The sequence below is a fragment of the Rathayibacter sp. PhB179 genome (genome assembly GCF_004345345.1).
GTDB classification, from domain to species: domain Bacteria; phylum Actinomycetota; class Actinomycetes; order Actinomycetales; family Microbacteriaceae; genus Rathayibacter; species Rathayibacter festucae.
Map to the genome: position 1 here is coordinate 113,509 of NZ_SLVD01000006.1, position 216,326 is coordinate 329,834.

Sequence of the window (216,326 nt, forward strand, 5' to 3'; positions counted from 1 at the left end):
GAGTAGACCAGGTTGCGCACGGGCTCCGCGACCGTGACCGGCAGCTCCGGCGGGGTGTCGTTGATCTGGGCCATCGCGATGGCGACCTGCGACTCGCCGGTGAACGGCCGGCGGCCTGCCAGGCACTCGTACGCGACGATGCCCAGCGAGTAGATGTCCGTCGCGGGGGAGGCTGGCTGGCCGCTCGCCTGCTCCGGGGAGAGGTACTGAACGGTGCCCATGACCTGGCCGGTCGCGGTGAGCGGGACCTGGTCGGCGATGCGGGCGATGCCGAAGTCGGTGATCTTCACGCGGCCGTCGGGCGTGATCAGGAGATTGCCGGGCTTCACGTCGCGGTGCACCAGGCCCGCGGCGTGTGCTGCGTGCAGGGCCAGCGCGGTCTGCGCGACGATGTCGAGGACCTTGTCAGTCGACAGCACACGCTCGCGCTCGAGGACCGTGGAGAGCGCCTCGCCGGGCACCAGCTCCATCACGAGGTAGGCCGAGCCGTCCTCCTCGCCGTAGTCGTAGACGTTGGCGATGCCCTCGTGGTTGACGAGCGCGGCGTGCCGGGCCTCGGCGCGGAAGCGCTCGAGGAACCCGGGGTCGCCGAGGTACTCGTCCTTGAGGATCTTGATCGCGATCGTGCGGCCGATGACGAGATCCGTCGCCTGCCACACCTCTCCCATGCCGCCGATGGCGATCCGGGACTGCAGTTCGTAGCGTCCCCCGAAGGTGAGGCCTGATGTGGGTCTCATTTGTTCAGCACCGCCTCTAGTACCTGTTGTGCGATGGGTGCGGCGATCAGGTTGCCGTACCCGGTCTGGCCGAGCCCCCCGCCGTCCTCCACGAGGACGGTGATGGCGTACTGCGGATCGTCCGCAGGAGCGAATCCGGTGAACCAGAGGGTGTACGGGTCGTCCCCGCCGTTCTCAGCGGTGCCGGTCTTACCGGCCACCGTGACGCCACCTATTGTTGCATTCGTCGCCGCGCCGCCCTGGACGCTGGCGACCATCATGGCCTTCACGGCGTCCGCCGTCTCGGTGCTCACGGCCCGGCCGAGCGACTTCTCCTCGAAGCGCTGCAGCACGCTGAGGTCCTGCGAGCGGATGACGTCGACGAGGTTCGGCTGCATCACCTCGCCGCCGTTCGCGATCGCCGCGGAGACCATCGCGATCTGCAGCGGAGTCGCGCGCACCTCGTACTGGCCGAAGGCGGTCAGCGCCGTCTGCGCGTCGTCGGTGGTCTGCGGGTAGGTGCTCGCCTCGACCGACATCGGGATCTCGAGCTCGGTGTCGAAGCCGAACTTCTCCGCCTGGGCGCGGATCGCGGCGGCGCCGAGCTGCACGCCCATCTCGGCCATCGGCACGTTGCAGGAGAGCGAGACCGCCGTGGCGAGGGTCACCGTGTCTCCGGAGCCGCAGAGGCCGCCGCCGGAGTTGGTCACCTGCGAGCTCGAGCCCGGCAGGGTGTACGCCTGGACGTTCGGGAAGCTGGAGTCCGGCGTGAAGCGGCCGGACTCGAGGGCGGCCGAGGCGACGACGAGCTTGAAGACCGAGCCGGGCGGGTTGAGCGAGCCGCCGATCGCGCGGTTGACGAGCGGATCGGTCGGGTCGTCGTTCAGCGCGCGGTACGCCGCGAGGACGTCGTCGGTGTCGTGCGACGCCAGAGCGGTCGGGTCGAAGGTCGGCTTGGAGACCATCGCGAGGATGCGGCCGGTGGCCGGCTCGGTGACGACGACCGCTCCGGTGTAGTCGCCGAGGGCGTCGAACGCCGCCTGCTGCGCGACCGGGTCGATCGAGAGCTCGACCGAGGCGCCCTTGGGGTCCTGGCCGGTGACGAGGTTGTTGATCTCGTCGAAGAACTGCGAGTTCGAGGTGCCGGAGAGGTAGTCGTTCAGCGAGCGCTCGATGCCCGTCGTGCCCTGGTTCAGGGTGAAGTAGCCGGTCACCGCCGAGTAGAGCGGTCCGTTCGCGTACTGGCGCTGGAACTTGTAGATGTCGTCGGACGGCGTCGAGGAGGCGATGGGCTCCCCGCCGGCGAGGATGACGCCGCGCTCCGTCGAGAAGCTCTCGTACAGCGTCCGGGTGTTCCGGGAGTCCTCGGAGAGGGTGTCGGCCTGGAGGACCTGGATGGTGGAGGTGGACACGAAGAGGGCCACGAACATCGCCAGGACGACGAAGCTCACGCGCTTGAGTTCTCGGTTCATCGGGGAGTCACACCACCAGACGCGGCTGATTGCGCACTGTGTCGGACAGGCGGAGCAGGACGGCGACGATCATCCAGTTCGCGACGAGCGACGAGCCGCCGGCGGCGAGGAACGGCGTGGTGAGGCCGGTGAGCGGGATGACGCGGGTGACACCGCCGATGACGATGAAGCACTGCAGGGCGATCACGAACGAGAGCCCGACGCCGAGGAGCCTGCCGAAGTCGTCCTGGCCGGCGAAGCCGATCCGGAAGCCGCGCGAGACCAGCAGGAGGTAGAGGCCGAAGATCGCGAAGAGGCCGGCGAGGCCGAGCTCCTCGCCCAGGCTCGCGATGATGTAGTCCGACTGCGGGACCGGGGTGATGTCGGGCATGCCCTGGCCGAGGCCGGTGCCGAGCAGGCCGCCGTGCGCGAGGCCGAACAGTCCCTGCACGAGCTGGTAGCTGCCGCCGGGGTCGGCGCCGTAGCGGTCGGAGCTGAAGGCGTCGAGCCAGTTCGCGAAGCGGTTGCCGACATAGCCGAGGGTCTGGCTGGCGAGGATCGCGCCGCCGAGGAAGAGGCCGACGCCGATCAGCACCCAGCTGGTGCGGCCGGTCGCCACGTAGAGCATCACGAGGAAGAGGCCGAAGTAGAGCAGCGCGGTGCCGAGGTCGCGCTGGAAGACGATGACGCCCATCGTCACCGCCCAGACCACGAGGATCGGACCGAGGTCGCGCAGCCGCGGGAAGCGCATCTTCAGGAAGGTCTTGCCGACCATCGAGAGCGAGTCGCGGTTGCGGACGAGGTAGCCGGCGAAGAAGACCGCGAGCGCGATCTTGGCGATCTCGCCGGGCTGGAAGCTGAAGAAGTCGCCGATGCCGATCCAGACGCGGGCGCCGCTGACCTCCTTGCCGATGAACGGCAGGAGGGGGAGCAGGAGCAGCACGATCGCCGCGAATCCGGCCACGTAGGTGTAACGGAAGAGGACGCGGTGGTTGCGGATCACCAGCAGGACGACGATCGCGGCGACGATCGCGAGGCCGCTCCAGATGATCTGCCGGACGGCGACCGACTCCCAGCCGGTCGCGCCGTCGGCGATGTCGATCCGGTAGATCTCGGCGACGCCGAGCCCGTTGAGGACGGTGGCGATCGGCAGGAGGAAGGGATCGGCCTCGGGCGCCGCGAAGCGCAGCACGACGTGGACGACCAGCACGAGGCCGGAGAGGCCGGCGCCGAGCGAGACGAGGGTGGTGTCGACCGCGCCGAGGGCGCCGAGCTGGACCAGGACGATCGCCGAGGCGTCGATCAGGCAGGCGCCTATCAGCAGCAGGAGCTCGAGGTTGCGCAGGCGCTGGCGGAGGAAGCGCGGGCGCTCGCGGGTCACGGGGGGAGTGGCGGTGGCGGTCACGGTGCTCCGTTCGCGTCCGTCAGGCGCTCGACGATGTCGACCGCGCCGGCGTAGGAGTCGGCGCTGATCGTCTGCTCGAGCTGCTCGACGTCGTAGTCGCGGAGGGAGTCGAGGGGGATCCCCGTGTCCTCCTTCACTCCGGAGAGCGAGAGCGGGCCGACCGACTGCTGGATGCCCTGGTAGATGATCACGTTCTGGCCGTCGGTGCCGACGTAGAAGCGCGACTGCGTCCAGTCGTAGGCGAGCAGGACGCCGAGGAAACCGGCGATCAGCACGAGCGAGAGGCCGACGAGCCAGGTGATCCGGCGGCGCAGGTGCCGGCGGCGGTCCTCCTCGATCAGCTCGTCGAGGTAGTCCTCGGACGCGGGCTCGAAGTGGGTCGGGCCCTGGGCGGCCGGGGCGCGGGTGTGCAGGCGGAGGCCGGGGATGCGGATCCGGTTCTGCGAGTCGTCGGTGCTGAGCGGCGTCGGCGCGGCGGCGGAGCCGACGATCACGGGCTCTGCCGTCGGCGCGAGGATCTGCGCGGTGTCGCCGGCGCCCGGGACGTCGAGGATGACGACGGTCACGTTGTCCGGTGCGCCGTGCGAGAGGCTGTCGCGGATCAGGCGGTCGGCGACCTGCTGCGCCGTCTCGTCCCGGGAGAGCTCCTTCTGGATCTCGTCGTGCGGGACGACGCCGGAGAGGCCGTCGGAGCAGATCAGCCAGCGGTCGTTCGGCTCGGTCTCGAGGGTGAGGGTGTCGATCTCGGGATTCGTGTGCACGTCGCCGAGGACCCGCATGAGGACGGAGCGGCGCGGGTGCGTCATCGCCTCCTCCTCGGTGATGCGGCCGGAGTCGACGAGTCGCTGGACGAAGGTGTGGTCGGTGGTGACCTGCTCGAGCTTGCCGTCGCGCAGCACGTAGATCCGGGAGTCGCCGATGTGCGCGATGGCGACCGACTCGCCCACGCGGACGATGGCGCTGACGGTGGTGCCCATGCCGGTGAGCTCGGGGTGGTCGACGACGGCGTCGGCCAGCATCGTGTTCGCGGCGAGGAGGGTGCGCTTCAGCTCGTCCTCCGCCTCGTAGGTGGAGGCGTAGGTGCGGTCGGCCTGGGCGATGCGCTTGATAGCGATGGAGGAGGCGACGTCGCCGCCCGCGTGCCCGCCCATCCCGTCGGCGACGACGAAGAGCTGCCGGCCCGCGTAGCCGGAGTCCTGGTTGTTGGAGCGGATGCGGCCGACGTGCGAGACGGCGGCGCTCTCGCGCGTGACGCCCGTCTCCGCGGCGCTGTCGGGTGTGGCTGCCACGCGCTACGACCGCCGCAGCTCGAAGGTCGTCGTGCCGACCTTGACCGGGGTGTTCAGCGGCACCTTGGTGGGGGCGCCGACGCGGCGGCCGTCGAGGAACGTGCCGTTGGTGGAGTCGAGGTCCTGGATCATCCACTCGTCGTTCCAGATCAGCAGGCGCGCGTGGTGCGTCGAGGTGTAGTCGTCGCGGATCACCAGCGCCGACTCCGAGGAGCGGCCGATCGTGAGCGGCTCGCCGTTGAGCTCGAGCTCGGTGCCGCGCTTCGGGCCCGAGGTGATGACGAGGCGCTGCGCGGTGTGCACGGTGGCGACGCCGCCGGAGTCGGTGCGCTCCTCGCGGGGGCGCCGCGCGGAGGGGGCCGACGGCTGGGGTGCGGGGGCGGGGACCGCCGCGGCGGCCACGACGGGCTGCGCGGCCGTGACGAACGGAGCGGCGTCCTGGCCGGCGGCCGGCTGCTGGCCGGCGGGCAGCTTGCGCACCCGCTGGCCGAACAGGTCGGAGCGCAGCGCGTAGACGATGCCGAACACGAAGAACCACAGCAGCGCGAGGAACGCGATGCGCAGGAGGAAGAGAGTGAGCTCGCTCATAGCCGGTCGTCCCAGAATCCCTCGGAGGAGCGCCCGGACGGACCGGACGGCGAGCGGTCGGCGCGCGCGGGTGCGGCGCCCTGGACGACGCGGAAGACGATCCGCGTGCGTCCGATCGAGATGGTCTGCCCGGGCGAGAGCGGCGCCTGGGTGACGGGCTTGCCGTCGAGCTTGGATCCGTTGGTGGAGCCGAGGTCGTGGACCTGGGCGCGGACGCCGTCCCAGAGGATCTCGACGTGCTTGCGGGAGGTGCCGGAGTCGTCGACCGTGATGTCGGCGTCGCTGCCGCGGCCGATGACCGTCCTGGACTTCGTGATCGGGTAGCGCTTGCCGTCGATCTCGAGCGCGGGCGTGGAGGCGACGACGCCCTTGACGCTGCGGGAGTCGACCTCGACCATCCCGGCGCTGAGCGACTCGTCGGCGGCGAGGGAGATGTCGATCGGGCCGGAGAAGCGGAAGCCCTGCTTCTTGGCGTGCTCGGTGGCGACCGTGGTGAGCTCGTCGATGAGCGTCGGGCCCATCCGCTCCATCCGGTCGAGGTCGGCGGCGGACATGCGCAGGGTCAGCTGGTTGGGCACGAGGATGCGGTCGCGGGTGACCACGGCCGCCGTGGTGTCGAGCTCGCGGCGGAGAGCGGAGGCGAGCTCGACCGGCTGCAGACCCGACTTGAAGGTCCGAGCGAAAGCGCCGTTGACGACGCGCTCGAGTCCCTTCTCGAAGTTGTCCAGAATGCCCACAGTCTTCCGATCTTCCGTTTCTTCGCCTCTCGGCGGTCGCGTTGGGATCGAGGTGTCTGCGCGCCCGGTCCGCTTCCGATCTCGTGTCTGCGCCGCGCACGGCTACGGGCATGTTACTGGGATGCTCTGGATACGGCCTCCCCGAGCGGGATTCGGGCTGCGGAGCGCGCCGGTGCGGACGGGTGGGCTCCGGCGTGTGGAACGGCGTCCGGCACGCTCGAATACGCCGATCTCGCGAGCCGAGGACCGTTCTGCGAGCCCGAGGTGGCACGCGAATCCCGTGGTCGCGGGGCCCGGTTTCCGGTGTCGGCCGTGGGGGTGCTAGTCTTTCTCGTCGGTGCTTCGGTGCCGTTGGTGAGCGCGAGTGGCGGAATAGGCAGACGCGCACGGTTCAGGTCCGTGTGCCCGAAAGGGCGTGGGGGTTCAACTCCCCCCTCGCGCACCAGAGACACAGCCCCCGATCGGAATCCGGTCGGGGGCTGTGCTGTTTCCGGCTGTGCTGTTCCCGGCCGTGTCGTTCCCGAGCCGTTCGCCGACGCCGGGACACCGGGGGAGGGGCGCGTGTTCACCGGGCGGATGCCGAGGGTGGGCACTGTCGGTAACATGATCGCTCTCCGCGCCGACGTCGGCGGCCTCGACTCGCGGGCGCTGCCCGAGCTGCTCCGCCGACTCCGCCGGCACCGGCACGTGCAGGTGGGCGGGCGTCAGTGGATCGCGGTGCTGCCCGAGGTCGGCTCGGTGCTCCTCACGGACGGCGCCGAGCTCGTGCTCGACGTGCTGGTGGAGCGGCGGGCGCTGCTGCCGATCGTCATCGACGCTCTCGAGGCGGAGTTGCGGCGCGACGGCTTCCGTGAGCGGCTCGCCCTCCGATGGTCGACCCCCGACGCGGTCCCCATCCCCTTCCGCTGACACCCGGCGCCCCCCGCGAGATGCCACTTGTGCACGCCTTTCACGGCGTGTCGCGTGCACAAGTGGCATCTCGCGGAGGGGGAGGGACGGGGTCAGCTGCGGGTCAACTCCACGACCGGGATGGTGCGGGTGGTCTTGGCCTCGTAGCCCTTGAAGCCGTCGGAGGCGTCGGTGAAGCGCTTCCAGCCGGCGTCGCGCTCGGCGCCCTCGAGGACACGGGCGCGGACGGGGACGGTGCCGTCGTCGGGGGTCTCGATCACGGTGTCGGGGTTCGCCTCGAGGTTGTGGAACCAGGCGGGGTGCTTCGGGGCGCCGGCGGCGGAGGCGGCGATCAGCCAGACGTCGTCGGAGGGGTGCAGGCCCATCAGCGGGGCGATGCGCTCCTCGCCGGATCGCGCGCCGGTGTGGTGCACGAGGACGAGGCTGCGGCCGAAGCCCGCGGTCGTCACCGTGCCGCCGTTCGCGCGGAACTCCGCGATGATCTGCTCGTTGAAGTCGGCCATGCTCGTGCTCCTCGACGTCGGTGTCAGGCGCGGGCGCCGAGGGCGTCCGTCCGCGAGCCGGGGCCGGACGCGGGAGGCGGCTCCGAGCCGCCGACCGCCGCCGCGGGATCCGCGAGCGCGCGACGCCAGGGTAGCTCCGCGGCCCCCACCAGCTCCAGCCTCGATCGCAGCGCCGCGCGCTCGATCCGGACACCGCGGGCGAGGTCGCTGAGGGCGCGCGCCGAGACGCGGGCGGCGAGGCGCTCGCGGTCGACGGTGAGCAGCGAGCCGAGGAAGCCGCCGAGGACGACAGCGGTCGGGTTGAAGAGGTTGATGTAGGTCGAGAGGCCCTCGGCGAGCAGGTCGACCTGGCGGGCCACCTCCCCGAGGACGGCGGGGTCGCGGGAGGTGCCGAGCGCGATGTCGAGCTCGTCCTGATCGAGGACGCGGGCGCCGAGCACGTCGAGGAGGGAGCGCATCCGGACCTCCGCCTCGAGGCAGCCGTGCCGCCCGCAGCCGCAGAGGCGGCCGTTCGCGGCGACGAGGGTGTGGCCGAGCTCCGCCGCGAACCCGGAGGAGCCCTGCAGGGGAACGCCGCCGATGATCACGCCGCCGCCGATGCCGCTGGCGCCGCCGGTCACGTAGACGACGTCGGCGACGCCCCGTGCGGCTCCGAACAGCGACTCGCCGATCGCGCCGAGCGTGGCGTCGTTGCCGACCGAGACGGGGAGGTCGAGCGCGCGGCTGAGCTGCGACGCGAGGTCGACGTCGCGCCAGCCGAGGTGCGGCGCGCGGTGCACGAAGCCCGAGTCGGCCTGCACGAGGCCCGGCACGGCGACGCCGGCGCCGAGGAGGACGCGATGGGTCTCCCGCTCGGCGCGGAAGCCGGCCACGATGCCGCTGACCACGCGGACGACGGTCGCCGGGCTCGCCGGCTTCGGGGTGTCGAAGCGGACGCGGCGGAGGAGGTCGCCGTGCAGGCCGACCAGGCCGACGATGATCGCGTCGGTGTCGAGGTGGACGCCGACCATCGCGAAGGTGCGGCCGGGGACGACCGTCGCGCTCGGGCGGCCGATGCGGCCGTCGGAGGCGGTGGTCTCCTCCTCCACCCAGCCGAGCTCGCTCAGCTCGCCGACGAGGTTGGCGACCGCCGAGCGGTTCAGGCCGGTCAGGCGGCCCAGCTCGGCGCGGCTGATCGGTCCGGAGCGGTGCACCAGGGTCGCGATGGCGGCGAGGTTGTGCCGACGGAGCAGAGCGTTGCTCGATGCTCCGACTGCTCCTGCCATGCTGCTCAGCCTCTCGTCGGCGCGATGGGGCACCGGTCCGGGGATGCGCTCGGGCGCGGGCCCTCCGTGGAGAGAGCACGCGCCCGAGCACGGTGCAGGGAGGAGAGAAGGCTAGCGCCCGCCCGCCCTCCTCTTGTTGAAGATGTCGAACGCGACGGCCAGCAGGAGCACGAAGCCCTTGATCGCCATCTGCCACGCGGCGTCGACGGAGAGGATCGACAGGCCCATGTTGAGCACGCCCATCACGAGACCGCCGATGACCGCGCCGACCACCGTGCCGACGCCGCCCTGGACGGCCGCGCCGCCGATGAAGACCGCGGCGATCGCGTCGAGCTCGTAGTTCTGACCGGCGGAGGCGACGGCGCCGCCCGCGCGGGCCGTGCTGACGATGCCGGCGACACCGGCCAGCGCGCCCATGTTCACGAAGATGAAGAAGTTGACCCACTTCGTCTTCACGCCCGACATCATCGCGGCGAACAGGTTGCCGCCCATCGCGTAGATGTGGCGGCCGAAGACCGTCCGCCCGAGCACGAAGCTGTAGGCGAGGATCAGCACGGCGAGCACGATCAGGATGATCGGCGTGCCGCTGTAGCCCGCGAGCAGCCAGGCGAGGGCCATGATCGCGACGACCGCGACGACGGCCTTGACGTAGAAGGAGGCGATCGGCTCGCGCGGGAGCTCGAGACGGCGCAGCGTGGCGCGGGTGCGCACCTGCTGCACGACGAGGGCGACGCAGACGAGGAGCCCGAGCAGCAGGGTGAGGGCGTCGCGGCCGGCGATGCCGCCGAGCACGCCCGGCAGCCAGCCCGCGCCGATCGCGGTGAACTCGGTCGGCAGGCCGTTGATCGTGCCGCCGGTGAGCAGGACCAGGGTGAAGCCGCGGAAGATGAGCATGCCCGCGAGGGTCACGATGAACGCCGGTATCCCGACGAAGGCGACCCAGAAGCCCTGCCAGGCGCCGACGGCGGCGCCGGTGACCAGGGCGACGATCACGGCGGCCCACCAGGGCAGGCCCCAGTTGTTCATCGCGATCGCGGAGATGGCGCCGACCATCGCGACGACCGAGCCGACCGAGAGGTCGATGTGGCCGGCGATGATCACCATCACCATGCCGATCGCGAGGATCAGCACGTAGGCGTTCTGCTGGATCAGGTTGTTGACGTTGCCCGGCAGCAGTAGCCGGCCGTTCGTCAGGACCTGGAAGAGCAGGATGATGATCGCGAGCGCGGCGAGGATGCCGTACTGGCGGAGGTTGATGTTCAGTCGGCGTGCCCGCTTGGGCGGCGTCGACGGCGTGCTCGCCGGCGTTCCGCTCGGGGCTGTCGTGGTCGTGGCGCTCATCGGGCCTGTTCCTTTCCGGCGGTCATGTAGTGCATGAGGTGCTCCTGGGTGGCGTCGGCACGGTCGATCTCGCCCGTGATGCGCCCCTCGGAGATGGTGTAGATCCGGTCGGCCAGCCCGATCAGCTCGGGCAGCTCGGACGAGATGACGACGACCGCCTTGCCCTGGGCCGCGAGCTCGTTGATGATGCCGTAGATCTCGTACTTGGCTCCCACGTCGATGCCGCGGGTGGGCTCGTCGAGGATCAGCACGTCCGGGCCCGAGAAGATCCACTTCGAGAGGACGACCTTCTGCTGGTTGCCGCCCGAGAGCTTGCCGGTGACGGCGGAGACGCTCGGGGCCTTGATGTTCATCTTCGAGCGGTACGAGTCGGCGACCTTGTACTCGCGGTGCTTGTCGATCACGCCGAGGCGGGCGAGCCGCGAGAGCGCCGCGGCCGACACGTTGACGGTGATGTCGCCGATGAGGTTGAGGCCGTAGCGCTTGCGGTCCTCGGTCGCGTAGGCGAGGCCGTTGCGGATCGCCTCCTCGACGGTGCGCGTCTGGATCTCCTTACCGTCCTTGAAGACGCGGCCCGAGATGCCGGTGCCGTAGCTGCGGCCGAAGATGCTCATCGCGAGCTCGGTGCGCCCGGCGCCCATCAGCCCCGCGAAGCCGACGATCTCGCCTGCCCGCACGGTGAAGGAGGCGTCCTCGACGACCACGCGATTGATGTCGACCGGGTGGTGGACCGTCCAGTTCTCGACGCGGAGCTTCTCCTCGCCGATCTGCGGATCGCGCGGCGGGAACATGCTGTTGAGGTCGCGGCCGACCATCGCGCGGATGATCCGGCTCTCGGAGGCGTCCTCGCCGGCCATCGCGAAGCTCTCGATGGTGCGGCCGTCGCGGATGATCGTCACCGTGTCCGCGATGGCGCGGATCTCCTTCAGCTTGTGGCTGATGATGATGCAGGTGATGCCCTGGCGGCGCAGCTGGTCGATCAGGCCGAGCAGGTGGTCGCTGTCCTCGTCGTTGAGCGCGGCGGTGGGCTCGTCGAGGATGAGGAGCTTCACCTCCTTCGCGAGCGCCTTGGCGATCTCGACGAGCTGCTGCTTGCCGACGCCCAGCTCGAGGATCTTCGTCGCCGGGCTCTCGGCGAGGCCCACGCGGGCGAGCAGCTTGGCCGCCTCCGCGTTGGTGGCGTTCCAGTCGATGACGCCGCGGGTGGACTTCTCGTTGCCGAGGAAGATGTTCTCGGCGATCGAGAGGTAGGGGCTCAGAGCGAGCTCCTGGTGGATGATGACGACGCCGTCGGCCTCGCTGTCGTTGATCGAGCGGTACTGCGCCTGGCGGCCCTCGAACTCGATCGAGCCCTCGAAGCTGCCGACGGGGTAGACGCCCGAGAGGACCTTCATGAGCGTCGACTTGCCGGCGCCGTTCTCGCCGCAGATGGCGTGGACCTCGCCCGGCTGGACCGAGAGCGAGACGCCGTCGAGGGCGCGGACGCCGCCGCCGAACTCCTTGACGATGTCGCGCATGATGAGGATGGGACTGGCCAACAGGGCCTCACTTCGTTGTGCAGAGGATGGGCTTCGAGGGGAAGAAGGGGGAGAAGGGCGGGGTGGGGGAGGATCACTCCTCCCCTGCCCCGCCCGACCGATCAGAGTCCGACGTCGCCGGCCTTGAGGAAGCCGGAGTCGACGAGGACCGACTGCACGTCGTCCTTCGTGACGACCTCGGGCTCGAGGAGGAAGGACGGGACGACCTTCTCGCCGTTGTCGTAGGTCTTCGTGTCGTTCACCTCGGGCTCGTCGCCCGCGACGATCGACTGCACCATCTGGAAGACGCGGTCGCCGAGGGTGCGGGTGTCCTTCCAGACCGTCATCGACTGCTCGTCGGCGAGGATCGCCTTGACGTTGGCCTTGTCGGCGTCCTGCCCGGTGATGACCGGGTAGTCGGCGCCGGGCGCGTAGCCGGCGGACTTCAGCGAGGCCTCGATGCCGATCGCCAGGCTGTCGTTGGGGGAGAGCACCACGTCGACCTTCTGGTCACCGGTGTAGAAGGAGGAGAGGCGGTTGTCCATCTCGGACTGCGCCTTGTCCGAGGCCCAGCCCTGGATGCCGATGGAGGCCCAGTCGTCGTCCGAGGCGGGCGACTTGCCGGACGGCACGACGAGCTTGCCGCTCTCGATGTAGGGCTGCAGGACGTCCCAGGCGCCGGAGAAGAAGAACTTGGCGTTGTTGTCGTCGGGGCTGCCGGCGAAGGGCTCGAGGGTGAAGGGACCCGCGGCGTTGGCGAGGTCGAGGGTCGACTCGATGTACTGGCCCTGGAGCTGGCCGACCTTGTAGTTGTCGAACGTCGCGTAGTAGTCGACGTCGGCGGTGCCGTTGATCAGGCGGTCGTAGGCGATGACGGTCGCGTTCTGCTTCTTCGCCTCGGCGAGGACGGGGGCGAGCGCCTCGCCGTCGATGGCCGCGACGACGAGGATCTTCGAGCCGCCGGCGATCTGGTTCTGGATCTGCGAGATCTGCTGGTCGGTCTTGTTGTCGGCGTACTGCAGGTCGACGGTGCAGCCGTCGCCCTCGAGCTGGGACTGGAGGCCCTCGCCGTCGTTGATCCAGCGCTCGAGGCTGCGGGTGGGCATCGAGATGCCGACGGTGCAGTCGCCTTCGGCGCCGGCGCCGGCAGCGGCGCCGCCCGAGTTGGCGGGGCTGGCGGAACAGGCCGCGAGGCCGAGGGAGATGATGCCGGCGGCGGCCAGCGTGGTGATGCTGCGGGAGAACTTCATGGAGTGCATTCCTCTCTGAAAGCAGTGTCCGAGGATGAGGACGGCGCGAGAGCGTGCAGGTGGGAGCACGTCGTCGTGTCGTCGCCCGGGAGGGGCGGGGAGCCCCGAGGGGCTTTGTCCACGGAGACAACATATTGCGCGTGCACCGGTCTGTAAAGCGCGGCGGGAGATCGATCCGCGGCGTTGCCGAACCGTGACCTTCCGCCGGTGTCTCCGCGCCAGTGCTGGGTGAGACCGCTCTCAGGGGGTGACATGAAAGCGGGGACCCCGGGCACGAGCCGAGCTCGTTCCGGGGTCCCCGTGTTCTGCAGCGCCGTCGTCAGAGCCAGCGGCGCAGGCCCGGCCGCTCCAGGACGCCGGCCAGGCTGCGGTTCCGGGTCCGCAGCATGCGGACGAGGAGACCGGTCGCGGAGATCCGCGAGCAGGTCGCCGCGAAGGCGAGGACGAGGCCCGACAGCAGCGCCATCACCGGGTACTCCTCGATGAGCTGATCGGCCGACCAGTACATCAGCAGCGTCGCGAGCGAGGCGAGCGCGGCCGGCGCGGTGAGGATCCCCGCGATCAGCGCGACGCCCAGCCCGATCTCGACGAGCGGCGTGACGAAGCCGAAGAGGCCGGCCTGATCGTGCAGGATCGTCGACGCGAAGAGCTGGAAGTAGTCGGGCACCCGCCCGTTCTCCGCGGCGCCGTCGGCGACGAGGAGGATGTCGGAGGCCCCGAATCCGGATCGCAGCTTGATCGCACCCTCGTTGATCCAGAGCAGGCCCAGGGCGACGCGGACGGCGGTGCCCAGGGCCGCGGCCGCCCAGCGCCACCCGGGCCGCGTCACGAGAGCTTCGCCGCGCCGAAGACGGCCTTCGCCTTGTCGCAGTGCACGACGACGTAGGTGTAGTCGGCGGCGTCGCCCACGTCGAAGGACTGGGTCTTCGTGTCGTAGGAGACCGGGCCCAGCTCGACTCCGGCGCTCACGGCCTTCTCGTCGGTCCCGTTCGTCAGGTAGAGGTGCAGGTCCGGGCCCTCGTCGGAGGAGAAGCCGCTGAGGTCGACCGTCTTTCCCGACACGGTCGCGGTGCCGGTGACCTTCTTGCCGTTGAGGCCCTCGAACGCGCCTTCGCGGCTCTCGCCGGCCGGCGCGACCGTCGACGGCGCCGTGGTCTTCGCGGCGGCGGAGCTGGAGCTCGTGGACGACTGCGAGGCGGTTCCGGTGGCCGGCGCGCAGCCGGTCAGGACGCCGGCCACGAGGACGACTCCGGCGATCGCCTTGGGGAGCAGGTGACGGGACATGGGGTGTTCCTCTCGTTCTGGCTCTCCGGGTCGGGGTGACCGGGAGAGCGGAAGGGCGACCGGAGGGGAGCCGGTCGCGACCTCGGGCGGGCCGCAGCGGAGTGTGGGAACGGCGCGGCCCGCCCGAGGAGTGCGGGAAGGGTCAGTTGACCTTCGAGATGGCGCAGGACTTGAAGCCCGAGTTCGCGTTGACCTGCACGTTGTAGGAGTGCCCGGCCTCGAACGTGTAGCCCGATCCGACCGGGCAGGCGTACTGCTCACCCGGTGAGGCGACGTCGCTCTGCGCGGAGTAGCCGTTGATCAGCACCTGCGAGGTGGTGAAGGACTTCTTCCCGCCGCTGAAGATCGAGTCGAGGCTGCTGCTGTTGATCACGTACGGGGTCGCGGGGTTCTTGGCGGACGCCGAGGTGCCGAACGACTCGTTGGCGCCCGGGCTCAGTGCCGAGCCCCACTTGTTGCCGAAGATCCAGTACTGACCGTCGACCACGAGCGTGGCCGAGGCGTAGGCGCCCGAGTCGGGGCTGTCCGGGCCGGTGTTGCTCACCTGGAGGAGGAAGTACGGAGCCGGTGCCGGCGCGGCCGCCCCGAAGAGCGCGACGCTGAAGGCGCCGGGGACGGCCGAGGTGTCTCCCCAGGCCGCGGGCGCGTAGTCGTTGTTGAGCGACCACTGCATCACGCCGGTCACGTGACCGTAGAGCTCGGGCTTCGCCTTCATCGCCTTCCACTGCGCAGCGAGGTCGGCGAGCACCGCGGCCTGGTCGTAGGCGGCGGCGCCCGAGCCGCCGAAGACGTTGTTCGCGGTGCCGCTGGCGCCGGCGTTGCTGACCTGGCCGATCACGATCCTCGTGCCCTCGCCGATGCACAGCGAGGTGGCGGCGGAGCAATCGGACCGCACCGCGCTGTTCAGCGCATGGGCGATCGTGCTGAAGAAGCCGGGGTCCTTCTCGGCGGCGCCGCCGACCGTCCAGCCGCCGGTGTTGTAGGTCTGGGCGAGCAGGTAGTCGACCGTGCCGCTCTTCAGGAGCGGACCGAACTGGTCGTTCGCGCCGTCGTGGACACCGGAGGTGAGGGTCAGGTTCGTCGGCGCGGCCGGGTCCACCTCGGTCCCGCTGCTCAGGTAGACCTGCGGCGCGACGGCGAGGGAGAGGCCCGCGCCCTTCACGGTCGCGCCGAGGGCGCTGATCGTCGGGGCGTCGATGCCGTTCTCGAGGTCGAGGTCGACGCCCGTGATGCTCCCGCCGCTGAGCTTCGCGTTGTAGTCCTCGATCTGCGCGAGCAGCCGGGAGCCGACGGCGCTCGCCGTGCCGGCGTTCACGGTGTCCCGGGTGACGGTCTGCCCGCCGAGGCTGAGCAGGTTCACCGTGCCCTTCGCCTCCTGGTCGATGACCTTCTGCATCGCCGCGAGGGTCGCGGGATCGGCCGTGCTGCTCGCCGGGTCGGCGAAGGCGAACACGATCACGTTCGAGGCGGCGATGCCGGCCGGATCGATCTGCGCCAGCGAGCCGGTGGCTCCGAGCTGGAGGTAGGAGACGCGGAGGTCAGGGACGGCGGTCGCGGTGTCGGCGACGGCGGCCGGTGCGGCACCGCCCACGGCGACGGCGCTCGGAACGGCGACAGCGGTGGCGAGGGCGGCGGCGGCCAGGAGGCGGCGGCGGAGTCGTGGTCTCATTCTCGGATGTCCCTTTCGTGGGTGGGGAGGGCGAGCGACGGTCGCGGCGGACGACGATCTGAACCGGCCTCGTGGGCGGCAGAGCGGTTTTCGCGGGGTCGACATCGATGGTGAGCCGACCGCGCGGCGTCCCGAAATCTCTGGCACGGATCATCGGAGATGGCGGGAACGGCTGATGAGGCTCGGTGATCCATGTCCGGAACCTGAAAGTGCTCTTCGTTCATGAGGACGTATATAAAGGTCGATGCTTGCGTATAGAAAGACATCCATCCGCGGAAAGACGGGGAATCGAAGATGGCGGAGATCAGCTGATTCGGCGGGGAATCACTCAATTGGCGCCGGACTTGAATTCGGCGCCCTCTCTCCTGTTACACTCACCGCTCGGTCACCCCGCAGCAGTCCCCGTTCAGCGTGCGGATGAGCAGGTGGTGGCTTTGAGAATTCACATGTCCTGCCGTCGCGGACGTGTGGCGAGTGGATCCCGTTCCGGGCGCTCGTAGCCGATCCTCGAGATGGAACTGCAGTGATGAAAGAGACCCTCCCGTCCACGGACTCCCCCCTCAGGCCGAGCTCGCCCTGCCGCATCGATCGGCAGCGCTTCAGCGGCCCGGGCGCTGAGAAGGCGATCAGCGAGTGGATGGGAGTCGGTGAATTCCATCCGCGGAGTCGAGAGGCGTTCGAGGCGGAGTCGGAGCGAGTGGTCATCGATCAGGTGAGTGCTCAGCGGCTGACTGCCCGCGCCAATTACTTCACCTCTCCGGATTCGAGTTCCCTCGGATTCCCGAGAAGCAATCGCATCGAGATCGTGGCGCTGATCGAGGGTGAGTGCTTCATCTCCGTCGGCACTCAGCGCTATCGCCTCACGCGGGGCTCCATCGCCATCGCGGGCGGCGGCGAGCCGGTGTCCTCGGAGACCTACGACGTGACCGAGTGCGTCTTCATCAGCATTCCGGTCGATCAGCTGAGCGAGCGCTTCCGGGCCTCGGTCCCGCTCTACGGAGTGGAGGTGATCTCACCGCCGCGACTGATGCGCCTGTTCCAGACCCTCTCGCACGAGCTCGCCTCGCAGGACTCGATCTCGCCGGACGCGTTCCGCGCGCAGCTCGCGCAGCTGACCGGGTTGATCGAGGCGTCGCTCGCGAACCGGTCGCACCTCGCCGTCGGCGACCTCGATCGCATCAAGCTCTCCCGGGAGCACGTCGAGGGCTACGTGCGCGATCACCTCGCCCAGCGCGATCTCACCGTCGGCACCCTGGCCGAGGTCTTCCACACCAGTCCCCGCACGATCCACCGGCTCTTCGCGAGCGACGGACCGACCCTCTCCGAGTACATCCGGACCAGTCGCCTGACGGCACTCGCCGCGGAGATCAGCGCGGCCGACAACCCGGACGGCTTCGAGGTGCTCGCCGCCCGGTGCGGACTGCACGAGTACGTGACCGCCGCCCGGCTGTTCCGCAAGGAGTACGGCCTGACCATGCGCCAGTTCTGGAAGGCGTACCGCCTGCGCTGAGGTTCGCGGCGCACCTCGGGCTCGTAGAATCACCCTCGGCTCGCCGGAACGCCGCGATCGTGCGTGCCGGAGCCGATCTCGCGAGCCGAGGGTGGGGGCCGGAGCATGACGAAGGGCCGCCTGCGCGTGCTGCTGGGAGCGGCGCCCGGCGTCGGCACGACCTCCACGATGCTCGAGGAGGGCGTCCGGCTCGCCGCCGAGGGCCGCGACGTCGTGATCGCGGTCGTCGAGACGCACGGCCGCGCCGAGACCGCCGCGAGGATCGAGGGCCTCGAGGTCGTCCCGCGGCGCCCGGTGCTGCACCTCGGTGCGCGACTCGAGGAGATGGACCCGGCGGCGGTGCTCGCCCGCCGACCGGACATCGCGCTGGTCGACGAGCTCGCGCACACCAACGCTCCCGGCTCGTCGCACCGGAAGCGCTGGGAGGACGTGGCGGAGCTCCTCGACGCCGGCATCACCGTGCTCACGACCGTCGACATCCAGCACATCGCCTCGCTGAACGACGTCGTCGAGGCGATCACGGGGGCGCGGCCGCACGAGACGATCCCCGACGCCGTGCTCCGCGCCGCCGACCGGATCGAGCTCGTCGACCTCGCTCCGCAGGCGCTGCGCGACCGGCTCGCCGCGGGCCGCGTCTTCCCGCCCGAGCGGATCGACGCCGAGCTCTCGCACCGCTTCCGCCTCGGCACGCTCACCGCGCTGCGCGAGCTGGCACTGCTCTGGCTCGCGGACGAGGTGGACAGTGCGCTCCGCGACTACCGCGGCGAGCACGGCATCGACAGCACCTGGGCCGCCCGCGAGCGCGTGGTCGTGACGCTGACCGGCGGCTCGGAGGGCGAGACTCTGCTGCGCCGCGGTGCGCGGATCGCGGCGCGCGCCTCCGGCGGGGACCTGCTCGCCGTGCACGTGCTGACGCCGGACGGACTGCGGACGCCGCGGCCCGAGGTGCTCGCGGCGCAGCGTGCGCTCGTCGAGTCGCTCGGCGGCAGCTACCACCAGGTGGTCGGCGAGGACGTGCCGCGCACCCTCGTCGCGTTCGCCCGCTCGGTGGACGCCACGCAGCTGGTGCTCGGTGTGAGCCGGCGCAGCCGCCTCGCCGCGGCGCTCACTCCGGGGATCGGCGCGACCGTGATCCGCGAGTCGGGCGACATCGACGTCCACATCGTCAGCCATTCGGCCGCCGGTCGCGCGGCGGTGCTGCCGCGACTCGGCGGAGCGCTGACGCTGCGGCGCCGGCTCTTCGGCACGGCCCTCGCGCTGGTCGGCGGGCCGCTGGTCACCTGGCTGATGGCGAGCCTGCGGAGCGACGAGTCGATCACCAGCGACGTGCTCTCGTACCAGCTGCTCGTCGTGCTCGTCGCGCTGGTCGGCGGGCTCTGGCCCGCGCTGTTCGCGGCCGTCCTCTCGGGGCTGACCCTCGACTACTTCTTCGTCGATCCGCTCTACACGATCTCCGTCGACGAGCCGCTGCACGAGCTCGCGCTCGCGCTCTACGTCCTCAACGCGGTGCTGGTCAGCGCCGTGGTGGACCGGGCGGCCCGGCGCTCCCGCGCGGCGAAGCGGTCCGGAGCCGAGGCGGAGCTGCTCGCGACGATCGCGGGCGGGGTGATCCGCGGCCAGGGTGCGCTGCAGGCGATCCTCGAGCGCGCGCGCGAGGCGTTCGGCCTCACCGGCGTCCGGCTGGTGCGGGACGGCGCGGTGGTCGCCGCGGACGGCGAGCCGACGGCCGCGGGCGAGCCCGCGCGGATCCCGGTGGGCGCGCAGGCGGAGCTCGAGCTGCACGGCCGCGAGCTGGAGGGCAGCGAGCGGCGGCTGCTGCAGGTGGTCGCCGCGCAGCTCGACTCCGCGCTCGAGCGGGAGGCGCTGAGCGCGACGGCGAGCTCGCTGGCTCCGCTGGCCGAGACCGATCGGATGCGCAGCGCCCTGCTCTCGGCGGTCAGCCACGACCTGCGCCGGCCGCTGGCGGCCGCCACCGCCGCCGTCTCGGGGCTGCGCTCGCGCGACGTGGAGTGGAGCGAGGGCGACCGGGCGGAGCTGCTCGCGACCGCGGACGAGAGCCTCACCACCCTGGGCGCGCTGGTCACCGACCTGCTCGACGTGACCCGGCTCGAGGCGGGAGTGCTCGGCGTGTCGCTCGCGCCGCTGGACGCGGCCGATGTCGTGCTGCCCGCTCTCGACGAGCTGGGGCTCGGTCCGGGGGAGGTCGACCTCGACCTGGATCCGGACGGGCCGGAGCTGCTCGCCGACGGCGTGCTGCTGCAGCGGGTCGTGGTGAACCTCTTGGCGAACGCGGTGCGCTATGCGCCGCAGGGGACCCGGGTGCGCGTGTCGACCAGCGTCTTCGGCGGCACGGCGCAGCTCCGGATCGTCGACCACGGCCCCGGGATCGCGCCCGAGCGCCGGGAGGAGGTCTTCGTGCCGTTCCAGCGCCTGGGTGACGACGACAACACGACCGGGCTGGGGCTGGGGCTCGCCCTGTCGAAGGGGTTCACCGAGGGGATGGGCGGGACGCTCGAGGCCGAGGACACCCCGGGCGGCGGGCTGACGATGGTGGTGACGCTGCCGGTGGTGGCGGACGACGCGGCCGTCCGGACCGATGCCGCCCAGACCGATGTCGCCGAAACCGATGCCGCCGAGCGGCGGGCCGCGGGAGCCGATGCTTCGGGAGGAGCCGCATGAAGATCCTGATCGCCGACGACGACCCGCAGATCCTGCGCGCGCTGCGGATCACCCTGACCGCCCGCGGCTACGACGTGGTCACCGCGGGCGACGGGACCGAGGCGATCAACCGCGCCATCGACGAGCGGCCGGACCTCTACATGATCGACCTCGGCATGCCGCGGCTCGACGGGGTCGAGGTGATCCAGGCGCTGCGCGGCTGGACGAGCGCGCCGGTGCTGGTCGTCTCGGGGCGCACCGGGTCGGCGGACAAGGTCGGTGCCCTCGACGCGGGGGCCGACGACTACGTGACCAAGCCGTTCTCGATGGACGAGGTGCTCGCGCGCATCCGGGCCCTGTCGCGGCGCGTGCAGCCGGCCGAGGGCGAGCCGACGGTGCGGATCGGCGACGTGACCGTCGACCTGGCGGCGAAGAGCGCGATGCGCGACGGTGCCGCGGTGCGGCTCACGCCGACGGAGTGGCAGGTGCTGGAGATCCTCGTGCGGAACGCGGGCAAGCTGGTCACCCGGCGCTCGCTGCTCGACGAGATCTGGGGGCCGACCCACGTGACCGACACCGGCTACCTCCGGCTGTACCTCGCGCAGCTCCGCAAGAAGCTCGAGCCCGATCCCGCGCACCCGCGGTTCCTGCTGACGGAGGCGGGGATGGGCTACCGCTTCGTGCCGGGCGAGGACGCGACGGCGCGGTAGGCGCGCAGACGGACACCGGTCGGCCGCGATGCACAGCCCGGCGCCGTCGGCCCGGCCGGGGCTGCGGAACGAGCTCTCGGTGACGGCGGATCTCGAGACGCCCGCTGCGCGGGCTGCTCGATCAGCATGGATCGCGGGGGCGCATCGAGACCCGTCCACCGTCGGTAGGCGTGACGGTGGATCACGGGACGCCCGCTGGGCGGGCTGCTCGATCAGCGTGCAGGGCGCTCGGGCCGCTGTCGGAGGCGCGGGGGACAATGGAGGGACCCCAGGAGAAGGAGACCACCGTGGATCAGCCGCGCATGAACGTCGAGTCGTTCAACCTCGATCACCGCACCGTCGCCGCGCCCTATGTGCGCCTGGCCGACGCGAAGACGCTTCCGGCCGGGGACCACCTCGTCAAGTACGACGTGCGCTTCACCCAGCCCAACCACGGCCACCTCGAGATGCCGACCGTGCACTCGCTCGAGCACCTGTTCGCGGAGAAGTCGCGCAACCACTCCGACCGCGTCGTCGACTTCTCGCCGATGGGCTGCCAGACCGGCTTCTACCTGATCCTGCAGGGCGAGCCCGAGCTCGCCGAGGTGCTCGACCTGGTCGAGTCGACCCTCCGCGACATCACCGAGGCCACCGAGGTCCCCGCCGCCAACGAGACGCAGTGCGGCTGGGGCGCGAACCACTCGCTCGAGGGCGCCCAGGACGCGGCGCGCACGTTCCTCGCGGAGCGCGACCAGTGGGAGCAGGTCACCGCGTGAGCGCGGTCGAGGCGATCGTCCTCGTCGCGATGGACGAGGAGGCCGAGCCGTTCCTCGTGGCGGCGGGCGGCGCCCCGGAGCCCGTCGCCGTGGGCAACGCGCTGCAGTGGTCGCTCGAGGTCGGCGGCCACCCGGTGCTGCTCGTGCGCACCGGCGTGGGGCTCGTGAACGCGGCCGGCGGGCTGACGGCGGCGGTCCTCCGGGTGGGGGGCGCGCCGCTCGTGATCAGCGCCGGGTCGGCGGGCGGGCTCGGTGCCGAGGTGCGCGTCGGCGACGTGGTCGTCGGCGACGAGTACGTGCAGACCGATGCGGACGCGCAGGCGTTCGGCTACGCGATGGGGCAGGTGCCGGGGATGCCGGCGCGCTACTCCGGGCACGCGGCGGCGCTCGCCGCGGACCTCGACGCGGCGATGCCGGACGGTGCAGCGATCACGGTGCGGCGCGGGCTGATCGTCTCGGGCGACGTCTTCGTCTCGGGCGACCATGTGGCGCGGGTGCGCGGGCTGTACGACGGGGCGCTGGCGACGGACATGGAGTCCGTCTCGCTCGCGCAGACCGCGTACGTGCACGGGCTGCCGTTCGTGTCGGTGCGCGGTATCTCGGACCTCTGCGAGCCCGGATCGTTCGAGGCTCACGTGGACGACGCGGCGGACCGCTCGGCGGCCGTGGTGCGGGCGCTGCTGGACGCGGTGGGCTGATCCGCGGCGCGGGGTGGTCTGCGGAGCCGGGGTGCCGAGGGTGGTGGGTCTCGATACGCCCCTTCGGGGCTACTCGACCAGCATGTCTTCGATCCGTCGGACTGCTCGACCGGCATGATTCCGGTCCGTCGGGCTGCTCGACCGGCGTGGTCGCCGGCGGTTCATGCTGATCGAGCAGCCCGCGCAACGGGCGTATCGAGATCCACCTGCGTCAGAAGGCGGGTCTGCAGGCCCGCCCCGCTGGTGACGGCGGGTCTCGATACGCCCCTCCGGGGCTACTCGACCAGCATGAACAGGACGCTGCGCGTCCTTTCCCTCACCACCGAGACGCCGACCGGCATGATTCCGATTCTTCTCGGCGGGGATGTCGATATCGGCGGGCGCCGTTCGACGGGATAGTAGGAGGGCGCAGAGGGCGCCCGCGAATCCCGAGGAGACCACCGTGAAGTACATGCTGATCATGCGCGCGACCGATGCCGCCAAGGCCGCCTACGAGGCGATCCCGTTCGACGAGATCATCACCCGGATGGGGCAGTACAACGAGGCGATGATCACCGCCGGCGTCCTGCTCGCGGGCGAGGGGCTCGCCGACGACGTCGCGACCTCGGGATTCGTCGTCGACTTCGCCTCCGAGCCGGCCGCGATCACCGACGGCCCCTACGGCGAGACGCACGAGCTGTTCAACGGCTTCTGGATCATCCAGGTGTCCTCGAAGGAGGAGGCGAAGGAGTGGGCGCTGCGCTGCCCGCTCGTCCCCGGCAACAAGCTGGAGGTGCGCCGCGTCACCGACGAGAGCGACTTCGCGGACTTCGCCGACAACGAGTACCTCCAGAAGGAGGCCGGCTGGCGCGAGGACGAGAAGGCCCGCGCCGAGAACGGCTGACATGACGCCGGCGCCTCCCGGGGAGGAGACCCGGGCGCGGGTCGACGCCGTCTGGCGGATCGAGAGCGCGCGCATCGTCGGTGCGCTCGCCCGGGTGACGGGCGACGTCGGCCTGGCCGAGGACCTGGCGCAGGAGGCCCTGGTCGAGGCGCTCGAGCAGTGGCCCACGACCGGCGTCCCGCGCAACGCCGGGGCCTGGCTGACGGCCGTGGCGAAGCGCCGGGCGATCGACGGCTGGCGGCGGCGGACGGCGCTCGACGAGCGCTACCGCCTCCTCGCGCGCACCCTCGAGGAGAGCGTCGACGACGAGTGGCGGCCGATCGAGGACGACGTGCTCCGGCTGGTCTTCACCGCCTGCCACCCCGTCCTCTCGCGGGAGGCGAGCATCGCGCTCACGCTGCGGCTCGTCGGCGGGCTCGGGACGGAGGCGATCGCCCGGCTGTTCCTGGTGCCGGTCGCGACCGTCCAGCAGCGGATCGTCCGGGCGAAGAAGTCGCTCGCGGCGTCGGGCGTGCCGTTCGAGGTGCCGGACCCGGCGGAGTGGCGGGCACGGCTCGACGCGGTGCTCGGGGTCGTCTACCTGATCTTCACGGAGGGCTACGCCGCGACCTCGGGCGATCGCTGGCTCCGCACGGAGGTGGCGGGGGAGGCGCTGCGGCTCGGGCGGGTGCTCGCCGCGCTGCTCCCGCGCGAGCCCGAGGTGCAGGGGCTGCTCGCCCTGATGGAGCTGCAGGCCTCGCGGTTCGCGGCGCGGACGGCGCCCGACGGCTCGCCGGTGCTGCTCGAGGACCAGGACCGCACCCGCTGGGACCGCGGGCAGATCGAGCGCGGCCGGGAGGCGCTGCGCCGCGCCGACCGCGTGGGCAAGGGCCGCGGGTCCTACGGGCTGCAGGCGGCGATCGCCGAGTGCCACGCGATCGCGCCGAGCGTCGCCTCGACCGACTGGGAGCGCATCGTGCTGCTGTACGAGATCCTCGGGCGGGTGTCGCCGAGCCCGGTCGTCGAGCTGAACCGCGCCGTCGCGGTGTCGATGGCGACCGGTCCGGCCTCCGCGCTGCTGATCGTCGACCGGCTGGCGTCCGACGGGGTCCTCCGCGGCTCGCACCTGCTGCCGAGCGTGCGGGGCGAGCTGCTCGCGCGCCTCGGCCGGCGGGAGGAGGCGCGCGCCGAGCTCGCCGTCGCCACCGCGCTGGCCGGCAACGAGCGCACCCGCGCCCTGCTGCTGGCCCGCGCCGCGTCGCTCTGACTCCGGCGCCCCGACTCCTCAAGAGTTGTCGTAGCGGAGGGTCGAGTACGACGACTTCTGGAGAGCGCAAGAAGTGCCGGGAGTGAGAGGTGCACCCGCGGTCCAGAAGTTGTCGTAGTGGGTGGTCGAGTACGACAACTTCTGGAGAGTGCAGGGAGGGGGGGGGGAGCGGGGGTGTCCGGGGCGCGCGGGTCAGCGCTCGGTGACGACGCCCGCCTCGACGTGCCAGTGGCGGGTCAGCTGCACGGTCTCGAGCATGCGGCGGTCGTGGGTGACCAGCAGCAGCGTGCCCTCGTAGGCCTCGAGCGCCTGCTCCAGCTGCTCGATCGCGGCGAGGTCGAGGTGGTTGGTCGGCTCGTCCAGCACGAGGAGGTTCGTGCCGCGCGCCTGCAGCAGCGCCAGGGCCGCGCGGGTGCGCTCGCCGGGGGAGAGCTCGCCGACGGGGCGCGAGACGTGGTCGGCCTTGAGGCCGAACTTGGCCAGCAGGGTGCGCACCTCGGCGGTCGGCCACTCCGGCACCAGCGCCTCGAAGGCGTCGGCGAGCGGGACGTCGGAGGCGAGCATCGCACGCGCCTGGTCGATCTCGCCGATGGCGACGCTCGCGCCCAGCGAGGCGCCGCCCTCCTCCGGAGCGGAGCGGCCCAGCAGCAGTGACAGGAGCGTCGACTTCCCGGCGCCGTTGGGCCCGGTGATGCCGATCCGGTCGCCCGCGTCGACCTGCAGCGAGACCGGGCCGAGGGTGAAGGTGCCGCGGCGGGCCACCGCTGCGTTCAGCGTCGAGACGACCGAGCTCGAGCGCGGGGCGCTGCCGATCGTGAAGGCGAGCTGCCACTCCTTGCGCGGCTCCTCCACCTCCTCGAGCCGGGCGATGCGGCTCTCCATCTGGCGGACCTTCTGGGCCTGCTTCTCGCTCGACTCGGCCGAGGCCTTGCGGCGGATCTTGTCGTTGTCGGGCGCCTTCTTCATCGCGTTGCGGACGCCCTGGCTCGACCACTCCCGCTGGGTGCGGGCGCGCGAGACGAGGTCCTCCTTCTTGTCCGCGAAGTCCTCGTACTTCTCGCGGCGCTGGCGGCGGGCGGTCTCGCGCTCCTCCAGGAAGGCGTCGTAGCCGCCGCCGTAGACGGTGGTGGTGCTCTGCGCGAGGTCGAGCTCGAGCACGCGGGTGACGCTGCGGGCGAGGAACTCCCGGTCGTGGCTGACGAGCACCACTCCGCCGCGCAGGCCGCGGACGAACGCCTCGAGCCGCTCGAGGCCGTCGAGGTCGAGGTCGTTGGTGGGCTCGTCGAGAAGCACGACGTCGAAGCGGGAGAGCAGGAGAGCGGCGAGGCCGACGCGGGCCGCCTGGCCACCGGAGAGCGAGGTCATCAGGGAGTCGGCGGAGACGCCGCCGGTGCGGCCCGTCGGGTCGAGGGCGAGGCCGAGGTCGGCGAGGACGACCGGGGTCCGCTCGTCGAGGTCGGCGGCGCCGCTCGCCAGCCAGCGGTCGAGGGCGAGCGCGTAGCGGTCGGCGATGCGGCCGTCGGGGTCGGGCTCGGCCAGCGCGGAGGCGGCCGCGTCGAGCTCGGCCGAGGTCTCCGCGGCCCCGGTGCGGCGGGCGATGTAGCCGGCGACGGTCTCGCCCTCGCGGCGCTCGTGCTCCTGGGGCAGCCAGCCGACGAACGCGTCGCCGGGCGCGAGTACGACGCTGCCGTCGAGCGGGGCGGTCTCGCCGGCGAGGATGCGCAGGAGGGTGGACTTGCCCGCTCCGTTCGCGCCGACGACGCCGACGACGTCGCCCGGGGCGACCGTGAGGTCGAGGCGGTCGAACAGGGTGCGGTGCGCGTAGCCTCCGGAGAGGCCCTTGGCGACGAGGGTGGCGGTCACCGGTCCAGCGTAGGCGGGCGGGCCGCCGGCACCGGCCCCCGGTCGCTAGACGCTCTGATTGCACGCGAGTCTAGGATGGCCGGATGAGCGAGACGACGGTCCGAGGCGGCGCCGGCTACTGGTACCCGGACGAGTCCTCGACGCGACGTGCCGTCGAGGTGCTCAGCGCGATGCGCGGGTACCGCGTCTCCGAGGTGGCGATGCGCCGCCGCACGCGCGAGAAGATGGCGATGGGCGAGACCGACCTGATCGCGATCCAGTTCCTGCTGCGGCGCCAGCGCGAGGGCGACCTCGTCAGCGCCAAGGATCTCGCCGCGCACCTCTCGATCTCCTCCGCCTCGACCACCGTGCTGATCGACCGGCTCGTGCGCAGCGGGCACCTGGTGCGGAAGCCGCACCCCAGCGACCGCCGCGGCATCGTCGTCGAGGCGACGGTCGACAGCGATCAGGAGGTCCGCGAGACGCTGCAGGAGATGCACCGCCGGATGCTCGAGATCGCGGAGGACCTCGACGCGGGCGAGGCCGAGGTCGTCGTCAACTTCCTCCGCCGGATGGGCGCCGCGGTCGACGAGATCGACGCCGCCGCGGACGACGAACCCGAGAAGTAGCTAGACATTCTAGTAAAGAGCCGGACTAGGGATAGGCTGGCGTCATGGGTCAATTCCTCTACGGCACACCGCCGGCCGTGATCGAGATCGAGGACCGGACCCTCGCCCACCTGCAGATCGTCGTCTACGCGAAGTTCCGGCGCGACGAGCGCTTCAGCCTCACTCTCGACTCGATGCCCGAGGGGGCCCGCGGCCGCCACTCGTTCTGGATGAACCCGAACATCGCCCTGCAGTTCCACTTCGCCGGCAGCCGCCAGCCCACGATCAACCCGTCCTGGGTCGAGGTGCTGATGGACGCGGCGAACGGCGGCGGCGGGCTGCGGCTGCTGCCCGAGCCGCACGCCTGATCCGCGCCGCACGCCTGCTCCCGAGCGTCGTCCGGCATCGCAGCGCCCTGCACGTCTCCTAGGGTGGATCCGTGCGCCCGGGGGTGGGCGCGACGAGGGGGAGCACATGCGCGCACGAGTTCTGGGAGGCGCACTGCTCGCGCTGGTGGCCGCGGGGGTGCTCGCCGGCTGCTCCGCGCCGGCTCCTGCGCCCACGGTGACGGTCTTCGCGACGGCGACGCCGACTCCCGATCCGACCGTCACTGCCGCACTTCCGCAGTCGACCGCCACGGTGTTCGTGCCGGTGCCGGAGGCGACCGTCACCTTCACCCCGAACGACGTGCCCGTGATCCCCGAGACGGCGTTCGCCGTCGACAACGGCGCGATCCCGGGAGCGAGCGGGGAGCCGACGACGAACGGCGCGGGGGACATCGTGACCTACACCGTGGTCGAGGGCGACTCGTTCTTCGACATCGCCCAGCGCTTCGGGATCCCCGTGCAGCAGCTCCTGCGGATGAACCCCGGAGTCGCGGGGGCGGGCGAGGCGGTCTACATCGGCAACGTCATCAACCTCGACGCGAACTACCTGGGCTGACCGCCGGCGCCGCTTCGATCGCCGGCTCGGCGCCGGGCGCTACTCCGACTTCGGCAGCAGGTGGAAGGCGAGCGCGAGCGACGCCGAGATCATCAGGATCCCGCCGAAGAAGAGGAACCCGGCGAGATCGGGCAGCAGGAACGAGTTGCCGAGCACCAGGATGCCGCCGAGGAACAGCACGAAAGAGAGGACGACGCCCAGACCAGTCATGCCCTCATCGTACGGGGCGCGGGGCGGGAAGGGCGCCCGGCCTCAGGGCATCAGGAGCGCTCGCAGCTCGTCCGCGCCCGCGGCCACCGCGATGGTGCCGACCGCCTCGAGCGGGGAGCCGTAGCCCCACTCGACCATGATCGTCGGCACCCCGTGCGCGGCGGCGCCGTGCACGTCGTGCTCGCGGTCGCCGACCATGACCGGCGTGGAGAGGTCGACGCCGATCTCGCGGAGGCGGCGCAGCGCCTCCTCGACGACGTCCGCCTTCGCGCTGCGGACCTCGTCCTCGGAGGCGCCGCAGATGATCGTGAAGTGCTGCGCGAGGCCGTAGTGCTCGAGGACCCGGCGCGCGGCGGACTCCGGCTTCGAGGTGGCGAGCGAGAGCGGGATGCCGGCGGCGGCGATGCCCGCCAGCAGCTCCGGCAGGCCGGGGTAGACGCTGGAGTCGAAGAGGCCGCCCGCGTTGTAGCGACGGCGGTAGACGACGAGGGCGGCCTGCGCCTCATCGACGCTCATCCCGCCGAGCTCGCGGAACGCGTCGAGCAGCGGCGGTCCGACGTAGGCGAGCAGCTCGACGGGGGTGGGCACCGGGCGGCCGAGCTCGACGAAGGTGTCGACGAGGGTGCCGGTGATGCCGGGCGCCGAGTCGGTGATCGTGCCGTCGAGATCGAAGAGGATGCAGCTCCAGGTCGCCTCGATGCCGGGCTGCGCGTCGGGCGCGAGAGTGGTGTCGGACATGGCGGGCTCCTGCCCTCGGAGGGACGTCGTGATCCCGGCGGTGTGCCCCGTCGGGGGGAACACTCTACGGTGCCGCGGCGTCGAGGGACTGCTCGATGAACGACCGGGCGACGACCTGGGCGATCGAGCCGGCGTCGAGCTGGACGGCGACGAAGTCGGCGGTGCGGATCAGCGCGAACGCCTCGCGGCCGGGCAGGACCAGCATCTGCACGCGCGGGTGCTGCTGCCGGGGGACGGCGGCTCGCAGCTCGTCGGTCGAGGTGAACAGCGGGAGCACCTGCTCGCCGGTGGTCGTCGCGACCACGCGCACGTGCGGCACGCCACCGGGCTGCGAGCCGGTCACGTCGACGACGAGCGAGCCCTCGAGGCAGGCGGCCAGGAGGCGCTCGACCCCCTCCGCGGTCGCGTCGGCGACCAGTGCCTCGAGCGCTTCGCGCGCCGCGGTGTTGCGGTACGGGCCGGGTCGCGACGGGCGGGCAGGGGGTCCGTTCCTCCGTGGCATGTCTTCACGGTATCCGGGTTCGCGCCATCTCTCGAATCCATCGCGACAATCGCGCGCATTCGATGTCCGAGTGCGCTATACGACGGATGCCGGAGAGATGAGCCGATTCTCAGGCGGATTGCGACGCTTATCCTGAGTATCGGCGCAGATGACGACGGAGAATCGGGCGAATGGCGCCGATAAGTGCTCGACCGCCGACAAGAAGGGGTAATGTCTCCTCCTGTCAGTGACATCCAGGAGGAAAAGTGGCCCAGAAGATCACGCTTGTCGACGATATCGACGGAACCCCTATCGACTCCGGGGACGGCGGCACCGTCCGCTTCAGCATCGACGGAGCCAACTACGAGATCGACCTCGGTCCGGACAACATCGCCGAGCTGCACTCCGTGCTCGAGAAGTTCGTCTCGAACGGCCGCCGTGTCGGCTCGCGCCCCGCTGCCGCCACGTCGGTCGCCTCGGCGTCGAAGAGCGACCCCAAGCAGCTGAAGGCCGTCCGCGAGTGGGCGAATGCCAACGGACACCAGGTGTCCGACCGCGGACGCATCCCCGCCGAGGTCCAGGCCGCCTACGCCGCCGCTCACAAGTAGAGCCGCGCCGGGCGCACCGAGAGGTCGCGCCCGCATCGTCGAAAGGCCCCGTCGATCCGTCGACGGGGCCTTTCGCGTGCTGTTCTCCGCGACCGCTCGTGGATTCTCGCGGAGCCCCTGGAAAGGGGGACGCGAGCGCTAGAAGAGGCGCGTGTGCGAATCGTCGACGCCGCGCATCGACTCGTAATCGAGCACGACGCAGCGGATTCCGCGGTCCTGCGCGAGGGTCCTCGCCTGCGGCTTGATCTCCTGCGCCGCGAAGACTCCGGTGACCGGAGAGAGGTGCGGATCGCGATTCATCAGCTCGAGATAGCGGGTCAGCTGCTCGACGCCGTCGATCTCTCCTCGGCGCTTGATCTCGACCGCCACGGAGGCGCCGCTCGAATCGCGGGCGAGGATGTCGACCGGTCCGATCGCCGTCATGTACTCGCGCCGGACGAGGGTGTGGCCCTCGCCGAGCAGATCGATCTGCTCGGCCAGCAGGCGCTGCAGGTGCGCCTCGACGCCGTCCTTGATCAGGCCGGGATCGACGCCGAGCTCGTGCGCCGAATCGTGCAGGACCTCGTGGATCGAGACGACCAGGGCGTCGCCGGTCTTGCGGTGCGTGACCGTCCACTGCTCGTGGACGCCGGCCGCGCGGGCGTCCTCGTCGGGCTCGCCGGTGCTGAGGGTGCACGGGGGGCTCATCCAGTTCAGCGGCTTGTAGGAGCCGCCGTCGGAGTGCACGAGGACGCTGCCGTCGGCTTTGACCAGCAGCAGGCGGGTGGCGAGGGGGAGGTGGGCGCTGAGACGGCCGGTGTAGTCGACGGAGCAGCGCGCGATGACGAGACGCACCCGTCGAGGATAGACGGGGGCGGTCGGGGGTGGTCGGACGGGTGGGTCTCGATACGCCCCTGCGGGGCTGCTCGACCAGCATGAAGGGGGGCCGGCGGACTCCCCCTGACGGGTGAGGCCGCGGCCTTTGCTGATCGAGTAGCCCTCGCAGAGGGCGTATCGAGATCCGGCGATGTCCGCAGGGCGGAGTGCAGGCTCGTCGTGCTGGGGACGGTGGCTCTCGATACGCCCCGGCGGGGCTACTCGACCAGCATGCTGGGGGCCCCTGCGGGGCTGCTCGACCAGCATGCAGGGGGCCCCTGCGGGGTCAGGCCATGCGGAGGACGTTGCCGGTGACGCGGCGGCCGGCGGGGGAGACGAGGTAGGAGACGAGGTCGGCGACCTCGTCGGGGCGGGCGACGTCGAAGAAGGCGTCGTTCGCGGCGACGGCGGCGTGGACGTCGTCGGTGACCCAGCCGGTGTCGGTGACGGGCGGGTGGACCGCGTTGGCGGTGACGCCGAGCGGGCTGAGCTCGAGCGAGGCGGAGATCGTGTAGTTCACCAGCGCGGCCTTGGCGGCGCCGTAGGAGACCTCGCCGGGGAAGCCGCGCTCGCCGCCCGAGGTGAGCGTGACGATCCGCCCGCCGTGGCCGCCGCGGCGCTCCAGGCGCTCGGCGAGCTCGGCGATCAGCAGCGCGCCGGCGCGGGCGTCGATGGCGAGCACTCGGTCGATGCTCGCGGCGTCGACGCGGCGCTGGGGGCGGCCCATCCAGTCGTTCGGGCGGGTGCGGAAGGTGTCGATGACGGAGCCGGTGGCGTTGTGCACGAGGACGTCGACCGGGCCGAGCGACTCCTCTGCGGCGTCGAGGAGCAGGGCGGCGGAGGCGGCGTCGCGGAGGTCGGCGGAGACGGCGCGGGCGCGGCCACCCGCGGCGCGGATCTGCTCGGCGACCTGCTCGCCGTCGGTGCGGTGGGCGAGACGCTGGCGCTCCGGCTCGTACTCCGGCAGATCCTCGGCGAGGAAGGCGACCAGCACGGCCAGACCATCGGCGGCGAGGCGCGCGGCGATCGCGGCGCCGATGCCGTGGTTCGCGCCGGTGACGACGGCGACGCGGCAGGGCTCGAGGCCGGGGGCGCTCATGCTCGCGCGCCGTCCTGCACGCGCTCCGCGGGCTCCTTCTGCGGGCGGGCGGCGGGTGAGGCGAGACCGGCGAGGACGACGAGCGCGAGCACCAGGAACAGCGCGTTGAGGAGGCCGAAGTGCTCGCCGAGGAAGCCGATCGCGGGCGGGCCGACCAGGAAGGCGACGTAGCCGAGCATCGCGACGGCGCTGACCCGGGCCGCCGAGTGCGGGCCCTCGGCCGCGGCGGACATGCCGACCGGGAAGCCGAGCGAGCAGCCCAGTCCCCAGGCGACCGCTCCGGCGATGACGAGGCCGTCGACCGGAGCGAGGATGAAGAGCAGGATGCCGACGATCGCCAGCCCGGCGGACGCGCGGAGCACGGGCACGCGGCCGAAGCGGTCGAGCACGGGGCCGCCGAGCACCCGGCCGACGGTCATCGCGGCGACGAAGACGCCGAAGACGACGGCGGCGGTGGTCTTGTCGGTGCCGTGGCCGTCCACCATCGCGAGGGTCAGCCAGTCGTTGGCCGATCCCTCTGCGAAGGCCATGCCCAGCATGATCAGGCCGATCAGCACCAGGCGGCGGTCGCGCCAGACGCCGAGCGAGGCGGCGACGCGCTCGCGGACCGGCGCCTTCGCGACGACGGCGACCCCGGAGGTGTCGAGCTCGTCGCGGACGGGGACGAAGCGGATCGCGACGGAGACGGTGATCACCACGACGACGGCGACGCCCGAGAGGTGCGCGGCCACCGGCACGGTGAGCGCGGAGGCCGCGGCGCCGAGGATCGCGCCGAGGACGGTGCCGAGGCTGAAGAAGGCGTGGAAGAGCGGGAGCAGGGTCTTGCCGAAGGCCTTCTCGTTCGCGGAGCCCTCGACGTTCATCATCACGTCGACCGCGCCGTTGCCGAAGCCCAGCAGGACCATGCCCGCGAAGGCGAGGGGGAGCGCGCCGAACGCGTCCGCCGCGAGGCCCAGGAGCGCGAGACCGGAGGAGCAGACGACGAGTCCGGCGACCATGCCGCGGCGGGCGCCGAGCGCCGACATGATCGCGGTGGAGAGGCTGAGGCCGACGATCGCGCCGATCGACATCGAGAGGATCAGGAGGCCCACGCCGGAGGTGGGGAGCTGCAGCTCGTCGCGGATGGCGGGGGTGCGCGAGACCCAGGTCGCGATCGAGAGGCCGCTCAGCACGAAGATCGTGAAGACGGCGTTGCGCCACGCGACGAGCTGCGGGCGGCTGAGGGCGGAGGTCGAGGGCATGCGGGGTCCTGGCTGATCGCGGGGCGGTCGTGGGGGCCTGATCGACGATGATCGAATCGATTCGATGCGGGCCGGTCTAAGCTATCCGGAACGCCGGGACCGGTCAAGGACGGGTCGCCGGGCGCCGGCCCTCCGGGTCGGGGACGAGGAGCACCGTGGAGTCGAGCAAGGCCGTGGAGTCGAAGAGCGGCGGATCGCCGACGTCGCGCCCGACCCTCGCGCGGGTCGCGAGCCGGGCGGGCGTGTCGCCGTCGACGGCGTCGCTCGTGTTCAGCGGCTCCGGACCGGTCGCGGCGTCGACCCGCGAGCGGGTGCTGCAGGCCGCCGCCGAGCTCGACTACGCCGGACCGGACCCGCGGGCGCAGTCGCTCCGGCGCGGGCGCTCGGGGATCGTCGGGGTCGTCGTCGACGAGCGCGTGCTGCACGCCTTCCGCGACCCGATCAAGATCGCGATGCTCGACGGCATCGCCGACGTGCTCGGCGGGGCCGGCGCGGGCATCCTGCTGCTCACCGAGACCGAGGGGGGCTCGGGGCTGCTGGCGACGGCGCCGGTGGACGCGATGATCCTGGTCGGCTGCAGTCCCTCCGTCGACGACTCCGTGGCGGTGCTGCGGCGCCGCGGCGTGCCGGTCGTGGTGGTCGAGGGGGTCTCCGACCTCGGCGCTGCGGTCGTCTCCCTCGACAACCGGGAGGCGACCCGGACGCTCGCTGAGCACCTTCGGGAGCTCGGGCACGAGCGCGTCGCCGTCGTCTCGCTGCCCTTCGCGAAGGACCGCCGCCGCGGCGCGATCCCGGCGGACTGGCGGTCGAGCCCGAGCATCACCGCGGTCGAGCGGCTTCTCGGGGCGCAGGACGTGTTCGGCGACCTGGCGGTCGTCGCGGCGGGGGCGAGCACGGTCGACGAGGGGGTCGCCGCCGGGCGGGTGCTGCTCGATGCCGCCCAGCCGCCGACGGCCGTGATCGCGCAGAGCGATCTGCTGGCGGCCGGGGTCGTCCTCGCGGCCGAGCAGCTCGGGCTGCGGGTGCCGGCCGAGGTGTCGGTGGTCGGCTTCGACGGGGTGCAGGTCCCGGGGCTCGCGGCCGAGTACGACCTGACGACGATGGTGCAGCCCGCGGTCGAGAAGGGCCGGGCTGCGGCGCGCGCCGTCCTCGCGCTGATCGCCGGCGACGAGGCCGAGCCGGTGCGCTTCACCTCCGTCTTCCACCGCGGCACCACGAGCGCGCCGCCGCGCTGACTCCCTCCGCGAGATGCCACTTATGAGCGGATTCTGCGGCGTGTCGGGCTCATAAGTGGCATCTCGCGGGAGGGGGCGGACGCGGGGGTCGCCGGGAGTTGTGCACAGGGTTGTCCACAGGGTGTTCGAAACTTCGTTCGAGGGTCAACGGAGCCAGACGTCGCCGCGGAAGCGGAGGCCGAGGGTGAGCGCGCGGGCGCCGAGGAAGCCCGCGGCGTAGGCGATCCAGAGGGCCAGGAGGCGCCAGTCCTCGGGTGCGAGGGGCGCGAGGAGGGCCAGCGGGGCGAGGACGGCGAGGTTCACGAGGCCGCTCAGGGCGAGGTAGCGGCCGTCGCCGGCGCCGATCAGCACGCCGTCCAGGACGAACACGAAGCCGCCGAGCGGAGCCGTCAGGCCGACCACGACGAGGGCGGCGGGGAGCAGGCGGAGCACCTCGGGGTCGCTCGAGAAGACGAACGGGAGCACTCCGCTCGTCGCGACGATGACCGCTCCGAGGGCGACTCCCGCGCCGATTCCCCAGGTCACACAGCGTTTCGCGACCGCTCGGGCGCGCGCCGGGTCGCCCTCGCCGAGGAGGCGGCCGAGCAGCGCCTGCGCCGCGATCGCAACGGCGTCGAGGGCGAAGGCGACCGTGGAGAACAGCGTCATCGCGACCTGGAACGCGCCGAGCTCCTCCGCGCCGAGAGAGCCGGCGACCGCGACGGCGAGCAGGATGGCGGCGCGCAGCGAGGCGGTGCGCAGCAGCAGCCAGCCGCCCGAGCCGGCGGAGGCGCGCAGCCCGGCCGGGTGCGGGCGCAGCGGCGCTCCGACGCGGCGGGCGAGCCGCAGGGCGATCACCGCGTAGGCGCCGAACATGCCCCACTGGGCGATCACCGTCCCCAGGGCGGACCCGGTTATCCCCAGGCCGGCGGGGTAGATCAGCACGGCGTTCAGGGCCGCGTTCACCGCGAATCCGCCGCCCGCGATGATCAGCGGAGTGCGGGTGTCCTGGAAGCCGCGGAGCAGCCCGGTCAGGGCGAAGACGCCGAGCATCGCGGGGATGCCGGCCATGCTCACCGAGAGGTAGCGGACGCCCGCATCGGCGACCGCGGGCTCGGCGCCGAAGAGACCGATCAGGGCGGGAGCGGCGATGGCTCCGGCGACCGCGATGACCGCGCCGAGGGCGAGCGCGAGCCAGCCGCCGTCGATGCCGGCCGCGACGGCACGGCGCTCGTCGCCCTCGCCGAGCGCGCGGCCGACCCGGGGAGTGGTGCTGTAGGCGAGGAACACCATCAGGCCGACGATCGTCTGCAGCACCGCTCCGCCGAGGGCGAGGCCGGCGAGCGGCACAGCGCCGAGGTGGCCGACGAGGGCGGAGTCGGTGAGCAGGAACAGCGGCTCGGCGATCAGCGCCCCGAGCGCGGGCACGGCGAGCCGCAGGATGCTGCGGTCGAGGGTGCGGCGGTCGGTGGTGGTCACCGCTCGACGGTAGCGGGGCGGGCGGGGTGCGCGGGCGGTGTGGGCGTGCGGTGGCTACGGTGGAGGCACCCCGGACGGAACGAGCACCATGGCATCCCGCACTCCCCGCCTCGGCCTCGGCCTGGCCGCCGTCGGGCGACCGGCCTACATCACCGCCGGGCGGGACGGCGATCTCGGGCCCCCGGAGGGGCGCAGCGTCGACGCCCTCCGCGCGCGGTCGCACGAGCTGCTCGACACCGCGTGGGGTCTCGGCGTCCGCTTCTTCGACGTGGCCCGCTCGTACGGGCGCGCGGAGGAGTTCCTCGGCGGGTGGCTGGCGGAGCATCCGGAGCGGCGCGCCGAGCTGACGGTCGAGTCGAAGTGGGGCTACGAGTACGTCGGCGACTGGGCGATGGACGCTGAGGTGCACGAGCGCAAGGAGCACTCGGTCGCGATGCTCGAGCGCCAGTGGTCGGCGACCCTCGCGGCGCTGGGCAGCGCGCCGGACCGCTACCTCGTGCACTCGATCACGCCGGAGAGCCCGGCGCTCGTGGACCGGGCGCTGCTCGACCGGCTGCGCGGGCTCGCCGGGTCGGGAGTCGCGGTCGGGCTGTCGACGAGCGGACCGGAGCAGGCGCGGACGATCCGGCTCGCCCTGGCGATCCCGGACTCGCCGTTCAGCACGGTGCAGACGACCTGGAACCTGCTCGAGCGCTCGGCCGGGGCGGCGCTCGCCGAGGCGCACGACGCGGGGTGGACCGTGGTGGTCAAGGAGGCGCTCGCGAACGGGCGGCTGGTCGGCGGCCGGGCGCCGGAGGTGCTGCGGGGGCTGCCGGGGGTTCCCGAGGAGCTCGCGCTCGGTGCGGCGCTCGGGCAGCCGTGGGCCGACGTGGTGCTCAGCGGGGCGGCGACTCCGGGGCAGCTGCGGGAGAACGTGCGCGCGCGGGCCGGCGCGGTGCCGGAGGGGCTGCCGACGCAGGATCCGGGGGAGTACTGGGCCGAGCGGTCGGCGCTGGCCTGGCGCTGACGCGCGGGGCGGGTGCGCGGCTCGGGAGGACCTCGGGCTCGCGGAATCGGGGTCGGCTCGCGGGATCGGGCGGTTCCGGCGTGCCGGAGGTGGATTCGCGTGCCGGAGGTCTGCCGGAGTCGGGTTCGGCTCGTGGAACGGGGTCGGGCTCGTGGGATCGGGCGGTTTCGGCGTGCCGGAGGTGGTTTCGCGTGCCGGAGGTCGGCCGGGGTCGGGTTCGGCTCGTGGAATGGGGTCGGGCTCGTCAGATCAGGTGGTTCTGGCGTGCCCGAGGTGGTTTCGCGTGCCGGAGGTCGGGTGGCGTCGGTTCGGCTCGCGGAGTGAGGTCCGGCTCGTGGGATCGGGCGATTTCGGCGTGCCGGAGGTGGATCCGCGTGCCGGAGGTCGGCCGGGGTCGGGTTCGGCTCGTGGAACGGGGTCGGGCTCGTGGGATCGGGTGGTTCCGGCGTGCCCGGGGTGGTTCCGCGTGCCGGAGGTCGGGTGAGGGGCGAGCGGGTCAGCGCGGTATCGAGATCCGGCGTGGTGGGGACGGTGGGTCTCGATACGCCCTTGCAGGGCTACTCGACCAGCATGTGCTCGATACGCCCCTGCGGGGCTGCTCGACCGGCGTGCGAGCGGCGGGCGGGGCGCTTCATGCTGATCGAGTAGGCCGCGGAGCGGGCGTATCGAGATCCGCGTCACCGGGAGTCGGGTCTGCAGTCCCGCACTGCTGACAGGGTGGGTCTCGATACGCCCCTGCAGGGCTACTCGACCAGCATGTGCTCGATACGCCCCTGCGGGGCTACTCGACCAGCATGTGCTCGATACGCCCCTGCGGGGCTACTCGACCAGCATGTGCTCGATACGCCCCTGCGGGGCTGCTCGACCGGCAGGGTCGAGCATCCCGTGCGGCGGGCCGCTCGATCGGCGGCTACGTGGTCTTCACCGCGTTGTCGCCGTGGTTGCCGATGACCTCGTAGGCGGTGCTGCCGACGGCGCGGACGGGCTTGGCGTTGACGTGGCCGGTCGCCCACTGGTTGCCGAGGACGGAGACGGCGCGGGCGTTGAGGGCCTCGACGCAGTGGGTCCAGCCGGAGCCGGCGTCCTCGCAGGCGAAGATGTTGCCGGTGATGCTGAAGCCGACGGTGCGGGCGGTCGGCGAGACGCCGAGGATCGCGATGGCGGGGTAGGTGTTCGCCGCGGCCTTGCCCCCGTTGCTGATCGCATTGCCGACGATCTGGATCTGCGCGAGGTCCTCGGTCAGCCACGGCGGCATCGTGTAGACGAGGGACTGCCGGCGCGCCCCCTCCATGATGTTGTTCGCGATGGTGATGCGGCGGTTGCCGCGCAGCTCGATGTTGATCTGCGGCGAGCCGTCGAGGTGGTTGCCGAGGATCCGGATCGGGCCGCCCTCGATCGAGAGGTCGGCGTAGCTCGCGCCGACGTTGTTCTCCACGATCCAGGAGTCGATCATACGGTAGCCGGTCCAGATGCCGGTGCCGGTGCACTGGTCGATGCTGCAGCGCTGGATGCGGTTGAGCAGGCCGAGGTCGCCGAAGGTTCCGTCGTTCAGGCGCATGCCGTAGTCGGTCCAGCCGTAGAGCTGCAGCGAGTCGAGCACCGTCTTGTCCAGGTGCGCGGAGACGCAGGGCGAGCCGAGGCCGTTCGCGTCGAGGATCAGGTTGTCGAAGCGGCAGGCGGAGAAGGCGCCGGTGACGACGGGGGCGTTCGTCAGCGAGCGGATCCGGGTGGACAGCTCGCCCGCGCCGCGGAAGGCGATGCTCGCCAGGCCCTCGGCGCGGCCGATCGATCCGGCGATGCGGTAGATGCCGCGCGGGAAGTACACGACACCGCCGTAGCTGGCGACGGCCGCGTCGATCGCGGCGTCGATGGCGGGCAGGTCGTCCGTGCTGCCGTCGCCGGTCGCGCCGTAGTCCTGGACGTTGAAGACGAGCTCGCCCTTGGCGACGGGGCGCTCGCCGGAGACGGTGCGCACCGCCTCCGGCAGCTGGGCGACGGGGACGGTGGCCGTGGAGTCGAGGCCGGCGACTCCGCCCGGGGAGGCGATCTCGGAGTGCAGGACGGGGTCGGAGGGGGCGGTGCCGGCCGCGGCGGCGCCCAGGGGGGAGGCGAGGAGACTGCGACGGGTGAGGTCGGCGGTCAGTGCGGTGAGAGGGGGCATCCGCTCACAGTCGACCGGTCGGGGAGGCGGCGCCGACCTCCGAAGTGGGGCGTTGGGGCCGCAGGGATCGTCGACAGTCCGGCGGAGGCGGCGCGGAACGACCCACGGCCTAGCATGCCACCATGCCCCGTACGCGCGAGCTGAGCCTCCTCGATCTGGCGATCGCGGGCGCGCTGAGCCTCTTCGCGCTCGTGCTCATCGCCCGCGCGACTGCGCTGCTGATCATCACGCCGCCGGTCAGCTGGGCGTTCGTCGCCGCGTTCGGCGTGGCCGTCGCGCTCACTGCGGCGTTCCGGATCGCCCTCGGCCGCCGCTCGGGCATGCCGGTCGCCGGCCTGACGGTCACCCTCCTCGTGATCATGCAGCCGGAGGCCGACCCGTTCCGCCTGCTCGGCGTCTGGACGGCGGCGAGCCTGGTCACCCAGCTGCTGCAGACCCGGAACCTCGCGGTCGCGGGCTACGTCACGGGACTGGGGTCCCTCGCCGCGCTCCTCTACGTCACCGTCTTCCAGGCGGGGAGGGCCGTGCTGACGCCGCCGATCGCGCTGCTCGCGGCGAGCGCGCTCTTCCTCGCGGTCATCCTGCTCGTCGACCTCCTCCGCCAGCGCGGCCGCTGGGGGATGCAGTGGGAGCGGGGCTTCGGCGCCCTGTCGCCCAAGCGGGTCGGCTTCTACCTCGCCCTCGTCTGGCTGCTCAGCACGGTCGTCTGGCTCCTGGACGCCGTCGTCGTGCCGGCGATGGCGGGGGACCCCGCCATCGAGCAGAGCCCGATGGTCGTCCTGGTGGTCGGGGCGCTGGTCTTCGGCGTGGCGAAGCGGATCGAGGTGCGCGGCGTGCGGCGCCGGCTCGCCGGCGTGCTCGACGCGGCACTCGCGCTGCCCTGGGGGACCGTGGAGCAGGCGGAGCGGAAGATCGTCCGCCACGCGCTGACCTCGATCGAGGCGGACGCGATCGAGGTGCGCGACGAGCCCGCCTCCGGGCGGGAGATCGCCTCCGCCATGCTCCTGCCCGACGGCCGGACCCGGTACGTCGTCGCCTCGAAGCGGGTGAGCGCGATCCCCTTCAACGACGACGACGAGCAGATCCTCGACGCCCTCGCGCACATGGGCGCGGACACGCTGGGCACCCGCTACGACGTCGAGTCGCTGCGGCGCTCCGTCGACCACGACGCGCTGACCGGGCTGCCGAACCAGCGGGTGTTCCAGTCGGCGCTCGCCGCCGCCAACCGCGACCGGCGGCCGTTCGAGGGCATCGCGGTGCTCTTCCTCGATCTGGACGACTTCAAGGACCTCAACGACGGCCGCGGGCACCACGTCGGCGACAAGATGCTGCGCCTGGTCGGGGAGCGGCTCGCGGAGGTGGCCGACGAGGGCGGAGTCGCCGCGCGGGTCGGCGGCGACGAGTTCGCGCTGGTGCTGCGCGGACTCGACTCGGCCGAGGACGCGCGCCGGCGGGCGCAGGCCCTGGTCGAGCGGGTGAGCGAGCCGGCGACCGTCGACGGCGACACCCTCGCCCCGGTGGTGACCGTCGGCGTCGCGTTCTCGGCGCACGAGGAGACGGACCCGACGACCATCGTGATCGAGGCCGACCGCAGCATGCTCGCGCTCAAGCGCGGGCGGGGCCGCAGCGGCCGCGGGCGCTCGAGCAGCCTCGACGTCACCTCGGTGCTGACCGACCCGGTGCGCGAGGTGGCGTCGCGCGCCCTCCGCGACCGCACCCTCGACCTCGCCTTCCAGCCCGTCGTCGATCTCGGCACCGACCGGATCTGGGCCTACGAGGCGCTCGTGCGGCTGGAGGACCCGGTGCTCGGGCGGATCGACCCGTCCCTGCTGATCCGGACGGTGCGGCACGCCGGCCTGCTCGACGAGCTGACCGTGCAGGTGGTGGAGAAGGCGATGTCCGCCGCGGCCTGCTTCCGCGACTCCGGCGCCGGGGTGGAGTGCATGAGCGTCAACGCGGACCTGGAGCAGCTCGCCGCCGAGCGGCTCGGCCCGTACTTCGCCGCCGTGCCCGAGCGCTTCCCGGGCCTGCGGTTCTGCCTCGAGCTCAGCGAGGGGTCGCTCGCGGCGGCGACGGACGAGCTGCGCGCGCAGGCCCAGCTCCTGCGCGACGCGGGCGTGCTGCTGGCGCTGGACGACTTCGGCACGGAGGGCTCCTCGGCGCTCGCCGTGGCGACGTTCCCCCTCGACGTCGTGAAGCTCGACCGCGCCCTGATCGCCGATCTGACGACCGAGCTGCGCCAGCGCGAGATCGTCCGGGCGATGCAGTCGTTCGCGGTCGCGGTCGGGGTGCGGATGATCGTCGAGGGGGCGGAGGACGAGGAGACGGTCGCGGTGCTGCGCGAGCTCGGAGTGACCGATGTGCAGGGGTTCGTCTACGGCCGGCCTGACACTCGGACGGGGGCGGAGCAGCGGTTGCTCACCACCGGATCGGCTGTCGGCGACTGCCTAGACTGACGCCAGAACGGGGCGTCCTCTCCCGCACTTCCGCGGTCTCCCGCCGCTCCTCGTGCACGACCGTTCCACTCTCCATCCTCGAGCGCCGGACCTCCCGGACTCCCGTATGCCGATCGGAACCCCGCCCCATGGCTCCTTCGCTCCTGCCTCGACGCGCCTTCGTCCCGGTCCTCGTCCCGGTCCTCTGCCTCGGTCTCGTCCTCGGCGCCGCGACCTCCGCGTCCGCCGCCGACCTCGTCGATCCGGCCACCGGCGGCGTCGTCCAGGGCCTCGAGAGCGACGCCGTCGTCTCGGTCGCGGCCGGCTCCGAGCCGCAGTTCGTCACCGTCCCGGTCGCCGACGGGGTCGTGCCGACCCGCGTGATCGCGTCGCTCGCTCCGCTCGAGCCGCTCACCGGCACGCTCTCGGTCATCGTGTCGGGCCGGGTCGTGCAGACGCTCGACGCCGCCACCGCGACCGCGATCGACGCGCCGGTCCAGGCCTCCGACGTCGTGGACGGCGTGCTCGCGGTCGGCTTCCAGCTCGGCGGCTCCGGCGACTCGGGCGGCGCGCTCTGCGAGGTCGGGAGCGAGGTGCTGAGCGTCTCCGGCCTGGGTGTCGTCGTCGACGGCACCCCGACCGCGCCGACCACCGTCGGCGACTTCTTCCCGGACGCGGTCACCGGCGTCTCGATCGTCGTGCCCGACGGCGCCGACGACGCCCTGCGCGCCGCGGGCCTCTCGGCGGCGGCCTCGCTCGCCTCGCGCTACTCCTCCGGCACCGCGATCACCGTGTCGGAGGAGAGCGCGACCGAGGGCCGCCCGGCGCTGGACGCCGCGCAGGGCCGCATCGTGCGCTTCGCGGCGGGGGACGGCGACGTCGTCAGCGCGATCGGCGACGCCGGCGGGGTGCCCGAGCTGACCCTCACCGGGGCGGAGGCGGACCTCGCCGCGGCCGGCGCGGCGCTGGGCAGCGAGTACGCGGGCCTCGCCTCGAGCGCGACCACCACCGGTCTCGCGCAGAAGGTCGTCCCCTCGAGCTCGCTCGAGCACACGCTGGCCGACTTCGGCACCGAGCGCATCGCCCTCGGCAGCACCGGGGCGTCGACGAGCTACACGACGATCACGCAGTCCGCGTTCGGCGGGCCGGTCTCGAGCGTCGAGCTGAACCTCGTCGGCACGCACTCCGCCGTCCCCGAGGGGATCACCGCGACCGCCAACGTCTACTGGAACGACTTCCTGATCGGCTCGACGGTGCTGGGCCAGGACACCGACGTCGCGATGACGCTGCCGGTGCCGACCGGGCAGCTCAGCGCGTCCAACGGCCTCTCGGTGACGCTCTCGGCCGTGCGCGAGAGCGACGGCGCCTGCATCGGCTCGGCCGACTCCGTGCCGATCGAGTTCTTCGTCGACGGCGCGGGCTCGAGTGTCACCGGCGTCCGCGGCGAGTCCGCGGCGCCCGGCTTCGGCCGCTTCCCGCAGGCGTTCGGCGGCGAGCTCGCCGTCGCGTTCGGCGGCTCCGCGACCGGCGCCGACGCGCTGCGCAGCGCCGGCGACCTCGTCACCGCGCTGCAGCGGGTCGACTCCGACCCCCTCGCCGTCTCGGTCGTCGGGGTCGACGAGTTCGTCGACTCCGACCGCTCGGGGATCGTCGTCGGCGCGGGGACCGACGAGGCCGAGGCGCTGAAGACGCCGCTGCGCCTCGCCTCCTTCACCGCGATCGACGCCTCGCGCCTCAGCTACGGCGTCGGCACCGAGGCGCCCTACGCGGCCCTCGAGGCCTTCACCACGGACGGCCGCGACATCGTGCTGCTGGGCGGCTGGAGCGCCGACGGCGACGCGACGGCGTCCTCCGGACTGCAGTCCTCGATCGCCGGCTGGGCCGCGGAGGAGGGCTGGACCTCGCTGTCCGGGAACCTCGCCGTCTCCGGTTCGGCCGAGTCCGACCCGGTCGCGATCGACAGCAACGAGATCACGCCGCAGGACGAGGTGAAGGACGACTACTCCTCCTACGCGATCTGGTTCGTGATCGCGGTCGTGGTGATCGGCCTGCTGATCCTCCTCGGCTGGCTGGCGCGCCGCCGCCGGTCGCGGAAGGTCGCCGCCTACGTCGACGCGCAGGAGCGTGCGGCCGGCGAGCCCGCGGCCGCCGACTCCGCACCCGCCTCCGCGCCGGCCGCGGAGGGCGACCACCCCGCCGCGCGCCACTCCTCGACCGACTGACCGAGCGCATGACCAGCACGATCGCCGCCCCGCCGCCGGTGGCCGGCGCGCCCGCCCGCCTCCCCGGGTGGCGGGAGGCGTGGGCCCGCCTCGGCCGGCCGGTCACCGGGCGGCAGGTGCCCGGCACGGTCGTGATCCTGGTGGTCTCGCTGCTGGTGGGCTTCGCGGCCTGCCTGGTGACCACCTCCTCCGGGATCAACCTCGCCTACGCGGACACCCAGAGCCACCTCGCGATCTCGCGGCGCATCTTCGACTCGAAGGCGCCCGGCTTCACCCAGCTCGGCACGGTCTGGCTGCCGGTGCCGAGCCTGATCCTGATCCCGTTCGTGCAGTCGCTCTGGCTCTGGCACACGGGCTGGGCCGCCGGGCTGCTCGGGATGATCTGCCTGGCCGGCACGGCCTGCGGCGTCTACCGGATCTCGGCGCGGGTGGGCCACCTGCGCGCCGGCCGGCTCACCGCGGTGCTGCTGGTGCTGGCGAACCCCGGCGTGCTCTACGCCTTCTCGACGGCGATGACGGAGCCGGTGCTGATCGTCACGATGGTCGGCTGCTTCTCAGGGCTGGCGCACTGGGTCACCAGCCGGCGCAACCTCAGCGCCGGCGAGATGATGGTCTTCTCCGGCCTGCCCGCCGCGGCCGCGACGCTCTCGCGCTACGAGGGCTGGGTGCTCGTCTTCGGCGGCACGTTCGTGGTGCTGATCGTCGCCTGGCGGAAGAAGCGCTCCTTCTTCTACGCGATCAAGATGGCGAGCGCCTTCGGGATCCTGCCGCTGATCGCGATCGTCTGGTGGCTGGTGTACAACTTCGCCGTCTACAGCAACCCGCTCGAGTTCATGAACGGCCAGTACTCGGCGGCGAACCTGCAGAAGGCGGTCGCCGACGCGGGACTGCTCGCCTACCAGGGCAACGCGGGGCTCACGCTCTGGTCGTACAACTGGGCGGTGCTCGAGACCTCCGGTCTGCTGACCGTCGCGCTCGGCCTCGCCGGCGCGCTCGTCCTGGCGTGGCGGCGCGGGATCTCGGACGACGCGCTCGTGATCTGGCTGATGATCGTCTCCTACGCCTTCTCGCTGCTGAGCCTCTACCTCGGCCAGACGCACATGAACAACGACCAGACCCTGCCGACGAACTGGTGGAACAACCGCTACGCGCTGTCGGTGCTGCCGTTCCTCGCGGTGCTCGGTGCCGTGCTGGTCGACGCGCTGCGGCGGGTGCCGCGGATCGGCGCGGGCGCGCTCGGCCTCGTGCTGGTGCTGCTCGGCGCGCAGACGGCCTGGTGGGTGCAGGACCTGGACCGCAACGCGGTCATCGCGGAGGCGACCGGCTACGTCTCGATCAAGGAGGCGTCGGGTGCGACCGCCGCGGCCCGGTTCCTGAGCGAGAACTACGACGGCGGCGGCATCCTGATCGACGAGAGCGCGGCCGGCAACGCGCTGCTGCCCGAGATCGGCGTGCCGCTCGCCGAGTACTACAACCGCTCGGCCGGCGAGCTGTTCGACGAGGCGCTCGCCGCCCCGTACACGCACGCCAAGTGGGTCTTCGTGACCACCGCGGACGCCCCCGAGCTGAGCGAGACCGGCGTCGCCGACCTCGTCTACGACGCGATCACCCGCGACTCCTCCTTCGACACCCGCTACCGGCCGGTGTTCGCGCAGGGGATCTACGTCATCTACGAGCGGCTCGGAGGCTGACCATGGCGACGACGACGCCCCGGGTGGGCGAGATCCTGCTCTCCCGCGGACTGATCACGGCCGAGCAGCTCGACGAGGCTCTGCGCCGCCAGGAGCGCGAGGGCGGTCTGCTCGGCCGGCACCTCGTCATCGACGGCGCCGTCACCCGGCGCGAGATGTACGGCGCGCTCGCGGAGCAGTGGGACGCGCCGATGCTCGACCTGGTCGAGGAGCCGCCGGGGGCCGCGCTGCTGGCCCGCATCGGCGCCTCCACCCTGGTCGGCGCGGGCTGGGTGCCCTGGCGGGTGCTGCCCGACGGGACCGGTGTCATCGCGACCTCCGTGCCGCCGACCGAGGCGATGCTCGCCGAGGCGCGGGAGATGCTCGAGGTCGAGGTCGTCAGCGTGCGCACCACGACCGACTGGGACATCTTCCAGGCCGTCGAGAGTGCCTGCCGCGCCGCGCTGCTCTTCGGCGCGGCCGACTCGCTCGCGGTGCAGAGCGGTGACGAGTCGGCCAAGTCGGGGCTGCGCCGCTGGCAGGTGATCACTCCGCTCGTGGTCGCCGCGATCGTGATCGTCGGAGCGGTGCTGGCGCCGAGTCTCACCTTCGTGATCGTGCTCGCCTCAGCCAACCTGCTGTTCCTCATGAACATCGCCTTCAAGGCGCTGGCCGGCCTGCGCGCGCCGCTCAACCAGAGCTCGGTGCGCGCGTGGGAGGAGGAGGTGGCGCTCGAGCGCGGCCGCCGCGGGCTGGACGTCTCGCCGCCGCGGATGACGGACGACGAGCTGCCGATCTACACGATCCTCATCCCCGCTTATAAAGAGGCCAACATCATCAGCAAGCTGCTGGTGAACATCGGCGCCCTCGACTACCCGAAGGCCAAGCTCGAGGTGCTCGTGCTGCTCGAGGCCGACGACGACGAGACGATCTCGGCGGTGCGCCGGATGAGCCCGCCGGAGTACGTGCGGATGGTGATCGTGCCCCCGGGCGGCCCGCAGACCAAGCCGCGCGCCTGCAACTACGGCCTCAGCTTCGCCCGCGGCGAGTTCGTGGTGATCTACGACGCCGAGGACCGGCCCGACCCCGACCAGCTGCGCAAGTGCGTGCGGCTGTTCCGCGAGGACACGTTCGAGCGCGAGCACGTGGATCCGGAGCAGAAGCAGCTCGTCTGCCTGCAGGGGGCGCTGAGCTACTTTAACGCCGACTACAACGTGCTCACCCGGATGTTCGCGGTCGAGTACGCGCACTGGTTCGGCGCGATGCTGCCGGGCCTCGACCAGTCGCACCTGCCGATCCCGCTCGGCGGCACCTCGAACCACTTCGAGACGCGCGTGCTTCGCGAGCTCGGCGCCTGGGACCCGTACAACGTGACGGAGGACGCCGACCTCGGCCTGCGCGTGGCCGCGCACGGCTACCGCGTGGGCGTCGTCGACTCCAACACCTGGGAGGAGGCGTGCGCCGAGGTCCCCGCGTGGATCAAGCAGCGCACCCGCTGGATCAAGGGCTACATGATGACCGCGGGAGTGAACACGCGGCACCCGATCCGCTGGTTCAAGGTGAACGGGGTGCTCGGCTCGCTGAGCCTGGTGGCGCTGATCATGGGGACGCCGGTCGCGTTCCTGCTCTACCCGCTGGTGCTCGGCTTCACCGTGATCACCTACATCGGCGTGCAGTTCCTGGGGCTCGATCTGCCGGAGTGGCTGATCGTCGCGGGGACGACGAACATGCTCTTCTCGAACACCCTGATGATCGTCGTCTCGGGGATCGCGGCCTGGAAGCGCTACAACTGGCGGGTCGCGGCGTTCGCGATCCTGAACCCCGTCTACTGGGTGCTGCACTCCATCTCGGCCTGGCGCGCGGCCTGGCAGATCGTCTTCAGCCCGCACAAGTGGGAGAAGACCCCCCACGGCCTGACGGAGGACTACGAGGACTCGACGATCGGCGCGCCGGCGTAGGTGCTGGTGAGGCCGCCCTTTGCATGCTGGTCGAGTAGCCCCGCAGGGGCGTATCGAGACCTGCCGTCACCAGCAGGCGGGTCTGCAGACTCGCCTTCGGGCGACGGTGGATCTCGATACGCCCCCTGCGCGGGCTACTCGATCAGCATGCAGGGGGCCGGACGCGTCAGAGCGGCGGCGCCGCCAGCAGCACGGCGCCGGCGGCGGCGCTGAGGGCCGCGACGAGGCACCAGCGGTCGGCGCGGACGCGGCAGCCGCCCGCTCGGGCGAGCGCGGCGAGGCCGGCGGCGAGCACGGCGGCGCCGATCTGCACGGTCGCCGAGGTCCGCATCAGCGACCACGCCTCGAACGGCGGCACGCGGCCTTCGCCGGGCAGGAACGGCAGCCCCGCGACACTCGCCGACGCCAGCAGCAGCAGCGCCGACCCGACCGCGAGAGCCACCACGACGTGCCCGAGCACCTCGGCCGCGGCCCGCTGCCGAGCACTCGGCGCGGCGATCTGCGGAAGGACGGCGGGGGCGCTCGCAGCACTGCGGAGGGGCATGCGCCGAGCGTAGAACGAGGCCGTCTGCGGCGGACCCCCTTGCAGGTCCCCCTTCCGGAGGTGATTCCGCGGGGAGACGCGAATCTCGATGCGCCCGCCTTGCGGGCTACCCGATCAGCGTGTGCCGGTCGAGCAGCCGCAGAGGGCTATCGAGCGGAGGTACCGCCCGGATGGAGGACGATCCTCTGCGGCGGCGTCTTCGCACCCTGGCTCGGACGCGGATCGTACGACCCCGACGTGGCTCGTGCGGCGCCGACTGCAGCGCCTTGACTCTGCGAACGGTAGACGTTGCTGTCCGGGAAGCTCTGACTGCTCATGTCGTCTCCTGCGGTGGATTGAGGTCGTGGTCGTAGTAGTGCTTGCGGGCCACCCACTTGAAGCCCTCGTGCTTGGTGATGGTCGCGATGTCGATCGGACCGCCGACGGTCGGATTTCCCGGGGTGAACCGCACGAACTGGATCGTCGTGTACACGAGGAATTGTGCCAGTTCGACGGCGTCCTGGATCGGCATCGCCGGGGAGACGATGCGCGTCGCGAGCTGATCGCGCAACTGCGCGGCGACCGTCGGAGCCTGCGAAGGCTCGAGGCCGAGGTTGATCAACGCGGGGCCGGTATCGAGGCTCACGCCGTTCAGCAGGCGCGCGATGGCCTCGGGCTGCCCCCACCACATCGCGCCCGCTTCTCCGGTGAGCACCTCAGTACTGGTCGCCCGACCGCCTTCGATCGAGAGGTGGAAGATCTGTGGATGGTCCGCACCGGCGGAGTAGCCCGCGGTGAGGAATCCGAGCGACGGCAGCTCGTGTGCGGCGACTCCGCGGTGTAGGGGCTCGTAGCGCTCGTCGAAGAGGAACTCCTCGACGAGACGCGAGACGTCCTGCATCGAGTACGACCCGGGCAGCACGCTCCAGCGGTCGTCGTCACTCGAGGTGAAGCGGTGCCGGAGGTCTTTCGCGAGGGTCGACATGGAAGCTGGGCCGATGTTCCCCAGTCCCCAGGTGATCGCGCCGATCGGGAGTGCCTTCTGCAGATTGAAGAGCTTGTCGGCGTTGTTGTAGATGTTGACGACATCGATCGAGCCGTCCGAGCGGGTCTGCGTCAGCGTCGTGGCACTGTCGGAGGCGAGGACCACCCCGTCGTGCACCTTGAGAACCAGAGCGATCGTCATCAGACCAGTGTGCCCCGACGGGGAACGAGGAACACGACTTCGCGGGCCGTGACGCGGAGATCGGCGCGTTCCGTGCGTTGCCGCGGTGGACCGGACTTCTGACGACGGTGGATCTCGATACGCCCGCTCCGCGGGCTACTCGATCAGCATGAAGAAGGCCTGCCTGGGACTGCATGGTCAGCGCGGGTCGGCATGCCCGGCGCTGCATGCTGGTCGAGTAGCCCCGCAGGGGCGTATCGAGACCCCGCAGCCGCCCGAGCCTCGGCAGCCGTCGGCGTCAGATGTTCAGGCGGTTGAAGATCGGGGACGGCAGCAGGCGGATGACCGTCATGATGACGCGCCACTTGGCCGGGGCGTAGGCGACGGCGCGGCCGGAGGCCATGGCGGCGGCGACGTCCTTCGCGACGGAGTCGACCGGGGCCAGCGAGGCGCCGCTCTGCTTGAGCGAGGCGGTCATCGGGGTGTCGGTCGGGCCGGGCTTGATCAGCACGACGGACAGGCGCGAGCCGGCCAGGCGGTGCTGCAGGCCCTGGGCGAAGCGCTCGACGAGGCCCTTGGCGGAGCCGTAGACGTAGTTGGTCTTGCGGCCCCGGTCACCGGCGACGGAGCCGATCACGCCGATGCTGCCGGAGGTCAGCGCGTTCGCGAACGCCTCCATCCAGAGGGCCACCGAGACCCCGGTGACGACGAGCACGTCGCGGGCGACGGCGAGGTCGGCGGACGCCTCGTCCTGGGTGGTCATCGCGCCGTGGGCGATCAGCACGGTGTCGGGGGCGCCGCCCTCGAGCGAGGTCGCGACGACGGAGGAGATCGCGGCGGGGTCGGTGAGGTCGACAGCGGCCACCGACAGCGCGGCCGCGGGGAAGCGCACGCGCAGATCCGTCGCCAGCGCCTCCAGCCGGCCGGCGTCGCGGCCCACCAGCAGAGCCGAGCGCGCGCCCGTGCCCAGCCACAGCCGCAGGGTGTGCTCGGCGATGGCGGAGGTCGCTCCGACCACGACGATCTTGGAGGGGGTACCAGTGCTCACGTCAGCTCCCGAGGACTCGGCGCGAGAAGCCGGAGGAGATCCCCGGGTCGCGCTGGAGGGCGAATTCGGCGAGGCGCGGGAAGCCGGCCTCGAACATCTCGCGCGTCATGCGCGCGTCCTTCGCCGGGTACAGCCGGCCGCCCGCGGCGAGCACCAGCGCGTCGAGGCGCTCGAACAGCGGCAGCGCGACGGGCGTGTTCGGGAAGTCGAGCGCGAAGCAGACCCCGGGCGCCGGGAAGCTCAGCAGGCCCGGCGACTCCAGCGCGCCGAAGGTCTTCAGCACGCCGAGGAAGGAGCCGGTGCCCGAGGCCGCGATCAGGGCGAGCATCTCGCGGGTCGTCTCGAGCGCCCCCTCCCACGGCACGGTGCTCTGGTACTGGTAGAAGCCGCGCGGGCCGTACATCGTGTTCCAGCCCTCGATCGCGTCGAGCGGGTAGTTGAACTGCTCGTAGTGCTGCACCGAGCGGCGGGCGCGGGTCGCCTTCAGGCGGTAGTAGGCGCGGTTGAGCAGCGGCAGCGTGGCGCGGTTGACGACCGACAGCGGGAAGGCGAACGGCACCTTCAGCGAGCCCGGCCGGGTCTCCGGCAGCTCCGGGGCGGCCGTGCTGTCCGCGCGGGAGTAGACGCCGCGGCGCCCGCCGCCCGTCGTCACGTCGATCCAGGCGACGGTGTGCTCGAAGACGTCCATCGACTCGTGCACGAGGTCGAGGTAGCCGTCGAGGGTCTGGAAGGGCACGTCCTCGCTGACGAGCCACGGCCCGGGGACACGGGCGAGCCCGAGCTCGACCTCGACGATCAGCCCGGTGAGCCCGAGGCCGCCGATCGTCGCCTCGAACAGCTCGACGTTCTCGGTCGGCGTGTAGCGCGAGGACGACCCGTCGCTGCGCAGGAGCGTGAAGGAGCGCACGTGCCGGCCGATCGTGCCGGCGGAGGCGTGGTTCTTGCCGTGCACGTCGTTCGCGATCGCGCCGGCGAGGGTGACGTTCTTCGTCCCGGGAGTGACCGGCAGCATCCAGCCGCGCGGGGAGAAGACGGCCTGCACGTCGCGCAGCAGCACGCCCGGCTCGGCCCGCAGCACGCCGGTCTCGTCGTCGAAGGCGAGCAGGCGGTCGAAGCCGCTGAAGTCCCAGATGCGGCCGCCGCCGTTGAGGGCGACGTCGCCGTAGCTGCGGCCGAGCCCGTAGGCGATGCCGCTGTCGCCCGCGGCCAGCGCGGCCTGCGCCTGCTCGACGCTCGTGATCCGGGTGACGCGGTGCTCGTCGCGCGAGAGCAGGCCCCAGGAGGAGACGGGGGTGGTCATGCGGGCTCCTCACGCGGGCCGGAGAACGTGACGTTCTTGTCGAGGTGGTACTTGGCGACGTAGCCGATGGCCAGGCCGATGACGGCCCCGGTGTAGCGGGCGAGGTCGGTGCCGAAGAGGGCGTCGAAGCCGAACTCGAAGCCCCAGAAGATCAGGGTCGTCACGCCGCTCATCACGCCGTACAGCAGGAACGTCTTCAGCCCGTGCGCCGCATTCATCGTCTCGTGCCGGAAGATCCAGCGCTTGTCCAGGACGTACTTCGTCACCACCCCCGTCAGGGTGCCCGCGAGCACCGCGACGACGGTCGCCCACTCCCCGCTCAGCACGAGCTCGACGAGCATCTGAGTGCCCAGATTCACCGCCGTTGCAAGGATCGCGAAGACGACGTACAGCGCGGCCGTCCGCATGCGCTTCCCTCCGTGGTGCTCCGGTCGTGAGCGCTGCGGATCCGGGCGGATGGAGCGCGTTCACCCCCGATTGTAGGTTGGGCCCGCGTCACCCCGATCCCGCCCGATCCGGCCGCTTCAGGCCCTGTTCCCCGAGAGGGAGACGTCGTGAACACCGCCCGCGCACTCGTCGCCGCCATGCGCCCGCGCCAGTGGCTGAAGAACGTCCTGGTGCTGGCCGCTCCGGTCGCCGCCGCGCGCATCCTCGAGCCCGAGATCCTCGTCGCGACCGTCATCGGGGTGATCGCGTTCAGCCTCGCCTCCTCCGGCGGCTACCTGCTGAACGACCTCCTCGACGTCGAGTCGGACCGGGTGCACCCGAAGAAGCGCTTCCGCGCGATCGCCTCCGGCGCGCTGCCGCTGAAGGTCGCCTGGCCGGCCGCATTCGTGCTGATGATCGTGCCGGTGCTGGTCACCTTCCTGCTCGGCTTCACCTGGTTCGCGGCGACGCTCGCCGCCTACCTGGTGATGCAGATCTCGTACTGCCTCTGGCTCAAGCACGAGCCCGTCATCGACATCCTGATCGTGGCGGGCGGGTTCGTCCTCCGCGCGATCTCGGGCGCGGCCATCGCGGACATCCCGCTGACGCAGTGGTTCCTGCTCGCGGTGTCCTCGGGCTCGCTGTTCATGGTCGCGGGCAAGCGCTACTCCGAGAAGCTGCAGAGCGAGGGCAAGGAGGAGAGCCACACCCGCTCGACCCTCAAGGTCTACACGCCGGGGTACCTGCGCTTCATCTGGTCGGTCGCCGCGTCGCTGACGATGATCTCCTACGCGCTCTGGGCGCTGTTCATCAACGGCGAGAACTCGCTCTGGTCGATGGCGTCGGTGGTGCCGTTCGGCGCCGCGCTGTTCCTCTACGCCCTCGACATCGAGCGCGGGCGGGCGTCGGCGCCGGAGGACATCGTGCTCGGCAACCTGCGGCTGCTGGTCTGCGGTGCGCTCTGGGCGGGGCTGTTCGTCGTCGCGATCATGACGCGGACGACCACGGGCTGAGGTCGCGGGTCGGGCGTCGGGCCGGGTCCGCCGCGGGATCGACGTCGTCGACGCCCTCGACCACCTCGCCGGGCTTCTCGGGGACCGCGAGCACCTTCTCGGTGATCTCGTCGAGCAGGCCCGCGAGCTCGCGCTGGTCCTCCGGCACGTCGACCCCGCGGATCCCGGTGGCGCGGATGAGCAGCGGCAGGGTGCTGCCCTGGATCAGCAGCGTCCCAGCGATCTTCTCGCCTCGTTGAACGTCCGCGACTGCTGTGTCGTGTCCTCGGTGGGACCACCTCGGCCCCCGCACTACAGGAGGCATCATGCTCAAGCGAATCGCGACCACTGTGACGACTGCGGCGTTCGCCGCCGTCCTTCTCGCCGGATGCTCGACGGCCGCGGGCTCGGCCGCCTCGTCGGAAGCGCCGGCCGACAGCCCCTCCGCCACCGCGATGGCCTCCGCCACCGCGACCGCCTCCGCTGAGACGGCGGCTCTCACGACGGCGTCCTCGCCGCTGGGCGAGATCATCACGGACGAGGCCGGCTCCACCGTCTACACGTTCACGAAGGACACGCAGAACTCGGGCAGCAGCAGCTGCTACGACGAGTGCGCCACGACCTGGCCGGCCGTGTCGGCGTCCAGCACGACCGCCGCGGACGGGATCACCGGAGAGGTCGGCTCGATCACGCGCACCGACGGGACGACCCAGCTGACCGTCGACGGATGGCCGGTCTACCGGTTCGCGAAGGACACCGCGCCGGGCCAGGTCAACGGGCAGGGTGTGAAGGACGCCTGGTACGTCCTCCTCCCCGACGGCACGATGAACAAGGAAGCCGCGGCCATGAGCACCGCCACCCCGGCGTCCTGATGCGACGGCGACCCGTCCCCGCGCGCAGCGAAGCGCATCGCCCGGACGGGTCGCCGGTTCTCGACAGGCAAGGACGGAAAGGGATGACCGGCAGTGATCGCAGCAACCGAGATGAGGGAGCGCGCCGTGGCGCTTCGAGGCGGTGAGCGTTGTGCCCCGCCCCGTCGATGAGCTCCTGGCCGCGCTGTACGAGAGTCACGGCCCGGCGTTGCGGCGCTTCGTGCAGAACCTCACTCGGAACGCGGCGCTGACGGAGGACGTCGTGCAGGAGACGATGGTCCGGGCCTGGCAGCGCCCGCAGGTCCTCGAACGCGACGCCGACGCCGCGCGCGCGTGGCTGTTCACCGTCGCCCGCAACCTCGTCATCGACGACGCCCGCTCCGCTCGGAGTCGACGCGAAGTGCCGGCGAAGGACGGGGACGGCGGCGGCGCCGTCCCCGATCGCACCGACGCGGTCCTGGACAGCATCCTCGTCGCGGACGCTCTCGCATCGCTGTCGGTGGAGCATCGTCGGATCGTGGTGGACGCGTACTTCCTCGGACACACCGTCCCCGAGATCGCCCGCCGGCACTCCATCCCCGAGGGAACAGCGAAATCCCGATTGCACTACGGACTGCGCGGACTGCGACTGGCTCTGCAGGAAAGGGGCGTCACCCGATGAACGACCACCACGGAAGCTCTGCGACGGAGGACGAGTACCGCGACTGGGACGCGTCCTACGTCCTCGGCGCTCTCCCCGCGGATCAGCGACTCGAGTACGAGCAGCACCTCAGCGGCTGCGCGGCCTGCCGCGCGGCCGTGGCAGAGCTGGCAGGACTGCCCGGCATCGTCGGTCGCCTCTCCGTCGAGGACGCTCTCGCCATCAGCGCATCGGACGACGGCGAGGAGGCGCCGCCGTCGATGGTGACGCTGCCCGCCATCGCCCACCGTGTCCGGACGCGCCGACGTCGGCGCCGGCTGGTGACGTCCCTCGCCGTCGCGGCCGCCGTCACCGCCTCCGTCTTCGGAGGCGTCGCTCTCGGCACGGGCATCGCGGGCGCTCCCGTGGCGAGCGAGGCGACCCTCGAACCGATGGACCCGATCGCGGCCGATCCCGCTCTCGCTGCGGACATCGAGGTCGAGGGGAAGCCGTGGGGCACCCGGCTGGAGTGGAGCTGCACCTACAGTGGTGATGCGCCCGCCGACGCGGAGTACGAACTCGTGATCACCCGCACAGACGGCAGCACGATCACCGTCGCCACCTGGACGGCGGCCGGGCAGCGCGCCGTCGATCTGGCGGCATCCACGGGCATCGCCCGGTCGGAGATCACCGGCGTCGACATCAGGGTCCGCGGCACGAACACCCCCCTCGTCCGCACCGACACCTGAGACACCATCCACCCGCAGGAGACACCGACACTGCCCGCGGTGCCGCGGACACCGGACAGGAGCAGACCATGAGCACCGAGACCACGCCGCTGCACATCACCCGCGAGGGACCGAGAAGCTTCATCGGCCGCAACGCGCGAGGAGCCGAGGTCCGCATCGGCGGGTCGGACGCCGACGGCGTGTTCTCGCCCGGCGAGCTGCTGCACCTCGCCCTCGCCGCCTGCGGCATGCTCTCCTCGGACCACCTCCTCGCCAGCCGCCTCGGAGCCGACTTCGAAGCGACCACCGACATCACCGCGACCAAGCCCGAGAACGAGGACCGCTACGACTCGATCACGGCCGTGATCCGCGCCGACCTGTCGGCGCTCGATCCCGAGCGGATCGCCTCACTGTCCGAGCGCACCCGCCGGGCGGTCGACCGTCAGTGCACCGTCGGCCACACGCTCGAGCACGGCGCGGCGTACACCGTCGACATCGTGGAGGACCAGGCCGTTCCCGTCAGCGGTCCGCGGACCGGGACCGTCTGAGATCAGCGCCTCATCGGTCACGAGGACCGGTGCCGACCGAGCCGCGGACGTCTGCCTCCAGTGCCGTCAGTCTGCGACTCGCCGACCGGATCCGAGACGATTCGCGAGGCGGAGCGCGTTCACGGAGCGGAGGTGCTGGTCGGCGCGGTGACGTCCGTTGGCCGGTGAGGGGTGCGGTGCAGCGAGGACGGGGACGACACGGGGATCATCGTGCAGGGTCAGGTAGCGCATGACCCCGTCGAGCGCCACGGTCCCGTAGGTGACGACGGCTTCGAGCGCGGGCAGCAGCTCCAGCAGCTCACCGAGCGCGAGCCTGCCCTGCTCGATGTCCGCGGGGCGGACGCGGCCAGGGATCTCCCACGGGATGAGGTTCCATCGGAGGTAGTGGTCGCGGGAGAGTCCGGACTCGATGCGGGCCGCCCGGAACGCGGCGGCGGTGGGCCCGAGGTTGTCTTCGCTGCAGACGGCAGCGGATCCCGCGGCGGTCGTCCGAGGGCCGGGTGACTGCATCAGCACCAGGACGCGACTGGCGGTGCCGCCGGAGCGGGGATCGAAGCCCGGAACGAAGCGTCCGGTCGCGTCCGCGGTACTCCGCCACGTCTCGGCGAGGGCGTTCAGGGTTCGGATGTCCACGATGGTCCTCGATCCCGGTCAGGCCGGCCGCGGTGGTGCGAGCAGGGTGCCGCGGATCACGGAACCGTGGAACGTGCGGGCGGCGACGAAGATCCACGCGGCGACCAGGCCGACGTAGTAGAGCACGGCGAGGCCGGCGACGACCGTGAGACCGGAGTGCAGGGCGAGGCCGTTCAGTCCGGTGACGCAGGTGCCGACGGGGAACGTGAACGACCACCACGTCAGGCTGAAGGGCAGGTGCTCCTTCGCGGTGCGGAGGGTGATCGCGAGGGCGATGACGGTCCAGAGCAGCGCGAAGCCGAGCATCGCGAAGCCGTACACCAGAGCCACGACCAGCAGCGCACGCGCCGTGCCGGCGTCCACGACGGTGGGCGCGTTCGAGGCGAGCAGATTCACAGCGGTGATCGACTGTCCGACCGGACCGAGGACGATCCACAGCGTCGGCACCATCCCCGCCGCTCCGACCTTGTGCTGCGCGAGCCGGTTCCAGATCAGGGTGATCACCACCAGCGACGCGACCAGGCTGAGGCCGAAGAAGCCGTAGCAGGACCACAGGAGCGTCTCCCGCGCTTGCCCGGCGGGCGCGTACGGCAGCAGCAGTGCGCCGGTGGAAGCGGACACCATCGGCGGAACGATCGGCATCAGCCAGCCGCCGAACGCCGAATCGGGCTTGTTCTCATGCCGGGTGAACGCGAGGTAGGGCACCAGGACCGCCGTCACCAGCCCGCCGAGAGTCCCCGCACCCCAGAGCACCCAGTCGATGGTGACAGCGGCGGGCAGGCCGATCCAGTCCTTGCCGAGGAGGAGGGTTCCCGCGCCGACGGTGAGGAACGCCATGGGCGGCGCGCCGTAGAAGTGCGAGAGCACCGGATTCAGGTGGTGCCTCATCGCTGTACCGCGGTAGCGGACCCAGTGCAGCCCGGTCGCGACCGTCAGCGCGACGAGCAGCAGTGCGGCGATCGCCCAGACGACGGTGGCCCCGGTGCGGAGTCCGGGGAACTGGAGTGGCAGGGACGCGGCGGCGACCGCGACGATGCCGGTGCCCATGATCGACGCGAACCAGTTCGGCGTCAGGTTCGACACGATCAGTCCCGGATGCTCCAGCTCCCGGAACAAGCGCCTCGACCGCGGAGGATGCCCGATCGAGGAAGATGCGCGGGCGGGGGAGAGAGTTGTCATGACTCCAGCCTGAGCATCGCCGTCACCAGCCGATACAGCGATCGTGTTGGCGGGGCACAATGAGTGCTTGTGGCGACGCGGCGATTGACGGACCGGATCCTGGATCTCGACACGCTGGAGGTGCTCGAACGCATCGCCGAGGCGGGCTCGCTCTCCCGCGCTGCCGAAGACCTCGGCGTCACCCAGCAGGCCGTCTCGGCGCGTCTGCGGGTCGCGGAGCGCGCCATCGGGCAGCCGCTCGTGCGCCGCTCTCCGACCGGGTCCCTGATGACCGACGCGGGCCGGCTCGTGCTCGAGTTGGCCGGCCCGGTCCTCGAGGCGTCCCGCCGCCTCGAGGCGGGCGCGGCGGCACTGCGACAGCCGACCGGCTCACTGGTTCTCGCGGCGTCGCAGACCATCGCCGAACTGCTGCTCCCACGCTGGCTCCTCGAGTTCCGACAGCGCACACCCGAGGTGAGTGTGCAGCTGATCGCCGGCAATTCAGCCACGGTCACCGAGCTCGTGCGATCCGGTGCCGCGCAGCTCGGATTCGTCGAGACACCGGCGTCCACGGCCACGCTCTCCTCTCACGTGGTCACGGAGGACGAACTCGCTGTCGTCGTCGCACCGGACCACCCCTGGGCACGCGCGGCGAGTATCAGCGCCGAGGACTTGGCCGGGACCGCACTGCTGACACGAGAGGAAGGCTCCGGCACCCGGACGACCCTCGAAGCATGGCTCCACGACGCCGGGCTCGCACCCACGACTCCCGCCGCGATCCTGGAGACGACGGCGATCATCCGAGCGAACGCCCGCGCAGGCATCGCGCCCGCCGTCATGAGCCTCCTCACCGTCGAAGCAGATCTCGCCGCGCGCTCACTGATACGAGTGCCCCTCCGCGGACCAGCACTCGTGCGACCCCTCCGCGCCATCTGGTCCGATCGCATCGGGTCGTCCGCGGCGGCGTTCCTGGAGATCGCGCACGAGATGCGCTGACCGGTGCACGGCTCGTCGCAACGCCGATCACGCTAGCGGCCGTGTCTGCTCGAGCTGCAGCGAGCTGGTCGATCTGCACACGGCGGCACGGACGTCATGTCGCGGTGATGGCGAAGAGCCCGCCGATGCCGACGGTGTAGAGCGCGAGCACGATCAACGAGTCGACTCCCATGCCGGCGATGCGCCGGGTGGGTCGGAAGATCAGTCCGACGATGTAGACGAGGGTGAGCAGGGCGGCGAGAGCGGTGAGGTAGATGTCGGACGAGTTCGCCTGCGGGAGGACTGCGGTGCCGGAGAGGACGGTGGCGACGAGGAACAGCACGGGGAGGAAGGCGTTGCCGCCGAAGATGTCGCTGATGGCGAGGTTGTCGTCGCCCTGCTTGATGGCTTGCAGCCCGGTCGAGATCTCGGGGAGGGAGGTGGCGAGAGCGAGCACGGTGGCTCCGAACAGCACCCCTGAGAGACCGAGCTGCGAGGATGCCGCGTCACCGGCGCGCTCGAGCACGACACCGGCGAGGAGGGTCGCCGCGGCGGAGATCGTGAACACGATGGTCGCCTTACGTGTGCTCATCGGGTGCGTCTTCTTCTTCGCGGGGGATGCTGTCGCGTCGGGGGCCCGCCCGTCCTCGTGCCAGGGGAGGTGCTTGCCGGAGCGTTGCACGAGCAGCAGCCCCACGACCCAGAGGCCGGCGATGAGGACGACGTCCGGGGTCAGGCGCAGCACTTCCAGTCCGGAGGGCAGCTGACTGCCGGCGATGACGACGGCGAGCACCGCGACGACCACGAGCCCCTCGAGCACGAGTGTGAGGGACGCGGCACGGTAGGTGAGCGGCTTCGCACCTTTCCCGCGCTTGCCGAACAGGTCGAGGACGACGAGGACCACGGTCTGCAGTGCGATGCCGCCGAGGATGTTGCCGACCGCGACGTCCAGGTTCCCGGAGAGCGCGGCGGACACGGTGATCGCGATCTCCGGCAGGTTCGTCGCGACGGCGAGAACGATCAGACCGCCCAGCGCACTCCCCAGGTGCAGACGCGCGTCCAGAACGTCCGTGGCCTTCGACAACTGGATGCCGGCGATCCACACCACTGCGGCGGCGGCGAGAAAGATGACGACGAGAACAACGAAGGGCAGACCATCCATGCAGTGAGTGAACCGCGCCGACGACGATCCGAGACCCCCTTGCGCCTGAGCTGCTTCTCACCGTCTCGCGCGCGGTGGTCTCCATGGTGATCGGTTCGACCGCGTGCCATCCTCGACGACACCCCGATCGTCGGGTCGAGCGTGATCCCGCCGTTCGTTCCCGAGGCGCTTGGTCAGTAGCAGCCGATTCGGATACGCCGCAGCGTCCGCGCGTGTACGCGCGGGCAACTGGCGGGGACCAGACCCGGGAGGAAGGCACCGGTGTCGCCCGCAGTGCATCTGCGACACTCCACCGGCTCCAGCGGACGGCGACCTGACTGCAGGTGCGGGCGGGGCGGCGCGGGTGCACACTGAGATCAACGCAGTGCGTTCCGGCGGTGGGGCTCGCCGGACCCAACCTCGACGACGTCGACAACAGTCCCTATCTCTGTCAGTGGTGTGCGCGGAGATAGGAGCAGCTGTGATCCGTACGGCGTCACTGTTCTCCGTCCGAGCGCACGAGGATCGGAAAGGTGCGCGTGATGGCTGAGGACGCGATCGTGGTCGGGGTGCAGGCTGATCAGCCGGAAGCGGTGATTCAGGAAGCGCTGCGCTTCGCCGTGCGTTTCGGGGGGCGGTTGGAGTTCGTGCAGGTGGACACGGGCCGGTACGTCATCGACGGGCAGTTCGGAGAGGATCCGCTGGTCGAGCGGTCGATGCCGTTGGATTCGGATGCCGCCGACAGCAGCGAGGATCCGTTCGATCCTGCGATCCTCGAGCGGCTTGACCGGATCATCGGTGACCGTGTCCCGTGGCAGACGCATCAGATGGCCGGTGACGTTGCACACGCTCTGGCGACGCTCGCGGACCGTGTCGATGCGGTCATGATCATTGTCGGCACGAAGGAGCCGTCTCTGCGTCGCACCGTGCAGGAGGTCTTCTCCGGCGCCGTCGGCGCCCGTCTCGCTCACCGTCAGCACCGGCCGGTCCTCATGATCCCCCTCTCCCCGGTCGATGATTCGGAGCCGCTGCCCTGGTCCTGACCGAGGTGCGGGCGTAGGCTGACGGCAGTGGCGATGGATCCCGCCCGAGCGTGAGCTCGAACTGCCGCCGAGGCTGATGGTTCCTACCTTCTCGATCAGAGACCAGGTAGGTGACCCATGCCCGCGCATCCCCCGCTCGTCCTCGTGCGCCACGGTGAGAGCACCGGCAACGCCGACGGTCTCTTCTGCGGCGTCCTCGACGTCCCCCTCACCGACCTCGGACGTGACGAAGCGCGACAGGCCGCGACGCTGCTGAGGGACGCATCGATCGACCCCGATCTGATCCTCACGTCGACCCTGCAACGCTCCACCGAATCGGCCCGGATCATCGCCGGCACCCTTCCAGGGCGGCCGCGGATCGTCGCGGCCCAGTGGCGGCTGAACGAGCGCAACTACGGAGCGCTCACCGGCCTGTCCACAAGCGCCGTCAGAGCCCAGTACGGGGCCGACGCCTTCCTGGAGTGGCGCCGGTCGATGGACGTCCGCCCGCCTGCTCTGTCCGCCGCCGCCTTCGCGCAGCTGCACAGGTCCGCGGCGTTCCGTGGGCAGCCGGCCGAGGCGATGACGGAGACGGAGTCGTTGCGCGACGTCGTCCACCGACTGCAGCCGCTCCTCGAGGAGCGCATCGTGCCCGCCCTCGAGGAGGGCGAGACGGTGCTCATCGTCGGGCACGGCAACTCCCTGCGCGCGCTGCGCGCCCTTCTCGAGGACCTCGGCGATGCCGCGGTCCGCGATCTGAACATCCCGACCGGTCAGCCGTACCTGTACGACACCGGGCCGTCCGGGACACCGATCTCGAGGAGCGGACGCTACCTCGACCCCGCAAGAGCCGACCGGGCGGCGATCACGCTCGCCCACGAAGGAGGAACCTGATGAACGCCTACATCAGCCACACCCGCACCAGCATCCACGGATCGGGCGAGTACGTCACCCACCCCGCCGGACACCCGCTGGTCATCACCGACGTCGCCGCACGGCAGATCCTCGACTCCCGCGGCTTCCCGACCGTCGCCGTCACCCTGCGTCTGGACGACGACACCGTCCTGGACGCCTCCGCCCCCGCGGGCGCCTCGACCGGCGCGTTCGAAGCGGTCGAGCTGCGCGACGGCGGCCCCGCGTTCGGCGGACGCGGAGTCCGCTCCGCTGTCGCGGCCGTCGACGGCGAGATCCGCGCCCTCCTGCTCGAGCACTCCTGGACCTCGCTTCGCGAGATCGACGAAGCGCTGCGAGCACTGGATGGAACCGCGAACCTCGCCCGCCTCGGAGCGAACTCCGTCGTCGCCGTCTCCATCGCGGCCGCCCGCGCCTTCGCAGCGCGCACCGGCCTGCCCCTGCACCGGTGGATCGCCGATCACACCGGGGCGACCGCCTCCCTGCCCGTCCCGCACTTCAACGTCATCAACGGCGGCGCGCACGCCGCGAACGGCCTCGACTTCCAAGAGTTCATGATCGCCCCCGTCTCCGCCGGCACCGAGGAGGAGGCCGTGCAGGTCGGCGCCGAGATCTATCACGCCCTCGCCGCCCGCGTCCGCACCGCCTACGGCACCTCCGGGCTCGGCGACGAAGGCGGCTTCGCGCCCCCCATCGACCGGCCCGAAGACGCCCTGGACCTCCTCGTCGCAGCGATCACCGACGCCGGATACCAGCCCGGCACCGGTGACATCGCGATCGCGATGGATCCCGCCGCGAACGGCTTCTTCCACAGCGACGGCCACTACACCGTCGCCGGCACCGACCTCGACCGCGACGCACTCGCCCGCTACTACGAGAAGCTGATCGCCGACTACCCGATCCGCAGCATCGAGGACGGCTTCGCCGAGGACGACCACGAGGGCTGGGCCCTCCTCGCCCACACCATCAGCGACCGGGTGCAGCTCGTGGGAGACGACCTCTACGTCACCGACGCCGACCGCATCCGCGACGGAGCCCGCAACGGCTACTCCAACGCCGCACTCATCAAGCCCAACCAGATCGGCACCGTCACCGGCACCCTCGACGCGATCGCGGCCGCGCACGACGCCGGCATGCGCTGCATGGTCTCCCACCGCTCCGGCGAGACCCTCGACACCTTCATCGCCGACCTCTCGGTGGGAACCGGAGTCGGGCAGATCAAATCCGGCGCCCCCGCGCGCGGTGAGAGGGTCGCGAAGTACAACCGCCTCGTCGACATCGAGCACCTCGACCCCGCGCTGCACTACGGCCTCACCCACTGACCCGCCCCCTCCCGAAAGGCCCCACTCCTCGTGACCGATGACCTCCACCGTCACCGCCCCCCGGACCCCGACCCCGAGCTGCCGGTCGACAGCGACCTCGACGTCGACGACGCCCCCGACGGGACGCCACGACCCGTGCACCTGCGCCTGCGGTACCTCCTCCTCGTCGCCGCCGGCGGCACGGTCGGGACCGGGGCGCGGGAGGGCCTGACCCTCGCGTTCCCCGCCGGTCCTGCCTTCGACACCGTCGTCTTCGCCATCAACATCGTCGGCGCGCTCCTGCTCGGCGTGCTCCTGGAGGGCCTCGCCAGAGCCGGCAGCGACGAGGGCCGACGCCGCACCGCACGGCTGCTGCTCGGTACCGGAGCGCTCGGAGGCTTCACCACCTACAGCACCCTCGCCACCGACACCGCCCACCTGCTCACCACAGGACACCCCGCACCCGCCGCCCTCTACGCGCTCGGCACCGTCCTCCTCGGTGCCCTCGCGTCCTGGACAGGGATCGCCCTCGCCGCAGCACTCCACCGGCGACGCACGCAGAGGAAGGTGCCGGCATGACACCCGCACTGTTCCTCGCGCTCTCCCTCGCCGGCGGAATCGGAGCCGCGACACGGCTCCTCCTCGACGGGCTCATCAAAGCCCGCACCGGCGGCGCCTACCCCTGGGGCACCACCGTCATCAACGTCACCGGATCACTCCTCCTCGGCCTGATCACCGGCCTCGCCCTCGCAGGCCTCGCCCCCGAATCGTGGCGACTCGTCCTCGGCACCGGCTTCCTCGGCGGCTACACCACCTTCTCCACCGCCAGCCTCGAGACCGTCCGCCTCCTCGCCGAAGGACGCCGCCTCGCCTCCGCCACCAACGCCCTCGGAGTGCTCGTTCTCAGCGTCTGCGCTGCAGTAACAGGACTCTGGCTCGGAGGCGCGCGGTGAGCATCATCGATGGCCGCGAGAGCGGGAGCGGTTCTCTTCCTCGACGCTGATGACGGCGGCGATGCCGAGCTCCATCAGAGCTTCCTGCGGGCGGCGTCGGGCATCGGCGGTCTCGACTCGGGGAGGGCGAGGCGCCTGTCCGTGCGCGGGCGCTCGCGCGCGCGGTCGAGGCCGGACGGCGAGTCTGCGCTCGTATCCGGCCTCGGCCTAGGGGGGTTGCGGGTGGGCGGGTGCGTGGCTCGGGCCCGATCTCCTGGGAGGAGACGCCCGCCTGCATGCTGGTCGAGCAGCCCCGCCGGGGCGTACCTGCATGCTGGTCGAGTAGCCCCGCAGGGGCGTATCGAGACCCGACTCCCCACCGACGTCGGTCGCCTCCCTGCCCTGCTGTCGCTCGTCAGCGCCGGTCGAGGACCCGGACGAGGCCGATCAGGAGGGCGATCGTGCCCAGCGCGGCGATCGCGATCGCGGCGGCTCCGGCCGGGCCGAGCGAGAGCGCCCAGTCGACGACGGCGGTCCGCAGCCCGGCGTCGGCGGCGACGAGGAGCAGGAGGACGGCGACGACGGCCTGGACGAGTCCCCAGACGACCGCGCCGGCGCGGATCCTCGGCCGCTGAGCGGTCTCGGGGGCGGTGCTGGTCTGCGTGGCGGTGGTGCTCTGCGCGGTCATCGTCCTGCCTCCGTCGGGGTCGTGCTGTCGGTTCCGGTCGTGCTGCCGGGGTCTGTCGGGGTGGCGGGGTCCGTCGGGGTCGGGAGGTCGGTCGCGGCAGCGGTCGCCTCCGAGGTCGGCTCCGCGGTCGCCGTGCCGTCCGGGTCGAGTGCGGCGCCGCTGGTCGAGTCCTCGGCGGTCCGGTCGTAGACGGTGACTCCGCCGCGGCCCTGCGCGATCCGGACGACGACCGGCTCGGCGTCCGGGTCGCCGAAGGTCTGCGTCCAAGTGGCTCCGTCGCGGCTGTACTCGACGTCCTCCGGGTCGGACCCCACGTCACCGTCGGCGAAGGCGGTGGTCAGCCAGTAGTAGCCGTTCGCCGTGGACGCCTCGAGGCGGACCGCCGCTCCGGCCATCGGCATGACGGTGATGTTCCCGGCGCCCTGCCAGACGTCGATCACCTCCCCCGGAGCACCCAGCGACGGGTCGATCGTGATCTGCAGGTCGCCCGCCAGCATCGCGTAGCTGCCGGGCGTCGCGTTCGAGACGCCGTACGAGCTCAGGAGGGGCAGCAGCTGCCGCTCGGGCGGGACGAGCGACGCCGTCGAGGCCGTCAGCACCGTGATCACCGAGACCGCGATCAGGAGGATGGCGCGCCGGCGGAGCAGCCCGGCCGCCACGATCGCGAGTCCGAGCACCAGGGTCGCGACGCTGAAGCCGACAACGGTCGCGGTCGAGCCGGAGACGGTGAGCGACGCGATCGCGCCGGCGACGGCGGCCAGGCCGAGCACGAGCAGCGTGACGCTCCGCCGCAGCCGCGGGTTCGCCTCGCGGTGCAGCCGACGCCGCTCGAGGCGCGCCGCGGTGATCGCGGCGGCTCGGAGGCGCGACTCCTCGGCACGGGCCCGGGCCGTCTCGCGGGCGGTCGCGCTCTCCTGGGCGCGGAACGCCTCCCGCTCGGCCTTCCACTCCTCCTGGCGCTCGCGCCACAGCGCGAGGTCCTCCGGGGTGCTGGGCCGCGCCTCGGTCGGGCGCTGCGGAGGGAGGAGAGGAGCGGCGCTCGCCGGGTCGCCGGTGGGAGCGGGGTAGGCGGCGGTCGAGGCGCCGGGTCTCTCGGGGCTGCCGTGCGGAGGCGGCGGCGTCCGGTCGGTGCGGCCCGAGCGGCGGGCGATCCAGACCACGAAGAGCACGATGAGGACCAGGACGACGACCGTCCAGAGGGCACGACCGGTGGCGGGCGCCCAGGGCACCGCCCCGGTGTACGCGCCGCCGAGCGACCAGAAGCCCTGCGCGACCGGGAGCATCGAGGCGAGCACCAGGGCCCCGATCCCGGCGTGCACACGCGTCAGGCGGCCGCGGAGCAGCTCCTCGACCGGCAGCACGCCGTCCTCGTCGGGCAGCAGCAGCCAGGCCGCCGCGTAGAAGAGGAAGGCCGGGCCGCCGAGGACGGCGACCACGACGAAGATTCCGCGGACGATCAGCGGGTCGATGCCGAGGCGATCGGCGATGCCGGAGCAGACGCCGCCGACCCAGCCGGGCCGGCGGGCGAGGTCGAGGGAGCGCAGCCAGAGGAGGAAGCGGTTCTCGGAGGAGGGGCCGGGTGCGGAGGCGCCGGGGCCGGGGGTGCCGTTCCCGGGATCGCCTGCTCCGGCGGTCGGGTCCGGCGTCGGCGGATCGCCCGCCGTCTCCTGCGCCGGGTCCGGCGGGGTCGTGCTCGCTGCTGTCATGGCTCGAGTGTGACGCTCCTCCACAGCCGCCGACCATCGGGGGAACCCCTGATCCGACCCCGACTCCCGCCCCGGCGACCCCGACGACCTGTTTGGATGCAGGGGTGAGCACACCAACCCTCCCGAGCACCGCGGCGCACCCGCCGCGGCGTCGGCCGTCCCCGGGCCGATCGTCCGCGGGTCGGCCCGCCTCGGCCCGGCCTCCGCTGCGCCGCCCGCGCCGGATGGTCCTCGGCGGCGTGTGCGCGGCGCTCGCCGAGCACCTGGGCCTGCGCCCGGGGACGGTGCGCTTCCTCCTGATCGTCGCGACGCTGCTGGGCGGCGGCGGTGCGCTGCTCTACCTGTGGCTTTGGGCGCTGGTGCCCCTGCGCGACGCCGGCCCCGAGTCGGGCGAGCAGGCGGGCGGTGTGCGGCGGGCCGTCCCGGTCGCCGTGCTGCTCGTCGGCGTCGCCGGGGCCGCGACGCTCTCGGTCGTGGTCGCACTGCGCGGAGGCGACGACGCCGACGTCACCCGGGCGCTCGCCGCCGTCGCGGTGCTCTCGGGCGGCGCCGTCGCCTGGAGTCTCGGGCTCGACCGCGGCGATCCGTCCCGCTCGGCGCGCTCCTCCGTCCTGGTCCGCCTCGCCGCCTGCACCGTGCTCGTCGTCGCCGGGGCCGCCGTGCTCACGGCCCGCCCGAGCGCGGTCAACGCGGTGCTGGCCGTCGGCGTCCTCCTGGTCGCCGCGGGCGTGCTCGCCGCGCCCCGGGTCGTCACGCTGTGGACCGAGCTGATGGGCGAGCGGGCGGCGCGGGTGCGCGAGGAGCAGCGCGCCGAGATCGCCGCGCACCTGCACGACTCGGTGCTGCAGACCCTCGCGCTGATCCAGAACCGGGCGGGCGCCTCGAGCGAGGTCGCCCGCATCGCCCGCGCGCAGGAGCGGGAGCTGCGCGACTGGCTCTTCGAGCGCGACGTCCCGGTCGCGAACGACCTGGCGGCCGAGATCCGCGCCATCGCCGCCGCGATCGAGCTCGACTGGCCGGCGACGCTCGAGGTGGTCGCGGTGGGGGCCTCGGTGCCGGGCGCCGCCCCCGTGCTCGCCGCGACCCGCGAGGCGATGCTCAACGCGGCTCGGCACGCGGGCGGCGAGGTCTCGGTCTACGTCGAGTCGTCGGCCACCGGGGTCGACGTCTTCGTGCGCGACCGCGGTCCCGGAGTCGACCTCGGCGCACTCCCCGGCGACCGCCTCGGCATCCGCGAGTCGATCGTCGGCCGGATGGCGCGCGCCGGCGGCAGCGCGACCGTGCGGCCTGGAGCGGGCGGCTCGGGCACCGAGGTCCACCTGCGCCTGCCGGCGGGGGCCGAGCGGTGACCCGCGTCGTGCTGGTCGACGACCACTCCATCTTCCGCTCCGGCCTGCGCGCCGATCTCGCCCCCGAGCTCGACGTCGTGGGCGAGGCGGCCGACGTCGACTCGGCCGTCGCGCTGGTCGCGGCCGAGCGTCCGGATGTCGTGCTGCTCGACGTGCACCTGCCCGGCGGCGCGGGAGGCGGCGGGGCGGAGGTCCTGCGCCGCAGCGCCGCGCACCTCGACGCCGTGCGCTTCCTGGCGCTGAGCGTCTCCGACGCGGCGGAGGACGTGGTCGGCGTCATCCGCGCCGGCGCCCGCGGCTACATCACCAAGGCGAGCTCCGGCGCCGAGGTCAGCCGGGCGGTCCTCGCGGTGGCGGGCGGTGACGCCGTCTTCTCGCCGCGGTTGGCCGGTTTCGTCCTCGACGCCTTCGGCGCCCTCAGCGGCGAGCAGGCGGAGTCCGTGGACGAGCTCGACCGCCTCTCGGCCCGCGAGCGCGAGGTCATGCGCCTCATCGCCCGCGGCTACGCCTACAAGGAGGCCGCCGCCGAGCTCTTCATCTCGGTGAAGACCGTCGAGTCCCACGTCTCCGCGGTGCTGCGCAAGCTCCAGCTCTCCTCCCGCTACGAGCTGACCGCCTGGGCCTCGGCCCGCCGCCTCCTCTGAGGCTCCCGTCTGATCTGCAGGCGATCCGATGCGGAAGGCGCCTTCCACCGCGAGGCGCGGCAGACAGATGCGCGCATCGCCTGCAGATCGGACAACGGACGGCAGACGCCCCCGCGCCGGAAGCTAGAACGAGAGCAGCGGGAGGAACGGCAGCGCGGCCAGCGCCGCGAGCGTGCCGAGCGCCGCGCCCGCGAGCACGTCGGTCGGGAAGTGCATCCCGAGCACGAGGCGCGACAGCAGCATCACCAGCACGACGAGGACGGCGAGCGGCCAGAGCGCGGGCAGCATCACGGCGAACACGATCGCCGCGGCGGTGGTCGAGGACGCGTGCGAGCTCGGGAAGCTGAGCTTGCTCGGCGCCGTCCCCCGCACCTCGACGCCCTCGCCGAGGGGCCGCGGCCGCCGGACGACGCGCTTGATCACGATCGACATCCCGTGCGCCACGACGATCGCGACGTCGCAGAGCGCCCACGCCCAGAAGCGGGACGGATCGGCGAACGCACCGACCACGCCCAGCAGCAGCCAGCCCGCGGCGTGCTCGCCGAAGAAGCTGAGCCAGCGGGCGATCGGGCGCAGGGGCGGTGCCAGCGGCGAGCGCTGCACGGCGACGATGACCGCGGACTCGCGGCTCCGGAGGGTCGACATCGCGCTCAACCTAGCGCACCCCTCAGGCCCCCGGTGTGCAGGTGCCCGTCCGTTGTGCAGGCGACCGGCCGCGGAAAGCCCCTGCCACCGCGTCGAGTGCGCCGCCGAGCGTCGGATCGCCTGCACAACGGACCTGCGTCCCCGATCAGGCCTCCGGCTCGGCCTCCGTGCCGGCCGCGCGACGGCGCGCACCCAGACCCAGTGCGGCCGCACCCGCGGTCAGCAGAGCGGCGGCGCCGGCGACGAGGCCGACGCTCTCGACACCGGTCGAGGCGAGTCCGCCGGTCGTGCCGCCGCCCACGGGCAGGGGGACGGGCGTGCCGGTCGGCGCGACGGTCGGAACAGCGGTCGGCGCGGCGGTCGGCCCGGCGGTGGGCGCAGCGGTCGGTCCGGCCGTCGGCCCCGCGGTCGGAACCGCGGTCGGTCCGGCCGTCGGAGTCGCCGTCGGCGCCGTGGTCGGCCCCGCGGTCGGCGTGGGCGTCGGCGTCACGAGCTGCGACGCCGGCAGGATCTGCACGATCGCCGGGCGCGGCGCCGCGACGGCACCCGCGGCGACGACTCCCGCAGAAGCGAAGTCCGGGAAGTACGAGCTCGGCGCCTCGAAGGTGCCCTCCTCGCCCGGGTGCTGGACGGCCACGAACACGTGCTGGTCCTGGTCGTGCACGATCGGCCCGCAGGTCTCGGCGTCGCGCGGGACCGAGAGGAACTGCTCCACCCGCCCGCGCTCGGCGCCCTCGAGCGCCACCTTGAAGAGGCCGTCGTTGTAGCCGATGCCGCTGGGCGCGCCGTCGGTCGAGATCCAGAGGTTCCCGACGGAGTCGAACGCGAGGTTGTCCGGGCAGGAGATCGGCGAGACCTGGTCGACCGGGAAGCCGGAGAAGTAGACCGTGTCGCCCTGCGCGACGTCGCCGCACAGCATCAGCAGGTTCCAGGTGAAGGTGCGGCCGGTCTGGTCGCCGCCGTCCTCGATGATCTCGACGATGTGGCCGTCGCGGTTCTCGGTGCGCGGGTTGACCTCGGTCGGCCCCTCCTTGCCCTCGGTGCCGCGGTTGGAGTTGTTGGTGCAGGCCACGTAGATCCGGCCGCTGACCAGGCTCGGCTGGACGTCCTCGCAGCGGTCCATCTTGGTCGCGCCGGCGATGTCGGCGGCCATGCGGGTGTGCACGAGCACCTCCTCGACGCTCATGCCGGCGATCATCGACGCGCCGTCGAGGACCAGGGGCAGCCAGGCGCCGATGCCGTCGAAGCCGCCGTCGGAGGGGACCGCGCCGGTGCCGGTGATCTCGGCGACGGGGGAGTCGCCGGTGAAGCTCGCGACGAAGAGGTCGCCCTCCTCCAGCAGCGTCTTGTTGTGCGCGCGGTCGCCCTCGATGTAGCGCTTCTTCGAGACGAACTTGTAGAGATAGTCGAAGCGTTCGTCGTCGCCCTGGTAGGCGACCACGCGGCCGTCCGGGGCGATGATGACGTTCGCGCCCTCGTGCTTGAGGCGGCCGAGCGCCGTGTGCTTCTTCGGGGTCGACTCCGGCTCGAAGGGGTCGAACTCGACGATCCAGCCGAAGCGGTTCGGCTCGTTCTCGTAGCCGGGCGTGCGGGCGTCGAAGCGCGGGTCGTCGAGCTCCCAGAGGCGGGCGGTCTCGGCGTCGGTCAGGCCGTAGCGCTTCTCGGCGTCGCTGGTCGCGGTGGCGCGGAAGTAGCCGTTGAAGTTCTCCTCGCCGGAGAGGATCGTGCCCCACGGCGTGGTGCCGCCGGAGCAGTTGCCCAGCGTGCCGAGGACGGAGCGTCCCGTGGGGTCGGCGGCGGTCTTCAGCAGCGCCGAGCCGGCCGCGGCGCCGGTGACCTCGTAGGGGGTGTCCAGCAGGTAGCGGCGGTTGTGCTCGCCGCCGCGGACGTACGCCCAGGGGCGGTCGACGGCGGTGCGGACCAGCTCGACCACGCTGAGGCCGTGGGCGGCGCGGCCGACGGCGCGCACGCGCTCGGGCTCGGCCTCGAGCTGCGCGGCCGGGAACATGATCGACTCGTTCGTGTACTCGTGGTTCACGACCAGCAGGGCGCGCAGGCGCTTCGAGCCGGGGATCTCGACGATGTCGGTGTAGTCGTTGTTGTAGCCGAACTGCGCGGCCTGGGCCGCCTCCGTCTGGTTCCGGATGTCGAAGGCGGGGCTGTCGGCGAAGAGCGGGTCGCCCCAGCGGATGATCGGCTGCCAGGCGAAGCCCTCGGGGACGGTGAACTCGTCGACCGTGTGCGGCACCGGGGCGATCGGGGTGAAGGCGAGCGGGGAGTCGCCGACCGCGGCGTCGGCGACAGCCGCCTCCGCGGTGGGGGCGCCGCCGGCCGAGGCGACGGCGACGGTGACCGCGCCGGCCAGGCCCAGTCCGAGCGCGCTGCGGCGCGAGATCTGGCGCGCGACGATGTCGCGGAACGAGCTGTTGTGCGAGGTGTTGCAGGCGGCGGTCGAGCACGCGTTCGCGCACTTCAGGGCGCAGGTGACGGGGCTGCGCTTGCCGCGCACGTGCCCCGCCATGGGGAGGAGGAGCGGGCGGCGGGCGGTGTCGGTCATGGTCGTCCTTCGATCGGCAGGCAGTGCGATCGAGTGGACCAGTGCGAGGGGACGCGCATCCCGCTCAGCGGCGGCCTCTCCCTGAACGGAATATGAACGTTCTCACAAGAAGGTGAGGCTATCCTTCGTCGCTCCGGCGGGCGTCCCGGGCGGCCAGCACCGCGCCGACGTTGTCCGCGATCCACTCGACGACCGGCAGCAGCCGCCCGGCCAGCTCGGCGCCGAGCGGGGTCAGCGCGTAGTCGACCCGCGGCGGGATCACGGCGTGCGCCTCGCGGTGCACGAAGCCGTCCTCCTCGAGGGTGCGGAGGGTCTGCGCCAGCATCTTCTCGCTGATGCCGCCGATCCGGCGCCGCAGCTCGCCCCAGCGCAGGCCCCGCTCGGCCAGGGCGGCGAGGACGAGCACGCCCCACTTGCTCGTGACGTGGCCGAAGACCTCGCGGCTCGGGCAGTCGGCGGAGTAGACGTCGCCGGTGAGGAGGGGGCTCGTGGTGATGGTCATGGAAGTACTAACAAAATAGTGGGTACTGCATTCCGGGAAGTTCTCACGGCGCAGCCCGGTTCCCCTCTCCGTCGGCACTCCACGCGCCGTCCACGAACGGAAGGACCACCCCCATGACCCTCGTCGTCACCGGAGCCACCGGCCACCTCGGCCGTCTCGCCGTCGAGCACCTGCTCGCCCGCGGCACCGCCGCCTCCGACATCGTCGCCACCGGCCGCGACGCCGCCAAGCTGGAGGCGCTCGCCGCCGACCTCGGCGTCCGCACCGCCGTCGCCGACTTCGAGGACCCGGCCTCGCTCGACGCCGCCTTCTCCGGCGCCGAGGCCGTGCTGCTCGTCTCCGGCTCGGAGGTGGGCAAGCGCGTCGCGCAGCACACCGCCGCGATCGAGGCCGCCGCCCGCGCCGGCGCGCGGCTGGTCTACACGAGCGCCCCGAAGGCGACCACCAGCCCGCTGATCCTGGCCCCCGAGCACAAGGCGACGGAGGAGGCGATCGCCGCCGCGGGCCTCCCCGCCGTGATCCTCCGCAACGGCTGGTACAACGAGAACTACGCGCAGACCGTCGCCGAGCTCGCCTCGACCGGCACCACCCTCTCCAGCGCCGGCGACGGCCGCGTCTCCAGCGCCGCCCGCACCGACTACGCCGAGGCGGCCGCCGTCGCGCTGCTCGACGCCTCCCTGGTCGGCTCCGTGCACGAGCTCTCCGGCGACACCGCCTGGAGCTTCGACGAGCTCGCGACCCTCGTCGGCGAGGTCGCCGGCCGCGACGCCGCGATCGCGCACGTCGACTCCGCCGAGCACACCCGCATCCTCACCGAGGCCGGCGTCCCCGAGGGCGGCGTCGGCTTCGTCGTCGGCCTCGACGCGAACATCGCCGACGGCCTCCTCGGCGAGACCGACGGCTCGCTCGCCCGCCTCATCGGCCGCCCGACCACCCCGATCCGCGCCTACGTCGAGGAGCAGCTCGCCGGCTGAGCCGCGGCCTGCCGGGGGCTGACCTCCGGCTCGCGGAACCCGCTCCGGCTCGCCGGATCGTCCGGTTCTCGCGAGCCGGGGGCCGTTCAGTGAGCCGGAGGCGTGAGAGCGGCCGACCCGCCACCCCGCGCCACCGGTCCCGGGAGTGCGGCCACCTCGTTACTCTCACCGGATGCCATCGCGCCGGTCCGTCCTCGTCTACGTGGACGGCTTCGCTCTCTACAAGGCACTCCTGCAGCGCCGGTATCCGCAGTTCAAGTGGCTCGACCTCGAGGCCCTGGCCCAGAGGCTCTTCCCGCACCGGACGGTCGTCGGCGTCAAGTACTTCACGGCGGCGCTCAAGCCGATGACGAACGACCGCGGTATCGGTCAGCGTCAGCAGGTGTACTGGCGTGCTCTGCGCACGACCTCGGTCGAGATCATCGAGGGCACCTTCCACTTCAACCGTCAGTTCCTGCCCCTGCACCCGGAGGTGCTCGATTCTGATGGCCGTGTCGTGACCGTTCGAGTGAAGCGTCCGGAGGAGAAGGGAACAGATGTCGCCCTCGCGTCGCACCTGCTCGTCGACGCCTTCGAAGGGGCCGCCGATTCGTTCGCGGTCGTCACCAACGACTCCGATCTCGTTCCGCCGATGCGAATGCTGGCGGAGCGCAGTCGATCCTTGGCGCTCGTCTCGGTCGTCGACGACCGCTACAACAAGGCGTTCGCCTCCATCGGCCTCGAGACGGTCCGACAGATCCGTGCGGGAACTCTGTCGTCCTCGCAGTTCCCCGATTCTCTGGTGGACGGAGCGGGGCGGATCGTGCACCGCCCGTGGGACTGGGCCTGAGCCGTTCTGCAGCGATCGGATCGACCCCGAGAACGAAGCAGGCCCCCGACGAGTCGGGGGCCGCGCCCGGTAGTCGAGACATCCGGGTGGTTATGAGACGACCCTACTGCCGCAAACGGGGTGCGTCCACGCCGTGACGCCACGCGTCGGCTCCAGGCCGACCTCGCCGTGCGAGCCGGACCCGCGCCCGCGGGCCGCGGTGTCCGACCCCCGACGTAGGCTGGACGCCATGACCTCGACGACGCCTCGCTCCGGTATCGACCTCTCCGAACTCGACCCGGCGACGCGTCCGCAGGACGACCTCTACCGCCACGTCAACGGCCTGTGGATCGACCGCACCGAGATCCCGAGCGACAAGGCGCGCTACGGCTCCTTCCACGTGCTCCAGGAGGAGGCGGAGAAGGCGGTCCGCGACATCATCGTCGAAGCGCAGTCCGCCCCGCAGGGCACCGAGGCGCGGATGTTCGGCGACCTCTACACCTCCTTCCTCGACGAGGAGCGCGCCGAGGAGCTCGGCGCCGCCCCGCTCGCCGACGACCTCGCGGCCGTGCAGCGCGTCAACTCGATCGCCGGGCTGCTGCAGGCCGTCGGCGCCTTCGAGCGCGCGGGCGTCCCTGGCCTCTTCGGCCTCTTCGTCGACAACGACCCGGGCGACCCCGAGCGCTACCTCGTCTTCGTCAACCAGGGCGGCCTCGGCCTGCCCGACGAGAGCTACTACCGCGAGGAGGAGTTCGCCTCCGTCCGCGAGGCGTACCTGCCCTTCGTCGCCCGGATGCTCGGGTTCGCCGGCCTCGACTCGCCGGAGTCGCGCGCCGAGCGCATCGTCGCGCTCGAGACCGACCTCGCCGCCGTGCACTGGGACAAGGTGCGCAGCCGCGACAGCCAGGCCACCTACAACCTCCGCTCCTGGGCCGAGGTCACCGAGCTCGCCGCCGGCATCGACCTCGGCGTCTGGCTGACCGCGATGGGCGCGCCGGAGGGGGCGCTCGCCGAGGTCGTCGTGCGCCAGCCGAGCTTCCTCGAGGGGCTCGCCGGCCTGCTGACCGACGACCGCCTCCCCGCCTGGCGCGACTGGCTGTCCTGGCAGGTGATCCGCGGCGCCGCGGCCTACCTCTCCAGCGACTTCGTCGACGCCAACTTCGACTTCTACGGCCGCACCCTGACCGGCACGCCGCAGAAGCGCGAGCGCTGGAAGCGCGCCGTCTCGCTCGTCGAGGGCTCGCTCGGCGAGGCCGTCGGCCGGATCTACGTCGAGCGCCACTTCCCCGAGACGGCGAAGGCCGCGATGGACGTCCTCGTCGCGAACCTGATCGAGGCCTACCGCCGCTCGATCGTGGACCTCGAGTGGATGGGCGCCGACACCCGCGAGCGCGCGCTGGAGAAGCTCGCGAAGTTCACGCCGAAGATCGGCTACCCGGTCCGCTGGCGCGACTACTCCGCCCTCTCGGTCGACCCGGCGGACCTGGTCGGCAACGCCCGCCGCGTCGCCGCCTTCGAGTTCGACCGCGAGCTCGGCAAGATCGGCAAGCCGCTGGACCGCGACGAGTGGTTCATGACGCCGCAGACCATCAACGCGTACTACAACCCCGGCTTCAACGAGATCGTCTTCCCCGCCGCGATCCTGCAGTTCCCCTTCTTCGACGAGACCCGCGACGCCGCGGCCAACTACGGCGCGATCGGCGCGGTGATCGGCCACGAGATCGGCCACGGCTTCGACGACCAGGGCTCGCGCTTCGACGGCGACGGCCGCCTCACCGACTGGTGGACCGAGGACGACCGGGCCGCGTTCGAGGAGCGCACGAAGGCCCTCATCGCGCAGTACGACGCGCTCGCGCCCGCGACGACGCCCGGCCACCACGTCAACGGCGCGCTCACCATCGGCGAGAACATCGGCGACCTCGGCGGCCTCGGCATCGCGTGGAAGGCCTACCTGCTCTCGCTCGACGGCGAGGAGTCGCCCGTGATCGACGGCCTGACCGGCGCGCAGCGCTTCTTCCTCTCCTGGGCGCAGGCCTGGCAGCAGAAGGCGCGCGACGAGGAGACGATCCGCCTGCTCGCCATCGACCCGCACTCGCCGTCGGAGTTCCGCTGCAACCAGATCGTCCGGAACCTGGACGAGTTCTACGCTACTTTTGACGTCACCGAAGGCGACTCCCTCTGGCTCCCGCCGAGCGAGCGCGTCGCCATCTGGTAGTCGCCGCCGACTGCCGTCCCGCACCACGGGCGAGCGGCGGGCATCGAGAGCCGACCGATGCCTCCCGCGCCGTCCGTCCACCGATGCGTCGTCGCGGTGGACCCCGCTCCTCCCCTCCGCACCGACCGTTCCACCGACCCGGAGAGAGGCCGCAGCCGTGGTGATCCCCGCCCACGAGACCCGTCGCGAGAGTCGTCGCGCCCGCCGCGGCCGGCACAAGGGCGACTACGACCACGACGACTTCCAGCGCGGCTTCGACGCGCTCGGCCGGCTCGCCCTGGACGGCGTCGTGGTGTCGGCGCGCGCGGTCGACCTCGGCACCGGCCGCGCCCTCTTCGCGGTCGACGACTCCGTCTCCATGCCGACGGCGTCCGTCGGCACGATCGTGCTCCTGGTCGAGGTCGCGGCGCGGCTCGCCACCGACCCGCAGGAGAACCTGCGCCTCGTCGACCGCACCGCCGCCGACGCCGTCACCGGCACGGGGATCTGGCAGCACCTGCAGATCCCGTCGATGCCGATCGCGGATCTCGCCGCCCTCGTCGGCGCGACCAGCGACAACCTGGCCACCAACGTCCTCCTGCGCCGGGTCGGACTCGACGCCGTCCGCGAGCGGGCCGAGGCGCTCGGCCTCTCGCGCACCGCCCTGCTCGACGTCGTCCGCGACGAGCGCGGTCCGGACGACGCTCCGCAGCTCTCCATCGGCTCGGCCAGCGAGCTGACCTGGCTGCTCGCGACCCTCGCGAACGGCGAGGTCGTCGACCCCGCGGTCAGCTCGCGCGTCATCGGCTGGCTCTCGCTGAACAGCGACCTGTCGATGGTCGCCTCCGCCTTCGGCCTCGACGCGCTCTCGCACCGGCAGCCCGACCACGGCGTCCTGCTCGTCAACCGGACCGGCACCGACGTGGGCGTCCGCGCCGAGGTCGGCGTGCTCCGCGGCCCGCGCGCCGGCGTCGCCTACGCCGTCATCACGCAGTTCGACGACTCGAGCCTGCGCTACCGCCTCGCGGTGCTCGACGGCATGCGCACGCTGGGCGTCGACCTTCTGGAGTACGTGCACTGAGCGCCGCAGCGGGCGCCCGCTGCCGCTCGCTCGCCTGAGGCGCGAGCTCGCCGACCTCCGGCTCGTGGAACATCGTCCGGCTCGCCGGAATCGCGCGGTCCCGCGTGCCGGGGTCCGTCGTGCGTGCCGGAGGGGTCCGCTCGCCTCCCGGCGGGATGTTCGGCACGCCGAATCACGTCCGGCTCGCGCGAAGCGCACGATTCCGCGTGCCCAGGTCGATTCCGCGTGCCGAAGGTGCTCGCCGGGGCGGCGCCGTCAAGCAGGTGACCGGGCCCGGGGGCGCGACCTAGGCTGCCCGCAGCGGCGCCGCCTCCCGGTGCGTCGCGGAGAGGACACCATGAGCAGCTTCGGCTTCGACGCCCCCGAGGACGTCACCGACACCACCCGCCCCGCCGCCGACTCCCTGCCGGTCCCCCCGGAGGACCCGGCCGAGGTCGACGACACGGAGGCGACCGGAGAGGCGGCCGACGAGGGAGCCGACTCCCGCCTCGACGACGACGCGCGCCTCGACGACGACCAGGACCCGCCGGAGCACCCCTTCGTCCCCTCGCCCAGCTGAGCGGCGGACCGGGCTCCGGCCCGGCGCGTGCACAACTGAGGCTGGAAGGGCCGGATCGGCCCTGAAACGCTCGATCCGCCGCTTCCAGCCTTGTCTGTGCACGCCCTCCACGGCTGACGTCGCTGCGGGCGGCGGGCGACGAGGCGGCCGACCCTCGTCAGCCGCGGAAGGCCCCGCGGTAGCGCGCCGCCGGGTGCCGCGGATTCAGCCGCGCGGACCCGGTCAGCCGCTCGCGCAGCCCGCCGGGCGCGTACTCCGACCGTGCCAGGCCGCGGGCGCGCAGCACCGGCATCACCTCGTCGACGAACTCGACGTAGCTGTCGGGCAGCGACCAGTGGTTGAGGTTGATGCCGTCGACGCCCGCGTCACGCAGCTCCGACAGCCGGTCGGCGATCTGCTCGGGCGTCCCGACGACGCGCTGGTGCCGGCCGACGGTGAGTCGCGCCAGGTCCGCGACGGTCGCGTCCCGGTCGGGGAGCAGCCGGATCATCGACTCGAGCGTGCTGCGATTCCCGTTGGTGACGATGTCGCGCAGCCTCGTCTCGGGCGGGAAGGGCGTCCCGTCGGCCTGGTCGACGCTCAGCCCCGCGTGCAGCAGGTGGGCGTCGACGCTGCTGTACGCGTCGAGCTCGGCCTCGCGCTCCCGGGCCTCGCGCTCGGTGCTGCCCACGATCACCGACAGGGGTGAGAAGAACAGCACGTCGTCGCCGCGGCGCCCCGCCGCCTCCGTGAGCGCCCGCGTCGAGGCGATCAGCTCGCGGGTCTGCTCCGTCGTCGAGCCGCCGACGAACTGCGCCTCCGCGTGCCGGGCCGCGAAGGCCCGCCCGGCGGGGGAGGAGCCGGCCTGGAAGAGGAACGGCGTGCGCTGGGGCGACGGCGCCGAGAGGTGCGGGCCCTCGACCCGGTAGCTCGCGCCGGCGTGGTCGATGCGGTGCACCGACTCCGGACGGGAGTACGCGCCGGCCTGGTCGCGGACCGAGGCGTCGTCGTCCCACGACCCCTCCCACAGCTTGTAGACGACGTCGAGGTACTCCTCGGCCTGCGCGTAGCGGTCGTCGTGCTCGGTCAGGCGGTCGAGGCCGAAGTTGCGGGCCGCGTTCTCCTGGTAGCTGGTGACGATGTTCCAGGCGACCCGGCCCTTCGAGAGGTGGTCGAGCGTCGACATCCGCCGCGCGAACTCGAACGGGTGCGCCTGCAGGATCGAGCTGGTCATCGCCAGTCCCAGGTGCTCGGTCGAGCCGATCAGCGCGGCGAGCAGGATCGACGGGTCGTTGTTCGGCAGCTGCAGTCCCTCGCGCGCGTTCACCTCGAGCGAGGCGCCGACCGCCCCGTAGGTGCCCACGACGTCCGCGAAGAAGATCGCGTCGAACACCCCGCGCTCGAGCGTCCTCGCGACCTCGATCCAGTGCCCCAGGTCCTCGAACGCGCCGGGCCGCGCCCCGGGCCGCCGCCACTGGCCGTGGTGGATGTGCGAGGGCGTGTTCATCACGAACGCGTTGAAGAGCAGCGGGCGGGGATCGGTCATGCGGGTGCTCCTGAGGACGCGGGTGCGGACGTCGGTCTCGTGCGAGGCGATCGTACGGGCAGCGCGAAGGCCGGACCAGCGGCGGCGGCCGGTCGCAGCAGGATCGATGCCGCCGGGTCTCCAGAGCCGGCATGCGGCGTCCACTCCACCAGCACGAGGAGAGGGCCTGCTAGCCTCGTCGCCACCGGCGCGAGCGGGGGCTTCTGGAATCCGGCGGGCCCCGCATCGCGCCGGTTCCGTCTGCCTGGTCCATCACACGTCGTCGGCCTCGCCGGTCGGGATCCGCGCGCTGCTCGGGTACATCGAGAACCCGGCACCGAGGCGCAGTCCCGTCTTCTGGTGCAGTGCCATGCACCGTCGGATCTGCTCCCAGAGATAGCTCTGCTCCTCCGGCGCTCCGCCCTGCAGAAGGTAGGTGCCTGCCGAGTAAGCGACGATGTCAGCGAGTTGCAGGATCTCGCGATCCCAGTGGCTGAGCTCCGTGTCGACCCACAGCGGCTTGTCGAGCACCAGGTCGTACTCGGGCTTCCTCCGCAGCATTCTGTCCAGGGTCGCCCGCGCGTCCCGCAGGCCGCCGCTGCGGAAGAACTTCTCGTGCTGGGACTGCTGGTCGGCGACGAACATCGCGGCGTCCCCGGAGTAGTAGTCGCCCACAGTCGTCGCGACGCGCTGGTGCAGGTATGCGTACGCGACGCCCAGCGGCATGAGGTCGCGTCCGGTCTCCACCATCTCGAGCTTGTCCACAGCCGCTGCGAAGACGAGCGGGCGGAAGGTGTCGAAGAGCAGCCCGACGTCCTTGAAGAGGGCGGCCGTCTGCTTCTCGGTGGTGAGTGCCCGGTAGGCAGCGGGCCTGTCCAGACGATGTCCTGATGCGACACTGCGTGCCACCCGACGGAGGTGGCGACCCTTGATCTCGGAATCACCCCACGGAAGATCGCATGCAGCGAGCTCACCGAAGTGCTTCTCCTTGACGTCGACGATCCGCTCTGCCAGGGCGCGCCGTGACGTGTCTCGAACTCCGACGGCGCCGAGCACGAAGTACTGGCTGGCGCCTTCCTTGAGGGTCGGAGTTCCCGGTGCATCGTTCCGGTCGAGCGTGTGATTCCCGAATTCATCGACGTAGAAGATCAGCATGATGCTCCCTCTCGCTGCGCCCCGACGGGCCAGAGGGTAGCAAGCGGCGAGGTGGTGTCATCCGCTGGCGCGAACCGCCCGAGAGGACGCCCGCCCACAGTGCTCATCGAGGAGCCGGACACGGCGGGTCTCGATACGCCGCCTGCGGCGGCTACTCGACCAGCATGCTTCCGGCAAGCGCGAGTGCATCATGGTCGGGCAGCCCGGCGAGCGTCCGCGCTGCATGCTGATCGAGTAGCCCGGCGCAGCCGGGCGTATCGAGATCGCGCCTACTCCCGCGGGGTCGGCCCCGGCTTGATCCGCTGCGCCAGCCGCTTCAGCGGGTGCGCCGGCTCGCGCTCGAGCGGCTCCTCCACCTCGAGGCCGTAGAACGAGCCGATGTCGCCGACGAAGGCGGCCCGGCGGGCCTTGTCGTACGCGCGGATCTCCCTCCGGAAGGCGATCACCGTCGCGACGCACATCAGGATCATCACCACGCTGAACGGCAGCGCCGAGAGGATCGCGGCGGTCTGCAGGGCGTCGAGTCCGCCGGCGATCAGCAGCGAGAGCGCGAGAAGCGCCGTCGCGAGTGCGAAGAAGATGCGGATGCGGTTGCGCGGCTCCGCGTCGCCGCCGGTGGCGATCATCGACATCACCAGGGCGCCGGAGTCGGCGGAGGTGACGAAGAAGATGCCGATCAGGATGATCGCGCCGACCGTGAGCACCGAGCCCGCGGGCAGGCCCTGCAGCATCGAGAAGAGCGCCGCGTCGGTGCTGACCGAGCCGTCGGCGCCGACGAGCCCGCCGTCGCCGTAGAGCTCGCGGTAGAGCGCGGTGCCGCCGAGCACGCTGAACCAGAGGAAGGTCATGATGGTCGGCACCAGCAGCACACCCGCGACGAACTCGCGGACGGTGCGGCCCTTCGAGACGCGGGCGATGAAGATGCCGACGAACGGCGCCCACGACATCCACCAGCCCCAGTAGAACGTCGTCCAGGTCGCCTGCCAGGCCTCGCCCTCCTGGCCGGCGTAGGCGCTGACCGTGAAGGTGAGGCCGATGAAGTTCTGCAGGTAGTTGCCGAGCGACTGCACGAACTCGCGCAGCAGGAACTGGGTCGGGCCGGCGACCAGCACGAACACGAGCAGCGCGGCGGCGAGCAGCAGGTTGCCGGTCGAGAGCCACTTCATGCCCTTGCCCACACCGGAGACGAGCGAGAACACGGTGAGCGCCGTCACGACCGCGATCACGATGATCTGCACCGTGAGCGAGGAGTCGACGATGCCGCTCGCCTCCAGTCCCGCGGAGATCTGCGTGACGCCGAGGCCGAGCGAGGTGGCGACGCCGAACATCGTGCCGACGAGGGCGACCACGTCGATGGCGTTGCCCCAGCCGCCGCGGACGCGACGACCCAGCAGCGGCTCGAGCGCCCAGCGGATCGACACCGGGCGCTTGCGGCGGTGGATCGCGTAGGCGAGGGCGAGGCCGACGACGACGTAGATCGACCAGGCGTGCACGCCCCAGTGCAGATAGGTCTGCGAGATGGCGCTCTGCGCGAGCTCCGTCTCGGTGCCGGTGACGCCGGGGCGCGGGGTGGCGAAGTGGGTGAGCGGCTCCGCGACGCCGTAGAAGACGAGGCCGATGCCCATCCCGGCGGCGAAGAGCAGCGAGATCCAGGAGAGCATCGAGAACTCGGGCTCGTCGTCGTCGGCGCCCAGCTTGATGTCGCCGAATCGGCTGACGCCCATCCAGATCGCGAAGGCGACGAAGACGGCGGCGATCAGCACGTAGTACCAGCTGAAGGTGTTCACCACCGTGGTCTGCAGGGAGGCGAAGACGCTGGTGGCGGCGTCCGGCGCGATGATCGCGAAGGCGGCGATCGACAGGGTGATCACCGCCGCGGGCCAGAACACCCAGCGGGCGAGGCGCTGCGGCGGCCTCGCGGTGGTGTCGGCGGCGGGCGGGACGGCGATGTCCGGGGCGGAAGGCTTGTCGGACATGGGGTCCTCTCGTCGGCGGCAACCTGCCACGGTACACGGGCGGTCGCGACCGCGTCCGGCGGCCCGGTGGCGCAAGGTCACCGATCGAGGGTCCCGAGAGCCGTGCGGGCGGGTCGGTCCCGACCGCGGCGACCGGTGTGCGCGAGGCTGGACCCGTGCAGTTCAGAGTCTTCACCGAACCCCAGCAGGGCGCCAGCTACGGGGATCTCCTCGCGGTCGCGCAGGCCACCGAAGCCCTCGGCTACGACGGCTTCTTCCGCTCCGACCACTATCTCCGGATGGGCGACGGCGACCCCGGTCCCGGCCCGACCGACGCCTGGACGACCCTCGCGGGCCTCGCGCGCGAGACCGAGCGGATCGCGCTCGGCACCCTCGTCTCCTCCGTCACCTACCGGCCGCCGGGGATCCTCGCCATCCAGGTCGCCCAGGTCGACGCGATGTCGGGCGGCCGCGTCGAGCTCGGGCTCGGCACCGGCTGGTTCGAGGAGGAGCACGCCGCGTACGGCATCGACTTCCCGCCGCGTCGCTTCGACCTGCTCGAGGAGCAGCTCGAGATCGTCACCGGCCTCTGGTCGACGCCGGTCGGCGAGCGCTACTCGTTCGCGGGCGAGCACTACACGCTGACCGACTCGCCCGCGCTGCCCAAGCCCGCGCGCCTGCCGCTGCCGGTGATCGTCGGGGGAGGAGGACCCAAGCGGACCCCGCGGCTCGCGGCCCGCTTCGCCAGCGAGTTCAACCTGCCCTTCCCCGAGTTCGACGCGATCCCCGGCGCGTTCGAGCGCGTCGACGAGGCCTGCGTCGCGATCGGGCGCGAGCCGTCCTCGCTCGTGCACTCGGTCGCGCTGATCGCGGTCGGCGGAGCGGACGAGGCGGAGTTCGTCCGGCGCGCCGCGGCGATCGGCCGCGAGCCCGCCGAGCTGCGCGAGCACGGCGTCGCCGGCGGCGTCGACGAGACCGTCGACCGCCTCGAGTCCCTGCGCGCGGCCGGCGCCGAGCGCGTCTACCTCCAGTTCATGGACCTCCAGGACCTCGACCACCTCGACTTCTTCGCCCGCGAGGTGCTGCCGCGCCTCTCCGTCTGATCCACCGTTGCGCAGAGGCCGGGTCTCGATACGCCGCCGGAGGCGTCTACCCGACCAGCGAGGCCGCAGGCAGGGAGACGCCCGCCGCTGCGACCTAGGCTGGAGGGATGGTGGACACGATCGAGCGCGCCGACGAGCGGCTGGCGACCCGCTCGGCCGCCGAGCTGCCGTGGGTCGTGCTCGTCTGGGACGACCCGGTCAACCTGATGTCGTACGTGTCCTACGTGTTCCGCAGCTACTTCGGCTTCGGCCGGGCCGAGGCCGAGCGGCTGATGCTCCAGGTGCACACGGAGGGGCGCGCGGTGGTCGCGACCGGCAACCGCGAGGAGATGGAGCGGCACGTGGAGGCGATGCACGGCTACGGCCTGTGGGCGACGCTGCAGAAGGCCGACGCATGACCGCTCGACTCACGGCGGGCAGGTCCTGATGCGCTCCTTCCGCCGCGACTCCTCCGGTGCCGCCGTCGCCCGCTTCGACCGCGAGGAGGCCGGGATCCTCCGCCACCTGGCCGGCGAGATGCTCGAGCTGCTGGACCGCGGCACCTCTGAGGACGCCCGCAACGACCCCGCGCTCGCGCGACTGCTGCCGGACGCCTACCGCGACGACGACGAGGCCGCCGCCGAGTTCCGCCGCTTCACCGCCCCGGATCTGGCCGGCCGCAAGATGGACGACGCCCGCGCGATCACCGCCGCGCTCGACGCCGGCGAGGGCTCCGGCCACGCCCGCGTCTTCGCCGGTCTCGGCGAGGTCGCCGTCCGGCTCGAGCCGCCGCAGGCGCTGTCCTGGCTCCGCGGGCTCACCGACATGCGCCTCGCCCTCGCCGCCCGCCTCGGCATCGTCGACACCGACGACGTCGAGCCCGAGGACAAGACCGGGCAGGCGATCCGCGCGGTCTACGACTGGCTCGGCAGCGTCCAGGACGGTCTGGTCCGCGCGATCGACGTGTGATCGCGACGGTCGCGGCCAGGCCTTTCCGCTAGAGGATCGAGAGATCTCCACAGCTGTGGACAAACCTGTGGAGAGATGTGGAGAACGGGCGTCCTCGCCGGCGCCCGCCGCCGCGGATCGCCCGTCCCAGAGGGGATCCGGCCGAGCGGAGGGTGTGGAAACGCGAGGTGTCCGGTCGGTGAACCCATGCCCCTGGAACGGGAACCGGCTCCCGGTTCGACGCCGGGGGCGGAACCGCGTACCGTCCGGACCGTGAACACTCCTTCAGGAACCCAGGCCAAGCGCGCCGCGGACGACGCGCAGGACTCGACCGCGGTGCGCACGCTCGCCCGCGGGGGCTACGCCGCGAACGGCCTCGTCCACGTCCTCATCGGCGTCATCGCCCTGCAGATCGCGACCGGCGGCCAGGGCGAGGCGGACCAGTCCGGCGCGCTCGGCTCGCTCGCCGCGCAGCCCGGCGGACTGGTCGTGCTCTGGGTCTGCGCGATCGGGCTCTTCGGACTCGCGCTGTGGGGTGCGCTCGAGGCGTTCCTGGTGGCGGGCGGCGACAGCGCCGCGTCCCGCTGGGGCAGCCGGCTCAAGGAGGCGGCGAAGGCCGTCGTCTACCTCGCGCTCGGCATCACGACCCTGCGCTTCGCGCTGGGCGGCAGCTCCGACTCGTCCGAGACGTCCGAGAGCGCGAGCGCGCAGGTCCTCGCCGCTCCCGGCGGAGTGGTGCTGCTCGTGATCGCCGGACTCGCGATCCTCGCGGTCGGCGGCGTCTTCGTCTACCGGGGCGCGTCGAAGAAGTTCCTCGAGAACGTCGCCCAGCCGGGCGGGACGGCCGGCCGCGTCGTCACCGGTCTGGGCATCGCGGGCTACATCGCGAAGGGCGTCGTGCTCGGCGTGCTCGGGATCCTGGTGATCATCGCCGCCGTGACGCACGACCCGGCGCAGGCGGGCGGCCTGGACGAGGCTCTGAAGACGCTGACCGAGCTGCCGTTCGGCGTGGTGCTGCTCGGCGTCGTCGCCGTCGGGCTGATCGCCTACGGCGCGTTCTGCTTCGCCCGGGCGCGCTGGCCGAAGCTCTGAGGGGTGACCCCGGGGCGGCGGTGGGAGGGCTCGGCGCGATAGCCGTCGCGGAGCCCGCCCATGCGCGCCGGATCCGCACCGCGCCGCCCTCCCGATCCGCGCCGTCGCCGGGCTCCTGATCCCCGGAAGGACGCCGCAGGAGAGCGCGGAGCCGTGACGGGCGAGCGCGGCGCGGGGCCGATACCCCCTGACGGGTGTGATCGCAAGCAGTGCCGAGGTCCGGCTTCCAGTGACACTCTGTGCAGATGCATGCAGGTAGCGACGACGCGAGTACGGAGCGGGTCCGCCCTGCCCTGGCCGAGACGGCCGCGCGCCTGCTCCGGGCCGTCGCGACCGGCGACCGCGCCGCGTTCGCCGAGCTGTTCGACCGCTTCGGCGGGCTCTTCTCCGCCTCGATCGCCACGGTGCACGCCGACGCCTCCACGCGCGACCGGCTCTGCACCGAGGCCTTCGCCGCCGTCTGGCGCCGTGCCCGGGAGGGCGCCCGCGCCCCGGAGCCGGTGCTCTGGCTGCTCGAGGTGCTCTGCGAGACGCTCGGCTCCTCCCGGGAGGGCTCGCGCCGTCCGCTCGCCGAGGGGCTCCTCGCGCTGGCCTGCCCGGACCGCGAGCTGCTGCTGCTCGCCGTGGCCGGCCGCTACTCGCAGCCCGAGATCGCCGCGCTCACGGGCGTCCGCGAGTCGCGCCTGCGTGCGGTTCTCCGCGACGCGCTCGGCTCCCTCCGCGGCGGCCTCGGCGACGGGCGCCTCACCGCCTGACCGGCGGCGCCGTCTCCTCGAGAACTCGCCGCCTCCCCCGCGGCGGCTCCGACGGGCGTAAACTTGAGTCACCCGAACTCAACTTTCGAACCGCAAGGAGGAGATGCAGATGCAGGCCGGTCGGACACCCCAGCAGGACGAATCGTCCGCTCTCGCGCAGTACGGCGTCGACCTGACCGCGATCGCGGCGAGCGGCAAGCTGGACCCGGTCATCGGACGGGACGCCGAGATCCGCCGCGTCAGCCAGGTGCTCACGCGTCGCACCAAGAACAACCCGGTGCTCATCGGCGAGCCCGGCGTCGGCAAGACGGCGGTCGTCGAGGGGCTCGCGCAGCGGATCGTCGCGGGCGACGTCGCCGACAGCCTCAAGGGCAAGCGGCTCGTCAGCCTCGATCTCTCCGCGCTGATCGCGGGGGCGAAGTACCGCGGCGAGTTCGAGGAGCGGCTGAAGGCCGTCCTCGCCGAGATCAACGACTCCGGCGGCCGCATCATCACCTTCATCGACGAGCTGCACACGCTGATGGGCGCCGGCGGTGGCGAGGGCTCGGTGGCGGCGGCGAACATGCTGAAGCCGATGCTGGCCCGCGGCGAGCTGCGGATGATCGGCGCCACGACGCTCGACGAGTACCGCCAGTACATCGAGAAGGACGCGGCCCTCGAGCGCCGCTTCCAGCAGGTGTTCGTCGGCGAGCCGACCGTCGAGGACACGGTCGCGATCCTCCGCGGGCTGAAGGAGCGCTACGAGGCCCACCACAAGGTCGCGATCGCCGACTCCGCGCTGATCGCCGCCGCCTCGCTGTCCAATCGCTACATCACCGCGCGCCAGCTGCCGGACAAGGCCATCGACCTGATCGACGAGGCCGCCTCGCGCCTGCGGATGGAGATCGACTCCGCCCCGGTCGAGATCGACGAGCTGCGCCGCTCCGTCGACCGGCTGAAGCTCGAGGAGCTCGCGCTGAAGAAGGAGAAGGACGAGGCTTCGAAGGCGCGGCTGGAGACGCTGCGCGAGGACCTCGCCCGCCGCGGCGCCCACCTCGCCGAGCTGCAGCAGCGCTGGGAGCGCGAGCGCGCCTCCCTCAACCGCATCGGCGATCTCAAGAACCGGCTCGACGCGCTGCGGATCGCGGCCGAGCGGGCCCAGCGCGAGGGCAACCTCGAGCGCGCCTCCCGCCTGCTCTACGGCGACATCCCCGCCGCCGAGAGCGAGCTCGCGGCCGCCGAGCAGGAGGAGCAGCCGGCCGAGGGCCGCATGGTCAACGAGCAGGTCACCTCGGACGACATCGCCGCGGTCATCGCCGCCTGGACCGGCATCCCCGTCGGCCGGCTGATGCAGGGCGAGACCGAGAAGCTGCTGCATCTCGAGACCGAGCTGCACCGGCGCCTGATCGGCCAGAACGAGGCGGTCTCGGCCGTCGCCGGCGCCGTCCGCCGCACCCGCGCGGGCGTCTCCGACCCCGACCGGCCCACCGGCTCCTTCCTCTTCCTCGGACCGACCGGCGTCGGCAAGACCGAGCTGGCGAAGGCGCTCGCCGACCACCTCTTCGACGACGAGAAGGCGATGGTGCGCATCGACATGTCGGAGTACGGCGAGAAGTTCGCCGTCTCGCGGCTGGTCGGCGCCCCTCCCGGCTACATCGGCTACGAGCAGGGCGGCCAGCTGACGGAGGCGGTGCGCCGCCGGCCGTACTCGGTCGTGCTGCTCGACGAGATCGAGAAGGCGCACCCCGAGGTCTTCGACGTGCTGCTGCAGGTGCTCGACGACGGCCGGCTCACCGACGGCCAGGGGCGGACGGTCGACTTCCGCAACACGATCCTCATCCTCACCTCGAACCTCGGCTCGCAGTTCCTGGTGGACCAGTCGCTGACCCGCCCGCAGAAGGTCGAGGCGGTGCAGCAGATGGTGCGCCAGGCCTTCAAGCCCGAGTTCGTGAACCGGCTCGACGACATCGTCGTGTTCGAGGCCCTCGACCGCACCGAGCTCGGCGAGATCGTCTCGCTCTACGTCGACCGGCTCTCGCGCCGGCTGGCGGAGCGGCGTCTCGACCTCGCCGTCACGCCCGCCGCCCGCGGCTGGCTGGCCGAACGCGGCTACGACCCGCAGTACGGCGCCCGCCCGCTGCGCCGCCTGATGCAGCAGGAGATCGACGACCGGCTGGCGACGGCCCTCCTCGACGGCTCCATCCGCGACGGCGACGTGGTGCTCGTCGACGCGGGCCCGGACGGCCTGCTGGTCTCCGCGGGCCTCGCGACGCCGTAGGGCGGCACCCCTCCCATTCCTCAAAAGTTGCGGTAGTCGCGCGCCACTACCGCAACTTTCGGAGGGTGGGGCGGGCGGTTCGGGGCGGGGGCTCCTCCACAGGGGGCGATCGCGGGCGGTCCGTCCACAGTCGCCGCCGGGGCGCCTCGCCGGGGTCGCGTCGGCGGGTAGCGTCCCGCCCATGAACTCCCCGTCTCCCGCCGCCGGCGCGCGCATGGCCGACCTCGCGCCCGAGGAGCGGCCGCGCGAGCGGCTCCGCGCCCGCGGTCCCGAGGCGCTGACAGACGCGGAGACGCTCGCCGTGCTGATCGGCAGCGGAGTCCGCGGGGCGAACGCGACGGTCGTCGCGCAGCGCCTGCTCGCACGCTTCGGCGGCATCGACGCGGTGTCGCGGGCGGGCGTCGCCGACCTGGTCCGCCAGCGCGGCGTCGGCGAGGTCGCCGCCTGCCGCATCGTCGCGTCCTTCGAGCTGCGGCGGAGGATGAACCGCGCCGGGCGGGCCGCGCGCGTCGTCGACGCGGCCGGCCTCGCCGAGCTGGTGACGCCGCTGCTCGCCGCACGGCCGACCGAGACCGTGCTCGCCGTCGCGCTGACCGCCGCCGGGGCCGTCCGCGACGTGATCGCGCTCGCCGACGGACCGCCCACCCACGCGGAGGTGCCGGTGGCCGAGATCCTCGCCGAGGTGCTGGCGCGCGGTGCGGCCGGCGTCGGCCTCGCGCACAGCCACGCCGGCGCGGCGGACGTCCTCTCCTCCGACCTCGCCGCGACCCAGGCGCTGGCCGAGGCGTGCGCGGCCTGCGGGCTGCGCTTCGTCGCGCACGTCGTCGTCGGCGCCGACGGCTGGCGGGAGGCGCCGCCGTAGCAGCCGCGGACGTTCGTGCAAGCCCCTGAGCGGCCACCCTTCCACCCCGCGACGGCGGCGTACCGTGGACGAGCCCCCACCCCCTCTCGAGCAGGAGTCCCCATGCGAGCAACGATCATCCACGGCGAGCGCGACGTCCGACTCGAGGAGGTGCCCGACCCCGTGCTCTCGACCGGCCGCGACGCGATCGTGCGCGTCACCGCCGCGTGCGTCTGCGGCTCCGACCTCTGGCCGTACCGCGGCGTCACCCCGACGAAGGAGGCGCACCGGATCGGCCACGAGTTCGTCGGCGTCGTCGAGGAGATCGGCGACGACGTGCACGACATCGCGGTCGGCGACTTCGTGATCGCCCCCTTCTACGTCTGCGACGGCACCTGCGCCAACTGCGCGAACGGCGTCTCGACCTCCTGCCTCACCGGCGGCTGGTGGGGCGCCGAGGTCGGCGAGCAGGGCTTCGCCGACGGCGCGCAGGGCGAGAAGGTCCGCGTCCCGCTCGCCGACGGCACGCTCTTCCCGGTCGGCACCGACGTCGACCCGGCGCTGATCCCGAGCCTGCTCACCCTCGCCGACGTGATGGGCACCGGTCACCACGCCGCCGTCTCGGCCGGCGTCACCGCGGGCTCCACGGTCGCGGTCGTCGGCGACGGCGCGGTCGGCCTCTGCGCCGTGCTCGCGGCCAAGCGCCTCGGCGCGACCACGATCATCGCGATGTCGCGGCACGAGTCCCGCCAGGCGCTCGCCACCCGCTTCGGCGCGACCCACATCGTCGACACGCGCGGCGACGAGGGCGTGGCCCGGGTCCGCGAGCTCACCGACGGCATCGGCGCGGACTGCGTCCTGGAGTGCGTCGGCACCAAGGAGTCGATGCAGCAGGCGCTCGACTCGGCCCGCCCCGGCGGCATGGTCGGCTACGTCGGCGTCCCCAACGGCGGGCCGGAGCTGCCCGTGCGCCAGATGTTCGGCTCGAACGTCGGCGTCAACGGCGGCGTCGCGCCGGTCCGCGGCTACATGGCGGAGCTGCTGCCCGACGTGCTGAGCGGCGCGATCGAGCCGGGGCTCGTCTTCGACCTGGAGCTGCCGCTCGAGGAGATCGCCGAGGCGTACGCCGCGATGGACGAGCGCCGCGCGATCAAGACCCTCGTGCGGCCGTAGCGGGAGCCGGTCGTGCGCATCGAGAACGAGACGCCCCGGGGCGTCGTCGCCGGAGTCGCGGAGGACGGCGTCGCCCGGTTCCTCGGCGTGCCCTTCGCCGCGGCACCGGTGGGCGACCGCCGGTTCCGCGCGCCCGAGCCGCGGGCGCCCTTCGACGGCGTCTTCGAGGCGGACGCCTACGGGGCGACGCCGCAGCGCGGCCGCCCCTTCGAGTTCACGACCATCCCCGAGCACTCGATCCCGGGCGAGGACACGCTGACCCTGAACGTGTTCGCCCCGGCTGAGCCGGCCGGCTCGCTGCCCGTGCTGGTCTACCTGCACGGCGGCGGCTACGTCACCGGAGCGGCGTCGAGCGACTGGCACGACGGCTCGGCCTTCGCGCGCGACGGTGTGATCGTCGTGACCGCCGCCTACCGGCTGGGGGTCGACGGCTTCGGCGTCGTCGAGGGCGACGCGAACCGCGGGGTCCGCGACTGGCTCGCCGCCCTCGAGTGGGTCCGCGAGAGCATCGGCGCGTTCGGCGGCGATCCCGGCCGCGTCACGATCGCGGGCCAGTCCGCGGGCGGCGGCGCCGTGCTCACCCTGCTCGGCTGCGCCGAGGCGCAGCCGCTCTTCGCGCGCGCCGTCGCGATCTCGCCGACCGACCGCAGCGTCCCGATCGAGGAGGCGGAGGAGCAGCTCACCGCCTTCGCGCACGCCCTCGGCGTCGAGCCCACCCGCGCCGCGCTCGCCTCGCTCGACCAGGACGGGCTCTCCGAGACCGCCGCCCTCACGATGATGCCCGGGTCGGGTCACGCGATCGTCTTCGCGCCGGTCTCGGGCGACGCGCTCCTGCCCCTGCCCGTGTCCGAGGCGACCGCGACGACCGGCCTCGACAAGCCGCTCCTGATCGGGTCCACCGCCGACGAGTTCGACAGCCCGCGCCTCGAGCGCGAGCCCGGGGCGGCACCCCGCACGACCGACCTGCTCTTCCGCCGCGCGGTGCTGCAGGCGGCGCGGAACCGTGCCGCGGGACCGGCGCCGACCTGGCTCTACGCCTTCGACCGGCTCTCGCCCGCGACCGGCGGCGCGTCGCACTGCCTCGACCTGCCGTTCTTCTTCGACCACCTCGACGCCGAGGCGACCGCCCGCGTCCTGGGCGAGGACCCGCCCGCGGCGCTCGCCACCGTGATGCACGGCGAGCTGGTGGCCTTCGTCCGGGGCGAGGAGCTGCCCTGGCCGCCGGCGCACGGCGCGGAGGGCGACGCGGTGCGCGTCTACGACGTCGAGCCGGCGATCGTGCCCGGCCACTACGACGACGTGCTGCCGCTCGTCTCGGACCCGCGGGCATGAGCGGGTCCGCGCGCGGGGGCGCGCCGCGCTTCCACCCCGACCTCGCGCTCGGCCGCTTCGTCCCGCCGATCGTGCTCGGACCGCGGCTGCTCCGCCTCGCCACCCGTCGCACCGCCGTCGGCGGGGAGGCGCCGCCCGACCTGCTCGTCGAGGACCTCCAGATCCCGGGGCCGGACGGCACCTCGGTCCCGGTCCGCAGCTACCGTCCGCGCACCCTCCGCGGCGCCGCGCCCGCGCTGATCTGGGTGCACGGCGGCGGCATGGTGCTCGGCAGCCGCTTCGACGACGAGTCCTCGAACATCGCCTTCGCCCGCACGCTCGGCATCACGGTCCTCTCGGTCGGCTACCGGCTCGCGCCCGCCCACCCGGCGCCCGCCGCCCTCGAGGACGTGCTGGCCGCGTTCCGCTGGCTCGCCGCGCACGCCGAGGAGCGGGGAGTCGATCCCGAGCGGATCGCACTGGGCGGCGCGAGCGCGGGCGGCGGGCTGGCCGCAGGAGCGGCCCTCCTGGCCCACGACCGCGGCGGAGCGCAGCCCGCGTTCCAGCTGCTGGTCTACCCGATGCTGGACGATCGCACCGTCACCCGACCCGGACCGGTTCCCCGCGGCGTCCGCGTCTGGACGCCGGGCAGCAACCGCTTCGGCTGGACCTCCTACCTCGGCGCCGAGCCCGGCGGCCCCGACGTCTCGCCGTACGCGGCGCCCGCCCGCCGCGACGACCTCTCGGGACTCCCGCCCGCCTGGATCGGTGTCGGCACCCTCGATCTCTTCCACGACGAGGACGTCCGCTACGCCGAGCGCCTGCGCGCGGCCGGGGTGCCCTGCGAGCTCGAGATCGTCGACGGCGCGTTCCACGGCTTCGACGCCGTCTTCTCGCGCACCGGCGTGGCGAAGCGCTTCTGGGCGGCGAAGGCCGCCGCCCTCGGGAGGGCTCTGGGGGTCTGAGGTCCGCGATCGGGGCCGGACCGGACGGCGGGTCGGGCCGTGCGAGGGGCCGCCGCGCCGGATGGGAGCATGGACGCATGGACATCGACCGCCTCGCCACCCGCTACGAGATCGCCCTGCCCGCCTGGATCGAGGACGCCGTGCGCGACGTCCCCGAGTTCCTGCCCGAGCGCGAGGACCGCATGGCCCTCGTGCACGCCCTCGCCGACCGCAACTTCCGCGAGGGCAACGGCGGCCCGTTCGCGGCGATCGTCGTCGAGCGCGACTCCGGCCGCGTGGTCTCGGTCGGTGTGAACGTGGTCCTGGGCAGCGGAGTCTCCTCCGGCCACGCGGAGGTCACCGCGCTCGGTCTCGCGCAGACCGCGCTCGGCTCGTGGGACCTGGGCGGCGAGGGCCTGCCGGCGCACGAGCTGGTCGTCAACTGGCGGCCGTGCGTGCAGTGCTACGGAGCGACGCTGTGGTCGGGCGTGCGCCGCCTGGTGGTCGCCGGGTCGGGTCCGGAGCTGGAGGAGATCTCCACGTTCGACGAGGGTCCGATGCGCGAGGACTGGGCCGCCCAGTTCGAGGCGCGCGGCATCGAGATCGTCGACGGCGTGCTCCGCGACGAGGCTCTCGAGGTCTTCCGCGCCTACCGCGCGCACGTCGACGCGGGCGAGGTGCTCGTCTACAACGCGCGCGCCGCGGACTGAGCCCCGCGCTCTGAACGAGCGAGCCGCCCCGAGGGATCCCCGGGTCGGCTCGTCGTGTCAGAGGGCTCGTGCTGTCGGCCGGCTCGTGGCGTCAGTGATTGCCGGGCGTGTACACGGCGGAGGCGCGCCACCAGTCGTCGAACATCGACAGCGGCACCTGCCGCTTGTGCTCGGTCGCCTGGTACCGGGCCTCGATCGCCTCGGCGACCTCGGTCGCGACGTCGCCGCCCTCGAGGTAGGTGTCGAGGTCGGCGTACACGAGGCCGAGGTTCGACTCGTCCGTCTGGCCGGGGTTCTCGTCGAGCAGGTCGGCGGTCGGCGCCTTCTCGTAGAGGCGGGCCGGGGCGTCGAGGTGCTCGAGCAGCGAGCGGCCCTGACGCTTTGTGAGGCCGGTCAGCGGCAGCACGTCGGCGCCGCCGTCGCCGAACTTGGTGAAGAAGCCGGTCACCGCCTCCGCCGCGTGGTCGGTGCCGACGACGAGCATGCCCGCCTGGCCGGCGATCGCGTACTGCGCGACCATCCGGGCACGCGCCTTGACGTTGCCCTTGACGAAGTCCGAGATCGGCTCGCCGACCGCGTCGCCGAACGCGGACGCGATGCCGTCGACTCCGGCGTGGATGTCGAAGGTCACCTGGCGGTCGGGCCGGATGAAGGTCAGCGCGAGCTGCGCGTCCTCCTCGTCGGCCTGCACCCGGTAGGGCAGCCGCACCGCGATGAAGGAGGCGTCGCCGCCCTCCGCGCGCACCTGCTCGACCGCGAGCTGGCAGAGCCGGCCGGCCAGGCTCGAGTCCTGCCCGCCGCTGATGCCGAGCACGAGGCCCTTGGCCCCGGTGTGCCGGAGGTAGTCGGCGAGGAAGCCGCTGCGCCGCTCGACCTCGGCGGCCGGGTCGACGGTGGGGGAGACGTGGAGCTCGGAGATGATTCGCTGCTGGACATCGCGCACGCGCCAACGCTACTCCCGATGCCCCCGCCCCGCCCCGCTTCGGAGCCGACCGCAAGCATCAGGCGGCGCACACCGTCCTGCCGGGTCGAGCAGCCCCGCCTGCGCACACGCATGCCGGTCGAGCAGCCCCGCCTGCACGCGTACATGCTGGTCGAGCGGCACGGCGGGCGCACATACATGCTGGTCGAGCGGCACGGTGGGCACAGCTACATGCTGGTCGAGTAGCCCCGCAGGGGCGTATCGAGACCCGCCGTCACCAGCAGGACGGGTCTGCAGAGTCGTCCTCTGACGCGGGTGGATCTCGATACGCCCGCTGCGCGGGCTACTCGATCAGCATGCTGAGGGCTCGCCGCGCGGGCCTGCTGATCCGGGGATCCTCGAACGGACGCAGGAGGGGCCTCCTGTTCGAGGCAGGCCCCCGCACACGTCCACTCGACGGTGCCGGCCCGCGCGAGTGGACGCACATCGGGCTCTCCACAGCCACCGGACCCCATCGCGGGTCCGCTCGCCGACCCGCCTCCGGCGCCCCATGCTGGTCGAGTAGCCGCCGGAGGCGGCGTATCGAGACCCACCCTGCTGGGCGCGGCGCCCGCGCGTCTCAGCTGCGCGCGGCGACGATGCGCGCGATCCGCTCCGGGACGGTGTCGTCCTGGAGGCTCGTGACGTCGCCGAGGGCGCGCCCGTCACGGATGTCGCCGAGGAGGCGGCGCATGATCTTGCCCGAGCGGGTCTTGGGCAGGTCGGGCACGACGACCACGTCGCGCGGCTTCGCGATCGGGCCGATCGCCGTCGCGACGTGCTCGCGCAGCACCTGCGAGAGGTCGGCCTCGAGCGCGGTCCAGTAGGCCGGATCCTCCTCCGCGCGGTCGATCGCCTCGTCGGAGGGGATCACGAACGCCGCGATGGCCTGACCCGTCGTCGCGTCCTCGACGCCCACCACGCCGGCCTCGCCGACCGCCGGGTGCGCGACGAGCGCCGACTCGATCTCGATGGTCGAGAGCCGGTGCCCCGAGACGTTGATGACGTCGTCGACCCGGCCGAGCACCCAGATGTCGCCGTCGGCGTCGTACTTCGCGCCGTCGCCGGAGAAGAAGTAGCCGCGGTCGGCGTAGCGGGCCCAGTAGGAGTCGCGGTACCGCTCCGGGTTCCCCCAGACGGTCCGCGCGAGGGCCGGGCCGGTGCGGTCGACCACGAGGTAGCCGCCGGAGCCGTTCGGCACCCGCTCGCCCGCCTCGTCGACGACGAGGGCGCCGAGGCCGGGCAGGGCGCCCAGCGAGGAGCCCGGCTTGAGGGTCGAGACGCCCGGCAGCGGGCACATCACGGCCGCGCCCGTCTCGGACTGCCACCAGGTGTCGACGATCGGGCAGCGTCCGCCGCCGATCCGCTCGTGGAACCACACCCAGGCCTCGGGGTTGATCGACTCGCCGACCGTGCCCAGCAGTCGGAGGCTGGAGAGGTCGTACTCGGACGGCACGCCCTCGGGGAACCAGGTCATCAGCGTCCGGATCAGGGTCGGCGCCGTGTAGTAGACGGTGACGCCGTAGCGCTCGATGATCTCGAAGTGCCGCGCGGTGTGCGGAGTGTTGGGCGTGCCCTCGTAGATGACCTGGGTGAGCCCGTTCGAGAGCGGACCGTAGATCTCGTAGGTGTGCGCCGTGACCCAGGCCAGGTCGGCGGTGCACCAGTGCACGTCGTCCGGCTTCGCGTCGAAGACGGCCCAGTGCGTCCAGGACGCCTGGGTCAGGTAGCCGCCGCTGGTGTGCACGAGGCCCTTCGGCTTCCCGGTCGTGCCCGAGGTGTAGATGATGAACAGCGGGGTCTCCGCGTCGAAGGCCTCGGCCTCGTGCACGTCGCTCTGCCCGTCGACGACGTCGTGCCACCAGACGTCGCGGCCCTCGGTCCAGGGGAGGTCCGGCGTCTCGTCGCCGGTGCGGCGGACGACGAGCACGTGCTCGATCGACGCGACGCCGGCGACCGCGTGGTCGGCGTTCGCCTTCACCGGGACGGCGACACCGCGCCGGAACTGGCCGTCGGTGGTGACCAGCAGCTTCGCGCCGGTGTCCTCGACGCGGAAGCGCACCGCCTCGGCGGAGAAGCCGCCGAAGACGAGGGAGTGGATCGCGCCGATCCGCGCGATGGCGAGAGTGACCACGACGGTCTCGGGGATCACCGGGAGGTAGACGACGACGCGGTCGCCCTTCCCGATGCCGAGCGCGGTGAGCGCGTGCGCGGCGCGGGCCACCTCGCGCTGCAGCTCGGCGTAGCTGATCGAGCGCCGGTCGCCGCGCTCGCCCTCGAAGTGCAGGGCGATCTTGTCGCCGCGGCCCGCGTCGACGTGCCGGTCGACGCAGTTGACGGCGACGTTGAGCGTGCCGCCCTCGAACCAGGTCGCGCGCGGGACCGACAGCGTGCCGTCCTCCTGCGGGACGGCCGGCTCCCAGCGGTGCGCGGTGTGCCAGGGCTCGACCCAGTCGAGGCGCCGGGCGGCCTCCTCCCAGAACGCCACCGGGTCGGCGGCGGCGCGGGCGTGCTCGCCGGGGCCGACGTTCGCCTGCGCGGCGAAGGCCTCGGGCGCCGGGAAGCGGCGGGACTCCTCGAGCAGGTTCGCGATCGTCTCGCTCATCGGCGGGCCTCCGTGGTCGTCGTGCCGGTCGTCGTGCCGGTCGTGCAGCGCGCCGTGCCGGTCATCCTCACGCCCACTTCCGGATCGCGTAGCGCTGGAACACGCCGACGATCGAGTCGGTCAGCTTGCCCAGCACCGCCAGCAGGATGATCGCGAGGAAGACGCGGTCGATGCGCCCGTTGCTCTGGCTGTCGGTCAGGCGGAAGCCCAGGCCCATCGACGAGGCGATCAGCTCGGCGGCGACCAGGAACAGCCACGACTGCGCGAGCGCGAGGCGCAGCCCGGCGATCACCGAGGGGATCACGGCCGGCAGCTGCACCGCGGTGAACAGCCGCACCCCCGAGAGCCCGAACGCCCGGCCCGCCTCGACGAGCTGCCGGTCGACGTGGCCGAGGGCTGTCGCGACGGTGGTGAAGACGGGGAAGAACGCGCCGATCGTGATCAGCGTGATCTTCGATTCCTCGCCGATCCCCATCCAGAGCAGCAGCAGCGGCACCCAGGCCAGCGACGGCACCGCGCGGATCGCGCCGAGCGTCGGTGCCAGCACGACCTCCCACACCCGGGAGAGCCCGAAGAGCGCGCCGACCAGCAGCCCCAGTGCGGAGCCGAGGCCGAAGCCGATCAGCACCCGCTGGGTCGAGATCGCGACGTCCTGCCCGAGGTCGCCGCGCTGCGCGAGATCGACCGCCGCCGCCCAGACCATCGCCGGCGACGGGAACACCGACACCGACACCATCCCCGTGGTCGTGACGATCTGCCAGGCCGCGAGCAGCAGCACCGGGAGGATCGCCCCGCCCACCACCAGGAACCAGCGCCGCGAGGTGAGCGGCCGGGCGTGCGCCGCCTCGTCGTCGCGGAGCCGCTTCTGCGACGCCTCGACGCTCGGCCCGACCACGGCGGTGCCGACCGCACCCGGCGCCTGCACGAGCCCGGTGCTCCGGCGCACCAGGTCGGCGTCGGTCACGGTCTCGTCGTCGCGTGTCGCCATCGTCGTCTCCTCGGTCGGTGTCGCGGTCGGTGCTGTCGCGGGTCGGTCTGTCCCGGGTCGGTGCTGTCGTGCTGTGGTCGTGCGGGCGTCAGGAGCGCCGTCAGGCGATCGCGGACGGGTCGGCTGCCGTCGCATACGTGTCGTCGATCAGCGAGTCGAGGGCCGCGTCGACCTGCTCCTGCGTGGCGACGTCGCCGTTCGCGACGAAGATCGGGCCGATGATGGCGAGCACGTCGGTCTGGGCCGAGCCGGGGACGTTGTCGACGTCGAGGTTGCTGCGCTCGGTGATCACCGTGGTCGCCACGGCGACGTCGAGCCCGGCGACGGACGCGAGGATGCTCGCCGTCTCCTCCTGGTTCTCCAGGGCCCAGGCGCGGGCGTGCTCGTAGGCGTTCACGACGGTCTGCGCGAGGTCGGGCTTGGCCGCGAGGAAGCTCTCGGTGGCGTTGAGCAGCCCGTAGGAGTTGAAGTCGACGTTGCGGTAGAGCAGGGTCGCGCCGGCCGCCTCCGCGCCCGCCATGATCGGGTCGAGTCCGGCCCAGGCGTCGACCGAGCCGTTCTGCAGCGCGGCCCAGCCGTCGGCGTGCTGCAGGTTCTGCACGGTGACGTCGTCGATGCTCAGGCCGGCGGCCTCGAGCGCCTGCACCAGGAAGAAGTAGGGGTCGGTGCCGCTGGTGGCCGCGATCTGCTTGCCGGCGAGCTGCTCGACGCTGGTGATCGCCGAGCCGGCGGGCACGACGAGGGCGGACCACTCCGGCTGGGAGAAGATGTCGATCGTCCTGATCGGCGAGCCGTTCGAGCGCGCGAGCAGCGCGGCCGAGCCAGCCGTCGAGCCGACGTCGATCGCCCCGGCGCGCAGGGCCTCGTTGGCCTTGTTCGAGCCGGCCGACTGCACCCAGGTGACGGTGACCTCCTGCTCGGCGAGGGCGGCCTCGAGCCAGCCCTTCTCCTTGATGACGAGGCTCAGCGGGTTGTAGGTCGCGAAGTCGAGCGTCAGCGTGCCGCCCTGGGTCTTCGCGGTCGAGCCGTCGGAGGCGGCGGGCGCCGCGGCCGCACCGCCGCCGCCCTCGCCCTGGACGCAGCCCGCGAGGAGCGGGACCGCGGCGGCGGTGAGCAGGCCCGCGAGCGCGGTGCGGCGGGTGAGCGGGGAGGTGCTGAACGACGGGAACGACATGGGGGCCTCGACTTCGGTGCGGTGGCGGGAGTGGGACGAGTGTGCGGGAGCGGACGGACGGGATGTCCGCGAGCGGTGGGATCCGTGGACGGAGGGCGGGATCGGCGCCTGGGGAGGAGAGGAAGGAGGGACGCGGCGGCCTAGTGCCGCTCGATCCCGAGCCCCTCGAGCAGCTCGACCCGCCGCTCGGCGAGCTCGGCGGAGCCGCGGTCGCGGGGCCGCGCACCGGGGACCGTCATGATCTGCCGGATGCGCGAGACGCCGCCCGGCTCGTCGCGGCCGAGCAGCACGATGCGGTCGGCCAGCTGCAGCGCCTCGTCCACGTCGTGGGTGACGAGCAGGATCGTCGCGGGGGCGGCCGCGTGCACCTCGAGCAGGAGGTCCTGCATCCGCAGGCGGGTCAGCGCGTCGAGCGCGCCGAACGGCTCGTCCAGCAGCAGGACGCCGGGGTTGCGGGCCAGGGCGCGGGCGAGCGAGGCCCGCTGCGCCATCCCGCCGGACACCTCGCGCGGCCGGGAGCCGGCGTGCGCGGTCAGCCCGACCAGCGAGAGCAGCTCGTCGACGGCGGTGCGGCCGGCCTCGCGCGAGGTGCCGCGCGGGAGCCCGAGTGCGACGTTCGCCGCGAGGGAGCGCCAGGGCAGCAGGCGCGGCTCCTGGAACGCGACCGCGCAGCGCGGGTCGATCCCCGACACCGACGACCCGTCGATCAGCACCGTTCCGGCGCTCGCCGTGTCCAGTCCGGCGGCGATCCGCAGCAGCGTCGACTTGCCGCAGCCGCTCGGGCCGAGGATCGCGATCACCTCGCCGGCGCGGACGTCGAGCGAGACGTCGGCGAGCACGGGGGCGCCCGGGGCGAAGGTGCGGCCGACCCCGTCGAAGCGCACCGGGAACGCCGACTGGCCGAGCGCGGCGTCGAAGGCCAGGCTCGTGCGGGCGGGTGTTCCGGTCATGAGGGCTCCGAGGCGGGGCGGGCGGGCGGACCCGTCCGATCGTACGGACGAGCGCCGACTCCTCCGATTCCGTGATGAAACGCGGAGTAACACAGGCTCGGGAACGACGAAGGCCCCGCCGGCACCGCGCAGCGGCGGCCGACGGGGCCTCGGGGGAGCGGACTACGCCTGGACGAGCACGAGCTCCTCGAGCGGCAGGCGCGTGCGGGGAGCGGTCTCGCGCTCGCGGAGCACGTCGTTCTCGAGCGCGTCGGGGCTGGCGAGCACGCCCACGGCGGCGACGGTCACCGGGTCGAAGCGCGCGTCGACGCCGAACGCCGTCCGGACGCCGTCCTTGTCGAAGCCGGCCATCTGGTGCACGTGCAGCCCCTCGTGGTGCGCCTGCACGCTGAGGTGGGCGACGGCCTGGCCGAGGTCGTAGACGGCCCACGGGCGCGCCTCGCCCTTCTCGTCGACCGTCTCGGCGAGCGCGACGATCAGCGCGGCGGCCGAGCCGGCCCAGGCGGCGTTGAAGCCGACGAGGGTGCCGACGATGCTGTCGAACTCCGGAGTGCCGCGGCGCGCGACGATGAAGCGCGACGGCTGCGAGTTGCCCGCCGAGGGGGACCAGCGGGCGGCCTCGAGCAGCGCGGTCAGCGTCTCGTCCGCGATCGCCGCGGAGGCGTCGTAGGAGCGGGGGCTCCAGCGCTCGGCGAGGACGTCCAGGATCGGGGCGCTGGTCGAGGCGGTGCGGGTGGCGGTGTCGGTCATGGGGTGCTTCTCTCCGGAGATCGCTGAACAGGGAGGGCCTCGTCGCCCGAGGGACCCAACCGCAGGAGCTCCGCCGGCATTCCCGCTCGTCGCGCCGACCGGCCGTTCGCCCACGGAGGAGCACGGGGTCCTGTCGGTGCGGAACGGTACCCTGGAGAGCGGCGTGCTTCCCCGCGCGCGACAACTCACCACTCTGATGGAGGATCATCCATGGCCCAGCACTTCGACGTCGTCGTCCTGGGGGCAGGCCCCGGTGGATACGTGGCCGCGATCCGTGCCGCCCAGCTCGGCAAGTCCGTCGCCATCGTCGAGAAGAAGTACTGGGGCGGTGTCTGCCTCAACGTGGGCTGCATCCCCTCCAAGGCGCTGCTGCGCAACGCGGAGCTCGCCCACATCTTCCACGCGCAGGCGAAGCAGTTCGGCATCTCGGGGGACGTCTCCTTCGACTTCGGCGTGGCCTTCGACCGCAGCCGCACCGTCGCGGACGGACGCACCAAGGGCGTCCACTTCCTGATGAAGAAGAACAAGATCACCGAGTTCGACGGCACCGGCTCCTTCACCGGCCCGCAGGGCCTCGACGTGCAGCTCACCAAGGGCGGCTCCGAGTCGCTGACCTTCGACGACGCGATCATCGCGACCGGCGCGAGCGTCCGCCTCCTCCCCGGCGTCGAGCTCTCCGAGAACGTCGTCACCTACGAGACCCAGATCATGACCCGCGAGCTGCCCGACACGATGGCCATCGTGGGCGCCGGCGCGATCGGCATGGAGTTCGCCTACGTCCTGAAGAACTACGGCGTCGACGTGACGATCATCGAGTTCATGGACCGCGCCCTCCCCAACGAGGACCCGGACGTCTCCAAGGAGATCCAGAAGCAGTACAAGAAGCTCGGCGTCGAGATCCTCACCTCGACCAAGGTCGAGTCGGTCGTCGACAAGGACGGCTACGTCACCGTCACCTACACCGGCAAGGACGGCACGCAGTCGACCCTCGAGGTCGACAAGGTCCTCATGTCGATCGGCTGGGTCCCGCGCGTCGAGGGCTTCGGCCTCGAGAAGACGGGCGTCGAGGTCACCGAGCGCGGCGCCATCGGCATCGACGAGTACATGCGCACCAACGTCCCGCACATCTACGCGATCGGCGACGTCACCGCCAAGCTGCAGCTCGCGCACGTCGCGGAGGCGCAGGGCGTCGTCGCCGCGGAGACCATCGCCGGAGCCGAGACCCAGACCCTCGGCGACTACCGGATGATGCCGCGCGCCACGTTCTGCCAGCCGCAGATCGCCTCCTTCGGCCTCACCGAGAAGCAGGCGACCGACGAGGGCCACGAGATCACCGTCTCGACCTTCCCGTTCATGGCCAACGGCAAGGCGCACGGCCTCGGCGAGCCCACCGGCTTCGTCAAGCTCATCGCGAGCAAGCAGTACGGCGAGCTCCTCGGCGCCCACATGATCGGCCCGGACGTGTCCGAGCTGCTCCCCGAGCTCACGCTCGCGCAGAAGTGGGACCTCACGGCGACCGAGCTGGCTCGCAACGTGCACACCCACCCGACGCTGTCGGAGGCGCTCCAGGAGGGCTTCCACGGCCTCAAGGGCCACATGATCAACATGTAAGTCCCCGCTCCACCCGCACCGCGCGCTCCGGCTCGCGGCCGCACCTGCTCCGGCTCGCCGGATCCGCCTCGGCTCGCCCGATCGCGCGGATCCTGCGAGCCGGAGCTGTTTCCGCGAGCCGGAGATCCCGTCCCGAGCCGTATCGCGTCTCGACGAGCCCGGCTCGGGGCCGCCGCTAGCGTGGACGGATGGACCCGCGCCTCCTCGACCGACTCGCCGCCGACGCCTGGCCGCCCCTCGAGCGCCGCGCGCTCGGCGGCTGGCGGCTGCGCGCGGCCGGCGGCGTCACGAAGCGCGCCAACTCCGTGCTCACCTCCGGTCCCGTCGAGGACGTGGACCAGGCGATCACCGCAGCGGAGGAGTTCGCGCGCGAGCAGGGGATCCCGCCGCTCTTCCAGCTCGGGCCCGCGACGCTCCCCGCCGACCTGCCCGAGCGGCTCACCCGCCGCGGCTACGCCGGGCACGAGCGCACCCTCGTCCTCACCGGCTCCGTGACGGAGGCGCTCGCCGCGCTCGGTCCCGCCGCCCCGGAGGACGCAGAGCAGGTCGAGACGACGGAGGCGCCCGGTGAGGAGTGGCTGTCGCTCTGGTGGTCGGTCGACGGCCGCGGCGGCGACGCCGAGCGCGGGATCGCCGAGCGGATCCTCGCGGGCTGCGACTCCGCCTACACCCTGCTGCGGGACGGGAGCGGCCCCGCCGCCTGCGGTCGGCTCTCCTGGGCGACCGCCGAGTACGGCGAGGCCTGGTGCGGTCTCTTCGCGCTGGCCACGCGCCCGGACGCGCGCCGCCGCGGCCACGCCGCCACGGTCCTCCGCGCCCTGCTCGAGCAGGCCGCCGCCCGAGGCGTCGACCGCCTGTGGATCCAGGTGCTCGCCGACAACGCTGCCGCCCGCCGCCTCTACGCGTCCCTCGGCTGCCGCGAGTCCTCGCACTACGAGTACTGGCGCCGCTGACCGTCCCCCTCCCTCCCGCGAGATGCCACTTGTGCACGCGACACGCCGTGAAACGCGTGCACAAGTGGCATCTCGCGGCGGGGGATCAGCCGGCGATGACCGCGCGCGCCACGGCCTCGGCGCGGGCGGCGTCGCCCGTGACGAGCACGCGCCACCACGTGTCGTCGGCCAGCACGTCGACCTCGCACGAGCCGCCGCCGCAGCCCGAGAGCGCGCGGTCGCCGAGGCCGTCGAGCGGAGTCAGGGTGACGGCGAGCCCCGTCGTCAGGGACAGATTGCGCCAGCCGTCCTCGCCGTTCGGCAGCACGTCGACACTCAGACCCGCGTAGCTGCTGCTGGTCGCATCGGTCCAGGTGCACGAGGCGTAGCCCGCGCGAGCGGCGGCCGCGGCGGAGGCGGTCGACGGCGCGACGCCCTCGGTCCCGCTCCCCGGGGTCGCGTCCACGAGCCCGGCCGTCGCGGCCAGCTGCTCGCCGGTCAGCACCTCGGCGCAGGCGGGTGCGGTCGCGGTCACCGGCTCGTCGAGCCGACCGCCGGCCGCCGCGGCGGTCGCCGTGGCGAGGGCCGCGAGGTCGGCGTCGGCCGGCGAGCCGGTCAGAGCGAGCGTCACCCAGGTCGAGCCGGTGAGCAGATCGACGGAGCAGATCTCGACCGAGCAGGCGCTGTAGGCCTCGACGTCGGTCGCGAGTCGCGTTCCGCCGGAGAGGCCGGCCGCGGCGAACGCGTCCGCGGCGTCCTCGGCGGCCGAGGCGGTGATCGACGCCGTGCCGTCCTCCTCGTACCAGGCGCAGGTCAGCAGCCCGCCGTTCTCCTGCGCCGACTCGCGGATCAGCTCGGCCGAGGAGCGCACCGTCTCGTCCCGCGTGCCCTCGAGCGAGTCGGCCGCGATCCCGAGGGCGCTCGACGCGCGCGCGACCGGCAGCAGGGCGTCGCAGTCGAGCCGGGCGGCCGAGGAGCGGCTCGGGGTCGGCGACGCGGAGGCGGAGGCAGGAGGAGTCGCAGAGGCGGTCGCGGACGCCGTCCCGCTCGCCTCCGGCTCGGCCGCCGTGCAGCCCGCGAGCAGGCCGGCCGCGACGAGCAGCGCCGCCCCGGTCCCGACGGCGCGCGCCCTCACGCGGCCAGCTCGCGCTCGATCGCCGCCGTGAACGCGTCGATGTCGTCCTCGCTCGTGTCGAACGAGCAGACCCAGCGCACCTCGCCGGTCGCCGGGTTCCAGTCGTAGAAGCGGTAGGCGGCGCGCAGCCGGTCCGCGACCCCCGCCGGCAGGGTCGCGAACACCGCGTTCGCCTGCGTCGGCTGGGTGAAGGCGAGCCCGGTGATCCGTCCGGCGGCCACGGCCTCGTCCAGCTGCGAGCGCAGCCGCGCCGCCATCGCGTTCGCGTGCCGGGCCGAGCGCAGCCAGAGCGGCTCCGCCTCGCCGTCCTCGCCGAGCATCGCGAGCAGCTGCGCCGAGAGGAAGCGCATCTTCGAGGACAGCTGCATGTTGGTCTTGCGGAGGAACGTCAGCCCGCTGGACGCCTCGGGGTCGAGCACGACGATCGCCTCGCCGAGCAGCATGCCGTTCTTGGTGCCGCCGAAGGACAGGACGTCGACTCCGGCGTCGCTGGTGAAGGCGCGCAGGGGCAGCCCGAGGGCCGCTCCGGCGTTCGCGATCCGCGCTCCGTCCATGTGGAGCCGCATCCCCCGTTCGTGGGCCTGGTCGGCCAGCGCGCGGACCTCCTCCGGCGTGTAGACCGTGCCGAGCTCGGTCGACTGCGTGATCGAGACGACCAGCGGCTGGGCGCGGTGCTCGTCGCCGAAGCCCCAGGCCTGCTCGTCCACGAGCGCCGGCGTGAGCTTGCCGTCGGGGCTCTCGACGGTGAGGATCTTGATCCCGCCGACCTTCTCGGGGGCCCCGCCCTCGTCCGAGTTGATGTGCGCGGTGCCGGCGGAGACGACCGCTCCCCAGCGGGGCAGCATCGACTGCAGACCGGTCACGTTCGCCCCGGTTCCGTTGAAGACGGGGAAGGCCTCGGCCTGCTCGCCGAACTCGCGGCGGAAGACGCGCTGCAGCTCCGCGGTGTAGACGTCCTCGCCGTAGGCGACCTGGTGGGCGCCGTTCGCCGCGGCGATCGCGGCGAGCACCTCCTCGTGCACGCCGGAGTAGTTGTCGGAGGCGAAGCCGCGGAGGTCGGGATCGTGCAGAGCGCTCATCCCCCCATCCTCGCAGCCCGCCGCGGATCGATCCTGGTGGCGGGCGCCGCCGCTCCCTGTGTTTCCGGCATGTGAACGGACCATCCCCTGAAAGCCGATTGCCGTCAAGAAGTTGGTATCGCGTGGGAGGCAGGCCACTCTTGTCCTATGCGCATGGACACTTCGGGGGCGGTCCGCGACATGCCCGCCCCTCCCGGGGTGGACGAGATCGCGGCGCGCTTCGGCGACCCCGTCCTCGCGTTCGCCCCGCAGCCCCGCCTCGAGGAGTTCGCGGCGGCGCAGACCATGGCGCTCGGACGCTTCGTCGAGATCTCCCTCTCCTACTCGTTCTTCAAGAATCCGCGCAACCGGGCCGACCCGGTCAACCACGTCCCGCTCACCCCCGAGCAGAAGCGCGCGATCGAGCGCGCCGAGAACGACCACCTCCCGCCCTGGATGGTCGATCAGGTGACGCGGATGCGCTATCCCGTGCTGTGGGAGGCGGTGCGCACCTCCGTGCCGATCCCCGCCGAGCGCAGCCGGCCGCTGGAGTCGCGCCTCGCCGCGCACATGGGTGACGTGCTGCGGAACACCTTCCCCGGCCGCGTCCGCACCCGCCGCGGCGGCATGCCGGTCGTCGCCGCCGCCCTGCGCGACGAGGACGTCGTGCGCGGGGTCCCGGTCGTCGTCGACGGCGAGGCGCTGCGCGGCTACCGCGTCGACACCGACCCCGACGTGGTCGCCATCGGCGCCCGGGTCGACGGCCGCTACATGACCGTCGTGCTCGACAGGAAGATCGTCCCCGACATCCGCATGGAGTTCGTCCGTCGAATCCCGCCACGTCCGGCTCCGGCCCAGCCGCGGCGCTGACGCCCGAACGGGCACGCGGACCCGGCGACGGACGCGATCGGGCCGGCGCACGGACCGGAACGGTCAGGACCGCCCCGGCACCGCGATCCCGTGCTCGTAGGCGAAGACGACGGCCTGGATGCGGTCGCGGACGCGCAGCTTCATCAGGATCTTGGACACGTGGGTCTTCACGGTGGCCTCGCCGACGTAGAGCTCGGCGGCGATCTCGGCGTTGGACGAGCCGCGGGCCAGGTGCACGAGCACCTCGCGCTCGCGGTCGGTGAGCTCCTCGATGCCGGGGTGGACCTCGGCGCGGGCCGGCGCCGTCGCGAAGCGCTCGAGCACGCGGCGCGTCACGTCGGGCGCGAGCATCGCGTCGCCGCGGGCCACGACCTGCACGGCCTCGACCAGCTCCTCCGGCGACGCGTTCTTCAGCAGGAAGCCGCTCGCTCCGGAGGACAGCGCCTCGAAGAGGTAGTCGTCGCGGTCGAACGTGGTCAGGATGAGGACGCTGGAGCACAGCCGCGGATCCTTGACGATCTCGCGGGTAGCGGCCAGGCCGTCCATCCCGGGCATCTGCACGTCCATGCAGATGACGTCCGGGCACAGGTCGGAGGCCCGCTCGATCGCCTCGATCCCGGTGCGGGCCTCGCCGACGACGACGATCCCGGGCTCGGACTCGAGGATGGTGCGGAAGCCGGCGCGGACGAGCTCCTGGTCGTCGACCAGCAGCACCCGGACATCGGCCGTCATGCGCGCCCCCCGCTCGCTCGCTCCCGGCGCCCCCACGACACCTCGGACGACGCTACCGGCTCCCCGGACCCCGCGCGGACGCTCGTCAGAGGGACGCGGGCACGCATCAGGTAGCCGGAGCCGCTCGGGCCGGTCTCGACCGTGCCGCCGACGGCCGCGGCGCGCTCGCTCATGCCGGTGTGCCCGAGCCCGCAGGACGTCGCGGCGACGGGATGCGCGCCCTCCCCGCCGTCGTCGGCGACCTCGAGCTCGACCGCGTCGTCGAGGTAGCGCAGCCGCACCTCGGCTGTGGCGCCGCGGCCGGCGTGCTTGCGCACATTGGTGAGCGACTCCTGCGCGATCCGGTAGAGGCTGAGACCGACCGTCGCCGTGATGTCCCGGGGTTCGCCGACGGTGAGGAACACGGCGGGCAGACCGGAGCCGGCCGCGGCGAGGACGAGCTCCTCGAGCTGCGCGACCCCCCTGGTCGAGGCGGCGTCGGTGAGCGGGTCGAGGGCGGTGTCCTCGGCGCGGAGGGCGATCAGGATGCGGTGCAGCTCCTCGATCGCCGAGCGCGCGTCGCTCTCGATCGCGCTGAGCGCCGTGGCCGCCCGCTCCGGATCGCGCGCGAGTACCCGCCGAGCGGCCCCCGCCTGCACGCCCATCACACTGACGTGGTGGGCGACGACATCGTGCAGCTCGCGGGCGATGCGCAGCCGCTCGGACGACACCGCCTGGCGCGAGGAGCGCTCCCGCTCGTCGTCGAGCTCGGCGGTGCGCGCCTCGAGCGCCTCGAGCCGCCGCGCCGACTGCCAGGACGCGTCGCCGAAGACGTAGGCGCTGCCGAAGTAGAGCAGGTTCGCGACGACGGCCAGTGCCGACTCCGCGACGTAGGGCGGGAGCAGCCCGGCCGACTCCTCCGCCGGGAGCGGACTGCTCACGGGGGCGCCGGTCGCGAGGGTGACGATGAGCCAGCCCAGCATGCCGACGGCGATGACCGTGCGCACGACGAGTGCCAGGCGCCGGTCGCGGCTCCACGCGCCGACCGTGTAGAGGGCGAGGTAGAGGCAGATCTGGTTGAACAGCGACTCCGGCACCTGGAGGATCAGCCCGAGCGCGTAGACAGCGGTGAGCGCGACCGCCACGGTCGACGGGAAGCGCCGGCGGAGGGCGAGGGGGAGGGTCATCGCGAGCGCCCAGAGCGTGCTCACGGCGGGGTGCGCGGCGTCGGTGAAGCCCGCCGAGGCGTAGAGGGCGACGGAGACGAGGGTCGCCACCAGCAGGACGCCGGCGGCGACGGCGTCGCGGACGTAGGCGGAACGGGTCGGCGCTCGCCGAGTCCAGCCCGCATCGAAGGGGTCGGCAGCGACGGCGCCAGGAGGCATGCGCCCCACGCTAACCGACGACGGTCGGGCAGGCCGCCGCGCGAGTCGCCGCATGACGCTCCATTCGTATCGGTCGTGCACTTCCCATGCTGGTCGAGTAGCCGCCGGAGGCGGCGTATCGAGACCCGGCGTGCTGGGGACGGTGGATCTCGATACGCCCGCTGCGCGGGCTACTCGACCAGCATGGGCGGGGCCGCTGCGCGGGCTACTCGATCAGCAGGGGCGGGGCCGCCGCGCGGTCTGCTCGATCAGCATGGGTGGGACCCGCTGCGCGGCCCGCCCGCGCGGTCAGTCGCGCCCGGTGATGCCCGCGGTCGACGCGATCACGTCGCCCATCTTCCTGCCGAGGGCCTCGTAGAACATCGACAGCGGGAACTCGTCGTCCAGCACCGCGTCGGTCAGCCCGCGGGGAGCGCCGAGGAGCACCTCGTCCGGCAGCCCGCGCGCCCAGGCGGAGGCGGGGTGCGGCGTCACCGTCGCCGCGACCAGCGCGTAGGCGGCGAGCCAGTGCGCGGTCTTCGGCCGGTCGATCGAGCGCCAGTAGAGCTCGTCGATGGCGTCCGAGAGCGCGACGACGACGTCCGCGACGCTGTCCCACTCGAAGGCGAGCCGGGTGTCGGTCCAGTGCAGGACGCCGTGCTGGTGCAGCCAGGCGAAGAGCAGCTGGCCGCCGAGCCCGTCGTAGTTGCGCACCCGCGACCCGGTCAGCGGGAAGCGGAAGAGCCGGTCGAACAGGATCGCGTACTGGACCGAGCGCGCCCGCGCCGCGAGCGCCTCCTCCTCTCCGTCGCGGTGCTCCTGGCCGGCCAGGCGCCGCTCGATCGCGACGGACTCGCGGAACGCGGTCAGATCGCAGCGCAGCTCCTCGAGGGAGTAGAGGAAGAACGGCATCCGCTGCTTGATCATGAACGGGTCGAACGGCAGGTCGCCGCGCATGTGGGTGCGGTCGTGGATGAGGTCCCACATCACGAAGGCCTCCTCCGCGGTGTGCTGGTCCTCGAGCATCCGGCGGGCGTCCTCCGGCAGCTCGAGCCGCGTGATCTCCGCGGCGGCGGAGACGACACGGCGGAAGCGCGCGGCCTCGCGGTCGGCGAAGATCGCGCCCCAGGTGAAGGCGGGGACGGCGCGCATCGCGACGGTCTCGGGGAAGAGCACGGCGCTGTCGGTGTCGTAGCCGGCGGTGAAGTCGACGAAGCGGACCGGCACGAACAGCGCGTTCGAGTAGTCGCCCGCCTCGAGCTCGGCGACGAAGCGTGGCCAGACGACCTCGACGAGGACGGCCTCGACGTGGCGGTCGCGGCTGCCGTTCTGCGTCAGCATCGGGAAGACGACGAGGTGACGCAGTCCGTCGATCCGGTCGAGCTGCGGCTGGAACGCCTGCAGCGAGTCGAGGAAGTCCGGGACGCCGAGGCCCTGGGCGCTCCAGCGCTCGAAGTCGACGACGAGCGCCTCGAGGTAGGCGGCGTCGTGCGGGAAGGCGGGCGCGAGGGTGCGGATCGCGTCGACGAGGCGGTCGATCTCGGCGCGGGCGTCGTCCAGGCGGTCCGGGTCGGCCAGCGAGCCGTCCTGCGCCTGCAGCGGCTGCAGTGCGGTGGCCGCGGCCTTGAGGCGGAGCCAGGCACCGGAGGTCTCGATGCGGTCCTCGACGACCTCGGGTTCTCCGACGACGGTGCTCTGCACGAATTGCGACATGGTGATCCTCCTCACGCTCGTATAACCGGGTGGTTCGGGCCGGATCCGGCCCATCCCCGAGCGTATGGGCCGCGGCGCGCGCTTTTCTTGCGTGGGCCCGGAGCGAATCCGCGAGGTCGGCGATCACGGCGCACGACTCCGCCGAAACGGCCCTCTCTGCGCGGATCGACGGGGGAATCGGCGCGTGATATCAGGCCGCGACCAGCCTTTTCGCAGGTAGCACCCCCCGTCCGGGGCTAGATTCGCAAGGTTCCTGCCAAGGCTCCTCCAAGGGGTCGAAGATAGGGCGGACATCTCGGCTGCATACACCCGGCGGCCATCCGATCGACCTGCGACTCCGAACACCTGGCGGAGCGGCAGGGCGTCGGTCCACCTTCAAGAGGAAGGATCGGATCGCGTGACGGGACCCGAACCCGGAAGCGACCACAGAACAGTCAGCATCGATCAGCACTCCGAGACCCTCCGCCTCCTGCCCTGGCCGCAGGCGGACGTCACCGCACTCCGCAGCGATCTCGCGGAGTCCGGAGAGCGTCTCGAGACGGAAGACGAGTTCCTCGACCGGCACGACCGCTACCTGCGCGGTTGGGCCGAGGGGAGCGGGTTCTTCTACGCGATCGAGCTCGACGGGCACTGCGTCGGCTCCATCGGCTATTGGTACGGCCACTCACGTGGCGCGCTCGCCTACGAGACGGGCTGGAGCATCGCTCCCGCTGCCCGTGATCGCGGTGTCGTGGCGCGCTCGGTGCGCCTGCTCCTCGAGGAGGCCGCGGCGTTCCCGCTGCCGCGCTTCGTGCACGCGTACGTCCCCGCGGACGACGCCGAGGACAGCGCGATCTGCGTCGAGGCCGGCTTCGACCGCGTCGACGTCGTGGAGGCGGGCGACCCGCCCGTCCTCTACGCCGACTGGGCGTTCGACCTCGCCGACGTCGCCTAGGAGCGGCGCGCTCGCGCCGGCGACGGGCCGATCATGCTGATCGAGTAGCCCGCGCAGCGGGCGTATCGAGATCCACCGTTCTGCGGAGCGTGGGGTCTCGATACGCGCTGCGCGCTACTCGACCAGCATGACGGCGCGCTGGCGCGCCCGTTTCCTGCGCGCTCCGCGACCAGCAGGGGTGCCGGGATGTTCACGCGTCTCGGCCGCGCTGGGCCTGTCCATGCTGATCGAGTAGCCCGCGCAGCGGGCGTATCGAGATCGGCTCTCCTGCAGAACGCCGGCGCGACACGCGCTGCGCATTCCTCGAGCAGCAGGGGCGCCGGTCGTGACGCGCCACGGTCGACATCGCGACCCCACGTTCCTATCATCCATGTATGGGTACGACGCGGACGGCGAAATCGACGGGGCTGGCTGGGCTGTGAGCGCCCAGGACGGGGATCTCCGACCGATCTCCTCGCTCGTCGTCTCAGCCGGCGATGGCGTCGGCGCCACCGGTCGGCTGAAGCGAGTGGCCGGGGGACTCCGCCTTGCCGCAGTGGGCGCCGGCCTCTACGACATCGTCGTCGAGCAGGCAGCGCCGAGCGTTCCGCTGACTCTCGAGTCCGCTCCCGCCGGCGTCGACGTCGTCACGGTCGAGGGCGTCTGGCGGGATGGAGGAATCACCGAAGCCCGCATCGTCCCGTTCAGAGAGCCGGTGCGATTCCCGGACGCTCTCGGCGACCGTGCCGAGCCTCCTCTCGTCGCCGGCGGCCGGACGACGAGAGCGGAAGTCCTCGCGGTGGACGTGATGGCTGTCGTCGACGGTCTCCGCGAGTCCGGGCTCGTGTCCTACGTCGCCCATTGCGACGAACGCGGCTGGTTCGGAGTCGCGAGTGCCACCGATCCGGAGCCGGTCCGCCGCGGTCTCCGCCGTGTCCTGGGCGACTCCTTCCTGGTGGTTCATTCCCCCTGGGGACTCCAGACGCTCGACGCCATCGACCGCATCTTCGAGAGCGACGGCGTCGGCCGGGGGACCCTCCACATCGGACGCTTCATCGATCCACGCGGCCGCCTCCGCTCCAGCGCACTGGTCCGCTTCGTCTCTCCCGCGCTGGCCCGCGCCCTCGGGGACACAGGCGCCAGCGCTGTAGACCTCGCCGCCTGGATCATTCCCTCGTCGCCAGACATTTGATCTCCAGCACCCTCATTCGACATCGAACAGCGGAGAGGCGCACTGCACCACCGGGCATCTCGGGGCGCAATGCGACGCTCCGCGCCATCGCGCCCCGTCGGTCGCCGCGGAGCTACCATCCCCGGATGGTTAGGAGCATCTTCCCGGGCGCCCGCGCGCGCGCTGCTGCTGCGCTCGTTCTCGCTGTGTCGGGGCTCCTCGCCGGGTGCGCGGACACGCGAGTCGAGGAGGCGAGGCCGGTCGACGGACCGGCGTTCTCCGGCCCCTGGGCGGCGGAGTTCCGCTCGCACTTCGACGATGCCGCGTCGGACTTCGAGCGTGGCGTTCTCGCTGACGGCGAGATCACCGACCAGGAGTACTCGGAGATGACCGGCCGCTTCTCGGGCTGCCTCGAGGCCGCGGGGTTCGACTTCTCCGGGTTCGGACGCGGCGGCTCCTACTCCGCCACGCCAGTCTCGCCCGTCGATCCCGACACGTCTCGGCAGGTCACCGACGACTGCGGAGTCCAGGCGGGTGAGCGGAGCATCGGCGCCCTGTACACGTGGATCACCCGGAATCCGGAGAACGTGGACGAGGCTTCGATCATGGTCGACTGCCTGCACCGGAAGGGCCTCGTCGACGCCGGCTACACCGCTGAGGACTGGACCCGCGAGAACGCGGTGTCCTCGCTGCCCGTCTCGATTCCGGCCGATCGCAAGGGCGAGTACGAGGAGTGCGCCGGCGATCCGCTGGGGCTCGTCGATGGCTGAACCGGTCCGGACGTGAGGCCGTCGCGGGTCGCCCGCCTCTCGCTCGGCGTCGTCATCGCGGTGCTCCTCGCCTCGGGCGGCGCCGGGGCCGCACTCCTCCTCGTGACGCCAACGGTGCCCGCGAGCCTGGCGGACTCGTCCGGTCCGGAGACGGTGCCCGTCCCGTTCGAGGAGTTCGCCGATCCTCGCCAGGTCGAGGCCGGGTTCGAGCGGGCACCGGCCGTGTCCCTCGTCTCCGCGACGGAGGGGCTGATGACCGCCTCCTCCTGCCGCGCGGGCGGATCGTTCTCGTCGGGCACGTCGTCCCTCGCGGTCGACGGCGCGCCCGTGCTCTCCCTCGCGACGGCGACGCCGCTCTGGCGCGACCTCGTGAAGGGCGACACGGGCCCCGACGTGCGCGCCCTGCAGGAGGAGCTCATCCGCCTCGGCTCGCCGCTGATCGCCGACGGGATCCTCGGAGACGGTTCGATCCGCGCGATCGAGCACCTCCTCGAGGAGGCGTCGGGGGAGGACGAGCAGCTCGCGGGGATCCCGCGGTCACGGCTGCTCTGGATCCCGGGACCGACGGTCACCACGGCCTCCTGCGGGCTCTCGGTCGGCGGACCGGTCGAGCGGGGGAGTGCCGTCGCCGCAGTCGCCGGTGGGATCGCGGCGCTGCGCCTCGCCGCCGTCCCTGCCGATGTCCTCCCGGGCGAGCGGCGGCTGCTCGTGGACGACGCGGTGCTGACACTCTCTCCGGAGGGCGCGGTCACCGCCGAGACGGACCTGCGAGCGTTCGCGGCCACGGTCTCCGCCCGGTCGGCGCTCGCGACCGAGGGGACGACGACCGTCCGCGCCGAGTACGTGCTCGCGAACCCCGTCCGAGTCGGCGTGGTGCCACCGTCCGCCCTCTTCGGACTCGAGGGCGAGCACGGTTGCGTTCTGGCGGACGGCTCGCCGGCCCGCGTCGAGGTCGTCTCCTCGGAGCTGGGCCGCACGGCGGTCGTCTTCCCCGACGGGGAGGAGCCGGCCTCGGTCGCGGTCCTGCCCGAGGCACGGAGCTGCGGGTGAGGGTGCACGGGCTCGGGCACCGGTTCGAGCGCGGCCCCTGGCTCTTCCGCGGGCTCAGTGCGGACTTCCGGGTCGGCGAGACCTGCGCGGTCGTCGGTCCGTCGGGGTCCGGCAAGAGCACGCTGCTCGCGCTGCTCGCCGGCTGGGTCGAGCCGACCGAGGGCAGCGTCGATCGAGCAGCACACGAGCGGATCGGCTGGGTGTTCCAGAACCCGCACGGCGTCGCCCGTCGATCGGCGCTCGATCACGTCGCCCTGCCGTTCCTCGCCGGAGGGGTCTCCGGTGCGGAAGCCGATCGTCTCGCGGCCGCTCTCCTCGACCGCTTCGATCTCGGGCAGGTGGCCGACCGCGCGTTCCGCGAGCTCTCGGGCGGCGAGGCCCAGCGGCTGATGCTGGCCAGGGCCCTCGCGGCCCAGCCCACCCTCCTCCTCATCGACGAGCCGACCGCCCAGCTCGACCAGCGGACGGCGCAGACCGTGAACCGGGCGATCGCCGAGGCCGCGACGCCCGACTGCGCCCTCGTCGTCGCGACGCACGATCACGGCACGCGCGACTCCTGCACGGCGGCGCTGGACCTCGCCGCGCACTCCGGAGGCGGGCAGTGAGGGTCTCGAGCCTGGTCCGCGAGGCCTGGCGCAACGTCTCGACCGGCACCTCGCGTGCGCTGCTGCTCTGCGCGTGCGTCCTCCTCGTCGCCGTGCCGATCCAGATCGCGGACCTGGCGGTGACGCGGCAGCACGTGCGGGAGGCGGAGGCGTACCAGCGGGCCGGCGCCTCCGTGCAGGCGCTCGCTGCGCCGGGACGGATCGACGGGGAGGCGTGCGCGGCACTCGCCGGCTCGGCGACGGTGCGGGCGGCCGGAGCGGTCCGCGCCGCCACGTCCGATCTCGTCACGGCCGTGCTGCCCCGCTCGCCGATCCCGCTCTTCGAGGTCACCGCGGGCGTCCCCGAGATCCTCCGAGCCGCGGCGGTGCCCGGGACCGGCGTGGTCCTCGGACCCGAGGCCGCGGACGCCGTCGGGCGCGGCGACGACCTCGCGCTCGCCGGCGGCGGCTCGGTCGCCGTCCGCGGCCGCTACGACTACCCGGACGACGGGCGGCGGCGCGGCTTCGGCTACGCGGCCCTGGCGGGTGCTCCGGCCGGCGAGCGGCCCTTCGACGAGTGCTGGATCGACGCCTGGCCGCAGAGCGAGACCGTCCGGGCCCTCCTCCTGACGACCGTGCTGCTCGGCGAGAGCGCTCCCGAGCAGCCGGCGCCGGTGCTCGCACCGCTGAACTCGCACCTCGGTGCGGCCTTCGACGGCGGGGCTCGCAACGCGGACCGGGTGACGCTCGCCGCCGGGCCGCTCGCGGGACTGCTCGTGCTCGCGGCGTGCTGGGCGGTGACGGCCCTGCGCCGGGTCGAGCTCGCCTCGGCCCTGCACTCGCGCGTGCACCGGGTCGAGGTGCTGGCGGTCCTGCTGCTGGAGTCGCTCGCGTGGCTGATCCCGGTCGGCTCGGCGGGCCTCGCCGTCGCCCTGTTCTTCTCGAGCACCGGTCCGCCCGTCGACGCGGCGGCGACCCTGATCCAGGGCCTCCGGACGCCGGCCGTCGCCGTGCTGGGCGCGGCGACGGGCGTCCTCCTCGGCGTGCTGACGACCCGCGAGAGGCACCTGTTCCGCTACTTCAAGAACCGCTGACGGCGTTGCGGGTGCGCCACCCTTCTGCGGAACGCGGGGTCTCGATACGCGCTGCGCGCTACTCGACCAGCATGATGGCGTGCTGTCGCGCCCGTCTCTGCGCGCTCCGCGACCACATTGCGCGCTGGCGCGCCCGTTTCCTGCGCGCTCCGCGACCAGCAGGGGTGCCGGGATGTTCACGCGTCTCGGCCGCGCTGGGCCCGTCCATGCTGATCGAGTAGCCCGCACAGCGGGCGTATCGAGATCCACCAGCGTCAGACGTCGAGTCTGCAGAGCCGGCCTGCTGAGGAGGGTGGGTCTCGATACGCCCCTGCGGGGCTACTCGACCAGCATGACGGTGCGCCGTCGTGGGCCCGGGTCAGAGGCCGTGGGACGCCAGCCAGGGGCGGAGGACCGCGAGGAACTCGTCGGGTCGCTCGACGCTGGGGAGGTGGGCGGCGTCGTCGAAGACGTGGGCGTCGGCGCCCGGCACGGTCGCCGAGAGGAAGGCGTGCACGGGGAGCGACTCGGAGACGTCGTGGGCGCCGACCATCGCCAGCGTGGGCACGGCGATGTCGACGACGCGGTGGTAAGGCCGGCTCGATCGCGGTCGGCCGCGGCTTCTCGCCCTCGTGGCCGGCCCGGCCGCGGGCGAGCTCGCGCACGGTCTCGACGAAGGCGGGATCGAGCGAGGCGGGGTCGCGGTCGGGGCCGAACGCCCACAGCTCCGCCTCCATCCGCGCGACGCGCTCGTGGTCGCCGGCGGTCAGCACCGCGTCGATCTCGTCGAAGCGGCGGTCCTCCTCCTCGGTCAGGTCGGGGTAGGGGAAGCCGCCGACACCGGGGGCGATCAGCACCAGGCCGGTCACGCGGTCGGGGTGCTCGAGCGCCAGGTCGAGGACGAGCGAGCCGCCGCGCGAGCAGCCGATCACCGTCGCGCGCTCGACGCCGAGGTGCTCGAGCACGTCGAGGGCGTCCTGCCGCGGGTCGAACTCGACGTCGTCCGTCCGGGTCTCGCCGAAGCCGCGGGTGTCGTAGCGGATGACGAGGTGGTCCTCCGCGAGCGCGGGGACGATCGGGTCCCACATCCGCAGATCGGTGATGCCCGCATGCACGAGCAGGAGGGCGGGGGCGGAGGCGGGGCCGTCCGACTCCCAGTGCAGGGTCGCTCCGGGGACCTCGAGATGCGGCATGCGCCCACCGTAGGCCCGGCCTCGCGACGGGGCAACGGGCGGCGCCTCCTAGGCTGGACGCGGTGCGCCGACCCGCGCCGACGATCCCAGCCCGCGAGCCGCCCGGCTCCGCCGACGAGACGGAGGACGCCGTGGAGGGAGTGCTCACCGGGTTCGCGATCATCGGGACGGTCATCGCGGTCGGCTACCTGATCGCCCGGTTCGGCCTGGTGCCGCCCGAGGGCCGCGCCGTCCTCACCCGCATCGCCTTCTTCGTCACCACGCCGGCGCTGCTGTTCACAGTGCTCGCCCGCGCCGACGTCTCGGTGCTGTTCTCCTCCTTCCTCCTGGTGTCGCTGATCACGGTCGCGATCGTGGCGGTCCTCTATCTGGTCGCGTCGCGGCTGTTCTTCCGCCGGCCCGTGCCGGAGACGGTGATCGGCACCGCCGCCTCCTCCTACGTGAACGCCAACAACATCGGCCTGCCGGTCGCGATCTATGTGCTCGGGGATCCGCAGTGGGTCGCGCCGACGCTGCTCCTCCAGCTGCTGCTGCTCGCGCCGACGATCCTCACCGTGCTCGACGTCTCGACGAGCGGGCGCGCCTCCGTCACGGGCATCCTCACCCAGCCGCTGCGGAACCCGATGATCATCGCCTCGGCGCTCGGCCTGGTCGTCTCGGTCACCGGGGTGCAGCTGCCGGCACCGCTGCTCGAGCCGTTCTCGATCATCGGCAACGCGTCGATCCCGCTCGTGCTGATGGCGTTCGGGATGTCGCTGCGCGGGCAGCGGCCGCTGGAGCCGGGGCCCGGGCGGATCGAGGTCGCCGTCGCCTCGCTGCTCAAGACGCTGGTGATGCCCGCGACCGCCTATCTGCTCGGCCGCTTCGCCTTCGCGCTCGACGCGGAGCACCTCTTCGCGGTGACCGTGACGGCGGCGCTGCCGACCGCGCAGAACATCTTCAACTTCGCCTCCCGCTACGACCGCGGCGTCGCCGTGGCGCGCGACACGGCCCTGGTGACCACCGTCACGGCGGTGCCCGTGCTCATCGCCGTGTCCCTCCTCCTGGGTTGACGACGGCGCGGATCGACCGCCGTCCGCGGGCGGGCGTCGCTTAGGCTCTCTCGAATGAGCACCACGACGACCTCCTCTCGCCGCGCCTCCGGCACCCCTCGCCGCAGCCGACGGGGCCTCTGGATCACCCTGACCGTCCTGCTGGTCCTCGTGATCGGCGCGGTCGTCGCCGCCTTCCTCGCGGTGCAGACCTACGAGAAGGCGATGACGGTGCGCGCCAAGCTCACGTCCGCCATCCCGCTGGTCTCGCAGGTCGCCGACCAGCTCACCGGCTTCGACACGGCGGGAGCGGAGTCGACCGCCGGCCAGATCGCCACGCTCACCGGCGAGGCGCGCGACGAGACCGACGACCCGGTGTGGCGGGTGATGGAGATCGTGCCGTTCCTCGGCCCGAACCTCTCCGCCGTGCGCGCCGCGACCGAGATCGCCGACGACGTCTCGGGCAAGATCGTCACCCCGCTCTCCTCCACCTCGCTCGACGTCCTCAAGCCGGTCGACGGCAAGGTCGACATCGCCGCGATCACCGCGCTCTCCGACAAGATCACCGTCGCCAAGGGCGTCGTCGACGAGGCGCAGGCCCGCGTCGAGGGGATCGACCGGGGCGCGCTCGTGCCGCAGGTCGCCTCCGCGCTCGACGCGTTCGCCCCGCAGCTCGAGACGGCGACCAGCGCGATGGACCAGGTCCAGCCGATCACCGCGATCCTCCCCGACGCCCTCGGTGCGAGCGGGCCGCGGAGCTACCTCGTGCTCTTCCAGAACCTCGCCGAGGCGCAGGCCCTGGGCGGCGGCGCCTCCTCGGTGATGCAGCTGAACGTCGACGGCGGAGCGATCACGGTCGGCACGCAGCAGTCGAGCCAGGACTTCCGCGGGCTGCAGCCGGTCACGGTCGACCAGAGCGCGCTCGACACCTTCGGCGGCAATCTCGCGACCACGTTCAACGTGTCGACCAGCCGCCCCGACTTCCCGACCGCGTCCTCGATCGCGACGCAGTTCTGGGCGCAGAAGTTCCCGGAGCAGAAGATCGACGGCGTGCTCGCGATCGACCCGATGGCGCTGCAGTACCTGCTCGCCTCCACCGGCCCGGTGACGCTCACCGACGGCACCGAGCTGACCAGCGAGAACACCGTCTCGACGCTGCTCAACAAGGTCTACTTCCGCTACTCGGACGCCACGGTCGCCGACGCGACCGACGCGTTCTTCTCGGAGGCCAGCGCCACCGTCCTCGGCAAGATCCTCGGCGGCGACATGGAGCCGTCGAAGATGCTCCCGGCCGTGGTGAAGGCCGTCGGCGAGAGCCGGATCCTCGCCTACAGCACCGACCCGGAGGAGCAGGCGCTGCTCGCGCCGACCCCGATCGCGGGCGTCCTGCCGACGGACAACGACGACACCTCGACCACGGGCGTGTTCTTCCAGGACGCGTCGGTCGGCTCGAAGATGGACTACTACCTCGACACCGCGGTGACCCAGTCGAGCACGAACCGCTGCGCCGCCGGCGGCACCAGCTTCTCGACGCAGGTGACGCTGACCAACACCATCACCGAGAAGGTCGCGCGCACGCTGCCCAAGTACGTGGCGGCGAACGGCGGGAACCGCTTCCCGCTCGGCGACTTCGTCACCAACGTCTACGTCTACGGCCCTCCCGGCACGACGACCTCGCAGGCGCAGGCGTCCTGGTCCGACCCGCTCGGCGAGGCGGCCCGGATCTTCGACCCGACCGACGACCTCGGCCGGCCGGTCGCGCGCGTCTCGGTGCAGCTCGCTCCCGGCGAGTCCACGACGGTGACGATCGGCTTCACCGCCGCCGACCCCGCCGCGACCTTCGGCGAGCAGGCCGTCCGGGTCACGCCGATGATCAACAAGACCGAGGTGACGCTCGCGGACGACCCGACCTGCGCCGGCTGAGCGCGGGGCGGCCGGTGGACGGCCGCCCCGCTCAGGCCAGCGCGGAGCCGGGGATCGAGCTGGTGACGAGCCAGGACGCGAGGAACGCGGTGCCGACGCAGAGCACGAAGGCGACGATCGGGATCCAGAACACCCGACGGCCGACGAGGTATCGGATGATCGTCACGCCCACGGCGATCAGCGTCAGGATCGGCGGGCCGATCAGGGCGAGCGAGACGCCCCAGTCGATCCGGTCGTAGTCGCAGGCGATGTTCTGCCCCTCGCACTGGCCGGGGAAGACGGCGAGGATCGCGGCGAGGTAGCCGAGCACCACGCAGAGCAGCCCGAGCGCGAGGCAGCCGAGGATCGAGAGCACCAGGTCCCAGCGGCGGCGCAGCGGCTTCCCAGCGGCGAAGGTCTCGCGGACGGACCGGTACGCCTCGGTGCGGAACTCGTCGTGGGCCCGCGCTACGGCCGGCCGGCTCGCGGCGGCGCGCTCCGCCGTGGAGGGGCGCCGCGGGGCCGAGGGGCGCTGGGCGCTCGAGGGCTGCTCGGCCCGGGCGCGCTTCTTCTTCGAGGACGCCACGATCAGAAGATCATCGGGCGGTCGTCGTCGAGCGAGGTGTCGAGGTCGAGATCGACCACCACGGGGACGTGGTCGCTCGGGGCGTCGCCCTTGCGCTCGTTCCGGTGGATGGAGGCGCCGGTCACCAGGTCGCCGAAGGCGCGCGAGCCGAGCACGAAGTCGATCCGCAGGCCCTCGTTGCGCGGGAAGCGCAACTGCTTGTAGTCCCAGTAGGTGTAGCCCTCGGGGACGAGCGGGCGCACGACGTCGTGCAGGCCGGCGGCGGTGAAGGCCTCGAAGGCCGCGCGCTCCTCGGGGGAGACGTGGGTGGAGCCGGGGCCGAGCGTCGGGTCGCCGACGTCGCTGTCGAGCGGGGCGACGTTCCAGTCGCCGACCAGCGCGAGCGGCAGGTCGGGCTCGGCAGCGAGCCAGGCGCGGGTGCTCGCCTCGAGGGCCGCGAACCACTCGAGCTTGTAGTGCCAGTGCGGGTCGCCGACCGCGCGGCCGTTGGGGACGTAGAGGCTCCAGACCCGCACGCCGTCGACGGTCGCGCCGATCGCGCGCGCTTCGAGCGGGAAGGAGCCGTCCGCCGCGGGCTCCTTGGCGAAGCCGGGCATCCCGGGGAACCCGACCTGGACGTCCTCCATCGGCAGGCGGGAGGCGATGCCGACGCCGTTCCACTGGCTGAGGCCGACCATCTCGACGTGGTAGCCCGCCTGGGCGAAGGCCTCGTGCGGGAACTGCTCGGGCTTGCACTTGAGCTCCTGCATGGCCAGCACGTCGACGTCCTCGCGCACGAGCCAGTCGACGACGCGGCCGGTGCGGGCCCGGATGGAGTTCACGTTCCAGGTGGCGATGCGCATTCCGGAAGTCTAGGAGCCGCCGCCGACAGCTTCCCCGCACGGGGGCCGGGCGCGCGGTCTCCTCCTGCCGACCGATTGCGGAACCGGTGTCGGTGGTCGATGGTTGTCTTGCGCCGTCCCTGAAGCGGCCGCTCCTCCGCGCCGCTCGGCCCGAGCCCCGAAGCTCCGGCCGTCCCCGTGCTCGGCCGATCCGCCTCTCGCGGACCCGGCCGCCCTCTCCCGCCCCGCCCCGACCGGAGGACCCATGATCCTGCTCCGTCTCGCGTCCTCGTACGCGAAGCCCTACTCCCGGTCGATCGCGGCGGTCGTGGTGCTCCAGCTGATCGCGACCCTCGCGGCGCTCTACCTGCCGAGCCTGAACGCCGAGATCATCGACCAGGGCATCGGCCAGGGGGACACCGACTTCATCCGGGCCACCGGCATGACGATGCTCATGGTCTGCCTGGTCCAGGTCGCCGCGGCGATCGGCGGCGTCTACTTCGGTGCGCGCACCGCGATGGCCGTCGGCCGCGACCTGCGCCGCGACGTCTACCGCCGGGTCGACTCGCTGAGCGGGCTCGAGGTCGGCCGCTTCGGCACCGCCACCCTGATCACCCGCGGCACGAACGACGTGCAGCAGGTGCAGATGCTCGTGCTGATGACGCTCAACTTCATGGTCTCGACGCCGATCATGTGCATCGGCGGGATCGTCTTCGCCCTGCGCGAGGACGCCGGGCTCTCCTGGCTCGTCTGGGTCTCGGTGCCCGTGCTCTTCGTCGTCGTCGGCGTCCTGGTCTTCCTGCTGCTGCCGCTGTTCCGCCTGATGCAGGACCGCATCGACGGGATCAACGGGGTGCTGCGCGAGCAGATCACCGGCATCCGCGTGGTCCGCGCCTTCGTCCGGGAGCCCTTCGAGTCGGAGCGCTACCGCCGCTCGAACGAGGCGATCACCGAGGTGTCGATCAAGGTCGGCAACATCTTCGTGCTGATGTTCCCGGCGATCATGATGATCCTGCACCTCGCCACGGCCGCCGTGCTCTGGTTCGGCGGGCACCGGGTCGACGCGGGTCAGATGCAGATCGGCTCGCTGACCGCGTTCCTCCAGTACCTGCTGCAGATCCTCACCGCCGTGATGATGGGCGTCTTCATGGTGATGATGATCCCGCGCGCCGTGGTCTGCTCCGAGCGCATCCAGGAGGTCCTCGACACCCGGACCAGCCTCACCACGCCGACCGGCGGCGTCGAGGCGCCGACCGTCGGCCGCGTCGAGTTCTCCGGCGTGGTCTTCGGCTACCCGGGCGCCGAGCGCCCCGTGCTCTCGCAGCTCGATCTCGTCGCCGAGCCGGGCCGGACGACGGCCATCGTCGGCTCGACCGGTGCGGGCAAGACGACGCTGCTCGGCCTCGTGCCGCGGCTGTTCGACCCGCAGGAGGGCTCGGTCGCCATCGACGGCGTGCCCGTCTCCTCGCTCGACCGCGCGCAGCTCGCGAAGGTCGTCGGGCTCGTCCCGCAGCGGCCCTACCTGTTCTCGGGCACGATCGCCTCCAACCTCCGCTTCGGCCGGCCCGACGCGACCGACGCGGAGCTCTGGGAGGCGCTGCGCATCGCCCAGGGCGAGGACTTCGTCCGCGCGAAGGAGCGCGGGCTCGACGAGCCCGTCTCGCAGGGCGGCACCAACGTCTCCGGCGGGCAGCGGCAGCGGCTCTGCATCGCGCGGGCGCTCGTCGCGAAGCCGCGCGTCTACCTCTTCGACGACTCGTTCTCGGCGCTCGACGTCGCGACCGATGCGCGCCTGCGCGAGTCCCTCGCCGAGGCGACCACCGACGCGACGGTGATCATCGTCGCCCAGCGCGTGTCGACGATCCGGAACGCCGACCAGATCGTCGTGCTCGACGCGGGCCGCATCGTCGGCCGCGGCACGCACGACGAGCTCCTCGAGACGAACGCGACCTACCGCGAGATCGTCGAATCCCAGCTGAGCGTGGAAGGGGTGGCCTGAGATGGCACGCGCACGCGACACCGAGGTCCAGACGGCGCCGGTCGCCGAGTCCTCCGAGCTCGAGCCCGAGTTCGAGCCCGGCGAGGGCGACGGCGGCATGTTCGGCGACGGCCCGCCCGCCCGGAAGGCGCAGAACTTCTGGCCCTCCGCCAAGCGGCTCTTCAGCCTGCTCGGCCCCGAGCGCGCCCGGATGATCCTGGTCGTCGCGCTCGTGTCCGCGTCGGTCGTCCTCACCGTCATCGCGCCGAAGATCCTCGGCCAGGCGATGGACACCATCTTCAACGGCGTGATCGGCTCGCAGCTGCCGGCAGGCGTCCCGCTCGAGCAGATCATCGAGCAGCAGCGGGCCGAGGGCAACGGCACCTTCGCCGACATGCTCTCCAAGACCGCGATCGTGCCCGGCGAGGGCATCGACTTCACCGTGCTCGGGCGACTGATCATCATCGTGCTGCTGATGTACGTCGTCGCGTCGGTGTTGATGTGGGCCCAGGGCTACATCCTCAACGGCCTCGTGATGCGGGTCGTCTTCGGCCTGCGCCAGGACATCGAGGCGAAGATCAACCGCCTCCCGCTGCGCTACTTCGACACCCGGCAGCGCGGCGACGTGATGTCGCGGGTGACCAACGACGTGGACAACATCCAGACGGCGCTGCAGCAGGCGTTCTCGCAGCTCGTGCAGTCGGTGCTCACCATCATCGGGATCGCCGTGATGATGTTCATCGTCTCCTGGCAGCTCGCGCTGATCGCGCTGGTCTCGATCCCGCTGTCCGCCGTGATCGCCGGCGTCATCGGCGCCCGCTCGCAGAAGCTCTTCGCCGCGCAGTGGAAGAACACCGGCGCGCTGAACGGCCACATCGAGGAGACCTTCTCCGGCCTCGAGATCGTCCGCACCTTCGGCCGCGACCGCGAGATGCTCGAGGAGTTCGACCGCCGGAACGACGCGCTCTACTCGGCCTCGTTCGGCGCCCAGTTCGTCTCGGGCATGATCATGCCGGCGATGACCTTCGTGTCCTACCTCTCCTACGTGCTGATCGCCGTCGTCGGCGGGCTGCGGGTCGCCTCGGGTCAGCTGACCCTCGGCGACGCGACCGCGTTCATCCAGTACTCGCGCGAGTTCACCCAGCCGGTGACCCAGCTCGCGAGCATGGCGAACATGCTGCAGTCGGGCGTCGCCTCGGCCGAGCGCACCTTCGAGCTGCTCGACGCGGACGAGCAGGAGCCGGAAACCGCGGTCGACTCGCTGCCCGAGCGCACCGACGGCCACGTCGAGTTCCAGGACGTCTCCTTCTCCTACGACCCGGAGCAGCCGCTGATCGAAGGACTGACCTTCTCGGCCCAGCCGGGCCAGACGGTCGCGATCGTCGGTCCGACCGGCGCCGGCAAGACCACGCTGGTCAACCTGGTGATGCGCTTCTACGAGCTCACGGGCGGGCGGATCCTGCTCGACGGCGTCGACATCACCCGGATCGGCCGCGGCGACCTGCGCTCGCGGGTCGGCATGGTCCTCCAGGACGCCTGGCTGTTCCAGGGCACGATCCGCGAGAACATCCGCTACGGCCGCCTCGACGCGACCGACGAGGAGATCGTCGACGCCGCCCGGGCGACGATGGTCGACCGCTTCGTGCAGCAGCTCCCCGACGGCTACGACACGGTGCTCGACGCCGAGGGCGGCAGCGTCTCGGCCGGTGAGCGCCAGCTGATCACGATCGCCCGCGCGTTCCTCGCCAACCCGTCGCTGCTCATCCTCGACGAGGCGACCTCCTCGGTCGACACCCGCACCGAGCTGCTCGTCCAGCACGCGATGGCGGCGCTGCGCACCGACCGCACCTCGTTCGTCATCGCGCACCGCCTCTCCACGATCCGGGACGCCGACACGATCCTGGTGATGGAGGCCGGCCGCATCGTCGAGCAGGGCGCTCACGAGGCGCTGCTCCAGCGCCGCGGCGCGTACTACGACCTGTACATGACCCAGTTCCGCGGGGGAGCCGAGGAGGGACAGGGCGAGAAGGCCGGTGCGACGCGCGCGGGCGGGGCCGAGTCCGCGCCGTAGGCGTGCCCCGTAGAGTAGGCGCGTGACCGACGCACGCCAGCAGCTCATCGAGTACATCGGCTCCGACGCCGTCTTCCACGGGGACTTCACCCTGACGAGCGGCAAGAAGGCGAGCTACTACGTCGACCTGCGGCGGGTCAGCCTGGACCATCGGGTCGCCCCGCTCATCGGCGACGTCATGCTCGACCTCATCGCCCCGATCGAGCGGGTCGACGCCGTCGGCGGTCTGACGATGGGCGCCGACCCGATCGCGTCCGCGATCCTGCACCGCGGCGTCCTCCGCGGACTCGAGTACGACGCCTTCGTCGTGCGCAAGGCACCCAAGGACCACGGCCGCGGCCGCCAGGTCGAGGGCCCGGACCTCGCCGGCAAGCGCGTCATCGTCGTCGAGGACACCTCCACCACCGGCGGCTCCCCGCTCGCTGCGATCGAGGCCCTGCTGAAGGTCGGCGCCGAGATCGCCGGAGTCGCCGTCGTCGTCGACCGCGCGACCGGGGCCCGCGAGATCATCGAGGGCGCCGGCTACCCCTACTTCGCCGCGATCGGGCTGGCCGACCTCGGGCTGAGCTGATGGTGGACGACGACGGCCGCGAGCGCGGCGACCAGCCCGACGGTGGGTCCGGCGAGCAGCCCGAGCCGGAGCGCCGCGCAGGTGGCAGCGAGTGGCTCCTCGAGCAGCTGAGCGGCGGCCGCCTGAAGAGCATCTTCGACGCCCCGCGCACCCCTGCACCCGAGGCCGCACCCGAGCCTGCGCCCGCGCCCGAGGCGGCGCCCGCCGAGGAGGAGCAGCCCGCGGAGCCGCAGGACCCGACCGAGGCGGGGCAGCCCGCGGAGGCGGAGCAGTCCGACGAGGCGGAGCGCACCGCCGACGCCGAGCGCACCGTCGCGGCCGAGCAGTCCGTCGTCGAGCAGTCGGTCGTCGAGCAGCCGGTGGACGTCGAGCGCCGCGCCGGGTCCGAACCGGCCGTCAGCATCGAGCAGGCCGACGGGACCGAGCGTGCCGATGAGCCCGACCAGGCCGGCCCGATCGAGCAGGCCGGTGAGACCGAGCAGGTCGCAGCTGCCGAGCGCCCCGTCGACGCCGAGCAGGCCGAGCCGTCCGTCGAGGTCGAGCGGCCCGCTGGGGACGAGCGTCCCGTCGAGCTCGAGCAGCGCGTCGGTTCCGAGCAGCAGGCCGACGTCGAGCAGCCGGTCGATGCCGTGAGTCCCGTCGAGCCCGAGCCCGGCTCCGCTCCTGAGACCGTCGTCCAGCCGGACCCCGCCCCCGCGCCGCCGACCACGGACGCGGCGCCCGCGGAGGACGACGCGCAGACGCCCGTCGAGCCCGCGTCCGATCCCGAGGCCGACGCCGCCTCCGCGCGCCGCGACATCTGGGCGGCCTTCACCGCTCCCCGGTCGAGGCCCGCAGCGGACGACTCGACCACCTCGGAGTCCGCTGCCGAGCGACCGGTCACGCCCTCTCCCCGCTTCCCGCTCGGCCCGGTGCTCCCGCAGTCACCGGCCGCCCCGAGCTCCGTCGCGGCTCCCGCGCCGGAGTCGCCCGTCGCGCCGGTCGAGCCCGCGCCCGTCCTGCCCGCGGCACCGCCGATCGACGATCTGCCGACCGCGCCCCCGGCGCTCCGCGAGCGAGGGCGCCGCTCCGAGGCGCGCCGCGACCGACCCGAGGGTGCGACCGAGCCCGAGCCGCGCGAGCCCGCGGCGCCCAGCGTGTACCAGTGGCCCGACCCCCGCGGCGGCTGGGACGAGCCGCCTGTGTGGGAGGACGTCGTCGCCCCGCGCGACGAGCCCGAGGACGACGGCGGCGACGAGGAGCTCTGGCGCGAGACCGCTGGCGCCTACGCCTGGAACCTCGAGCCGGACGACGACGGCACCGCCTCCGGAGAGCCGACCGCCGAGGCGACCACCGATGCGGAGGGGACGTCCGGCGAGGACGAGCCCGCCGCCCCGGCCGTCGCGCCGTTCAGCACTCCCGCTCGCGCGCACGTCAACGCCGCCAAGCGCTCGACCCGCAAGCCCCGCGCCGAGAAGCCCCGCGCCGAGAAGCCCCGCGCCGAGAAGCCCCGCGCCGAGAAGCCCCGTGCCGAGAAGCCCCGTGCCGAGAAGCCAGCGAAGTCGCCGGCCCCCGCTCCCGTCCCCTCCGTCACGAGCGTCGGCGCGCCCGGCCCCGACCGCGCCCGCAGCCGTCGGCGCCTGCTGATCGGCCTGATCGCCGTCGGCGTCGTGCTCCTGCTCGGCGCGATCCTCGCCATCGGGATCGCCGTCGGCTCGAACGGCGATCAGGAGGCCGCGCCGGCCCCGGCCGCCACGACCGCCGCTCCGTCCGAGCCGAGTGCGACGCCCACCACCGCGCCCACCGCCGCCCTGCCCACCGTCGGCCCGCTGCCGGCCGGCAGCTACGCCTGGACGGCGCTGCTGGGCGGGGAGTGCCTCCAGCCGTTCGACACGGTCTGGGCCGAGCAGTTCACGGTCGTCGACTGCGCGACCGCCCACACCGGCGAGATGGTCGCGACCGGTGAGCTGACCGACGCGACCTTCCCGGGCCAGGACGCCCTGGCCGTCTCGGTCTCCTCGCTCTGCCAGGCGCAGGGCGTCGTCGACATCGCCGGTGCCGAGGCGTACGGCGACGTGCAGGTGTCCGCCTCCTACCCCGTGACCCAGGAGCAGTGGGACGCCGGCGAGCGCAGCTACTACTGCTTCGTCGACCGCGCCGGCGGCGGCGACATGCTCGGCTCGGTCGACGGCACCCCGTCGGCCTAGGCCGGGCGGCGCGACACGTGGACGAGGCCGGGCCCTCCGCCTCCCCCGAGGCGACGACGAACGGCGTGGGGCCGTGGGTCGGTCCGCGACCCGACGACGACCGCCTCGATCCCGAGCTGCTCGAGCGCGGTGACTCCCGCAACGTGATCGACCGCTTCCGCTACTGGCGGATGGACGCGATCGTCGCCGAGCTCGACGCGACGCGGCACCCCTTCCACGTCGCCATCGAGAACTGGCAGCACGACATGAACATCGGCTCGATCGTGCGCAGCGCCAATGCGTTCGGCGCCGAGAGCGTGCACATCGTCGGGCGCCGGCGCTGGAACAAGCGCGGCGCGATGGTCACCGACCGCTACCAGCACGTGCAGCACCACGAGACCGTCGCCGACCTCGCCCGCTGGGCCGCGGCGGAGGACGTGCCGCTGCTCGCGATCGACAACGTGCCCGGCTGCGTGCCGATCGAGACCTTCGCGCTGCCGGAGCGCTGCGTGCTGCTGTTCGGGCAGGAGGGGCCGGGCCTCTCGGAGGAGGCGATCGCCGCCTCCGTCGCCGTGCTCGAGATCTCGCAGTTCGGCTCGACCCGCTCGATCAACGCCTCCGCCGCCGCGGCCGTCGCGATGCACGCCTGGATCCTGCAGCACGTCCGCTTCTGAGCGGCCGGGCGCCCCCCTCCCCCTCCCACTCTCCAAAAGTTGCGGTACTCGCGCTCGACTACCGCAACTTTGGAGGAGTGGGAGTGCGGTCCGTCGACTGGTCGGCCGCGAGTACGCAGAAGTTGCGGTAGTCGCGCTCGACTACCGCAACTTTCGAGGAGTCAGAGCGTGGTCTGCTGGTGCGCGGCGGGTACGCGGAAGTTGCGGTAGTCGCGCGCCACTACCGCAACTTTTTGAGTGCGGGCGGATCGGCTCGGCGGGGCGGCTCGTCAGAGGATCTGGTCGTCCGGCGGGAACTCGGTCTCGTACGGGTCGGTCGAGAGCAGCTCGTGCACGCCGGTCAGCACCTCGTCGGGGCGGAACGGGTAGCGGTCCATCTCGGCGCGGTCGCTGATGCCGGTGAGGACGAGGACGGTGTGCAGGCCGGCCTCGATGCCGGCGACGATGTCGGTGTCCATCCGGTCGCCGATCATGCCGGTGTTCTCGCTGTGCGCGCCGATCTTGTTCATCGCCGAGCGGAACATCATCGGGTTCGGCTTGCCGACCACGTACGGGTCCTTGCCGGTGGCCTTCGTGATCAGGGCGGCGATCGCGCCCGTCGCGGGCATGACGCCCTCGGCGCTCGGGCCGGTCGCGTCGGGGTTGGTCACGATGAAGCGGGCGCCCCCGACGATCAGGCGGATCGCCTTCGTGATCGCCTCGAAGCTGTAGTTGCGGGTCTCGCCGACGACGACGTAGTCCGGCGCGGTCTCGGTCATGATGAAGCCCGCCTCGTGCAGGGCCGTGGTGATGCCGGCCTCGCCGATCACGAAGGCGCTGCCACCCGGCATCTGCGAGGCGCAGAAGTCGGCGGTCGCGAGGGCGCTCGTCCAGATCCGCTCCTCGGGCACGTGCAGCCCCGACGCCCGCAGCCGGGCCGCGAGATCGCGCGGGGTGAAGATCGAGTTGTTCGTGAGCACCAGGAACGGGGTGCCCGCGTCCGTCCACTCCTGGATGAGCTCGGGCGCGCCGGGGAGCGCCTGGTTCTCGTGCACCAGCACGCCGTCCATGTCCGTGAGCCAGGCCTCGACCTCGCTGCGCTTCGTCGCCATGGGGTCGATGCTATCGGCGGCGGCCTCGCGGCGGAGTTCGGACGGGGGGAGCGGAGGGGCTCCCCGGGGCGGCACAGCGCGAGCGGGTTACCCTGAGGGCATGAATGGCGAGAACCTGCTGGGCCCCGAACCGACCCTCCTCCCGGACGAGCCCGCGATCACCGCGGCCCTCGCCAAGCACGCGAACCCGGGAGCCGTCGAGTTCGCCGCGCTCGCCGCCGCCCACCCGCGCTCGCCGCTGGCCTGGGCGCTCCTCGCGGACAGCGTGTGGGGGATCGACGCCGCGCTGCCGTCCTACGCCTACGCGCGCGTCGGCTACCACCGCGGCCTCGACCTGCTCCGCACCGCCGGCTGGCGCGGCCAGGGCCCCATCCCGTGGCGCCACGGCCCCAACCGCGGCTTCCTTCTGGCCCTCTACGCGCTCCGCCGCGCCGCCGAGTCGATCGGCGAGACCGACGAGGTCGCGCGCCTCACCGGCTTCCTCGAGCAGGCCGACCCCGCCGCCATTCCGGAGATCGAGCGCTACCACGAGGACGCGCTGCCCCCTACGGCGGCGATCGTCATCTTGGGCGCGGACTGATCCGAAGTCTGCTGGTCGAGTAGCCCCGGAGGGGCGTATCGAGACCCGCCGTCGTTCGGTGGGTGGATCTCGATACGCCCTCTGCGAGGGCTACTCGATCAGCATGAAAGGGACCCGCTGCGCGGGCGGATCGATCAGCATGTGGGTGCCCGCTCTGCGGGCTCCTCGGGCGTGCCGCTCGGTCAGCGAGACGAGCCGGCGTCCGCAGGCGCGGCGCGGCGGCGGAGGAGCAGGACCGTCGCGAGGGTCAGCAGGGCGCCGAGGGCGGCCGCGGCGGCGGTGACCAGGAAGCCGGACTGCGGGCCGAGGGCCTCGACGGCCAGGCCGCTCAGGGTGGAGCCGGCGGTGGCGCCGAGGGCGATGCCGGTCGGCGGCCAGGCGAGGGCTTCGGTGAGGCGGCTGCGCGGGGCGATCGACTCGACGAGGCTCGAGCCGGTGATCAGCAGAGGCGACGTCGCGAGGCCGGCGACGAACGCCAGCGCGATCAGCGCGGGCAGCGAGCCGGCCAGCACGACCACCGGCACGACCACTCCGAAGACCGCGCCCGCCACCAGGAACCTCGAGCGCGGACCGCCGGGCAGGCGCGCGGCACCCACGACCACCCCGGTCAGCACGCTGCCGATGCTGTACGCCGAGAGCAGCAGTCCCGAGGCGGCCCCGGCCCCGGACGCCTCCGCGGTCGCGATCGCCGCGACGTTGAACGAGCCGAAGACCCCGCCGATGGTCGCGAAGACCGCGACGATGCCGACGAGGCCGAGCGGCAGCCGCTCCCGCGCGGGCGACGCGGCCGAGCGCACCGGAGCGAGCCCCGGCTGCGTCCCCGTCTGCACGAGCAGTGCGACGCCGCCGGCCACGCCGATCCCGAGGCCGACCAGGACGCCGGCCGCCGGGTGCACGAGCGAGGCCAGCAGGGTGACGATCGGCGGCGCGACCACGAAGGCCGCCTCGTCCGCCACCGACTCGACGGAGTAGGCGGTGTGCCGGAGCCCCTGGTCCGACGTCGCGGCGCTCCAGCGCGAGCGCACGGCCGAGCCGACGTCGAGGACGGCCGCACCGGCGAGGATGCCGAGCGCGAACCAGGTCCAGACAGGAGCGCCCAGCAGCACGGCGGCGACGAGCCCGAGCGAGGCGGCGACGAGGACCGGGAGCGACAGGGCGAGCGCCCGCCGCTGCCCCCAGCGGTCCATCACCCGCGACCAGAGCGGCCCGGTCACGGCGAGGGCGAGGGTCAGCGCGCCGGAGACCGCGCCGCCGAGCGCGTAGCTGCCCGACTGCGCCGACACGAGGACGAGCACCCCGATCGCGAGGCTGCCCTTCGGGAAGCGGCCGAGCCAGCCGGCCGAGGAGAAGGCGAGCGATCCCGGGAGGGCGAACGCCCGCGCGTACCTCCCGGTCGCACGGCTCAGAGCGGAGGTCGAGGTGGTCGTGGGGTCTGGCATGGTCGGATCCGATTCCGGTCGTTCCGACGGCGGAGACTGCTCCACTGGCTGGACGGACGACAGGACGAGCCTACGCGGGCGGCACCTCCGCGGGCATGATGGACGCGTGGATGCCGCTGCGCTCGAGTCCTTCCTCGCCGACCTGCCGGGAGCAGGCGCGAGCTTCCCCTTCGGCCCGGAGACGCGGGTGTGGAAGGTCGAGGGAAAGGTCTTCGCGCTCGAGATGGAGCGGTTCGGCCGGCCCGTCGTCAGCGTCAAAGCACTGCCCGAGAACGTCGTGCACCTCGTCGCGGGCGTCGACGGCATCGAGCCCGGCTACCACCTCAACAAGAAGCACTGGGTGACCGTCGACACCGGCGGCCGCGTCGAGGAGGGTCTCGTGCAGGAGCTGCTGGCGGAGTCGCACGCGATCATCGTCGCGAAGCTGCCGCGCCGCCTCCGCCTCGCCCTCGACGGCACCGCCACCGGCTCCCTCAGCGAGGACGCCTGACCCGAGCCCGGCCCTCCCCGCGAGATGCCACTTGTGACGGACTTTCGCGGCGTGTCGCGCTCACAAGTGGCATCTCGCGGGGAGGGCCGGCCGGGTGGGTCACAGGCCGTAGGAGCGGAGGTAGGCCGCGGTGTCGTGCCAGCCCTCGACGGCGAAGGTCTCGACGCCCATCGCCTTGACGGGGTAGTCGTTGCCGTCGGGGTCGAGGCGGTCGCCGACGAAGATCATCTCGTCGAGGGGGATGCCGGTGAGCTCGGTGAGCTTGTTCATCCCGTAGGCCTTGTCGATGCCCTTGCGGGTGATGTCGACCGAGGTGGAGCCGCCGGAGCGGACCTCGAGGTCGGGCAGCACGGCCTGGACGGCCTCGCGGAGGGTGTTCTTCTTCTCGCCGGTCGGGTCCCAGGCCTGCTTCACCGGCACCGGAGCGGCCTGGCCGAGGGCGGAGAAGGTGATCTGCGAGTCGCGGTCCTCGAGGATCGGGCCCCAGGTCTCGGACTCCCAGTAGCCGAGCTCCTTGGCCTTCTCCTCGACGGCGGCGAGCGCGCGGGACTTCTCGTCGTCGGTGAGGTTCTCGGCGTAGATCTGCGCCCAGTCGCCGTTCTCGTAGCGGTAGTACTGCGTGCCGCAGGTGGGCATCAGGTGCAGCTTCGCCAGCACGGCGGGGTCGGCGCCCTCGAGGCGGTCGAGCACCTGCATCCGGAACTGGCCGATCTGGCCGCCGGAGATGATGCACACCTCGGTCGCCTGCAGCAGCTTGACGAAGAGGTCGGCCATCACCGGGTCCACGGGGGACTTCGAGGCGGCGAGGGTGTCGTCGAGGTCGAAGGCCATCAGGCGGGGCAGGGTGCTCATGGAACTCGTTTCACGGTCTGCGGACAGGGCGGTACGGACGGGGTGGCGCGGCGCGCGCGGTATCGAGGATACGGGGCGGTGCAGCCGGAGCGCGGGAACTGCGGGCGCAGACTGGGGCGATGAGCCTCCCGCGCACGATCGCCCGCATCCTCCTGGGCCTCGTGCTCGTGTTCGCGGGGACGGGGCACCTGACCTTCGCCCGGCGGTCCTTCCAGGCGCAGGTGCCGCCGTGGCTGCCGTTCGACGCGGACTTCGTCGTCCTGGCATCCGGTGTCGTCGAGATCGCGCTCGGGCTCGCGCTCCTGCTGCTGCGGCGCCGGCGGGTGCTGGTGGGGATCGTCGTCGCCGCCTTCTTCGTCGCGGTGTTCCCCGGCAACGTCTCGCAGCTCGTCACCCGGACCTCGGCCTTCGGCCTCGAGACCGACGCGGCCCGGGCGATCCGGCTGGTCTTCCAGCCGCTGCTCGTGCTCTGGGCGCTGTGGTCGACGGGCGTGCTCGCCGCCTGGAACGCGAGACGGCGCCGCCCTCGGGAGTGAGGGCGGCGCCGTCCGGTCGTGCGGGTGGTGCGGGCGGCTACTCCGAGTGCGAGGCGGAGCGGCGGCGGCGCAGCACCGTCAGCGCGATGCCGGCGAGCAGCAGCAGAGCCGCGCCTCCCGCATAGGAGGCCGCGTCGACGCCCGTGTTCGCGAGCGGTCCGGAGTGCGAGCCGCCGGCGACGGGGACGGGCGTGGCGGAGGGCAGCGGCACCGGGGTGGCCGTCGGCTGCTCGGTCGGCTCGGGCTGGCCGGGCTCGGGCGTGCCGGACTCGGGCATGCCGGGTTGGCCGGGAGTGCCGGGCTCGGCCGGGACCTCGGCCGGGACCTCGGCCGCGACCGACGTCAGCGACCAGTTCTCGTCGAAGAAGTCGGCCTGGTCGATCACGCCGCGCGCGCTCGCCCAGTCGATCAGCAGCTGCCGGATCTCGAGCCGCTCGTCGTAGACGAGGGGAGCCGCGGCGACGGCCGGGTAGGCCCCGCCACCGCTCTGCCGGTAGTTGTTGACGGCCATCACGAAGCGGTCGTCGTCGGCGACGGGGGTGCCGTCGAGCTGCGTCAGGTCGCGGATCCGCGAGCCGGCCGGCTGCGAGATGTCGATCACGTAGTCGAGGCCCGAGACTGCGTCGTAGTTGTAGTCCGGGATGCCCGTGGGGCGGTCCGCGGTGATCGCGTTCGTGCCGGTGGCCGGGTCGAACGGAGCGCCCGGGGCGACCTGGTTGAAGTAGCGGGCCGAGTACTCGAGGTAGTCGCGCACCTCCGCGCCCGTCATCTCGACGCCCCGGAGGGTGTTCTCGTAGATGTAAAGACCGGCGATGTCGCGGATCGTGACCTGCCCCTTCGGGAAGACCGCGGTGCGCGAGAACGGCGACGCCTGCGAGATGACCGGGACGTCGGCCCACTCCGTGCCCTCGAGCGCGGCGTCGACCGTCTCGGCCTGCACGTTGTTGATGAAGTCGATGATCGGGGTGTCCTCGTAGCGCGAGGTCTCGGCCGAGAGCTCCTCGAGCGACTCCGCCACGGGGGTGTTCACGTACTCGATCGTGGTCGCGTGCGGCTCGGCGAGGGCGTCGACCACGGCGGTCGACTCCTCGGCGATGTCGCGCGCGTAGACCGGGGTGACGACGGGCGCGCTGCCCTCGGTCCAGTCGACCTGCAGGTCGCCCGCGGCGTCCTTCACCAGGTTCAGGGTCACCTCGGTGAGCCCCTGCGCCCAGAAGTAGGGCTGCGTGACGAGGACCTGCTCGCCGGCGACGTTCGTGTAGAGCGTCTCGGGGACGTCCTGGTGGCTGTGGCCGGCGACGACCACGTCGATGCCGGGGACCTGCGTCGCGATGTTGTTGACGACGTCCTCGTTGAGGTCGGCCGGGTCGTACTCGGCGTCCGGGACGGTGCCCTGGCCGGTGTGTGCGAGGACGACGACCACGTCGGCCTCGGCCTCGACCTTCGGGACCCACTCCTTCGCGGTCTCGACCATGTCGCGGAACTCGAGCACGCCGTCGACGTACTGCTTGTCCCAGACGCGGACGCCCGGGGTGACCAGGCCGAGCACGCCGACCCGCACGGTCTCGCCGTCGATCTCGCGCTCGATCACGGTGTACGGCTTCTGGTACGGCTCGCCGGTCGCGACGTCGACGACGTTCGCGCCGAGCAGCGGGGCGTTCAGATCGCCCTCGTAGGCGCTCAGCATGTCGAGGCCGTAGTTGAACTCGTGGTTGCCGACGACCTGCGCGTCGTAGCCGATGGTGTTGAACGCGGTGGCCATCGGGTGCGTCGTCTCGCCCGAGAGGACGCCCGCGGCGCCGTCGCCGAGGCCGTAGTAGTAGGTGAGGGGCGTGCCCTGGATCGCGTCGCCGTTGTCGAAGACGAGGACGGAGTCGTCGCCCTTCTCGGCGCGGAGGCGGTCGACCTCGGTCGCGACGCGGGTGAGGCCGAGCGTGTCCTCGCCCTCGTAGGGCGCGTTCGCGAAGTAGTCCCAGTTGTAGACGTGCCCGTGCGTGTCGGTCGTCGACACCAGGGTGAGCTCGACGCCGTCGTCGAGGGGGGCCGCGCTCGCGAGGGGAGCGGCGGTGGCCGCCCCGAGCGCGACGACGGCGAGGAGGCTTGCGGCGCGGAGTGTGCGCATCGGTTTCCTGTTCGCGTGATCGGTGGAGTGTGAACGCCTTCGAATCTATGCGCCACGTGTGAACACGTCGTTACGGGTTCGAGAGCATCGCTCGGCTATCGGTCGGGCGGGGCGGATCACGTCCCCTTTGTGCACTCCCTCTCAACGCTGAGGGTATGTCAACTAGGCTGCGACGGACACGGGGTAGGACGTCACCATCAGGGAATCGTCGTCCCCGCCCCCGTGCGGAGCTCGGCATCATGCTGCGGAGGACTGGACTCGAAGGGAAGGGCGTCGGTGATGGTGTCTGGTGCTTCCCCTCGCGGCGGTGGCGTCGAGGGCCTGCTGGTTCCCGTGCTGGTGTCCGTTCCGCTCTTCGGGCTCCTTCTCGCGGCCCACGCGTGGATCGAGGCGTCGATCTTCGCCGGGGCGGCCGTGCTCACCGTGACCACCCGCGCGATCCTCGCTCGAACCCACGCGCCCGAGGAGAGGAAGAACGGGAGAGCGCAGCGAGAGTTCGGCCGCAACGCCCTGCTGGACGACTCTCGCGCTGAGTTGGAATGATGCCTGGCGACGAGGGGATCGACCGGCTGCTCGATCGCGGAGGTGTCGGTTTCACCGGCTCAGCCGGAGTCGAGGCCTTCTACATCCTGTTCAGCCCGTGCTCATCGCCGGCGGACGAGAAGTGCATCGAGCTCACGTTCAGCCGGGAGTTCGTCCAGCTCGGAGATGTGCGGACCGATGTCGTCGTCAAGTGGGGGCGTGAGGAAGACGTCCGCGCCTGGCTCGCGGCTCTGGTCGAGGAGTTCGACGTCGAGGTCGGTCCGCCTCTCCTGGAGGCGGCCGCCATCGAATTCGTCGTGAGGAGTCCGTTCGATGACGCGGGTGAGGAGCCGATCGGTGCCCTGCACCCCTGGCGACGCTTCGAGACGAACAGCGGTGAGAGCAACACGGGAAGCGGGTCCTGACCCATGGACTCGGTGACTCGGCTCGGAACGCTGCTGGCGCGCGAGGGTCGCCTCGTCGCGGTGGAGCGGGACGGGCGGCTGCTGCGGGTGGCCTCCCTCAGCGGAGGCGGACTGTCGGCCGCCGTCGTCGCGTCGGCGAGTCGGTCGATGCACGCCGCGGCGATCTCCGGAGTGCACCGCACGGCGTTCTGCCTCCTTCGCGACGACGTCCCTGAAGCGTCGGTCGCCGAGCCGGTGGTGTGGGCGGTCCGTCGCCGGCGCGGGCTCGTCCGCGATCCGATCCTCGGCGCGGAGCGGAGGCTGCGGGTGCTCGGAAGGGTCTTCGTGCTCGGAGGCAGATCACCTTGTCGGTGTCGGGACGTCCATGCTGATCGAGTAGCCCGCGGAGCGGGCGTATCGAGATCCACCAGCGTCAGAAGGACGAGTCTGCAGATCCGCCCTGCTGATGAGGGCGGGTCTCGATACGCCCCTGCGGGGCTACTCGACCAGCATGGTGCGGCGCAGCCGCGTCCTCTCCCTCATCACCAAGACGCGAAGCGGCTTCGCCGCTCGATACGCCCCGGCGGCCCTCCCGTAAACTGGCTCGGGCTGGTCGCCCTGTCGCGACTCCTCCGTCGCACGGCCGGCCCCGCACCCGGCGTCTCCGGGTACTGCCGTTTCGCACAGCGAAGGACACGCCATGCCAGCAATCGTCATCACCGGCGCCCAGTGGGGCGACGAGGGCAAGGGACGCGCGACCGACCTGCTCGGCAGCCGCGTCGACTACGTCGTCAAGTTCAACGGCGGCAACAACGCCGGCCACACCGTCGTCGTCGGCGACGAGAAGTACGCGCTGCACCTGCTGCCCTCGGGCATCCTGACGCCGGGCGTCGTCCCCGTCATCGCGAACGGCGTCGTCGTCGACATCGAGGTGCTCTTCCACGAGCTCGAGGCGCTGAGCGCCCGCGGCGTCGACGTCTCGAAGCTGCTCGTCAGCGCCAACGCGCACGTGATCACCAGCTACCACCGCACGCTCGACAAGGTGACGGAGCGCTTCCTCGGCAAGCGCCAGATCGGCACCACCGGCCGCGGCATCGGCCCGGCCTACGCCGACAAGATCAACCGCGTCGGCATCCGGATCCAGGACCTCTTCGACGAGAACATCCTCCGTCAGAAGATCGAGGGCGCCCTCGACCAGAAGAACCACCTGCTGGTGAAGGTCTACAACCGCCGCGCGATCCTGGTCGAGCAGGTCATGGAGGACCTGCTGCAGTACACGGAGCGCCTGCGCCCGATGGTCGCGGACACCTCGCTCGTGCTCGCCCGGGCGCTCGACGCCGGCAAGACGGTGCTCTTCGAGGCCGGCCAGGCCACGATGCTCGACGTCGACCACGGCACCTACCCGTTCGTCACCTCCTCCAACGCGACCTCGGGCGGCGCGGCCACCGGCTCCGGAGTGGCGCCCAACCGCATCGAGCGCGTCATCGCGGTCATCAAGGCGTACACGACCCGCGTCGGCGCCGGCCCGTTCCCGACCGAGCTCTTCGACGAGTGGGGCGAGTACCTGCGCAAGCAGGGCTTCGAGTTCGGCACCACCACCGGCCGCCCGCGCCGCTGCGGCTGGTACGACGCCCCGATCGCCCGCTACTCCGCGCGGATCAACGGCGTCACCGACTTCGTGCTCACCAAGCTCGACGTGCTCTCGGGCCTGGAGACCATCCCGGTCTGCGTCGCCTACGAGGTCGACGGCGTGCGCCACGACGAGGTCCCCGTCTCGCAGAGCGACTTCCACCACGCGAAGCCGATCTACGAGGAGTTCCCCGGCTGGCAGGAGGACATCACCGGCTGCCGCGAGTTCGCCGACCTGCCGCAGGCCGCGCAGGACTACGTCCGCGCCCTCGAGGCGATGAGCGGCGCCCGCTTCTCCGCGATCGGCGTCGGACCGGAGCGCGAGCAGGTCGTCGTCCTGCACGACCTCCTCGACTGACGCGCGACGGGGTCGACCCGCTTCGAGACCCGTCCGCGTCGGCAGCGACGCGCACGACGGCCGCGGGCGAGGGATGATCGGCTGGTGCAGATCTACGCCGACCTCCCCGCCGTCCGCGCCCGCCAGATCACGGCCGACGCCCTCGCGCTCGCCGTCGCGGTGATCGCGATCGCGGCCGGGATCGCCGTCGGCTCGCTGATCGCGGGCCTCGCCGAGATCGGCCGCCGCCTCGAGAGCGCGGGCAGCGGCTTCGGCTCGACCATGAGCGACGCCGGCTCGACGCTCGGCGGCATCCCGCTGCTCGGCGACGCCGTGCGCGCGCCGTTCGACGAGGCCAGCGGCGCCGGGGCGGTGCTCGCCGCGGCCGGCCGCGACCAGCAGCAGCTCGCGAGCGCGCTGGCGATCGTGGCCGGACTCGCGGTCGGCGGGCTGCCGCTGCTCCTGCTCGCCGTGGTCTGGCTCCGCCCGCGCCTGCGCTTCGCCCGCCGCACCGCGGAGCTGCGCGCGCTCGGGGCGACCCCCGGCGGCGCCGAGCTGCTGGCCCTGCGCGCCCTCACCGAGGCGACCCCGCGCGAGATCCTCGCCGCGCACCCGGCCGCCGTCCCCGCCTGGCGCGCCGGCGACCCCGCCGCCACCGCCGCCCTCGCCGCCCTCACCCTCCGCCGAGCGGGCCTCCGCCCCTGACCCCGCCCCCTGACGCGCGCGCCGATCCCCGCCGCGAGATGCCACTTATGAGCACGACACGCCGTGGATCCCGCTCATAAGTGGCATCTCGCGGGGGCCGCAGGGACCAGCACGGGTCACCCGGGAGGATGACGGCGGCGGCCACCCGGGGCGACGCCCGCGACAGAGGCGGCTCCGTAGCGTCGGAGACATGCAGAACCAGACCTCCTCCGTCGTGGCGCGCGTCGAGGGCGTGCGCAAGCTCTACGGCAGCACGCCGCCCGTCGTCGCCCTCGACGACGTCACCCTCTCGATCGAGCGCGGCGAGTTCACCGCGGTGATGGGCCCCAGCGGCTCCGGCAAGTCGACGCTGATGCACGTGCTCGCCGGCCTCGACACCGCCTCGGCCGGCCGCGTCTTCCTCGGCGACGTCGAGATCACCGCGATGGGCGACGCCGAGCTCACCGTGCTCCGCCGGCGCAGCGTCGGCTTCGTCTTCCAGGCCTTCAACCTCGTCCCGACCCTCGACGTGCGCGGCAACATCCGCCTCCCGTTCGAGCTCGACGGCCGCCGCGTCACGGCCGAGGAGGAGGAGTGGATCGCCCGCCTGATCGAGTCCCTCGGTCTCCGCGAGCGCCTCACCCACCGCCCGCACGAGCTCTCCGGCGGCCAGCAGCAGCGCGTCGCCATCGCCCGCGCCCTGGCCACCCGCCCGCAGCTGATCTTCGCCGACGAGCCGACCGGCAACCTCGACTCGCGCACCGGCCGCGAGGTGCTCAGCCTCCTCCGCGCGTCGACCCGCGAGTACGGCCAGTCGATCGCGATGGTCACCCACGACCCGATCGCCGCGGCCTTCGCCGACCGCATCGTCTTCCTCCGCGACGGGGCCGTCGTCGACGACCGCCGCGGGATGAGCGCCGAGGAGATCTCGCGCGCGATGCTCTCGATGGAGGGAGCGTCGTGAGCGCCCGCACGGGCCTCCGGGCCGCGTCCGGCCAGGGCGGCGGCGCGATCATCACGGTCGCCGCGCTCTCGGCCGCGTTCGGCGGAGTCCTGGTGATGGTCATCGCCGACATGGTGGCGGCGTTCGACGCCGCCGGTCTCGACGGCATCGCGCAGGCCGCGACGACCTTGGGCGTGGTCGGCGGCGTCTTCTTCGGCATCGCCGTCTTCGTCGGCGCGATCGTCACCTCCAACGCGGTGTCGACGGTCATCGCCGGCCGCACCCGCGAGATCGCGCTGCTGCGCCTGCTGGGCGCCTCCGGACGCTCGCTCCGCGCCGAGGTGGTGCGGACCGGCCTCGTGCAGGGGCTGATCGGCGCGGCCCTCGGCCTCGTCGCCGCCGTCGTCCTGGTGGCCGTGGGCGCCGAGATCGCCTTCAGCACCGGGACCTTCACGCGCATCGCCGTGCCGCTCGCCTCGCCGGGACTGCTGCTGCCGGGCCTCGCCGTGATCGTCTCGACCGTCGTCGCCTCCTGGGCCGGGTCCCGCCGGGTGCTCTCGGTGGCGCCGTCGCAGGCCGCCGGCTCGGCCGCCGAGCCCCGCTACGACGAGCTCCGCGGACGCACGGGCCGGAACGTCCTGGCGCTCGTCCTCCTCGTGGTCGGCGTCCTGCTCCTCGTGATCGGCGTCGTGGTCGGGCTGGTCAGCCCGCTCGGCGTCCTGATCGGCCTCGCCGGCGGCATGCTCTCCTTCACCGGGGTGGTCCTCGGAGCGCCGGTCCTGCTCCCGCCGCTGATCTCGCTGGTCGGCCGGGCCTTCGGCGGCGGCCCCGTCGCGCGCCTCGCCTCCGCGAACGCCACCCGCAACCCCGCCCGGAGCGCGCGTGCCGTCATCGGCCTCGTGATCGGAGTGACGCTCGTCACGATGTTCGCGGTGGCCGCTGCGACCTTCTCGTCGATCATGCGCGCCTCGAGCGAGATGAGCCCGGAGATCTTCGCGGCGCTCGACCAGTTCGTCGCGGTCAGCACGGCGATCATGAGCGTGCTGCTCGGCTTCTCGGTGCTGCTCGCGGCCGTCGGCATGGTCAACACGCTCTCGCTGAGCGTGCTGCAGCGCCGCCGCGAGCTGGGCCTGCTCCGCGCGCTCGGCTTCACGGGCTCGCAGGTGCGCTGGATGGTCGTCGTCGAGGCGGCGCAGATGGTGATCGCCGCGGCGCTCCTGGGCCTCGTGCTCGGCGCCTTCTACGGCTGGGCCGGCGCGGTCGCGATCTTCGGCTCGCTGCCCGGCATCGGGCTGGTGCCGCCGACGATCCCGGTCGGGATCCTGGTCGCCGTCGTCCTGGTCAGCATCGTCCTCACCGCGGTCTCCGCGGTCCTGCCGGCCCGCCGCGCGACCCGGGTGCCGCCGGTGGAGGCGCTCGCCGTCGCCTGAGCGCGCCGGCCGCTCGGCTCGCGAGCGGCTCGAACCACCGGGCCGCTCGAACCACCGGGCGGCTCACACCACCGAGAAGCCGTCCGCGAGCTGCTCCCGCCCGCTCAGCGCGAGCAGGAGCTCCTCGCCCCGTCCCGCCCGAGCGGCGAGCGCCCCCGCCATCGCGGAGCAGGCCTCGACCGCCTCGGGCGGGATCTCGTGCGCGAGGCCGGTCGCCCGCGACAGGTCGAGGGTGTGCACGACCAACTCGAGCACGCGGGTCCGCAGGTACTGGTCCAGGGCCAGGGCGTGCTCGCCGATCGCGACGAGACGCCCGGGCGGCTGCTGCGCCAGCAGCGCGAGGGTCCGCTGCAGCGACGCCGCGATCGACTCCGCCGGACGCCCGCCGAGCAGCGCCCCGGTCTCGACGCCTCGCCGCGCCACGGCCGCGGGGTCGGCGCGGCCGCCGGCCAGGGCCGCGTAGTAGCCGAGCGCGTCGGGCACGGTCGCGGCGGCCGGCTCCTCCGCGAGGAGGTACGTCTCGACGGTCGTGATCGCCCGCGAGGCGTGGCCGGTGAGGCCGCGGACGTCCCAGACGCCCAGCCCCGGAAGCGCCCACTGCTCGTCCCCGATCCGCTCGACGAGGCGGAGCAGGGCGCCGGCCGAGGCGGCGAACATCGCGGTGCTGTCCATGGACCTCATGCTGGCACGCGTCCTGGACCCCTCAGCGGGCCGCGGTGGCCCCAGAATGTCCGGATGAGCAGCCCCGCCTCCGCCGCCCGTCCCGGCCGCGCCCTCCGCCCGGCCCCCGCCGTGCTGACCGGCCGCCTCGTCGTCCTCGAGCCGCTCACCGAGGAGCACCTGGAGCCGCTCCGGGCCGCGATCGGCCGCCCCGAGGTGTTCGCCGCGGGCTACGGCGGCGGACCCTCGGGCCTCCCCGACGGCGCCGAGGCGTTCCGCGCCTTCGCCCGGCGCTACTACCCGTGGGAGACCGGCAACCCCTGCGCCGTGCTCGTCGACGGCCGGGTCGTCGGCACCTCCTCGCTGACCGACTTCGACGAGCGGCGGGAGGCGGCGCACCTCGGCTGGACCGCCTACGCCCCCGAGGTCTGGGGCACGGCCGTGAACCCCGAGACCAAGCTCCTCCTGCTCGGCCTGGCCTTCGACAGCGGCTTCTCGCGGGTGAAGCTGCAGGCGGACGCGGCGAACGCGCGCTCCCGCGCGGCGATCCTCCGCCTCGGCGCGGTCTTCGAGGGCGTGCTGCGGCACGACCAGCGGCGGGCGGACGGCTCCTGGCGCGACACGGCGGTGCACTCGATCCTCGTGGAGGAGTGGCCGGCGGTCCGCGAGGGGCTCGAGCGGAGGATCGAGGCGCTATCAAGCCCGGTCCCGCCGCGCAACCCGGATGCTCCGATCGGGCGCTGAGCGGTAGGAAGGACGCATGGAACGCATCCACTACGCCGGCAGCTCGGTGCTCACCGGCAGCCGGATCGCGCACTCGCTCGTCGGCTACGCGGAGGCCCTCGCGCTGCGCAAGGGCGCGATGTCGGTCGACATCCCGATCCGGCGCTCCACCGGCGAGCTCGGCCGGGCGACCCTGCTGATCGGTCCGGCCAGCCAGCTCTTCTCGGAGACCGAGGACGACGGCGGCGAGGAGATCGTGGACGCGGCCCTGGTCGAGAGGCTCGCGAAGGAGACGGCGCGGCTCGGAGTGTCCCAGCCGCTGGCCGAGGAGGGCGACTCGTCCTCGCCGCACCTGTCCGACCTCGAGATCCCGCACTTCGATTCGGACGACGATCGACGCTGAGCGTCGGCCGCGGGGCGGTTAGAATCGCCCCGTACCGTCCGGCCGTGCCCCCGCCGGCTGGACTGCACTGCGAACGGAGACCGCCCTCATGGGCCGATTGATCTACGACTCGACTCTCGAAGCCGACTTCGACGACCGACTGCTCGCTCACCTGCAGATCGTCATCGGCTCGAAGCTGTCGCGCAACGAGTCCTTCTATCTCTCGTGGAAGGACTCGCAGTCCGTCGGCGACGGTCGCACGTCGATCTGGCTGCACCCGGCGATCCCGCTGCGCTTCAAGTACCACGGCGGCCGCGCGCCGGCCATCAACCCCGACTGGATCCGTCAGCTCCTGGCCGATTCGCACAGCGCCCACGGCCTGCGCATCAGCGAGGAGCCGCACGGCGGTGCCCGCCAGAGCGAGGAGGGCCTGCTGTGAAGCGCGTCGAGCTGATCTACGGCGGCACCCCCTACAGCCTGCACGACACCACCGCCGCGGACGTCCGTGCGAGCGTCGAGGAGGCGCTCGACGGCACCGCCTCGCGCTGGCTGACCGTCAACCAGGGCGAGGGCCAGCCCCGCGAGACGTCGATCCTGATCACGCCGGGAGTGGCGTTCTCCGTCGCCGACGTCGCGCACTGACTCCCGCCGGTCGAGTCGCCGATCCTGAGCCACCGATCCTGACCGGCACGTCCTGAGCCACCCGTTCCGAGCCGCCGTCCCGGACCGCTCCCGCGTCAGCCTGTGAGCAGCGCCGGGAACTCGCCCGGGATCTCGCGCGCGAGGTAGCCGGCCGGGCCGAGCCTGCGCACGAGGACCGAGTCGGCCTCGGTGTGCAGGAAGGCACCCCACGCCGCGGCGCCCTGCGGGTCGAGGCCGCGCGCGCGGAGCCCGGCCGTCGCGCCGGCGAGGACGTCGCCGCTGCCCGCCGTCGCGAGGCCGGGGTGCTCGCCCTCGATGCGCACGGCGTCGCCGTCGGGCGCGGCGATCACGTTGAAGAGGCTGACGACCGCTCCGTAGCGCTGCGCGACGGCGATCGCGGCGGCCTCCACGTCGTCCACCTCCGCGCCGAGCAGCCGCGCGGCCTCCTCCGTGTTCGGCGTCAGGAGCAGACGGCCGGCGAGGGCGCGGGCGACGCGCCGCTGGCCCGGCAGCACGCCGAGCGGGAAGGCGTCGAGGTGCACGGCGGGGACGTCGGCGAGCAGCGGAGCGATCGCGCGCAGCGTCGCGGCGGTCGCCTTCGGGTCGTCGAGTCCGGGGCCGATCAGCGCGACGTCGGCGGAGCCCAGCTCGCCTTCCAGCGCGGAGAGCCCGCGGCCCGAGATCGAGCCGCCGCGGGTCTCCTCCAGCGGCACGACGCCGCACTCGGGCAGTGCGACGGCGGTGGCGGAGGCGACGGACTCGGCGACGCAGAGGGTGATCCGGCCGGCGCCGACCCGGAGCGCCGCGATCCCGGCGAGGATCGCCGCTCCGGGCGTCTTGCGGGCGCCGCCGACCACGACCACGTCGCCGCGCGCGTGCTTCGAGCTCGCAGGGTCGGGCAGCGGCCAGCGCCGTTCGAGCAGGGCGCGGTCGACGACGGCGCTCCTGTGCGCGGGCTCGCTCCTGCGCCGGGTCTCGCTCATGAGTCGGTCCTTCCTCGCGGGTCGTCGACGGCGGTGTCGACGGCGGTGTCGTCGCCGGTGTCGTGGCGGGTGACCGGCGCGCTCGACTGCTCGAGGTGCGCGGTCTCGTTGAAGCGCTCGAGCGTCCAGGCGTCGCCGTCGCGGACGAGCCGGGTGACGGAGGCGTTCGCGACCGGGGTCGCCCGGCCGATGTCGAGCAGCTCGCGCTCGGTGAGGCCCTCGCAGACGGAGCGGATGATCAGGACGACGGCGTCGTGGCAGAACAGCGCGACCGGTCCGGCCGGCGCGACGACGTCGAGGTGGTCCAGGAACGAGCGCACCCGCTGGGCGAGGTCGGTCCAGGACTCGCCGCCCGGCGGGCGGTAGTAGAACTTGCCGAGCCAGTCCCGCCGCGCCGCCTCCTCGGGGAATCGCGCACGGAAGCCCGCGGTGGTCAGGCGGTCGGCGATGCCGAGATCGCGGTCGCGGAGCCGCTCGTCGAGGCGGGGCACGAGGTCGAGGCCCGCCTCCTCGAAGGCCAGCTGCGCTGTCGAGGACGCGCGCAGGTACGGCGAGGACCAGGCGGCGATCGGGGCGTTGCCGTCGGCGAGCCACCGGCCGAGCGCGCGGGCCTGCTCGCGGCCGGCCGAGGACAGCTCGACGTCGGGGTCGCGCCGGTCGACGGCGATGTCGTGGGCGCCCTCCGCCTCGGCGGCGCTCGCCGCGATGTTGGCGACGCTCTCGCCGTGGCGCACGAGGAGGAGCTCGGTGGGGCCGGAGGTGCGCGGGCCGGGGCTGGTGGAGGAGCTCATCGCTCCATGCTCCGCTCCGCGGCCCGCCCGGCCGAGGGGGTTCCGCGCGGTGCGGAGCAGTTGCTACGCGGCTAGGGTCGGTCGGGTGAAGCTGATGCGGACGCGACCGGCCCCGACGACCTCCCCGGCCCGCGCGACCCCGCCGGCCCTGCTGATCGGCGCGGCCCTGGCGGTGCTCGCGCTGGCCGGCTGCACCGCTCCCGCGCCGGACGTGGTCGTGTCGAACGACGTGGCGCCCCGCGAGGAGTCGCGCGACCGCGTGCTCGCGCTCGTCTCCTCCCTCTCCGGGCCGCAGGCCGACGCCTTCGGCTACGCCCGGCTCGCGAGCGACCAGGCCGTCGAGGGCGTGGACCTGATCGGGATCGAGTCCTACGACGCGCTCAGCGAGGGCGGCGAGTTCGGGGCGCTGTCGTTCCGCACGCCGGTCGACGCCGCGGCCTTCCCGGACGTGGCCGATCTGCCGGAGGCCTACTGCTTCCGCGCGCCGTTCGCCGCGGCGGGTGCCGTGGTCGACGACGCCGACGGCGGAGGCGTGGCGGTCATCGAGTGCCCGGCCGACGCCGAGACGATCACTCCGCCGGCCGAGTAGGCGCGTCCACCGCGGCGACGACGGCCGCGAGCGTCTCCGGGTCGCTGAGGATGCGGAAGTGCCCGCCCGTCTCGATCCGCACGTTGACCGCGCCCTCGAGCATGCTGCCCTCGGGGATGTGCGGGTCGAAGAGGCCGAAGACCGAGGTGATCCGCGCGTTCGCGCCCGCCCGGCTGGAGAGCAGCAGGGTCGTCGCGTCTCGGGGCGAGAACGAGCGGAGGCTCTTCAGCAGCAGGTAGGGCGCGTAGCGCGAGCCGCCGAACGGCGTCGCGACCGCCACCATCCGGTCGACGCGGCCGTCGGGGTCGAGCTCGGTCATCACGTACTTGCCGATCAGGCCGCCCTTGCTGTGCGCGACGATCACCACGTCGCGGAGGTCGTGCTCGGCGAGGTAGGCGGCCACGTCCTCCGCGGTGCGGGCGACCGGGCGGCCGTTCCAGCCGAGGCTGGTGAGCACGTGCATCGGGTGGCCGCGGCGGTGCAGCGGGTCGATGATCGGGCGGAGGAAGGCCCAGGTCTCCCAGATCCCGGGCAGGACCACGATCGGCCGCTCCGTGCCGTCGAGGTAGTCGTCGGGGGCGCGGCGGGAGACGAAGGCGCGGACCTGCCAGGCGACGGCGTAGGCGTAGTCGCGGATCCACCAGACGGCGTCGCGGACGAGGTGCGTCATGCGGGCACCGGGGACGGGTCGGCGTCGGGCGCGGGGGCGGCGTCGGGCGCGCGGGCGATGTCGGCGGCGAAGGACGCCAGGGCGAGCGCGAGCGACTCCGGCTGCGTGCGCGGGACCACGTGGCGGGAGCCGGCGAATTCGAGGAGGTGCGCCTCCGCCGCGTGAGTGAGGAGGCGCTCGCACCAGTCGCGGGTGGCGATCGGATCGTCCCGTCCGCGCACGATCAGCACGGGCGCGCTGACCGCGGCCAGCCGCCGCTGGATCGGGTAGTGCAGCATCTCGGGCAGCTGGCGCAGGTACCAGCCGAGACCGCCGCGGACGTAGTCGGCGAAGAGCAGGGCGTCGACGCCGAGCGGCTCGCCCAGGCAGTCGCGGGCGAGCGCGAGGCCCTGCCGGACGGCACCGGGGCGCTGTGGATCGACGACGGGGCCGATCAGGACCGCGCCCGCGACGAGGCCGGGCGCGCGGGCGGCGAGCTCGACCGCCACCTGGGCGCCCATCGAGTGGCCGACGACGACCGCCCGGGTGACGCCCTGCTCCGCCAGCGCTCTCTCGACGAGGCGGGCGTGGTCGGCGATGCCGACGCGGCGGCGGGGCGAGCGGTTGGCGCCGAAGCCGGCGAGGTCGACGGCGACGACGCGGTCGTGCGCGCGGAGGGCGACGGCGAGGGTCGAGAAGGTGTGGTGCGACATCCCGATGCCGTGGATCAGGACGAAGGTGCGCTCGGCGTCGGGGCGACCGGTCGCGAGGGTCCGGAGCTCGATCCCGTCGATCCGGTGGCGGACGACGGGCGAGGGGCGGGGCATGCCTTCCAGGCTAGGCACGGCGCTGCCGGCGCGCGCGGGGGTGCGCGGCGCCGGTCGGGTGGGCTAGGCGGTCGGGCGGGGCGGTCGGCGGGGCGGGGAGTGTCAAGCGGCTGCTGCGGCGGGGGAGCGGTGCCTAGCCTCGGAGCAGGACGGCGGACGCCGCCCGCGGAGGGACATCATGCGGATCGCGATCGTCGGAGCGACGGGCAACCTGGGCACGGCCCTGCTGAGGCGCCTCCAGCGGGAGGACGCGGTGACGGAGATCGTCGGGATCGCCCGGCGCGAGCCGCGACCCGGAGCGGACGAGTACCGCGACGTGCGCTGGCACGAGGTCGACGTGGCCTCGAGCGACGCGGAGCGGCAGCTGCGGGAGGCGTTCACCGGCGTGGACGCGGTCGTGCACCTGGCCTGGGCGCTGCAGCCGAGCCACGACGAGCCGTTCCAGCGCCTGGTCGACGTCGGCGGGACCGCGGCGGTGCTGGCGGCCGCGGCGGCGAGCGGAGTCGGCCAGGTCGCGGTGGCGTCGTCCGTCGGCGCCTACAGTGCGGCGCCGAAGAGCCTGCGCGTGGACGAGAGCTGGCCGACCGGCGGGCTGCACACCTCGACCTACAGTCGGCACAAGGCGGCGAACGAGCGCGCGATGGACGCCTTCGAGACGGAGCACCCGGAGGTGGTGCTCACCCGGCTGCGGCCGGGGCTGGTGTTCCAGCGCGGGGCGGCGACCGAGATCGCCGGGCTCTTCGCCGGCCCGCGGTACCCGACGCGCTGGCTGCGGGCGGTCCGGCCGCCGGTCCTGCCGCTGCCGCGGACGCTGATCTTCCAGGGCGTGCACGCCGACGACGTCGCGGACGCGTTCTGGCGCGCGCTCGATCGCCGGGCGGGCGGGGCCTTCAACATCGCCGCGGAGCCGGTGCTCACGCCGCAGCGGATCGCGGACGTCGTCGGCGCGCGGCTCGTGACGGTGCCCGCGGGGCTGCTCCGCTCGATCGTCACGGCGACCTGGCGGCTGCGGCTGCAGCGCACCGACGCGGGCTGGCTCGACATCGCGACGAACACGCCGGTCATGTCGACGGAGAAGGCGCGCACCGTCCTCGGCTGGGAGCCGACGACCACCGCCGAGGAGGCGCTGCGCGAGCTCCTCGACGGCCTCGCCGACCGCGCGACGGTCGCGGGCTCCCCGCCGCTGCGCGGCTGACCGCACCGACGCTGTCGCGTCCATGCTGGTCGAGGAGCGCGCAGCGCCCTTCATGCTGGTCGAGTAGCCGCGCAGCGGCGTATCGAGACCCGCCCACCGGATGACGGTGGATCTCGATACGCCCTCTGCGAGGGCTACTCGATCAGCATGCAGAAGGCAGGCGTCCTTACTCCGCGGCGACGCGGATCAGTACCTTGCCCGTCACGCCGCTCTCGACGGCGTCGTGGGCGGCGGCGGTCTCCTCGAGCGGGAACCAGGTCAGCGGCAGGCCGGCCTCCTCGCCGACGGGGAGGGCGCCGTCGCGCAGGGCCGCGGTGATGTCCTCGGCCGCGGCCTGGAGCGGCGCCTCGCCGACCGTGTAGAGCAGCAGGCCCTGCCAGCGGGCGTTCTTGGCGAAGCTCGGCACAATCGGGATGGTGAACTCGTCGCCGTTGTTGTTCGCGTAGTAGCCGATGCTCCCGTGGTTCGCGAGCACCTCGACGTCGAGGGCGGCGTTCTGCGTGGGCGCCACCTCGACGATCTGCTGGACGCCGTCGGGGGCGATCTCAAGGATCTTCGCCGCGAGCTGCTCGTCCGGGTACTGCAGGACGTGCTGCGCACCGGCGGCCGTCGCGAGCATCGCCTTCGCGTCGCTGCTCACGGTGGCGATGACGGTCGCTCCGGCCCAGACCGCGAGCTGGATGGCGGCGTGACCGACCGCGCCCGCGCCGCCCTGCACCAGGACGGTGCGGCCGGCGAGCGCGCCGGGGGAGAGGCGGGCGGGCCCCTCCTCGTGCACGGTGAGGGCGCGGTGCGCGGTCATCGCGGGGACGCCGAGGCTCGCTCCGAGCTCGGCACCGATGCCCTCGGGCAGGCGCACGACGTGCTCGGCGGCGAGGACGGTCGACTCCTGCGCGGAGCCGGTCGGCCGCTGGTGGGCGGCGAGGTAGAACCAGACGTGGTCGCCGACCGCGAATCCCTCGACGCCCTCGCCGACGGCGTCGATCACGCCGGCGCCGTCCTGGTTGGGGACGACCTCGTCGAAGGGCGGCTCGCCGCCGGCGCGCGCCTTCCAGTCGGTCGGATTGACGCCGGAGACGAGGACGCGGACGCGCACCTCGCCGGCGCCCGGCGTGCCGGCCTCCCGGTCGACGAGCGAGAGGACGGAGGAGGAACCGGAGCGGGAGTAGACGATGGATCGCATAGGACCCAGAAGCCCCGCGAGCCGCCCCCTATTCCCGCGCACCCCGCCCCAGACAGCGAGATGCCACTTGTGTACGCGACACGCCGTGAAAGGCGTACACAAGTGGCATCTCGCGGGGAGGGGGAGTTACGAGCGGTCGCTGTCCTGCGTCACGTTCTCCTGCACCGCGTGCTTGGCCTCGCGGGCGGAGTCCTTGACGTCGTCGGCGGCGGATCCACTCGCCTCCTTGACGTTCTGCGCGGCGTCGGTCGCGGTGTCCTTCACCGAGGCGAAGGCCTGCTGCGCCGGCTCGCGCAGCTCGTTCGCGACGTCCTTCGCGGCGCCGGTCACGGAGTCGACGACGGGCTGCGCCTGCTCCTTGACCTTGCCGGCCGCGTCCTTCTCGGCGTCCGAGGCGGGGATGAGCGAGGCGATCAGGAGCCCGGCGCCGAAGGCCATCAGGCCCACCGCGAAGGGGTTGCCGTTCGCCTTGCTCTTCACCGATCCGGCCGTGCCGGAGAGCGAGTCGCCGGCGTCGTGCGCCGAGCCCATCACCCGGTCGCGCACGGAGCCCACGGCCGCCTTGACCTTGTCGGTCTGGCGGTCGACGATCGCGCTCGGGCTGACCTTCTCGGCCAGCGCGTCCACGTCTCCGCCGAGCTCGAGCCGCGTGCGCTCGATGTCGGCCCGGATCTCCTCCGGAGTCTTGCTCTGTCCTGCGTCGTACGTCATCGTCCTGCCCCGTTCGGCTTGAGGGTTTCGGGAATCTGCTTGAGGGTGTCGACCGTCTCGGGGACTCCGTCGACCTGCTTGAGGCTCTTGCGGCCCACGGCGAAGAGGATCGCCGCGACGACGCCCCAGATCACCGCGACGATCACACCCGACCAGCCGTTGCCGACCAGCGTCCCGAGCGCCCACCAGAGGGCGATCGAGAGGAAGAGCACGGCCATCAGCGCCGCGTAGCCCGCGCCGCCGAGGAGCCCGGCGCCCTTGCCGGCCTTGCCGGCCGACTCCTTGATCTCGGCCTTCGCCAGCGCCATCTCCTGGCGGATCAGCGTCGAGAGGTCGCGGGAGACCTCGCCGAGCAGATCGCCCAGGGAGGTCGAGCCCGCGCGCTCTCCGGGCGTCGGCTCGGCGGAGGCGCGATGCGCGCCCAGCGGATCGCTCACGGCCGGGTTCCGTTCGGGAAGGCGTCGTAGCCGGGCGTGATCGGCGTGCTCAGCGGGTCGGCGACCGGCTCGGTCGGCGCGAAATCACCGCGCTCGTCGAACGAGGTCGTCGTGGTCGCGCCACCGGAGTAGTCCGCGGCGGCGGGAGCGGCGAACTCGGGTCCGGAGGTGTCCGCGGTCGCGGCCTTCTCGTCCTTCGCCTCGGCGGTCAGCGCGCGGACGAGGCGTCCGGCGACCAGGCCGGTCGCGGCGGCGATGAGGATGAACGCACCCGGACGGCGGCGCGCGAACGAGCGGACGTCGTCCAGCAGCTCGGAGGGGTCGCGGTTCTCGAGCCACGAGGCGACGCCCTGGACGCGCTCGGCGGCCTGCGAGACGAGCTTCGACGCCGCGTTGTCGTCGCCGCCCTCGCCGTTCGCGAGTGCGGTGAGGTCGTCGCTGAAGGCGCGGGCGCCCTTGGCGGCGTTCTCCTTCTGGGCGTGCGCCTGCTCGGTGAGCTGGGTGCGGCTCTGGTCGAGGAGGTCCTTGACCTGCACCTTCGCCTCCTGGGCGACGTTGGCGGCCTCCTCCTTGCCGGTGGCGAGCACGTCGCCCGCGGCCTGCTTGGCGTCGCCGGCGACGGCGCCGGCCTGCTCCTTCGCAGCGCCCGCGGTCTCGGCGGCCTTCTCCTTGGCGGAGCCGGCGGCGTCCGAGACGCTGCCCGAGGTGCCCCCGCCGACGCTGTGCGCGCCGGAGGTCGTGTCCGTGGTCGTGTCCGACGAGTACGGCTCGGAGGTGAGCGGTGCGTCGTAGGTGCTGTCGGTGCTGTCGTACGAGGGGTCGGCGGCGCGGGCGTTCGCCGCGCCGTCTCCGAACGGAGGTGAAGCGGGATCGATGTTCGACATCGTCTGTCCCTTCCAGGATCGAGAAATGGTGGTCTGCGTGCCGGCGTCGCCAGTCTGGGCAGTGCGCCGCGCACCGAGATAGGGCGTAGCGGACAGAAGGCGTGAGGGCGTACGATCCCGCGCATCCGTGCTCTGACGCCCGGGCGGCGCTTCCTGGACGTCGGCTCCGGATCCGGTGGACCGGCGCGTCAAGCCCTTCTCGTCGGCGAGGAGCGCTGCCTAGCGTCGACGGGGATGGGGGCACGACCGCCCCGTCTCCGCTTCCGGAAAGGCACCCCATGCTCAGCACTCGACCGTCCCGCACCGTGCGCGTCCTCGGCGCGCTCGGCGCCTCCGCCCTGACCATCGGCCTGCTCGCGGGCTGCACCGGTGACGCGCAGACCCCGAACCAGTCCGGGAGCGCCGTGCCCACCAGCGCCGACGACGGCTCGACCCGCACGCCCACGATGGAGCCGACGCAGACCGCGCCGTCGGACACCGCGACGCCCGTCATGTGACCCGGCCGGGAGCGGGCAACCGACGATCGTGGCACCTCGGCGATCGTCCGGGCAAGCCCCTTCCGGCTCCCAGCCGACGAGCAGAAACGGCTCCTACCTTCGGGTGAAAGTTCAGCGCACGACGATCACGAAGGAGGCACCACTATGGGGCTCGATGACAAGATCAAGAACGCCGCTCAGGACATCGCCGGCAAGGCGAAGGAAGCCCTGGGCGACCACAAGAACGACGACAGCCTGAAGGCCGAGGGCCAGAAGGACCAGGCCTCGGCCTCCGCGAAGCAGACCGGCGAGGACATCAAGGACGTCTTCAAGTAGGTCTACCCCGCACCACGACTCAGGCGGCGCCCCCTCGGGGACGCCGCCTTCGTCGTGTCCCGGCGGAGGGATCTCGATACGCCGCGTCCCGCGGCTACTCGATCAGCATGAGCGATCCCTGCTGGTCGAGTAGCGCCGCCAGGCGCGTATCGAGACCCGCCGCCGCCGCTACGGCTGCAGGACGACCTTGATGCAGCCGTCCTCCTTCTTCTGGAACATCTCGTAGAGGCCGGGGGCGTCCTCGAGGGGGGCGCGGTGGGTGACGAGGTCGTTGACGCCCAGCGGGTCGCTCGAGTCCTCGACCAGCGGCAGCAGGTCGTCGATCCAGCGCTTCACGTTGCACTGGCCCATCGTCAGGGTGATCTGCTTGTCGAACATCGACTTCAGCGGCAGCGGGTCCGCCTCGCCGCCGTAGACACCGCTCAGCGAGACCGTGCCGCCGCGGCGCACCAGGTCGAGCGAGGAGACGACCGCGGCGAGCCGGTCGACGCCGACCGTGTCCATCGCCTTCCGCGCGATCGGGTCGGGGAGCAGCCCGGCGACGGTCTGCGCGAACGAGCCCATCGGCGAGCCGTGCGCCTCCATGCCGACCGCGTCGACGACGGAGTCGGGGCCGCGGCCCTCGGTGAGGTCGCGCAGCTGGTCGTTGATGTCGTCCGTGAAGTCGAAGACCTCGATGCCGTGCCGGGCGGCCATCGCGCGGCGCTCGGCGACCGGGTCGACCGCGAGCACGCGGTAGCCCTTGTGCGCGCCGATGCGGGCGGCGAACTGGCCGACCGGGCCGAGGCCGAAGACGACGAGCGAGCCGCCGTCGGGCACGTTCGCGTACTCGACGCCCTGCCAGGCCGTCGGCACGATGTCGCTGAGGAAGAGGTAGTTCTCGTCCGGCAGGACGGTGTCGACGACGACGGTGTTGTAGTCGGCGAGCGGCACGCGGAGGAACTCCGCCTGGCCGCCGGGGACCTGGCCGTACATCTTCGTGTAGCCGAAGAGCGAGGCTCCGGAGCCGTACTCGGTCACCTGGGTGGTCTCGCACTGCGACTGCAGGCCGCGACGGCACATGAAGCACTCGCCGCAGGAGATGTTGAACGGGACGACGACGCGGTCGCCGACCTGGAGCTTCGTGATGCCCGCGCCGACCTCCTCGACGACGCCCATCGGCTCGTGGCCGAGGATGTCGCCCTTGTCGAGGTACGGGCCGAGCAGGCGGTACAGGTGCAGGTCGGAGCCGCAGATGGCGGTCGAGGTGATCCGGACGATGGCGTCCGTCGGCTGCTGGATGCGGGGATCGGGAACGGTCTCGACCGAGACCTTCTCGACGCCCTGCCACGTGAGTGCGCGCATGCTTCCTCCTTCTCCCGGCGATGACGCCGGTGGTTCTCCGGCGTGCGCCGGATGCGTGATTCCAGGCGACACCCGGTGACGCGGAGCCGGGAGGGGGTTGACGGCCGGACCGGGGCGGTTCGGAGGCGATTCCCGGGGCGCTCCCGTCGGCGGCGCCGGCGATGTCGAGAGGACGTGCACCCGACGCTCACCCCGCTCCCGGCCGCGCAGTGGTGTGATGGAGGGATGGATGCTCTCTACACCGCCATCGCCCACGCCTCCGGTGGAGGACGCGACGGCCACGTCCGCACCGAGGACGACCGGCTCGACCTCGACACCCGCCCGCCCCAGGAGCTCGGCGGCTCCGGCGAGGGCACGAACCCGGAGCAGCTCTTCGCCGCCGGCTTCGCGGCCTGCTTCCTCAGCGCGCTGCACGGCTCCGGCAAGGCGCTCTCGATCGACACCACCGACGCGCAGGTGTCGGCGAGCGTCTCGATCGGCAAGAACGACGACGGCGGCTTCGGCCTCGCGGTCGAGCTCGACATCCATGTCCCCAAGGCGAGCTCGGCGGACGCGCACGCCGTCGCCGAGAAGGCGCACACCATGTGCCCGTACTCGAACGCGACCCGCGGCAACGTGGACGTCGTCCTCAACATCGTCGACTGACGCCCCTTCTCCTCGAAGGCCCCTGCCCGGTGACGGGCGGGGGCCTTCGTCGTGCCGCCGCCTTCGGCTCGTGATTCCGGCTCGGGCTCGCGGGAATCGCGGGATTCGACGTGCCGGAAGCGTTTGTGCGTGCCGGGGGTCGGTGGGGTCGAGCTTCGGCTCGCGATTCTGGCTGGGGCTCGTGGAAATCGCGAGATTTCGCGTGCCCGGGGTGTTTCTGCGTGCCGGAGCTTGGCGGGGGTCGAACTCGGGCTCGTGATGACGGGTCGGGCTCGCGGGAACTGCGGCTTTCGGCGTGCCGGAGGTGCCTCCGCGAGCCGGAGGTCTGCCACGGCAGGAGTGCGTCGTGCCCGTCCGTTAGGGTCGGAGGCATGATCGAGGAACCGTCGCGCGAGGGGTCGGACGCCGAGGCGCTGGCCGAGCTCGAGCAGATCCGTCAGAGCATCGACAACATCGACGCGGCACTGATCCACCTGCTCGCCGAGCGCTTCAAGTTCACCCAGAAGGTCGGGCGGCTGAAGGCGGCGCACGGGCTGCCGCCCGCCGACCTCGACCGCGAGTCGCGCCAGATCGCTCGGCTGCGGGCCCTGGCGGAGGACGCGCACCTCGACCCGGCCTTCGCGGAGAAGTTCCTCGGCTTCATCGTCGCCGAGGTCATCCACCACCACGAGCAGATCGCGAGCGGCGCGGCGGACTGACGCTCTCGGCGGGTTCGCTCGGGTGGGTCTCGATACGCCCCTTCGGGGCTACTCGACCAGCATGGGTGCGGGCCTGCGGCGGCTACTCGACCAGCATGGATGGGCGACCGCCCGACATGGTGGGCGGCCGCTCACCGAGCGGCCCCCGCTTCATGCTGATCGAGTAGCCCGCGCAGCGGGCGTATCGAGATCCACCAGCGTCAGGAGTGGAGTCTGCAGACCTGGCCTGCTGGCGACGGCGGGTCTCGATACGCCCCTGCGGGGCTACTCGACCAGCATGGGGGGCGCCAGCGGCGGCTGCTCGACCTGCAGGGGAGGGTGCCCGCCCGGCAGGGTGGGCGGCCGCTCATCGAGCGGGCCTCCTTCCTGCTGATCGAGCAGCGCGCGCATCGAGATCCGGTGGTCAGCGGAAGTCGAGGAGCACCTTGCTGGAGCGCTCGGGGTCGCGGGCGATCTCGAAGGCCTCGAGTGCGCGCGACGCCGGCAGGACGTGCGTCACGACGGCGTCGACCGCCAGGCTCCCGTCCGCCAGCGCCGCCAGCACGTCGCTCATTTCCTCGACGAAGCGGAACGAGCCGACCAGCCGCAGCTCGCGGGTGATCGCTAGCGACAGCAGCGCCGGCTGCTCGCCCGAGGGCAGCAGCCCCACCATGACGACGGTGCCGCCGCGGGCGGCGCCGCGCACCGCCGAGGCGAGCCCGCGCGGGTTGCCCGACGACTCGAAGACGACGTCGGCGGCCACCGCGGCGATCGCCTCGGCGTCGGTCGCCAGGAGCGTGCGGGTCGCTCCGGCGGCGCGCGCGACCGCGAGCGGAGCCTCCGCGAGGTCGACGGCGACGATCTCCCGCGCGCCCGCCCTCTTCAGCACCGCGATGATCAGGGCGCCGATCGGCCCGCTGCCGAGGACGAGCGCTCGCGTCCCGGCGACCTCGCCGGCGCGGGAGACGGCGTGCCAGGCGACCGCCGCGGGCTCGGCCAACGCCGCCCGCCGCAGACTCAGGCCGGCGGGCAGCCGGCGCAGCATCCGCGCGGGGAGGACGGCGTGCTGCGCGAAGGCCCCCTGCGTGTGCGGCAGCCGTGCCGCGCTGCCGAGGTAGGTGCCCTCGGCGGCGAGGTTCGGACGGCCGGGCGGGTGCTCGCCGTGCGCGGTGCCGGGATGGACGGCGACCTCCGCGCCCACCGGCGGTCCGGACCCGTCGGCCGCCGCCTCGACGACCGTGCCGACCACTTCGTGCCCGAGCACCAGCGGCTCGCGCAGGATCGACTCGCCGGCGGCACCGTGCGTCCAGTAGTGCAGATCGGAGCCGCAGACGCCCCCGTAGGCGACCGCGACCACGGCGTCCGAGGCGGCGCGCGCGGGCAGCGGCGCCTCCTCGATCCGGAGGTCGCCGGCGGCGTGCACGACGACCCGGGTCGTGGTGGCGGGGACGGCGGCGGGCGCTGCGCTCATGCTGTTCTGCTCCTGGTGAGGGGGTCGGCGCTCAGACGACGACCGTCATGCCGCCGTCGACGAAGACGACCTGGCCGTTGACGTAGTCGGAGCCGTCGGAGGCCAGCCAGACCGCCGGGCCGACGAGGTCCTCGACGCGACCCCAGCGCGCGGCGGGCGCGCGGCCGAGGATCCAGGCGTTGAAGGCCTCGTCGTCGACGAGTCCCTGCGTCATCTCGGTGTGGATGTAGCCCGGGGCGATCGCGTTGACCTGGATGCCGTGCTGCGCCCACTCCGCGGTCATCGCGCGGGTGAGGTTGCGCACCCCGCCCTTGGCCGCGGTGTAGGCCGCGATGGTGGGACGGGCGAGGTCGGCCTGCACCGAGGCGACGTTGACGATCTTGCCGGCGCTGCGCGGGATCATCCGGCGGGCGGCGGCCCGGCCGACGACGAACGCGCTGGTCAGGTTGGTGCGCAGCACCCGCTCCCAGTCGGCGACCTCGAGGTCGAGAAGGGGTACCCGGTGCTGCACGCCGGCGTTGTTGACGAGAATGCGCAGCGGACCGACGGCCTCCTCGATCCAGGCGACTCCCTCCTCCGCCCGGGCGTCGTCGGTGACGTCGAACGCGCGGGCTCGGATGCGGGGCCGGCCCGACGCGTCGTCGCCGAAGCGCTCCGCGAGCTCGGCGCGCGTCCGCTCGAGGCGCTCGGGGTCGAGGCCGTTGAGCACCACGGTGGCGCCGGCCTCGGCCAGGCCGACGGCGACGGCGCGGCCGATGCCCCGGCTCGAACCGGTGACGAGGGCGATGCGCCCGGTGAGGTCGAAGAGCAAGGGGTCCTCCAGGAGGGGCTCGGCGGGGGAGTGTGCGGGCGTCGGGGCCGTCAGGGTGCCGGCGGAGCGCCCCGCGCAGGACCCGCGACCGTGCGATTGACGAGCTCGCCGAGGCCGGCGACGCCGATCCGCACCTCCTGCCCCGGCTGCACCGGGACCGCCGTGCCCGGCGAGCCGGTCAGCACGACGTCGCCGGGATGCAGCGTCAGGTGCGCGGACAGGTGGACGAGGATCTCGCGGGCCTTCCAGCCGAGCGCCGCCGTCGAGGAGCTCGCGCGGAGGACGCCGTCGACGTGGACGGTGAGGGCGGCGGCGTCGAGGTCGAGGGTCGTCTCGATCCAGGGTCCGAGCGGAGTCCAGCCGTCGCCGTTCTTGCCCTGGAGGAAGAGGCTGTCCGCGGCGATCTGCGCGGGAGCCGTGACGTCGTTCGCGATCGTCGCTCCGAGGACGTGGTCGAGCGCGTTCTCCGCGGTGAGCCGCCGGGCGGTGCGCCCGATCACGAGGGCGAGCTCGCCCTCGGCGTCGATCGGCCCGATGCCCTCGTCGAGCACGATCGCGTCGCCGGGGCCGGCGAGGGTGTGCGCGGTCTTGTGGAAGGCCTGCGGGGGGCGGGACCGGTCGGACGCCGAGGCGTTGTGCGCCATCCCGAGGATCACCCGGGGGAGGACGGGGGCGAGCAGGCGTGCACCGTCGAGCGGCCAGGAGCCGCCGGTCTCGTGCGGTGCCGCGGCGAACGGGTCGTCGATGGCCCGCCACGCGCCGTCGCGCTCGAGGACGGCGACCGGGCCGGAGGACGTGTCCAGGCGGGCGATCCTCATCGGGTGGCCCGTGTCTCGTCGCGCATCCGCAGCCCTCGCTCGCCTCACCGCCCGCGCCGGCGGGATGCCCCGAAGCTATCAGTACTCTGAACCGGGTTCAATCCTGTGAACGCCCATCAAGGGCTCAGTCCGAGGGCTCCGGTCCCAGCCGGGGGCGTCCCAGGGTCCGAGCGGCCTGCCGCAGTGCCTCGACGACGGGGGCGCGGTCCTCCTCCGCGGTCCGCGGGCGCACCAGCGAGACGCCGATGGCGAGGGACAGGTCCGCGCGCTCGGGGGACGGGATCGCGACGGCGAGGCCGACGACGCTGGGGTGCAGCTCGCCGTCGTCGACGGCGTAGCCGCGCTCGCGCGCTCGGTGCACCTTCTCGAGGAGACCGGCGAGGGAGGACGTCGACCGGTCGGTGAAGACGACGAGGTCGCGGTCGTCCGCGAAGCGCGCCTCCAGCTCGGCGTCGGTCAGGCCGGTGAGCAGGGCGGTGCCGACCGCGGTCGCGGAGGCGGGGTAGCGGTCGCCGACGCTCGCCGAGAGGGCGAAGCGCTCCCGCCCCTCGTGCACCGCGAGGTAGAGCACCCGGGTGCCGTCGAGGAGCGCGATCTGCACGAGCCGGCGCGAGAGGACGGGCGAGTCCTCGCAGAGCCGGTAGAACTCGCGCACGGAGTCGAACCCGGCGAGGTAGGAGCTGCCCAGCTCGACCGTCCGGCGTCCGAGCAGGTAGCCCGAGCCGACCCGGCGGACGAGCCGGCCGTCCTCGAGCGCCGCGCACAGGTTCGAGGTCGACGACTTCGCGATCCCCAGCTCGCGGGCGATGTCGGTCAGCGTCCGGGGCTGCCCGCCCGCCTCGGCGAGGTAGTCGAGGATCCGCACCGAGCGCTCGACGGCGGGCGCGCCCGAGCCCTTCTCCGCGTCGGCGGGTCCGTCCGCGCTCGTGCCGGAGCGTGCCATGTCGTCCTCTCGCCGGAGCGGTGTCCGCGGTCTCAGTAGAACTCCACCGTATCGACCCTGTTGATCAGCTCCTCGCCGTCGAGGAAGCGGGTGGCGTTGCGGGCGAAGAGCTCGGCGATCAGGCGGTCCTCGGCCGCGTTCAGCGCGGCGGTGTGCGGGCTGAGCAGCACGCTCGGGTGGCTCCAGAGCGGGCTGTCCTGCGCGAGCGGCTCCTCCGCCACGACGTCGAGGGCGGCGAAGCCGACCCGGCCGTCCTCGAGCGCGGCGAGCAGCGCGTCCTCGTCGATCACGGTGCCGCGGCCGACGCTGACCAGCGTCGCTCCGGGGCGCAGCGCGGCGAAGAAGTCCGCGCCGACGAGCTTCTCGGTCTGCTCCGTGCCGGGAAGGGTGACGACGACGCCGTCGATCCGCCCGGCGACCTCGGCGATCGCCGACGGCGGCACGATCTCGTCCACGTGCTCCACGGAGTCGGCGTGCCGGCTGGTGCCGATCACCCGGGCGCCCAGCGCCGACAGCTTCTGCGCGGTCGCCCGGCCGATGGTGCCCAGCCCGACGATCAGGATCGTCTGCTCCGAGAGCAGGCTCATCGTCCAGCGCGAGCCCCACTCGCGCCGGCCCTGCAGTGCCTGCAGCTTCGGCAGCGTCTTCGCGCCGGCGAGCAGGCCGAACAGGGAGAACTCGGCCAGCGGATCGGAGTGCACGCCCGCCGAGGTGGAGAACGCGACCCGCGCGAGCTGCTCCTCACTCAGGCCGGCCTTCTTCACCTGCGCGCCGCCGCCCGCGGGCATCGTCTGCACCCAGCGCAGCCCCGGGTTCGCGGCGACCGTGCGAGCCAGCGCAGACGGGTCCTCGCCGGGGATCCCGTAGAGCACCTCGGCGGAGTCGACCAGCTCCTCGAACGCCGCCTGCTGCTCCGGAGTCCGCTCGAACGCGGGATCGCCGCCGTGATCGCCCGGGTGCCGCATCGGCGGCAGCAGACTCTGGTCGGCGACGAAGTCGATCCGCGGCTCCAGCTCCACCACCCGTGCGATCAGCTCCTCGCTGATCGGCGTGGCGGCCACGACGCGCAGGCGTCCGGGCACGGGGTCGAGGCGATCGATCACGGGGTGTCCTTCCGCGGACCGAGTGCGGTGCTGCGAGTGGCTCCGCTCGGTTCGGCCCGTGGCCACTGTAGCCGCCTTCCACTCCACTGAACCGCGTTCGGTACGCTGGCCGCATGACCTCGACGGCCTCAGCCTCCTCTCCGACACCCCTGCGAGTCGGCCTCATCGGCCTCGGCAGCATGGGTGCTCCGATGGCGCGTCGCGTGCTCGCCGCGGGCTTCGCGCTGGGCATCACGGCGCGCCCTGTCTCGGCCGATCGCGCCAGGGCCGCGGTCCCGGGGGCGGTGTGGCACGACTCGCCCCGCGCGCTCGCCCTGGCGTCCGACGTGCTCCTGCTGATGGTGCCCGACCTCCCGCAGATCGAGGAGCTGCTGTCCGGGGACGAGAGCGTGCCGGTCGACGGCACCGGCCCCCTGCTCGTCGCGTGCTCCAGCGTCTCGCCGGAGGGGCTGCGCGCCCTCGCCCGGCGGCACCCGCGGCTGCGGCTGATCGACGCGCCCGTCAGCGGCGGGACCGAGGGCGCCGAGGCGGGGACGCTCTCGATCATGGTCGGCGGCGAGGAGGACGACGTCGCCCGCGCGCTCCCCGTGCTCGCCGCCTGCGGGACGTCGCTGCACCTCGGCCCGCTCGGAGCCGGGGAGGTGGCGAAGGCCTGCAACCAGCTGATCGTCGCGGCGACGATGACGGCGATCGCCGAGGCCGCGGTGATCGCGGAGCGCTCGGGCCTCGACCTCGGCGCGCTGCTGGAGCTGCTGCAGGGCGGCTACGCGGGCAGCCGCGTCCTCGAGACCAAGCGGGCCGCGCTGGTCGCGCGCGACTACCGGCCGACCGGGGTCGCCTCCTACATGGTGAAGGACCTCCGCGCGGCCGCCGACGAGGCGGAGGCGACCGGCACCCCGGCGCCCGTGCTGGCGACGGTGGCCGACGTCTTCCGCGAGCTCACCGAGGCCGGCCTCGGCGACCAGGACCTCTCGGTGGTGCACCGCTTCGTCGCCGAGCGTCCCTGATCCACGGCGACGGCGACGGCGGGGTCAGTCCGCCGTCGCCTCGGTGGCGCGGAGGACGCGCATCGTGTTGCGGCCGGCGAGGTCGAGGAGGTCGTCCGGCGACCAGCCGCGCGCCGAGAGCTCGGCGAGCAGGAGCGGATAGCCCGCGACGTCGCCGAGCCCGTCCGGCAGGTCGGCGACGCCGTCGAAGTCGCTGCCGAGGCCGACGTGCGCGACGCCCATCGTGTCGCGGGCGGCCTCGACGTGGTCCGCGACGTGCCCCACGGTGACCCGCGGTGCCGGATGCGCCAGCGCCCAGCGCGAGAACGCCTCCAGGGCCGACGGGTCCTGGGCGGGCATCGCACTCCTGTTCGCGGCGCGGGCCGCGTCGGCCGTCTCCGCCGGTCGCGGAGCGCGCGGCCACGGCAGGGAGGTGTCGATCCCGAGCCGGCCGCGCTCGCCGTCCGCCTCGGCCGACCAGTCGGCGAACTCGCGCGAGAGGAACTGCGCGACGAAAGCGACCTGGAGGACGCCGCCCTGACCGGCGAGCCGGTGGAGGACGTCCTCGCCGACGTTCCGCGGATGCTCGGCGACGGCGGCGACCCCCGAGTGCGAGAAGAGCAGGGGCGCGCGGGCGACGTCCAGCACCGCCCGCTGGGTGCGCTCGGAGGTGTGCGACAGGTCGATGACGACGCCCAGGCGCTCGAGCTCGCCGACGATCGCGACACCGTCCGCGGTCAGCCCGCCGGCGCGGGCGGTGTCGGTGGCGGAGTCCGCCCAGTCGAGCGAGGTGGTGTGCGTGAGCGAGAACAGGCGCACGCCGAGCCGGGCCAGCATCCGGAGCACTCCCAGCGACCCCGCGATCGACTGCCCGCCCTCGACGCCCAGGAAGGAGGCGATCCGGCCCTGGGCGATCGCGTGCTCGGCCTCGTCGGCCGTGCGGACGATCGCCAGGTCGCGGGGGTGGGCCGCCGCGAACCGGTGGGCGGCGTCGATCTGCTCCAGGGTGCCGACCACGGCCTCCGCCTCCGGCTGCCGCGACGAGGCGAACACCGACCAGACCTGGGCCGTGACCGCGCCGGCGCGCAGCCGCGGGAGGTCGGTGTGGAAGGAGGGGCGGGCGCCGTCGAAGCCGCCGACGGCGTAGCCCTCCCATCGGCGGAGGCCGCAGAGCAGGTCGTTGTGAGTGTCGATCAGCACGCGGCCCTCGAGGAGCCGCCGGATCTGCGCCGGGGAGAGCGGAGCGTCCGTCACTCCGACGGCCCGTCCGGCAGGGGGCCCCTGCCGCGCCAGCGGGAGAAGACGAGTGTCGTGTAGGTGTCGGCGACGACCGGATCCGAGGTGACGCAGTCGAGGACGAAGTCGCTGAGGTCGTCGGGGCTGCTCGCGACGACCTCGATCAGGTAGTCGTCCTCGCCGGCGACGAGCCAGAGGTTCACGACCTGCGGGAGCTGGGCCATGGCCGCGGCGAACCGGGCGTTCTCCGCCCGCGAGTGCTCCTTGAGCTGCACGCGGAGGATGGCGCGGATCCCCTTGCCGAGGAGCCGGGCGTCCACCTCGGCGTGGAAGCCCGAGATGACGCCGCTCTCGATCAGTGCGCGCACCCGGGCCAGCGAGGAGGACGGCGCGAGGCCGACCTTGTCGGCGAGGTCCTTGTTCGGGATGCGGCCGTCCGTGACCAGCACATCGATGATCGCGCGGTCGATGTCGTCGAGTCGGACGGACCTAATAATGTTCGGCAAGTGGGGCGCCTTTCCCGGTCGCGGTGCGGTTCCGTGCAGAGTGTGGAGCTTTAGCAGCACAGGATACAGAGTGTTTGCCTCCAAGTGCATGAGAGTGCAGACTTTCGGGGTATCGACCGAATGTGGTGCAGCACCTCCCCACCGGCACCGCGTCCTCCGCACCCCCCCCACCCGACTCAGCCGAGTCCTCCGATGCATCTCCCGAAAGGGCACCTCCTCCCATGAAAAAGCTCTCGAAGCTCCTGACCGCCGCGGTCGCCCTGACCGCGGCCGTCGGTCTGCTCTCCGCCTGCAGCACCGATCCGGCGACCAGCGCCTCCGGCGGCGCCTCGTCGCACGTGCTGACCGTCGGCAAGCTCCTCCCCCTCCAGGCCGTCGATCCGCACAAGGTGAACGACGGCATGTCGAACGAGGTCCTCACGGCCGTGTTCGACGGGCTCTACACGCTCGACGCGGACGGCGAGATCGACCCGCTGATGGCCGAGAGCTTCGAGAAGTCGGAGGACGGGCTCACCTACACGTTCACCATCCGCGACGCGACCTGGAGCAACGGGACGCCGGTCACCGCGCAGGACTTCGAGTTCTCCTGGAAGCGCCTGGTGAACCCCGCCACCGCCGCACCGAACAGCAACGAGGCGGTGGCCGCGGGCATCAAGAACGCCAACGAGATCGTCAACCAGGGCATGGACTACGACCAGCTCGGCGTCACGGCGCTCGACGACAAGACCCTGCAGGTCGAGCTCGCCGCCGACGTGCCCTACTTCCAGGCGCTGCTCGTGCGCCCCGCCTTCCTGCCGGTCAACGAGGCCTACCTCGCCGAGGTCGGCGACAAGTACGGCCAGACGCCGGAGACCACCATCTACAACGGCCCGTTCACCTGGGACTCGTGGGACTTCGCCAACAACTTCTCGGTCGCGAAGAACGCCGACTACTGGAACGCGGACGGCATCGACCTGGACGAGATCAAGTGGCAGGTCGTGAAGGACTCGCAGACCGCGGCCCTGCTGCAGGAGAGCGGCGACCTCGACTTCACCGAGATCTCCGGGAGCCTCATCGACCGCTACGCGGACTCCGCCGAGCTGACCACCGCGCTCGAGGTGCACATGTGGTACATGTACCCGAACCTCGACAATCCGGCCCTCGCGAACAAGGACGTCCGCACCGCTCTGGCCACCTCGTTCGACAAGGACGCGCTGGCGAACAGCGTGCTCAAGAACGGCGCGGAGCCGGCCGACTACTTCGTCGGCAAGAACCTGGCGATCGGGCCCGACGGCGAGCAGTTCCGCGACACCGGCGACACCTACCTTCCCTACGACGTCGACGCAGCACAGGCCGCATGGACCTCGGGCCTGGCCGCCCTCGGCACCGACTCCGTGACGCTGCGCCTGTCCTACTGGGACGACGAGGCCTCGATCGCGCAGGCCGAGTTCATCGCCTCGCAGTGGGAGGCGAACCTCCCCGGCCTCTCGATCGAGCTGACGAGCCAGCCCAAGGCCACGGCCAACGAGCAGGCCACCGCCGGCGACTTCGACCTCTACCTGTTCCGCTGGGGCCCCGACTACAAGGACCCGATGGCGTTCCTCGAGCTGCTCTCCTCGACGTCGATCCGCGACTTCGGCGGCTACGCGAACCCCGAGTACGACTCGATCATCGCCGCGGCCCGCACGGCCGACATGCTCAGCCAGCCGCAGGCGCGCTGGGACAGCCTGCACCAGGCGGAGGACGTCCTTCTCGGGGACGTGGCCGTGCTCCCGACCGTGCAGAACGGCATCGCGATGCTGATCAACCCCGACGTGCACGGCATGGAGGTCAGGAACGTCAGCCTGACCTGGAACTACCGCATCGTCACGAAGGACGACTGATGACCGCCCGACGAGAGGACAGCGCACGATGACCGCGAAGAGGACCCTGCTCGAGCTGATGCAGTCGGGGAGCGTGCTGGCCCCCTGCGTCTTCGACTGCTCGTCGGCGCGCGCGGTCGAGCTGGCCGGCTTCGAGGCCATGCTGCTCAGCGGGTCGGAGGTGTCGATGTCGATGAAGGGCATCCCCGACCTCGGCCTGCTCTCCCTCGAGGAGCTGCTCTGGGCCGTCGAGCGGATCGTCGACATGTCGCCGCTGCCGCTGGCGGTCGACATCGAGGACGGCTTCGGCGCCAGCCCGCTCCAGGTCTACGAGACCTGCCGCCGGGTCGCCAAGGCCGGCGCGATGGCCGTGCTGATGGAGGACGAGTTCGAGCCCGGCTACGCCCGGGACGTCTCGACCGACAACCTGATCCCGCGGGAGGAGTACTACGCGAAGGTCCGCGCGGCGGTGAAGGCCGTCGATGGCACGGACTGCATGGTGATCGCCCGCAGCAACTACGGCAGTGCGAACCTGGAGGAGGGCATCCAGCGGATGATCGACTGCGTGGCCCTGGGGGCGCACGCGACGGTCGTGGTCAACGTGACGACGCTGGAGGATGCCGCCGAGGTCGCCCGGCGCGTGCCGGGGCTCAAGATGTTCGCCGACATCAACGCCAAGCGCGGACTCCAGCAGATGTCGTTCGCGCAGCTGGCGGAGCTCGGATTCCAGCTCGTGACGATGCACTTCACCATGAAGGCGGCGATGGCCGGCATGATCGAGGCCGGCCGGGCGAACCTCGAGGAGATGGGCAACACGTACTCGAACGAGCTGATGCCGGACGAGTACCCGGGGCACAGCGGGATGGCGTTCTTCGCCGCCCAGGAGCTCCTGGATCTCGAGTCCGAGTTCTCGGGCCGCGCGCAGTCGTTCAACGACCCGCGCACGGTGCACGCCGCTCCTCCGAGCTGACACCGTCCACCGCCGGAAGGGCCGTCTCCGCGCTGAGCGCGGGGGCGGCCCTTCCTGTCGTCCGCCGGCGGTCCGCGACCGCCGAATCCTGTGCGGCGGCGGCTGTCCTTCGCGGGCGACAGCCGAATCCTCTGCGCCACACCCGGCGGTTGCACGACTCTGTTCGGTCGACTTGAAGGAGTGAGCCTGTCTCTGCAGACTTGAGGCAGATAGACCGAACAGCCGAGGCGTCGAAGCCGGATCAACGAAAGAGACTCTCCCCATGACTGAACTGGCCCAGGCCGTCGTCGACACTGCCGCTGCCGACACCGCCGTCGTCGAGATCGACGGCTTCACCCTCACGATCGAGGACGTCGCGCTCGTCGCCCGAGGCCTCCCGGACGGATCGTTCCCCCACGTCGTGCTGAGCGACGAGGCCCGCCGCGTCACGAACGAGGCCCGCGCCTACGTCGACGAGCACTTCCTCGCCCCCGACGCGCCCGCCATCTACGGCATCAACACCGGGCTCGGCCGGCTGATGGACGTCCGCGTCCCCGCCGCCGACCAGGCGCGCTTCCAGCGGCTGGTCATCAACTCGCACTCGGCCGGCGTCGGCGAGCCCCTCCCGCTCGACGAGACCCGCGCTCTCCTGCTGCTGCGCACGAACGCGATCGCGAAGGGCATGTCCGGCGTCCGCATCGAGTGCATCGACCGCCTCATCGCGATGCTCAACGCCGACGTCCTCCCCGTCATCCCCGGGCAGGGCTCGGTCGGCGCCTCCGGCGACCTCGCCCCGCTCGCGCACATGGTGAGCGTGATGGTCGGCCATGAGAAGGCCGAGGCGTACCACCGCGGCGTGCGCATGCCGGCCGTCGAGGCGCTCGCCGCCGCCGGGCTGGAGATCGAGTTCGACCTCAAGCCCAAGGACGTCCTCGCCCTCATCAACGGCTCGACGATCTCGCTCGCGACCGCCTGCCTCGCCCTGCACGACGCCTGGAGCCTCACCCGCCAGGCGGACGTGGCCCTCGCGCTCTCGCTCGAGGCGGTGCGCGGTGAGCTCGACGCGTTCGACGAGCGCATCCACCTCGCCCGCAACGCTCCCGGCCAGGTCGACGTCGCCGCCAACGTGCGCGCGCTGACCGCCGGCAGCGAGCGCACCGTCGAGGACGCCCGCCGCATCCAGCTCCCCGACGAGCACCGCGCGGGCCCCTACAAGCCGCGGGTGCAGGACGCCTACTCGCTGCGCTGCGCGCCGCAGGTGCACGGCACGACGCGCGAGTCCCTCCTGTTCGCCGAGACGCTGCTCGTGCGCGAGGCCAACGCCGCGACCGACAACCCGCTCGTGCTGCCGGACGGCCAGGGCGGCTACGACGTCCTCTCGGGCGGCAACTTCCACGGCGAGCCGATCGGCGTGGCCGCCGACCTGATCTCGATCGCGGTCGCCGAGATCGGCGCGATCTCCGAGCGCCGCTCGTTCAGACTCACCGACCCGAACCTCAGCTACGGCCTGCCGCTGAACCTGGTCGGCGGTCAGCTCGGCCTGAACACCGGCTTCTCGATCGTGCACTGCGCCGCCGCGGCGATCGCCTCCGAGAACAAGGTGCTCTGCTTCCCCTCGGTCGTCGACTCGATCCCGACGAAGGCGAACCAGGAGGACCACGTCTCGATGTGCACCTTCTCTTCGCGCAAGGCGCGGAGCATCATCAAGAACACGCAGGTCATCCTGGGCGTCGAGTTCATCCTCGCCACGCAGGGCATCGATCTGGCCGCCCCGCACCTCGACGGACGCGCTCTCGGCGAGGGCAGCGCCGCCGCCTACGAGGCGGTCCGCTCGATCGTGCCGATGACCCGCGAGGACATCTACCAGTCGGAGCAGATGATGAACGCGCAGGCGATGGTCGTGCTCGGCACGGTGCTCTCGGCCGTCGAGTCGCGCATCGGAGTCGTGCGGTGACCCGAGGAGGATCGGTGGTCCGCGGGCGCATCGTCACGCCCGGCGCCGTGATCGACGACGGCGCCGTCCTCGTCGAGGGCGGCCGCATCACCGCGGTGCTCGAGGGGCGCGCGGCGGCCGAGGCCGTCGCGGGTGCCGAGCAGGTCCTCGGCGGCGAGGGCCTCCTCGTGCTGCCCGGGGCCGTCGACGCGCACGTCCACGCGTTCTCCGAGCCGGCCGAGACCTTCGTCGGAGCGACGTCGGCGGCCGCGGCGGGGGGTGTCACCACGATCCTCGACATGCCCTACGACGCCGGCAGCCCCGTCAACACGGCGGCCGCGGTCGTCGCCAAGCGCGAGCGCCTCGAGCGCGAGGCCGTCGTCGACGTCGCGCTGCACGGCACGGTCCGCCCCGGCGACGGGGCGCGCGACGTCGCCGCCATGATCGACGAGGGCGTCTGCGGCTTCAAGGTGTCGCTGTTCGAGACCGACCCGATCCGCTTCCCGCGCCTCCCCTCGGACGAGCTGCTCGAGGCCTTCGCGATCATGGCCGAGCGCGGCGTCCGCGTGGGCGTGCACGCCGAGGACGGCGAGATCATCGGCGCGCTCGTCGCCGCGGCGAAGGCGGCCGGCCGCACCGCGCCGATCGACCACGTGCGCAGCCGCCCGCCCGTCTCCGAGACGTCGTCCGTGGCGCTCGGGCTGGAGCTGGCGTCCGCCGCGGGCGTGCGCTTCCACATCTTCCACGCGAGCCTGCCCGCCACCGTCGACCTGGTCGAGGCGAGCGCCGGCCGCGGCCTCGACGCCACCCTCGAGACCTGCCCGCACTACCTCGTCCTCACCGAGGACGACATGGAGCGCCTGGGCGCGCGGGGCAAGATCAACCCGCCGCTGCGCACCGCCGAGCACGCCCGCGGGATGTGGGCGGCGCTGGCCGACGGCCGTATCGACATGGTGACGTCCGATCACGCTCCCTGGCCGCTCTCGAAGAAGAGCTCCGAGGTGATCTTCGACAACGCCTCCGGGGCCCCCGGGGTGCAGACCCTGCTGCCGATCGTGCTCGGGGCCGGCTACTTCGGCGGCCGCCTCTCGCTGCTCCGGGCCGCCGAGGTGCTCGCCGGGAACCCGGCGCGCGCGTTCGGGATCGATCACCGGAAGGGCGCGATCGCCGTCGGCCTCGACGCCGACTTCGCGATCGTCGACCCCGCCGGCTCGACCGTCGTCGACGAGACCCCGATGCTCTCCACCGCCACCTGGAGCCCCTACGCGGGCATGACCTTCCCCGGCGAGCTCGTCCTGACGGTCGTGCGGGGGACCCCGGTCTTCTCGAGGGCCGAGGGCCTCCTCGCCCGCCCGGGCGACGGCCGCTTCGTCGCGAGGGCCGCCTGATGGGCGAGCAGTCGCTGCGGGCCTACGTCGACGCCCTGCCTGCGGACGAGCTCGTGGTGATCGACCGCGCGGTCGACGCGCGCTTCGAGCTCGCCAGCGTGCTGGCGCTGCTCGACCGCGGTCCGGCCGTGCGCCTGAGCGCGGTCACCGGATCGGCGCACCCCGTCGTCGGCAACGTCCTGTCGAGCCGCAGCCGCCTCGCCCGCGCGGTGGGCTGCGACGTCGACCAGCTGCTCGACACGCTGACGGCCGCCGTGGCCGACCGGCAGCCGGTGCTCCTCGTCGACGACGCCCCGGTGCAGGAGGTCCGCCTCCCCGCGTCGGCGGTCTGGGACGAGGTCGTCGCCCCCACCTGGTTCGAGAAGGACTCCGGCGGCTACGTGACGGCCGGCATGATCGTCGCCTTCGATCCCGTGACCGGGCACCGCAACGCCTCCTACGCGCGGATCAAGCCGCTGGGCGAGACGACCGGCTTCGTCGGCATCGCACCGAACCACCACCTCACGGCGATGTCGCGCTCGGCCGCCGCGGCGGGCGGGCTCCCGGTCGCCGTCGTGCTCGGCGCGCACCCCGCGATCCAGATGGCGGCCTGCTGCTACCTCGCGCTCGGCGACGACGAGCTCGAGCACGCCGCGCACCTGCTCGGCGAGCCCGTCCGCGTGGCCCGCGCCACCACGAGCGACGTGCTCGTGCCGGCCGACGCGGAGATCGTCGTCGAGGGGCTGCTGCACGCCGACCGCCCGGTGCACGAGGGGCTCGTCAACGAGTACCACGGCATGTACGAGGACTACGGCGACGGCATCACCCTCGAGGTCACCGCGGTCACCCGGCGCTCGGCGCCCGAGGTGCAGGTCATCCTGCCGGGGCTCTCCTCCGAGCACAGCTACATCGCGGCGCTGCCGATCGCCGCGGGGATCAAGCACGCGCTGCGGAACGTCGGCTGCGACATCGTCGACGTCGCCGTCACGCACTCCGGCGGCGGGCGGGTCGACGTCGTCGTCTCGATCGCGAACGGGCGGCCCGGCGCGGCCAAGCGGGTGATGTTCGGGGCCTTCGCCGCCGTCAGCATGGTCAAGCAGGTGACGGTGGTCGACGCGGACGTCGACGCCTGGGACCAGGAGCACGTGCACTGGGCGCGGACCAGCCGTCTGCGCTGGGACCGCGACCTCGTCCTCGTCGACGGGGTCGCCACCGACCGCAACGTGCCGATGCAGATCGGCGGGACGGTCACCAAGGTCGGCATGGACGCGACCCGCAAGGAGGGCGACCGCGCGATCGGCGCCGACCTCGCCGTCCCGCCGCCCGCGATCCTCCGGAGCGTCCGCGACGCGCTCGTCGCCGACGGGCTCGGCGGCGCGCTGCGTCCCGCGATCGTCGTGCACGGCTCGCTGACCGAGGGGGAGGGCGCCCGATGACCGCCGAGGTGGCCTTCCCCGACGTCGCGCGGCTGACGCGCGACCTCGACGAGATCTCCGGACTCGTCGACACCTCCCGACCCGGCTGGAGCCGGGTGGCGATGACCGAGGTCGACACCGATTCGCGCCACTGGGTCGCCGAGCGCATGCGCGCGGCCGGCCTCGAGGTCCGGATCGACGGCATCGGCAACGTCATCGGCACCCTCGCCGGCACGGGCGCCGCCCGCCGCGCCATCGTGATCGGCTCCCACACCGACACGGTCGACGGCGGCGGGCGCTACGACGGGATCGTCGGAGTGATGGGGGCGATCGAGGTCGCGCGACTCCTGCAGGAGTCCGGCATCCGGCTGCACCACGATCTGCGCGTCGTCGACTTCTACAACGAGGAGGCGAACCGCTTCGAGCTCTCCTGTCTCGGCAGCCGCGCGCTGGCCGGCTCGCTGACCGCGGAGCACCTCTCGGCCACCGACGAGACCGGCCGCACCCTGGGAGCCGCGCTCGAGGCGGCCGGGTGGGCGGATCCGCTCACCGGCACCCGCTGGAGCAGCGACGATGTGCTCGGCTTCCTGGAGCTGCACATCGAGCAGGGGCCGATCCTCGAGCGCGAGGGGCTGCCGCTCGGCGTCGTCACCTCGATCGCCGGCATCTCGCGGTTCCGCACGCTCTTCACCGGCCGCCGCGACCACGCCGGCACCATGCCGATGTCCCTCCGCCACGACGCCGGCTGCGCCGCCGCCGGAGTCGTGCTCGCGGTCGAGCGCATCGCCTCCACCGCCGCCCAGGCGGTCGGCACGGTCGGCAGCGTCACCTTCACCCCGGAGGCGACCAGCGTCATCACCGAGAGCGCCCTGGTCACCGCCGAGTTCCGCAGCCCGGACCTCGACTGGTTCACCCTCGCCCGCGAGGAGATCGCCGAGATCACCGCGATCGAGGCGGGCAAGCGCGGACTGCGCCACGAGGTCACCTGGCTGCCGTGGGAGCGGCCGACCGCGATCGACCCGCGCCTCGCCGGGAGCATCGGCCGGTCCATCGACCGCCTCGGGCACCCCGCCGCCCAGCTCTACAGCGGAGCGGGGCACGACGGGGTGCAGATGGCCCGGCTCGGCCCGATCGGCATGATCTTCATCCCCTCCCGCGACGGGCGCAGCCACTGCCCGGAGGAGTTCACCGAGACGACGGACATCGCCCTCGGCGTGCACGCGCTCGCCCAGTCCGTCGTCACCCTCGACAAGGAAGGCCTCGCATGAACCGCACCCGTCAGGAACCGCCCGGTCGCGTGATCGTCGCCATCACCGGGGCCTCCGGCGTCGGCATCGGCGTCCGCATCCTCGAGCTGCTGCGCATGGACCCGGGCCTGCACAGCGACGTCATCGTGTCGAAGGCGGGCGCGATGACCCTCGACCAGGAGTGCGGGATGACGCAGAAGCAGGTGGAGGCGCTCGCCGACGTCGCGCACCGGCCCGCCCACATCGGGGCGTCGATCGCGTCGGGCTCGACCCCGGCGACCGCCATGATCATCGCGCCGTGCACCATCAAGACCCTCAGCGGCATCGCGTACGGCCTCGCCGACAACCTGATCACCCGGGCCGCCGACGTCTGCCTCAAGGAGGGCGTGCCCACGCTGCTGATGGTGCGCGAGTCGCCGCTGCACCGCGGCCACCTCGCCGCGATGGACGCCGTGGCACGCTCGGGCGGCATCATCGCGCCGCCGGTGCCGGCCTTCTACACCCGTCCCGCGTCGGTCGGGGAGATCATCGACTCCCTCGCCCGCCGCGCGCTCGTGCGGGTCGGGCTCACCCAGTTCCACGCGCGGTCCTGGGCCGGGATCCCCGAGGACGGCGAGCGCGTCCGCGACGAAGCCCTCGGGCGCACCCCGTGACGAAGTACATCGCGACGAGGCTCGTCACCTCGGTCTTCACGATCGTCGCCATCGCGATCGTGATGTTCGCGCTGCTGCAGCTGCTCCCCGGCTCGCCGTTCAACAGCGAGAAGCTGGACGCGGTGCAGAAGGAGCTGCTCACGCAGAAGTACGGGCTCGACGAGCCGGTCCTGCTGCGGCTGGGCACCTACCTGGTCAACCTCGCGCGCGGCGACTTCGGCATCTCCTACAACCTCATCCCCGACTTCCCCGTGTCCGAGATGCTGGGCTCGCGGCTGCCGGTGACGATCCGCATCGGACTGCAGGCGCTCGCCCTGGGCGTCGTGCTCGGGCTGCTGATCGGCATCGTCTCGGCCATCCGCAAGCGCGGCTGGTTCGACAACCTCTCCACCTTCGTCTCGGTGATCGCCTTCAGCGTCCCGTCGTTCGTGATCGCTCTGCTGCTGGTCTACTTCGTGGGCTTCGAGTGGAAGCTCCTCCCGATCCGCTACTCGGAGGACGACCCCTTCACCTCGAGCGTGCTGCCGACGATCTCGCTCGCCGCCTACGTGATGGCCGTGACCGCGCGGTACGCCCGCTCGGAGATGCTCGACTGCCTCGAGAGCGACTACATCCTGCTGGCGAAGGCCAAGGGCATCAGCCCGGCGAAGGTCATCGGCCGGCACGCCCTGCGCAACACGATGGTCTCGATCATCACCGTGCTCTCGCCGCTGCTGATCGGCCTGATCACCGGCTCCGTCGTGATCGAGCAGATCTTCGGCGCCCCCGGCCTCGGGCAGCTGCTGCTGACCGCGATCCAGAACGTCGACTACAACATCGTCATCGCGATCAGCCTCGTCTACAGCATCATCTACATCGTCGTGATGCTCGTGGTCGACGTGCTCTACGGACTGATCGACCCCCGCATCCGACTGGCAGGACAGGCACGATGAGCGACCCGGCAGTGCACCGCACCCCGATCTCCCCGACCGCGGGCCTCGACGCCGGTGTCGCGCCCGAGGGCCTGCGCCTCGTCACGCCGGGCAACCGGCCGGCCGGCCCGCCCACCACGTCGACCCGCGTCGTGCGCGGCGGCGGGACCGACATCGCCCGCCGCTTCCGCCGCAACTGGCCGGCGATGGCCGGGCTCGTGATCCTGGCCGTGATCGTGGTGCTGAGCCTGGTGGTCCCGTTCTTCCCGGCGACCGGCGGCGGACCGGAGATCGCCTCGCGCTTCCTCCCGCCGCGCGTGCCGCTGCTCGAGTCCTTCGGGATCCTCGACGGGAGCCGCGACGGCGTCGACGCCTACGCGGCGGCGGACCTGCCGCCGGGCACCTACTTCCTGTTCGGCACCGACGAGCTCGGCCGCGACGTCTGGTCGCGGGTCTGGAGCGGCACCCGGGTCTCGCTGCTGATCGCCGTCATCGCCTTCGCGATCGACGTCGTCATCGGCATGACCTACGGCCTGGTGTCCGGCTACTTCGGCGGCCGCACCGACTCGCTGATGCAGCGCGTGGTCGAGGTGCTGTCCGGGATCCCGCAGCTGGTGATCGTCACCCTCTTCGTCGTCGCGGTCGGTCCCGGCATCGGCGCGATCGTGTTCGGGCTGCTCCTCAGCAACTGGCTCGCCATGAGCCGGGTCAGCCGCGCGCAGGCGCTGCGGCAGAAGACCGAGGAGTACGTGCTCGCCTCCCGGACCCTGGGCGCCCGGGACGCGCGGATCGTCTTCGTCGAGATCCTGCCGAACATCATCGGCCCGATCGTTACGATGAGCATGTTCTCGATCCCCTCGGCGATCTTCACCGAGTCCTACCTGTCGTTCGTCGGCCTCGGCGTGCAGGCGCCGATGGCCTCGCTCGGCTCGCTGGTGAGCGTCGGCTACAAGTCGTTCCTCGCCTACCCGTTCCTGGTGATCGTCCCGGTCGTGGTCCTCGGTCTGCTGATGGTGGCGTTCACGCTCGTCGCCGACGGGCTGAAGGAAGCGACCGATCCCCGACTGACGACCTCGAGAGGCCACTGAGATGAGCACGAGCGTCACCACGAGCGGGTCGACCGCCGCCGGCGAGCGCGCCCGCCGACCCCTGCTGTCGGTCCGCGACCTCGCGATCTCGTTCGAGAACGACGACGGAGCGGTCGAGGCGATCCGCGGGCTGAGCTTCGACCTCCACGCCGGCGAGGTCGTCGCGATCGTCGGGGAGTCGGGCAGCGGCAAGTCCGTGACCGCCCGCGCGATCCTCGGCCTGATGGGTCCGAGCCAGCGGATCACCGGGGGCTCGATCGAGTTCTCGCGCATCGCCGAGGACGGCTCCGCGGTGGTCAGCGACATCGCAGCGATGAGCGAGAGGGCGATCCGCCGCGAGATCTGCGGCCGGCGGATCGCGATGGTCTTCCAGGACGCGCTGACCTGCCTCGACCCGACGATGTCGGTCGGCAAGCAGGTGATGGAGGGCATCCAGGAGCACTTCGGCCTCGGCAGGCGCGACGCGAGGGCGCGGGCGATCGAGCTGCTCGCCGAGGTCGGCATCGACCAGCCGGAGCGCCGCTTCAAGCAGTTCCCGCACCAGCTGTCCGGCGGGATGTGCCAGCGCGTGAACATCGCCATCGCGCTCTCCTGCAATCCCGACGTCCTCATCTGCGACGAGCCGACGACCGCCCTGGACGTCACCATCCAGCTCCGGATCCTCGAGCTGCTGAAGCGCCTGCAGGCCGACCGCGGTCTGTCGGTGATCTTCATCACGCACGACCTCGGCGTCGTCGCGACGGTCGCCGACCACGTCAACGTGATGTACGCGGGCCGCATCATCGAGCAGGGCACCGCGGAGGAGGTCTTCTACGACCCCCGCCACCCCTACACCTGGGGGCTGCTCTCGGCGATGCCGGACCTCACCACCGACTCCCCCGAGCTGTTCGCGATCCCGGGCAGCCCGGCGAGCCTGGTGAACCGGCCGGCCGGCGATCCGTTCGCGCAGCGCAACCCGTTCGCCCTCGAGATCGACTTCGTCCAGGAGCCGCCCCTCTTCGATGTCGGCGGCGGCCACCGCGTCGCCTCGTGGCTCTGCCATCCCGATGCGCCGCCGGTCGAGATGCCGGCACCGCTGCGCGCCAAGATCGACGCGATGCTCGCCCTCAGCGAAGGAGGCCGGTCGTGACCGCCCTGCAGAACGACACCCCCCTGCTCTCGGTCCGCGGGCTGACGCAGGTCTTCGCTCTCGGGCGCCGCCACCGCGTGACGGCGATCGGCGGCGTCGACTTCGAGATCCGCCGGGGAGAGACCTTCGGGCTGGTCGGCGAGTCGGGCAGCGGCAAGTCGACCATCGGCCGCTCGATCATCCGGCTGATCGATCCCACCGCCGGGGAGGTCGTGCTGTCGGGCCGCAGCCTCAGCGGGCGGCTCGGCGCGGCGGAGCGCGACCACCTCCGCTCCAGCATCCAGATGATCTTCCAGAACCCGATGTCGAGCCTCAATCCGCGCAAGAAGGTGTTCGACATCGTCGCGCAGGGCCTGATGACGCAGCGCCGGTTCGCCTCCGTCGCCGAGCGCGACGAGAAGGTCTACTCGATCCTCGAGAAGGTGGGCCTGGACCGCGCCTACGCCGACCGCTACCCGCACCAGTTCTCCGGCGGGCAGCGCCAGCGGATCGGGATCGCGCGGGCCCTGGTGATGCAGCCCGACCTCGTGATCGCCGACGAGTGCGTCTCGGCGCTCGACGTCTCGATCCAGGCGCAGGTCGTCAACCTGATGCGCTCGCTGCAGAAGGAGCTCGGCACCGCCTACCTCTTCATCGCGCACGATCTGGCGATGGTGAAGTACATCTCGGACCGCATCGGAGTCATGCACAACGGGCACCTCGTCGAGACGGGCACGACGGGCGAGATCTTCTCGAGCCCGGTCCACCCCTACACGAAGTCGCTCCTGCGGGCCGTGCTGTCGGCGGACCCGCGCGCCATGCGCAACCGGCCGCCGTCGGAGGCCTACGACCCCGTCGCCCTCGGCATCGACTACGCCGCCGGGACGGTGCACACGCTCTCGCCCACCCACCGCGTCCTGGCGACCCCCGAGCAGCTGACCGCCTGGACGTCTTGACCCCTTCCGCGAGATGCCACTTGTGCACGCTCGACACGGCGTGTCGCGTGCACAAGTGGCATCTCGCGGAGGGGAGGGGTCAGGCCTCGACCGGGCGGGTCAGGGCGCGGACCGAGGTGACGCGGCGGCGGGCGATGGCGGCGACCGTCAGCAGCAGGCCGAAGAGCAGCCAGATCAGCAGGCCGACGACCGCGGCGCCGACGCCGCCGGTGCCCTCGACCACGCCGGCCAGCGCGTTCTGCGCGGCGGAGAGCGGCAGGAAGGCGAGGGCGTCGTCGAAGACGCCCGGAACGGTCGAGATGATGCCGGCGCCGAGGCCGATCACCGCGGCGACCATCGAGACGAAGCGCCCGAGCCCGCCGAGCAGGGCGACCAGGCCCTGGTTCACGGCGGCGAAGGACGCCCCTGCGAGCATCGCCAGCGCGGCGAAGCCGAACCAGGTCACGAGGTCCAGGCTCGCGACCGCGCTCATCACGATCGCGACGGCGAGGCCCTGCACGAGTCCGATCACGAGGGCCGGCACGTAGGAGGACAGCGCCAGCGCCGCGGAGGAGCGGGTCGAGGAGAGCGCGCGGTGCGAGAACGCGGCGAGCACGAGGAAGGTCGCCAGGGCGCCGAGCCAGAGCGCGATCGTCGCGAAGAACGGCACGCTCGACGCTCCGAAGAGGTCCGTGCTGCCGCTCGAGTTCTCCACCGGGTCGGCGACGACGTCGGCGAGGTTCTGCGACTCCGATTCCGTGTAGGTCGGCAGCTGGGCCACGGCCGCGTCGAGGCCGGTGGCGAGGGAGCGGGTGCCGTCGGCGAGCTGGAGGGCGCCGTCCGAGACTCCGCCCGCGCCGTCGGCGAGCTGTCGTGCTCCGTCGGCCGCCGAGGAGGCGCCGGTCGAGAGCTGCGCGGCGCCGTCCGCGGCCGAGGTCGCGCCGGTCGCCAGCTGGCGTGCGCCGTCGGCGGCGGAGGCGGCGCCGGTGGCGAGCTGCGACGCTCCGCCGGCGGCCGTGGCGGCGCCGGTCGAGAGCTGGCCCAGGCCGCCCGCGAGGGCGGTCGCTCCGTCGGCGACGCCGCGCGCTCCGGCGGCCGACTGCGCGGTCCCGGCGACGAGCGACGGCTGACCGTTCGCTCCGTCGTTGATGCCGGCCGAGATGCCCGCGGCGTACTGAGCGGTCGCGCCCGCCTGGTAGAGCGCGCCGGCCTGGTTCGTGGTGTCGAGCTGGCTGCCGGCTTCCGCGAGGATGGCGGCGCAGACGGGGTCGGTCGCGGCGCAGGACTGCGCGAGCGCGGCGATGGTGCCGAGCGAGGTGCCGGTGGTGGTCGCGGACTGGGCGGCGAGCCCGGAGGCGGTCGCGGCGGTGTCGCCCAGCGCCGAGACTCCCGCGGCGAGACCGTCGAGGCCGTCCGCGAGCGAGCCGGCGCCAGTCGCGAGCTGCGTCGCTCCGTCGGCCGACTGCTGCGCGCCGCCGGCGAGCTGCGAGACGCCGCCCGAGAGGTCGGAGGCGCCGGTGCCGACCTGCGCGACGCCGTCCGCCAGGGACGACGCGCCGGTGCCGAGCTGCGCGACTCCGCCGGAGAGGCTGGAGGCGCCGGTGGCGAGGTCGTCGATGCCGTCCGCGAGCGTGCTGGTGCCGTCGGCGAGCGTCGAGGCGCCGGTGCCGAGCTGGTCGGCGCCGTCGGCGAGGGTGCCGGCGCCGTCCGCCGCCTGGCCGATCTGCTCGTTCAGGGTGTTGAAGCCCACGTAGATGTTCTCGAGGTAGGCGGTGGTCAGCTGGGTGTTCAGCAGCGCCGTCGCCGTGCTGGTGACCGTCGCCGAGATGGCGTCGTCGACGAGCTTCGCCTTCTCGCTGGTGGCGATGTCGATCGTGGCCTTCGTCGCGGCGGCGGCGTCTCCGGCGTAGGAGGTCGCGGCGGCCGAGAACGAGGACGGGATGGTGACGACGGTCGCGTAGCTGCCGTCGGCGAGTCCCTTCGCCGCGTCGTCCTTATCGGTGAGGACCCAGGTGAAGTTGCCGGTCGAGTCGGAGCCCGAGACGTTCGCCGCGGGGCTCGAGGAGGGGGAGGGAGTGCCGGACGCGGAGGGCGCGGGCGTCGCCGCGTCCGTCTCCCCGCCGGTGACCAGCCCGGCCGCGAGCTGGCGGCCGAGCGGCACGGTCTGCCCGTTGAGCTCGACGGGGGTGTCCTCGTTCACGACCGCGGCCGTGATGGTGTCGAGGCGCTCGGTCGGATTCCACAGCGCCCAGACGAGCAGGCCGCCGATGACGAGCGGGACGAGGACGATGCCGAGAAGGGTCACCCAGGACACCTTCTTGACGCCGCGGGGGCGTTCGAGGGAGAAGAGAGCCATCTGTCAGCGGACCTTCGCGATAGCGCGGCGCTCGGCCGCGGGGGAGACCGCGAGCTCGCCGCGGTCGGTGGGGAGGAGGTCGTCGAGCGCGTCCGCGTCGACGGAGGAGGCGATCACCGTGAAGGAGTGCTCCTTCTGCGCAGCCTTCGCGCGGGCCCGGTCGAGCTCGGCGCGGATGCCGTCGCGCAGCTGCGGGTCGGTGACGGTGTCGAGGTCGTCGAGCACGAGCAGCGGCGGAGCCGTCTCGAGCGCCGCGCGCACCTCGGCCACCGGATCGACCGCGCCGGCGAGCCGGACGAGTCCGACGCGCCCGCGGACCGCGGAGGAGCGGATCGGCACGACGAGGCCGTCGACCTTGAGCCGGCCGGCGTCGGGGGCGAGGCGCCCCGCGATCGTCAGCAGCAGCGCGGTGCGGCCCGAGCGGTGCGGGCCGTGCACGACGAGCGCGCCGCCCGCGGGCACCCGCACGTCGACGTCGCGGTAGACCGGGCCGTCGGGACCGTCGAGGCACAGGCCCTCGGCCGCGACCGCGTCGGTGGCGCCGGGCTCGGGCCAGTCGGCGAGCGCGAGCTCCTTGGTCAGGCCCTCGCCCTCCACGTCGAAGGAGGGGAGCACCCGGTCGAGCCAGCGCGGCATGTGCCAGGCGCGGTCGCCGAGGAGGTGCAGCACCGCGGGCACCAGCGTCATCCGGACGATGAAGGCGTCGACGAACACGCCCACCGCCAGGCCGAGCGCGATCGGCTTGATGTTGGTGTCGCCCTCCGGCACGAACGCCGCGAAGACGGAGAACATGATGATCGCCGCCGCGGTCACGACCTTCGCCGAGCCGACGAAGCCCGACTCGACCGCCGCGCGGGCCGGACGGCCGTGCACGTAGTCCTCGCGCATCCGCGAGACGAGGAACACCTCGTAGTCCATCGCCAGCCCGAAGAGCACGCCCATCAGGATGATCGGCATGAAGCTGATGATCGGGCCGGTCTTGTCCACGTGCAGGGCGTCGGCGAACCAGCCCCACTCGAAGACCGCCGCGACGGCGCCGAAGGACGCGCCGACGGAGAGCAGGTAGCCGAGCGTCGCCTTGAGCGGCACCCAGAGCGAGCGGAAGACCATCGTCAGCAGCACCAGCGAGAGCCCGACGACCAGCAGGCCGAACGGCAGCAGCGCGTTCGCGAGGGTGTCGGAGATGTCGATGCCGACCGCGGTCTGCCCGGTGACCGCGAGGTCGACCCCGTAGGTCTCCTCGAAGTAGTCGTGCTTGTCGCGGATCTCGGCGACCAGCGCCTTGGTGGCCTCGGAGTCCGGGCCGCCCTCGGGGATCACCTGGATGATCCCGGTGTCGGCGGTCTCGTTCGGGGTGGCGAGCGGCACGGAGGCGACGCCGTCCAGGCCCTCGATCTCGGTCTTGAGGTCGGCCATCAGGCCGAGCGGATCGGTCGAGCCGATGATCGTGCCGGTGACGATGAGCGGGCCGTTGTAGCCGGGGCCGAAGTTCTCGGCGAGCAGGTCGTAGGTGTCGCGCGCGGGCGTGCCCTCGGCCTGGTAGCCGGCGTCGGGCAGGGCGAGGCGGAGGCTCAGCGCCGGGATCGACGCCATGCCGAGCACGCCGACGACGGCGATGATCGTGAGGATCGGGAAGCGGGTGACGACGCGCACCCAGCCGCGGAAGAAGCCGCGCGGGACCTCGGCGTGCACGTGCGAGCCCGGGGAGGGGGCGGCGGCGTCCTCGGCGGCGTCGGGGTCGGTGTGGGCGCCGGTGGCCACGGCGGCCTTCTCGGCGCCGGAGGTCGCGGCAGCCTTCTTCGCCGCGGCCTTCTTCGCCTTCCGCTCCTTCGGCCGGAGGCGCTCGCCGGCGAAGCCGAGCAGCGCGGGGGTGAGCGTGAGCGCGATGACCACGGCGATGGCGACTCCGCCCGCCGCCGCGATGCCCATCGTGGTGAGGAACGGGATGCCCGCGACCGAGAGGCCGGCGAGCGCGATGATGACGGTCAGGCCGGCGAAGACGACCGCGGAGCCGGCGGTCGCGGTCGCGCGGGCGGCCGACTCCTCCGGCGCCATGCCCTGCTTCAGCTGGTCCTGGTGCCGGCTGATGATGAAGAGCGCGTAGTCGATGCCGACCGCGAGGCCGAGCATCAGCGCCAGCAGCGGCGTGGTGGAGGAGATCGAGGCGAAGCGGGTCGCGATGAAGATCGCGGACATCGAGAGCGCGACGCCGAGCAGCGCGGTCACCAGCGGCATGCCGGCGGCGAGGAACGAGCCGAAGGTGAGCACCAGGACGACCAGCGCCACGAGGAGGCCGATCCCCTCGGTGACGGTGACGCCGGGCAGGCTCTGGGAGAAGAGGTCGCCGCCGAGCGAGACCACGGCGCCCGCGGGGAGCGCGTCCTGAAGGGTGGTGGCCTCGGCCTGGAGCGCGTCCCGCGACGCCTCGGAGGTCGTGGTGGCGGAGCCGTCCATCTGCGTGGTGATCACCAGCGCGTTGCCGGCCTCGGAGATCGTGCCATCGACGGTGTCGGAGTAGGGGTCGGTGACCGCGGCGACGCCGTCGATCGCCTCGAGCGCGGTGACCGCCTCGCCGACCGGGCCGCTGATGTCCGCGTCCTCGACGCTGCCGCCGTCGGGCGCGACGACGACGTAGCGCGCCGAGGTGCCGCTGACCTGGGGGAAGGTGCGCTCGAGCTGGTCCAGCGCGGTCTGCGACTGGGTGCCGGGGATGGAGAACGTGTTGTCCGTGCCCTGGTTGAGCAGCAGCGCGCCACCGCCCGCGAGAACGACGACGGCGAGCCAGAGGACGGCGACCAGCCGGTGGGCGCGGAACACCCAGCGGCCGAGTCGGTAGAGCATCGACGACACGCGTGTCTCCTGACGACGGGGGAGCGGAAAGGGACACGACTCTGTGCTCGGAGAGCGCGGTCGTGCCGTCAGCACGAACGCGCGGGAGGCGACGTGCTCGATGCACGACCGTGCTCGATACACGAACGTATCCGATACGCGAATGTATCCGATACAGTGATGTATCTCAACACCGCCGACGCCCGCCCGGGAAGGACTCAGGATGACCGACTCCGTCGAGACCTCCCGCAGAGGCCGGACGCGCGAGCGGCTCCTCGACGCCGCGTACGACGTCTTCGCCGAGACCGGCGTGCACACCGCCTCGGTCGAGCAGATCTGCGAGCGCGCGGGGTTCAGCCGCGGCGCCTTCTACTCCAACTTCTCCACGAAGGAGGAGCTGTTCTTCGCGCTGATGCAGCGGGAGAACGGCGCCCGCCTGGACGGCCTGGTCGAGCAGATGGGGCGCACGATCCCCAAGGTCGCCGAATCGGACGAGCCGCTCACCCCCGAGACGCTCGCGGTCGTCATCCTCGACTTCCTGCAGGGGCCGTTCACCGACAGCCGGCGCTGGTGCGTCGTGCAGTCCGAGTTCGAGCTGCTCGCGCTGCGCGACGCGGCGATCGCTCCGCAGTACAGCGCCTTCCGGGCGGGCTTCGACGCGACCCTCGTCGACATCGTGCGGGGGGCGCTGCAGCAGGTGCACCGCGACTTCTCGCTGGCGCCGACCACGGCCGTCCGCCTGCTGATCGCGAGCTACGACGACGCGGTGAAGACCTCGATCCTCGAGGGCGACTCGGAGGAGGCCGCGCTCGAGCGGCTCCGGGCGACGCTCACCGACGTGGTGCTGGCGATCTCGGCGGAGCGCTAGGCCGGGTGGGCCGGTCCGCCGGGCGCGGAGCCACCGGGCGCTGAGCCGTCGGGCGCTGAGCCGCCGGCGCAACCGGTCCCGGTGGTGCCCGCGCGCGAGGAGGATGGACCCATGGAACTGCGCCAGCTCGAACACTTTCTCGCCGTCGCGAAGGAGCAGCACTTCACCCGCGCGGCGAGCGCCCTGCAGATCTCGCAGTCGGGCCTGTCGGCGTCGATCCGCGCGCTCGAGAGCGAGCTCGGCAGCCCGCTGTTCACCCGGAGCACCCGCCGGGTCGAGCTGACGCCGGCCGGCCGGGCGATGCTCGCGGAGTCGGAGCAGTCGGTCGCCAGCGCGCTCGCCGCCCGCGACGCCGTGCTGGCGGTGCAGGGCGTGCTGCGGGGGAGTCTCGCCGTCGGCACCGAGGAGTGCCTGGGCGGCGTGCACCTGCCGCGCGAGCTCGCGACCTTCCGGGAGCAGCACCCGGGCGTCGGGCTGCGGCTGACCCACGACGGTTCGGGCACGCTGCTGGACGCGGTGGGCAGCGGGCGGCTGGATCTCGCGCTGGTCGCCGACATCGGCGCGGTGCCGGCCGGAGTGGTCACGCGGCCGCTCGCCAGCGAGGGCTTCGCGGTGCTCGCGCATCCGGAGCATCCGCTGGCCGACCGGCCGGTGTGCCGGATCCCGGACCTCGAGGGGCAGACGATCGTCGGCCTGCAGGAGCACTGGGGCGCGAGCCACCTCGCGGCCCAGGCGTTCGCCGCGCACGGGCTGGCGTTCGAGGTGGAGCTCGAGGTGAACGACGTGCACACCCTGCTCGACCTCGTCGAGTACGGCATGGGCGTGGCCGTCGTGCCGGCGCACTTCGCCGAGAAGCGTCCGGCCGGCCTGCGCGCGGTGCCGCTGGAGGACCCGCTGCTCGTCTGGCGCACCATGGTCGCCCTCCCGGAGCGGCCGACGGCCGCGGCCCGCGCCTTCGTCGCGGCCCTGCCGGCCGCCGCCGCCGCCCGCTGACCGAGCAGCCGGCGGGGCGGGCCCCGCATATCGATTGTGGAGCCCGCGCAGCGGGCGTATCGAGATCCACCGTCGTCCGGTGGGTGGGTCTCGATACGCGCTGCGCGCTACTCGACCAGCATGGGCCGCCTGCTGACCGAGGAACCCGCGGGGCGGGTCCTCCATGCTGATCGAGTAGCCCGCGAAGCGGGCGTATCGAGATCCACCGCGCTCAGTCGAGCGAGGCGAGCTCCTCCGCCGTCAGCTCGAGGTCGGCCGCCGTGGCCGAGTCGCGGATGCTCTCGGGGCGCGAGGATCCGGGGATCGGGAGGACGGTCGGCGACTTCGCCAGCTCCCAGGCCAGGCAGACGACCTGCGGCGAGACGTCGTGCGCCTCGGCGACGGTGGCGAACGCCGCGAACGAGGTGCCCAGCTCGGCGGCCGAGGTGATGCCGCCCAGCGGGCTCCACGGCAGGAAGGCGAGGCCCAGCTCGGCGCAGAGCTCGAGCTCCGGCTCGCTGGAGCGGAACTTCGGCGAGAACTGGTTCTGCACGGAGACCAGGCGGTCGCCGAGGATCCCGTGCGCCTCGCGGATCTGGTCCGGGTCGGCGTTCGAGATGCCGGCGCGGAGGATCACTCCCTCGTCGAGCAGCTCGGCGAGCGCGCCGATCGAGTCGGCGTAGGGCACCTCCGGGTCGGGGCGGTGGTACTGGTAGAGGCCGATCGCGTCGACGCCGAGGCGCTGCGCGGAGGCGCGGGCCGCCTCCTTGAGGTACTCGGGGCGGCCGTCCTGGGTCCAGACTCCCGGCTCGGGGCGGAGGTGCCCGCCCTTGGTGGCGACGAGCACCCCGGAGGTGTCGCCGCCGTAGCCGCGGAGCGCCTCGGCGATGAGCAGCTCGTTGTGGCCGAGGTCGGCGTCGCCGCCCTGGTGGTAGGCGTCCGCCGTGTCGATGAGGGTGACGCCGGCGTCGAGGGCGGCGTGGATCGTGGCGATCGACCGCTCGCGGTCGGGGCGGCCCTCGATCGACATCGGCATGCCGCCGAGTCCGATGCTGCCGACGCTGATGTCGCCGATGCTGCGCTGCTTCATGGGGTCTCTTTCCAGGTAGGGGGTGTCATGGGACGGGAGATCGACATGCTGGTCGAGTAGCCCCGCAGGGGCGTATCGAGACCCGCCGTCGTCAGCAGGGCGGGTCTGCAGACCCGGGTTCCGGCGGTGGTGGATCTCGATACGCCCGCTGCGCGGGCTACTCGATCAGCATGAGATGTGCCCGCTGCGCGGGCTGCTCGATCAGCATGAGATGTGCCCGCTGCGCGGGCTGCTCGATCAGCATGGACGGGGAGCGCCCCGCCGGATCAGCGGGGCGGGCCGCTCACCAGGCGTAGTCCTCCGGCGCAGTGCGGTGCCCGGGGAAGATCTCGTCGAGGCGGGCGAGGTCCGCGGGCTCCAGCGCGACGTCGACGGCGGCGACGGCGCTCTCGAGCTGCTCCATCGTCCGCGGGCCGGTGATCGGACCGGTGACGCCCGGCTGGTGCAGCAGCCAGGCGAGCGCGAGCTCCCCCGGCGCGATCCCGCGCTCGCGGGCGAAGGCTTCGTACTGCTCCAGCGCGGGGCGGTTCTTCTCGATCGCCTCGAGCGAGCGGGCGGAGGCGCGACGGCTGCCCGACTCCGTCTTCTCGATCACGCCGCCGAGCAGCCCGCCCTGCAGCGGCGACCAGGGGATGACGCCGAGCCCGTAGTGCTGGGCGGCGGGCAGGACCTCGCGCTCGATGTCGCGGACGAGCAGGTTGTAGATGGACTGCTCGGAGGAGAGGCCGGTGAAGCGGCGGTCGCGCGCCGCCTCTTGCGCCTGCGCGATGTGCCAGCCGGCGAAGTTGCTCGAGCCGACGTAGAGGACCTTGCCCTGCTGCACGGCGACCTCCATCGCCTGCCAGATCTCGTCCCACGGCGTCGTGCGGTCGACGTGGTGGAACTGGTACAGGTCGATGTGGTCGGTCTGCAGGCGGCGCAGGCTGTCGTCGAGCGCGCGGCGGATGTTGAGGGCGGAGAGGCGCCCGCCGTTGGGCCAGGAGTCGCGGCCGCGCTCGGCGCCGGGAGCGGCGTGCTGCTCCATGTCGCCGTAGAGCTTGGTCGCGAGGACGGTGCGCTCGCGGCGCTCGCCGCCCTGCGCGAACCAGCGGCCGACGATCTCCTCCGTCGCGCCGCGTCCGCCCTCGCCGCCGTAGACGTTCGCGGTGTCGAAGAAGTTGACGCCGAGCTCGTGCGCGCGGTCCATGATCGCGAACGAGTCGGGCTCGCTGGTCTCCGGGCCGAAGTTCATGGTGCCCAGGACGGCGCGGGAGACGGACAGACCGCTGCGGCCGAGATTCGTGTACTGCATGCCTCCAGTTGACGCCGTCGCGGGCCCGGTGTCCAACAGGCGTCGGCGATGGGATTCAGCGGGGGAGGAGGTCAATCGCGGTGCGGGTTAGAGTCTGGGAGTGGCATCGAAGACGACTCAGCGCATCGTGATCGTGCTCGCGAGCACCCTCCTGCTCGCCGGCTGCACGTCGGCGGCCGACATCCCCGACGCGGCGCCGACCGCCGAGGCCGGTGCGGCGAGTTCCGCGACCGCCACGAGTGCGCCGAGCGCCGACGCCGGTCCGCGTCCCGTGCCGAGCGTCTCGCTCGCGCCGGTGCCCGTCGCCGCGACCGGCGAGTGCGTGATCTCCGACCTGGCCGGCGGCGGCTCGATCGGCGACGTCGACCTCGAGGTCGTGCGCGACCGGGGGACCCGCGAGGGCGCGGCCGGGACGGTGCGCACCGCGACCGACGGCACGCCCGCCGCGTACGTCGTCGCGGCCGGGGACAATCCCGCCCGCATCGCCGACCGCTTCTGCGTCAGCGCCGACTACCTCGACGCCCTGAACTCCGTCCGCCGTGACGGCGTCACCCTGAGCAGCCTCTTCGGCGGCGACACCCTCAACCTCAGCCCATCGACGGTCCTGACCGTCGGCGACCAGAACGGCCGCGTCCTCGACAACGCCGAGCCCGAGCCGCTGCCGACCCAGGCCGGCTGAGCCGGCCCTGCCGCCGGCCGTTGGTCTCGATACGCCCCTGCGGAGCTACTCGACCAGCATGGGGCGCAGCTGTCCGCATGATCATGCTGATCGAGGCGGCTGCCGACTCCTGCTGATCGAGGCGCCCGCCGACTCCTGCTGATCGAGTAGCCCGCGGAGCGGGCGCTCCATGCTGATCGAGTAGCCCGCGGAGCGGGCGCTCCATGCTGATCGAGTAGCCCGCGAAGCGGGCGTATCGAGATCCAGCGTCGCCGAGGCGTGGGTCTGCAGTCCCGCCCTGCTGGCGACGGTGGGTCTCGATACGCCCCTGCGGGGCTACTCGACCAGCATGGGGCGCAGGCGCCCGCATGATCATGCTGATCGGGGCGGCTGCCGACTCCTGCTGATCGAGGCGGCTGCCGCATCATGCTGATCGAGTAGCCCGCGGAGCGGGCGTATCGAGATCCCGCGTCACCGGGAGTCGGGTCTGCAAGCCCGCCCTGCTGGCGATGGTGGGTCTCGCTACGCCCCTGCGGGGCTACTCGACCACCATGGGCGGCGCGTCGGTCAGAGCCCGATCACGCCGACGAGCATGGCCGAGAGGGCGACCGTGCCGGCGAAGCCCGTGGTCCGGGCCCGGTGCTTCGCCGGGTCCTCGAGCCAGGGGAGCGCGTGCCAGCGCACGACGGCGCCGAACGCCCCGGCCGCCGCCAGCGCCACGAGCGCGAACCACGGCGCGAGGGTCACCAGCGTCCAGTCGGCGAGCACCCGCACCAGCAGCAGCACGAGCGCCGACTCGACGCCGCGGGTGAGCACGCGCAAGCGGTCGCGGTCGAGATGCGCGGCGGTGCGGCGCGAGGGGATGCTCCCGAGTGCGAAGCGGCCGACGGTGAAGACCGAGACGGCGAGGGCGATCAGCGTGGCGAGGATCATGCCTCCTCCTCCAGGACGTGGGCGAGCAGGTCGAGGCCGAGCGCGTCGACCGAGGTCGCGGTGCTCGAGTTCACGAAGACGGCGACGCCGCGCTCCCGGTCCATCGCGAGCATGGTCGCGTAGCCGGCGGTGCCGCCGTTGTGCCAGGTCGTCGAGCCGCCGTCGTCCGCCGGGGAGGTGAACCAGGCGAGGCCGATGCGGTCGCCGTCGCCGGCGTCGAAGCGCGGCTCGAGGACGGTCGCGGCCGGGACGCCGAGCGTGGGGTCGTCGGTGAGCAGGGCGCTCGCGTACCGCGCCATGTCCGCGGCGGTCGAGCGGACGCCTCCCGCCGGCGCGTAGCCCTCGAGCGTCCACGGGCCGACCGAGCGGCCGCTCTCGGAGTAGCCCGTGGGCGCGTCCGGCGCGAGGGCGTCCGCCGAGACGGGGACCGAGCTGCCGGTCATCCCGAGCGGCGCGAAGATCCGCTCCTGCACGAGGTCGGCGTAGTCGGCTCCCTCCGCCCGGGCGAGGGTCTGCCCCAGGACGGCGACACCGAGGTTGGAGTAGGCGACCTCGTCCGTCCCGCCGCCGGCGCTCGCCGCCTGGCGCAGGACGTCGTCCGGCGAGAAGGTCGTGTACGGATCGACGCCGCGCAGCTGCGCGACGAGCGTCGCCGCCAGGTCGAGCGGCGCCGAGGACAGGCGCGGGAGTCCGGAGCGATGGCTCGCCAGCTCCTCCAGCGTGCCGTCGAAGCCGTCCAGCTCCGCGTGGTCGCCGGCGCGATCGGTGAGGGCGACCGTCCCGGCGTCGGCGCTCTGCGCGAGGAGCAGCGCCGTCATCGTCTTGGTCACCGAGCCGATCTCGACCTCCGTGCTCTCGTCGGCGCCGAGTCCGGCGAACCGGACGCCGTCGGGAGTGACGACCGCGGCGACGAGCCGGTCGCGCGTGCCGTCGGCCTGCTCCGAGAGCCACTGGGCGATCGCGGCGTCGCCGGTGCGCTCGTCCGAGAGCCGGGGCGCCGGCGGGCGCAGCAGCACCCCTCCGGCGAGCACGGCGACGGCCGCGGCGGCGGCGATCACGCGGGTGCGGGTTCTCATCGGGGACCTCCTGCGGCGAGAAGGATCGTCAGCAGGGGCACCAGCCGCTCGGGCGGGATGCCGTAGCGCCCGCGCCCTCGCGCCTCGAGCCAGCCCGCCGCGACCAGCTGGTTGACGTGGTGGTAGATCTGGCCGGTCGTGCCCGCGCCCTCGCTCTCGGCGAGTTGCGCGACCGTCTCGACTCCGCCTGCGACGGCCTGCAGGAAGCGCAGGCGCACCGGGCTGCCCAGCGCGGCCAGCGCCGCCGGGCCCGGGCTCGACCCCCAGTCGCGCTCGAAGAACGCGTCGGTGCTGAGGCCGTACTGCCACTCGACCGGCCCGGCCGGAGTGGCGACGGCACCCGCGAAGACGACCCCGCCCGGCGAGGGCAGCCGCTCCTTGAGTGCGGTGAGCGCCCAGAACGGGTCGTCCTGCGCCGGGGCGGCCGCGGTGCTGCCGGGCGTCGCGACGAGCGCGGCCCCCTCGAGCCGCTCGAGCCGTTCCCGCAGCTCGTCGAGCTCGCCGGCGAGGTCACGTTCGGAGGTCATGCCTCCACTATTGCAAACATTCCGTAATCCCAGAACCCGCGCTCCGGTCCCGGCGCCCACTCCTCAAGAGTTGTCGTACGCGCTCTTCGAGTACGACAACTTCTGCGGACCCGAGACGCACCCGCGGAGACTCACCCGCCCCACTCCTCACAAGTTGCGGTAGCGGCGCGCGACTACCGCAACTTTTGGAGGGTGGGGCGGGCTCCGGAGCGGAGCCGCCCCGCGTCAGGCGAAGCGGGACGGCAGCACGGCGCCGTTCACGGTGCGCAGCTCCTCGAGCGGCACCGTGAAGAGGCCCTGGACCTCGACGACGGGGGACTCGGCGTCGGTGACGCCGATCCGGAGCACGGGGTAGCCGCGGCCCTCGCAGAGGCCGCGGAACTTCACGTCGTCCTCGCGCGGCACGGACACCAGCACGCGGCCGGTCGACTCCGAGAAGAGGGCGGCGGTGGCGTCGACGCCGTCGCGCTCCATCAGCTCGTCGAGCCAGATCCGCACGCCGACGCCGAAGCGCATCGCGGACTCGGCCAGCGCGACGACGAGGCCGCCGTCGGCGAGGTCGTGCGCGGAGGCGATCAGCGACTCGGTCGAGCCGGCCGCGATCAGCTCGGCGAGCGACTTCTCGGCGGCGAGGTCGAGCTGCGGGGGACGGCCGCCGAGGTGGTCGTGCACCGTGCCGGCCCAGGCGGAGCCGTCGAGCTCGTCGCGGGTGACGCCGAGGAGGTAGACGTTGTCGCCCTCGTCCTGCCAGCCGGAGGGGATGCGCCGGGCGACGTCGTCGATGACGCCGAGCACGCCGACGACGGGGGTCGGGAAGATCGGCACGTCGCCGGTCTGGTTGTAGAACGAGACGTTGCCGCCGGTGACGGGGATCTCGAGCTCGAGGCAGGCGTCGGCGAGCGCGCCGACGGCCTCGCGGAACTGCCACATCACCTCGGGGTTCTCCGGGCTGCCGAAGTTGAGGCAGTCCGAGACGGCGACGGGGGTCGCTCCGGTGACGGCGACGTTGCGGAACGCCTCGGCGAGCGCGAGGCGCGCGCCCTGCGCGGGGTCGAGCTGGCACCAGCGGCCGTTCGCGTCGGTGGCGACGGCGAAGCCGAGTCCGGACTCCTCGTCGACGCGGACCATGCCGCCGTCGTCGGGGTAGCTCAGCGCGGTGTTGCCGAGCACGTAGCGGTCGTACTGCGAGGTGATCCAGCTCTTGTCGGCGAGGTTCGCCGAGCCGAGCAGCGCGAGGGTCTCGGCGCGGAGGGCGTCGCCCTCGGTCGAGCGCGGCAGGCGCGAGGAGGAGTCGGCCTGCAGGGCGTCGAGCCAGGCGGGGTAGGCGATCGGGCGCTCGTAGACCGGGCCGTCGACGGCGACGGTGCGCGGGTCGACGTTCACGATCTCCTCGCCGTGCCAGTTGATGATGAGGCGGCCGGAGTCGGTGACCTCGCCGAGCACGCTGGTCTCGACGTCCCACTTGCGGACGACCTCGAGGAACGCGTCGAGCTTCTCGGGGCGGACGACCGCCATCATCCGCTCCTGCGACTCCGACATCAGGATCTCCTCGGCCGTCAGCGAGGGATCGCGCAGCAGCACCGAGTCGAGCTCGATGAACATGCCGCCGTCGCCGTTGGAGGCGAGCTCGGAGGTGGCGCAGGAGATGCCGGCCGCGCCGAGGTCCTGGATGCCCTCGACGAGGTCCTTGCGGAACAGCTCGAGGCAGCACTCGATGAGCACCTTCTCGGCGAACGGGTCGCCGACCTGCACGGCCGGGCGCTTGGTCGGGCCGCCGTCGGCGAAGCTGTCCGAGGCGAGGATCGACGCGCCGCCGATGCCGTCGCCGCCGGTGCGCGCCCCGAAGAGCACGACCTTGTTGCCGACGCCGCGGGCGTTGGCGAGGTGCAGGTCCTCGTGGCGGAGGACGCCCACCGCGAGCGCGTTGACGAGCGGGTTGCCCTGGTAGACGGAGTCGAAGTACGTCTCGCCGCCGATGTTCGGCAGGCCGAGGCAGTTGGCGTAGAAGGAGATGCCGGCGACCACGCCGTGCACGACGCGCGCGGTGTCCGGGTCGTCGATATCGCCGAAGCGCAGCGCGTCCATCACGGCGACGGGACGGGCGCCCATCGAGATGATGTCGCGGACGATGCCGCCGACGCCGGTCGCCGCGCCCTGGAACGGCTCGATGTAGCTGGGGTGGTTGTGGCTCTCGATCTTGAAGGTGACGGCCCAGCCCTCGCCCACGTCGACCACTCCGGCGTTCTCGCCCATGCCGACCATGAGGTTCTTCTTCATGGCGGGCGAGACCTTCTGCCCGAACTGGCGGAGGTACATCTTCGACGACTTGTAGGAGCAGTGCTCGCTCCACATCACCGAGTACATCGCCAGCTCGCCGCTCGTGGGGCGCCGGCCGAGGATCTCCCGGATGCTCGCGTACTCGTCGGGCTTCAGCCCCAGCGCCGCGTAGGGCTGCTCCTTCTCGGGAGTGACGGCCGCGTTCGCGGTGGTGTCGGGAACGGCGATGCGGGCGTCTGCGGTGCGGCTGTCTGCCATGTGCTGGAGGCTCCAGGAGAGAGGGTGGGGATGCGCGACGATCCTACCGGGGCGGGCGCTCGGCGCTCGGGGGCGGCCTCAGGCCCGAGCCGTTGGTCGCCCGGGCACCGCCTAGGATCGGCCGGGTGGAGCGGGGGATCGGCACGGCGCGCGGAAGCGAGACGGCGCGGGTCGTCGGCACAGCGCGGCGGATCGGCGCGGCGCGGTCAGCGGCCGTCCTCGCGACCCTGCTCTGGGCGCTCTACCAGTGCTTCGGCAACCTGGGCGCCGCGAACATCTCCTCGGACGAGCCCGTCTATCTCTCCGCCGGCTGGAGCTACCTGCACGGCGACATGACGCCCAATCTCGAGCACCCGCCGACCGCGAAGTACCTGATCGGACTCGCGCAGGTCCTGCTCGGCGAGGGCCTGCTCGCGGGGCGGATCGCGGCCGGCGCGGCGACCCTCCTCACCGGCGTCATCCTCTGGTTCTGGCTGAAGCGCGAGCTCGGCACCGTCCTGGCGCTGATCCCGGCCGGCCTGTTCCTCCTCTTCCCGCGGACCACCGCGACCGGCGGCACCCGGATCGACCGGCTCGCGCTCCTGGAGCCGTTCATGGTGCTCTTCGCGGTCGCCGCGATGGCCGCCGCCTGGACCTGGGCGCGGCGCGGGGCGGCGGGGGAGCGCAGCGGCTGGCTGATCGGATTCGCCGGCGTCCTCTTCGCGCTGTCGGTCACCTCGAAGCTGACGACCCTGGCGCTGGCGCCGGTGTTCCTCGTGCCGCTGCTGCTGATCGGCGACCGCCGCCGGGCACTCCGGGGCTTCGCTGCGTTCGCGCTCGCCTTCCTCGTGACCGCGGTGCTCGCCTACCTGCCGGTGCACCCGGTCGAGGCGATCCGCTACCTGCTCGACTTCCAGAGCGAGCACAACGCGAGCGGGCACATGATCGACGTCGCGGGGGCGCCGTACCGCTTCCCGCCGTGGTGGGCGAACCTCTGGTTCATGCTGTCGGGCGTCGGTCCGGCGGCGCTCGCCGTGCTCGTGCTCGGCGGACTGCTGGCGCTGCTCGCGCCGCGGCGGCGGGCGCTGGTGCTGTACCTGGCGGGCGCGACGCTGCTCCTGCTGGTGTTCCACCTGCTGATCAGCGCGGTCGCGCTGCCGCACTACTACGTGGCGTGGGCGTGGCTGCTCTGCGTGCTGGCCGGGGTGGGGATCGCCGAGGCGCTGCGCGACGGGCTCGCACTGCCATGGCGGATCGCGCGGCCGGTCGGTGTCCTGCTGCTGGTGGCCTCGCTGGTGATCGCGGCGGCGACCTCCGTCGGCATCGCGCAGGAGCGGCCGACCGGGATCGCGCGGGTGGCGGGCGCGCTGCACGAGCGCGGGCTCGACGGCGGGCTGGTGCTGGTGCAGGGGATGTCGTCGGGGGTCTACGTGCCCTACATCGGCGATCGGTACACGACGGATCCGGCGTCGGAGGGGATCGTCGCGATCGCGATCGAGGAGTCGGCGCGCTTCCCGCTGGATCCGCGGGTCGAGGAGTACCTGGCGACCGATCCGACCGTGGTGCAGCTCGACGAGCTGCGGCTGGTGCTCACGGACGGGCCGCTGCCGGCGGAGTGACCGGGGTGTGCGCGGATGCGCTGCACAACATCAGCTGAGAAGGGGGTGCCTCCGCTGTGGGGCGAGGGACCCCCTTCTCAGCTGATGTTGTGCGCGGGAGTGCGCGCTCAGGCCGAGCGGCAGGGCCCGGAATCGACCGTGTCGGTCAGCGACGGCGCCTCGGCGGCCACCGGTCCGAGCACCGAGAGCGGGATCGCGTAGCCGACGTTGTCGACCGAGGCGGCCTTGCCGAACACCACGCCCGAGACGGTGCCGTCGAGGGAGAGCAGCGGTCCGCCGGAGTTGCCCTGGTTGACGAGGGCCGCGAGCGTCAGCACCTCGCGCGAGGTCGGCGCGCCGTCGACCATCAGCGAGACGGTGGCGTCGGAGGAGATCTGCGCGGCGCCGAGGGTCAGCGGTCCGCCGAACGGGTAGCCCGCCACCACGCCGTCGTCGCCGGCCAGGACCGCGTCGTCGAGGGCGAGCGGCGCGGCGGAGAGCCCGTCGACGGCGATGACCGCGAGGTCGGCGGCGGCGTCGAGGTAGACGACGCGGCCGGTGCGCGGCGGCTCGTTCGGCGCCTCGACCACGGGCTGCGAGACTCCGGCCACCACGTGCGCGTTGGTGACCACCCGGTCGTCCGAGACGACGAAGCCGCTGCCCGTGACGCCGACGTCGCAGGCCCAGGCGGTGCCGGAGACGCGCACGACCGAGTCGGTCGCGGTCGCGACCTCGGGGTCGTCCGTCGCGACGCTGGGGATGACGGGCGCCTCGGTCGGGGCGTCGAGGGCCTCGACGATCCAGGAGGTGCCCTCGTCGACGACGGTCGACTGCAGCTGCGCGAGGAATCCGCGGACCGGGTCGGGCGTGAGGTCGTCGATGGTGCGGATGACGGTGGAGCCCGCGACGGAGGTCGTGACCAGCGGCACGCCGAGCAGCGAGACCGCCGAGGTGACGGCGATCCAGACCAGCCCGGTGATGGCGACGCCGGCGACCCCTCCGGCGAGGCGGTCGAGCAGGCCGAGCTTCACCTTGTCGGCGCCGCGGCCGAAGACGGCGCCGATGGTCGCGCCGATCGCGTAGCCGACGCCGAGCAGCAGCACCGCGGTGCCGATCACGGCGAGCAGCCGCCACTCGCTGCCGGCCGCCCAGGCGGAGACCGCGGGAACGGCGAAGGAGGCGGCGATCGCCCCGGCGACCACCCCCGCCAGGCCGCCGAGCGTGCGGAGGAAGCCGCGGCGCAGGCCGTCGACGAGCGCGCCGATGAGGCTCAGCACGACGACGGCGTCGACGATCACGGATGCGCCCATGCGGAACTCCTCGCGGGTCGGGATCCTCCAGCATGACCGACCGCGGTTGCGGGGACACCCGGAGGACCCTGCGAGTCCCGGACTCTGCATGCTGGTCGAACGGACGCGGCCGCGCCGCGACATGCTGGTCGAAGGGACGCGGTTGCGCCGCGCGATGCCGGTCGAGAGGACGCGGTTGCGCCGCCACATGCTGGTCGAGTAGCCCCGCAGGGGCGTATCGAGACCCGCCGCCCTCAGAAGGGCAGGCCTGCAGACCCCCCCCTTCCGGCGCTGATGGATCTCGATGCGCCCGCTTCGCGGGCTGCTCGATCAGCAGGGCTTCCCCCTTCGCGCGGCCTAGAAGAAGGAGATGCAGTACGGCGCCGCGATCGGCGCGAAGAAGCGGTCGACGCTCTCGTGGTCCGCTTCCGCCAGCGTCACCGCTCCGGCCCGCGCCAGCGTGGACGGGCGGGCGGAGCCGAGCAGCAGCGTGCCGAGGTCGGCGACGTCCAGCGACAGGGTCGCCGCGTCGTCGCTGCGCTCCACCCGGCCCTCGCCGCCCTCGACCGTGATCCGGTAAGTGCCGTCGACGAGGCCGAGCTCATCGCGGACCGCGAGCACCAGCGAGCCGTCGCTCGTCCACGGCCGCGCGCCGAACGCCGCCGCCACGTCGAGCACGCGGGTCCAGATCAGGTCGGCGACCTTCGTCACCTCCACGACGCGCGCGTCGCGCAGCGCCCAGGTCAGCGGGTCGTCGACGGGTGCCATGTCCCAGGTGACGGTCGAGGCGAGGTCGACGGCGCCGAGGAAGCCCCAGAGCCCGAGGTAGGCGTCGGCGGTCGCGGCGACCAGGTCGACGACCTCGAGGGTGCGGTCGTCCTCGTCCGGCCCGACGGCCTTGTAGGTGACGTAGCCGTCGAGCCGTCCGTCGGCGTCGAGGTGCACGGCGGAGCGGACGGCGCGGCCCGGCGCGGTCTCGCCGGGCTCGGTGCCGACGGCGTTCGCGGCGTAGCGCGACTGCCGGATCAGCGAGCCGGGAGTGCGCGCGTGGAAGGCGCGGAAGACCTCCTCGACCCGCGACTGCAGCCAGGTCGTCGCGACGACCTCGACGCGGCCGGCCGGCTCGACCTGCAGGGCGAAGCGCGGGCCGGTGTCGACGCGGATCGAGCGGGTGAAGGCCGAGCGGCCGAAGCCGAACCGGCGGTAGATCGAGGCCTCGCTCGCGGTGAGCACGGCGACCGCGGCGCCCGATTCGCGGGCCAGGCGCAGGTCGTCGGTGATCATGGCGCGGAGGATCCCGCGGCGGCGGTGCGTGGCCCGGACGGTGACCTGCGAGACGAGGTGCGCGGCGAGCTCGCGCCCGCGGCCGACCTGCAGCGAGCCGGGGAACGCGGCGTAGGTGGCGACGGGGACGGACTCGCCGTCGATGCCCTCGGGGGAGGCCGAATCGTGCACGGCGGTCAGCTCGCGCTGGTCGGCGACCATGTGCTCGGCCCAGTCGCGCCACTGCTCCGGCGTGTACTCCTTCTCGTGGAAGCCCGCGTTGATCGCGGTGCCCCAGGCGGCCGTGGCGGCGTCGGGTCCGCCCTCGGCGGTCAGGGCGGCGGGGAAGCGACGGAATTCGAGACCGGGAAGGGACATCCGTCCAGCTTAGGCACCCGGCCTGCGCGGGTGCTCCGGGGGTCGGAGCGGCGGTCGCTCGGCGCACGCCGCGTGCTCGTGGGTCCACCTCCGGCACGCGGAACCGCGTCGGGCTCGCTGCATCCGCCCGTTTCGGCGTGCCGAAGGTGTTACCGCGTGCCGGAGGTGCGGCCCGGGGAGCTCCGGCTCGTGGAACCGCGTCGGGCTCGCTGCATCCGCCCGTTTCCGCGAGCCGAGGGCGTTTCCACGTGCCGGAGGTGCGGCCCGGGCAGCTCCGGCTCGCGGATTCGGGTCGGGCTCGATGGATCCGCGCGTTTCGGCGTGCCGAAGGTGTTACCGCGTGCCGGAGGTGCGGCCCGGGGAGCTCCGGCTCGCGTGTTCGGGTCGGGCTCGCTGGATCCGCGCGTTTCGGCGTGCCGAGGGTGTTTCCGCGTGCCCGAGGTGCAGCCCCGGGAGCTTCGGCACGCGGAATCGCGTCGGGCACGCTGGATCCGCGCATTTCGGCGTGCCGAAGGTGTTTCCACGTGCCGGAGGTGCAGCCCCGGGAGCTTCGGCACGCGGAATCGCGTCGGGCTCGCTGGATCCGCGCGTTTAGGCGTGCCGAGGGTGTTTCCGCGTGCCGGAGGTGCGGCCCCGGGGGAGTTCCGGCTCGCGGATTCGCGTCCGGCTCGCCGGATCCGCGGGTTCCCGCGTGCCGAGGCCGGTTCCGCGTGCCCGAGGTGGGTCAGAGCGCGCGCCAGCGCTTCTCCAGCGCGTCGTCGACGGCCTCCGCCAGTCCGGCGAGCGCCCCGGGGTCCGGCGCCGCCGACACGACCCGCGCGCAGGCCGCCGCGATCACCGCCCGCCGCCTCGGCAGCGTCGCCGTGAACCCGCAGTCGCGCAGCAGCAGGAGCACCCGCTCGGCCGGAGCCTCGACCGCCAGCGCCAGCAGCAGCCGCCGCTCGAACGGCGCCTCCGGCACCATGAGCCGCCAGAACCCCGCCGCGTCCTGGAACGCGGCCGGCGGATCCGGCACCCGGGCCAGCAGCGCGAGCGCCGCGGCCAGCCCGTCGACGTCCGCCCGCGCGACGAGCCCGCGCAGCCGCGACTCCACGTCCGCCGCGGGACCCGGCCCGAGGGTCACCGACGCGAGCGCGCGCGCGTCGAGCCGTCGCTCCGTCTCCTCGTCCGGCACCGTCTCGTCCGCGGACCACCACGAGAGCAGCGGAGTCGCCGCCACGGCGAAGTCGCCGGGCCGCCGCTCCAGCGCGATCAGCAGATCCTCCGAGGCGGCCAGCGCCACCAGCGCGTCGACGTCCACGGCGAGCACGGTCCCCGAGGTGGACGGCAGCACGAGGTGCCGCCCCGACGGCGGCACGATCTCCGCCCGGGTCCGCGCGCCGGGCCCGCGGGTGCTCGCGCGCAGGATCGCCGCCTCGAGCGTGTCCGAGCCCGTGCCCGATCCCGCCCGCGCCGCACCGCCCCCGAAGATCCGTCCACCGCGCGCCATCCCGCCACGCTACCGTCGGCGGCATGACCCGCCTCGTCGCCCTCCTCCGCGGAGTGAACGTCAACGGCCGCACCGTCCGCAGCGCGGACCTCGCCGCCACCGTCGCGAGCGTCGGCGGCACCGCCGTCCGCACCGTGCTCGCCAGCGGCAACGCCGCCTTCGACTCCGACCGCGACCCCGCCGAGCTGAAGCCCGCGCTGGAGGCGGCCCTCGGCGAGCGCTTCGGCTACGACGCCTGGATCGTCCTCGTCACGCAGGAGGCGCTCGCCGCGGCGGCCGCCGCCTACCCGTTCGAGCGGATCGACGAGACCGCGCACCCCTACGTCGTCTTCGGCTCCGACTCCGCCGCCCTCGACGCGGCCGAGTCCGCGGTCGGCGCGACCGACCCGGCCGTCGAGCTGCTCGCCCGCGGTGACGGCGTCCTCTACTGGCGCTGCCCGAAGGGCTCCTCCACCGACACTCCGGCCGCCAAGATCCTGGCCCGCGCCGTCTTCCGCTCGACCACGACGACCCGGAACCTCCGCACCGTGGAGAAGCTCGTCACCGCCTGAGGTAGGGACGCCCCAGCCCTTTCCGGCTGAGAACTCGCACATTCTTTGGTTAGGCTGTCCTTAGTGCACGGCGTCCGTCGCTCGTTGCGCGCCACGACCACAGCCTTCCGAAAGGGAACAATGCCCCGCGCCACCAAGTCGCTCGCGCTCGTCGCGACCGCCCTGCTCACCGTCGGCCTCGCCGGCTGCTCGTCCGCCGCGGCCGGCTCCGACACCGCCGACTCCGGCTTCGAGCCGATCACCATCGAGCACGCCCTCGGCACCACGACCATCGAGTCGCAGCCGGAGCGCGTCGCGACCGTCAACTGGGCCAACCACGAGGTCCCGCTCGCGCTCGGCGTGGTCCCGGTCGGCATGGCCGCCGCGAACTTCGGCGACGACGACGGCGACGGACTGCTCCCCTGGGTGTCCGAGAAGCTCGAGGAGCTCGGCGGCGAGACCCCCGTCCTCTTCGACGAGACCGACGGCATCGACTTCGAGGCCGTGGCCGACACGCAGCCCGACGTGATCCTCGCCGCCTACTCCGGCCTCACCCAGGAGGACTACGACACGCTGACCGAGATCGCGCCCGTCGTCGCCTACCCCGAGACCGCCTGGGGCACCTCCTGGCGCGACACCATCACCTTCAACAGCGAGGCGATGGGCATGGCCGACGAGGGCGCCGCGCTGATCGGCGAGCTCGAGACCGAGATCGAGGAGAAGGTCGCCGCGCACCCGCAGCTCGCCGGCGCCTCGGCGATGTTCCTCACCCACGTCGACCCGACCGACCTCAGCCAGGTCAGCTTCTACACGACGCACGACACCCGCCCGGCCTTCTTCGAGGACCTCGGCCTGACCACGCCCGAGAGCATCGCGACCGCCTCGGCCACCACCGACGCGTTCTCGCTCACCCAGAGCGCCGAGCAGGCCGACGCGTTCAACGACGTCGACGTCATCGTGACCTACGGCGACGACGAGCTCGTCAACACCCTCAAGGCCGACCCGCTGCTCTCGCAGATCCCGGCCGTGCAGAACGACGCCATCGTGCGCCTGCCCTCCACGCCGCTCGGCACCGCCGCGAACCCGACCCCGCTGTCGATCTCGTACGTGCTCGACGACTACCTCGCCATGCTGGCCGAGGCCGCGGACAAGGCGGCGTGATCCACTCCCGCCCGACTGCGTGAGCTCCGACCGCGTGACCCTCACCGCACCTCCCGTCTCGGGTGCCGCCGCCGTGCGGCGCCCGAGGCGTCTGCGCGCCCTCTGGCTGCTCGTCTCGCTGCTGGTGCTGGCCGGCGTCGCAGTGGTGTCGGTGATGATCGGCTCGCGGGACGTGGCCTGGAGCGACGTGGTCGCCGCGCTCGGCGGCTCGACCGACGGCTTCGCGCAGGCCGCAGTCGCGAAGCGCCTCCCGCGCACCGTCCTCGCCGCGATCGCCGGCGCCGCTCTCGGGGTCGCCGGCGTGCTGATGCAGGGCGTCACCCGCAATCCGCTCGCCGACCCCGGGATCCTCGGCGTCAACACCGGCGCCTCGCTCGCGGTCGTCACCGGCATCGTCTTCTTCGGCCTCTCCACCGCGACCGGCTTCATCTGGGTGGCGATCGGCGGCGCGGCGGTCGCGGCCGTCTTCGTCTACGTGGTCGGCTCGCTCGGCCGCGGGGGAGCGACGCCGCTCAAGCTCGCGCTCGCCGGCGCCGCCACCTCCGCCGCGCTCGTCTCGGTGATCAGCGCGATCGTCCTGCCGCGCGCCGACCTCTCGGGCGGCATCCGCTCCTGGCAGATCGGCGGGGTCGGCGGCGGCACCTTCGCGAGCATCGGGCAGGTCCTGCCCTTCCTCGCCGTCGGGCTCGTGCTCTGCGTGCTCTCGGCGAAGAGCCTCAACACCCTGGCCCTCGGCGACGAGCTGGCGGCCGGCCTCGGCGAGCGCGTGGCGCTGGCCCGCGGCGCGGCGGCCCTCGGCGCCGTCGTCCTCTGCGGAGCGACCACTGCGGTCACCGGGCCGATCGGCTTCGTCGGGCTGGTCGTCCCGCACGCCTGCCGGCTGATCGTCGGCGTCGACCACCGCTGGCTGCTCCCGTTCTCCGCAGTCGCCGGCGCGGTCCTCCTCATCGGCGCGGACGTCGTCGGCCGGATCGTCGCGCGCCCGAGCGAGATCGACGTCGGCATCATCACCGCGCTGATCGGCGCCCCCGTCTTCATCGCGATCGTCCGCCGGCAGAAGGTGCGCGAGCTGTGACCGCCGTGCAGTCCCGGCCCGAGGCCCGCTCCGCCGCGCCCTCCGCCACCGCGCTGGCCGTCGCGGCCGGCCGCCGTCGTCGCGGTCGCCGCCGGCGCGCCGTCATCGCCGTGCTCGTCGCGCTGCTCGTCGTCGTCTTCGCCGTCTCCCTGATCGTCGGGCAGACGATCTACTCGCCTGCGGAGGTCGTCCGGGTGATCCTCGGCGAGCAGGTCCCCGGCGCCTCCTTCACGGTCGGGCGCCTGCGCCTGCCGCGCGCGATCCTCGGCCTGCTGGTCGGCCTCTGCTTCGGCCTCGGCGGCGTCAGCTTCCAGACCATGCTGCGCAATCCGCTGGCCAGCCCTGACATCATCGGCATCAGCGCCGGAGCGAGCGCCGCTGCGGCCTTCGCCATCGTCACGCTGTCGCTCGGAGCGACGCAGGTCTCGGTCCTCGCCATCGCGGCCGGCCTCCTGGTCGCGCTCGTCGTCTACGCCCTCTCCTACCGGAGCGGAGTGGCGGGCACCCGGCTGATCCTGATCGGGATCGGCGTCGCCGCGATGCTCGACAGCGTCACCGCCTACGTGCTCTCCCGGGCCGCCGCCTTCGACTTCCAGGAGGCCAGCCGCTGGCTGACCGGCAGCCTCAACGGCGCCCGCTGGAGCGAGGTCGTGCCGGTGCTGATCGCCGTCGTCGTCCTCACCCCGGTCCTGCTCGCCCGCTCGCGCGACCTCTCCGGCACGCAGCTCGGCGACGACACCGCCTCCGCGCTGGGCATCCGGGTGAACCGCACCCGCCTCGTCGTGATCGTCGCCGCCGTCGGCCTGATCGCCTTCGCGACCGCCGCGGCCGGCCCGATCGCGTTCGTCGCCTTCCTCTCCGGCCCGATCGCCGCGCGGCTGGTCGGCCCCGGCCGCTCGCTGCTGATCCCGTCGGCGCTGGTCGGTGCGCTGCTCGTGCTCGTCGCCGACTTCGTCGGGCAGTACGCGCTGGGCCTGCGCTACCCGGTCGGCGTCGTCACCGGCGTGCTCGGCGCGCCGTACCTGATCTACCTCATCGTCCGCAGCAACCGATCGGGAGGCTCCCTGTGACCGCCGAGCACACCCTCACCGTCGACGCGCTCACCCTGGGCTACGGCGACCGCACCGTCGTCGAGGGACTCGACCTCGTCGTCCCGCCCGGCCGGATCACCGCCATCGTCGGCGCGAACGCCTGCGGCAAGTCGACCCTCCTGCGCTCGATGTCGCGACTGCTGGCGCCGCGCGCCGGCACCGTGCTGCTCGACGGCAAGGCCGTGCACAGGACGCCCGCGAAGCAGCTCGCGCGCACGCTGGGCCTCCTGCCGCAGTCGCCGATCGCTCCGGAGGGGATCACCGTCGCGGATCTCGTCGGCCGCGGCCGCCACCCGCACCAGGGGATCCTCAGCCGCTGGAACGCGCACGACGACGAGGCCGTCGCGACCGCGCTCGACGCGACCGACACGGCCGCCCTCGCCGACCGCGCCGTCGACGAGCTCAGCGGCGGCCAGCGCCAGCGGGTCTGGATCGCGATGGCCCTCGCCCAGGAGACCGACCTGCTGCTGCTGGACGAGCCGACCACCTTCCTCGACGTCAGCCACCAGGTCGAGGTGCTCGACCTCCTCGTCGACCTCAACCGCAACCGCGGCACGACGGTCGTGATGGTCCTGCACGACCTCAACCTCGCGGCCCGCTACGCCGACCACCTCGTCGCCCTCGCCGGCGGCACCGTGCACGCCGCCGGCACCCCCGCCGAGGTCCTGACCGAGGACACGGTCCGCGCCGTCTTCGGCCTGGACAGCCGCATCATCACCGACCCCACCTCCGGCACCCCGCTGATGCTCCCGCTCGGCCGCCACCGCCTGACCGCCGGCCCGGACGAGGCCGACCTGCAGCCCCTCGGCTGACCGCCCGGCGCGGGTCTCCTCCCCAGGCGCGAAATCCCTCCGCTCTCCACGAAGTTCAAGCCCTCCCTGACTCTTGAGCAGCAGGGAGGGCTGGAATACCCTGATGACCATGACGAGCGGACCCCGGGTCCTCGCGGCCCGCGCCTACCGGGACGGCACTCCCTGGTGGACCATCGAGATCCCCGAGCTGACGTCGACCGCGCCGAACGGCGTCGAGATCGTCGCGACCGGAGGCGCGGTCTCGACCCGGGGCATCCCGGCCGCCGCCCGCGAGCTCGCCGCCGTGCACCTCGACGTCGGCGTCGACGAGGTGGACGTGCGGGTGAGCGTCGAGGCGCCGCCCGAGGTCCTCGCGATCTGGGACGAGGGTGCCCGCGCCGAGGAGGCGGCCCGCGCCGCCCTGCGGCACGCCGGCGCGCTCCGCCGCGAGGCCGTCCGCACCCTCCGCGCCGACGGCTACACCGTCGAGGCCGTCGCGGCCGCCCTGCGGATCAGCCCCGCCCGCGTCTCGCAGCTCGCGGCCACCCCCGATGCGGGGGACGCCCTCGCAGACACTGCCTGACGAGCCGCGCAACGAAGGCCGAGCGCCCGGGATCGCCCGCGAACGCGCGGATCCGGTCCTCCGGCCTTCGTTCCGCGGACGACTCCGCGCGCACCGGCGCGGACCGGCCGCGCAGACCGTCCGGGGCCCGCAGATGTCGGACGTGTAAACGGTTCCAGACGGCGACCGGGGGGCGTATACGATACCCGGTGTCCGCGCGGACGGCCTGTCGACGGCGGAGCCCACCGCACCCGTGCCCCGACCAGAGGTCCTCCCCGCTGTGACTGCTTCACCGACGCGCCCCGACGCCTCCGCCCTCGGCCGGGCGAAAGCGCTGCTCTTCGACCTCGACGGGGTGCTCACCCCCACCGCCGACGTGCACATGCAGGCCTGGGCCCGCCTCTTCACGCCGTACCTCGAGTCGCGCGGCATCACCGAGGGCTACACCGACGCCGACTACTTCCGGTACATCGACGGCCGCCCCCGCTACGACGGCGTCCGGGCGCTGCTCGCCTCGCGCGGCATCACCCTCCCCGAGGGCTCGCCCAGCGACGACCCCGCCCTCGAGACCGTCTGCGGACTCGGCAACCGCAAGAACGACGCCTTCAACCAGACCCTCGCCGAGAATGGCGTCGCCCCCTACCCCGGCTCGCTCGCCCTGGTCGACGCCGCGATCGCCGCGGGCGTCGAGGTGGCCGTCGTCACCTCCTCGCGCAACGGCGTGCCGGTGCTCGAGGCCGCGGGGATCCGCGACCGCTTCGAGGTCGTCGTCGACGGGCTGCTCGCCGCCCGCGACGCGATCGCCGGCAAGCCCGCGCCGGACACCTACCTGCACGCCGCGCAGCTGCTCGGGCTGACCGCGGCCGAGTGCGTGGTCGTCGAGGACGCCCACTCCGGAGTCGCCGCCGGCCGCGCGGGCGCCTTCGGCCTCGTCGTCGGCGTCGACCGCGGCGTCGGCCGCGACACCCTCCTCGAGCACGGCGCCGACATCGTCGTCGACGACCTGGCCGAGCTGCTCCCCTTCCTCCCCTCCGCCCCCGCCCCCGAGGACGCCGCATGAACCCCATCACCTCCGACCCGCTCGACCGCAACCGGTTCCCGGTCGACGAGTGGTCGCTGATCGAGACCGAGTTCGCCACCGAGCTGCAGGGGCGCACCGAGACGCTCTTCGCGACCGGCAACGGCTACCTGGGCCTGCGCGGCAACGTCGAGGAGGGCCGCGACGGCTACGCCTACGGCACCTTCATCAACGGCTTCCACGAGACCTGGCCCATCCGGCACGCGGAGGAGGCGTTCGGCTTCGCCCGCGTCGGCCAGACCATCGTCAACGTGCCGGACGCGAAGATCATCCGCCTCTACGTCGACGACGAGCCGTTCGTGCTGAGCGAGGCCGACGTCCTCGCCTACACGCGCCGCCTCGACTTCGCGAACGGCGTGCTCACCCGCGAGCTGGAGTGGCGCACCCCCTCGGGCAAGCGCGTGCTGATCCGCTCGCGCCGCCTGGTCTCCTTCACCGACCGGCACCTCGCGATCCTCGACTACGAGGTCGAGATGCTCGACCACGACGCCTCGGTGCTGATCTCGAGTCAGATCCTCAACCGCCAGGACGGCGTCGACGAGTACCACGCGCCCTCGGGCAGCGAGGCGGCCGGCTTCGACCCGCGCAAGGCCGAGTCCTTCGAGGACCGGGTGCTGCAGCCGCAGCTCAAGCGGGTCAGCGGCACGCGCTACCTGCTCGGCTACCGCACCACCAACTCCCGGATGACCGTCGCCTGCGGTGCCGAGCACGTGCTCGAGACCGAGAACGAGTGGGATCAGACCTCCCAGATCGACGACGACCTCGCCAAGCACGTCTACCGGGTGAAGGCGAAGGCCGGCGTCCCGGTGCGCCTGGTGAAGACGCTGACCTACCACACCTCCCGCGGGGTCCCCGTGCGCGAGCTGGCCGACCGCTGCGACCGCACGCTCGACCGCGCCCGCGAGACCCCGGTGGAGGAGCAGTTCACCAAGCAGCGCGAGTGGCTCGACGACTTCTGGACCCGCTCCGACGTGCAGATCGACGGCCAGCCGGCGATCCAGCAGGCCACCCGCTGGAACCTCTTCCAGCTCGCGCAGTCCACCGCCCGCACGGACGGCGGCGGCGTCGCGGCCAAGGGCGTCTCGGGCTCCGGCTACGGCGGCCACTACTTCTGGGACACCGAGGTCTACGTCCTCCCGTTCCTCAGCTACACGGCGCCGCTCGTGGCGCGCAACGCCCTGCGCTTCCGCCAGAACATGCTCGAGGCGGCCCGCTCGCGCGCGGCCGAGCTCAACCAGCGCGGCGCGCTCTTCCCCTGGCGCACCATCAACGGCCAGGAGTCGTCGGCCTACTACGCCGCCGGCACCGCGCAGTACCACATCGACGCCGACATCTCCTATGCGCTGATGCAGTACGTGGGCGCGACCGGCGACGACGACTTCCTCGCCCGCGGCGCGATCGACATCCTGGTCGAGACCGCGCGGATGTGGGCCGACCTCGGCTTCTGGCGCAGCAACGGCGACGACCACTTCCACATCCACGGCGTCACCGGGCCGGACGAGTACACGACCGTCGTCAACGACAACCTGTACACGAACGTGATGGCCCGCTCGAACCTGCGCGCCGCCGCCCGCGCCGTCGAGCTGCTCAAGGCCGTCGAGCCGTCGGCCTACGAGCGGATGGTCGCCCGGCTGCTGCTGGACGAGGACGAGGTCATCGAGTGGGCCCGCGCGGCCGACAAGATGCACATCCCCTTCGACGCGCGCGCCGGCATCCACCCGCAGGACGCGGCGTTCCTCGAGAAGGAGCTGTGGGACCTCGAGAACACCCCGGCGTCCAAGCGGCCGCTGCTGCTGCACTTCCACCCGCTGGTGATCTACCGCTTCCAGGTGCTCAAGCAGGCCGACGTCGTGCTCGCGCTGCTGCTGCAGGGCAACGAGTTCACGGCGGAGCAGAAGCGCGCCGACTTCGAGTACTACGACGCGCTGACCACCGGCGACTCGACGCTCTCGGCGGTCGTGCAGTCGATCATCGCGGCCGAGGTCGGCTACAGCGAGCTGTCCCGGCACTACTTCCTCTCGGCGCTGTTCGTCGACCTCGCCGACCTGCACCGCAACACCGCCGACGGCATCCACGTCGCCTCGACCGGCGGCGTCTGGTCCGCCCTGGTCTACGGCTTCGGCGGGATGCGCGACCACGGCGGGCGGATCACGCTCGACCCGCGCCTCCCCGACGACTGGGACCGCCTGACCTTCCGCATCGCGCTGCACGGCACGCGGGTCCGGGTCGAGGTGACCCAGGAGGCGGTGCTGCTGACCGTCGAGTCCGGCGACGCCGCGGCGATCACCGTCCGCGGTGAGCGCGTGCACGTCGAGTCCGGCAACCCGGTCCGCGTCGGCCTCGGCCACCAGGGCCCGCGCCTCACCGGAGCGCCGACCACGTCCGACATCGAGGGCACCCGCCGCTCGGACGGCACCGTGATCACCGCCTCCATCCCCACCATCTCGATGACCCCGGAGCCCGAGGTGCTGACGGGCCCGTAGCCCCTCCTCACGATGGAGCGGCTGCGCCGCGCTCCGCCGCCGAGAGAGCAGTTCGCCCAAGGGGCGCGCTTCATGCTGTTCGAGTAGCCCGCGCAGCGGGCGTATCGAGATCCACCACCGCATGCACGCGGGGTCTCGATACGCCCCTTCGGGGCTACTCGACCAGCATGGTGCGCAGCGTGCAGCGCGCAGCGCGCAGCGCGCGTTCTGCCTCGCTCGCCCGCACCGAGCGCCGCCCGACGCGCCTCCGCGGAGCCGCCCCGCCGGCCGCTGCTAGCGTCGCCCGATGGTCATGAGCAGTACTCGGTTTCCCTCGGCGGCGCAGTCGACCGTCGCGGTCGTCAGCGACTACGCGCTCGACTACACCGGCGGCGCGCAGACGGCGATGGTCGCGGAGTGCCGGAGCCTCGTGGAGGCGGGCGTCCGCGTCCTGCTGGTCGTCCCCCCGCTCCGCCACGACGCTGCCGCTCGACGGCATCGACGTGCGCCCGATCCCGGCACCCCGGATCCCCGTCGCGCAGCTGCCGGTCGTCCGCGACTCCCGTCGCACCCGGGCCCTGCTCGAGCGGCTGCTCCGCGACGAGGAGGTCGGCGCCGTCCACGTCCACTCCGAGTTCGGCCTCGCGGTCGCCGCGCTGGAGGTCGCCGCGGCGCTCTCGCTCCCCTCGGTCGCCACGGTGCACACCTTCTTCTGGCGCGGGGTGCCCGGTCGCGCCGGCCGCCTGCTGGCGCCGTTCGCCGCGGCCTACGTCGCCGCCGTGACCGGCCGCCGCCCGCGCCCGCGACGCGGCGGCGACGACCGCCTCGGCGAGCTCCTCCGCGACGTCACCCGGAGCGCCGCCGCCCGGGCCGACCTCGTCATCTCCCCGTCGGCCCACCAGGCCGAGGCGCTCCGTCGCGCCGGCCTGCCGCGGGTGGCGGTGCTGCCCAACACCGTGATCCCGCGGGAACCCGGCCCCGGCGATGTCGCGCCGGACGGCTCGGGTCCGCTCCGCCTGCTCTGGGTCGGCCGGTGCGCACCGGAGAAGCGGCTCGTCCCGTTCGTCGAGGCCTGCCTCGCCGTCCTCGCCCGCGACCCCGATGCCCTCCGCGTCGAGATCATCGGCACCGGTCCCTCGCTCGCCCCCGCGATCCGGCTCGCGGCGGGGTCCCCGGCCGTCGTCTTCCGCGGCTTCGTCGAGAACCGCCTCATCGGCGACGCCGTCCGCCGCTCCGACCTCGTCGCCCTGACCTCGTCCGGCTTCGACAATCAGCCGATGGTCGTGGTCGAGGCGCTGCAGGGCGGCCGCGGAGTCCTCTACGTCGACCCGGCCCTCACGGAGGGCCTCGACGGCCCGGGACTTCTCGCGCCCGTCGAGCCGACCGCCTTCGCCGAGTACCTGGAGCGGCTCTGCCGCGACCGCGCCCCGGTCCACGCGGCGGCCGCGGCGGCACGGGACGCCTTCACCGATTTCGCGCCCGAGGCGCACGCCGCGGCCGTCCTCGCGCTCTACGGCGCAGCGCGCGAGATCGCGGGTCTGCGCGCCGCGCAGGAGTAGCGCGGCCGGGCGTCAGGCCGTGGCGACCAGCGCGCGCACCGCGGAGGTGAAGAACGCGAGCCCGTCCACGCCGGAGCGCATCGCCGCCGGGGTGTCCGGGCCGAAGCCCGGCTCGACCGCGTGCTCGGGGTGCGGCATCAGGCCGACGACGTTGCCGCGCGCGTTCGCGACTCCGGCGATGTCGTTCATCGAGCCGTTCGGGTTCGCGCCGAGGTAGCGGAAGACCACGCGGCCCTCGCCCTCGAGCTCCGCGAGCGTCTCGGCCGAGGCGATGTAGCCGCCCTCGCCGTTCTTCAGCGGGATGGTGATCTCCTGGCCGGCCTCGAAGTCGCTGGTCCAGACGGTGGCGGCGTTCTCGACGACGAGCCGCTGGTCGCGGCAGACGAAGGAGCCGACGTCGTTGCGGATCAGGCCGCCGGGCAGCAGGTGCGCCTCGGTCAGCATCTGGAAGCCGTTGCAGATGCCGAGGACGGGGGTGCCGGCGTTCGCCGCGTCGATCACCTCGCGCATGATCGGCGAGTGCGAGGCGATGGCGCCGCAGCGCAGGTAGTCGCCGTAGGAGAAGCCGCCGGGCAGCACGATCGCGTCGACGCCGTCGAGGTCGTGATCGCCGTGCCAGAGGGCCACCGGCTCCGCGCCGGCGAAGCGGACCGCGCGCTGGGCGTCGCGGTCGTCGAGCGAGCCGGGGAAGGTGATGACGCCGATCCGCATGATCACGCCTCCGGGTAGTGGATGCCGACGACGTCCTCGATCACCGAGTTCGACAGCATGTCGTCGGCCAGCGCCGTGATCGAGGCACGGACCTCGTCGGTCACCTCGTCGACGGTGATCTCGAAGCGCTTGCCCACCCGCACGCCCGTGACGGCGGAGTGGCCGAGGCGCGAGAGCGCGCCGGCGACGGCCTTCCCCTGCGGATCGAGCAGCTCGGCCTTGGGCATGACTTCAACGACGATCGTGGGCACCGTGTTCTCCGGAGTCTCGAGGGGCTGTGCGGATCTCCGCGCGCCCATCGTACCCGCCCGGCTTTCCGGCGATCCGTCCCGTCATCGCCCGTCTCGACGGGCCTTCCGCTCAGGCCGCCGCGGTCACCCGCAGGGTGTTCGCCCACGGGTCCTCGAAGGACAGCGTCCGCCCGTCGTCCGCGGTCGCGACCTTCGCGCTGCGCAGGCGCTCGCCGAGCGCGCCCAGATCGTCCGCCGCCGGCACGACGATCTCGACCTGCCCCAGCCCGAGCGCGAGCTGCCGCCGCCCGGCGCCGAGCGAGTTCCAGGTGTTCATCGCCATGTGGTGGTGGTAGCCGCCGGCCGAGACGAACAGCGCCTGCCCGCCGTAGGCGATCGTCGTCTCGAAGCCGAGGCGGTCGACGTAGAACTCCTTTGCCGTCGCGACGTCGCCGACGCTGAGGTGCACGTGGCCGACCGAGGCGCCGCCGAGCCGCGGCTGGGCGATGGCCTCCTCGGTCAGGTGCTCCCGGAGGAACGCGTTCGGGTCGAGGAAGAGCGTCGACATCTCGATCCGCCCGTGCGTCCAGGACCACTGAGTCCGGTCGCGGTCCCAGTAGAGCTCGACGCCGTTGTGCTCCGGGTCGTCGAAGTAGAACGCCTTGCTCACCAGGTGGTCGGAGCTGCCGGTGAAGGAGCCGGGGTGCCGGGTCGCGACGCTGTGCACGGCGGCGGCGAGCGCCGCCTCCGACTCGAAGAGGATCGCGGTGTGGAACAGGCCGGCGCTGCGCGGGGCCGCGTGCCGCAGCTCCGGCGCGTGCTGGAGGATCACCGCCGGGACGCCGCCGCGGCCGAGCACCGCGACCGAGCCGTCCTGCGAGAGCAGATCGAGCAGGACGGCGTCGCGGTAGTAGGCGACCATCGCGTCGAGATCGGCGACGCGCAGGGTGACCGCCCCCATCACGGTGTCGGGGGCGAGCAGGTCGGGCGAGGAGGTGGTCATGCCGGTCATGCTAGGTCCAACTCAGTTGTAGCCACAACTATTTCCTCGCAAGAGGAAGTTGGAGGAGGGGGCGCCGCCGGGTTCATAGGATCGCCATAGGCAGTGTCCAGCCCGCGCGATGCGGCGGGTCGTCGAATGGACTCCGGTCGCCGTCAGGGGCGGCCCCGGCCACGAGGACGCATCATGAACGAGTCACCCGAATCCCACAGCGCCGAGCGCGAGCCCGCTGCCACCGCGACGGACCCCACCGGCGCCGAGGAGCGCCAGGCGCTCCGGACCGACGACCGCCGCCGCCGCCGTCGCGCCCTGATCGCCGGCGGTGCCGGGCTCGCCCTGCTGATCGGCGTCACCGCGGGCGGCGTCTCGCTCGCCGGCCGCTCCGAGTCCGCCTCGGCCGCCTCGTCGAGCGCCGCCAGCACCATCGTCTACCCCGGCGGCTCCCGCGGCTCCTTCGGCGGCGGCATCGTCGTGCTGCCCTACTCGGGCGGGTCCTCCTCGGGAGACGGCTCCGGCAGCGGGTCGGTGTACGGGTACGGCTCGGGCGGCACCGGCTCGGGGACCTCCGGTTCCACGTCGACGTCCACGGCGACCGACGCCGTCCCCGCGAGCACCGCGCAGACCGCCGGCGTCGTCACGATCACCTCCGACCTCACCTACGAGGGCGCGACCTCCGCCGGCACCGGCGTCATCCTCACCTCCGACGGCATGATCCTCACCAACAACCACGTCGTCGAGGGCTCCACCAGCATCACCGTCACGGTCGAGAGCACCGGGCAGGCCTACACCGCCCGCGTCGTCGGCACCGACAAGACCAACGACGTCGCCGTGCTCCAGCTCGAGAACGCCTCGGGCCTCACCCCGGCGACCCTCGACACCGACGGAGTCGCGGTCGGCGACGCCGTCACCGCCGTCGGCAACGCGAAGGGCACCGGCAACCTGGTCGCCGCGGCCGGCACCGTCGAGGCCCTCGGCCAGAGCATCACCACCCAGGCCGAGACCGGCATCACCGGCGAGAAGCTCACCGGCCTGATCCAGGTCGACGCGGACATCGTCGCGGGCGACTCGGGCGGCCCGCTGGTCGATGCGGCCGGGAAGGTCGTCGGCATCGACACCGCCGCCTCCAGTGGAACCGCGGACATCACCGGCTTCGCCATCCCGATCTCGAAGGCCCTCGACATCGTCGCGACGATCGAGGCGGGCGCCGACACGTCGACCGTCGCGATCGGCTACCCGGCCTTCCTCGGCGTCTCGCTGCCGTCCAGCACGACGGCGGGCACCGCCTCCGGAGCCGTCTCGGGCGCGAGCGCCGCGGCGGGCGCCGTCATCGCCGGCGTGATCGAGGGCACCCCCGCTGCCGCCGCCGGTCTCGTCGCGGGCGACGTCGTCACCGCGGTCGACGGCACGGCCGTCACCTCGGGCGACGCCCTCTCCGCGGACCTGGCCCAGCGCGAGCCCGGCGAATCGGTCACCCTCACCTGGACCACCGCCGCCGGCACCTCGCAGTCCGCGACCGTCACCCTCGTCGAGGGCCCGGTCGCCTAGGAGCGGTCCGCTTCGCGGGCTCGTTCATCAGCGAGAAGCATGCTGGTCGAGTAGCCGCGGACCGGCGTATCGAGACCCGCCGTGCCCAGCAGGGCGGTCTTCAGACCCGCGTGCTGACGGGGGTGGATCTCGATACGCCCGCTGCGCGGGCTGCTCGATCAGCATGGACGGGCCGCTGCGCGGGCTGATCCGCGCGCATGAACAGGGCTGAGCGCGCCGCTCCATCCGCGGCGAACATGCTGGTCGAGTAGCCGCGCAGCGGCGTATCGAGACCCGCCCCGCCAGCACGCGCACGCGGCGCCAGCGCACCCACCGCGACGCGCCGTTGTTTTGAACTATTCAACACAACTCGGTAGCCTTGTCCTCATGACGATGACGGACGACCGGCTGAGAGCCTCCGGGCTCAAGGCCACCGCGACCCGGCGGGCCGTCCTGCAGGCGCTCGAGGGGCATCCGCACTCCGACGTCGATCAGATCCTCGCGCGGGTGCGCGTCGATCTGCCCGACGCCTCGGCCCAGGCCGTGTACGGGGTCCTCGCCGCCTTCACCGAGGCCGGCCTCACCCGCCGCATCGAGCCGGAGGGCCACGCCCGCCGCTTCGAGCTCCGGGTCGGCGACAACCACCACCACGTCGTCTGCCGCAGCTGCGGCGCCGTCGCCGACGTCGACTGCGTCGTCGGTCAGGCGCCCTGCCTGCACCCGTCGTCGTCGAGCGGCTTCGCCATCGACACGGCCGACATCACGTTCTGGGGCACCTGCCCCGACTGCCTCGCGCAGGCCGAGACCCGGCCGGCGCCCGCCATCACCGCCGCGGAGGGCGAGACAGCGCTCCGCCGACAGGAGGACTCATGACCGAGGAACGATTCACGACGACCGATGCCGGAGCCCCCGTCGCCAGCGACGAGCACTCGCTCAGCGTCGGAGCCGACGGCCCCATCGCGCTCCACGACCACTACCTCCTCGAGAAGCTCGCGCAGTTCAACCGCGAGCGCATCCCGGAGCGCGTCGTCCACGCCAAGGGCGGCGGCGCCTTCGGCCGCTTCGTCACCACCGGCGACGTCAGCGCGTACACCCGCGCCGCGCTGTTCCAGCCCGGCGTCGAGACCGAGATGCTCGCCCGCTTCTCCACCGTCGCCGGCGAGCAGGGCTCGCCCGACACCTGGCGCGACCCGCGCGGCTTCGCGCTGAAGTTCTACACGAGCGAGGGCAACTACGACCTCGTCGGCAACAACACCCCGGTGTTCTTCCTCCGCGACGGCATCAAGTTCCCCGACTTCATCCGCTCGCAGAAGCGCCTGCCCGGCACCCACCTGCGCGACCACGACATGCAGTGGGACTTCTGGACCCTCTCGCCCGAGTCGGCGCACCAGGTCACCTGGCTGATGGGCGACCGTGGCCTGCCGAGCTCGTGGCGGCACATGGACGGCTTCGGCTCGCACACCTACCAGTGGGTCAACGCCGCCGGCGAGCGCTTCTGGGTGAAGTACCACTTCAAGACGAACCAGGGCATCGAGATCCTCAGCCAGGAGCAGGCCGACCAGATCGCCGGCGAGGACGCGGACTTCCACATCCGCGACCTGTCCGCTGCGATCGACCGCGGCGACCACCCCTCGTGGACCCTCTCCGTCCAGGTCATGCCGTACGCCGACGCCGAGTCCTACCGGTTCAACCCGTTCGACCTCACCAAGGTCTGGCCGCACGCGGACTACCCGCTGATCGAGGTCGGCACGATGACCCTCGACCGCAACCCGGAGAACTACTTCGCGCAGATCGAGCAGGCGACCTTCGCCCCCTCGAACTTCGTGCCCGGGATCGAGGCCAGCCCCGACAAGATGCTGCTCGCGCGCATCTTCAGCTACGCCGACGCGCACCGCTACCGCGTGGGCACCAACCACGCGCAGCTGCCGGTCAACGCCGCGAAGTCGCCGGTGCACTCGTACTCGAAGGACGGCGCTATGCGCTTCGACTTCCAGCGCTCCGAGGTGCCCGTCTACGCGCCGAACACGATGGGCGGCGCGCACGCCGACCCCGCCCGCGCGGCGGAGGGCCCCGGCTGGGAGACCGACGGTGCTCTCACGCGGGCCGCGGCGACCCTGCACCCCGAGGACGACGACTTCGGCCAGGCCGGCACGCTCTACCGCGACGTCCTCGACGACGACGCCAAGGCGCGCCTTGTCGCGAACATCGCCGGCCACGTCTCCAAGGTGACCCGCCCGGAGCTGCGCCGGCGCGTGCTCCAGTACTGGGCGAACGTGGACAGCTCGCTGTCGCAGCGCGTCGCCGAGGCCCTCGAGCCCTCCGCCCCCGGTGCGGACGTCTCGCCGGAAGAGGTCGGCATCCACGCCTGACCCCTGGTGCGCGGTACCGGCTGATCCCGGTGCCGCGCACCTCCGCCCGGTCCCCCGGACCGAGCGCCCCCGAGCAGCGGGCGGCGCGGGCTGTCGCATGCGGCCCCGCGCCGTCCGCTTCCCCGTCCGAGGGAGTCATCCCTTCGAGCGCGGCCGCGTCATCCCGGGAAACCGAGGCGTCGCTGCCAGTCGGCGAGCACCTCCCCGCTGACGTCGAAGAGCTCGCTGCCCCGGTGCGGAGCATCGATCTCGGTGCTCGTCACGCGCACCCCGTTCGGCAGGATCTCCACGATCGCGGCTCCCGAGGCGGCGATCGACCGCTCGTGCTGCGGCCCGGCGAGGACGTCGGTCCGATTCGCGGAACCGGGAGCGACCACCACCGGAGCCGGGTGGGTCGTGTCGACGAAGGCGTGGTGCCAGTGCCCGGCGAGCACCGCCAGGAGCGTCGAACCCTCGACCGCCTCCCAGAAGTCGTGCGGATTCGCGAGTCCCATCCGCCGGTGCAGCGGGGTGACCGGCTCGATCGGCGGGTGGTGCAGCACCACGACCGTCGGCGTCTCCGGGTCCTCGGCCACTCGATTCCGCAGCCACGCCAGCGTCGGCTCGGCGAGGAGTCCCCAGGACGCTCCGCCCGGAACGGAGGAGTCGAGCACGAGGATCCGCACCCCGCGCACGACGACCTCTGTGTTCCAGGCCCCGTCGGAGCCGAAGCCCTCGCGGTCGTCGTGATTGCCGAGGGCGAGCACGAGCGCGGCATCCCGCTCGGCGCACCACTCCTCGAGCCTCGCGCGCAGAACCCGGTAGGACTCGGCATCGCCGTCATCGCTCAGGTCGCCGGACACCACGACGGCGTCGAGGTCGGCGACGGCGGAGTGGGCGGCGAGCACCGCGTCGAGTGCGGCGCGCGGATCGACGATGCGGTTGTACCGGGCAGCGGGGTCGGCGAGCAGGTGCGTGTCCGAGAGGTGAAGGATCCGCACGGCGCGGGGAGCGGACTCCTCGAGGATCGCGTCGGCCCGCGCTCCCGCCGCCTCGATCCGCTCCGCGTTCCGCTCGTCGGGCCCGTCGGCCCAGGCGATCGCCTCCTCCAGGGTCTTGCCGAAGCGGAGGTGCCGCGCGACCAGTCGCCGTCGGCGGAGGGCCGGCTCGACCCGCAGGTGCAGCGTCAGATCGAGGAGGCCGGCGACCTCACCCCAGCCGTCGTCCTCGAGCAGCAGGTAGTTGCCCTCGACCAGGACGACGGTCCGCTCGCCCACGAGGAGGGCGAGGGAGTCCGGCACCGGCTCCTCGATCGTGCGATCGAAGGAGGCGACCCGCACGGTGTCGCCCGGCTGCGCGGTCCGGAGACTCCGCAAGGCCCCGAGGAATCCGACGACATCGAAGGTGTCCGGCGCACCCATCCGCTCACGCCGGCCGAGTTCGCGCAGACGCTGCTGGGGCAGGTGGTACCCGTCGAGCGGGAGGACGAGCGCGCCGGGAAGGCGAGCACGCAGCCGCTCGGCGACCGTGGACTTGCCGGCGCCCGGCGATCCGGTCACTCCCACCAGGAGGAGACGCCGGTCCGACGCCGCCGTGTGGATCGCGGCGACCGCCTCCTCGAGGGAGGCGAGCAGGGGACGGGGCTGGTCGGGGAGAGACATGCGCCCATTGTGGCCAGCAGTGCCGGGGCAGAAGAGGCCCGACCGGGCGATCGGTGGAGAGCTCCGGCATCCGCGCCCTGGGGAGGACCCCCAGCGCGACACGCCCGGGATGAGCGGTTTCGGGGGCCCGGTTTGACAGTGCCGGGATCGGGCCGTAACTTATTCCAGGTCGCCACACAGGCCGCAGGGAAACGGAAGAACAGGGCTCCTCAGGGAGCACGGTTCGACGTCCCGGCCTCATTCGGCACCATCCACTCGGCAAGACAGTCCTTCGGGTCACGTCTGCCGCACGGATGTAAAGCCTTCGCAGGATCCCTCGGGTCCAGCAACTTCGCCGCCCGGCGACGGACTCAGGTCCGGAACCGAGCAACGTCGGAGCGCCTACGAGCGCAACGACATCGCGAAGAAGCCGGATTTGACACGGCCTGCGGATGTGCTAAGTTAGTCAAGTTGCCACGGCGGCTGAGAGAACAACTTCTCCAGCTTAGCGAAGTCTTCCGACTAAGGCAACATCTTCGATCACTTCCGTTGTGAAGCACCTCTTCTGGTGTGGAGGCGGGATGTGTCCGATTCTTGAGAACTCAACAGCGTGCACTATGTTCAATGCCAAATTTATAACCCCGTCCGGGTCTTGTGATCCG

At 72.6% G+C, this 216,326-nt stretch carries 199 protein-coding genes, 1 tRNA gene, 1 pseudogene and 1 riboswitch (1 of these 202 running past the window's edge); of the genes and pseudogenes, 110 read left to right on the forward strand and 91 right to left on the reverse strand.

Going from position 1 to position 216,326, the window contains the following annotated elements; translation table 11 throughout:
* The 6 genes in view from EDF43_RS13465 to EDF43_RS13490 are tightly spaced (at most 7 nt apart) and all read right to left on the reverse strand, a layout consistent with a single transcriptional unit that may run on beyond the window.
* Nucleotides 1-737, reverse strand: the 5' portion of a protein-coding gene (locus tag EDF43_RS13465; protein WP_132437323.1) for a protein kinase. The gene continues 1,060 nt to the left of window position 1, outside the view; 737 of the gene's 1,797 nt are visible here — the first part of the coding sequence; the start codon lies at nt 735-737; its stop codon lies beyond the left edge, outside the window.
* Nucleotides 734-2,188: a penicillin-binding protein 2 gene (locus EDF43_RS13470; protein ID WP_132437324.1), complete on the reverse strand. Its 1,455-nt coding sequence runs from the start codon at nt 2,186-2,188 to the stop codon at nt 734-736. Before EDF43_RS13470 ends, EDF43_RS13465 begins: the two co-directional genes overlap by 4 nt.
* A gap of 7 nt (nt 2,189-2,195) precedes the next feature.
* Entirely contained in the window at nt 2,196-3,572 is a 1,377-nt protein-coding gene (locus tag EDF43_RS13475; RefSeq protein ID WP_132437325.1) for an FtsW/RodA/SpoVE family cell cycle protein, read from the reverse strand.
* Nucleotides 3,569-4,861: a Stp1/IreP family PP2C-type Ser/Thr phosphatase gene (locus EDF43_RS13480; RefSeq protein ID WP_123447238.1), complete on the reverse strand. Its 1,293-nt coding sequence runs from the start codon at nt 4,859-4,861 to the stop codon at nt 3,569-3,571. The genes EDF43_RS13475 and EDF43_RS13480 overlap by 4 nt, the downstream gene beginning before the upstream one ends.
* Nucleotides 4,862-4,864: 3 nt before the next feature.
* Entirely contained in the window at nt 4,865-5,449 is a 585-nt protein-coding gene (locus EDF43_RS13485) for an FHA domain-containing protein (protein WP_123706102.1), read from the reverse strand.
* The gene (locus EDF43_RS13490; protein ID WP_123447236.1) at nt 5,446-6,186 is read right to left on the reverse strand and encodes a DUF3662 and FHA domain-containing protein; all 741 of its coding nucleotides are present in this window, start codon (nt 6,184-6,186) and stop codon (nt 5,446-5,448) included. The genes EDF43_RS13485 and EDF43_RS13490 overlap by 4 nt, the downstream gene beginning before the upstream one ends.
* A gap of 358 nt (nt 6,187-6,544) precedes the next feature.
* Between EDF43_RS13490 and EDF43_RS13495 the strand changes: the two genes are divergently transcribed.
* Nucleotides 6,545-6,631, forward strand: a tRNA-Leu gene (locus EDF43_RS13495).
* Between the two features lie 158 nt (nt 6,632-6,789).
* Nucleotides 6,790-7,095, forward strand: coding sequence for a hypothetical protein (locus EDF43_RS13500; protein WP_132437326.1), 306 nt, complete (start codon nt 6,790-6,792; stop codon nt 7,093-7,095).
* Between the two features lie 92 nt (nt 7,096-7,187).
* On the opposite strand, the gene EDF43_RS13505 is transcribed toward EDF43_RS13500, so the two are convergent.
* The 8 genes from EDF43_RS13505 to EDF43_RS13540 all read right to left on the reverse strand — a co-directional run bounded on the left by EDF43_RS13505 (nt 7,188) and on the right by EDF43_RS13540 (nt 15,924).
* Nucleotides 7,188-7,598, reverse strand: a complete 411-nt coding sequence (locus EDF43_RS13505; protein ID WP_132437327.1) for a nitroreductase/quinone reductase family protein — start codon at nt 7,596-7,598, stop codon at nt 7,188-7,190.
* A gap of 23 nt (nt 7,599-7,621) precedes the next feature.
* Nucleotides 7,622-8,863, reverse strand: coding sequence for an ROK family transcriptional regulator (locus EDF43_RS13510; protein WP_132437328.1), 1,242 nt, complete (start codon nt 8,861-8,863; stop codon nt 7,622-7,624).
* Nucleotides 8,864-8,974: 111 nt separating this feature from the next.
* On the reverse strand, nt 8,975-10,204 hold the full coding sequence (gene mmsB / locus EDF43_RS13515; RefSeq protein ID WP_123736170.1) for a multiple monosaccharide ABC transporter permease: 1,230 nt from the start codon (nt 10,202-10,204) through the stop codon (nt 8,975-8,977).
* Nucleotides 10,201-11,721: a multiple monosaccharide ABC transporter ATP-binding protein gene (gene mmsA / locus EDF43_RS13520; RefSeq protein WP_132437329.1), complete on the reverse strand. Its 1,521-nt coding sequence runs from the start codon at nt 11,719-11,721 to the stop codon at nt 10,201-10,203. The genes mmsB and mmsA overlap by 4 nt, the downstream gene beginning before the upstream one ends.
* A gap of 122 nt (nt 11,722-11,843) precedes the next feature.
* Nucleotides 11,844-12,980: a multiple monosaccharide ABC transporter substrate-binding protein gene (gene chvE, locus EDF43_RS13525; protein ID WP_132437330.1), complete on the reverse strand. Its 1,137-nt coding sequence runs from the start codon at nt 12,978-12,980 to the stop codon at nt 11,844-11,846.
* A gap of 310 nt (nt 12,981-13,290) precedes the next feature.
* Nucleotides 13,291-13,800, reverse strand: a complete 510-nt coding sequence (locus EDF43_RS13530) for a DoxX family membrane protein (protein WP_207901747.1) — start codon at nt 13,798-13,800, stop codon at nt 13,291-13,293.
* Nucleotides 13,797-14,255, reverse strand: coding sequence for a DM13 domain-containing protein (locus EDF43_RS13535; RefSeq protein ID WP_123736172.1), 459 nt, complete (start codon nt 14,253-14,255; stop codon nt 13,797-13,799). The genes EDF43_RS13530 and EDF43_RS13535 overlap by 4 nt, the downstream gene beginning before the upstream one ends.
* A gap of 142 nt (nt 14,256-14,397) precedes the next feature.
* Complete coding sequence (locus tag EDF43_RS13540; protein WP_132437331.1) at nt 14,398-15,924, reverse strand: hypothetical protein; 1,527 nt, start codon at nt 15,922-15,924, stop codon at nt 14,398-14,400.
* Nucleotides 15,925-16,561: 637 nt separating this feature from the next.
* Here EDF43_RS13540 and EDF43_RS13545 point away from each other — a divergent pair.
* From EDF43_RS13545 to EDF43_RS13575, 7 genes are all read left to right on the forward strand, one after another.
* Nucleotides 16,562-17,434, forward strand: coding sequence for a helix-turn-helix domain-containing protein (locus EDF43_RS13545; protein WP_165909117.1), 873 nt, complete (start codon nt 16,562-16,564; stop codon nt 17,432-17,434).
* Nucleotides 17,435-17,539: 105 nt separating this feature from the next.
* Complete coding sequence (locus EDF43_RS13550) at nt 17,540-20,113, forward strand: ATP-binding protein (RefSeq protein ID WP_132437333.1); 2,574 nt, start codon at nt 17,540-17,542, stop codon at nt 20,111-20,113.
* Nucleotides 20,110-20,802 (forward strand): response regulator, encoded by a 693-nt coding sequence (locus EDF43_RS13555; RefSeq protein WP_132437334.1) that lies wholly within the window; start codon nt 20,110-20,112, stop codon nt 20,800-20,802. Before EDF43_RS13550 ends, EDF43_RS13555 begins: the two co-directional genes overlap by 4 nt.
* A gap of 302 nt (nt 20,803-21,104) precedes the next feature.
* Nucleotides 21,105-21,557, forward strand: a complete 453-nt coding sequence (locus EDF43_RS13560; protein ID WP_123736308.1) for an S-ribosylhomocysteine lyase — start codon at nt 21,105-21,107, stop codon at nt 21,555-21,557.
* Nucleotides 21,554-22,255, forward strand: a complete 702-nt coding sequence (gene mtnN, locus EDF43_RS13565) for a 5'-methylthioadenosine/S-adenosylhomocysteine nucleosidase (protein ID WP_243646313.1) — start codon at nt 21,554-21,556, stop codon at nt 22,253-22,255. Before EDF43_RS13560 ends, mtnN begins: the two co-directional genes overlap by 4 nt.
* Nucleotides 22,256-22,697: 442 nt before the next feature.
* Complete coding sequence (locus EDF43_RS13570) at nt 22,698-23,138, forward strand: YciI family protein (RefSeq protein WP_123706090.1); 441 nt, start codon at nt 22,698-22,700, stop codon at nt 23,136-23,138.
* 1 nt (nt 23,139) lies between these two features.
* Nucleotides 23,140-24,384: an RNA polymerase sigma factor gene (locus EDF43_RS13575; protein WP_132437335.1), complete on the forward strand. Its 1,245-nt coding sequence runs from the start codon at nt 23,140-23,142 to the stop codon at nt 24,382-24,384.
* Between the two features lie 192 nt (nt 24,385-24,576).
* On the opposite strand, the gene EDF43_RS13580 is transcribed toward EDF43_RS13575, so the two are convergent.
* A complete protein-coding gene (locus EDF43_RS13580) occupies nt 24,577-26,247 on the reverse strand; it encodes an ABC-F family ATP-binding cassette domain-containing protein (RefSeq protein ID WP_132437336.1) in 1,671 nt (556 codons plus the stop codon).
* An 83-nt stretch (nt 26,248-26,330) separates the two neighbouring features.
* On the opposite strand from EDF43_RS13580, the gene EDF43_RS13585 reads away from it, so the two are divergent.
* The 3 genes from EDF43_RS13585 (at nt 26,331) to EDF43_RS13595 (ending at nt 27,776) form a co-directional block, all read left to right on the forward strand.
* Nucleotides 26,331-26,855: a MarR family transcriptional regulator gene (locus EDF43_RS13585; RefSeq protein WP_132437337.1), complete on the forward strand. Its 525-nt coding sequence runs from the start codon at nt 26,331-26,333 to the stop codon at nt 26,853-26,855.
* A 44-nt stretch (nt 26,856-26,899) separates the two neighbouring features.
* Nucleotides 26,900-27,202, forward strand: coding sequence for an ATP-dependent DNA ligase (locus EDF43_RS13590; protein ID WP_123447216.1), 303 nt, complete (start codon nt 26,900-26,902; stop codon nt 27,200-27,202).
* 106 nt (nt 27,203-27,308) lie between these two features.
* The gene (locus tag EDF43_RS13595) at nt 27,309-27,776 is read left to right on the forward strand and encodes a LysM domain-containing protein (RefSeq protein WP_123736181.1); all 468 of its coding nucleotides are present in this window, start codon (nt 27,309-27,311) and stop codon (nt 27,774-27,776) included.
* Between the two features lie 39 nt (nt 27,777-27,815).
* Here EDF43_RS13595 and EDF43_RS21890 read toward each other — a convergent pair whose 3' ends face one another.
* From EDF43_RS21890 to EDF43_RS13605, 3 genes are all read right to left on the reverse strand, one after another.
* Nucleotides 27,816-27,986: a hypothetical protein gene (locus tag EDF43_RS21890; RefSeq protein ID WP_164874567.1), complete on the reverse strand. Its 171-nt coding sequence runs from the start codon at nt 27,984-27,986 to the stop codon at nt 27,816-27,818.
* 42 nt (nt 27,987-28,028) lie between these two features.
* Entirely contained in the window at nt 28,029-28,724 is a 696-nt protein-coding gene (locus tag EDF43_RS13600) for an HAD hydrolase-like protein (RefSeq protein WP_132437338.1), read from the reverse strand.
* 64 nt (nt 28,725-28,788) lie between these two features.
* Nucleotides 28,789-29,226 carry an SseB family protein gene (locus EDF43_RS13605; protein ID WP_132437339.1) on the reverse strand — a complete coding sequence of 146 codons (438 nt, stop codon included), beginning with the start codon at nt 29,224-29,226 and terminating at the stop codon, nt 28,789-28,791.
* 245 nt (nt 29,227-29,471) lie between these two features.
* On the opposite strand from EDF43_RS13605, the gene EDF43_RS13610 reads away from it, so the two are divergent.
* On the forward strand, nt 29,472-29,813 hold the full coding sequence (locus EDF43_RS13610; RefSeq protein ID WP_123447211.1) for an Lsr2 family protein: 342 nt from the start codon (nt 29,472-29,474) through the stop codon (nt 29,811-29,813).
* A gap of 138 nt (nt 29,814-29,951) precedes the next feature.
* On the opposite strand, the gene nucS is transcribed toward EDF43_RS13610, so the two are convergent.
* From nucS to EDF43_RS13625, 3 genes are all read right to left on the reverse strand, one after another.
* Nucleotides 29,952-30,647: an endonuclease NucS gene (nucS, locus tag EDF43_RS13615; RefSeq protein WP_123736183.1), complete on the reverse strand. Its 696-nt coding sequence runs from the start codon at nt 30,645-30,647 to the stop codon at nt 29,952-29,954.
* Between the two features lie 307 nt (nt 30,648-30,954).
* Nucleotides 30,955-31,767 carry an SDR family NAD(P)-dependent oxidoreductase gene (locus EDF43_RS13620; protein ID WP_132437340.1) on the reverse strand — a complete coding sequence of 271 codons (813 nt, stop codon included), beginning with the start codon at nt 31,765-31,767 and terminating at the stop codon, nt 30,955-30,957.
* Nucleotides 31,764-33,008, reverse strand: a complete 1,245-nt coding sequence (locus tag EDF43_RS13625) for an MFS transporter (RefSeq protein ID WP_132437341.1) — start codon at nt 33,006-33,008, stop codon at nt 31,764-31,766. Before EDF43_RS13625 ends, EDF43_RS13620 begins: the two co-directional genes overlap by 4 nt.
* A gap of 155 nt (nt 33,009-33,163) precedes the next feature.
* Between EDF43_RS13625 and EDF43_RS13630 the strand changes: the two genes are divergently transcribed.
* On the forward strand, nt 33,164-34,243 hold the full coding sequence (locus tag EDF43_RS13630) for a substrate-binding domain-containing protein (protein WP_243581439.1): 1,080 nt from the start codon (nt 33,164-33,166) through the stop codon (nt 34,241-34,243).
* 144 nt (nt 34,244-34,387) lie between these two features.
* On the opposite strand, the gene EDF43_RS13635 is transcribed toward EDF43_RS13630, so the two are convergent.
* Nucleotides 34,388-35,701 (reverse strand): MATE family efflux transporter, encoded by a 1,314-nt coding sequence (locus tag EDF43_RS13635; RefSeq protein WP_243581438.1) that lies wholly within the window; start codon nt 35,699-35,701, stop codon nt 34,388-34,390.
* Between the two features lie 88 nt (nt 35,702-35,789).
* Between EDF43_RS13635 and EDF43_RS13640 the strand changes: the two genes are divergently transcribed.
* A complete protein-coding gene (locus EDF43_RS13640; protein WP_123736187.1) occupies nt 35,790-36,707 on the forward strand; it encodes an aldo/keto reductase in 918 nt (305 codons plus the stop codon).
* 910 nt (nt 36,708-37,617) lie between these two features.
* On the opposite strand, the gene EDF43_RS13645 is transcribed toward EDF43_RS13640, so the two are convergent.
* On the reverse strand, nt 37,618-38,868 hold the full coding sequence (locus tag EDF43_RS13645) for a glycosyl hydrolase family 28-related protein (protein ID WP_132437342.1): 1,251 nt from the start codon (nt 38,866-38,868) through the stop codon (nt 37,618-37,620).
* 122 nt (nt 38,869-38,990) lie between these two features.
* Here EDF43_RS13645 and EDF43_RS13650 point away from each other — a divergent pair, with 122 nt between their 5' ends.
* The 4 genes from EDF43_RS13650 to EDF43_RS13665 all read left to right on the forward strand — a co-directional run bounded on the left by EDF43_RS13650 (nt 38,991) and on the right by EDF43_RS13665 (nt 47,153).
* Nucleotides 38,991-41,324 carry a bifunctional diguanylate cyclase/phosphodiesterase gene (locus EDF43_RS13650; protein ID WP_132437343.1) on the forward strand — a complete coding sequence of 778 codons (2,334 nt, stop codon included), beginning with the start codon at nt 38,991-38,993 and terminating at the stop codon, nt 41,322-41,324.
* Between the two features lie 128 nt (nt 41,325-41,452).
* Nucleotides 41,453-43,525, forward strand: a complete 2,073-nt coding sequence (locus EDF43_RS21895; protein ID WP_165909118.1) for a hypothetical protein — start codon at nt 41,453-41,455, stop codon at nt 43,523-43,525.
* An 8-nt stretch (nt 43,526-43,533) separates the two neighbouring features.
* Complete coding sequence (locus tag EDF43_RS13660) at nt 43,534-45,216, forward strand: hypothetical protein (protein WP_132437344.1); 1,683 nt, start codon at nt 43,534-43,536, stop codon at nt 45,214-45,216.
* Between the two features lie 2 nt (nt 45,217-45,218).
* The gene (locus tag EDF43_RS13665) at nt 45,219-47,153 is read left to right on the forward strand and encodes a glycosyltransferase (RefSeq protein WP_132437345.1); all 1,935 of its coding nucleotides are present in this window, start codon (nt 45,219-45,221) and stop codon (nt 47,151-47,153) included.
* A gap of 166 nt (nt 47,154-47,319) precedes the next feature.
* Here the strand turns inward: EDF43_RS13665 and EDF43_RS13670 are convergent, their stop codons facing one another.
* The 5 genes from EDF43_RS13670 to EDF43_RS13690 all read right to left on the reverse strand — a co-directional run bounded on the left by EDF43_RS13670 (nt 47,320) and on the right by EDF43_RS13690 (nt 51,596).
* Entirely contained in the window at nt 47,320-47,697 is a 378-nt protein-coding gene (locus EDF43_RS13670) for a hypothetical protein (RefSeq protein ID WP_132437346.1), read from the reverse strand.
* Nucleotides 47,698-48,010: 313 nt separating this feature from the next.
* The gene (locus tag EDF43_RS13675) at nt 48,011-48,862 is read right to left on the reverse strand and encodes a hypothetical protein (RefSeq protein ID WP_132437347.1); all 852 of its coding nucleotides are present in this window, start codon (nt 48,860-48,862) and stop codon (nt 48,011-48,013) included.
* A gap of 277 nt (nt 48,863-49,139) precedes the next feature.
* On the reverse strand, nt 49,140-49,889 hold the full coding sequence (locus EDF43_RS13680) for an SDR family NAD(P)-dependent oxidoreductase (protein WP_123736194.1): 750 nt from the start codon (nt 49,887-49,889) through the stop codon (nt 49,140-49,142).
* 1 nt (nt 49,890) lies between these two features.
* Nucleotides 49,891-51,189 (reverse strand): FAD-binding oxidoreductase, encoded by a 1,299-nt coding sequence (locus tag EDF43_RS13685; protein ID WP_132437348.1) that lies wholly within the window; start codon nt 51,187-51,189, stop codon nt 49,891-49,893.
* On the reverse strand, nt 51,186-51,596 hold the full coding sequence (locus EDF43_RS13690) for a GtrA family protein (protein ID WP_132437349.1): 411 nt from the start codon (nt 51,594-51,596) through the stop codon (nt 51,186-51,188). The genes EDF43_RS13685 and EDF43_RS13690 overlap by 4 nt, the downstream gene beginning before the upstream one ends.
* 147 nt (nt 51,597-51,743) lie before the next feature.
* Between EDF43_RS13690 and EDF43_RS13695 the strand changes: the two genes are divergently transcribed.
* A complete protein-coding gene (locus EDF43_RS13695) occupies nt 51,744-52,628 on the forward strand; it encodes a decaprenyl-phosphate phosphoribosyltransferase (protein ID WP_123447195.1) in 885 nt (294 codons plus the stop codon).
* On the opposite strand, the gene EDF43_RS13700 is transcribed toward EDF43_RS13695, so the two are convergent.
* A complete protein-coding gene (locus EDF43_RS13700; protein WP_132437350.1) occupies nt 52,603-52,935 on the reverse strand; it encodes a hypothetical protein in 333 nt (110 codons plus the stop codon). The genes EDF43_RS13695 and EDF43_RS13700 overlap by 26 nt on opposite strands.
* Between EDF43_RS13700 and EDF43_RS13705 the strand changes: the two genes are divergently transcribed.
* From EDF43_RS13705 to EDF43_RS13720, 4 genes are all read left to right on the forward strand, one after another.
* Complete coding sequence (locus EDF43_RS13705; RefSeq protein ID WP_123706069.1) at nt 52,934-53,479, forward strand: hypothetical protein; 546 nt, start codon at nt 52,934-52,936, stop codon at nt 53,477-53,479. The two genes, EDF43_RS13700 and EDF43_RS13705, sit on opposite strands and share 2 nt — an antisense overlap.
* 151 nt (nt 53,480-53,630) lie before the next feature.
* Nucleotides 53,631-54,140 (forward strand): sigma-70 family RNA polymerase sigma factor, encoded by a 510-nt coding sequence (locus EDF43_RS13710; protein ID WP_207901749.1) that lies wholly within the window; start codon nt 53,631-53,633, stop codon nt 54,138-54,140.
* Nucleotides 54,137-54,847, forward strand: a complete 711-nt coding sequence (locus tag EDF43_RS13715) for a zf-HC2 domain-containing protein (protein WP_132437352.1) — start codon at nt 54,137-54,139, stop codon at nt 54,845-54,847. The genes EDF43_RS13710 and EDF43_RS13715 overlap by 4 nt, the downstream gene beginning before the upstream one ends.
* A gap of 68 nt (nt 54,848-54,915) precedes the next feature.
* Nucleotides 54,916-55,374, forward strand: a complete 459-nt coding sequence (locus EDF43_RS13720) for an OsmC family protein (protein ID WP_132437353.1) — start codon at nt 54,916-54,918, stop codon at nt 55,372-55,374.
* A gap of 66 nt (nt 55,375-55,440) precedes the next feature.
* On the opposite strand, the gene EDF43_RS13725 is transcribed toward EDF43_RS13720, so the two are convergent.
* Both EDF43_RS13725 and EDF43_RS13730 read right to left on the reverse strand, forming a co-directional pair.
* Nucleotides 55,441-56,007: a uracil-DNA glycosylase family protein gene (locus EDF43_RS13725; protein WP_243646314.1), complete on the reverse strand. Its 567-nt coding sequence runs from the start codon at nt 56,005-56,007 to the stop codon at nt 55,441-55,443.
* An 18-nt stretch (nt 56,008-56,025) separates the two neighbouring features.
* Nucleotides 56,026-57,090 (reverse strand): TDT family transporter, encoded by a 1,065-nt coding sequence (locus EDF43_RS13730; RefSeq protein ID WP_243646315.1) that lies wholly within the window; start codon nt 57,088-57,090, stop codon nt 56,026-56,028.
* 165 nt (nt 57,091-57,255) lie between these two features.
* On the opposite strand from EDF43_RS13730, the gene EDF43_RS13735 reads away from it, so the two are divergent.
* On the forward strand, nt 57,256-58,161 hold the full coding sequence (locus EDF43_RS13735) for a LysR family transcriptional regulator (RefSeq protein ID WP_132437355.1): 906 nt from the start codon (nt 57,256-57,258) through the stop codon (nt 58,159-58,161).
* Between the two features lie 94 nt (nt 58,162-58,255).
* Here EDF43_RS13735 and EDF43_RS13740 read toward each other — a convergent pair whose 3' ends face one another.
* The gene (locus EDF43_RS13740; protein ID WP_132437356.1) at nt 58,256-59,302 is read right to left on the reverse strand and encodes a sodium:calcium antiporter; all 1,047 of its coding nucleotides are present in this window, start codon (nt 59,300-59,302) and stop codon (nt 58,256-58,258) included.
* Between the two features lie 521 nt (nt 59,303-59,823).
* Between EDF43_RS13740 and EDF43_RS13745 the strand changes: the two genes are divergently transcribed.
* The 5 genes from EDF43_RS13745 to crcB all read left to right on the forward strand — a co-directional run bounded on the left by EDF43_RS13745 (nt 59,824) and on the right by crcB (nt 63,469).
* Nucleotides 59,824-60,324 carry a universal stress protein gene (locus EDF43_RS13745; RefSeq protein WP_132437357.1) on the forward strand — a complete coding sequence of 167 codons (501 nt, stop codon included), beginning with the start codon at nt 59,824-59,826 and terminating at the stop codon, nt 60,322-60,324.
* A gap of 20 nt (nt 60,325-60,344) precedes the next feature.
* Nucleotides 60,345-60,417, forward strand: a riboswitch (Fluoride riboswitch).
* A gap of 24 nt (nt 60,418-60,441) precedes the next feature.
* Nucleotides 60,442-61,197, forward strand: coding sequence for a 2,3-diphosphoglycerate-dependent phosphoglycerate mutase (locus tag EDF43_RS13750; protein ID WP_132437358.1), 756 nt, complete (start codon nt 60,442-60,444; stop codon nt 61,195-61,197).
* A complete protein-coding gene (gene eno / locus EDF43_RS13755; RefSeq protein ID WP_132437359.1) occupies nt 61,197-62,537 on the forward strand; it encodes a phosphopyruvate hydratase in 1,341 nt (446 codons plus the stop codon). Before EDF43_RS13750 ends, eno begins: the two co-directional genes overlap by 1 nt.
* A gap of 30 nt (nt 62,538-62,567) precedes the next feature.
* The gene (locus tag EDF43_RS13760; protein WP_243646317.1) at nt 62,568-63,095 is read left to right on the forward strand and encodes a CrcB family protein; all 528 of its coding nucleotides are present in this window, start codon (nt 62,568-62,570) and stop codon (nt 63,093-63,095) included.
* Nucleotides 63,092-63,469: a fluoride efflux transporter CrcB gene (gene crcB / locus EDF43_RS13765; protein WP_132437360.1), complete on the forward strand. Its 378-nt coding sequence runs from the start codon at nt 63,092-63,094 to the stop codon at nt 63,467-63,469. Before EDF43_RS13760 ends, crcB begins: the two co-directional genes overlap by 4 nt.
* Before the next feature lie 394 nt (nt 63,470-63,863).
* On the opposite strand, the gene EDF43_RS13770 is transcribed toward crcB, so the two are convergent.
* Nucleotides 63,864-64,136: a hypothetical protein gene (locus tag EDF43_RS13770; RefSeq protein ID WP_127887872.1), complete on the reverse strand. Its 273-nt coding sequence runs from the start codon at nt 64,134-64,136 to the stop codon at nt 63,864-63,866.
* Nucleotides 64,133-65,842, reverse strand: a complete 1,710-nt coding sequence (locus EDF43_RS13775) for a PspC domain-containing protein (protein ID WP_132437361.1) — start codon at nt 65,840-65,842, stop codon at nt 64,133-64,135. Before EDF43_RS13775 ends, EDF43_RS13770 begins: the two co-directional genes overlap by 4 nt.
* Before the next feature lie 104 nt (nt 65,843-65,946).
* Between EDF43_RS13775 and EDF43_RS13780 the strand changes: the two genes are divergently transcribed.
* Both EDF43_RS13780 and EDF43_RS13785 read left to right on the forward strand, forming a co-directional pair.
* Entirely contained in the window at nt 65,947-67,191 is a 1,245-nt protein-coding gene (locus EDF43_RS13780; RefSeq protein ID WP_243646318.1) for an ATP-binding protein, read from the forward strand.
* Nucleotides 67,188-67,835, forward strand: a complete 648-nt coding sequence (locus EDF43_RS13785) for a response regulator transcription factor (protein ID WP_123447181.1) — start codon at nt 67,188-67,190, stop codon at nt 67,833-67,835. The genes EDF43_RS13780 and EDF43_RS13785 overlap by 4 nt, the downstream gene beginning before the upstream one ends.
* 123 nt (nt 67,836-67,958) lie before the next feature.
* On the opposite strand, the gene EDF43_RS13790 is transcribed toward EDF43_RS13785, so the two are convergent.
* The 4 genes and pseudogenes from EDF43_RS13790 to EDF43_RS13800 form a co-directional block, all read right to left on the reverse strand.
* Nucleotides 67,959-68,480 (reverse strand): phosphatase PAP2 family protein, encoded by a 522-nt coding sequence (locus EDF43_RS13790; protein WP_132437362.1) that lies wholly within the window; start codon nt 68,478-68,480, stop codon nt 67,959-67,961.
* 145 nt (nt 68,481-68,625) lie between these two features.
* Nucleotides 68,626-68,997, reverse strand: a complete 372-nt coding sequence (locus EDF43_RS22345; protein ID WP_243646324.1) for a PT domain-containing protein — start codon at nt 68,995-68,997, stop codon at nt 68,626-68,628.
* Nucleotides 68,989-71,037, reverse strand: a pseudogene (locus EDF43_RS13795) (PhoX family phosphatase); the annotation flags it as partial. The gene EDF43_RS22345 and the pseudogene EDF43_RS13795, both read right to left, overlap by 9 nt.
* A gap of 118 nt (nt 71,038-71,155) precedes the next feature.
* Nucleotides 71,156-71,539 carry a helix-turn-helix domain-containing protein gene (locus tag EDF43_RS13800; protein ID WP_132437364.1) on the reverse strand — a complete coding sequence of 128 codons (384 nt, stop codon included), beginning with the start codon at nt 71,537-71,539 and terminating at the stop codon, nt 71,156-71,158.
* 113 nt (nt 71,540-71,652) lie between these two features.
* Between EDF43_RS13800 and EDF43_RS13805 the strand changes: the two genes are divergently transcribed.
* From EDF43_RS13805 to EDF43_RS13825, 5 genes are all read left to right on the forward strand, one after another.
* Complete coding sequence (locus EDF43_RS13805; protein WP_132437365.1) at nt 71,653-72,513, forward strand: NAD(P)H-binding protein; 861 nt, start codon at nt 71,653-71,655, stop codon at nt 72,511-72,513.
* Between the two features lie 172 nt (nt 72,514-72,685).
* Complete coding sequence (locus EDF43_RS13810) at nt 72,686-73,342, forward strand: NYN domain-containing protein (RefSeq protein WP_132437366.1); 657 nt, start codon at nt 72,686-72,688, stop codon at nt 73,340-73,342.
* A gap of 229 nt (nt 73,343-73,571) precedes the next feature.
* Nucleotides 73,572-75,536 (forward strand): M13-type metalloendopeptidase, encoded by a 1,965-nt coding sequence (locus EDF43_RS13815; protein ID WP_132437367.1) that lies wholly within the window; start codon nt 73,572-73,574, stop codon nt 75,534-75,536.
* A 157-nt stretch (nt 75,537-75,693) separates the two neighbouring features.
* The gene (locus EDF43_RS13820; RefSeq protein ID WP_123447174.1) at nt 75,694-76,596 is read left to right on the forward strand and encodes a serine hydrolase; all 903 of its coding nucleotides are present in this window, start codon (nt 75,694-75,696) and stop codon (nt 76,594-76,596) included.
* A 337-nt stretch (nt 76,597-76,933) separates the two neighbouring features.
* A complete protein-coding gene (locus EDF43_RS13825; RefSeq protein ID WP_132437368.1) occupies nt 76,934-77,155 on the forward strand; it encodes a hypothetical protein in 222 nt (73 codons plus the stop codon).
* A 157-nt stretch (nt 77,156-77,312) separates the two neighbouring features.
* Here the strand turns inward: EDF43_RS13825 and EDF43_RS13830 are convergent, their stop codons facing one another.
* The 3 genes from EDF43_RS13830 to EDF43_RS13840 form a co-directional block, all read right to left on the reverse strand.
* Nucleotides 77,313-78,680 (reverse strand): NtaA/DmoA family FMN-dependent monooxygenase, encoded by a 1,368-nt coding sequence (locus EDF43_RS13830; RefSeq protein WP_132437369.1) that lies wholly within the window; start codon nt 78,678-78,680, stop codon nt 77,313-77,315.
* Nucleotides 78,681-78,932: 252 nt separating this feature from the next.
* Complete coding sequence (locus tag EDF43_RS13835; RefSeq protein ID WP_132437370.1) at nt 78,933-79,814, reverse strand: DUF3800 domain-containing protein; 882 nt, start codon at nt 79,812-79,814, stop codon at nt 78,933-78,935.
* A gap of 269 nt (nt 79,815-80,083) precedes the next feature.
* A complete protein-coding gene (locus EDF43_RS13840) occupies nt 80,084-81,790 on the reverse strand; it encodes a BCCT family transporter (RefSeq protein WP_132437371.1) in 1,707 nt (568 codons plus the stop codon).
* Nucleotides 81,791-81,945: 155 nt separating this feature from the next.
* On the opposite strand from EDF43_RS13840, the gene EDF43_RS13845 reads away from it, so the two are divergent.
* From EDF43_RS13845 to EDF43_RS13895, 11 genes are all read left to right on the forward strand, one after another.
* Nucleotides 81,946-82,872: an LLM class F420-dependent oxidoreductase gene (locus EDF43_RS13845; RefSeq protein ID WP_123736217.1), complete on the forward strand. Its 927-nt coding sequence runs from the start codon at nt 81,946-81,948 to the stop codon at nt 82,870-82,872.
* Between the two features lie 107 nt (nt 82,873-82,979).
* Complete coding sequence (gene clpS, locus EDF43_RS13850) at nt 82,980-83,270, forward strand: ATP-dependent Clp protease adapter ClpS (RefSeq protein ID WP_132437372.1); 291 nt, start codon at nt 82,980-82,982, stop codon at nt 83,268-83,270.
* 28 nt (nt 83,271-83,298) lie between these two features.
* Entirely contained in the window at nt 83,299-83,820 is a 522-nt protein-coding gene (locus EDF43_RS13855) for a DUF2017 domain-containing protein (RefSeq protein ID WP_132437373.1), read from the forward strand.
* 252 nt (nt 83,821-84,072) lie between these two features.
* Complete coding sequence (locus tag EDF43_RS13860; RefSeq protein ID WP_243581407.1) at nt 84,073-84,891, forward strand: DUF1206 domain-containing protein; 819 nt, start codon at nt 84,073-84,075, stop codon at nt 84,889-84,891.
* Between the two features lie 245 nt (nt 84,892-85,136).
* The gene (locus EDF43_RS13865; RefSeq protein WP_132437375.1) at nt 85,137-85,646 is read left to right on the forward strand and encodes a hypothetical protein; all 510 of its coding nucleotides are present in this window, start codon (nt 85,137-85,139) and stop codon (nt 85,644-85,646) included.
* 109 nt (nt 85,647-85,755) lie between these two features.
* Entirely contained in the window at nt 85,756-87,903 is a 2,148-nt protein-coding gene (locus EDF43_RS13870) for an AAA family ATPase (RefSeq protein WP_123706241.1), read from the forward strand.
* A gap of 181 nt (nt 87,904-88,084) precedes the next feature.
* Entirely contained in the window at nt 88,085-88,765 is a 681-nt protein-coding gene (locus EDF43_RS13875; RefSeq protein WP_123736220.1) for a UPF0758 domain-containing protein, read from the forward strand.
* 102 nt (nt 88,766-88,867) lie between these two features.
* Entirely contained in the window at nt 88,868-89,917 is a 1,050-nt protein-coding gene (locus tag EDF43_RS13880; RefSeq protein WP_123447162.1) for a zinc-dependent alcohol dehydrogenase family protein, read from the forward strand.
* Nucleotides 89,918-89,929: 12 nt separating this feature from the next.
* Nucleotides 89,930-91,249: a carboxylesterase family protein gene (locus EDF43_RS13885; protein ID WP_132437376.1), complete on the forward strand. Its 1,320-nt coding sequence runs from the start codon at nt 89,930-89,932 to the stop codon at nt 91,247-91,249.
* The gene (locus EDF43_RS13890) at nt 91,246-92,193 is read left to right on the forward strand and encodes an alpha/beta hydrolase (RefSeq protein ID WP_132437377.1); all 948 of its coding nucleotides are present in this window, start codon (nt 91,246-91,248) and stop codon (nt 92,191-92,193) included. The genes EDF43_RS13885 and EDF43_RS13890 overlap by 4 nt, the downstream gene beginning before the upstream one ends.
* A gap of 77 nt (nt 92,194-92,270) precedes the next feature.
* Nucleotides 92,271-92,882, forward strand: a complete 612-nt coding sequence (locus tag EDF43_RS13895; protein WP_207901752.1) for a hypothetical protein — start codon at nt 92,271-92,273, stop codon at nt 92,880-92,882.
* A gap of 91 nt (nt 92,883-92,973) precedes the next feature.
* Here the strand turns inward: EDF43_RS13895 and nadE are convergent, their stop codons facing one another.
* The 6 genes from nadE to EDF43_RS13925 all read right to left on the reverse strand — a co-directional run bounded on the left by nadE (nt 92,974) and on the right by EDF43_RS13925 (nt 100,310).
* Nucleotides 92,974-93,825, reverse strand: a complete 852-nt coding sequence (gene nadE, locus EDF43_RS13900) for an ammonia-dependent NAD(+) synthetase (protein ID WP_132437378.1) — start codon at nt 93,823-93,825, stop codon at nt 92,974-92,976.
* Between the two features lie 598 nt (nt 93,826-94,423).
* Entirely contained in the window at nt 94,424-96,448 is a 2,025-nt protein-coding gene (acs, locus tag EDF43_RS13905) for an acetate--CoA ligase (RefSeq protein WP_132437379.1), read from the reverse strand.
* A gap of 67 nt (nt 96,449-96,515) precedes the next feature.
* Nucleotides 96,516-97,436, reverse strand: a complete 921-nt coding sequence (locus EDF43_RS13910) for an ABC transporter permease (protein WP_123447157.1) — start codon at nt 97,434-97,436, stop codon at nt 96,516-96,518.
* A gap of 100 nt (nt 97,437-97,536) precedes the next feature.
* Nucleotides 97,537-98,610, reverse strand: coding sequence for an aliphatic sulfonate ABC transporter substrate-binding protein (locus EDF43_RS13915; RefSeq protein WP_132437380.1), 1,074 nt, complete (start codon nt 98,608-98,610; stop codon nt 97,537-97,539).
* 140 nt (nt 98,611-98,750) lie between these two features.
* A complete protein-coding gene (locus EDF43_RS13920) occupies nt 98,751-99,560 on the reverse strand; it encodes an ABC transporter ATP-binding protein (protein WP_123447155.1) in 810 nt (269 codons plus the stop codon).
* 162 nt (nt 99,561-99,722) lie between these two features.
* Complete coding sequence (locus EDF43_RS13925; protein ID WP_123736227.1) at nt 99,723-100,310, reverse strand: nitroreductase family protein; 588 nt, start codon at nt 100,308-100,310, stop codon at nt 99,723-99,725.
* Between the two features lie 210 nt (nt 100,311-100,520).
* On the opposite strand from EDF43_RS13925, the gene lpdA reads away from it, so the two are divergent.
* Both lpdA and EDF43_RS13935 read left to right on the forward strand, forming a co-directional pair.
* A complete protein-coding gene (gene lpdA / locus EDF43_RS13930) occupies nt 100,521-101,921 on the forward strand; it encodes a dihydrolipoyl dehydrogenase (RefSeq protein ID WP_123706034.1) in 1,401 nt (466 codons plus the stop codon).
* A 188-nt stretch (nt 101,922-102,109) separates the two neighbouring features.
* Entirely contained in the window at nt 102,110-102,874 is a 765-nt protein-coding gene (locus tag EDF43_RS13935; RefSeq protein ID WP_132437381.1) for a GNAT family N-acetyltransferase, read from the forward strand.
* Nucleotides 102,875-102,959: 85 nt separating this feature from the next.
* Here the strand turns inward: EDF43_RS13935 and EDF43_RS21900 are convergent, their stop codons facing one another.
* The gene (locus EDF43_RS21900; protein WP_165909119.1) at nt 102,960-103,988 is read right to left on the reverse strand and encodes a hypothetical protein; all 1,029 of its coding nucleotides are present in this window, start codon (nt 103,986-103,988) and stop codon (nt 102,960-102,962) included.
* The gene (locus EDF43_RS13945) at nt 103,985-105,067 is read right to left on the reverse strand and encodes a low specificity L-threonine aldolase (RefSeq protein WP_123706031.1); all 1,083 of its coding nucleotides are present in this window, start codon (nt 105,065-105,067) and stop codon (nt 103,985-103,987) included. The genes EDF43_RS21900 and EDF43_RS13945 overlap by 4 nt, the downstream gene beginning before the upstream one ends.
* A 180-nt stretch (nt 105,068-105,247) precedes the next feature.
* On the opposite strand from EDF43_RS13945, the gene EDF43_RS13950 reads away from it, so the two are divergent.
* Nucleotides 105,248-105,916 (forward strand): hypothetical protein, encoded by a 669-nt coding sequence (locus EDF43_RS13950; RefSeq protein WP_123447150.1) that lies wholly within the window; start codon nt 105,248-105,250, stop codon nt 105,914-105,916.
* Between the two features lie 63 nt (nt 105,917-105,979).
* Here the strand turns inward: EDF43_RS13950 and EDF43_RS13955 are convergent, their stop codons facing one another.
* The 3 genes from EDF43_RS13955 to EDF43_RS13965 all read right to left on the reverse strand — a co-directional run bounded on the left by EDF43_RS13955 (nt 105,980) and on the right by EDF43_RS13965 (nt 109,704).
* Nucleotides 105,980-106,648 (reverse strand): response regulator transcription factor, encoded by a 669-nt coding sequence (locus tag EDF43_RS13955; RefSeq protein ID WP_123706238.1) that lies wholly within the window; start codon nt 106,646-106,648, stop codon nt 105,980-105,982.
* Nucleotides 106,645-108,012: a histidine kinase gene (locus EDF43_RS13960; protein ID WP_165909120.1), complete on the reverse strand. Its 1,368-nt coding sequence runs from the start codon at nt 108,010-108,012 to the stop codon at nt 106,645-106,647. The genes EDF43_RS13955 and EDF43_RS13960 overlap by 4 nt, the downstream gene beginning before the upstream one ends.
* Nucleotides 108,013-108,300: 288 nt before the next feature.
* Nucleotides 108,301-109,704, reverse strand: a complete 1,404-nt coding sequence (locus EDF43_RS13965; RefSeq protein WP_132437383.1) for a DUF6421 family protein — start codon at nt 109,702-109,704, stop codon at nt 108,301-108,303.
* 397 nt (nt 109,705-110,101) lie between these two features.
* Here EDF43_RS13965 and EDF43_RS13970 point away from each other — a divergent pair, with 397 nt between their 5' ends.
* From EDF43_RS13970 to EDF43_RS13995, 6 genes are all read left to right on the forward strand, one after another.
* A complete protein-coding gene (locus tag EDF43_RS13970; RefSeq protein WP_159421751.1) occupies nt 110,102-110,638 on the forward strand; it encodes a GNAT family N-acetyltransferase in 537 nt (178 codons plus the stop codon).
* Between the two features lie 325 nt (nt 110,639-110,963).
* On the forward strand, nt 110,964-111,809 hold the full coding sequence (locus EDF43_RS13975) for a hypothetical protein (RefSeq protein ID WP_165909121.1): 846 nt from the start codon (nt 110,964-110,966) through the stop codon (nt 111,807-111,809).
* A 125-nt stretch (nt 111,810-111,934) separates the two neighbouring features.
* Complete coding sequence (locus tag EDF43_RS13980) at nt 111,935-112,558, forward strand: hypothetical protein (protein ID WP_132437386.1); 624 nt, start codon at nt 111,935-111,937, stop codon at nt 112,556-112,558.
* A 12-nt stretch (nt 112,559-112,570) separates the two neighbouring features.
* Nucleotides 112,571-113,608: a hypothetical protein gene (locus EDF43_RS13985; RefSeq protein ID WP_132437387.1), complete on the forward strand. Its 1,038-nt coding sequence runs from the start codon at nt 112,571-112,573 to the stop codon at nt 113,606-113,608.
* Nucleotides 113,605-114,213, forward strand: a complete 609-nt coding sequence (locus EDF43_RS13990) for an ATP-binding cassette domain-containing protein (RefSeq protein WP_243646319.1) — start codon at nt 113,605-113,607, stop codon at nt 114,211-114,213. The genes EDF43_RS13985 and EDF43_RS13990 overlap by 4 nt, the downstream gene beginning before the upstream one ends.
* Nucleotides 114,210-115,286 carry a hypothetical protein gene (locus tag EDF43_RS13995; RefSeq protein ID WP_132437388.1) on the forward strand — a complete coding sequence of 359 codons (1,077 nt, stop codon included), beginning with the start codon at nt 114,210-114,212 and terminating at the stop codon, nt 115,284-115,286. Before EDF43_RS13990 ends, EDF43_RS13995 begins: the two co-directional genes overlap by 4 nt.
* Nucleotides 115,287-115,540: 254 nt before the next feature.
* Here the strand turns inward: EDF43_RS13995 and EDF43_RS14000 are convergent, their stop codons facing one another.
* Complete coding sequence (locus EDF43_RS14000; protein ID WP_132437389.1) at nt 115,541-116,458, reverse strand: alpha/beta fold hydrolase; 918 nt, start codon at nt 116,456-116,458, stop codon at nt 115,541-115,543.
* A 131-nt stretch (nt 116,459-116,589) separates the two neighbouring features.
* Here EDF43_RS14000 and EDF43_RS14005 point away from each other — a divergent pair, with 131 nt between their 5' ends.
* Together EDF43_RS14005 and EDF43_RS14010 are read left to right on the forward strand one after the other, a co-directional pair.
* Nucleotides 116,590-117,510 carry an AEC family transporter gene (locus EDF43_RS14005; protein ID WP_123447139.1) on the forward strand — a complete coding sequence of 307 codons (921 nt, stop codon included), beginning with the start codon at nt 116,590-116,592 and terminating at the stop codon, nt 117,508-117,510.
* A gap of 54 nt (nt 117,511-117,564) precedes the next feature.
* Complete coding sequence (locus tag EDF43_RS14010; protein WP_132437390.1) at nt 117,565-119,412, forward strand: DUF4012 domain-containing protein; 1,848 nt, start codon at nt 117,565-117,567, stop codon at nt 119,410-119,412.
* Between the two features lie 31 nt (nt 119,413-119,443).
* On the opposite strand, the gene EDF43_RS14015 is transcribed toward EDF43_RS14010, so the two are convergent.
* Both EDF43_RS14015 and EDF43_RS14020 read right to left on the reverse strand, forming a co-directional pair.
* Nucleotides 119,444-119,977 carry a DUF6264 family protein gene (locus EDF43_RS14015; RefSeq protein ID WP_132437391.1) on the reverse strand — a complete coding sequence of 178 codons (534 nt, stop codon included), beginning with the start codon at nt 119,975-119,977 and terminating at the stop codon, nt 119,444-119,446.
* 2 nt (nt 119,978-119,979) lie between these two features.
* Entirely contained in the window at nt 119,980-120,819 is an 840-nt protein-coding gene (locus EDF43_RS14020) for an exodeoxyribonuclease III (protein WP_123706017.1), read from the reverse strand.
* Nucleotides 120,820-121,063: 244 nt separating this feature from the next.
* On the opposite strand from EDF43_RS14020, the gene EDF43_RS14025 reads away from it, so the two are divergent.
* From EDF43_RS14025 to EDF43_RS14045, 5 genes are read left to right on the forward strand one after another with little or no spacing between them, the layout of a single operon-like run.
* The gene (locus EDF43_RS14025) at nt 121,064-122,797 is read left to right on the forward strand and encodes an ABC transporter ATP-binding protein (RefSeq protein ID WP_132437392.1); all 1,734 of its coding nucleotides are present in this window, start codon (nt 121,064-121,066) and stop codon (nt 122,795-122,797) included.
* Between the two features lies 1 nt (nt 122,798).
* Nucleotides 122,799-124,847 carry an ABC transporter ATP-binding protein gene (locus EDF43_RS14030; protein ID WP_132437393.1) on the forward strand — a complete coding sequence of 683 codons (2,049 nt, stop codon included), beginning with the start codon at nt 122,799-122,801 and terminating at the stop codon, nt 124,845-124,847.
* Between the two features lie 22 nt (nt 124,848-124,869).
* Nucleotides 124,870-125,418: an orotate phosphoribosyltransferase gene (gene pyrE / locus EDF43_RS14035; protein ID WP_132437394.1), complete on the forward strand. Its 549-nt coding sequence runs from the start codon at nt 124,870-124,872 to the stop codon at nt 125,416-125,418.
* Complete coding sequence (locus tag EDF43_RS22530; RefSeq protein ID WP_132437395.1) at nt 125,418-127,604, forward strand: septum formation family protein; 2,187 nt, start codon at nt 125,418-125,420, stop codon at nt 127,602-127,604. The genes pyrE and EDF43_RS22530 overlap by 1 nt, the downstream gene beginning before the upstream one ends.
* 17 nt (nt 127,605-127,621) lie before the next feature.
* The gene (locus EDF43_RS14045) at nt 127,622-128,257 is read left to right on the forward strand and encodes a TrmH family RNA methyltransferase (protein WP_123734262.1); all 636 of its coding nucleotides are present in this window, start codon (nt 127,622-127,624) and stop codon (nt 128,255-128,257) included.
* 269 nt (nt 128,258-128,526) lie between these two features.
* Here EDF43_RS14045 and EDF43_RS14050 read toward each other — a convergent pair whose 3' ends face one another.
* Nucleotides 128,527-129,348 carry an HAD-IIA family hydrolase gene (locus tag EDF43_RS14050; protein WP_123447131.1) on the reverse strand — a complete coding sequence of 274 codons (822 nt, stop codon included), beginning with the start codon at nt 129,346-129,348 and terminating at the stop codon, nt 128,527-128,529.
* Nucleotides 129,349-129,448: 100 nt separating this feature from the next.
* On the opposite strand from EDF43_RS14050, the gene EDF43_RS14055 reads away from it, so the two are divergent.
* The gene (locus EDF43_RS14055; RefSeq protein ID WP_123706013.1) at nt 129,449-129,928 is read left to right on the forward strand and encodes a DUF3151 domain-containing protein; all 480 of its coding nucleotides are present in this window, start codon (nt 129,449-129,451) and stop codon (nt 129,926-129,928) included.
* Nucleotides 129,929-130,110: 182 nt separating this feature from the next.
* Here EDF43_RS14055 and EDF43_RS14060 read toward each other — a convergent pair whose 3' ends face one another.
* Nucleotides 130,111-131,367: an MFS transporter gene (locus EDF43_RS14060; RefSeq protein ID WP_132437396.1), complete on the reverse strand. Its 1,257-nt coding sequence runs from the start codon at nt 131,365-131,367 to the stop codon at nt 130,111-130,113.
* Nucleotides 131,368-131,473: 106 nt separating this feature from the next.
* Here EDF43_RS14060 and EDF43_RS14065 point away from each other — a divergent pair, with 106 nt between their 5' ends.
* Nucleotides 131,474-131,857: an MmcQ/YjbR family DNA-binding protein gene (locus tag EDF43_RS14065; RefSeq protein ID WP_207901754.1), complete on the forward strand. Its 384-nt coding sequence runs from the start codon at nt 131,474-131,476 to the stop codon at nt 131,855-131,857.
* Nucleotides 131,858-131,956: 99 nt separating this feature from the next.
* Here the strand turns inward: EDF43_RS14065 and EDF43_RS14070 are convergent, their stop codons facing one another.
* Entirely contained in the window at nt 131,957-132,709 is a 753-nt protein-coding gene (locus tag EDF43_RS14070; RefSeq protein WP_123447127.1) for an HAD-IIB family hydrolase, read from the reverse strand.
* A 119-nt stretch (nt 132,710-132,828) separates the two neighbouring features.
* Between EDF43_RS14070 and EDF43_RS14075 the strand changes: the two genes are divergently transcribed.
* Nucleotides 132,829-133,245 (forward strand): hypothetical protein, encoded by a 417-nt coding sequence (locus EDF43_RS14075; RefSeq protein WP_132437398.1) that lies wholly within the window; start codon nt 132,829-132,831, stop codon nt 133,243-133,245.
* 37 nt (nt 133,246-133,282) lie between these two features.
* On the opposite strand, the gene EDF43_RS14080 is transcribed toward EDF43_RS14075, so the two are convergent.
* On the reverse strand, nt 133,283-135,367 hold the full coding sequence (locus EDF43_RS14080; RefSeq protein WP_132437399.1) for a 5'-nucleotidase C-terminal domain-containing protein: 2,085 nt from the start codon (nt 135,365-135,367) through the stop codon (nt 133,283-133,285).
* Between the two features lie 542 nt (nt 135,368-135,909).
* Here EDF43_RS14080 and EDF43_RS14090 point away from each other — a divergent pair.
* The 5 genes from EDF43_RS14090 to EDF43_RS14110 all read left to right on the forward strand — a co-directional run bounded on the left by EDF43_RS14090 (nt 135,910) and on the right by EDF43_RS14110 (nt 141,316).
* Nucleotides 135,910-136,314 (forward strand): hypothetical protein, encoded by a 405-nt coding sequence (locus tag EDF43_RS14090; protein ID WP_132437400.1) that lies wholly within the window; start codon nt 135,910-135,912, stop codon nt 136,312-136,314.
* Between the two features lie 679 nt (nt 136,315-136,993).
* Nucleotides 136,994-138,280, forward strand: coding sequence for an adenylosuccinate synthase (locus EDF43_RS14095; RefSeq protein ID WP_123736253.1), 1,287 nt, complete (start codon nt 136,994-136,996; stop codon nt 138,278-138,280).
* 84 nt (nt 138,281-138,364) lie between these two features.
* Nucleotides 138,365-138,964: a hypothetical protein gene (locus tag EDF43_RS14100; protein WP_132437401.1), complete on the forward strand. Its 600-nt coding sequence runs from the start codon at nt 138,365-138,367 to the stop codon at nt 138,962-138,964.
* Nucleotides 138,965-139,154: 190 nt separating this feature from the next.
* Nucleotides 139,155-139,907: an ABC transporter ATP-binding protein gene (locus EDF43_RS14105; protein ID WP_123447122.1), complete on the forward strand. Its 753-nt coding sequence runs from the start codon at nt 139,155-139,157 to the stop codon at nt 139,905-139,907.
* On the forward strand, nt 139,904-141,316 hold the full coding sequence (locus EDF43_RS14110) for an FtsX-like permease family protein (RefSeq protein WP_243581381.1): 1,413 nt from the start codon (nt 139,904-139,906) through the stop codon (nt 141,314-141,316). The genes EDF43_RS14105 and EDF43_RS14110 overlap by 4 nt, the downstream gene beginning before the upstream one ends.
* A gap of 63 nt (nt 141,317-141,379) precedes the next feature.
* Here EDF43_RS14110 and EDF43_RS14115 read toward each other — a convergent pair whose 3' ends face one another.
* On the reverse strand, nt 141,380-141,988 hold the full coding sequence (locus EDF43_RS14115; RefSeq protein ID WP_165909122.1) for a maleylpyruvate isomerase N-terminal domain-containing protein: 609 nt from the start codon (nt 141,986-141,988) through the stop codon (nt 141,380-141,382).
* Between the two features lie 63 nt (nt 141,989-142,051).
* On the opposite strand from EDF43_RS14115, the gene EDF43_RS14120 reads away from it, so the two are divergent.
* The 4 genes from EDF43_RS14120 (at nt 142,052) to EDF43_RS14135 (ending at nt 143,723) form a co-directional block, all read left to right on the forward strand.
* On the forward strand, nt 142,052-142,720 hold the full coding sequence (locus EDF43_RS14120; RefSeq protein WP_132437403.1) for a GNAT family protein: 669 nt from the start codon (nt 142,052-142,054) through the stop codon (nt 142,718-142,720).
* A gap of 16 nt (nt 142,721-142,736) precedes the next feature.
* Nucleotides 142,737-143,102: a hypothetical protein gene (locus EDF43_RS14125; RefSeq protein WP_123706004.1), complete on the forward strand. Its 366-nt coding sequence runs from the start codon at nt 142,737-142,739 to the stop codon at nt 143,100-143,102.
* Nucleotides 143,103-143,190: 88 nt separating this feature from the next.
* On the forward strand, nt 143,191-143,520 hold the full coding sequence (locus EDF43_RS14130) for an ATP-dependent DNA ligase (protein ID WP_123447118.1): 330 nt from the start codon (nt 143,191-143,193) through the stop codon (nt 143,518-143,520).
* Nucleotides 143,517-143,723, forward strand: a complete 207-nt coding sequence (locus EDF43_RS14135; protein ID WP_123736258.1) for a hypothetical protein — start codon at nt 143,517-143,519, stop codon at nt 143,721-143,723. Before EDF43_RS14130 ends, EDF43_RS14135 begins: the two co-directional genes overlap by 4 nt.
* A 95-nt stretch (nt 143,724-143,818) precedes the next feature.
* Here the strand turns inward: EDF43_RS14135 and EDF43_RS14140 are convergent, their stop codons facing one another.
* Both EDF43_RS14140 and EDF43_RS14145 read right to left on the reverse strand, forming a co-directional pair.
* Nucleotides 143,819-144,706: an ADP/ATP-dependent (S)-NAD(P)H-hydrate dehydratase gene (locus EDF43_RS14140; RefSeq protein ID WP_132437404.1), complete on the reverse strand. Its 888-nt coding sequence runs from the start codon at nt 144,704-144,706 to the stop codon at nt 143,819-143,821.
* The gene (locus EDF43_RS14145) at nt 144,703-145,497 is read right to left on the reverse strand and encodes a histidine phosphatase family protein (RefSeq protein WP_132437405.1); all 795 of its coding nucleotides are present in this window, start codon (nt 145,495-145,497) and stop codon (nt 144,703-144,705) included. Before EDF43_RS14145 ends, EDF43_RS14140 begins: the two co-directional genes overlap by 4 nt.
* Before the next feature lie 85 nt (nt 145,498-145,582).
* Between EDF43_RS14145 and EDF43_RS14150 the strand changes: the two genes are divergently transcribed.
* A complete protein-coding gene (locus tag EDF43_RS14150) occupies nt 145,583-146,086 on the forward strand; it encodes a hypothetical protein (RefSeq protein WP_132437406.1) in 504 nt (167 codons plus the stop codon).
* Here EDF43_RS14150 and EDF43_RS14155 read toward each other — a convergent pair.
* Both EDF43_RS14155 and EDF43_RS14160 read right to left on the reverse strand, forming a co-directional pair.
* Entirely contained in the window at nt 146,067-146,756 is a 690-nt protein-coding gene (locus tag EDF43_RS14155; RefSeq protein ID WP_132437407.1) for an alpha/beta hydrolase, read from the reverse strand. The genes EDF43_RS14150 and EDF43_RS14155 overlap by 20 nt on opposite strands.
* Entirely contained in the window at nt 146,753-147,562 is an 810-nt protein-coding gene (locus EDF43_RS14160) for an alpha/beta hydrolase (RefSeq protein ID WP_132437408.1), read from the reverse strand. The genes EDF43_RS14155 and EDF43_RS14160 overlap by 4 nt, the downstream gene beginning before the upstream one ends.
* 178 nt (nt 147,563-147,740) lie before the next feature.
* Between EDF43_RS14160 and EDF43_RS14165 the strand changes: the two genes are divergently transcribed.
* Nucleotides 147,741-148,757 carry an NAD-dependent epimerase/dehydratase family protein gene (locus EDF43_RS14165; protein WP_123736264.1) on the forward strand — a complete coding sequence of 339 codons (1,017 nt, stop codon included), beginning with the start codon at nt 147,741-147,743 and terminating at the stop codon, nt 148,755-148,757.
* A 166-nt stretch (nt 148,758-148,923) separates the two neighbouring features.
* Here the strand turns inward: EDF43_RS14165 and EDF43_RS14170 are convergent, their stop codons facing one another.
* From EDF43_RS14170 to EDF43_RS21905, 4 genes are all read right to left on the reverse strand, one after another.
* A complete protein-coding gene (locus EDF43_RS14170; RefSeq protein ID WP_132437409.1) occupies nt 148,924-149,940 on the reverse strand; it encodes an NADPH:quinone reductase in 1,017 nt (338 codons plus the stop codon).
* A gap of 126 nt (nt 149,941-150,066) precedes the next feature.
* Nucleotides 150,067-150,651, reverse strand: a complete 585-nt coding sequence (locus EDF43_RS14175) for a DUF3618 domain-containing protein (protein WP_132437410.1) — start codon at nt 150,649-150,651, stop codon at nt 150,067-150,069.
* Nucleotides 150,648-151,076, reverse strand: a complete 429-nt coding sequence (locus EDF43_RS14180) for a phage holin family protein (RefSeq protein ID WP_123447524.1) — start codon at nt 151,074-151,076, stop codon at nt 150,648-150,650. Before EDF43_RS14180 ends, EDF43_RS14175 begins: the two co-directional genes overlap by 4 nt.
* 8 nt (nt 151,077-151,084) lie before the next feature.
* Entirely contained in the window at nt 151,085-151,972 is an 888-nt protein-coding gene (locus EDF43_RS21905; protein WP_165909123.1) for a hypothetical protein, read from the reverse strand.
* A 278-nt stretch (nt 151,973-152,250) separates the two neighbouring features.
* On the opposite strand from EDF43_RS21905, the gene EDF43_RS14190 reads away from it, so the two are divergent.
* Together EDF43_RS14190 and EDF43_RS14195 are read left to right on the forward strand one after the other, a co-directional pair.
* The gene (locus EDF43_RS14190) at nt 152,251-152,469 is read left to right on the forward strand and encodes a hypothetical protein (protein ID WP_123447108.1); all 219 of its coding nucleotides are present in this window, start codon (nt 152,251-152,253) and stop codon (nt 152,467-152,469) included.
* A gap of 144 nt (nt 152,470-152,613) precedes the next feature.
* Nucleotides 152,614-152,784, forward strand: coding sequence for a CsbD family protein (locus tag EDF43_RS14195; RefSeq protein ID WP_123447107.1), 171 nt, complete (start codon nt 152,614-152,616; stop codon nt 152,782-152,784).
* Nucleotides 152,785-152,952: 168 nt separating this feature from the next.
* Here the strand turns inward: EDF43_RS14195 and EDF43_RS14200 are convergent, their stop codons facing one another.
* Nucleotides 152,953-154,128 carry a zinc-dependent alcohol dehydrogenase gene (locus EDF43_RS14200; RefSeq protein WP_132437411.1) on the reverse strand — a complete coding sequence of 392 codons (1,176 nt, stop codon included), beginning with the start codon at nt 154,126-154,128 and terminating at the stop codon, nt 152,953-152,955.
* 225 nt (nt 154,129-154,353) lie between these two features.
* Between EDF43_RS14200 and EDF43_RS14205 the strand changes: the two genes are divergently transcribed.
* Nucleotides 154,354-154,773 (forward strand): organic hydroperoxide resistance protein, encoded by a 420-nt coding sequence (locus EDF43_RS14205; protein WP_132437412.1) that lies wholly within the window; start codon nt 154,354-154,356, stop codon nt 154,771-154,773.
* Between the two features lie 371 nt (nt 154,774-155,144).
* Nucleotides 155,145-155,471: a chorismate mutase gene (locus EDF43_RS14210; RefSeq protein WP_132437413.1), complete on the forward strand. Its 327-nt coding sequence runs from the start codon at nt 155,145-155,147 to the stop codon at nt 155,469-155,471.
* A 403-nt stretch (nt 155,472-155,874) separates the two neighbouring features.
* Here the strand turns inward: EDF43_RS14210 and EDF43_RS14215 are convergent, their stop codons facing one another.
* From EDF43_RS14215 to EDF43_RS14235, 5 genes are all read right to left on the reverse strand, one after another.
* A complete protein-coding gene (locus EDF43_RS14215; protein WP_127887820.1) occupies nt 155,875-156,921 on the reverse strand; it encodes a zinc-binding dehydrogenase in 1,047 nt (348 codons plus the stop codon).
* A 31-nt stretch (nt 156,922-156,952) separates the two neighbouring features.
* On the reverse strand, nt 156,953-157,732 hold the full coding sequence (locus tag EDF43_RS14220; RefSeq protein WP_132437414.1) for an SDR family oxidoreductase: 780 nt from the start codon (nt 157,730-157,732) through the stop codon (nt 156,953-156,955).
* A 50-nt stretch (nt 157,733-157,782) separates the two neighbouring features.
* Nucleotides 157,783-158,550 (reverse strand): fumarylacetoacetate hydrolase family protein, encoded by a 768-nt coding sequence (locus EDF43_RS14225; protein WP_132437415.1) that lies wholly within the window; start codon nt 158,548-158,550, stop codon nt 157,783-157,785.
* 124 nt (nt 158,551-158,674) lie between these two features.
* Nucleotides 158,675-159,493 (reverse strand): IclR family transcriptional regulator, encoded by an 819-nt coding sequence (locus EDF43_RS14230; protein ID WP_132437416.1) that lies wholly within the window; start codon nt 159,491-159,493, stop codon nt 158,675-158,677.
* A 32-nt stretch (nt 159,494-159,525) separates the two neighbouring features.
* On the reverse strand, nt 159,526-160,596 hold the full coding sequence (locus EDF43_RS14235) for a D-2-hydroxyacid dehydrogenase (RefSeq protein WP_243646320.1): 1,071 nt from the start codon (nt 160,594-160,596) through the stop codon (nt 159,526-159,528).
* A 113-nt stretch (nt 160,597-160,709) separates the two neighbouring features.
* Between EDF43_RS14235 and EDF43_RS14240 the strand changes: the two genes are divergently transcribed.
* Complete coding sequence (locus EDF43_RS14240; protein WP_132437417.1) at nt 160,710-161,603, forward strand: NAD(P)-dependent oxidoreductase; 894 nt, start codon at nt 160,710-160,712, stop codon at nt 161,601-161,603.
* A 24-nt stretch (nt 161,604-161,627) separates the two neighbouring features.
* Here the strand turns inward: EDF43_RS14240 and EDF43_RS14245 are convergent, their stop codons facing one another.
* Both EDF43_RS14245 and EDF43_RS14250 read right to left on the reverse strand, forming a co-directional pair.
* Nucleotides 161,628-162,836: a dipeptidase gene (locus EDF43_RS14245; protein ID WP_132437418.1), complete on the reverse strand. Its 1,209-nt coding sequence runs from the start codon at nt 162,834-162,836 to the stop codon at nt 161,628-161,630.
* Nucleotides 162,833-163,324 (reverse strand): Lrp/AsnC family transcriptional regulator, encoded by a 492-nt coding sequence (locus tag EDF43_RS14250; RefSeq protein WP_207901756.1) that lies wholly within the window; start codon nt 163,322-163,324, stop codon nt 162,833-162,835. Before EDF43_RS14250 ends, EDF43_RS14245 begins: the two co-directional genes overlap by 4 nt.
* 221 nt (nt 163,325-163,545) lie before the next feature.
* Between EDF43_RS14250 and EDF43_RS14255 the strand changes: the two genes are divergently transcribed.
* The 11 genes from EDF43_RS14255 (at nt 163,546) to EDF43_RS14305 (ending at nt 176,792) form a co-directional block, all read left to right on the forward strand.
* Nucleotides 163,546-165,186: a peptide ABC transporter substrate-binding protein gene (locus tag EDF43_RS14255; RefSeq protein ID WP_132437419.1), complete on the forward strand. Its 1,641-nt coding sequence runs from the start codon at nt 163,546-163,548 to the stop codon at nt 165,184-165,186.
* Between the two features lie 28 nt (nt 165,187-165,214).
* Complete coding sequence (locus EDF43_RS14260) at nt 165,215-166,135, forward strand: isocitrate lyase/PEP mutase family protein (RefSeq protein ID WP_132437420.1); 921 nt, start codon at nt 165,215-165,217, stop codon at nt 166,133-166,135.
* A gap of 262 nt (nt 166,136-166,397) precedes the next feature.
* Nucleotides 166,398-168,068 carry a histidine ammonia-lyase gene (locus EDF43_RS14265; RefSeq protein WP_127887811.1) on the forward strand — a complete coding sequence of 557 codons (1,671 nt, stop codon included), beginning with the start codon at nt 166,398-166,400 and terminating at the stop codon, nt 168,066-168,068.
* Between the two features lie 14 nt (nt 168,069-168,082).
* Entirely contained in the window at nt 168,083-169,435 is a 1,353-nt protein-coding gene (locus tag EDF43_RS14270) for a dihydroorotase family protein (RefSeq protein WP_165909124.1), read from the forward strand.
* The gene (locus EDF43_RS14275; RefSeq protein ID WP_132437422.1) at nt 169,435-170,850 is read left to right on the forward strand and encodes a UbiD family decarboxylase; all 1,416 of its coding nucleotides are present in this window, start codon (nt 169,435-169,437) and stop codon (nt 170,848-170,850) included. The genes EDF43_RS14270 and EDF43_RS14275 overlap by 1 nt, the downstream gene beginning before the upstream one ends.
* Complete coding sequence (locus EDF43_RS14280) at nt 170,847-172,097, forward strand: M20 family metallo-hydrolase (protein ID WP_132437423.1); 1,251 nt, start codon at nt 170,847-170,849, stop codon at nt 172,095-172,097. Before EDF43_RS14275 ends, EDF43_RS14280 begins: the two co-directional genes overlap by 4 nt.
* Nucleotides 172,094-172,729, forward strand: a complete 636-nt coding sequence (locus EDF43_RS14285) for a UbiX family flavin prenyltransferase (RefSeq protein ID WP_132437424.1) — start codon at nt 172,094-172,096, stop codon at nt 172,727-172,729. Before EDF43_RS14280 ends, EDF43_RS14285 begins: the two co-directional genes overlap by 4 nt.
* Complete coding sequence (locus EDF43_RS14290; RefSeq protein ID WP_127887806.1) at nt 172,726-173,661, forward strand: ABC transporter permease; 936 nt, start codon at nt 172,726-172,728, stop codon at nt 173,659-173,661. Before EDF43_RS14285 ends, EDF43_RS14290 begins: the two co-directional genes overlap by 4 nt.
* Nucleotides 173,658-174,728, forward strand: a complete 1,071-nt coding sequence (locus EDF43_RS14295; protein ID WP_132437425.1) for an ABC transporter permease — start codon at nt 173,658-173,660, stop codon at nt 174,726-174,728. The genes EDF43_RS14290 and EDF43_RS14295 overlap by 4 nt, the downstream gene beginning before the upstream one ends.
* A 1-nt stretch (nt 174,729) precedes the next feature.
* Entirely contained in the window at nt 174,730-175,857 is a 1,128-nt protein-coding gene (locus tag EDF43_RS14300; protein ID WP_132437426.1) for an ABC transporter ATP-binding protein, read from the forward strand.
* Complete coding sequence (locus EDF43_RS14305) at nt 175,854-176,792, forward strand: ATP-binding cassette domain-containing protein (protein ID WP_132437427.1); 939 nt, start codon at nt 175,854-175,856, stop codon at nt 176,790-176,792. Before EDF43_RS14300 ends, EDF43_RS14305 begins: the two co-directional genes overlap by 4 nt.
* A gap of 79 nt (nt 176,793-176,871) precedes the next feature.
* Here EDF43_RS14305 and EDF43_RS14310 read toward each other — a convergent pair whose 3' ends face one another.
* Together EDF43_RS14310 and EDF43_RS14315 are read right to left on the reverse strand one after the other, a co-directional pair.
* Entirely contained in the window at nt 176,872-179,127 is a 2,256-nt protein-coding gene (locus EDF43_RS14310; protein WP_132437428.1) for a YhgE/Pip domain-containing protein, read from the reverse strand.
* 3 nt (nt 179,128-179,130) lie between these two features.
* Nucleotides 179,131-181,968, reverse strand: coding sequence for an MMPL family transporter (locus tag EDF43_RS14315; RefSeq protein WP_132437463.1), 2,838 nt, complete (start codon nt 181,966-181,968; stop codon nt 179,131-179,133).
* Nucleotides 181,969-182,179: 211 nt separating this feature from the next.
* On the opposite strand from EDF43_RS14315, the gene EDF43_RS14320 reads away from it, so the two are divergent.
* Nucleotides 182,180-182,824, forward strand: a complete 645-nt coding sequence (locus EDF43_RS14320) for a TetR/AcrR family transcriptional regulator (protein WP_123447102.1) — start codon at nt 182,180-182,182, stop codon at nt 182,822-182,824.
* A gap of 111 nt (nt 182,825-182,935) precedes the next feature.
* Entirely contained in the window at nt 182,936-183,817 is an 882-nt protein-coding gene (locus EDF43_RS14325; RefSeq protein ID WP_123736273.1) for a LysR family transcriptional regulator, read from the forward strand.
* Nucleotides 183,818-184,028: 211 nt separating this feature from the next.
* Here EDF43_RS14325 and EDF43_RS14330 read toward each other — a convergent pair whose 3' ends face one another.
* Entirely contained in the window at nt 184,029-184,886 is an 858-nt protein-coding gene (locus EDF43_RS14330) for an aldo/keto reductase (RefSeq protein WP_123734283.1), read from the reverse strand.
* A gap of 283 nt (nt 184,887-185,169) precedes the next feature.
* Nucleotides 185,170-186,177, reverse strand: coding sequence for an aldo/keto reductase (locus EDF43_RS14335; protein WP_132437429.1), 1,008 nt, complete (start codon nt 186,175-186,177; stop codon nt 185,170-185,172).
* A 100-nt stretch (nt 186,178-186,277) separates the two neighbouring features.
* Between EDF43_RS14335 and EDF43_RS14340 the strand changes: the two genes are divergently transcribed.
* The gene (locus tag EDF43_RS14340) at nt 186,278-186,856 is read left to right on the forward strand and encodes a hypothetical protein (RefSeq protein ID WP_132437430.1); all 579 of its coding nucleotides are present in this window, start codon (nt 186,278-186,280) and stop codon (nt 186,854-186,856) included.
* Between the two features lie 546 nt (nt 186,857-187,402).
* Here the strand turns inward: EDF43_RS14340 and EDF43_RS14345 are convergent.
* The 4 genes from EDF43_RS14345 to purL all read right to left on the reverse strand — a co-directional run bounded on the left by EDF43_RS14345 (nt 187,403) and on the right by purL (nt 191,906).
* Entirely contained in the window at nt 187,403-187,768 is a 366-nt protein-coding gene (locus tag EDF43_RS14345; RefSeq protein WP_132437431.1) for a hypothetical protein, read from the reverse strand.
* Complete coding sequence (locus EDF43_RS14350; RefSeq protein ID WP_132437432.1) at nt 187,765-188,844, reverse strand: serine hydrolase domain-containing protein; 1,080 nt, start codon at nt 188,842-188,844, stop codon at nt 187,765-187,767. The genes EDF43_RS14345 and EDF43_RS14350 overlap by 4 nt, the downstream gene beginning before the upstream one ends.
* Nucleotides 188,841-189,371: a winged helix-turn-helix domain-containing protein gene (locus EDF43_RS14355; RefSeq protein ID WP_132437433.1), complete on the reverse strand. Its 531-nt coding sequence runs from the start codon at nt 189,369-189,371 to the stop codon at nt 188,841-188,843. Before EDF43_RS14355 ends, EDF43_RS14350 begins: the two co-directional genes overlap by 4 nt.
* Before the next feature lie 225 nt (nt 189,372-189,596).
* The gene (gene purL / locus EDF43_RS14360) at nt 189,597-191,906 is read right to left on the reverse strand and encodes a phosphoribosylformylglycinamidine synthase subunit PurL (RefSeq protein ID WP_132437434.1); all 2,310 of its coding nucleotides are present in this window, start codon (nt 191,904-191,906) and stop codon (nt 189,597-189,599) included.
* Nucleotides 191,907-192,031: 125 nt separating this feature from the next.
* On the opposite strand from purL, the gene EDF43_RS14365 reads away from it, so the two are divergent.
* Nucleotides 192,032-193,504 carry a glycosyltransferase family 39 protein gene (locus EDF43_RS14365; protein ID WP_132437435.1) on the forward strand — a complete coding sequence of 491 codons (1,473 nt, stop codon included), beginning with the start codon at nt 192,032-192,034 and terminating at the stop codon, nt 193,502-193,504.
* 107 nt (nt 193,505-193,611) lie between these two features.
* Here the strand turns inward: EDF43_RS14365 and EDF43_RS14370 are convergent, their stop codons facing one another.
* The 3 genes from EDF43_RS14370 to EDF43_RS14380 form a co-directional block, all read right to left on the reverse strand.
* Nucleotides 193,612-194,793, reverse strand: coding sequence for a MarP family serine protease (locus tag EDF43_RS14370; RefSeq protein ID WP_165909125.1), 1,182 nt, complete (start codon nt 194,791-194,793; stop codon nt 193,612-193,614).
* A gap of 336 nt (nt 194,794-195,129) precedes the next feature.
* Nucleotides 195,130-196,413: a GNAT family N-acetyltransferase gene (locus EDF43_RS14375; RefSeq protein WP_132437437.1), complete on the reverse strand. Its 1,284-nt coding sequence runs from the start codon at nt 196,411-196,413 to the stop codon at nt 195,130-195,132.
* Between the two features lie 724 nt (nt 196,414-197,137).
* On the reverse strand, nt 197,138-197,902 hold the full coding sequence (locus EDF43_RS14380) for a DUF2254 family protein (RefSeq protein ID WP_132437438.1): 765 nt from the start codon (nt 197,900-197,902) through the stop codon (nt 197,138-197,140).
* A 23-nt stretch (nt 197,903-197,925) separates the two neighbouring features.
* Here EDF43_RS14380 and EDF43_RS14385 point away from each other — a divergent pair, with 23 nt between their 5' ends.
* The 9 genes from EDF43_RS14385 to EDF43_RS14425 all read left to right on the forward strand — a co-directional run bounded on the left by EDF43_RS14385 (nt 197,926) and on the right by EDF43_RS14425 (nt 208,211).
* On the forward strand, nt 197,926-198,453 hold the full coding sequence (locus EDF43_RS14385) for a DUF1697 domain-containing protein (RefSeq protein ID WP_132437439.1): 528 nt from the start codon (nt 197,926-197,928) through the stop codon (nt 198,451-198,453).
* A 120-nt stretch (nt 198,454-198,573) separates the two neighbouring features.
* The gene (locus EDF43_RS14390; protein WP_132437440.1) at nt 198,574-199,593 is read left to right on the forward strand and encodes an iron-siderophore ABC transporter substrate-binding protein; all 1,020 of its coding nucleotides are present in this window, start codon (nt 198,574-198,576) and stop codon (nt 199,591-199,593) included.
* 34 nt (nt 199,594-199,627) lie between these two features.
* Entirely contained in the window at nt 199,628-200,668 is a 1,041-nt protein-coding gene (locus EDF43_RS14395; RefSeq protein WP_132437464.1) for an iron ABC transporter permease, read from the forward strand.
* Nucleotides 200,669-200,721: 53 nt separating this feature from the next.
* Nucleotides 200,722-201,738 carry an iron chelate uptake ABC transporter family permease subunit gene (locus EDF43_RS14400; protein WP_243581601.1) on the forward strand — a complete coding sequence of 339 codons (1,017 nt, stop codon included), beginning with the start codon at nt 200,722-200,724 and terminating at the stop codon, nt 201,736-201,738.
* The gene (locus EDF43_RS14405) at nt 201,735-202,571 is read left to right on the forward strand and encodes an ABC transporter ATP-binding protein (protein ID WP_123705976.1); all 837 of its coding nucleotides are present in this window, start codon (nt 201,735-201,737) and stop codon (nt 202,569-202,571) included. The genes EDF43_RS14400 and EDF43_RS14405 overlap by 4 nt, the downstream gene beginning before the upstream one ends.
* A gap of 103 nt (nt 202,572-202,674) precedes the next feature.
* Nucleotides 202,675-203,133, forward strand: coding sequence for a hypothetical protein (locus EDF43_RS14410; protein ID WP_165909126.1), 459 nt, complete (start codon nt 202,675-202,677; stop codon nt 203,131-203,133).
* A gap of 259 nt (nt 203,134-203,392) precedes the next feature.
* Entirely contained in the window at nt 203,393-204,172 is a 780-nt protein-coding gene (locus EDF43_RS14415; RefSeq protein WP_132437442.1) for a beta-phosphoglucomutase family hydrolase, read from the forward strand.
* Nucleotides 204,169-206,673, forward strand: a complete 2,505-nt coding sequence (locus EDF43_RS14420) for a glycosyl hydrolase family 65 protein (RefSeq protein ID WP_132437443.1) — start codon at nt 204,169-204,171, stop codon at nt 206,671-206,673. Before EDF43_RS14415 ends, EDF43_RS14420 begins: the two co-directional genes overlap by 4 nt.
* Nucleotides 206,674-207,155: 482 nt before the next feature.
* On the forward strand, nt 207,156-208,211 hold the full coding sequence (locus tag EDF43_RS14425) for a glycosyltransferase (RefSeq protein WP_165909127.1): 1,056 nt from the start codon (nt 207,156-207,158) through the stop codon (nt 208,209-208,211).
* A gap of 12 nt (nt 208,212-208,223) precedes the next feature.
* Here the strand turns inward: EDF43_RS14425 and purQ are convergent, their stop codons facing one another.
* From purQ to EDF43_RS14440, 3 genes are all read right to left on the reverse strand, one after another.
* A complete protein-coding gene (gene purQ, locus EDF43_RS14430; protein WP_123447083.1) occupies nt 208,224-208,922 on the reverse strand; it encodes a phosphoribosylformylglycinamidine synthase subunit PurQ in 699 nt (232 codons plus the stop codon).
* 2 nt (nt 208,923-208,924) lie between these two features.
* Nucleotides 208,925-209,173 carry a phosphoribosylformylglycinamidine synthase subunit PurS gene (purS, locus tag EDF43_RS14435; protein ID WP_132437445.1) on the reverse strand — a complete coding sequence of 83 codons (249 nt, stop codon included), beginning with the start codon at nt 209,171-209,173 and terminating at the stop codon, nt 208,925-208,927.
* 109 nt (nt 209,174-209,282) lie between these two features.
* The gene (locus EDF43_RS14440) at nt 209,283-210,164 is read right to left on the reverse strand and encodes a VOC family protein (RefSeq protein ID WP_132437446.1); all 882 of its coding nucleotides are present in this window, start codon (nt 210,162-210,164) and stop codon (nt 209,283-209,285) included.
* 174 nt (nt 210,165-210,338) lie between these two features.
* Here EDF43_RS14440 and EDF43_RS14445 point away from each other — a divergent pair, with 174 nt between their 5' ends.
* The 3 genes from EDF43_RS14445 to EDF43_RS14455 all read left to right on the forward strand — a co-directional run bounded on the left by EDF43_RS14445 (nt 210,339) and on the right by EDF43_RS14455 (nt 214,045).
* Nucleotides 210,339-211,697 (forward strand): trypsin-like peptidase domain-containing protein, encoded by a 1,359-nt coding sequence (locus EDF43_RS14445; RefSeq protein WP_207901761.1) that lies wholly within the window; start codon nt 210,339-210,341, stop codon nt 211,695-211,697.
* A 366-nt stretch (nt 211,698-212,063) separates the two neighbouring features.
* Complete coding sequence (locus EDF43_RS14450; protein WP_185019989.1) at nt 212,064-212,549, forward strand: Fur family transcriptional regulator; 486 nt, start codon at nt 212,064-212,066, stop codon at nt 212,547-212,549.
* Nucleotides 212,546-214,045, forward strand: a complete 1,500-nt coding sequence (locus EDF43_RS14455) for a catalase (protein ID WP_123705970.1) — start codon at nt 212,546-212,548, stop codon at nt 214,043-214,045. Before EDF43_RS14450 ends, EDF43_RS14455 begins: the two co-directional genes overlap by 4 nt.
* Nucleotides 214,046-214,203: 158 nt before the next feature.
* Here EDF43_RS14455 and EDF43_RS14460 read toward each other — a convergent pair whose 3' ends face one another.
* On the reverse strand, nt 214,204-215,685 hold the full coding sequence (locus tag EDF43_RS14460; RefSeq protein WP_132437447.1) for a metallophosphoesterase: 1,482 nt from the start codon (nt 215,683-215,685) through the stop codon (nt 214,204-214,206).
* Between the last annotated feature and the right edge of the window lie 641 nt (nt 215,686-216,326).

Bases quoted from the DNA above. Each gene is read 5' to 3' on its own strand.
- EDF43_RS13470 (WP_132437324.1), bottom strand. From the start codon at position 2,188: ATGAACCGAGAACTCAAGCGCGTGAGCTTCGTCGTCCTGGCGATGTTC.
- EDF43_RS13485 (WP_123706102.1), bottom strand. From the start codon at position 5,449: ATGAGCGAGCTCACTCTCTTCCTCCTGCGCATCGCGTTCCTCGCGCTG.
- EDF43_RS13500 (WP_132437326.1), top strand. From the start codon at position 6,790: ATGATCGCTCTCCGCGCCGACGTCGGCGGCCTCGACTCGCGGGCGCTG.
- EDF43_RS13505 (WP_132437327.1), bottom strand. From the start codon at position 7,598: ATGGCCGACTTCAACGAGCAGATCATCGCGGAGTTCCGCGCGAACGGC.
- EDF43_RS13510 (WP_132437328.1), bottom strand. From the start codon at position 8,863: ATGGCAGGAGCAGTCGGAGCATCGAGCAACGCTCTGCTCCGTCGGCAC.
- mmsB (WP_123736170.1), bottom strand. From the start codon at position 10,204: ATGAGCGCCACGACCACGACAGCCCCGAGCGGAACGCCGGCGAGCACG.
- mmsA (WP_132437329.1), bottom strand. From the start codon at position 11,721: ATGCGCGACATCGTCAAGGAGTTCGGCGGCGGCGTCCGCGCCCTCGAC.
- chvE (WP_132437330.1), bottom strand. From the start codon at position 12,980: ATGCACTCCATGAAGTTCTCCCGCAGCATCACCACGCTGGCCGCCGCC.
- EDF43_RS13535 (WP_123736172.1), bottom strand. From the start codon at position 14,255: ATGTCCCGTCACCTGCTCCCCAAGGCGATCGCCGGAGTCGTCCTCGTG.
- EDF43_RS13540 (WP_132437331.1), bottom strand. From the start codon at position 15,924: ATGAGACCACGACTCCGCCGCCGCCTCCTGGCCGCCGCCGCCCTCGCC.
- EDF43_RS13545 (WP_165909117.1), top strand. From the start codon at position 16,562: ATGGGAGTCGGTGAATTCCATCCGCGGAGTCGAGAGGCGTTCGAGGCG.
- EDF43_RS13550 (WP_132437333.1), top strand. From the start codon at position 17,540: ATGACGAAGGGCCGCCTGCGCGTGCTGCTGGGAGCGGCGCCCGGCGTC.
- EDF43_RS13555 (WP_132437334.1), top strand. From the start codon at position 20,110: ATGAAGATCCTGATCGCCGACGACGACCCGCAGATCCTGCGCGCGCTG.
- EDF43_RS13560 (WP_123736308.1), top strand. From the start codon at position 21,105: ATGAACGTCGAGTCGTTCAACCTCGATCACCGCACCGTCGCCGCGCCC.
- EDF43_RS13575 (WP_132437335.1), top strand. From the start codon at position 23,140: ATGACGCCGGCGCCTCCCGGGGAGGAGACCCGGGCGCGGGTCGACGCC.
- EDF43_RS13585 (WP_132437337.1), top strand. From the start codon at position 26,331: ATGAGCGAGACGACGGTCCGAGGCGGCGCCGGCTACTGGTACCCGGAC.
- EDF43_RS13590 (WP_123447216.1), top strand. From the start codon at position 26,900: ATGGGTCAATTCCTCTACGGCACACCGCCGGCCGTGATCGAGATCGAG.
- EDF43_RS13595 (WP_123736181.1), top strand. From the start codon at position 27,309: ATGCGCGCACGAGTTCTGGGAGGCGCACTGCTCGCGCTGGTGGCCGCG.
- EDF43_RS21890 (WP_164874567.1), bottom strand. From the start codon at position 27,986: ATGACTGGTCTGGGCGTCGTCCTCTCTTTCGTGCTGTTCCTCGGCGGC.
- EDF43_RS13600 (WP_132437338.1), bottom strand. From the start codon at position 28,724: ATGTCCGACACCACTCTCGCGCCCGACGCGCAGCCCGGCATCGAGGCG.
- EDF43_RS13605 (WP_132437339.1), bottom strand. From the start codon at position 29,226: ATGCCACGGAGGAACGGACCCCCTGCCCGCCCGTCGCGACCCGGCCCG.
- EDF43_RS13620 (WP_132437340.1), bottom strand. From the start codon at position 31,767: ATGAGCGCCCCCGGCCTCGAGCCCTGCCGCGTCGCCGTCGTCACCGGC.
- EDF43_RS13625 (WP_132437341.1), bottom strand. From the start codon at position 33,008: ATGCCCTCGACCTCCGCCCTCAGCCGCCCGCAGCTCGTCGCGTGGCGC.
- EDF43_RS13640 (WP_123736187.1), top strand. From the start codon at position 35,790: ATGGCATCCCGCACTCCCCGCCTCGGCCTCGGCCTGGCCGCCGTCGGG.
- EDF43_RS13645 (WP_132437342.1), bottom strand. From the start codon at position 38,868: ATGCCCCCTCTCACCGCACTGACCGCCGACCTCACCCGTCGCAGTCTC.
- EDF43_RS13650 (WP_132437343.1), top strand. From the start codon at position 38,991: ATGCCCCGTACGCGCGAGCTGAGCCTCCTCGATCTGGCGATCGCGGGC.
- EDF43_RS21895 (WP_165909118.1), top strand. From the start codon at position 41,453: ATGGCTCCTTCGCTCCTGCCTCGACGCGCCTTCGTCCCGGTCCTCGTC.
- EDF43_RS13660 (WP_132437344.1), top strand. From the start codon at position 43,534: ATGACCAGCACGATCGCCGCCCCGCCGCCGGTGGCCGGCGCGCCCGCC.
- EDF43_RS13665 (WP_132437345.1), top strand. From the start codon at position 45,219: ATGGCGACGACGACGCCCCGGGTGGGCGAGATCCTGCTCTCCCGCGGA.
- EDF43_RS13670 (WP_132437346.1), bottom strand. From the start codon at position 47,697: ATGCCCCTCCGCAGTGCTGCGAGCGCCCCCGCCGTCCTTCCGCAGATC.
- EDF43_RS13675 (WP_132437347.1), bottom strand. From the start codon at position 48,862: ATGACGATCGCTCTGGTTCTCAAGGTGCACGACGGGGTGGTCCTCGCC.
- EDF43_RS13685 (WP_132437348.1), bottom strand. From the start codon at position 51,189: ATGACCACCCCCGTCTCCTCCTGGGGCCTGCTCTCGCGCGACGAGCAC.
- EDF43_RS13690 (WP_132437349.1), bottom strand. From the start codon at position 51,596: ATGCGGACGGCCGCGCTGTACGTCGTCTTCGCGATCCTTGCAACGGCG.
- EDF43_RS13705 (WP_123706069.1), top strand. From the start codon at position 52,934: ATGCTCAAGCGAATCGCGACCACTGTGACGACTGCGGCGTTCGCCGCC.
- EDF43_RS13700 (WP_132437350.1), bottom strand. From the start codon at position 52,935: ATGATGCCTCCTGTAGTGCGGGGGCCGAGGTGGTCCCACCGAGGACAC.
- EDF43_RS13715 (WP_132437352.1), top strand. From the start codon at position 54,137: ATGAACGACCACCACGGAAGCTCTGCGACGGAGGACGAGTACCGCGAC.
- EDF43_RS13720 (WP_132437353.1), top strand. From the start codon at position 54,916: ATGAGCACCGAGACCACGCCGCTGCACATCACCCGCGAGGGACCGAGA.
- EDF43_RS13740 (WP_132437356.1), bottom strand. From the start codon at position 59,302: ATGGATGGTCTGCCCTTCGTTGTTCTCGTCGTCATCTTTCTCGCCGCC.
- EDF43_RS13745 (WP_132437357.1), top strand. From the start codon at position 59,824: ATGGCTGAGGACGCGATCGTGGTCGGGGTGCAGGCTGATCAGCCGGAA.
- EDF43_RS13750 (WP_132437358.1), top strand. From the start codon at position 60,442: ATGCCCGCGCATCCCCCGCTCGTCCTCGTGCGCCACGGTGAGAGCACC.
- eno (WP_132437359.1), top strand. From the start codon at position 61,197: ATGAACGCCTACATCAGCCACACCCGCACCAGCATCCACGGATCGGGC.
- crcB (WP_132437360.1), top strand. From the start codon at position 63,092: ATGACACCCGCACTGTTCCTCGCGCTCTCCCTCGCCGGCGGAATCGGA.
- EDF43_RS13770 (WP_127887872.1), bottom strand. From the start codon at position 64,136: ATGACCGCGCAGAGCACCACCGCCACGCAGACCAGCACCGCCCCCGAG.
- EDF43_RS13775 (WP_132437361.1), bottom strand. From the start codon at position 65,842: ATGACAGCAGCGAGCACGACCCCGCCGGACCCGGCGCAGGAGACGGCG.
- EDF43_RS13790 (WP_132437362.1), bottom strand. From the start codon at position 68,480: ATGTCGACCCTCCGGAGCCGCGAGTCCGCGGTCATCGTCGCCGTGCAG.
- EDF43_RS13800 (WP_132437364.1), bottom strand. From the start codon at position 71,539: ATGACCATCACCACGAGCCCCCTCCTCACCGGCGACGTCTACTCCGCC.
- EDF43_RS13805 (WP_132437365.1), top strand. From the start codon at position 71,653: ATGACCCTCGTCGTCACCGGAGCCACCGGCCACCTCGGCCGTCTCGCC.
- EDF43_RS13810 (WP_132437366.1), top strand. From the start codon at position 72,686: ATGCCATCGCGCCGGTCCGTCCTCGTCTACGTGGACGGCTTCGCTCTC.
- EDF43_RS13815 (WP_132437367.1), top strand. From the start codon at position 73,572: ATGACCTCGACGACGCCTCGCTCCGGTATCGACCTCTCCGAACTCGAC.
- EDF43_RS13825 (WP_132437368.1), top strand. From the start codon at position 76,934: ATGAGCAGCTTCGGCTTCGACGCCCCCGAGGACGTCACCGACACCACC.
- EDF43_RS13830 (WP_132437369.1), bottom strand. From the start codon at position 78,680: ATGACCGATCCCCGCCCGCTGCTCTTCAACGCGTTCGTGATGAACACG.
- EDF43_RS13835 (WP_132437370.1), bottom strand. From the start codon at position 79,814: ATGCTGATCTTCTACGTCGATGAATTCGGGAATCACACGCTCGACCGG.
- EDF43_RS13840 (WP_132437371.1), bottom strand. From the start codon at position 81,790: ATGTCCGACAAGCCTTCCGCCCCGGACATCGCCGTCCCGCCCGCCGCC.
- clpS (WP_132437372.1), top strand. From the start codon at position 82,980: ATGGTGGACACGATCGAGCGCGCCGACGAGCGGCTGGCGACCCGCTCG.
- EDF43_RS13855 (WP_132437373.1), top strand. From the start codon at position 83,299: ATGCGCTCCTTCCGCCGCGACTCCTCCGGTGCCGCCGTCGCCCGCTTC.
- EDF43_RS13865 (WP_132437375.1), top strand. From the start codon at position 85,137: ATGCATGCAGGTAGCGACGACGCGAGTACGGAGCGGGTCCGCCCTGCC.
- EDF43_RS13870 (WP_123706241.1), top strand. From the start codon at position 85,756: ATGCAGGCCGGTCGGACACCCCAGCAGGACGAATCGTCCGCTCTCGCG.
- EDF43_RS13875 (WP_123736220.1), top strand. From the start codon at position 88,085: ATGAACTCCCCGTCTCCCGCCGCCGGCGCGCGCATGGCCGACCTCGCG.
- EDF43_RS13880 (WP_123447162.1), top strand. From the start codon at position 88,868: ATGCGAGCAACGATCATCCACGGCGAGCGCGACGTCCGACTCGAGGAG.
- EDF43_RS13890 (WP_132437377.1), top strand. From the start codon at position 91,246: ATGAGCGGGTCCGCGCGCGGGGGCGCGCCGCGCTTCCACCCCGACCTC.
- EDF43_RS13895 (WP_207901752.1), top strand. From the start codon at position 92,271: ATGGACATCGACCGCCTCGCCACCCGCTACGAGATCGCCCTGCCCGCC.
- acs (WP_132437379.1), bottom strand. From the start codon at position 96,448: ATGAGCGAGACGATCGCGAACCTGCTCGAGGAGTCCCGCCGCTTCCCG.
- EDF43_RS13910 (WP_123447157.1), bottom strand. From the start codon at position 97,436: ATGGCGACACGCGACGACGAGACCGTGACCGACGCCGACCTGGTGCGC.
- EDF43_RS13915 (WP_132437380.1), bottom strand. From the start codon at position 98,610: ATGTCGTTCCCGTCGTTCAGCACCTCCCCGCTCACCCGCCGCACCGCG.
- EDF43_RS13920 (WP_123447155.1), bottom strand. From the start codon at position 99,560: ATGACCGGAACACCCGCCCGCACGAGCCTGGCCTTCGACGCCGCGCTC.
- EDF43_RS13925 (WP_123736227.1), bottom strand. From the start codon at position 100,310: ATGACCGACACCGCCACCCGCACCGCCTCGACCAGCGCCCCGATCCTG.
- lpdA (WP_123706034.1), top strand. From the start codon at position 100,521: ATGGCCCAGCACTTCGACGTCGTCGTCCTGGGGGCAGGCCCCGGTGGA.
- EDF43_RS13935 (WP_132437381.1), top strand. From the start codon at position 102,110: ATGGACCCGCGCCTCCTCGACCGACTCGCCGCCGACGCCTGGCCGCCC.
- EDF43_RS13945 (WP_123706031.1), bottom strand. From the start codon at position 105,067: ATGAGCGCTCTGCACGATCCCGACCTCCGCGGCTTCGCCTCCGACAAC.
- EDF43_RS13950 (WP_123447150.1), top strand. From the start codon at position 105,248: ATGCCCGCCCCTCCCGGGGTGGACGAGATCGCGGCGCGCTTCGGCGAC.
- EDF43_RS13955 (WP_123706238.1), bottom strand. From the start codon at position 106,648: ATGACGGCCGATGTCCGGGTGCTGCTGGTCGACGACCAGGAGCTCGTC.
- EDF43_RS13960 (WP_165909120.1), bottom strand. From the start codon at position 108,012: ATGCCTCCTGGCGCCGTCGCTGCCGACCCCTTCGATGCGGGCTGGACT.
- EDF43_RS13965 (WP_132437383.1), bottom strand. From the start codon at position 109,704: ATGTCGCAATTCGTGCAGAGCACCGTCGTCGGAGAACCCGAGGTCGTC.
- EDF43_RS13980 (WP_132437386.1), top strand. From the start codon at position 111,935: ATGGTTAGGAGCATCTTCCCGGGCGCCCGCGCGCGCGCTGCTGCTGCG.
- EDF43_RS14000 (WP_132437389.1), bottom strand. From the start codon at position 116,458: ATGCCGCATCTCGAGGTCCCCGGAGCGACCCTGCACTGGGAGTCGGAC.
- EDF43_RS14010 (WP_132437390.1), top strand. From the start codon at position 117,565: ATGAGCACCACGACGACCTCCTCTCGCCGCGCCTCCGGCACCCCTCGC.
- EDF43_RS14020 (WP_123706017.1), bottom strand. From the start codon at position 120,819: ATGCGCATCGCCACCTGGAACGTGAACTCCATCCGGGCCCGCACCGGC.
- EDF43_RS14025 (WP_132437392.1), top strand. From the start codon at position 121,064: ATGATCCTGCTCCGTCTCGCGTCCTCGTACGCGAAGCCCTACTCCCGG.
- EDF43_RS14030 (WP_132437393.1), top strand. From the start codon at position 122,799: ATGGCACGCGCACGCGACACCGAGGTCCAGACGGCGCCGGTCGCCGAG.
- EDF43_RS22530 (WP_132437395.1), top strand. From the start codon at position 125,418: ATGGTGGACGACGACGGCCGCGAGCGCGGCGACCAGCCCGACGGTGGG.
- EDF43_RS14050 (WP_123447131.1), bottom strand. From the start codon at position 129,348: ATGGCGACGAAGCGCAGCGAGGTCGAGGCCTGGCTCACGGACATGGAC.
- EDF43_RS14055 (WP_123706013.1), top strand. From the start codon at position 129,449: ATGAATGGCGAGAACCTGCTGGGCCCCGAACCGACCCTCCTCCCGGAC.
- EDF43_RS14060 (WP_132437396.1), bottom strand. From the start codon at position 131,367: ATGCCAGACCCCACGACCACCTCGACCTCCGCTCTGAGCCGTGCGACC.
- EDF43_RS14070 (WP_123447127.1), bottom strand. From the start codon at position 132,709: ATGAGCACCCTGCCCCGCCTGATGGCCTTCGACCTCGACGACACCCTC.
- EDF43_RS14075 (WP_132437398.1), top strand. From the start codon at position 132,829: ATGAGCCTCCCGCGCACGATCGCCCGCATCCTCCTGGGCCTCGTGCTC.
- EDF43_RS14080 (WP_132437399.1), bottom strand. From the start codon at position 135,367: ATGCGCACACTCCGCGCCGCAAGCCTCCTCGCCGTCGTCGCGCTCGGG.
- EDF43_RS14090 (WP_132437400.1), top strand. From the start codon at position 135,910: ATGCCTGGCGACGAGGGGATCGACCGGCTGCTCGATCGCGGAGGTGTC.
- EDF43_RS14095 (WP_123736253.1), top strand. From the start codon at position 136,994: ATGCCAGCAATCGTCATCACCGGCGCCCAGTGGGGCGACGAGGGCAAG.
- EDF43_RS14105 (WP_123447122.1), top strand. From the start codon at position 139,155: ATGCAGAACCAGACCTCCTCCGTCGTGGCGCGCGTCGAGGGCGTGCGC.
- EDF43_RS14115 (WP_165909122.1), bottom strand. From the start codon at position 141,988: ATGGACAGCACCGCGATGTTCGCCGCCTCGGCCGGCGCCCTGCTCCGC.
- EDF43_RS14120 (WP_132437403.1), top strand. From the start codon at position 142,052: ATGAGCAGCCCCGCCTCCGCCGCCCGTCCCGGCCGCGCCCTCCGCCCG.
- EDF43_RS14125 (WP_123706004.1), top strand. From the start codon at position 142,737: ATGGAACGCATCCACTACGCCGGCAGCTCGGTGCTCACCGGCAGCCGG.
- EDF43_RS14130 (WP_123447118.1), top strand. From the start codon at position 143,191: ATGGGCCGATTGATCTACGACTCGACTCTCGAAGCCGACTTCGACGAC.
- EDF43_RS14140 (WP_132437404.1), bottom strand. From the start codon at position 144,706: ATGAGCGAGACCCGGCGCAGGAGCGAGCCCGCGCACAGGAGCGCCGTC.
- EDF43_RS14145 (WP_132437405.1), bottom strand. From the start codon at position 145,497: ATGAGCTCCTCCACCAGCCCCGGCCCGCGCACCTCCGGCCCCACCGAG.
- EDF43_RS14155 (WP_132437407.1), bottom strand. From the start codon at position 146,756: ATGACGCACCTCGTCCGCGACGCCGTCTGGTGGATCCGCGACTACGCC.
- EDF43_RS14160 (WP_132437408.1), bottom strand. From the start codon at position 147,562: ATGCCCCGCCCCTCGCCCGTCGTCCGCCACCGGATCGACGGGATCGAG.
- EDF43_RS14165 (WP_123736264.1), top strand. From the start codon at position 147,741: ATGCGGATCGCGATCGTCGGAGCGACGGGCAACCTGGGCACGGCCCTG.
- EDF43_RS14170 (WP_132437409.1), bottom strand. From the start codon at position 149,940: ATGCGATCCATCGTCTACTCCCGCTCCGGTTCCTCCTCCGTCCTCTCG.
- EDF43_RS14175 (WP_132437410.1), bottom strand. From the start codon at position 150,651: ATGACGTACGACGCAGGACAGAGCAAGACTCCGGAGGAGATCCGGGCC.
- EDF43_RS21905 (WP_165909123.1), bottom strand. From the start codon at position 151,972: ATGTCGAACATCGATCCCGCTTCACCTCCGTTCGGAGACGGCGCGGCG.
- EDF43_RS14190 (WP_123447108.1), top strand. From the start codon at position 152,251: ATGCTCAGCACTCGACCGTCCCGCACCGTGCGCGTCCTCGGCGCGCTC.
- EDF43_RS14195 (WP_123447107.1), top strand. From the start codon at position 152,614: ATGGGGCTCGATGACAAGATCAAGAACGCCGCTCAGGACATCGCCGGC.
- EDF43_RS14200 (WP_132437411.1), bottom strand. From the start codon at position 154,128: ATGCGCGCACTCACGTGGCAGGGCGTCGAGAAGGTCTCGGTCGAGACC.
- EDF43_RS14205 (WP_132437412.1), top strand. From the start codon at position 154,354: ATGGATGCTCTCTACACCGCCATCGCCCACGCCTCCGGTGGAGGACGC.
- EDF43_RS14210 (WP_132437413.1), top strand. From the start codon at position 155,145: ATGATCGAGGAACCGTCGCGCGAGGGGTCGGACGCCGAGGCGCTGGCC.
- EDF43_RS14215 (WP_127887820.1), bottom strand. From the start codon at position 156,921: ATGAGCGCAGCGCCCGCCGCCGTCCCCGCCACCACGACCCGGGTCGTC.
- EDF43_RS14225 (WP_132437415.1), bottom strand. From the start codon at position 158,550: ATGAGGATCGCCCGCCTGGACACGTCCTCCGGCCCGGTCGCCGTCCTC.
- EDF43_RS14230 (WP_132437416.1), bottom strand. From the start codon at position 159,493: ATGGCACGCTCCGGCACGAGCGCGGACGGACCCGCCGACGCGGAGAAG.
- EDF43_RS14240 (WP_132437417.1), top strand. From the start codon at position 160,710: ATGACCTCGACGGCCTCAGCCTCCTCTCCGACACCCCTGCGAGTCGGC.
- EDF43_RS14255 (WP_132437419.1), top strand. From the start codon at position 163,546: ATGAAAAAGCTCTCGAAGCTCCTGACCGCCGCGGTCGCCCTGACCGCG.
- EDF43_RS14260 (WP_132437420.1), top strand. From the start codon at position 165,215: ATGACCGCGAAGAGGACCCTGCTCGAGCTGATGCAGTCGGGGAGCGTG.
- EDF43_RS14265 (WP_127887811.1), top strand. From the start codon at position 166,398: ATGACTGAACTGGCCCAGGCCGTCGTCGACACTGCCGCTGCCGACACC.
- EDF43_RS14275 (WP_132437422.1), top strand. From the start codon at position 169,435: ATGGGCGAGCAGTCGCTGCGGGCCTACGTCGACGCCCTGCCTGCGGAC.
- EDF43_RS14280 (WP_132437423.1), top strand. From the start codon at position 170,847: ATGACCGCCGAGGTGGCCTTCCCCGACGTCGCGCGGCTGACGCGCGAC.
- EDF43_RS14285 (WP_132437424.1), top strand. From the start codon at position 172,094: ATGAACCGCACCCGTCAGGAACCGCCCGGTCGCGTGATCGTCGCCATC.
- EDF43_RS14295 (WP_132437425.1), top strand. From the start codon at position 173,658: ATGAGCGACCCGGCAGTGCACCGCACCCCGATCTCCCCGACCGCGGGC.
- EDF43_RS14300 (WP_132437426.1), top strand. From the start codon at position 174,730: ATGAGCACGAGCGTCACCACGAGCGGGTCGACCGCCGCCGGCGAGCGC.
- EDF43_RS14310 (WP_132437428.1), bottom strand. From the start codon at position 179,127: ATGGCTCTCTTCTCCCTCGAACGCCCCCGCGGCGTCAAGAAGGTGTCC.
- EDF43_RS14315 (WP_132437463.1), bottom strand. From the start codon at position 181,968: ATGCTCTACCGACTCGGCCGCTGGGTGTTCCGCGCCCACCGGCTGGTC.
- EDF43_RS14320 (WP_123447102.1), top strand. From the start codon at position 182,180: ATGACCGACTCCGTCGAGACCTCCCGCAGAGGCCGGACGCGCGAGCGG.
- EDF43_RS14325 (WP_123736273.1), top strand. From the start codon at position 182,936: ATGGAACTGCGCCAGCTCGAACACTTTCTCGCCGTCGCGAAGGAGCAG.
- EDF43_RS14330 (WP_123734283.1), bottom strand. From the start codon at position 184,886: ATGAAGCAGCGCAGCATCGGCGACATCAGCGTCGGCAGCATCGGACTC.
- EDF43_RS14335 (WP_132437429.1), bottom strand. From the start codon at position 186,177: ATGCAGTACACGAATCTCGGCCGCAGCGGTCTGTCCGTCTCCCGCGCC.
- EDF43_RS14345 (WP_132437431.1), bottom strand. From the start codon at position 187,768: ATGATCCTCGCCACGCTGATCGCCCTCGCCGTCTCGGTCTTCACCGTC.
- EDF43_RS14350 (WP_132437432.1), bottom strand. From the start codon at position 188,844: ATGAGAACCCGCACCCGCGTGATCGCCGCCGCCGCGGCCGTCGCCGTG.
- EDF43_RS14355 (WP_132437433.1), bottom strand. From the start codon at position 189,371: ATGACCTCCGAACGTGACCTCGCCGGCGAGCTCGACGAGCTGCGGGAA.
- purL (WP_132437434.1), bottom strand. From the start codon at position 191,906: ATGGCAGACAGCCGCACCGCAGACGCCCGCATCGCCGTTCCCGACACC.
- EDF43_RS14370 (WP_165909125.1), bottom strand. From the start codon at position 194,793: ATGGGCGCATCCGTGATCGTCGACGCCGTCGTCGTGCTGAGCCTCATC.
- EDF43_RS14375 (WP_132437437.1), bottom strand. From the start codon at position 196,413: ATGTCCCTTCCCGGTCTCGAATTCCGTCGCTTCCCCGCCGCCCTGACC.
- EDF43_RS14380 (WP_132437438.1), bottom strand. From the start codon at position 197,902: ATGGCGCGCGGTGGACGGATCTTCGGGGGCGGTGCGGCGCGGGCGGGA.
- EDF43_RS14385 (WP_132437439.1), top strand. From the start codon at position 197,926: ATGACCCGCCTCGTCGCCCTCCTCCGCGGAGTGAACGTCAACGGCCGC.
- EDF43_RS14390 (WP_132437440.1), top strand. From the start codon at position 198,574: ATGCCCCGCGCCACCAAGTCGCTCGCGCTCGTCGCGACCGCCCTGCTC.
- EDF43_RS14410 (WP_165909126.1), top strand. From the start codon at position 202,675: ATGACCATGACGAGCGGACCCCGGGTCCTCGCGGCCCGCGCCTACCGG.
- EDF43_RS14420 (WP_132437443.1), top strand. From the start codon at position 204,169: ATGAACCCCATCACCTCCGACCCGCTCGACCGCAACCGGTTCCCGGTC.
- purQ (WP_123447083.1), bottom strand. From the start codon at position 208,922: ATGCGGATCGGCGTCATCACCTTCCCCGGCTCGCTCGACGACCGCGAC.
- EDF43_RS14440 (WP_132437446.1), bottom strand. From the start codon at position 210,164: ATGACCGGCATGACCACCTCCTCGCCCGACCTGCTCGCCCCCGACACC.
- EDF43_RS14445 (WP_207901761.1), top strand. From the start codon at position 210,339: ATGAACGAGTCACCCGAATCCCACAGCGCCGAGCGCGAGCCCGCTGCC.
- EDF43_RS14450 (WP_185019989.1), top strand. From the start codon at position 212,064: ATGACGATGACGGACGACCGGCTGAGAGCCTCCGGGCTCAAGGCCACC.
- EDF43_RS14455 (WP_123705970.1), top strand. From the start codon at position 212,546: ATGACCGAGGAACGATTCACGACGACCGATGCCGGAGCCCCCGTCGCC.
- EDF43_RS14460 (WP_132437447.1), bottom strand. From the start codon at position 215,685: ATGTCTCTCCCCGACCAGCCCCGTCCCCTGCTCGCCTCCCTCGAGGAG.